The following is a 227138-nucleotide window of genomic DNA, read 5'->3' as shown; positions in this document are numbered from 1 at the left end:
TGCGTGTCCATCACGGCAAGGCCGTGAAGGCCTGGCTGGGCAGGCACCGCGACCGGATCGAGGTGTTCTATCTGCCCAGCTACAGCCCTGAGCTCAATCCCAACGAGATGGCCAACGCCGACCTCAAGCAAAGCGTCACACGGCGGGCGCCAACGCGTACCAGGCTGCAACTGGTCAAGGCCACCGCGCACCATTACAGGGTTGTGCAGAAGCAACCCGAACGCATCCGGCGATACTTCCAGCATGATCCTGTCCGTTATGCGGCTTGATTTCAACATTTTATTGCCGGATCAATAGCTGCAACAACGTGACGACCGCGTCGTAGCGCGCGGCAAGCAGATCGCGCTGCGTCGAATAGAGCGTATCGATTGCGCGCAATACGTCGGTGCTCGTGCGCGTGCCGACCTTGTAACCGACCCGTGTCGCCGCAAGCGTTTCGCGGCACGATGCGACCAGATGCACGAGCATGTCCACGCGTGCACGGCCTTGCTGATAGCGCGCGTAGTTGTCGCGAGCGGATGCGTCGGCCGTGCGCGTCGCGCCGACGAGCGCTTGCATCGCCTCGTCCTGCAGCGCCTCGGTTTGCCTGACTTTCGATTGCGTCGCCCCACCCGCGTACAGCGGAATCGAAACGGCGAGCATGCCCGTTGCCGTCGTCGTCGGTCGCGCGTAGCCGGATGCCGCGCCCGATGGCGCATAACTACCTGTCAGAAAGACGGACGGATAGTGCTCGCCCTTCGCCTTGCCGACATCGAACTTCGCGACCTGCCATTCGAGCTGCTTCTGTTGCACCGGATAGCCGTGATCCTTTGCCTGATTCGCCCACGCATCGGCGTCCTCGGGCGCGAGACGCGGCAGCGCAAGCGTATCGGGCAAACGCGACAGCATGGAGAACGGCACGCCCGTCACCTGCTCCAGCGCGCGGCGCTTCGCGGCAAGTGTGTTTTGCGCATCCGACTGCTGCAACGTGACCTGCTCGCGCGAGGTCAGCGCTTCGCGCATGTCGATGACGGTCGCCTCGCCGGCCGTGCGGTTGCGCTGCAGAATCTGGATCTGCGTGTCGACGGCGGCGCCGTAGTCAGACATGCGCTTCACCTCGTCCTCCGCCGCGAGTTCGTCGAAGTAGGCGCGCACGGCGCGCAGCAACGCCGTCTGCTGCGCGAAATCCACATTGATTGTGCCCAGCGCTTCGACGTAATCGGCCTGCCTGTAGGTCTCCCATTTGGTCCAGTCGAAGATCGGCTGTGTGAGCGACACGGTCCAGCCGTTCTGCCAGTACGACGTGCGCGGGAAGCCTTGCGTCGCGATGCTGTTGTACGTGCGTCCCCAGCCCCCGGAAATCTGCGGCAAAAGGGCTGCGCGCGCCTGGGGCACCGCCTCCTTCGCGGCGACCTGAGCGGCTCGCGCTTGCGCCAGATCGGCATCATGCCCGAGCGCCTGCTGCACGACGGTGACGAGATCGGCGGCCTGAGCGCTTGCATTGAGCAGCCAGAATGCTGCCGCCATCCCGATTGAGTGTTTGAAACTAAGCATGCAACGGATCCACTTCGATATGACCATGATTTGAAGGCTCGCGCATCAACGCGCCGTCGACGAGCCGGTAGCGCGTGCCGAAGTTCGCGGCAAGCGACATGTCGTGCGTAATCACGACGACCGTGCAATCGAGGCGCTGCAGCAGCGCGCCGATGTGCTTGACGGATGCAGGATCGAGATTCGACGTGGGCTCGTCGAGCAGCAACAGGCTGCGCTGCTGATAGAGCGCGCGGGCAAGCAGGAGCCGCTGGCGCTGACCTGCGGAGATGTTGGCGATGGTGTCGCTGATGACGGTGCGCGTGCGCATCGGCAGACGCATTACGTCGTTCCACAGGCCCACGTCTTCAAGCACCGATTGCACACGCGCCTCGTCGATATTGCCCGAGAATAGCGACACGTTATCCGCGATCGAGCCGTGCAGGATCAGATCGCCCTGCCGCATGTGCGCTGCGTGACGGCGGATCTCATCGACGGTGAGGTTCGGCCATGCGATGCCGTTGAGCGAAATATGCCCTTGCTGAAGGGGTTCCGCGGCGGAAAGCAGCTTGAAGAGCGTCGACTTGCCCGCACCCGATGGCCCCGTTATCGCGATCTTGTCGCCCACGCTAATCTCGATGCTCGCGTTCTTCAGCACGGGTTGATCGGATACGCCATAGCTGAACGTCACATCGCGCACGTCGATGCGCTCGAAAGCGCGCACTTCCGTTGCGCGGTTCGTATCGGCGGGCGGCGTATAGCGCTCTTCTTCGCATTCGACAATATCGTCCACGCGCGCGACGGGCACGCTGAGCATGAAATGCGAGAACACGCCGTTGACGGTGCGCGCAAAACGCTCGGACATCAGCGACTTGTAGATCAAGAACGAATAGAACACGCCGACCGACACCTTGCCTGCCAGCATCAGTTGTGCGGAAAACCATGTGATCGCGAGCGTATCGGCGTATTGCACGGCCTTGAGAATGGCGTCTCGCGCGCTGCTCAAGCGGTTATCGGTCAAAAGCGCTGCGACGTACTCGCGATACTTCGTCATGAAAATTGCCGTGCGCCGCGTCTCGCCTTGAGCGAGCTTGATCAGCGACGCTGCGCGTATCGTCTCGATCAGCGCATCGTCGCAGCGCGCGGACGTTTCGAGCACGAGCGCGTGGTTGTCCCGCATGCGCGCGAACATGCCCAGCGCGACCGACAGATAGACCACGAAGATCGCCAGCGCGACGGCCGTCAACCGTGGGCTCTGGATCAGCATCAACGCGAGCGCGAGCCCGCCGACGGCCGTGTCCACGCACATATGCGTGAAAGTGCGGACCGCCTGTACGCTGATTTCGTCCTGCGCCTTGAGACGCGCAAAGACGTCGCCGACATGGCGCTTTTCGAACCACGACATCGGATTGCGCAACAGCTTCCCCAGCAGCCCTTCCGTCGTGTTGATCTGCGTGCGCTGATGCAGCAGTTCGATCAGCCGCGTTTCCACGTACTGGCTCAACGCGCCTACCGTGAAAATGCCCGCGAACGTCAGCGCCAGTACGTTCAACAGATTGACGTTATCGGCCGCGACGACATAGTCGAGCACCAGACTGCCGAGGTACGGCGCCGCGAGAATCGCGAACTGGCTGCCGAGCATCACGAACATCACTTTCGCGAGATGCCTGCCCAGATCCGGATTGAGTGCACGCACGCGCGCCAGCGCTTTCGGAACCTGGGATTTCACCTTCACGCGCGGCATGCCAGGTGTCGGCGAACATTCGAGCAGAAAGCCCGAGACGGCGGCCGCGAACGTATCCATCGAAATGCGCCGCCGCCCCGTCGCGGGGTCGATGACCTGCACATAGCCGCGCCCGCACTTCTCGAAGACCACAAAATGCGCGCCGCCGAAATGAAGGATCGAGCCGCGCCTGATGGTTGGCACGTCTTCGAGTCCGAAGCGATAGGCCTGTACCGCCAGTCCGAACTCGGTGGCCATGTCATAGAGGTCCATCAGCGAAAGGCCGTTCGCGGAGATGGGCCGGTACGTGGACAGCTCGCGCACTTCGGTCGCGCGCCCGAGATGCGTGAGCACCATCGCAAGACACGCGTAGCCGCATTCCGCGACTTCGTTTTGATAGATCGTGCGCATTCCTTCAACCTCTGATCATGCGAAATAACGGTTCAAGTACCCACTCCGCAATCGTTCTGCGTTCGACGACGATGCTTGCCGTCGCGCGCATGCCGGGCAGGATGTCGAAGTGCTGCTTGCCGTAATCGAACGTCTTGCCGCGCAAAGTCGCCCACGCCATGAAATCGCCTTCGCCGTTGTCCTTCGACCCCGTTGCCATCGCGGGCGATGGCGACATCGGTGACTGGACCGTGGTCTGCGAGATTGCGTCGATGTGCGCCTCGTAGGTGCCGAATTTCACGTAGGGAAACGCGTCGAACTTGAGACGCACCGTCTGTCCTGTCTGCACGAAGCCGCGACGGCGCGACGGGATGCGCAGCGCGGCGCGTAGCGCGCCTTTGTCGTCGGACGAAATGACGAGCGCAACATCGGCCGGGTCCAGCGTGCGGCCGGCCACGAGTGCGGAGAACGTCACGACGCCCGACTTCGGCGCGGAAATCGTGGAATTCTGGCGCGTCTGTTCGAAGCGCATCTGGATGTCCTGAACATCGCGAGCATGTCTCGCATCGTTCTCCTTCAGCTGTGCTGCCAGATCGCTTTGCGTGCTGCGCAGCGTCGCGATTTCGCCGTTCAGTTGCTCATGCCGCGCGACGCCTTGCGCGACCGAGACCTTCGCCTGGTGCATGTCGGCGCTCGCCTGCTCGACGCGATCAGCGCTCACGTAGTCGGACACCGATTGCAGCCGGCTCAGCTTGCGCTGTGCCTCGGCGACGAGTTGCCGGTTTTGCGCGACCTGTTCGTCGAGCGCGGCCACCTCGGCGCGACGGCTTTCGGCCGTCGCATTCGACGCGTCGAGCTGCGCGCCCAACTGCACCTTGCGCTGCTCGTACTGCTGATCGGCGGTGCGAATCTGTTCATCGCGCATCTGTTCGTCGAACATGGGCCGCTGGCGCCCGTCGCTCGCAAGCGACAGGTCGCGTTGCACGCTGAAAAGCGGCATGCCCGCGATCACGCGCTCGCCGGGACGCACATAGACAGACGACACGAGCCCGTTCAAGCCCTGTACTTTCACGTCGGATGGCGAGACGATTTCGCACTGGACGTCCTGCTTGAGTTCGACCTGATGCAGAAAACCGAATGCGACGGCCGCTACGACGATGCCTGACGCGCAGTACGCGATCCATCGCCACGGCACGTCCTTGAATTGAGGAAGAGTGGTTGGTTCCATAATGTTCCGCGGTACAGCCCGCATCGATTCTCTAAGGGCTATTACGTGCTATTTCGCGGGCGCAAACGCGTACAGGGAAGGATGACCTGCGACGAGCGAGCGCTCGAAGTTGGTCATGAGCGCCTGCTCGATCTCGCGCGCGACGCGTTGCGGCGCGTCGGGATCGGCGAGCCGTATGGGCTCGATAACAGTACCGTCGAACCTGCCGTGCTCGAAGCGCAGATAGAACGGCAACAGGATCGCGTCGAGCGGTGCTCCCATGCGGAACACGCCGTTGTGAATGCGCGCCGCGCGGCCGAAGATCGACACGCCGACGGTCTCCATCGGGTAGCGATGCAACGTGTACGGCGGCACGTCGGCAAAAATCACGACGACACCATTGCGCCTGAGCGAGCGCGCGACCTGTAGTCCAAGGCCGCTGCGATTGTCCTGGCTATACGTGTACAGCACGTCGACATTGGGAATCATCGCGTCGTCGCTGCCATAGAGATCGCGCGGCACGCCGGACACGACGCCGATCCGCGAAAGGCCGAGCTTCGCGCGCAGATCGTCGATCACGTAGATGTTGGCGTACTGCGATACGTAGTGAAACGGTGACACGATGATGGGGCGGCCGGGCGCTTCGCGCTTCAGCCGCGCGATGTTCTGTGCAAGCGTGCTGGCGATACGTTGAAGGTCGGGCCATGCTTCCGCGAAATGGCGTTGACGGCCGAAGTGAAGGCGCTGGTCGACCAGCTTTTCCAGGGTGCGGGCTGCGAGCAGGCGACGGCTGCTCAGGTCGCCCTTCTTCATCACATCAAGCGCGAAATCGCGGCGCTCGATTCCGCTCCAGCGAACGCTCGGACTGCACAGGCATTGAGACAGCACGATAGCACCGGAAAGCGGCTCGATGGCACCGAGCGGAATGCGCGACATCAGCGCGCGAACGGCGAAACGATCGATGTTTTTGAAAGCGCGATCCAGGCGGCGCCGAACGGCGCCAGGCCACTCGAGTGGGGACTTCCACGACGTCATAAAGTGAGGATTCGAGGATCGGGATCGGAAATGGAAACGGGCAAACAAGCGCAAAAGCCCCACGCTCGAGGCGTGGGGCTATGTCAGCGCGATGCGGTCAATGATGACCGGGGTGCACTGGACCGGTGATTACAGGCCGCCGCCCTGCGAGCCGCCACCTGCCGGGGGCGTCACCGGCGTCGGCGTCGGATTCGGCTTGCAGCAGCACTTGCAGCAACCGCCTGCGACCTTCGATTGTTCCAATGCGTTGCGTTCGACTTTTTGCATTTCTGTTACCTACTAAAAAAATTATGAAAAGACCCAACTACTTCTACTGCTAACACCAACAGTGACATTGCTATCCCTGTCAATTCCTGAATACCGTTCCGTGGGCCATCCCTATTGATACGACATCGTGAACGTGGCCCTTCCATTTGCCGAACCGCCACGGATGGATGACGCTGTCTGCACGTAGCGCGCGGCCAGCGGGATCGTCGTTGCCGTGCCGTTCACCTGACCGATCATGATCTGATTGGTCGTGCCGGCGATGTTCGAGTCGGGACCATACGCAACGGCCGTCCCGTTTCGCAAGATCTGGATGCCGACACCGCTCGCCGTCGACGTCGAACTCAACGGCAACGTGTTTGTCTGGTTCGACGGGTTGACTGCATCCGTGAACGTAATGCCCAAATTTGTCGTCAGCCCGGTGCAATCGACTCCGATGCTGAAATTCACCGGATCGGACCCCGATCCCATCGTCGTGAATTTCCTGATCGATACGCTTCCGAGATCGACGTCGATCGACGACGTGGTGACCGAACAGGTCTGGCTGACGATCTGAATGGGATTCGCGAGCGACACCGTCGAAGCCAGATATCCGCCGATGGTGACATCCATATACTTGCCACTCGGCAAGGTAGGATTGTTGAGCGTCTGTTGCAGCTTGACTAGCGTCATCGTCATGACTGGCCCCATAACATGGTGACACGGTGCAACGGAACATGACGTCGGGCCGGCTGCAAACGCCGCCACCCCCAGATTCTTCGTACCTGTCACGTAGTCGCTGCCGGTAGTATCCGAGTGCAACTTGTAGCCGACACCCGTATTTCCGATCGGCGTAACGATGCCCGACGAACTGCCTACCTGATAGTTCGTGAAGACAGCGGGCACAGTCTCGGAACCAGTGAAGGTGCATGAGATTCCAACACTCCCGTCGACAGGGACCTGCTGTTGGACTACCGGGGCGGGTATGTCCGCACCGACGGGCAAATCTCGCGGAACGACGATCGTGACGGGGAACGCCATCGAAAAGGTTGCCGAAGGATTTGGCGTGCAGGTGGCCGCGTTTGCGCCAACGGGCAGCAACGCCCAGATGAGAACACACGGAACAAGCGCGAGCCGACTCGCCTTCCGCTCTCTCTGCGTAAAGCACGCGATCAGGTATGAGAGAAGCGCACGCATTACAACCCCCTCCCGCCGCCCCGCCTACCGTTTTGCTGTTGAGCAGACTGAGCAGCCGCATTGGCAGCCTGATTCGCACCTGCCGCCGAAGCGCCGACAGGTGCGGCCGTGATCGCCGGCTGAGTGACGACGGGGCCGCGCGCAGTTGCGCCGCGCATCATGAGCTGCGGCGTAAATGGTCCAACCATAGGCCCGCTCGCCAGCGCGCTGCTCGCGAAAGTTATCGTCGCTGCGAAAACAACAGCCGTCGACGCAACTCGCGCCACCCGATACAGATATCCCTGCATTTCATTCACCTCTGTGATTTCATCCGCCTGTGCGATGTCTGCATCGCAAACATCCCAACGGCCGCACGATACTGCGTCATTGCCCAGCCCCACTGTCCATCGACACGACCGACAAAGTCGAAACGCGTGCCTTCGTCGTCACGGGTGCAGCGCTCATCAACTGCATCAGCCGCCCGGCGCCATCCGTCTGGTCGGTCGTCGCGACATTCGACGCAATCGCTTCTTCGATGGCAGGCGCCGCGTAACTCGTGCTGACCACGGGCGCCGCGTCGACTGGCGGCTGGCTGTCGCCTGTGGAGATGGCAGGCTTCGGCTGCCAGTCATCCCACGCCGACGTGCGCTTGACGACCTCTGTCGGCACGCGCAGCGGCGCGTTAGCCGCTCGCGCGAGCGTCGGGAAGGTCGGCACCAGCGCAACAGGGCTGATCGCGGTTGCCGCGGCCACCGGCTCAACCGGTGTCGCCGGCAACGTGTGGCGTGCGGCTTCCTGCGCGCTGGGCGCGGCACTCGCGGCGGGGGCATGTCCGGCGGACTGCGCACCGCCCATCGCTGCGACGGGCTTGCTTTCGACGGCAACAGGCTTCGACGTGGCCGCCTGCTTCGATGCACCATTCGATGCAATACCGACGTCACCGCACACACCCGTTGCGTGTGCATACGCGCCTCTGTCCTCGGACTTCGGAGGCAAGCGGTACGCGATCTCGCATGTCTGGTCCGCCTCGCCGCCCCACTTTGCGACCAGGGTGCCTTCGTCCGCGATGCCGCTCACGAATAGCTGACTGTTCTGACCAATCGCACCGACGGCATTGCCCTTCTCGTCCGTGACCGTCGCGCCGAACGGCAACGACGCACCGTTAGGCAGCTTCGTGGAGATGACGGCGGACCGTCCGATCACCGTGGGGAAACGCACCATGACCACCGAGTTCGCGCGCGGCGCGACCTGCTGGCTCGTCGCCTTGAATTCGACGTCAAGGGGAATCCCCTTCGGATCGATATCGACGGTATTGAGCGAGTAAGGCGCCAGATACGGCACGACGGCATAGCCGCGGCTATCGATGCGCACGCCCGATCCGTTCGTGATGCGCGCGCCCTCGGCGCCCTTCGCCTCGACGACGGCAATCGTGTCGCCAAGATAGTTGGCAAGCGTTACACCGCCCGGATGGGCAACAATCGCACCCTGAATGCCTGCGGAAGCCTGCGCGAAGCCGGAGCCACCGCTCGCGCTGCCCGAGAACGTCGCGTATGGACTGCGATACTGCGCATTGCCGCCGCCCGTCGTCGAACCTGGCATATGCGAGCCAAAGACGCCGTAGCTGAACTGGCTGTCCACACCAGCGGAACCCGTCAGCATGGCTTGCTCCGACCAGCCCGAACTGCTGTCGTGCACGACGCTCGTCGTGAGTTGCGGCGCGCGAGGCGACTTGCCGAGCGGCACGGACACGCTCGCGTACACCTGATTGCTGGTTTGACCGTTTACGCCGTTCGATTGACGCCCCATCGACAGGTTGTAGCTCACGGGCGTTTCGAACAGCCGCACCGTGTTGTTATAGCCGAGCTGGAATTGCGTCATCGTGCCATGCCGATTCCAGTAGTCCGCGGTCGAGCCGACGACGTACAGATTGCCCCCTTTCTCGCCGAGACTCTGGTTGAGCGTCACCTGAATCTGATTGCGCTGGCGATCGACGCGCGCCGGATCCTGCCCGGAAAGCGACGAGTCGCGGCCAAGCATCGCATCGCGCAATGTCCAAAATCCGCTCGACGAGTAGCGGTACGCCGCCACCGCCAGGTTCGTATCCGTCTGCGGCATGAACATGCTGCAGCCGATACGGAAGCTCTGCCCCGTCGTGCCCTGATGACTGTGGGGAACGCTCGCCTGAGCTTCCGTGACGTCAGCGGACAGCGCGCCAAACGGCGTATTGAAAGCCGCGCCAACGAGTCCGGCGATATATCCGTCTGCGAGGATCGTGCCTGCATACCCAGTGACGGCGTTGCTGATGCCTCGCTGAATCGTGCCTTGCACGAGCGCGTTATGATGATCGATCTGCGCGTCGCGGATCACGCCGCCGATGAGGTTGTAGCGCGTCGCCCCCGGACGCAGCAACTGCGTCACCGAGGCATACGGAACCGTGTAGCTGTGCTGGCTACCGTCCGCCTCCGTCACGGTGACGAGCAGATTCCCGCCATAACCGGTCGCATAGAGATCGTTGATTTCGAACGGCCCCGGCGCAACGACTGTTTCATACAGACGGTTGCCGTTCTGCGTTACCGTGACGCGCGCATTCGACGTCGCGATGCCGCGAATCACGGGCGCGTAACCCCGGAGCGAATCGGGCAGCATGCGGTCATCGGTTATGAGCTGCACACCGCGCACGCCGATGCTGTCGAACACCGCGCCGTCGGTATACGAATCGCCGAGAATCAGCTGACTCTTCAGCGACGGAATATCGTGCTGCAGGTATGTCGCGATGTCCTGATACGTCGTGCCCCGGCCTGTCGCCTGCTGCAATGACGACTGCTGGCGAAAGTGCCAGCTGCCGATATTGACGCCCGCGTTCAGCGCAATGAACGACTGCGTGCCCGAATTGCCATGGCCTGAATAATGGAACGTGCTCGCGTTGTAGCCGAACGTCGCGGACGGCACGCCTTCGTCCCACAGTTCAGGGCTCACATAACCTCGTGGAGCACGCAGCACGATGGCCTGGGGCAAGCTGAGATCGAAGCGCAGATCCGACAGGTCGAACTGATATGAAGCGCTCTCGGAGATGGCCGCAAGATTGACGCACTCCCCCGCCCCCGCCCTTTGAATCTCGGCGCGCGCGGCGTCCGACAACACGTCGAAATTCAACCCAAGGCGCTGCAGCAATGCCTTGTCGAAGCAAGGGACGGCGCTGTCCCTCCCTTCCTGCGCAATGAAACGCACCAGCCCCTTGCCGTTCCAGTTACCGTTGACATAAATGTCGACGGGATAGTCGCCGGCAGGAATCGGATTGCCACGCTCGAAGCGGGAAATGTCGATGTTCCGCCCGCGTGGCTTCATCAGGAAGTCATCGTTGAACCGAACGTCAGGGACGGTCGACGTTTGCGCGTGACCCACGGCCGACACCGACGCGGCAAGCGCGCCAAGCATCAGCACGTGGCTGCGCCTGACGGCGGGCCTGCTACTTTCACATGCAAACGTGGACTGTTCTCTGGTACGCATGGTTGGTTCGTTGTTCGTTCTGCACAAATGCGCTGCGCACACTCATCCTGGCGCGGCACAAGTGCGATGCGCCAAGGTCTGTGTAATCGTGTTGCCGGCTTATCGGGTGCCAGGCGCGCGGTAAATGCCATCCACGCCCGCGCCGTAGTCATCGACGAAGCGATAGTCGACTTCTTCGGGTACGGCTACTGACGGTGCTGGACTTTCGATCGCGAACTCCGCCGTCGAGCCTGGATCGACCATGCCGCCCTTTTCGTTGAACCACTTCTTGCCACCAGCCTTCGCGCCAACGTGCGCAAAGGTCACGTAATAGGGCGTAGGGTTGGTTGCCTGCAGCGCGTATCCACCCTTGACGCTCTTTACGAATTTCCAGGTGATTTGCGCGGGCGCTTCGCGCGAGTTGCCCGGCAGACCGGCGGGTCGGAAAAACACCTTGATGCGCGTGCGAAATGCCACCTGCAGACTGTTCTTTTCCGCGGCCGGGCCGTTGACGAGCGGCGGCACTTCGAGCACGTTGAGCCAGTACAGGGTTTCTCTGTCTTGCGCCAACGGTTCTTGCGAATACACCAGACGCAAGCTCTGCCCCTTCTTGGAGTCGAGACGGAACAGCGGCGGCGACAGACTGAACGGGACCTTTGCATCTTCGGGCAGCGTCGCGGGGTCGCCCGTATCGAGCCATGCCTGAACCAGCGCCGGGCCCGCACCTTCGTTGACGAGCTTTACCGTCACCTCTCGCTCGTCGGATGGATAAACCACACGCGTCCCGTTAATGACCACGCTCGCCTGAGCACTCGATACACCGACCGCCAACGCGACCATCGTCAAAACCGCTGCCAGCTTTTTCCGCACCGCCATCTCACTTCACTCGCATAGGCCGGCGAAACTGAGTTCGCCATGGATTTCTCGCGGCCGTCGCTCATCCAGATGACGGCCGCAAGGAACGCAGATATGAACCTGCGACTGCAATTGCTTACTGGTAAACGATCGAGTACATCGTCGTGGTGTTCACGGTGCCCGAACCGACCGTACCCGTCATTGCATACGCGGCCTTGTAGATCAGCGTCGCGCTGCCGTTGACGATGGAAACCCATTTCTGGTTGCTCGGGCTGTAGCCCGCGCCGATGACCACCTTCTGGTCGCCGCTGTCTTGCAGTTGAACCTGGACGTTCGTCGCCGTTCCCGTCATGTTCTTCAGTTGACCGGTCGTCAAATCGACGCTCGCACCCGGCTCGAAGTACACGCTGGCAGAGCCCGTACTCGGAGTGCAGTTGGTCAGAGCGATGTTGAACGGCGTGATGCCCGAAACCGGGCTGCTGGAGGAAAACGACCCCACCGATACGGGCGGCAGCTGGACCGTGAACGACGGCCCGCCGCCGTTACCGCTGATCGTGCAGGTGTTAGGCGTGATATTGCCGGTAAACGTAATCGTCCCATCCGACGCAAACGAAGCCGTCGGCAACGCAGCGCCCGCAGCCACGATCATCGCGATCAGCAATCCTGACTTTTTGACTTTCATATCTTTTTCTCACAAATAGAATCGGGAAGCAGCAAACTGTTTGACGGCATCTGCACAACCAGAAAGTGCCTCGAACCGTCCGACGAAATTATGCTGATCGTCGGTGCATTCCGGTATCGGATTTATTCGAAATTTCTAACGATTGCGATAGAACCGGCTCGTCCGTGTATATTTTCGGCATCCTTACGACATACGTTTGATTCGTCGGCACACTGCGATATAGAATCCGCGTCACTTCAGAACTGCGGACAAGTCACCACCGATCAGCAGGTCTTCATCTCAAATCTTCCGCATGCAGCGGACACAGGGCCCGCACCGCGCCGCCTTACTAACATGAACGCCACACGCGAGTTCAGGATTGCCATTGCCGATGACCACCCGGTGATCCGACATGCTGTCATCAACGCGCTAAGCAGCCTTCCCGGCTTTACCGTCACCGCAGCCGTGAAGTCGGGAATGGAGCTGCTGGAGACGCTGTCCAGCGGCCAGTGGGACCTGATCGTCACGGACTATTCGATGGACAGCACGCAGCGCGATACCGACGGACTCGCGCTGATCGCTCGCCTGCGCAGGCAATGCCCGCGCATTCCCATCGTCGTGTTCACGATGCTGAATAACGACGACACGCTGATCCGGCTGTCCCGCTCCGGCGTGGCCGGCATCGTCGACAAGACCGAGGGGATCGCGGAATTTCAGGCCGCGGTACGCGAAGTGGCGAGCCATCGCGAGCCCTACTTTTCGCAGAAGATCCGCGCACGCCTGTTGCGTCGTCTGGGCGGCGACGCGCTGCAAAGCGGCAAGCCGATGCTGACGAAGAAGGAGCTCGAAGTGATACGTCACTTCGCGTCGGGTGCATCGCTGACCGACATCGCGCGGCAGGTGAACCGGTCGATCTCGACGGTCGCCACGCAAAAGAGCACGGCGATGAAAAAGCTCCGCCTGGAGACGAACGCCGATCTCGTCAAATACGCGCACGAACACGGGCTCGCCTGACGCTGCTGCGCGTCGCGTCGCGCTCACAACGTGCGCAGCAAAGAAAAAGGCCGCTTGCATCGCGCAAGCGGCCTTTCTTCTGTCAAGCAAACTGAAACGCGTCAGAAGTTGAAGTTGTCGATATTATTCGCGTCGAACGTGGTCGGCGGTCCGAGAATGATCTCGCCTTGCGGGCCGATCGTGCGCTTGCCGAGCTTGCCCGCGTCGAACGATTCACCCTCTTTGCCTGTGATCGCACCCGACGCGAGACTGGCCGCCGCATACGCCGCGAGATAGCCCAGCTGGCCCGGGTCCCACAGCTGGAACGCCTTCACGGTGCCGTTCTTGACGAACGCGCGCATCTGGTTCGGCGTGCCGAGGCCCGTGACGGCGACCTTGCCCTTGCTCGACGACGACGAGATATACCGTGCCGCGGCCGCAATCCCCACCGACGTCGGCGCGACGATCGCCTTCAGGTTCGGATACGCCTGCAACAACCCTTGCGTCTCGACGAACGACTTCTGATCGTCGTCGTTGCCGTACGCGATCTTCACGAGCTTCATCTTCGAATACTCGGGCTTTTTCAGTTCCTCCTGCATCCATTTGATCCACGTGTTCTGGTTGGTCGCGTTCGGCGTCGCGGACAGGATCGCAAACTCGCCCTCGCCGCCCATCAGCTTCGACACCAGCTGGATCTGGCCGCGCCCGATGCTCTCCGCGTTCGCCTGATTCACGAACAGCTGGCGGCCTTCGGGCGCCGTATCCGAGTCGAACGTCACGACCTTGATGCCTTGCGACATCGCCTTTTTCAGATACGGCACGAGCGCGTTCGCGTCGTTCGCCGCGATCACGATCGCGTCCTGACGCTGCGTCGTCAGCGTGTTGATGTACGACACCTGCGACGAAGCGCCCGCGTCCGACGGTCCCACCACCTTGCCCGCGCCGTTGAACTCCTTGATCGCGGCCATGCCGCCGTCGTCGGCGATCACTTCGTACGGGTTGTTGATCTGCTTCGGCACGAACGCGATCTTCAGGCCGGACTTGATGCCGGCCGCGCCCGCTGCGGCGCTGATGCCCAGCAAGGCCGCGCAGAGCATCAGCGCTCCCGCGTGACGCAGTGGTCTGTTCATGTGTTGTCTCCTGGTGGTGGATCGGACTTGTGCTGTCCGGGTTTGTCGATTGAACACGTTGCCCGTCTGACGCCTCTTCTACCTTCTTCTTACGGAATGGCCTTCGTTTGCGTCGCGATCAGCTTGCGGTCGCGCATTGCGCGCCAGCGCGCGACCACGTTCGGGATCAGCACCGATGCGAGCAGCAGCGCGCCCGTCACGATGGTCAGCGTTTCGCTGGAAACGTCGTCGAGCGTCAACGCATTCTTCAGCACGCCGATGATCAACAGCGACAGCAGCACGCCGACCATCGATCCGCGCCCGCCGAAAATGCTCACGCCGCCGAACAGCACGGCCGCGATCACCGACAGCTCGAAGCCTTCGCCGTTGTCGCCACGCGCGCTCGTGAAGCGCAGCGTGTAGACGATGCCCGCGAGCGCGCTCACCAGCCCCGACAATACGAAGAGACGCAGCCGCACTTTCGCGACCTCGATGCCCGAGAACGCGGCCGCCGTCGAGTTCGCGCCGATCGCATAGAGGCTGCGGCCGAATGCCGTCGCCTGCAGCAGCACGGTGAAGAGCACGGCACACACGATAACGATCACGAACGGCAGCGGAATGAACGTGCCGCCCAGCGTATCCATGCCGAACGCGGTATAGCCCGCCGGAAAATCCGCGACGGCCTGATCGCCGAGCAGTACATACGCGAGCCCGCGAAACAGCGCGAGCGTGCCGATCGTCACTGCGAGCGAAGGCAGATTCAACTTCACGATCACGAGCCCGTTGAGCAGCCCCGCAAGCATGCCGAAAAGCAGCACGAGCGCGATCACGACGGGCATCGGCAGGCTCATGTGCCACAGCACACCCATCAGCGCGCTCGACGCGCCGAGCACCGACGCCACGGACAGATCGATTTCCGCCGCGACGATGATCAGCGTCATCGGCAGCGCCATCAGCGCAATCTCGGTCAGATCGGCGAGCACGTTGCTGAGATTCGCGCCCGTCAGAAACACGGGCGATAGCACGCGCCCCAGCCCGAGCGACGCGAGCAGCACGATGACGAGCAACGTTTCCCAGCGCAGCGGCGTTTCGCGCTTGCGCGTGAGCAGCGCGGAATCGGGTTTAGCCATGATCGCGTTTCCTCATCATGCGTTTGGCGACGGAACGGGCAAGCAGCGTATCGGCGGCGATGGCCGCGACGATCAGCGCGCCTTCGATTGCCTGCTCCCAGAACGGCGACACGTGCAGCACGACGAGCGCAATGCTGATCACGCCGAGCACGAGCGCGCCCAGCGTCGCGCCGAGTATCGTGCCGACGCCGCCCGTGATCGCCACGCTGCCGACCACGGCGGCCGCCACCACCTGAAGTTCGATCCCTTTCGCGGTGCTCGCGTCGACGGTGCCGAAGCGCGCGAGCCACAACGCGCCCGCAAAACCGGCGATCGCGCCCGACAACAAGAAGCCCGACATCACGCGACGTTCGACGTTGACGCCCGCGAGCCGCGCCGCCTCAGGATTCGAGCCGATCGCGTAATGCTCGCGTCCTGCGCGAAAATGCTTCAGATAGAACGACAGCGCGAGCAGCACTACGGCTGCGATCAGCGCGAGCGTCGGAATGCCGAGCAGCGTGCCCGTCGCGAGACGCGAGTACGCATCGGGCAGGCTCGTCGCGTTGATCTGGCCACCGTGCACCCACGCGTAGTCGGCACCACGGAAGATGTAGAGCGTCGAGAGCGTCGCGACGAGGGACGGTACGCGCCCCACCGCGATCAGCAGCGCATTGATGCCGCCCGCGACGAGCCCGATCGCGACGCCCGCAACGAGCGCCACGAGCACGGGCATATGCGGAAACGCGACGTACAGGCTGCCGACGGCATACGCGCTGATCCCGACCGTCGAGCCGACGGACAGATCGATATGCCGCATCAGGATCACGACCGTCATGCCCGCCGTGAGCAAACTGATGATCGACACATTGAGCAGCACGTCGCGCAGATTCTGCAGATTCACGAACTGCGGCCGCGCGAGCGACGTGCCCAGTATCAGCAGGGTCAGCACGATGAAGAGCGTCGTCTCGCGACTCTTCGCGATTGTCGAGACGAAGCCGCCAGGGCCCGTGCGCGCGTGTTGCAGCGGTGCGTGCGCGATGGGCGCCGCGCGTGAGGGAGCGTGTGAAGTGGTCGAATGCCGGATCATGCTGCGCGCCCCAGTAATGCCGCCGATTGTCCGAGTGCCGCGCTCATGATGCGCTCTTCGCTCGCGTCGGCACGCGCGATCTCCGCGCTGATGCGGCCTTCGTGCATCACCAGCACGCGGTCCGCCATGCCGAGCACTTCGGGCAGCTCGCTCGAAATCATCAGCACGGCCATGCCTTCCTGCACGAGCTCGGACAGCGCGCCATACACTTCAGCCTTTGCGCCGACGTCGATGCCGCGCGTGGGCTCGTCGATGATCAGCACTTTCGGGCCCGTCGCGAGCCATTTGCCGAGCACCACTTTCTGCTGATTGCCGCCCGACAGCGTACCGACGGGCGCGGACGGATCGCTCGCCTTCAGCCGTAGCCGCGTGCCCCAACGCGTCGCGAGCTGCGTTTCGCTGCGCGCCGAAATCAGCCCGTGGCGCACGAGGCGTCCGAGCACCGTCATCGACGCATTGCGCGCGATGCTCAGTTCGAGCGCGAGCCCTTGTTGACGGCGGTCTTCGGGGACGAGTGCGAGCCCCGCGCGGACAGCCGCAGCGGGATTGCCCGTTTTCAGGCGCTTGCCCACGATATGCACGTCGCCCGAGTCGATGGGATCGATGCCGAAGATCGCGCGCGCCACTTCGCTGCGGCCCGCGCCGACGAGCCCCGCGAGCGCGACGATTTCGCCCGCGCGCACGTCGAATGACACATCCTTGAACACGCCGATGCGCGTCAGGTTGCGCACTGACAGCCGCACGTCGCCGGGCTTCACGTCGGCCTTCGGGTAGAACGTCTCCAGATCGCGCCCGACCATCTTCGCAACCACCGATTCCGTCGTCATCTCCGACGTCGGCGCATCGAATACTTTCGCTCCGTCGCGCATGATCGTCACATGCTGCGTCAGCGCAAACACTTCATCGAGCCGATGCGTGATGAACAGGATCGCGACATCGCGCTCGCGCAGCTTGCGCACGATCGCAAAGAGCCGCTCGACTTCGGGCAGCGACAGCGCGGCCGTCGGCTCGTCCATGATCAGCACGTTCGCGTTCAGCGACAGCGCCTTCGCAATCTCGATCACCTGCTGGTCGGCGATCGACAGCCCGCGCACGAGACGGTCCGCGCGCAGATCGACGCCGAGCGACGCGAGCAGGCTGTCGACTTCGCGGCGCATCGCGTCGTGCTGGATGCGCCCGAAGCGATCGACAGGCTGCCGTCCCATGAAGATGTTCTCGGCAATCGACAGATCGAAGAACAGCGTCGGTTCCTGATAGATGACGGCGAGTCCCGCATCGCGCGCCTCGGCGGGTGTCGCGAAGCGGCGCTCGATGCCGTCGATGCGAAGCTCGCCCGTATCGGGCTGATGCACGCCAGCGAGAATCTTCACGAGCGTCGACTTGCCCGCACCGTTTTCGCCGAGCAGCGCGTGCACTTCGCCGGGCCATAGCACGAGCTCGCCGTCCGACAACGCGCGCACTCGCCCGAACGATTTGCTCGCGTGCCGCAATTCCAGCCTCGGCACTTCCTGAGTGTGTTGCTGCACCCTCTCCTCCTTCATGCTGCGACCGCGTGTTTGTCGGATGCTTCGATGCTTCGATGCTTCAGATGCGATAGAGCCGTTCGGCGTTGTGCACGAAGAGCGCGTGCTTCTCCGCGTCGCTCGCCGCGCCGACGATCGACGCATACGCGCGCCACAAGTCGCCATACGCGCCGAACTGCCCGTCCACCGGAAAGTTCGATGCGAACATCGCGCGCTCGACGCCGAACGTGTCGATGGTTTCGAGCACATAAGGGCGCAGGCTTTCGACCGTCCACTGATGATCGAACATCGCAAGGCCGCTGATCTTCACCGTGACGTTCGGGCATTGCGCCAGCGTCTTCATCCCTTCACGCCATGCTCGATAGCCCGCGACGCTATTGCGATCGACGAACATGCCCGCGTGATTGACGATGAACTGCGTGTCGTGATGCTCGTTCGCGAGCGCGGCCGCCTCTTCCATCTGCGACGGATAGAGCTGCATGTCGAACGACATTCCGTATCGGCGCAGCAACGCGAAGTTTTCGCGCCACGCTGCTTCGCGCATGAAATGACGGCCGACGTAGTCATACAGCTTGTCGCGGTGTACGTTGAGGATCTGCCGCACGCCGCGCGTGTTGGCGAACGCCGCGTGTCGTTCGAGTATCTGGGCGGCGTTCTTCGCCGACAGATCGACGCCCGCGACGATGCCGTTCGGCATCGAGCGCGAGCCCGGCGCCTGCGCAACCGATTGCAGCCAGCGCGTCTCTTCGACGGGATCGGCGGGATCGTGATTCGCCTCGACGTGCACACACTTGAGCAGTTCGATCTCGCCCGCGTCGTTGAGCAGATCGGCGATCAGATAATCGTGCTTCAGATCGCGCGCATCGCCGGCGAACGACACGCCCGGATCGGCGAGCCACGGGTAGTGATGCGTCTTCAGATCCCACAGGTGAATGTGCGGGTCGACAACTTTCATGGCGCGTCCTTCGTCGCCGTCGCATGTGCGCGGCGAGCGTCGCGAATCAGTTGAAGGGATGCTGCAACTCGAATACGGGAACGAGCGGCTCTTGCAATGGTGTATGGTCGGGCGCCGTCTGCATGATGTCGGCCATGTAATCCCACCATTTGCGCATCACGGGGAGTTCGGGAAGACGCTCCATCGAATGATCGGCCGTGCGCGTCAGGATCGCGAACAGATGCTGTGTGCCTTCGTCGAGAAAGATGCGGTAGTCGCGCACGCCCGCCTGATGCAGCGCATCGATGAGCTCAGGCCAGATCTCCCGATGCCGGCGCTCGTACTCGTCGCGCATGCCGGGATTCAGCACCATCCGGAAAGCGATTGTCTCCATGCCGGGCGTGTCTCCACTCTTGTTCATTTATACGTTGCGCTCTCTGAGGAAGCGTCTCGATGCGACTATAATTCGGGCGTCGATAGCATCTCAATCCGTTGTTGGGATTGGGCGATACGCAAACCGAATCGCTAACTGTCCCATACTGCCGACCTTTCATGAGCCAGAACGCCGCCACCGTCGCCCTCGTCAACCGGCTCAAGTTCAAGCATCTTGCGCTGCTCGTCGCCCTCGACGACGCCCGCAACGTCCATCAGGCCGCAGACGCCATCAATGTCGCGCAGCCTAGCGCGAGCCGCATGCTCGGCGACATCGAAGAAGCGCTCGGCTTTCTGCTGTTCGAGCGCAACGCGCGCGGCATGCAGCCGACGCCGCTCGGCGTCGTCACGCTCGCCTACGCGCGGCGCGCGCTCGCGGACCTCACGCGCTTTGCCGAAGACCTCGACATGAAGCGCAAAGGCGGCCACGGGCAACTGACCGTCGGCGCGATCATGGGCGCCGCGCCCGATCTGCTAGCGATGGCCGTCGCCGCGCTGAAAACCGAAAGGCCGCTGCTGCACGTGTGCATCCTCGGCGAAACGAGCGATCAGGTCGTGCAGTTGCTGCATCGCCGCGAAATCGATCTGGCGCTCGGGCGTCTGACCGATCCGCTGCAGCACAACGACTTCGGCTTCGAGCCGCTCGCGCGCGAGACGCTCGTGCTGGTCGTGCGCGCCGTGCATCCGCTTGCGAAGCGCGCGTCGATCACGCTGCCCGAGCTGATGGCCTGGCCGTGGGTCGCGCAGCCGATCACGAGTCCGGCGCGCATGCTGTTCGAAGAAGAACTGGCGCGCGCGGGACTCGGCACGCCCGCGAACCTGACGGAATGCGCGTCGATCTTCGCGACGCTGCAACTGCTCGAAAACTACGACGCCGTCGCGATGCTGCCGGAGTCCGTCGTGCGCGATCACGTGCGCGGCAAGCTGCTGGTCGCGCTGCCCGTCGAGATCGGCAAGAGCCTCGCGGGCTTCGGTATCCTCACGCGCAAGAATGAAGCGCTGGCCGAACCGGCACAGCGCTTCGTCGAGCTGTTGCGCGTGCATTCGCACCGGCTTGCGGGTGAGGAGACCTTGGCGGTTTGAGTTTTTTTGTTGTCTGCGACGCTGTTTTCTTGCCCTTATCGCGGGCATCCGCGATTGCGTTCGTTTGCTTCGCCCGCGATTGCGTTCGTTTGCTTCGCCCTTAGCGGGCATCCGCGATACGCCTACCGGCGCGAAGGTTGCCCCTGTGCGGGGCGGCACCTACTTTTCTTTGCCGCCGCAAAGAAAAGTAGGCAAAAGAAAGCGGGCTAACACCGCCAGTGCTTGACGATTACCCACGGGCTCTCAACGTCCCCATTCTTCAACCGGCAGCACATATGGCTCATGTTCGTTGCCAGCGCACTATCTGAACGCCTCACCTGCTTCATGCACCCGCGTTGCAGCCCGCGACATCGAAGATTCCCGTGCCCCTTTGCGGCAAACTGTGTGTAGGCCTTCGCGCCGCACAGGACACCCTCGCTACGCGATACGCCGCATAGTGCGGGCGTTCCCCTGTGCGACACAGCAACCTGCATTCACTACCGGCATGCGGCGCTGGAACATTCGATACCCTTGGCCGTGCCACTAGTGCATGAAGCGCGTCAGGCGTTTAGCCAGAACGTCGGCAACGAACATAAGTTAGTACACTGCCGCGCGAAACACGGGGACGTTGAGAGCCCGTGGGTAATCGTCAAGCACTGGCGGTGTGAGCGGCTTTCTTTTGCCTACTTTTCTTTGCGGCGGCAAAGAAAAGTAGGTGCCGCCCCGCACAGGGGCAACGCCCGCGCCGCGAGGCGCATCGCGGATGCACGCGAAGAGGCAAAAAATACCAACAGACACAACCCACTATTGAAGATTGACAAAAAGCCCACCATCGACAAGCAGCGCCGCGCCCGTCACATACCGCGCGCGGTCCGACGCGAGAAACACCACGCAATCGGCGACGTCTTCCGGACGGCCTAAACGGCCCAGCGGAATGCGCTTCTCGAAGTACGCTTTCTTCGCTTCGTCGGCGAGGTCTTCGGCGTTCAGATCGGTCGCGATCGTGCCGGGCATCACCGAATTGCAGCGGATGCCATAAGGCCCGAGCGCAATCGCACACGACTGCATCAGCGAATGGACGCCCGCCTTGGTCGGCGTGTAATGCGTCTGCATGCCGCCGCCGACGAGCGCGCTGATCGAACTCGTCGCGACGATCGCGCCGCCCGTGCCCTGCGTCTTCATCTGCTGCGCGGCCGCCTGCGTAACGAAGAACGCGCCGTTCAGATTCACGGCGACAGTGGTTTCGAGCACGTCAGCGGGCATGTCGAGAAACGCATGGAACGGGCAGATGCCCGCGTTGCTCGCGAGCACGTCGACCTTGCCGAACGCGGCGACCGTGCGGTGCACGAGTTCGGGGCCCGTCTCTTTCGCCGCGACGTTGCCTTCGACGGCGATCACGCGCCGCCCCAATGCCTCGATTTCGCCGACCACTTCCTCGACGGCGGAACGCCGGTTATACGACGCGTCATTGTCGCCCCAATAGTTGATCGCCACATCGGCGCCCTCTTTCGCGCACGCCACCGCGATCGCACGACCGATGCCGCGCGAACCGCCCGTGACGATCACCGACTTGTCTTTCAGCAGCACGTGCCTCTCCTTCAATCGACGTGTGGATCAATGCTGATAAGGCCGCTCGAGCTTGCACTCGGGATTCAGGCGCACGCCGAAACCCGGCGTATCGGGCACCTTCATGCGGCCGTTGACGGGCACGGGCTCGTCGAGCAGCAACGGCGTGAACATCGGCACGACCTGATCGGCCTTCGGCGCCATCATCAGAAACTCGGCGAACGGCGAGTTGTGGCGCGTGACGACGAAGTGATAGCTGTACACCGACGAGCCGTGCGGCACGACCATCACGTTGTGCGCATCGGCGAGCGCGGAAATCTTGATCAGCTCGGTGATGCCGCCGCACCAGCCCACGTCCGGCTGAATCAGATCGCAGCAGTTCATTTCGAGCAGCATCCGGAAGCCCCAGCGCGTCGCTTCGTGCTCGCCCGTCGACACCATCATGCCGCGCGGCACATTGCGGCGCAGTTCGGCGTATCCCCAATAGTCGTCGGGCGGCAGCGCTTCTTCGATCCACTTGAGCCCGTGCTCGTGCGCGGCCTTCGCGAGCTTCGTCGCGTAGGTGACGTCGAGGCTCATCCAGCAGTCGTACATCAGCCAGAAGTCGCTGCCGACGCGGCTGCGCATATCCGCGAGCTTGTCGATGTTCTGTTTCAGGCCCGCTTCGCCTTCAGCGGGACCATGCTGCAACGGCAGCTTGCCGCCGATGAACCCCATCTGCTTCGCGAGATCGGGCCGCGCGCCCGTCGCATAGAACTGAAGCTCGTCGCGCACGGGTCCGCCCAATAGTTGATACACGGGCTCCTTGCGCACTTTCGCGAGCAGATCCCACAGTGCGAGATCGACACCCGAAATCGTGTTGAGCACGATGCCTTTGCGTCCGTAGTAGAGCGTCGAGAAGTACATCTGATCCCACATTTTTTCAATGTCGGTCACTGGCTGCCCTTCGAGAAAGCGCGCGAGATGCTTCTCGACGATGAACGCGCCGATCTCGCCGCCCGTCGTCACCGCGAAGCCGACAGTGCCGTCGCTCGCTTCGATCTCGACGACCAGCGTGCCCAGCACGTTGATGCCGAACGACTGGCGGCTTTGCCGGTACTCGGGATAACGCGCCATCGGCGTCGAGATGTGGTCGTCGATCCAGTGTCCGTCGGCCTGGTCGTGATAGTCCGCGCCGCCGCCGCGGACGACGAAGGCACGCACGTGCCGGATAGTGGGCATCGCCATGTTCTAGAGCTCCGTTCGTGGTTTGCGCGCGCCCTTGTGTCAGCGGACGCGGTGAATGGGTTGCGGGAAAGCGGGCGTTTCGCGCCCGGTGCGAACGCGGACCGCCGTGCCGATCAGCAGCGCGGCGAAGAGGCTCGCCGCGCCCAGCAACAGCAGCCCCGCCGACGTCGACTGGAACGCATGCTCGGCACTCGTGCGCAGCGTCGGCGCGATGAAACCGCCGAGGCTGCCGAGCGAATTGATCAGCGCGATCCCGCCCGCGGCCGCCGCGCCCGTCAGATAGCGCGTCGGGAACGTCCAGAAGAGCGGCTGCGCGGCGATGAAGCCGCTCGCCGCGCAGCACAGCGCGAGCAAGGCGACGAGCGGACTATGCGCGAGACCCGACACGCCGATGCCGCAGCCCGCGAGCACCAGCAGCGCGACGGCCCAGCTTCGGTGCGCGCCCGTACGATCGGCCCGGCGCGGCACGATCCAGGTTAGCGCGAGCGCGCAGATCCACGGCACCGCAGTGACAAGACCGACGCGCAGGCCCACCGACTCGCCCATCAGCGCGGCCACTTGCTGCGGCAGATAGAAGATCACGCCATAGACGCTCATCTGGATCAGCAGATAGATCGCGGACAGCAGCAGCACGCGCCTGTCCACGAGCGCCGCGACGATGTTGCGCGGGCCATGCGCAGCGGCGACGCGGGCGTCGTCGTCGAGTGCCGCGCTCAACGTTTTGCGCGCGCCGGGCGTGAGCCACTTGGCGTCGTCGGGCCGGTCGTCGAGATAGAAGAACGCCCACACGCCGACTATCGACGCGAGCCCGCCCTCGATCAGGAACAGCCACTGCCAGCCAGCGAGGCCCAGCACGCCGTGCAGATCGAGCAGAAGGCCCGACAGCGGACTGCCGAACATGAACGCGAGCGGCGCGCCGAAATAGAACACGCCGACGGCACGCCCGCGTGCAGCTTGCGGAAACCAGCGCGTGAGGTAATAGATGACGCCGGGAAAGAAGCCCGCTTCCGCGACGCCCAGCAGGAAGCGCAGCGTGTAGAAGGCGGTCGCCGTATGCGCAAGACTCATCGCCGCCGACACGATGCCCCACGTGACCATGATCCGGCACATCCAAAGCCGCGCGCCGACGCGATGCAGCAGCAGATTGCTCGGCACCTCGAAGAGCGCATAGCCGACGAAGATCACGCCCGCGCCGAACGCAAACGCCGCGTTCGAGATGCCCGTATCGTGCTGCAACGCTTTCTGCGCAAAGCCGATGTTCGCGCGGTCGAGAAACGCGAGTACGTACATCAGTAGCAGGAACGGCAACAGCCGCCGCATGACCTGGCCGACGATGCCGTCGATGGATTCGGGTGGTGTCCGGTTCATCGTGTCTCCTGGTGTCTCCTGTCTCGCGCGAGCGCGCGACGGCATGCATGTGCCGCTGTTGTTCTTCTCGAAGTGACTGCGCGTGGCGACGCGACACGCTCAATAGGTCGCGCGTCCGCCCGACAGATCGAACACCGCGCCCGTGCTGAACGCGCAGTCTTCCGACGACAGCCACAGAATCAGCGATGCCGCTTCTTCAGGCAGCAGGAAGCGGTTCATTGGTATCTTCGAGAGCATGTAGTCGATGTGCTGCTGCGACATCGAATCGAAGATTTCTGTTTTGGCGGCAGCGGGCGTGACAGCATTGACGAGAATGTTCTTCGTCGCGAGTTCCTTGCCGAGCGATTTGGTGAGGCCGATCAGCCCCGCCTTCGACGCGCTGTAATGCGACGCGTTCGGATTGCCCTCCTTGGCCGCCACCGACGCGATATTGACGATGCGCCCGTAGCCCTGCTTCAGCATCTGCGGAACGACCGCGCGGCACACGAGATACGGGCCGATCAGATTGACGTCGATCACCTGCCGCCATACATCCGGGTCGAGTTCCCACGTCGTGCCGTTGCCGCCCGTGATGCCCGCGCAGTTGATCAACACGTCGATCGCGCCGTGCGCGGCGAGCGTCTTGCTGACGGCGGCGTCGATCTCGGCTTCTTTCGTTTGATCGACGGTGACGGCGGAGACCTTGCCGTGTTCGCCGACGGGTTCGCCGAGTTCGCGCTCACTGCGCGCGAGCCGTTCGCTGTCCCTGTCCCACAGCGAGACGCTCGCGCCCGAGCGCAGTGCGCGCTGCGCGACCGCATAGCCGATACCCCGCGCGCCGCCTGTAATGACGACGACACGGCCCTCCAGATCGATACGATTCATGCTTGCTCCAATGTTCCCGATGCGCGGTCTTGATGTGCCGTACATTCTTCGTTGTGGGTCCGTGGTCAGTGACGGCCCTCGGTGTACGCAATATAAATCGGTGCCCGATACGGGAACAATCCGAGGTTTGGATGGGCCGATAACAAAAGCGGATCGCATGGTGAACCGCGTGTTGGACCGTGTGTTGGACCGGTATCGAAGCAGAAAAAAACACCGCCCAATCGGCATCGATGACCTAACCTGATGAAACGTGTCGCCGCTGGCCGCATGCGCGACATACGCCTCATACGCCGCACGAGCCACATACGCCGCACGCGCCGAACCGTCGACCCGTCCCATCCGCCGAGGAGCATCGTCATGACCACTGCCACCGCCGAGCAGGCGACCGCCTTCGTGACGGGTGCCGTTCTGCCCGACCAGCGCCGGCGCGGCGCCGATCCCGGCACGTCGAACCTTCAGCCGCCGACGTTCGACGCGAGCAAGGACCAGGCGATCGTCGCGGGCTCGGGCGTGGTGTCGTTCAAGTCGGGCGTTCCGGCGAACCGGCGCCAGGCCGTCGCGGACTCGCTGTTGCTCGCGCAACTGATCCTCAAGCACCAAGGGGTTTCGCCCGACGACACGCAGAACTGGTATCGCGGCTATGGCGGCGTGCTGTCGAATCTCGGATGGCGCGTCGAAAGCTGCGAGATGACGGACTACGTATCGGGCGAGGCGGGACTCGACGTGCACGAAGCGATCATGGCCGTCGCGGCGCTGCTGCTCGGGCCGGGCGCCGTCGCTGCCGCGCCGCTGATCGAGGCGACGCTGAAGGCGCTGCGTTCGATGGATACGTCGACGCCGTGGATCACGCTCTTCAATCGCGAAAGCCGCCGCGCGAACACGGCGAGCTTCCAGATCGCGCTCGCCGAGCCGACTGAAGCGGGCGACCTCAGCGTATCGCTGATGGCGTTTTCGCTGGCGGCGAGCATGACGATCACGCAAGTGCTGTTCATCAAGGTGCAGAGCAACGAGGCGAACCTCAAGCGCTTCTCGACGACGGCGCAGATCAACCTGTCGGTGCTCGACGCCGTTCAGGCGACGCTGCAACAGAAGGTGGCGAGCTTCACGAGCAGCTATCTGAGCGCGTTGCCCGATCTGTCGTAACGGACGCGACGAACACGACGAGCGCTCACGCCGACGGCTGCGGCTGCGACGGCTGGTCCTCGTGCACCCATTGCCTGAGCATGTCGAGCAACTGCGAGACAGCCGCTTTCTCGCCGTCTGCGATAGCCGGCTGGTTCGCATACGGGTAGAGCACGAAATCGTATTGATCGAGCACGGAGCTCCAGTTGCTTCTCGACGGCACGCGCGTGTGCAGATCGACGAAATCCGCGCGGATCGCGTCAAGGCTCGCTTCGAGCTGCTTCGCCGCGAGGCTCTCGTAGATCCGCAGCTCCGTCATCGCCGAGATGTTCCAGAAGTCCGGTTCCCCATGCGCGCACTGCTCGAGCATGTGCCTCAGCCTGTCGACGGACGCGGCGTCGAACCCGTCCGCTGACGACGCGCCCATGCGCAGCAACAGTTCGGCCGCGAGCCGGTTGATCAGCGGATAGAACGTCGCGGCGTCGCCTTGCGCATCGCCGAGCTGCTCGGCCTCCCGATACAGCGCGAGCATCTTGCCGATCGCCGCCGACTCCGCTGCTTCGTCGCCCGCGATCCGCTCGACGAGCGCGATCCGCTTGTACGCCGCCGCGCAAATGCTCAAACGGTCGACCGTGCGCCGCACGTCGAGCAGCGACTGAAGCAGCGCGATGCTGTTTTCGACCTGGCTGCGCGCGGCGTCGATATCGGATGCGGATACGACGCTCTCGACACCCTGCGCCGCCTTCGCCTTCAGCGTGGTCCACGCGAGCCGCGCCTGCAGGTTCGCGAGCTGATCGGTCGCCGCGAACGTCGTGCGGCCGTCGCCCGCGCGCACGGCCCGCTCGTACCACTCGACCGCCTTCTCTTCGATCCGCCACGCGGCCCATGCCCTGCCGAACGCCTCCGCGACGTCGCCCTGCATGCCCCAGCGCGAGCCGAAACGCTCGTCGAGATAGCGCAGCCGGTCCGGCGAGCCCGACGCGTCGAAGCGCGCGCTCGTCTCCAGTTCTTCGAGCGCGAGGATCAACGACACAGACGATGCGATGCCCGAATAACGGTCCTCGGCCGTGCGCTCGCGCGCGCCCATGCTGCCCGATGCCGGTTCGAGCGTCCAGTTCGCGTCGCCGTAGCACTGGTACGCGGCCCACGTGTTGCCGCCGCACAGCCACGCCGCGTCGCGCGCGACAGCGACGGCATCCAGAAAGCGCTCGCCTTCGAGAATCTGCCGGTAGAAAGTGGTCGCGAACTGTTGCGCGGGCTCGTCGTCGACGGCCCAGCCCGACGCGATCACGCACTTCACGCCGATCCGGATCAGCGCCTCGGCGACATTCGCGGCATAACGCGGCCTGTCGTAGACGGGCACGTCCGCAGCCTTCAGCAGCTGATCGCCGCTGCGCGCGGCGAGATAGCAGCAGTTCACGAACACGAGTTCGGGCGTGCGCTGCAACATGCCGATCTCGCGCGGCCCGAGAAAGATGCCGTCGGACAGCACCACGCCGCGCAGACGGTCGTCGCCGGCATCGACCGGGCTTGCGTCGTCGGCGGGCGGCTCGCCGTGTCCCGAGATGTGCAGCACGCGCCAGTCGCGTTCGAGCAGCGTGCTGATGATGTTGCGCGCGTCCGGTCCACGCTCGCCGTCCGATGCGGCGACAAGCCCCGTCACGCGCGCCGCGCCGATCTTCTCGCGCAACAGGTTGGCGATCGCCTGCGCTTCCTGCCGCGCGCCCGGCAGCGCCGGATAGCGCGGGTCGTTGCAGTACGGCTCGCCGATCACGAGAACCTGCGCGTCGCGCGGCGCATCGTCGACGCGATGTCGAAAATCGCCGATGCGCAGCTTGCGCAGCAGCTTCGCGCGTATCGCCCACGGCCTTGGCGAATCGGCATTGCGCTGCAACGCGTTCGCGGACGTGTCGAGCATTTCCCACGGAATGCCCGCCGTGCCGCTGTCGACTTCGATCTGCATCTCCGATCCGCCCGCAAGAAACGGCCGCATCTCGCGCGGAACGATCAGCTGATAGAGCACCTGGCCGATATTCGCGTCGTCGTTGTCGGCGCTCGACGCCGCCTTCACGAGTTGCGCAAGCAGACGCCCTTGCGTCGCCGTCGCGCGGACTTCCGTGCGCGCGCGGCGCGTGTCGAGCGTGTACACGATGTTGGTGTCGCCCGACGCGTCGATCTGCGTGACGGCGCTGATCAGATCGTAGTCGGCGCCGCGATAGCTGCTGTCCAGAGGCCGCAGCAGCGCGCCCGTCGAAGGCAGGATGGTGTCGTCGATCTCGTAGCACTCGGGGCTCGCCTGTTCGAGCAGCTTCAGCGAGCGCCACGCTTCCGCCGAGCGGTCGAGGTACAGCTCGATCAGCCGCAGGTGCCGAACGCACGGCCAGTCGGTGCTCGCGAGCCGCAGGTTTGCGTCGCGCACCCCTTCGGCAACGAGCCGCGCCGCCTGGCCGGGCGCAATGCCCGTGCCGCCGCTGCCGATCAGCGTCGCCGCGAGCGAGAACGGCTCCGCGCATTGCTCCTCGTTCTCGGCCAGTCGCTGCGCCCACGCAATCACGCCGAGGCGCACGGTCGTCGCGAGGTCGCTCGCGCGAAGCTGTCCCTCGCTGCCGAGCCCGACGACGATCAGCCCCGCGGGCCGTGGCAGGCGGAACGGATGTGGCGAACGGAAGCCCGCGTTGACGAACACCTGCTGGCTGCCGAGATGCTGCGGATAGCGCCCGAGACGGATCGACGTGCTCAACGCGCCGCCGATCAGATCGTCGACGACGCGCTCAACGCCCGTCAGCGACGCATCGCGGTAGTGCCCGATCAGGAGCGGCTCCTGGATGAACTGCAGATTGCCGTTGATGACGCTGATCTTCAGCAGCCTGTCGTCGGCGGCAGCGGGCGCGCGCTCTTGCGGCAGCCCCGCGAGCACGTCCGGCGGCACGGCCCCTTCGATGTTTTGCACGCTTCGCTCCATCGGGCCCGTCGTTGCGCGAACCCGCCGCGGTTCGTCGACAGCGGGCGTGTCAGCTGCTCAATCCCTGTTCGAACAGCAGCGCCTCCAGCTCGCGGCGGCGCACGAGGCCCTGCATGTTCGGCTGGTTCTGCCACAGCCGCTTCATCGCGCGGAACTGCGCCGGGATGTCGGCGAGATTGCCGTTGGCGACGTCGGCTGCGATCGCGCGCATTTCGGTGTAGCGGTCGCCCGCGGCCGCGAACGACGCGCCACGGTTGTAGACGAGCGAGACCAGCGCACCGAGGCAATCGGGTTTCAACTGATCGGCTTTGGGCAGCGCGGCAATCGTCTGCGCAATCGTGCGTTGCAGCGTCACCTGCCTGAACACCGTGTTCGCCGCCGCGAACGGCACGTTCACCGACCTCACGTTCGCGAGCGCCTGTTGCGCGGCCGTGCCCTTGAGCCCGCATACGCGCGCGAGCAGCGCGATGTCGGCGGCGGCCAGTTGCGCGGCGTTCCAGTCGGCCGTCATCCGTTGGGCGTCCACGTAGCCCAGGTCATAGCCGACGCCGATCGTGCATCCCGATTGCCCTTGCGGCCAGACGGGATGCACGTAGAGCCGGTTGTACACGGCCTCGCTCGTGACCTCGAACGTGACGATCAGCTCGACGGCCCGGTCGGAAATCGCAGGCAATGCGGCGCGGCGCACGGGCAGCGTGACGGGATGCTCCTCGTCGTACGCCTGGCGCTCTTCGTTGCCTGCGGTGTCCGAGAGCAGATCGGGCGAGCTGAGGGTTTGCGCAAGCAGCGTGTCGAACGCATTCATGGCGAGGCTCCCGATGAGCGCGAAAATCCGGCGCGTGCGCGCAGCGCGTCTGCGCCTGGGCGATCGGCAGGCTTGCCCAGGCTTCAATGAGCATAGCAAAGCGGGCTGACTTGCCAAGGTGAGTTTGCGGATTTTGCGCGATGCCGAACAGAGCGCGGCGTGCGGGGTCTGGTAGCGCGTCCGAAGTTGGCTTTTCACCCGCCGTTTAGGGCGATCATTGCGCGCGGAAACGAAGCTCGTGCGTCATGCTCCCGGCCCAGGTGCAAGCGCACGGATATCGATGATGCGCACTTCGCCGTGAGCCGCCCGCACGGCGCTAGCCAGATGCGCGGTGCCGCCCGGCCCGTCGCCGGGCTGACCGTCCCACACGCACACGAACGCGAACGCTCGCGCGCCGAACCGCCTCGCTTCCGACAGCATCAGCAGATTGTTGCGCGTGAACGGATCGGCGCCCGGCGGCAGCGGACCCAGCACGTCGTCGGCAACGATGCAGGTCGCCGCCTCCGTGACGCGTCGATAAAGCTCGACCCATCGCTCGCCGCCGATCGCAACGGAGCGCTCGATGAACGCTCGCTCGTCGAAAGGCAGATGAATGCGCAACGTCATATGCCGTTCGAGCGCCGCGACGGCGAACAGCAGATCGCTTCCGCAAGCGGCGCCGCACAGTCCGATATCCGCGCCGCCGGCGCGTATCGCGTCCAGCTCGTCGCCGATCGCCTGCGCGACGCGCGGCGCGAGTCTCTCCGGAAAGCGCTCGATGGGCCGCCCCGGCGCATCGATCATGTGGCCGGAGAAAAGCACGACCTGGTCTGCCACGTCGGCCGTCATCCGATTCGATCTCCAGGAACCGCGCGCATTCGATATGGCCTTGCGCGAACGCCTCGCAGAAGCATTCGTTCACGCGCAACGCGGCATCGGACGCATCGGACGCATCGGCCGCATCGGCCGCATCGAACGCATTGAACGCATTGAACACAACGGACATATCCAACGCCATGCGCGCATCGGCCGGAAAGCCTTATCCGCTTTGCGCGGCGCGGTCGGTTGGCTGCCGCACATAACGTCCGCATTGCGGGCGGGGATGCCCGCTTGCATTCCTGACACGACACGCATCGCTCTGCTTTAATGAAAAGGCTTTGAATTGCAGGTTCGGCTCGCCGTTCAACCCGTTGAGGGAGGAATCGTTCGATGCGGCCCATTTTCATCAGTTATAGGCGCGAAGACTCGGAAGGCCAGGCGGGGCGTCTGTTCGAATCGTTGCGCGAAGTGTTCGGCGAGCAGATGGTGTTCATGGACGTCGCGACGATCGAACCGGGCGCCGATTTCCGGCGCGCGATCGAGACGAATATCGACCAGTGCGGCGTCGTGCTCTCGCTGATCGGACGCACGTGGCTCACCGTTACCGGCAAGGACGGCAAGCGGCGGCTCGACAATCCGAACGACTTCGTGCGGCTCGAAACGTCGTCGGCGCTCAAGCGCGGCGTGACGCTGATCCCCGTGCTCGTGCAAGGCGCGACGATGCCGCAGGAAGCCGACCTGCCCGACGACATCAAGGATCTCGCCTATCGCAATTCGATCGAGCTGACGCACGCGAGATGGGACAGCGACGTGCAACTGCTGATCAACGCATTGCGCGGGCATGCGGGCGCAGAGAAGGACACGACGCCTGCCGCGCCGCCTGCTCCCGAAAAGCCGGTTGAGACGAAGCGGCGCACGCGGCTGCTGCCGATCGTCGGCGCGCTGGCCGCCGTGGGACTGACGGGCGCCGTGCTGCTCAAGATGTCGGGTTCCAGCCAGCACGCGCCCGCCGTCGAGGACGCGCTCGCATCGCCGGCTTCCGTTGCCGTCGATCGTCCCGCCGCGAGTGGCGTCATATCGAGGGTCGAGCTGCAACGGCGCGCGCATCTGCGCGGCGCGTGCATCAAGGGCTACGTGTGGCGACAGGCGCGGCCCGGCGACCGCATCTGCGTGACGCCCGATACGCAGGCGCGCGTCTACGCTGAAAACAGGGCCGCCGCCGACAACCGCTCGCCGACAGGCGGCGCATACGGGCCGAACACCTGCAAGAACGGCTTCGTATGGCGCGAGGCGTTTCAGGGAGACGACGTGTGCGTCACGCCCGACGCGCGCGAGCAAACGGCGCAGGACAACTCGCTCGCCGTGCAGCGGATCGTGCCGATGCCGCAATAGGCCTGTCCGTTGCCTGCCCTTTGCGCTGCCGCACGCATTGATCGCACATCGCGCGCATTCGAAAGCGCGCAAAAAAAATGCCCCGGTCCGTTTCGAGCCGGGGCCAATCCCATGTCAAGGAGTTTTCATGGAGGAGACGGGCCCATCATAACGCCCGTCCCCGTGTCCGCCAACGAAGCCTTTCGCACAAGCATTCCACCCGGCGGGGCGCGGCCAAAAACCCTTTCCCCGTTATATCGTTAGAACAAAAAGTCGTTTCGCGCTGCTACCATCGGTCACTAAGATGGCAGTTCAGGTTCACGCGCCGTTCGCATGGAAAACACGTCAGTTGTCGACCGTGCATCCGGCCAGCCGTCACAGCAGCAAGGAGCATCCAGTTGACCCGTTTCGATCAGAACCGCCGCCCGCTCGTGATCGGCATCGGCGGCACCACGCGCGCCGCGTCGTCCACCGAGCGCGCGCTCGGATTCGCACTGCGCGGCGCGGAGCAGGCCGGCGCGCGCACGCGCCTCTTCGGCGGCACGTTCCTGCATAGCCTGCCGCACTATGCGCCCGAAAGCACGCATCGCACCGACGAACAGCTCGAGCTCATCGAGGCCGTCCGTCACGCCGATGCCCTCGTCATCGCGACGCCCGGCTATCACGGCGGCGTGTCGGGTCTCGTGAAGAACGCGCTCGATACGCTCGAAGAATTGCGCGGCGAAGCGCGGCCCTATCTCGACGGCCGTGCAGTCGGCTGCATCGTCACCGCGTATGGATGGCAGGCGGCGGGCTCGGTGCTGACGTCGCTGCGCTCGATCGTGCACGCGCTGCGCGGCTGGCCGACGCCGTTCGGCGCGGGCATCAATACGCTCGAAACACGCTTCGATACGGCCGATACGTGCTCCGATCCGAAGGTCGTCGAACAGCTGTCGATGGTCGGCCAGCAGGCCGCGCAATTCGCGCTCGCGTTCCGCTCGCACTCGCAACACTTGCAGCACGCGAGCGCCGCATCGCATCTGGCCGCCGCGACGCCGGACCCCGCCGACGAAACGCACACCCGCAAGGCGCTCGCACTCGCGAACTGACACGAGTGCCGACCGACGCCGTCGCAAAGTAGCGCGATGCGGCGGCGCATCGCATTCACACATGCGCGCCATGCACTTCGGTCTGCCCCATCGCCAGGCTGACAGCGTGCGGCCCTGTTGACGCACGCGCGCTGCGTGCGCTCGCCAACACACCTGGGCCCGCCATCGTGGCCCAAACAACAGACACGGCCCCCTCGCCGCCCGATGATCGCGACAACGCACGCGATAACGCCACATCCAGATCTTCGAAGACCGTTCCCGGCCACCCGTGATTTGCTTGCGACGAAAGATTGGTTCACGCGCTACACGGCACAGCCTACGCTAGTCCCTGCCCGCTTCACTCGACTGATCGCCGCGCTGCGCGCAATCCGCCGCGGGGAGGCGATCGAACATGAAACCGATGAACCGACACATCCGCTACAAAGGCTATGAAGTAGCCCCCGCTGCGCAGCGCCTGCCCAACGGGCTCTTCGCAGCGAATCTCACGATCGAAAAGGCCACGGCCGCCAACGACGGACACGCGTATTCGTTCGACGCGCTCGACTACTTCTTCGACGAAGAACACGCGCTCGCGTATGCGTTTCGCTGGGGGCGCCTGTGGGTCGACAGTCAGCAGTGAGCGCAATACTGCATTGCAATTTTTCACGCCGCGCAGCGCGAAAATGCGTGCGGCACTACGGTAAGCGCCCGCTCCACGCCACAGATTGACGGGGTATGACAGAATAGGCGGAATAACTCGCCAAAGTATTCGCCTGTCATGTCCGACACCCTGATAACAGAAGCCGATCACGATCGCGCGCTGCGTCACTGGACGTTCCACGGACACGCGCGCATGCCCATCGGCTCCGAAGAACACAAGCAGATGTTCTGCCGGATGCTGCTGGAAACTCACAACCCGTACAAGCCAGCCGTCATCGACTGGCCGCCATTGCCCGCCGACGCGCTCAAGCGCATCACGTCGCTGCCCATCTGGGACATCGCCGTGCAGACGGAAGGCCGCGCGTCGATCCGGGTCGCCACATATGCGGCCCAGGTGCAAGACCCTTTGGTGCGCGAAGCAATCGAAATGGACGCGGCCGAAGAGGCGCGCCACAAGCACGTTTTGTCCCGGCTCGTCGCCGCGTACGGCATCAAGCTCGCGCCCGAGCCCCATTACCCCGCGCCGCGCGACGCCGAATGGGCGTGGATGTTCACCGGCTACAGCGAGTGCATCGACAGCTTCTTCGCGTTCGGGCTGTTTCGCTCCGCGCAGCTGTCGGGCTATTTCCCGGCAGAACTGGTCGAAACATTCGAGCCCGTGATCCAGGAAGAAGCGCGCCACATTCTTTTTTTCGTCAACTGGGTCGCGTGGTATCGGCGCACGATGCCGTGGTGGCGGCGTCCGTGGCATGCGTTGCGTGTCGGCGCAATCTGGATCAAGCTGATCTGGGACCGCGTCGCGATCGCGAAGGGCATCGATGCCGACGGCGTCGCGCACGACTCGAACTTTCTGGCTGCCAATAGTTCGACGATCGGCCAGGCGCTCTCGGCGCGTCAGCTGATCGAACTCTGCCTTCAGGAAAACGACCAACGAATGAGCGGCTACGACACACGGCTCGTTCGTCCGACGCTCGTTCCGAGGCTCGCGCGCCTCGCGCTGCTGTTCACGCGCAAGTAAGCGTGCCGCGCGCTCGGGCACGGGCGCATTCACGACACGTCGCGCGGCGCAACGCGCCGTCGAACCGAGGGGGACACACTACATGCGATGGACCGTCGATGAACAACTCGCGCTGACGGCAACGCAAGCCGTCGCCGCCATCCAGTCGGGCCGGCTCAATGCAACCGATTACGTCGCGACGCTGCTCGCGCGCGCCGCCGCGCTCGCGACGCTCAACGCGTTCACGGCGCTCGACATGGAAGGCGCGCTGGCCGCCGCGAAGCGCATCGACGCATTGACGCCCGACGAGAAAGCCCGCCTTCCGCTCGCCGGGCTGCCCGTCGTCATCAAGGACAACATCAACACGGCGGGGCTGCTGACTTCAGCCGGCACGCCCGCGCTCGACGGCTTCAAGCCGAAGACCGACGCGCCTTCCGTGCGCAAGCTCGTCGATGCGGGCGCGATCGTGCTCGGCAAGACCAACATGCACGAACTCGCGTTCGGCATCACCAGCACGAATCTGGCCTCGCACGCAGGCCCGGTGCGCAACCCGTACGACCCGTCGCTGATCGCGGGCGGCTCGTCGGGCGGCACGGCCGTTGCCGTTGCCGCGCGCATGTCGACGGCGGGGCTCGGCAGCGATACGGGCGGCTCGACGCGCATTCCCGCCGCGCTTACGGGCATCGCCGGCTTTCGCCCGTCCGTCGGCAATGGCGGCGGCGAGCGCCGCTATCACGATCCGCAAGCCGTGGTTCCCATCAGCCATACGCGCGATACCGTCGGGCCGATGGCGCGCACCGTCGCGGACGTCGCACTGCTCGACGGCGTGATCACGGGCGACACGGCCTTGCCCGACGTGCAGCTGTCGGCGCTGCGCATCGGCTTGCCTTCGCCGCTGTGGGCCGATCTGGAACACGCGACGGAAGACGCCGCGCGCGCCGCGCTCAAGAAGCTCGAAGCGGCGGGTGTCACGTTCGTGCCCGTCCACATGCCGGAGTTGCTGCACCTGAATGACCAGACAGGCGGCCCGGTTGCGATTCACGAAGCGTTCGACGACGTGCGCGAGTATCTCGTCGCGAACGATGCGCCCGTCAAGACCATCGCCCAAGTCGCGGCGCACATCGCGAGCCCCGATGTGCGTGACGTGTACGACGTGGTGATGGCGCATGCGCTCGCGCAGCAGTATCACGACGCCATGTCTCTCTGGCGTCCGCGATTGCAGCAGCATTACGCGGACACGTTCGCTTCCGGGCGCCTCGACGCACTGATCTTCCCGACCACGCGGCTCGTCGCGGCGCCGCTCGACGAAGTGAACGGCTCGTCCGTCGTGTCGATCGACGGCGCCCCTGCCATCGACGAAATGACCGCCTACTTGCGCAATACCGATCCCGCGAGCAACGCGGGCATTCCGGGCCTGTCGCTGCCTGCGGGCCTGACGCGCGACGGCTTGCCCGTGGGCATCGAAATCGATGGGCCGCTCGGCAGCGACCGGCGGCTGCTCGCGATCGGCATCGCATTCGAGGCGGTGCTCGGCGCGGTTCCGGCGCCCACCATCTGACATCCACACGCTGCAATGATCCGACCACGTCTTCGACACCTGGCCGCGCTGGCCGTCGCGCTTTGCACATCGGGCTGCGCGATCATCGCGGCCGCCGACCCCAATGCGCTCTGGTCGATCGTCAACCGTCAATGCGTACCTGCTGCGCGCGCGTCCGGCAGCCCCGGCTTCTGCACGACCGTCGATCTCTCGAAACGCTATGCGATCCTGAAGGACATCAACGGCAACACGCAATATCTGCTGATTCCGACGGACCGCGTGATGGGTATCGAAAGCCCGAGCGTGCTCGACACCCATGCGCCCGAGTATTGGGCCGATGCGTGGAATGCGCGGCAGTATGTCGGCTCGCGCATCGGCCTGACGTTCCCGCCCAATCAGCTCGGACTCGAAATCAACTCGAAGTACCGCCGCACGCAGCAGCAGTTGCATATCCATATGGACTGCATGCACGACGGCATCATCAAGGACCTCGCGCGCTACCGCACGGCGGAGCCGGGCAAATGGCAATGGACGACGCTCGACGGCAACCGGTATCGCGTGATGCGCGTCCTCTCGCTGACGGGCGACAGCGACCCGTTTCGCATCGTCGCGCGCGACCGTCAAGGCAGCGATGCGATGGCGCAGCAGACCATCCTCGTGACGGGCGCGGGCCCATCGGATAACGACGGCTGGCTCGTCGTGAATAGCGGGCTCGAACTCGACGATGGCAGCGGTACGGCGGAAGGATTGCTCGATCATTCCTGTGAGATCGGCATGCATCAGTGAAGGCGATCCCGTTTCGCGCAGACGCAGGCAGTTCGCTTAACCCGCTTTCCTCAAAAGCTTAGCCAAACAAATTGGTTCGGCCGCTGCGTGCCCGCCATTAGGATCGTACCGACTGCAAAACGACCGATCCTCCGATGGCCATTTATCTCGACGATACGCAACGTCTGGCGCTGTCCCATCACCGCACGCGCTTCACGTGGCGCACCGAATGGCCGACGTGGCTCCTGATCGGCGCAATCTACGGCGGTTGGTTTTTCATCGCGAGCCATGCGCAGACGCTCGGGCTGGCCGTTTCGCTCCCGCTGCTCGCGCTGTTCAGCGCGTGGTACATGTCGCTACAGCACGAACTGCTGCACGGTCATCCGACGCGCTCGGCGCTCATTAACGGCCTGATCGGCTTTGCACCGCTCGCCGTATGGTTTCCGTATGCCGTCTATCGCGATCTGCATTTGCAGCATCACGACGACGCGCATCTGACGCATCCCGAGATCGATCCCGAGACGTTTTTCGTGAGCCTCGAAACGTGGCGACAGGCGGGTACGCTGACGCGCGCGCTGCTCGTCGCGCGCAATACGTTCGCGGGACGTCTTGTGCTCGGCCCCGCGTTCTCGATTGCGGCGACGGCGACGCAGGGTCTGCGCAAACCTTTGCGCGGCGACTGGTCCGATGTGCCCGCCTGGCTCGCGCATTTTTTCGCGCTCGCCGTGCTGATCATCTGGCTCGATCGCGCGTGCGGGATTGCGCCGTGGCTCTTCATTGCGGGCGTCGGCTATCCGGCGCTTGCGCTGAGTTCGGTGCGCTCGTTCCATGAACATCGCGCCGCGGCTTCGCACGAGGAACGCTCGGTCATCAATGAAGCCGGATGGTTCTGGCGGCTGCTGTTTCTGAACAACAACTACCATCTGGTTCATCACGACTTGCCGCATGTCCCCTGGTTTGCGCTTCGGGACGTCTATGAAAAATCCCGCCGGCAATACATGGAACGCTCAGGAGGCTTTCTGGTAAAGGGCTATGGCGAATGGGCACGGCTCTACTCGTTCATTCCCGTTACTCATCCGGCGCACGCTGATCGTTGCGACTTCATCGGGGTTGAATCCGCCTGCATCCGCCGAATTTGCGGGTAAATTGCGGGTAGAACTGAGAGACGGTTGGTCTGCACTCCGTCATGAAGTTCAAGTGCCCGCTACCGTCGAACATCAGGCCACACGACAAACACTATAAGATTCGTGGCCGCGACTCGATGTATTCTCCGTGCCGGTCGCTCGTTCGCAGACGTTGAATCTGGCTTGTCGCCCTAAAGTTGTCGCCCTAAAGTTGTCGCCCTAAAGTTGTCGCCCTAAAGTTGCCGCCCTAAAGTTGCCGCCCGCATGCGCCGATAACCGGTCATGTGGTGCCAATCGCTTCACTCGCGGGATGGCGATCCCACTGTCGAGTTGAAGCTGACGGACATCCGATACGTGCCGCGGAGACCTCGATCCATGCCCTTTTCGCGTTCCCGGTCACCGCATGGGGCGACAAATAATCGTCGCGAGGCAATTCGCAGGTGCTCAAGTGACGAATCCACTCAAATCGTTCAGTTTGCCGCAAGGCAAGCTTGCTTGCTGGCTGCTGCACCCCGGCAGAGACACCCCGCAAGAGATCCGGACAGCGCTTGTCTATACGCTGTTCGGCACGCTGCCGATTTTCCTGGGTGGCGTACTCAATACGATAGCCGTTGCCTGGGTGCTCGAATACCGCCATCCGAGCGCACTATTCCGGCTCTGGCTGATCTCGGAGATCATCGTCTGCGTGGCCCCCGGCTGTTCGTGCTCGTGCTGGCGCACCGGCGAGCGCAACAGGGCAACTCCACGCCGACTGACCTTTATATTCTTCTGGCGCCCCTATGGGGAGCGACGGTCGGCTATGGCGCGTTCATCAGCTCGATAAGTGGCGACTGGGTGGCTGCGACGCTCTCCTTTCTTTCGGCGGCGGCGATGGTCGGCGGAATCTGCTTCCGGAACTTCGCAGCGCCGCGTCTCGTCGCCATCATGATCTTTCTGTCGCTCGGCCCATGCTGCATTGGCGCGGTGCTGTCGGGCGAACCCGTGCTGCTGCTGACGCTGGTTCAGATTCCGTTTTATCTGTTCGCGATGAGCGTCGCCGCCAGAAAGCTCAACGCGATGCTCATTACCACCATGGAGGCGGAGCGCGAGAACGATCGCCGCGCGCGCCACGACGGCCTGACGGGACTGCTCAACCGCGCCGGCCTCTTCCATGCGACGACCTGTGAACTCGACAGATCCGCTCGTATCGGGACCGGCGTGCCACTTTTCTACATCGACCTGGACGGATTCAAGGCCGTCAACGATGCGCATGGACACGAGTTCGGCGACAAGCTGCTGGTGCAGGTCGCGGCGAGACTGCGCCAGCTCGCCGGGCCGGACGCCCTCGTTGCGCGTATGGGCGGCGACGAGTTTGTGATCGTCGGCCAGGTACCGGGTGCAGCAGAGCCGAACACCTTTGCGGACAGTGTCATCGCCGAGATCGAGAGGCCGTTCCATCTGGCAGACGAGGTGGTAGTCGAAATCGGCGCCAGCATCGGTATTGCACCCGTGACTGGCGTGGGGAACGGGATCGACAAGGTGCTGGGGTCGGCGGACGTCGCGATGTATGAGGCCAAACGCCACAAGAAGAAGAGCGCGGTCGCCGCTTGAAGCGGTTTAACGCGCGAAGATCCGCGTTCCGGGCGAGACGGTTAAATCAATGTGCGTGTGACCGTGCAAGCGAGCCGGCTGCGGCAAAAAGTGTCCGCGCGCGTGTCAAACGACGCAGAACGGCGGCGGCGGCTTGATCGCGCAGAGCAACGCTAAAGGTATCGGGAGCACCGGCACTCGCCGGCCTGGTGCCCCCCGTCACTACGATATAACGGACACCGACGGCGAAACCGCCGGATTCCAATGCCTGTCTTTATTTCGACGACGACGGAGACTGGATCATCTTCCAGCCATTGCCCGCAGGATCGCGGAAGCCGGCGTCGACGCTGCCAAAACGCTCTACGGGCTCCTGAGTGAATTCCACGCCACGGGCTTTCAACTGCGCGTAGCTCGCGCGGCAGTCGGCTACGGAAAGAACGAGGGGCGGCATGGCCCCTTTGGCGACCATCGCACGCAGGGTTTGCGCGGTGGCTTCGTCGTGGATGGGCGGGCCGGGCGTGAACAGGCCAAGCTGGAACGACGGTTGCTGCGGATGCTGGACCGTGAGCCAGCGATAGTCGCCATTGCGCACATCCGTATGGACGCGAAATCCGAGTTTGTCGACATAGAACGCGAGCGCCGCGTCCTGATTGTCGACGTACAAGCCCACTACATTGATACCCTGGTTCATCACGACACCTCCTCCTCGATTGATGGCCGGAATGTACCTTTGGCCGCACGGCGGCGCTTCTCCAAAACTGCGATCGTGAGGTCCGGCCGCTGCGCCGCCTTCAGCACGCAGGCAGGCACGTGGCCGGGTTGGGCCGTAGCGGCCCGCGCTTCGACGCGCATCGCGCTGGGGCTTCGGCCCGTGACGTCGCGGAACGTGCGGCCGAAAGTACCCAGGCTCTCCCAGCCGGTAGCAAAGGCAATTTCCGTGATGCTGAGGGCCGTGTCGCGCAGCAGGGTCGTGGCCCGCTCGATGCGCCGTGTCAGCAGGTATCGGTGCGGTGGAACACCGAATGCTCGCTTGAACGAATGCGCGAAATGGGCTTCGGAGACACCACTGACCTCAGCCAGGCGCTTGACCGGCCACGCCTCGTGCGATGCAGCGTCCATGCGATCTTTGGCGCGCAGCAGGCGACGCAGCAGGACCGGGTCTTGCAACGCGCCGTCATCGACCGGTGCGGATGACGAGGCAAATTGCCGAGCGTTGTGGATTTCGCGTGGGGGCATGACCTTCCAGACCTGATGACATGTGAGCAGAGTTTAAGTCCCACCACGCGTGCTCGCATAGCGAAGGATGCCGCAATAGATGCGCCGCGCGAACGCCAGATCGTCCGCTGAAATACCGCCACACTTGTTACTCCCAACGTTCGATTCGACGGCTCAAACTCTCTCTCAGCACACATCCAGCGACGCGTGCTGAATGGAATCGCGCTTCAGCCTCGCGACGCAGGAATTTTCCCCAGATCAGGAGGTTGCAAAAGCCATGACTACATCAGCCGGAAATACAACGAAAGACGCAACGAAAGACGGACAGCCCGCCATGCATACACCGCCCGTGGTCTCGCAGCAGGCGTGGGAAGAGGCGCGCCAGCAGTTGCTCGTGAAGGAAAAGGCCCACACTCGCGCCCGTGACGCGCTGGCCGCCGAGCGCCGCCGCATGCCGTGGATGGCCGTCGAGAAAACATATGCATTCGAGGGGCCTGCGGGCAAGGCGAGCCTGCTGGACCTGTTCGACGGCCGGCGTCAACTGATCGTCTATCGCGCTTTCTACGAGCCGGGCGTGTTCGGCTGGCCCGACCATGCGTGCCGGGGCTGCTCGATGGTGGCCGACCAGGTCGCCCACCTCGCCCACCTGAACGCCCGCGACACGACCCTCGTCTTCGTCTCGCGCGCGCCTCAGGCGGACATCGAGCGGCTGAAGGCGCGAATGGGCTGGCAGATACCGTGGTTCACCGTCACAGACAGCTTCGACGCCGACTTCGGCGTCGACGAATGGCACGGTACGAACGTGTTCTATCGTGACGGCGACCGCGTGTTCCGCACGTACTTCATCAACAATCGCGGCGACGAGCAGATGGGCGGCACGTGGAACTATCTCGACATCACGCCGCTCGGTCGACAGGAAGTCTGGGAGGATTCGCCCGAGGGCTATCCGCAAACGCCGACCTACAAGTGGTGGAACTGGCACGACAGCTATGTCGCCGACGCGCCGCCCGACAAGAAATGGGTCGAAGTGTCGGATGCGGGAGAGGCCGCGTTCAGGAACCAGCAGACGAACGGGCAGCCGTGAACTGACCAGTCAGATGGCGGTCCTCGCTGAACGGCAATCACCATTCCGCGGGATCGCCATCGGTTGCAAAAGCTATTCGATACGACGCCGCGTCGAAATGGCCGAAGCCGTGGAAATGACCAGATCGGCGAAGCGCTTCTCGTCGCGGTCGGCCTGCCATCGCGATCTCGCCACCGCGATGTTCACCGCGCCGATGCCGCGCCCATGCGCGTTCGTGATCGCCGCCGCCGTCGAGATGTCGCTGACGAAATACTCATCCTCCGTATGCGCGTAGCCCTGCTTGCGGATCTGCACGATGCGCTCCTTGATCTTGCGCGGCTGGTACACGGTGGACGCCGTATAAGGCACGAGGTTCGTGCGCGAAAGAATATCGTCGATCTCGCCGTCGCCGAGCGTCGCGAGAATCGCGAGCCCCGGCGCCGTGCAGTACGCCGGCAGGCGCGAGCCCGTAATCACGTGCGCATTGAACACGTTGCGGCTCACGATGCGCAGAACGAACACGATGTCGGTATCGTCGAGCACGGTGAGATTGGTCGCCTCTTCCGTCTCCGAGCCCAGTTGCTGCAGATAAGGCGTCGCGCGGCTCACGAGTTCGTTCGACGTGAGGTAGTGATAGGTGAAGTCGAGAAGCCGCGGCGACAACTCATACTTGCGACTGTCCGGGTCCTTCAACAGATAGCCGAGCGCGGACAGCGTATAGGCGAAGCGCTGCGTTGCGCTCATGTCGAAGCCCGTGAGCGCCGAGATTTCCGACAGCGACAGCTGACGCTTGCTGCCGTCGAAAGCGGTGAGCACCTTCATCGCCTTTTCGACGGACTGCACATAAAGCGAAGACGCGCCTGGATCGGCCGCGTCGCCGCGCGGCTTCGCCACGGGGCTCTTGCGCTTGCGCTGAACTTTGGGCTCGTCGCTCATTACTTTTTTCGTCTTTATGATCGATCGTCAAATTATCGCATGGCCCTGGACAGCTATCAGCATCCGATAACTACATGATAACTACGCGCGAACACGTCTGAACCGGTCCCATGCGTCGTCGACGGTGCGCGGCAGCAGATGCTTCCTGATGCGCTCGCTCGCCGTCAGCTCGAAGCCATCGACCGCCCGGTAATAGCGCGGCAACTGGAAGCTCGCGAGCCGCTCGCGCGCCCACGCGTCGATTGTTTCCCAATCCACGGGCGCTTCCTTGAACTGCACGTTGAGCAGAATGTCCTGCTCGCCGATGGGGGAAGCGACGCCGATCGCGGCGCTCGCGCGAATCGCCGGATGCGCGGCGAAGACACGCTCGATTTCCCACGCCGATACGTTCTCTCCGCGCACGCGCATGCTGTCCGTCTGCCGGCCGACGAAGAACAAGTCGCCGTCGGCATCGCGCCGCGCGCGGTCGCCCGTGTGCAGCCGGCCGTTGCGCAAAGCAGCTTTTGTCGCTTCGGGATGCTTCAGATACGTCGGCAGGAACGTGCCCTCCACTCTGCTCGACAGCACGATCTCGCCTGCCTCGCCTTCTTTCACGGGCTGGCCGTTTTCATCGAGCAGTTCGATGTCGATCCACGGCAGCGCGCGGCCAATCGACCCCGGCTTGCCGGTGACGTTCGCGGTCGCGAAGCTCGAGCATTCCGTCATGCCATAGCACTCGCGCAGACGCACGTCGAGCCGCGCCTGGATCGGCTCCCACGCAGCGGCGCCGACGCCCGCGCCCCACGCGACGCGCAGCGTGTGCGCATCAGGCTGCGCGCTCTGCGGCAACTGCATCAGGATGTCGAGCACGCCGCCGAGGTAATGCAGTTGCGTCGCGCCCGCGCGCGCGACTTGCGACCAGAACTGCGATGCCGAAAAGCGCGGCACCGCATGCAGCGTCACGCGTTCGAGAAACGGCAGCAGCAACATCTGCGCGCCGCCGATATGGCACAGCGGCTCCCACAGAAAGAGCCGATCGCCGTCGCGCACGTCCGCGATGCGCAGCGCCGCTTCGCTCGCGATGCGCATCATCCGGTGCGTGAAGACGACGCCCTTCGGCGCGCCCGTCGTGCCCGACGTGTAGATGATGCACAGCGGATCGTGCACGCCGATCTGCGGCGTCGCGAAAGCGGCGTCGGTGTTGTTCGCGTCGAACGCGGGCAGGCGAACGCGCCGCGACGTGCCGCACTCGATCTGCGAAGTCACATCGTCGAATGCGTCTTCGATGACGAAGAGCTTCGGCTCCGCATGCTGCAACACGTATTCGAGACCCGTCGCGCGCAGCTTCGTGTTCACCGGCACCCAGACAAGCCCGCTCAGCACCAGCGCGTAAATCAGATGGATGTGTTCGGCACTGTTGCCGAGCATCACGGCGACGCGATCGCCCGGCACGAGCCCTTCGTCCGCGAACCAGCGCTGCAACTGCACGATATGCCGCGCGGCATCCTCGCAGGTGATCGCGCGATCGTCGAAATGAACGACGGTATGCGCGGGCTCGCGACGCAGTCCCGCTGCGAGCAGCGGCGCGCAGTCGAGTTCGTCGTCGGGGTGCCGGTGAGCGAAGTATTCTGGGTAACGATGCATATCCGGATTGGTATGAGAGCCTGAGATTTAACGCGCGCGGCGCTTGAGCCACGAAGAAACCGCGACGACGAGCGCAATCAGAATGACGAGCGTCGTCGATACGGCCGCGAGCGTCGGCGTGATTGCGAGCTGAATGTCGTCCCACATCTGCTTGGGCAACGTCGAATTGATGCCACCGCTCACGAAGATCGCGATAGTCAGATCGTCGAAGGAAACGAGGAACGCGAACAGAAACGCCGCCGTCACGCTCGCCATCAGCAGCGGCATCACGACCGACGTGATGCGCCGCAACGGCGACGCACCCATCACGCGGGCGGCGTCGTCGAGACGCCAGTCGAAGCGCTGAAAGCCCGCAGCGAGCGTCACGACCACATACGGAATCGCAAGCACCGTATGGCCGATCACGAGTCCGAGGTTCGTGCCCGTGAGCCCGAAGCGGCCAAAGAGATACAGCAGGCCCACCGCGACGACGATACGCGGCACGATCAGCGGCGCGACGAACAGCGCGAACATCGGCTTGCTCGCGCGGCGCGGCATGCGGGTCATCGCGAGCGTCGCGCCGAATCCGAGCAGCAGCGAAAGCAGCGCCGTGCCGAGGCCCACTTCGAACGAGCGGACGATCGCGCTCTGCCACACGGGCGAATCGATGAACGTGCCGAACCATCGGATGCTGAAGAGCTTCGGCGGAAAGGCGATGTAATCGCTCTTCGTGAACGCATACGGAATCACCGAGAGCACGGGCGCGACGAGCACCACCATGACGATGCACGTATAGAGACCGAGCGGGCTCGTTGCGCGCGCCGCCGGCTCCGCGTGCGCGTTACGGCGCATCATCAGAGGCGCGAAGACGCGCCCCAGCGCCATCAGCAGCGCAAGCCGGGAACCTTGTGCGCGCGAGCCGCGCGAACGCTCCGTCACTTCGCCCGTCAGCGACGTGAGGCCCACCATGCGGTCGTACACGAAGAAAATCGCGATCGAGCAGACGAGCAGCACCGTCGAGAGCGCGCCGGCGAAACGCATGTCGAACAGTTCGAGCACGGACGAGATCACGAGTTGCGCGATCATCGTTTCCTTCGGCGAGCCGAGCAGCGCGGGCACGATGAAGAAGCCGAGGCTCGAGATGAACACGAGCAGCCCCGCCGCCGCCACGCCCGGCGACGACAACGGCAGGAACACGGTGAAGAAGCTGGTGCTGCGTTCAGCGCCGAGCGTTTCGGCGGCTTGCGCGAGGCGATCGTCGATGCCGCGCATCACGGGAAGCATCGTCATCACGGCGAGCGGCAGCATCGAATGCACCATGCCGATCAGCACGCCCGTCAGCGATGGAATCGTGCCCGTCGTCTCGTGCACGAGGCCGAGCGAAAGCGCGATCGTCGAGAGCACGCCTGTTTTCGACAGCAGCAGCATCCACGCGTAGGTCTTGACGAGATAGCTGGTCCAGAACGGCAGCATGATCCACAGCAGCCACCGTTCGCGCACCCGCTCCGACAGCCGGCTCAGCATGTACGCGACGGGATAGCCGAGCAGGATCGACAGCGCCGCCGTCATGAACGAAATGGCGAACGTGATCCACAGCACCTTCGCATAGACGGGCGTGCGCGCGATGCGCGCGAACTGCGCGAAGCCGATCTGCCCATCCGCGCCGACCAGCCCGCCTTGCAGAATTTCGCCAACGGGCACGATGAAGAACACGAGCAGGAACAGCAGCGTCGGCACGATCGGCAGGAAGCGCAACGAGCGCGCGAGCCAGGCGGACCGGCCGCGCCGCGACGCTTCGTTCTCGCGTTGCGCGTGCAGAGCGATGGTCATGACGGTTCCTCAGGCGTGTAGCAGCGTCGTACGATAGGGGTCCCACACGAGGCCCACTTTGTCGCCGATGCGCGGCGACAGGCTGCGCTCGCAACGCACGGTGAGCTGGCTGCCGTCGTTCATCGAAAGCTGTATGCGCGTGTCGCTGCCGAAGAACACGACATCCGCAATGGTGCCGTCGACAAAGCCGCTCGCAGGCTCGACGAGGCGCGGCGCTTCCGGACGCACGAGCAATGTGTGGCGCGCGGCGGGCATGATGGGCGCGCTCATCGGCAACGGAATGCGGCCGCCTGCGGCAAGCAGGATCGGCTCGCCGCTTGCGCCGCGCGTATCGTCGAGCGAGCCTTCCAGCAGATTCGAATGACCGATGAAGCCTGCCGCGAAGCGCGTCGCGGGACGGTCGTAGAGATCGGCGGGCGTGCCCACCTGTTCGATGCGCGCCTGGTTCATCAGGCAGATACGGTCGGAGAGCGTAAGTGCTTCGTCCTGATCGTGCGTCACGTAGACGAAGGTCGCGCCAAGCTCCTTGTGCAGACGGCGAATTTCGGACTGCATGTGCTCGCGCAACTTCTTGTCGAGTGCACCGAGCGGCTCGTCGAGCAGGATGACGGAAGGCCGGTACGCGAAGCAGCGCGCGAGCGCGATGCGCTGCTGCTGCCCGCCCGACAGCTCCTTCGGAAAGCGCTTTGCGTATTCGGTCATGCGCACCATTGCGAGCGCGTCGTCGACGGCGGCGCGCACTTCGTCGCGCGATTTGCGTCGCATGCGCAGACCGTATGCGACGTTGTCCCACACGCTCATGTGCGGAAAGAGCGCGTAGCTCTGAAACACCATGCCGATGCCGCGCTTGCCCGGCTCGACATACGTGACGTCGCGGCCGTCGATCTCGATGCGCCCCTCGCTCGGCGCGACGAGGCCCGAGATCATCTGCAGCATCGTGGTCTTGCCCGAACCCGAGGGACCGAGCAGCGTCAGGAATTCGCCGGCCTGCACCGCGAGATCCGTCGGTTCCAGCGCAACCGAATCGCCGTAGCGTTTCGCGATGCCGATCGCCTCGAGTTTCGAGCTCATCTTGCCGTCCTCACGAAATGACCCACGAATTGAACCGCTCGGTGACCTTCTGACGGTTTTCTTCCCACCACTGCGGGCTCGGCAGACGCATGTCGCGGATATTGTCGGGCGCCGTGGGCAGCAGCGTCGCGCGGTCCTTGCTGATCGTATCGAAAGCCTTGCGGTTGGTCGGGCCATAGGCGAGCGTGCGCGTGAGCAGCGCCTGGCGCTTCGCGTCGGCGCAGAAGCGCACGAACTGCTTTGCGGCGTCCGCACGCGGCGTGCCCTTCGGAATGCCCCAGCCTTCGATCGAATACAAGCCCTGATTCCAGACGATCGAAACGGGCGCGCCGCCGTCCTTCGCCGCTTGCGCGCGGCCGTTCCACGTCGAGATCATGTCGACGTCGCCGCTTTGAATCGCCTGCATCGCCTGTGCGCCGGAAGTCCACCAGATGTTGATGTGCGGCTTGATTTTGTCGAGGCTCTTGAACGCGCGATCCACGTCGAGCGGATAGAGCTTGTCGAGCGACACGCCGTCGGCGAGCAACGCCTGCTCCAGCGTGTCGAGCGGACTGCGGCGCAGGCAGCGGCGGCCCGGAAAGCGCTTCACGTCCCAGAAGTCCGCCCACGATTTCGGGCCGTTCTGGCCGAACTTGTCGGTGCGATACGCGAGCACCGTCGAATACACATCGACGCCGAGCCAGTTCGGCGTGATCGCCTCCGACATCACGTCCGGATAGTCGCTCGTCTTCAGGCCGATCGGTTCGAGCAGGCCTTTCGCTTCGAGATACGGAATGTCGGCGGATAGCGTGAGCGTGGTGACGTCCCACACGTAGTTCTTCGTCTGGACCATCGCGGCGAATTGCGCGACTGGCTGCGATTCGCGCGCGACACTCACGACCTTGATGCCGGTGGCTTTCTCGAACGGATCGTAGAAGGCCTCGCGATAGGCGGTGGTATAAGGGCCGCCTGGATCGGACACCACGATCTGCTTCGTCTGCGCGCGTGCGGCGAGCGGCATCGCGCCGGCCACGGCGAGCGCGCCCGCGCCTTGCAGAACGCGGCGGCGCATCGGGTTGAAGTCTTGCGTCATTGTTCAGGTCTCCCGCAGTGTGATTGCGATGGGAACAGCTCGACTCGTGCTCGGTTCAGGCTCGACTTACTTCGCGCGCTTGCTGAAGAACTCATCCATCATGCGCGCGGGCTCCCCTGAGTCGTACGCTTCGCGCTGAATGCGCACGCCCGCTTCGATGCAGTCGACGAAACCCGGCTCGGTCATTTCGCGAAAGCGCTGCTTGTCCAGACGCATCGCGACGGGCGGCTTGGCGGCGAGTTCGGTGGCGATTTCCAGCGCCTTCCCGAACACTTCATCTTCGGGAACGAGGTGATGAATAAGGCCGATGCGATGGCACTCGTCGGCCTCCATCAAACGCCCGGTGAGCGTGAGTTCAATGGTGCGCGACATGCCGAGCATCGCGTTCATGATCCACGGGCCCGTCGTGCTGGCGATGCCCGCGTTGATTTCCGGCTGACCCATCCGCACGCCGGGATGACCCACGCGGATATCGCCGAGCAATGCGACCTGGAACGCCGAACCCGCAGCCGTGCCGTTCAGCGCGATGACAAGCGGCTTTTTCAGGCCACGCAGCGCCGTGTAGTACCGCTGCCATTCCTTGACCCATGCCACCGCACGTTCGCCGTCGAAATCATGCGCTTCCGACAGATCCTGTCCCGCCGAAAACGCGCGGTTGCCCGCGCCCGTCATGATGATCGCAGCCACTTGGTCGTCGGCGTTGAAGCGGTCCAGCGCCTCGATGATCGTTTCACGCATCGGCGTCGTCCAAGCGTTCAGGCGTTCGGGACGGTTCAGCGTGATGACCGCGACGCGGCCATGATTCGACAACAACACGTCTTCGCTCATGATTTATCGCATAGTAATAGTTGATGGTGCATCCCAATATAGAAGCATCAAAAATATAGTGCAAGCGGGTTTACGCGGAAAGACGCGACGAACGGGAAATTGGGGAGGACGGGCGAGCGGCGCGAGGATCGCGGTCGCGAGGGGCGGGAATTCAGGCGCCGGATCGGCGGGCGCTACGCCGGGATTTATGTACCGGCCAGCGATTGAGCAGCGGCTGTCTGGATCGGGGGTGCTGCGAGCGGATGATAAGCGGCGCCGAGCGGGAAAAGCCGCCGCATATGACATGCCTAGCCGGTCAACGAAGCTGCGATAGCTTTTCTGAAAGGCGTCGAGAATGAAGCGGCACGCAGCATGATGTTTCGCGCCAGCTTCGCTGGAACGCTACTGTTCGTATAGATGTCGGTGACAAGCCGCGTGGCGAGATAGAGCGGTCTGGTCGCACGGCGATGGCAATCTCCGTAGCGGCTCAAGACGGACTCGGCGCCCACATCGAAGCCGTTCCTATGCGCAACGACGATTCCTTTGCATAACGTCTCGACACTCGTCAGTCCAAAGTTGAACCCGTGCGCGGTCACGGGATGCATGCCGACGGCAGCGTCGCCCACTGCCGCGAAGCGCTTGCCGACGAATCGCTCCGGGTAAACGGAGACCAATGGATAGAGATGGCGTGTGCTCGCCAATTTCATCGCACCCAGCCGCCGCGCAAATCTTTGCTCGATGTTGGCGCTGAATTCGTCTGGACCAAGAGATGCAAGTTCGGTCGCCTCGCACCCGGGCAGCGTGAGCACCACTGAAGACTGATGCGCATTCGTCGATCGATCCGGATTCATCGGAAGCAGCGCGAGCGTCTGCCCATATCCGAACCATTCCCATGCGGTGTGCTGATGGGGCTGCTCATGTGTCATTCGGCACACAAGCATCGATTTGCCGAAATCGCGCATATCGGCTGAAATTCCCATCATCTTGCGCGTCGCCGAGAAGCGGCTATCGGCTGCAATGACCAGACTGGCCGAGAGGGTCTTTCCGCTCTCCAATGTCACGCTGGCAGAGACATTGTCGCTCTTGACGCTGCTCACCTTCTCCGCCGCGAGCAGCGTGACGTCATGGTTGTCAGCGATACCGCGATGTACTGCGTCATGAGCCGCCTTGCGGATCAGGTGGTTGGAAACGAGCCAGCCCAGTTCCGTGTGACCGGCCAGTTCGTGCCCGATCTCCAGTGCGGACAGCGACGAGCCATTGAATACCTTCGCGCTGCGAAGCGGAGAACGTGCATCTGCGTCGATGAGATCCCAGAGACCCAATTGCCGCATGAATCGAACCGACTTTTGAGTCAGCGCGATTTCGCGACCATCGAATTTCGGGTCGCTGATCTCGTTCAAAGGCTGCTGCTCGATCAATGTGATTCGCAGGCCGAGGCCACTGAGCGCGCGCGCGAGGCATAGCCCCACAGGGCCGGCACCCACGATAACGATGTCGTTTGCCATGTAAGCGAACTACTGGTCAGAATCGAAGATTGGCGCGTGTACCGTTCACGCAGCCTGAGGAACGCCGTGTTCCTGCATGTAGCCAACCATCATCGCGTCCATCGTTTTCACGTGATGTGCGAACCACACGCGCAACTCGCTCAACAGTCGCCGCCCCAGGTCAAAGCGGCCGTTGTCCACCATTTCCCTACGCACCATGTCGACTACATGCAGCACATGACGATGCTGGCCAGCATGACAATGACGCGGACCGAAGTCCATTGCTTCCATCCACGATTCTTCCTGTGTGAAGTGTTCCCTGGTGTGCGCGATCCAGGCGTCGAGCGATGCGATGAGCGATTCGTCAGTGGCGGAGTCCGCCTGGTCGAGCAGGCGAATAAACTCGCTATGCGTTGCATCGGTTAGAGGTTCTCCCAGCTGCAGATCGGGAGGAAGTATTGGCGCGCATTGCATTGGGGATGTCGACATAGCGGGAACTCGAAGCAGCGGGAACGGCTTTCTCAGAGGGAAATGAAGATAGCAAAGTACTGCAATTCTTCCGCTGATCTCGATCAAGCGTCACATGATTGGCGGTTCACGAGGCCGAACTTGCGCGTCTGCCGTTTAGCATCGCCGGCAAGACGCAGGAATCGGGCGGCACGCCGTGGCGTCGCATCCTGCGCCGCATGTCGCCTGCCATCTCCGTGTACTTCTGCCAGGTGTGGAGCAACACGCTGTTCTTCAGCTGGATGCCGCTCTTCTTCCTGCATGGCTACGGATTGAATCTCAAAGAGTCCGCCGTGTTCTCTTCGGGCGTGTTTCTCTCCGGTGTGGTGGGCGACGTGCTCGGCGGTTTCCTGAGCGACCGTGTACTCAAGCGTACAGGCAACCTCAAGTTCGCGCGCCAGGGCGTGATTGCGTTCAGTCTGCTCGGGGCCTTCGTCTTCATGATTCCAGTGATGATCAGCCGGGACCTGACCGTCGTCACGCTGTGCCTGTCCGGCGCGTTCTTCATGCTCGGACTGACGATCGAACCGATCTGGGCCGTACCCATGGATGCGGCGTCGAACCATGCAGGAACGGCGAGCGGCATGCTCAATACGGGCGCGGCCATCGCCACGATCATCTCGCCCGTGGTGTTCGGCGCAGTGATCGACGCGACGGGCAACTGGAGTTTGCCTTTCGTGGGATCGCTGCTCTTCCTGCTGCTCGGCGCGGTGATGACGCTGAAAATCCGGCCGGATATCGGCATCGCCGACGGCGCCGATCCATTAGCAAACGCTGTTCCTGCTCCGCCTCGATTTGCGAGGCCTGAACGTTGATTCGTTTAGCTGACGTCAAAGGAGTGGATCGCGCACAAATCGCACAAGTCGCATAGCGTCCACTCCTAACCGTGTGAGAAGTACTCGCAATTCGAGAACCTTCAAGAGCTCTTCTTCATCGACTTTTCGAGTCATTGCACGCTCACTCCCAAAGCCGCGAATTTCATTGAATGGCGTACCGATGCTGTAAAACGCCAGGCAAATACCGGTCATAGTCACAAAAGATTCTTGCTACATGTGTCGCCGCGACCTAAAGTCCATTGCATTCCTCTGTTGATTATCAACTGTTGAACGGCGGACTGGTGGCCTGTGTGTGCCGCCTGACGACAGGAGCAGACTTGAACGTTGTGATAGAGCCGTAACCGACGCGGTGTCGGTGTTCACCGCTGGTGGCATGCAGCAGCCGGATTGGTAGCGCATGTGCAGCCTCGGAAGCTACTGTCGCGCCTGTTGCAGACCGCAAATGAAAAGAGAGGGCTTTCATGCGTCGCAACACATCCAATGTACTTCTGCCAGGGACAACACTAGTTCTCGCGTTGGCCGCGAGTGCAACCAGCCTGGCTGCCCCCGTCCTCGTTTCCACTACACCCAGCCCGTTTGCAAACTGCACGATCGGCGGACCCGGCACGAACTTCGTGAACGCCGAGGTCGAACCGTGGCTGGCCGTCAATCCCGCCAATCAGTCGAACCTGATCGGCGTATGGCAGCAGGACCGCTGGTCCAATGGCGGAGCACACGGTCTCGTCGCCGGCTACTCTTTCGATGGCGGCCAGACCTGGAAACAGACCAATCTCCCCTTCAGTGCATGCGCAAACGGACTCGGGTATGAGCGTGCGTCGGACCCGTGGGTGTCCATCGGACCGGACGGCACCGCCTATTCGGTATCCATTTCCTTCAACCAGTCCAATAACAACAATGCGGTGGCCGCGGCGGTGTCAACGGATGGCGGCATCACCTGGGGAAACCTGAGCGTACTCATCGCCAACAATGAACCGACGGTGCAGTTCTTCAACGACAAGGAGTCGGTCACTGCCAACCCGATCAAAGCGGGCACCGCATACGCCGTGTGGGACCGGCTCGAGTTGCCGAATGGCAATCCGTACGCGAATCTGCACACGGCCGCTTTCCGCGGACCGGCTTACTTCTCGAAGACTGTGGACGGCGGCAAGACATGGACCTCGCCTTCCGTCATCGTGAAGGTTCCGTCGCGGCAGCAGACCATCGGCAATCAGATCGTGGTCAATTCGCAAAACGGGACCCTCTATGACTTTTTCAATCTGATCTCGCCGCCCTTCAGCGTAACGGCCAGCAAGGTCGCGTTCATCAAGTCGACGGACGATGGCGCAACGTGGACGAAGCCGCAGATCATCGCCGACTTGAGAACCGTCGGTGTCACGGACCCGAATACGAATGAGCCTTTGCGTACCGGCGATATCATTCCCGAGCCCGCAATCGATCCGACGACGGGCCAGCTTTATGTTGTCTGGCAGGACTCGCGCTTCAACGGCGGTCAGTTCGACGAGATCGCGCAGTCCACGTCCACCGACGGCGGAAAAACCTGGAGCAGTCCGATCCGCGTCAACACGCCGACGGGGCGTGCAGCTTTCAATCCGTCCATTCGCGTCAACTCCGCCGGCACGGTCGCCGTCACCTACTACGATCTGCGCGACCTGCAGGCCGGAAACGTGACGACATTGCCTACCAACATCTGGCGCACCACGTCGACCAATGGCGGACAGAGCTTCGGCGGTGAAGTGAAGGTGTCGGGCCCATTCGATATGAGAACGGCGCCGAACGCGGAAGGCTTTTTCGTGGGCGATTACCAGGGCCTCGACGTGCGGGGAACGAGCTTCGTGCCGTTCTTCGTGCAAACGAATTCGGGCAATACCACTAACCGCACTGATGTATTCGCTGCGCCGTAATTCGCAGCGTCGAGTGTGAACGCGGGCTCGTGGCATCCGCGAAATAGAATGCGCGCGGAGCGGCGATGGTCGACACCATCGCCGCTTCCGTCGACAGCATTGAGTTCTTATTGTGCCGGTTGCTTCGCGCTCCGAAGATGCTCACCGAGGCGCACCAGCATCGCGTCGCATTGGTTCAGTTGCTCGATCGTGACGAACTCATCCGGCTTGTGGCCCTGGTCCATGCTGCCGGGTCCACAGACCACGGTCGGAATGCCTGCTTGCGTGAACAATCCGCCTTCGCTGCCGAAGGCCACCGTTTCGAATGCGTTCGATCCGCTCAGCAGCGCGAGCAGCCGTGCGGCGTCGCTATCGGGTGAAGTCGCAAGGCCCGGATAGGCATTCAATGCCTGCAACCGGATGCCCGTATCGGCTTGCACCGCGCGCATCTTCGGCAGCAGTTCGGCTTCCGCATAGGCTTGCAGCTTGTCTGTGACGACGTTGGCGTCGAAGCCCGGCACGGTGCGCACTTCGAAATCGAACTCGCATTCCGCGGGCACGATGTTCAGCGCACGTCCGCCTTTGATGACGCCCGTCTGCACCGTCGAGAACGGCGGGTCGAAACGCGCGTCGTGATGTTCTCGCTGCGCGAGTTCGTCGCCGATTTCTTCCAGCCGGTTGATCAGCCGCGCCGCATATTGAATCGCGTTGACACCATGCGGCGCATACGCCGAATGACATGCTGCGCCCTTCACATGGCAGCGCATCGCGAGCTTACCCTTGTGACCGAGCACCGGCTTGAGTGCGGTCGGCTCGCCGATCACGCACAGACGTGGTTTGTGCACGCGCTTTTCGAGTTCGGCAAGCATCGGCCGCACGCCAAGGCAACCCACCTCCTCGTCGTACGAGAACGCGAGATGCACGGGCAACTCCAGCTTCTGCTTCAGGAAAGCGGGCACGGCTGCCAGCACTGACGCGATGTAGCCCTTCATGTCGGCCGTGCCGCGTCCGTACAGGCGCCCTTCTTTCTGCGTGAGACGGAAAGGGTCCACGGTCCACGCCTGCCCGTCGACGGGCACGACATCGGTATGACCTGACAGCACGATGCCGCCACGATCGCGCGGACCTATGGTGGCGAACAGATTGGCCTTGGTGCGCTCGGCGTTATGGAACAGCTCGCTCTCCACGCCGAGATCCGCGAGGTATTGCTGCACGAACGCGATCAGATCCAGATTCGAATCGCGGCTGACGGTCGCGAATCCGATCAGCGGCTCCAGCAGCTCACGGCTCGACAGCTCACTCATCGCCCGGCACTCCGTAGCTTGGCGCCGTGGTCGGATTGAGCGCGCGCACGATGTAGTCCTGCATCTGCGGCCGATAGGCCTGCCACAGCGCATCGAGCCGGCCGATGGGATCATCGTCCGCCCAGTCGATGCGCAGATCGACGACCGGCCAGACTTGCGCATCGACGATCTTGAGCGCGGCTGAATGCACGGGCCCCGCTTCGCCGCCCGCTTCGACCGCGGCATGCAGCGCCCGTATCAGGCGATCGGCGAGCACGCCTTGCGCGCTCTCGAACGCCTTCACCATCGCGTCGATCACGTGCTTGCCGGCGAGCAGATTGCCCGCGCCGACACACTGATTGCCGGCGACAGCGTGATGCACGCCGAGCGCTTCCTTGCCGGTGAACATCGCGGTTCGGCCCTGACTGTCGATCACCGTCACCTGCCGGTACTCGCTCCATTCGTTTGCGCTCAACGCGCGTTGTAACGCTGCATTGGGAGCGAGCTGTTCGCGTTCGAGCAGATCGAGAATCTGCGGCCCGAGCGCAGGCAGCGTGACATTCTGCGTGGCCACCGCGCCGACTCGCGCGCGCGCCCACGGACAACGCGCGCCCACCGAGATGCTCGATGAACTGATCGCGAGGCCGAGCTGGCCCGTCTTTTCGCAACGTCCGACGATCGAGAATGTCATGGTCGCTCCTTATGCCTGAACTGGCTTCCAGTTGTCCGGAATCACCGCGATCACGTCGATTTCCATCAGCCACTGCGGCTGGCCAAGCGCGCTGACGACGAGGCCCGTCGAAATCGGATACACGCCCTTCAGCCATTTGCCGACTTCCTGATACACCGGCTCACGATAACGCGGATCGATGATGTACGTCGTCGTCTTGACGATGTGCGACAGGTCGCTGCCCGCTTCTTCGAGCAACTGCTTGACGTTCTTCATCGCCTGCTCGGCCTGCGCTCGCGGATCGCCCAGGCCGATCAGGTTGCCTTCGAAATCCGTGCCGACCTGACCGCGCACATAGACCGTGTTGCCTGCGCGAACAGCCTGGCAAAGATCGTTGTCGAGCGACTGGTTCGGGTAGGTATCTTTCGTATTGAACATGCGGATGCGGGTATGCGTCGGCATCAGTTCACTCCCATTTCGTTGGCCTTCCGTGCGGGCTGTTCGTCACGCGCGGTATCGGTTGCGTTGTCATCATGCGCGCGCCGCGCGTCCTGCTGACGCTGAGCCGCATCGCGATACGCGAGATATTTGCGCTGCGTGACGATGTGATCGGCAATATGCTTCGCGTCGTGCCAGACGCCCCAGATGAACGACGACGCGCGACGCGAAAGCCACGGCAAGCCAAGGAAATACAGGCCCGGCTCCTTTGACACGCCACGCTGATGCTGCGGCTTGCCCTTTGCGTCGAATGCATCCACGTGCAGCCAGCTGAAATCGACCGCATAGCCGGTGGCCCAGATGATCGTGTTCACACCCGCGTTCGCCAGATCGAGTTCGGAGAGCGGATGAGTCACGCATTCCGGGTCGGGTGGAATGAAGCGCGCTTCGGGATCTTCCGGCAAGTCGATGCCGTTGCGCGCGACATAGGCGTCGGCGGCATCGAGCAGCGACATCAGGTTTTCGTCGCCACGCTTCAGATTCGCGGCGAGGTCCTGTTCGAAAGACACGACGCCGTTGTCGAAAGATTTCGTCAGACCCACGAGCGTCATCCCTTGATGTGCGAGCCTGCGGAAATCGATGGTCTGGCCGCCGTATGCGCCGCTCACCGCGATGGTCACGTGCTCTCGTCCCGGCGTGGCGACTTCCTTGTCCCACTCGCCGAGCACACCCAGCCACCAGCAAAAATCGCGATTGCGATACGCACGCGGCGGACGGTCGTGCGCGCCCACCGACAGATAGACTTTGCGGCCCGCGCGTTGAAGCTCGTCCGCGATCTGCACGCCCGACGAACCCGCGCCGACGACGAGCACAGCGCCCTCCGGCAGTTGCGCGGGGTTGCGATAGTCGGCGGAATGAAGCTGCGTGAGGTTTGCGTCCTGCGGGGCGATCGGCGGAATGACGGGACGCTGGAAAGGCCCAGTCGCTACGACCACGCGATTGGCTTCGATCGTGCCGTCTGATGTTTCGATCGTGAAGCCCGGACGCCCCTCCCGACGCGCGACGCCCATCACTTCGACGCCCGTCCGGATCGGCGCGTCGAACTTGCGCGCGTAGGCTTCGAAGTACCCGGCGACCTGATCCTTGCCCGCGAACGCATCGGGATCGAGTCCTTCGAACTCCATATTGGGGAAGCGGTCATGCCAGGCGGGCCCATTCGCAACCAGCGAATCCCAGCGGCATGTCCGCCAGCGTTCGGCGATGCGGTCGCGCTCCAGCACGAGATGCGGCACACCCAGTTTGCCCAGATGTTCGCTCATCGCGATGCCCGCCTGACCAGCACCGATTACCAGCGTGTCAATCGACAACCGTTCAGCCGTCATGGCTGTCTCCTTCTGAAAAGCACTCTGACTCAGGTCCGTCTTCCATGACGCAATGCAAAACCGAGGCGAACCGATGACGGCTGCGCGCGCATCGCATCGGCGTGTTGTGCGCCCCCGGTATCACGTCCGGATGTCGCGCCCGGTCACTGTTCGGACACAATGTACGCCCCGCCACTCATAAACAAAAATACATTCAAAAAATGCCATGCATTGTTTTTGGCTATGCAGTTCATCTCGATTGCGACGACAATGACCTTGAACGATGCTCTGGAAAGAACTCATGGACGGAAACACCGTGCGTTATTCGCTGCGCCAGTTGCGGTACTTCGTCGTGGCAGCGGAAGCGCTCTCTTTCACCGCAGCGGCAAAGCGATTGCATATTTCGCAGCCTTCTATTTCGACGGCACTGGCCGATCTCGAAGCGTCATTCGGCGTGCAACTTTTCATCCGGCATCACGCCAGCGGTCTGTCGCTCACGCAGCCCGGCCGCGATCTGCTGGGGCATGCACGCAATCTGTTGAAGAATGCCGAAGAGCTGCAATTGACGGCCAAAGAAATGGATGGCGGAATGTCAGGCTCGATTTCTCTCGGCTGCCTGGTGTCGCTTGCCCCGCCTCTCATGCCGGGCATCATCAGCCGCTTCGTGCAGGAACATTCCGCCATATCGTTCCGGACCACCGAGGCCCATCAGGACACGCTGTTAAGCGGCCTGCACGACGGCTCACTCGATATTGTGCTGACCTATAGCCTCGATATCGCCGATGGCATCGCGTTTACACCACTGCTTTCGCTGCCGCCCTATGTGATCCTGCCAAGAACGCACCGGCTTGCGCGGGCACGCAAGGTGTCGTTGGCCGATCTGCTTCACGAGCCCTATGTGATGCTGGACCTTCCGCATAGCCGGGAATACTTCTCTGCGTTATTCGATGCAGTCGGCAGCCGCCCTACTGCTGCCTTCCGTTCGTCGCAGCCGGAAGTAGTGCGCGGCATGGTCGCCAACGGACTCGGCTACAGCATTCTCAACTTCCCGCTCAAGTCGAACCGAACCGTCGACGGCGAAGACTTCGTGACCAAGCGCTTCAAGGAGAACGTCAACGCCACCACGCTCGGCATCGCGCGATCCAGCAGCATGAAGCCGCGCGAAATCGTCAAACGCTTTTCGGCATTCTGCGAAACATACATTCGCCGTCTGCACATCGAATAGGAACCGGCAGAAGCAGCAGAAGCACTGCATAGCACCAGGCTATTCAATGCATCCAAAAACAGTATTTTGACTTGAAATTTGGATTGTTAGATTGGAGTTCATCGCGACACAACGCTGATACGGAGGCCGCATGGCAGCCATTCCCACTCCGACGACCAATGGGCTCGACGTCGTTCGCAATCTGCGCGAGAACTGTGAGCGCCCCTTCGAGGACGCGCACTCGATGCCTCCCGCGGTCTATACATCGGAGGCGTTTCTCGCACTCGAACGACGTGACGTGTTTCGCAGCGAGTGGCTGTGCATGGGCCGCGCGAGCGCGCTAGCGAACAACGGCGACTATCTGACAGGGACGATAGACGACCAGCCGGTCTTCGTCTTGCGCGATGCGAACGGCGAGCTGCGCGCGTTCTCGAATGTCTGCCTGCACCGGATGTCGGTGCTGCTCGAAGGCCGAGGCAACGTGCGCCGCATCGTCTGTCCGTATCACGCGTGGAATTACACGCTCGACGGCGCACTCGCCGGCGCGCCGCTGATGGATCGCCAGGCGGGCTTCTGCAAGGAACAGTACAGACTGCCTGCGGTACGCTGCGAGACATGGCAAGGCTGGATCTATGTGACGCTCAACGCGGACGCGCCGCCCGTCGACGCGCACCTGGCGGACCTGACGAAGCTGATCGAGCCGTACGGCATGAGCGATTACGTCGAGACCTTCCACGAAGAGCACGTGTGGAACACCAACTGGAAGATCCTCGCGGAAAACTTCATGGAGAGCTATCACCTGCCGATGCTGCATCGCGCCACGGTCGGCCCGCACTCGAAGCTCGAAGAAATGGAATGCCCGCCGGGCCTTCCCGCATTCAACTATCACTGGATCACAAAGGAAGCTTCGCTGCCGATCGGCAATGCGCATCCCGCCAATACGCGCCTGCAAGGCCACTGGCGCCGTACCACCGCGTTGCTGGCGATCTATCCGACGCATCTGATCACGCTGACGCCCGGCTACTTCTGGTATCTGATCCTGCAGCCGCAGGGCGTCGGCCGCGTGCATATCCAGTTTGGCGGCGGCCTCGCGCCGGAATTCATCGACGATCCGAAAGCCGCCGACTACATGGCGACGCTCAAGACACTGCTCGACGAAGTGAACGCCGAAGACCGGCGCGGCGTCGAAGCCGTGTTTCGCGGCGTGCATGCGCCGCTCGCGAAGCCGGGCAATCTGAGCCCTCTCGAGCGGCCGAATTACGACTTCGCGCGCTACCTCGCGGCACGCGTGGGCGCGACGTGACATCGACGCCTCGCATGGATTGCCAACACTCACCCGAGCCCCCCATGTCAAGCCAACCATTCATTTCCTTTGCGGGCGTCAGCAAGTCATACGACGGCCTGCACAGCGTGGTCGAAGGGCTCGACCTCGACGTCGCGCGCGGTGAATTTGTCTCGCTGCTCGGGCCATCGGGTTCGGGCAAGACCACGACGCTGATGATGCTCGCCGGTTTCGAATCGCCGACGCGCGGCGAGATTCGCCTTGCGGGCAAGCGTCTGGACGACAAGCCGCCCCATCGGCGCGACATCGGCATGGTGTTCCAGAACTATGCGCTCTTCCCTCACATGACGATCGCCGAGAACGTGGCGTTCCCGTTGTCCGTGCGCAGGGTGAGCCGCAGCGAGCAGAAGACGCGTGTGATGCGTGTGCTCGACATGGTGGAACTGTCGCATCTGGCGGGACGGCGTCCTGCGCAGCTGTCGGGTGGCCAGCAGCAGCGCGTCGCGCTTGCCCGCGCGCTGGTGTTCGAGCCGAGCGTGGTGCTGATGGACGAGCCGCTCGGCGCGCTCGACAAGCGGCTACGGGAAAACATGCAGTATGAAATCATGAGGCTCCATCGCGAACTGTCGCTCACGATCGTCTATGTGACACACGACCAGAACGAAGCATTGACGATGTCGGACCGCGTCGCCGTGTTCTCCGATGGACGCATCCAGCAGGCCGCGACGCCCACCGAGCTCTACGAAAACGCGGCGAATGCATTCGTGGCCAATTTCGTCGGCGAGAACAATGGACTGACGGGTCGCGTGATTCCGGACAACGGGGAATGGGCCGCGATGCAGCTCGCCGACGGCAACACCGTCTACGGCCGCGCGGGCGCAGGTCTCGCGGTCGGCGACACCGCGATGCTGGCGCTGCGCCCGGAGCGCGCGCACATCGCGGCGACGCCCGACGCCGAGCAGGAAGCGGCGCGGCAGAACATGAACGTCGTGCACGCGCTCGTGGAAGAACTCGTCTATTGCGGCGACCATCATCGCGTTCATCTGAAGCTAGGCCATGGCGAAACCGTGGTCGTCAAGGTACCGAATACGCAGCACCACGATCTGCCCGCGCTAGGCCGTCAGACGGCCGTGACCTGGCACCGCGACGACTGCAAGGTACTGCCCGCAGCCGAAGTTCTGCGCGCCGCCGGACCCTCTGACAGCGCAGCCCGCTCCGCTACTTTCCCTTCCTCGTCCGCCTCGCCACTCATCGCAGGAGTCAACTGAAAATGAAAACCAACATTTCGTTATTCCGGACCACCGTCGCGGCGTGCGCGCTGGGCGTGTTCGCTGCCGCTGCGGCTCACGCGGCCGATACGATTTCTGTCGTCACGTTCGGCGGCGCCTATGAAGCCGCCGCGAAAAAGGCCTGGTTCGAACCGTTCACTGCGAAGACGGGCAACCAGTTCGCAACCGAATCGTACGATGGCGGTCTCGCGAAGCTGCAGGCAATGGAACAGGCGAAGAACCCGACGTGGGATCTGATCGACCTCGAAACCAACGATGCGATCACCGCATGCGACGAAGGCCTGATCGCGAAGTTCGACAGGGCATCGCTTGGCAGCACCAGCGATTTTCTGCCGGGCTCGCTCAGCGATTGCGCCGTCGCGGCGATGGTGTGGTCCACGGTCTATGCGTACGACACCAGCAAGCTGAAAACGGCGCCGTCCAGCATCAACGATTTCTTCGATCTGAAGAAATTCCCCGGCAAGCGCGGCATGCGCAAGTCGCCGAAGGTGGCGATGGAGTGGGCGCTGATCGCCGATGGCGTTGCACCGAAGGACGTCTACAAGACGCTGGGCACGCCCGCCGGCGTCGATCGCGCGTTCAAGAAGCTCGATACGATCAAGTCGAGCATCGTCTGGTGGGAAGCGGGCGCGCAGGCGCCGCAGCTGCTTGCCGACGGCGCGGTCGTGATGACGCAGGCCTACAACGGCCGCATCGACGATGCCGTTCACAAGGACAAGAAGCCGTTCAAGATCGTCTGGGACGCGCAGGTGTACGACTACGAATGGTGGGCCGTGGTCAGCGGCGCGAAACATGCTGACGCGGCTCAGAAATTCATCGTGTCGGCCTCGACGCCACAAGCCTACGCGGACCTGTCGAAGTACATCGCCTACGCGCCGCCGCGCAAGAACGCGATCCCGCTGATCGACAAGGCACGCCTGAACGATCTGCCGACCGCGCCGGAGAACTTCAAGCGTCCGCTGCAAATCGATGCAACGTTCTGGGCCGATAACGCCGATGCCATCAACAAGCGGTTCCAGAACTGGCTGACGCAGTAACGCCAGAGCGCAAAGACGTCATCAGAGAGATTCACGACGATGAACACGCCGCTGCCAACCACTGCTCCCTTTGGCCGCGGCCCGCGTGCCGCGGATCGCGAGTCGTTTCGCGCCGCGCGCCGCAAGGCCGCGATGCGCGCGCTGCTGCTCGCCTTGCCGCTGCTCGTGTTTCTGCTGGTGACGTTCGTCGCGCCGATCGCGAGCCTGCTCGGCCGCAGCGTGCAGAATCCCGAAGTGCGTGACGGCATGCCCGGGCTGAGCGCGGCGCTGGCCGAGTGGAACGGCGCGGGCGTGCCCGGCGAGCCCGCATTTGCCGCGCTTGCGCACGAGCTCAAGCGTGCTGGCGAGAACGGCCAGCTCGGCAACATCGCGCGACGCATGAACTTTTATCAGCCGGAGTTCCGCAGCCTGCTCTTCAAGACGGCGCGCGCCACGCGTTCGCAGACGCCCGCGCAATGGAAGCCTGCTCTGACCGATCTCGACGCGCGCTGGAACGAGCCCGAAACGTGGCGTCTGCTCAAGCGTGCGTCCGTTTCGCCGACACCCGACTATTTGCTGAACGCCGTCGATGCGCAAGTCGCGCCCGATGGTTCAGTGGCGCCCGTCGCAGCCGATAGCGCCATCTACCGCGCCGCCTTCGGACGCACGGTGACGATCAGCGCGACGGTCACGCTGTTGTGCCTGCTCTTCGGCTACCCGGTGGCGTATCTGCTCGCGACATTGCCGGACAAGCAAAGCAACCGCCTGATCCTCTTCGTGATCGTGCCGTTCTGGACTTCGCTGCTCGTGCGTACGACCGCGTGGTATGTGCTGCTGCAACCGGGTGGCGTGATCAACAGCGCGCTGACAAGCGTTGGGCTCGTCAGTCATCCGTTGCCACTCATCTTCAACCGCACCGGTGTGCTGATCGGCATGACGCATATCCTGTTGCCGTACATGATCCTCGCGATCTACTCGGTGATGAAGAATGTGTCGCCCGTGTACATGCGCGCGGCGAAATCGCTCGGGGCGCATCCGGCCGTGGCCTTCGTGCGCGTCTATATCCCGCAGACGCTGCCGGGTGTCGGCGCGGGATGTTTTCTCGTGTTCGTGCTCGCGCTCGGCTATTACATCACCCCCGCGCTGCTGGGCGGTGCCGGCGACGAAATGATCAGCCAGCTCATCGCGTCGCAGACCAACGAGCGACTGAACTGGGGCCTCGCGGGGGCGCTGTCGTGCTACCTGGTCGTCTTTACCGCCGTGTTCTATTTCATCTTCAACAGGCTGGTCGGGATCGACCGCTTGCGCTTCGGCTAGCACGCAGCGAGGCTCGACGCTCACTCGGTAATCGCTCATCGACAGGCAGAATCACATGAAAGACGGACGCACGCGGCTACTTTCGGAACGCATCGCCGGCGCGGGGTTGCGCTTGCATTGCGCGATCATGTTCTTTTTCCTCGTCGCGCCGATCCTTGCGATCGTGCCGCTGTCGTTCAACTCTGGCTCGTTCTTCTCGTACCCGATGCAGGGCTTCTCGCTGCGCTGGTACGCGCAGGCGCTCGGTTCGCCGGACTGGCAACGCGCGTTTGTGAACAGCATCGGCATCGGCACGGCGTCGACGCTGATCGCGACAGTGCTCGGCACGCTTGCCGCGCTCGGCTTGAGCCGCACGCAGTTTCCGTTCCGCTCGATCATCATGCCGATCATCGTGTCGCCGATGATCGTGCCCATCGTGGTCGTCGCGGCAGGCTTCTATCTGGTCTTTTCGCCGCTCGGCCTGGTGAATTCGTATCCCGGCGTCGTGCTTGCGCATGCCGCGCTCGGCACGCCGTTCGTCGTCGTCACGGTGACGGCATCGCTGCTGTCGTTCGACCAGAGCCTGCTTCGCGCCGCGTCGGGACTGGGAGCGCCGCCATGGGTCGCATTCCGCCGCGTCACGCTTCCGCTGATCGCGCCCGCCGTCGCAACGGGAAGCGTGTTCGCGTTCGCGACTTCGTTCGATGAAGTGGTCGTCATTCTGTTCATCGGCGGCCCGGATCAGCGCACCGTGCCACGACAAATGTGGAGCGGCATCCGCGAGCAGATCGATCCGTCGATCCTCGCCGTGGCCACGCTGCTGATGGTGTTCGCAATCGCACTGTTTGCGTGCATGAACTGGTTGCGCAAGCGCGCAGCGGCGGCTAGCCGATCGTTTGCGTGAACTGAACGGTTCATTTCACCCGGACATTAGAGGCGTCGACACATCATCTGCGAATCCCCGTTTAGAATCGCAGGCATGAACGCGATCGCCGCCCTGCCGATGTACAACGTGTCGCCCGCACTCGCGGCCGACTGGCACACGCTGCTCACCGACGTGCTAAAGCACGTCGATCCGACGGCACAGATCGTCGAGCCGAACGATCTGCATGCATTCTGGCGTCAACCCGGCCTGCTTATTTCGCAGACGTGCGGCTATCCCTATGTGCTCGGCTTGCACGAATACGTCCAATTGATCGCGACGCCGCATTTCGACGCGCCCGGCTGCGAAGGCGCGACGTATTCGAGCGTGCTCGTCACTCGCGCGGGCGCACGGTTAGATTCTCTCGACGCATGTCGCGGCGCGCGTGCCGCATATAACGCCACCGATTCGAACAGCGGCTACAACGCGTTGCGGCACGCGGTTGCGCCACTTGCCCGCGATGGTCGATTCTTCGCCGCGACAATGGAGACGGGTTCGCATCTCAGCTCGCTTCGCGCGCTCGCCGACGACCGAGCGGACATCGCCGCGATCGATTGCGTGACGATGGCCTTCGTGCGCGACGCTTATCCGAAGCTCGTGAGTGCGGTGAAGGAAATCGGCTATGCGGGCGCGTCACCGGGCTTGCCGTTGATCGCCTCGAAGAACATATCGATCGAACAGACCGGCGCTTTGCGCGTCGCGCTCGATCACGCCATCGCGACACAGCCCGCGCGTGCGCGATGTCTGCGGCTCAAAGGTTTTTCGGTGTTGCCGCGCGAAGCGTACGACTGCATCGCGCAAATGGAAAACGAGGCGCGCATAGCGAACTACGCGCGCCTCGCATGACGTCGGGCACTTACGCGATACGTGTGCGTTATTCGACGTCGAGCACCAGCAGTTGCGCACCGTCGGCGACCTGATCGCCGACGCCGTACAGCACCTCCGCCACCTTGCCCGCTGCGGGCGCGCCGATCGTGTGCTCCATCTTCATCGCTTCCATCACGAGCAGCGGCTGCCCCTTCTCGACGACAGCGCCCTGCTCGACCAGTACCGCGATCACCTTGCCAGGCATCGGCGCGGTAAGACGTCCTTCGCCGTGCTCGGTATCGGCTGCATGCGCCAGCAGGTTCTGCCATTCGAATGCCAGCGCTTCGCCGCGGCAAAACACATGGAACGTATCGCCGTCGATAAACACACGACCCGTCACGTGCGCATCGCCTATCGTCGCGCCATATTCGTGCTTGCCCGCGCCCGTCCACCACTTGAACGGCTCCGTCTTGCCATCGTGCGTGAGCGTCCGCGACTCGCCGTCGCGCGAGAAAACCGCTGTAAATGCAGACTCTTTTTCGACATCACGCCAGTTGAGCGTCTGCGTATAGCCGCCGTTCAGGCGCCAGTGCGATAGCGCGTCCCACGGCGACGCGCCGTGCGCGAGCCCGCCTTCGCGCATCATCAACGCGCCGCAAGCAAGCGCCAGCGCTTCGCGGAACGGCTGCTGGAAAGACGCAAAAAGCGCATCGTGATGACGCTCGATCAGACCCGTATCGAGGTCGCCCGTCGAGAACGGCACGCTCGTCACGATGCGCTGCAGGAACTCGACGTTCGTATGCGGCCCGACCACTTCGCAGTCGCGCAACGCATGGCTCATGCGCTTCAACGCTTCGTCGCGGCTTGCACCGTGCACGATCAGCTTCGCGATCATCGGGTCGTAGAACGGCGTGATCGTATCGCCTTCACGCACGCCGCTGTCGATACGCACGGGCGCGCGTTCGCCGCCCAGCCCCAATGAGAACTCGACGCCTTCCGGCATGCGCAGATGCTTCAACGTACCCGTCGACGGCAGGAAGCCGCGCGCGGGATGCTCGGCGTAGATACGCGCTTCGATCGCATGGCCTTCGATCTTCAACTGGTCCTGTTCGAGCGGCAGCGGCTCGCCCGCCGCGACACGCAACTGCCATTCGACGAGATCCTGGCCCGTGACCATCTCCGTGACAGGATGCTCGACCTGCAGGCGCGTGTTCATCTCCATGAAGTAGAAGTCGCCGCCCGCCGTCATGATGAACTCGACCGTGCCCGCGCCGACGTAGTTCACCGCGCGCGCCGCCGCGACAGCCGCCTCGCCCATCGCGCGCCGCACATGCGGCTGCAAGCCCGGCGCGGGCGCTTCTTCGAGCACCTTCTGATGGCGGCGCTGCACCGAGCAGTCGCGGTCGAACAGATACACGGCGCCGCCATGCTTGTCCGCGAACACCTGCACCTCGACGTGGCGCGGCCGCGTCAGATACTTTTCGATCAGCACGCGGTCGTTGCCGAAGCTGCTCGCCGCTTCGCGCTTGCACGACGCGAGCGCGGCCGCGAAATCTTCCGTGCGCTCGACGACGCGCATGCCCTTGCCGCCCCCGCCCGCGCTCGCCTTCAACAACACGGGATAGCCGATTTCGTCGGCCTGGCGATGCAGAAGATCGGCGTTCTGATCGTCGCCGTGATAGCCCGGCACGAGCGGCACAGCGGCCGAATGCATCAGCGCCTTCGCGGCAGCCTTCGACCCCATCGCGGCGATCGCTTCGACGGGCGGCCCGATAAATTCGATGCCCGCCTTCTCGCATGCGTGCGCGAAGTCCTCGTTCTCCGACAAGAAGCCGTAGCCGGGATGCACTGCCTGCGCGCCCGTCGCGAGCGCCGCTTCGATGATACGTTTGACGCGCAGATAACTTTCCGCCGCCGTCGATCCGCCGATGTGCACGGCTTCGTCGCACGCGGCAACGTGCTTCGCACTCGCGTCGGCGTCGGAATAGACCGCGACGCTCGTGATGCCGAGCCGCTTGCAGGTCGCGGCGACACGGCAGGCAATTTCGCCCCGGTTCGCTATCAGGATCTTGTTGAACATGAGGTGTCTCGATGGGGTGTTGTTCTGTGTGCGCGTGCCTTCGCGTTCGGCCTCGAATGGCGCGCCGTCACGCGCGCCACGAAGGCGAACGTTTTTCGAGGAACGACGCGACGCCTTCGCGTCCTTCGACGCTCGCGCGGATCTGCGCGATGCGTGCAGCCGTATCTTCGATCAACGCCGCGTTCAGCTCGCGGCCCGCGATGTCCTGAACGAGTTGCTTGCAGGCGTTCACCGCTTGCGGGCCGTTCGCGCACAGCGTCGCTGCGATCTGCTGCACGGTCTCGTCGAGCTTGTCCGCGTTCACGCATTCGCTGACGAGGCCAAGGCGATAGCCCGTCGCGCAGTCGAACTGCTCGGCCGTCGTGAAGTAGCGGCGCGACGCCTGTTCGCCGAGCGCGCGGATCACATACGGCGCGATCGTCGCGGGAATCAGGCCGAGACGCGCTTCGGAGAGACAGAACTTCGCGGTATCGACGGCTACGACGATATCGCACGCCGAAATCAGGCCCATGCCGCCCGCGTACGCGTCGCCGTTCACGCACGCGATCACCGGCTTGTTGCAGCGGTAGATCGACGCGAGCATGTCGGCAAGACGCATCGCATCGGCGCGGTTCTCGTCGTCCGAGTAACCGGCCATCTTCTTCATCCAGTTCAGGTCCGCGCCCGCGCAGAACGCCTTGCCGTTCGCGGCGAGCACGACGGCGCGCACGTCGTCGCGTTCGTTCAGCGCGCGAAATACCGAAGTGATCTCCGCGATCATCGCTTCGTTGAACGCGTTGCGCACGTCGGGGCGATTGAGCGTAACGGTGGCCACCCGGTTATCGAACGCGACGATCAGGTTTTCGTATTGCATGATCCCGGGCTCCTCGAACGATGGCATCACATGCGGAACACGCCGAAACGCGTGTCTTCGATCGGCGCGTTCATCGCCGCCGACAACCCAAGGCCCAGCACGTCGCGCGTTTGCGCGGGGTCGATCACGCCGTCGTCCCACAAGCGCGCGCTCGCGTAATACGGATGGCCCTGATGCTCGTACTGCTCGCGGATCGGCTGCTTGAACGCCTCTTCCTGCTCGGCTGTCCACGTGCCGCCCTTCGCTTCGATGCCGTCGCGCTTCACGGTCGCGAGCACCGATGCCGCCTGCTCGCCGCCCATCACGGAGATGCGCGCATTCGGCCACATCCACAGAAAACGCGGCGAATACGCGCGGCCACACATGCCGTAGTTGCCCGCACCGAACGAGCCGCCGATGATCACCGTGAACTTCGGCACCTTCGCCGTCGCGACGGCCGTCACCATCTTCGCGCCGTTGCGCGCGATGCCTTCGTTCTCGTACTTGCGGCCCACCATGAAGCCCGTGATGTTCTGCAGGAACACGAGCGGTATCTTGCGCTGGCAGCACAGCTCGATGAAGTGCGTGCCCTTCAACGCGGACTCGGAAAACAGAATGCCGTTGTTCGCGACGATGCCGACCGGGTGCCCCCAGATGTGCGCGAAGCCGCACACGAGCGTCGTGCCGTAACGCGCCTTGAATTCGTCGAATGCGGAATCGTCGACGATGCGCGCGATCACTTCGCGGATATCGAAGGGCTTGCGCGTATCGACGGGAATCACGCCGTAAATGCTCTTCACGTCATAGCGTGGCGGCTTCGGCTCCTGCATCGTGACGGGCACGTCCTTGCGCCGGTTCAGATTGCCGACGATGCTGCGCGCAATCGCCAGCGCGTGCGCATCGTTTTGCGCAAGATGATCGGCGACGCCCGACAGCCGCGTATGCACGTCGCCGCCGCCGAGATCTTCCGCGCTGACCTCCTCGCCCGTCGCCGCTTTGACCAAAGGCGGGCCGCCCAGAAAGATCGTGCCTTGATTCTTGACGATGATCGACTCGTCGCTCATCGCGGGCACATACGCGCCGCCCGCCGTGCACGAGCCCATCACGACGGCGATCTGCGGAATGCCTTGCGCGGAAAGGTTCGCCTGGTTGTAGAAGATGCGGCCGAAGTGATCGCGATCGGGGAACACGTCGTCCTGATTCGGCAGATTCGCGCCGCCCGAATCGACGAGATACACGCACGGCAAGCGGTTTTCCTGAGCGATCTCCTGTGCGCGCACGTGCTTCTTCACCGTGACGGGATAGTAGGTGCCGCCCTTCACGGTCGCGTCGTTGCAGACGATCACGCACTCCTGGCCCGCGATGCGGCCAATGCCCGTGATGACGCCCGCGCCCGGCGCATCGTCGTGATACATGCCGAACGCCGCAAGCTGCGACAGTTCGAGGAACGGCGTGCCCGGATCGAGCAGTTGCGCGATGCGATCGCGCGGCAGCAGCTTGCCGCGCGACACGTGCTTGTCGCGCGCGGCGGGACCGCCGCCCAACGCGAGCTTGCTGATCTTCGCCTTCAGGTCTTCGACGAGCGCTTCGAGCGCGGCCGCGTTCGTGCGGAAATCGTCGGAGCGCGGATTCAACTTCGATTCGATGATCGGCATCGCGTTGTTCTCCTTTTCGATGCGCGTGCTTTACATCGTTTCCGCGAACAGTTCGCGGCCGATCAACATGCGTCGGATTTCACTCGTGCCCGCGCCGATTTCATAGAGCTTCGCATCGCGCCACAGACGTCCGACGGGATACTCGTTGATGTAGCCATTGCCGCCGAGAATCTGGATCGCTTCGCCTGCCATCCACGTGGCCTTTTCAGCCGTGTAAAGAATGACGCCCGCGCAGTCCTTGCGCACCTGGCGCACGTGCCCCGAGCCGAGCGTGTCGAGCTGACGGCCGACCGCATACAGATACGCGCGGCACGCCTGCAATGTGGTGTACAGATCGGCGACCTTGCCTTGAATGAGCTGGAACTCGCCGATCGACTGGCCGAACTGCTTGCGGTCGTGAATGTACGGCACGACGGCATCCATCACCGCCAACATGATGCCCGTCGGGCCGCCCGCGAGCACTGCACGTTCGTAGTCGAGGCCGCTCATCAGCACCTTCACGCCACCGTTCAGTTCGCCGAGGATGTTCTCTTCCGGCACTTCGACGTTCTCGAACACCAGTTCGCCCGTGTGCGAGCCGCGCATGCCGAGCTTGTCGAGCTTCTGCGCAACGGAAAAACCCTTCATGCCCTTCTCGACGATGAACGCGGTAATGCCGCGCGGACCGGCTTCGATGTCGGTCTTCGCATAGACGACGAGCGTGTCGCAATCCGGCCCGTTCGTGATCCACATCTTCGTGCCGTTCAGCACATAACGGTCGCCCTTTTTCTCCGCGCGCAGCTTCATGCTGACCACATCCGAGCCCGCGTTCGGCTCGCTCATCGCAAGCGCGCCAACGTGTTCGCCCGACACCAGCTTCGGCAGGTACTTCTGCCTTTGCGCTTCGTTGCCATTGCGGTGGATCTGGTTCACGCACAGGTTCGAGTGCGCGCCATAAGAAAGACCCACCGATGCCGACGCCCGTGAAATCTCCTCCATCGCGACCATATGCGCCGTGTAGCCCATGTTCGCGCCGCCGTACTCTTCGGAGACGGTCATGCCCAGCACGCCCAGATCGCCGAACTTCTTCCACAGGTCCATCGGGAATTGATCGGTGCGGTCGATTTCGCCCGCGCGTGGCGCGATTTCCTTCGCCGAAAATGACGCGACGCTGTCGCGCAGCATCTCGATCTCTTCACCAAGCGGGAACTGCAAACCGGGCAGGTTACTCATTTGTGTGTCTCCAGGAGTTCATCGTGCGCGGACCATGCGCAGGGTACGGCGCCGCGTCGCATCAACCGTTTATTCTGAGCGGGACTCAGCCAGCTCTTCGGGCCGCGCAGCCGGTGTGATGGCCGATGAGTCCGGAATAACCGGCGCGCGACAGCATAGACCGCATTTCACTCCAGATTTACGTAAGCGTCAATCGGTATTTTTGAGTGTTACTCAAATTCGTTAAGCGCGCGCTGAACCCCTATTTGCCGTGGTAGTATCGGCCACAACGGGGCTTTCCTGCCCTGAAATCTGAACTGGACTCATACGATGGGCGTAGCAAGGGCCGAAGTGCCGGGATCGCGCCGCCAGCCGGCGGGACGCAAATCGCAGCAGCGCGTGAAGGAAATTCTTCAGGCGGGCCGCGACGTGTTCTCCGAAAAGGGTTACGAGCGCGCGACCACGGCGGAAATCGCGCAACGGCTCGGCATTTCCGAAGCCACCGTGTTCAGCTACTTTCGCGGCAAACGCGAACTGTGTGCGCGCGTGATCGGCGACTGGTACGACGAGATCATCGAGGCCATCGAGTCGGGCCTGCCTCGCGACGGCAGCATCCGTCAGCAGTTCGCGTTCATCGTCCGCACGCATTTGCGGCTGATGCTGGTCAACGGGACCGGCTTATGCGCGCTCGTGCTGTCCGAGGGGCGCACGCGCCAGCACGAGCTCAGCGAGGAACTGACGGGCTTGCAACGGCGCTACACCGCGCCACTGATGCGTGTGCTCTCGCAGGGTCAGCAAACCGGCCAGATCCGCTCGGACGTGCCGCTGCGCCTGTTGCGCTCACTGGTGTTCGGTCCAATGGAGCATGTGCTGTGGGATGCGACGCTCGGCAATCGCCGCACCGATATCGATGCGACGGCCGACCGCCTGATCGACGTGCTGTGGTCAGCGCTGCAACCGCCCGATGCATCGCTCAGCGCGCTCGTGCAATTCCGCCAGGAAGTGGGCGAAGCGGCGCGCCGGCTCGCGGAAGCCGAGGCCGCGCAAAAGCTCGCAAAACCACGCGAGCCGGCGACCGCCGCCGCGAAAAACAGCGAGAACGCGTAGATCGCACGCGAGCGCCCGGCCGGGAGCGCTACTTGCTGGCAACGCCTATGCCAGCAATGAACGCAAGGAGGGCCGGCCATGCGCACGAAGCCCAGCCGAGGCGACAACCCGATCCGCCACGATCAGTCCGATTTGCCCCCGCCCGGGACCGTCAAAACCGATTTGCCCAATGTCGGTCCGCCGCAGGACCCGGACGCTCCACCACTCGATCCCGACGTCAACCCCGATTACGAGGACGACAAGCCGTAGGGTCGGCACCGGTCATCAAAAACATCGAATGATGACGGCCATCATCGTGCAGGGGATCAGAGCGACGCGCGCCAAAAGCGCCAACTATGGTCGACAGGGAGGACCATCGTGCAACACGCATTCAATCGAACATGCCGGATCGGCCTCGCCAGTCTGCTGGCCGCGCTCGTCTCGACATCGGCGCTCGCGCAAGGGGCGCAGCAGTCGATCACCGAGCGCCACACCGAGGTCATGCAGACGGGTACCGGTTTTCGCGCATCGAAGCTCTCGGGCGCGACTGTCTATAACCGCGACAAGGACAAGATCGGCATCATCGACGATCTGGTCGTCTCGCCGTCCGATCACACTGCGTTCGCGATTCTTTCGGTGGGCGGTTTTCTCGGCATGGGCAAGCACTATGTCGCCGTGCCGCTCAGCGATCTGCAGATCAACAGCAAGCAGGTGACGATGCCGGACGCGACGAAGTCGTCGCTTGAGGCGCTGCCCGAGTTCAAATACGCGCCGGACTGACGGGCTTTCATCGCTTTCATCGCGCGGCAAGAGACCGCGCGGATATGTGCACGCTGCACATATCTGGACAAAAAACGCGAGCGCCGTGACGACGCTCGCGTCTTTCGCTCACGCCCGATCAGTAATAAGGATACGGTGAGTAGACCACGCCCGGCGGGCCGTAGTAGTAGGGACGCGGTGCGTAATAGACGGGCGGCGCCGAGTAGTACGCGGGCGCGGGCGGTTGCGCGATCGTGTTGCCCTTCGCCACCATGCACTGCGCGTAGGCGGCGTCATAGCGCGCCTGCAAGCCGTAAGCCGAATACGACGCGCTATTCGCGCCTGTCGCGCCGCCGAGCAGCAAGCCACTGCCCGCGCCGATCGCCGCGCCCGCGCCCGCATTGCCCGCCGCCGCGCCGAACAGCGCGCCGACTGCGGCGCCCCCGAGCGTGCCGACGGCCGCGCTGTTCACCGAATTGTGCGTCGCCGCCTGCGATGCGCCGTTCGCATCGGTGCTGCGGAACGCGTAGTCCCGGCACGCGTAATCTTCCTGCTGGAACTGCTCGAGTGGCTCGCCCCTGCGCGGCAGCGCGACCACGCTCGGACCGCTGGGCGGCGCAACCGCGCAACCGCCCAACGCCAGCATCGTTCCGACGACGAGCGCCGGCACGGCAAGCTTTCTCGTGATCTGTGTTCTGTTCATCTTCGTCGACACGCCATATGTAAATCCAGAGTCCAATATAAGAACAATAGTCGAAGCGACTCGCGGATGAGTTACGAATCCGTTACTGGATATTTCCGCGCAATTCACTGAAAACCGCAAAAAAGGGTCAGCCCGATTCGCGTTGAATCCGTGCGCCGTTATGTGCATCATGCACATATGCACATTGCACATATCGAGGTGGCGTCATGGTTCAGCGCACGGCAAACCTGCTCGGCGTGCTCGCCGTTCTGGTGAACGACGATCTGAGCTCGCCATCCTCGCTGCCCGCGCTCGCCGGACCGACGGCACGCGCGATGCTCAATGCCATCGGCCAGTATCCCGATTCGTCGATCGAAGTGCTGCGCGAAGCCGTCGCGCTTTCGCACCCTGCCGCCGTGCGCGCAGTCGCCGGGCTCGTCGACGCGGGCCTCGTCGAAAAGAAGGCAGGCAGCGACAAACGCTCGGTCGCGTTGGCTTTGACGCCTTCGGGGCGTCGCGAAGCCAGCCGCTTGCGTACGGCGCGCGGACGCCTGCTGGAGCGCATCGTCGGACGGCTCGACCAGGACGAGCGCGCCGTCTTCGAAGACTTGCTGATCAAGCTACTCTGGAACGAGACACGCGACGCATCACACGCGATGCAACTCTGCCGCTTCTGCGACAACAAGCCGTGCCTGAAGGCCGGCTGCCCCGTCGAATGCCGCGAGCAAGGCATGCCGATGCCGGGGCGCAGCGCGTCATGAGCGCGCCTGCGTCCGGCCCGGTACCCGTAACCGCGCGCAGGTCACTCAACGCAGGCGCACAAGCGTCGATTTCAACTCCGTGTACTTTTCCAGCGCATGCAGCGACTTGTCGCGGCCATTGCCCGATTGCCTGTAGCCGCCGAACGGAAAGTTCATGTCGCCGCCCTCGTCATAGCAGTTGACCCAGACGGTGCCTGCGCGCAAACGCCGCGCGACTTCGTGCGCAGTCGTCAGGTTTGCCGTCCACACGGCTGCGGCGAGGCCGTAGTCGCTGTCGTTGGCGATCTTCACGGCTTCATCGATCGAATCGAACGTGATCACCGACAGCACCGGCCCGAAAATCTCTTCACGCGCGATTTTCGCGTTGTGTTGCGATACGTCGAAAACAGTCGGCTCGATATAGAAACCGCCGCTTTCCTGCTGCACGCGCGAACCGCCATGCAGCAGTTTCGCTTCGGCGCGCCCTGCTTCGATATAGGCGAGCACGCGATCCAGTTGAAGCTGATCGACGATCGCGCCCATCGATGTATTCGGATCGAGCGGATTGCCCGGTATATAGCCGCGCGCTGCCTCGACGAGCTTGTCGAGAAACACGTCCTTGATGTCGCGATGCACGAGTAGCCGCGAACCCGCCGTGCACATCTCGCCCATGTTGTAGAAGATCGCGCCCGCCGCCGTCTTTGCCGCGCGATCGAGATCCGGGCAATCGGGCAGCACGATGTTCGGCGACTTGCCGCCCAGTTCCAGCCATACGCGCTTCAGATTCGATTGCCCGGCGTATTGCATGATCAGCTTGCCGACATTCGTCGAACCCGTGAACGCAAGGCAATCGACATCGCGATGCAGCGCAAGCAGCTTGCCCGCCTCTCCACCGCCTGGCACCACGTTGAATACGCCCGCAGGAATACCCGCTTCGAGCGCGAGTTGCGCGACGCGGATCGCCGACAGCGGCGACTTCTCCGATGGCTTCAGCACGACGCTGTTGCCCGCCGCGAGCGCGGGTCCGAATTTCCACGACGCCATCAGGATCGGGAAATTCCATGGCACGACGGCTGCGACGACACCCAGCGGCTCGCGCGTCACGAGTCCGACGAGATGATGATCCGCGGGCACCACTTCGCCGCCCACCTTGTCGATTGCTTCAGCAAACCATTCGACGCAATACACTGCACCCGGCACATCGACTGAGGTCGTGTCGCCGATCGGCTTGCCTGCATCCAGCGTTTCTAGCAACGCAAGCTCGTCGAGATGTTCGCGCATCAGCGCAGCCCATTTGAGCAGCTTCGCCTTACGCTGACGCGGATTGAGACCGGACCACACTCCTCCCTCGAACGCGCGGCGCGCGGCGCTCACGGCCGCATTCACCTCGGCTTCGCCGCAATCGGCGACCTGAGCGAGTACCTTGCCGTCGATGGGACTCACACAGTCGAACGTGCGCCCGCTCTCAGCCGGCCGATATTCGCCGCCGATAAACGCGCGGCCTTCGATTGCAAGCGCCGCGGCCTTTTCCTGCCAGTAAGCCAATGTTGTCTTGTCCATCAGGATGCCTCAATGTCATACAAGTGACGCAAAGCGTCAGCCTTGCGGGTTCGCCGTGGTTCGGCATTTCTGCGCAGCGTGAGACGGCTGCGCACTCCGCTTCGATTTCAAATGTGAGGAATTCCGCTGCGCTCAGCGAAATACATGCTCGCAGCTTCTTCAATGAGCTGACAGAAGGACTCACGTAATTCTGTTCGATGAGCGAGAACTGTGCGAGAACAGCGGTTCGAATAGCACACACGTGTATTGAATATACTCGTCACTTTAAATCGACTGCCGCCGGGGAAAACCCTGCAAAAAATCGACGCTTCTATATACCTGCCGCATTCAAATGCCGATTTGAATGCCGATAGATCGCTCAGGGTAAGCCCGCATAAATTGACGAAAAGGCTTTTCCGGCATTTGCGACTCGTATATGCTAATGACAGGTTGATGTTCTCTCGTTCGGTTATCCAATGCGCTGAGCAATTCGAGCAGCGGCATAACGATAAACAATGTATTTTGAATGACAACCTCGCGTCCCGTTTTCTTTTTATTGATGCGTTTTTCGAGCGGGGCGTTCAATACTTCAACGTGCCAGTCGAGTGTCATCGTGAGAGTCCGAGGCCCTTTGGTAAGGTGGGATCGTAGTCAGTTCGCGAGGTGTCTTCGCGATGACAACGCCATCGCCGACGGCAGCAACGGCAGGCTTGCGTTTCGCCGCTTTCTGTCCGTCTCGACGATCCTGTCGCGCCGTTCCGTCCGACGTCATAACTCCATTTCAGCGCGTGCCTTCATCGCGGTGCACACCGACGGTGTCGCATCGCTCTTGCCCTAGCGCCTCTCCATCTTCCACTGTCGGGCCCGCTCGCGGGTCAATGCTTCGCGCGCATCATTGCGCCGCGTCTTCGGTTGCGCTCGCCCCTGCGCCAGGAACGCGCCGCTGCACGCCCGCTGTCGCACGAAGCGGAGCAAACCGGACAGCGTATCTGATCGCAACGCGCGGCGCGATCCGCTGACGATCGTCACCATCAAGCGCCCTTGAAGCGGCTTTGCATTGCGCATGGCTGCGGAATCGTGCCGCGCACACGCAGCCACATACACAGTCGCATCTGGCAGCGCGTGTCGTGTTAGTGCAGCAATCAACGAATACGATTAGTCATGCGAAATAAACCATTGGTCGGCATCATCGCCGACAGAACGATGAGAGGTGCGCATCCGTCGCATGTGGTCGGCGAGAAGTACATCGCGGCTGTGATAGACAGCGCGCACGCGCTGGCTATATTGCTGCCCGCACTGGGCGAACGTCAGACGCCCGAAGACGTGCTCACGCACGTCGACGGCCTGCTGTTTACCGGCAGCTATTCGAACGTCGAGCCACATCGCTACGGCGGTCACGCGAGCGCGCCAGGCACGCTGCACGACCCCGCACGCGACGCAACGACGCTGCCGCTGATGCGCGCCGCCATCGACGCGGGTGTTCCCGTTCTCGCAATTTGCCGTGGCTTTCAGGAAATGAATGTCGTATTCGGCGGGACGTTGCATCAAAGCGTTCACACGGTGGACGGCTACGACGACCATCGTGAGAACAAGGAAGACGACCTCGACGTGCAGTACGGACCTTCGCATGCGCTGCGTCTCGTGCAAGGCGGGCTGTTGCAGAAGCTCGCTGGCGGCGCAAGCGAAGCGCACGTCAATTCGCTGCACGGACAAGGCGTCGAGCGGCTCGGCAATGGTCTCACGGTCGAAGCTCACGCGCCGGACGGTTTGATCGAGGCGATCAGCGTCGCGAATGCGCGTGCTTTCGCGCTGGGAGTGCAATGGCATCCGGAATGGAAGCATGCGAACGATGCGCTATCGACCGCGATCTTCCGCGCGTTTGGTGCAGCGTGCCGCGATCGAATGCGCATGAGGACGGGATCGGCTGCGAGCGCGCACGTCTGATCCCCATCTCGCGCAACAAAACAGAGAGAACGAACATGCAAGACATTGATGAATTTCTGAAGAAACATCACATCACCGAAATCGAAGCGATCATTCCCGATATGGCGGGCATTGCGCGCGGCAAGATCATTCCGCGCAGCAAGTTCGAATTGGGAGAATCGATGCGGCTGCCCCAGGCCGTGATGATCCAGACCGTGACGGGCGAGTATCCCGACGACGGCTCGCTCACGGGCGTCACCGATCCCGATATGGTATGTGTGCCCGATCCTTCGACGATCCGCATCATCCCGTGGGCCGTCGATCCCACTGCGCAGGTGATTCACGACTGCGTGCATTTCGACGGCACGCCCGTCGCGATCTCGCCGCGTCGCGTACTGCGCCGCGTGCTCGATCTCTACAAGGCCAGGGGCTGGAAGCCCGTCGTCGCGCCGGAGCTGGAGTTCTATCTGGTCGACATGAACAAGGATCCCGACCTGCCTTTGCAGCCTCCCGTCGGGCGCACGGGACGCGCCGAGACGGGACGCCAGGCTTATTCGATCGAAGCTGTCAACGAATTCGATCCGCTTTTTGAAGACATCTACGAGTACTGCGATATTCAGGAACTGGAAGTCGACACGCTGATTCACGAAGTGGGTGCCGCGCAAATGGAAATCAACTTCCTGCATGGCGACCCGCTCAATCTCGCGGACCGCGTGTTTCTCTTCAAGCGCACCGTGCGCGAAGCGGCGCTGCGTCATCACATGTACGCGACGTTCATGGCGAAGCCGATGGAGGGTGAACCCGGCTCGGCGATGCACGTGCATCAAAGCATCGTCGATGAAGAGACGGGCCAGAACCTCTTTACCGGCAGCGACGGCAAGCCGACCGCGCTGTTCAACCAGTACCTCGCGGGACTGCAGAAGTACACGCCCGCGCTGATGCCGATCTTCGCGCCGTACATCAACTCGTATCGCCGGCTGTCGCGCTTCATGGCCGCACCGATCAATGTGCAATGGGGTTACGACAACCGCACGGTCGGATTCCGGATTCCACATTCGAGTCCGCAAGCGCGCCGTATCGAGAATCGCATTCCGGGTGTCGACTGCAATCCGTATCTCGCGATTGCGGGCACGCTCGCTGCCGGCTACCTCGGCATCACGCAGCATCTGACGCCCACAGAGCCACTCTCGAGCAACGGCTACCAGTTGCCGTACCAGTTGCCTCGCAATCTTGAAGAAGGGCTCACGCTGATGGCCGCATGCGAGCCGCTTGCCGAAATCATGGGCGAGCAGTTCGTCAAGGCGTATCTCACGCTAAAGGAAACCGAATACGAAGCGTTTTTCCGCGTGATCAGTTCGTGGGAACGCAAGCATTTGCTGCTGCACGTCTGAGCCGCAATTCATCGAAGTACTCGGAATGCGACGTGCAAGCACAAGACAACTGGAGTCAACATGAGCTACAGAACAGAAGAAATCACTTACGTGCAACCCGCGCAGCCGGCCGCAAGGGCCAATGCATCGCGACAGCAGCGCAGTACGGCGGAATATCGCGCGCTCGATGCCGCGCATCACATTCATCCGTTCTCGGATATGGGCGCGTTGAATCGCGCAGGCAGCCGCGTGATCGTGAAGGCCGAAGGCGTCTATCTGTGGGACTCCGACGGCAACAAGATCATCGACGGCATGGCGGGACTGTGGTGCGTGAACGTCGGCTATGGCCGCAAGGAACTCGCGGACGCAGCCTATCGACAATTGCAGGAACTGCCCTTCTACAACACGTTCTTCAAGACGACGCATCCGCCTGTGATTGAATTGTCGGCGTTGCTTGCCGAACTGACGCCCGCGCCGTTCAATCACTTCTTCTATTGCAACAGCGGCTCGGAAGGCAACGACACGGTGCTGCGCATCGTCCATCGATATTGGGCCACGCAAGGCCAGAAGCAGAAGAAGTTCGTCATCTCGCGCAAGAACGGCTATCACGGCTCGACGATCGCGGGCGGCACGCTCGGTGGCATGGGCTACATGCATGAGCAAATGCCGTCGCAGGTCGAGCACATCGTCCATATCGACCAGCCATACTGGTTCGGCGAAGGCGGCGACATGACACCGGGAGAATTCGGCCTCGAACGCGCACGACAACTCGAAACGGAAATTCTCGAACTGGGCCCCGAGAACGTCGCGGCGTTTATCGGCGAGCCGTTCCAGGGAGCAGGCGGCGTGATTTTCCCGCCGTCTACGTATTGGCCTGAAATTCAGCGTATCTGCCGCAAGTACGACGTGCTGCTCGTCGCCGATGAAGTGATCGGCGGATTTGGCCGCACGGGCGAATGGTTCGCGCATCTGCATTTCGGCTTCGAGCCCGATCTGATCACGATGGCCAAGGGCTTGACTAGCGGTTATGTGCCGATGGGCGCTGTCGGCCTGCATGATCGCATCGCCAAGGCAATCATCGAGAACGGCGAATTCAATCACGGCCTCACGTATTCGGGGCATCCCGTCGCCGCTGCCGTTGCCGTCGCGAATCTGAAACTGCTGCGCGATGAAAAGATTGTCGAGCGCGTGAAGAACGAAACGGGTCCGTACTTTCAGCAGTTGCTGCGCGAAACGTTCGCCGATCATCCCATCGTCGGCGAAGTGGCGGGCGCAGGTCTCGTCGCAGGCATTCAGCTCGCGCAGAACCCGAAGACCAGAAAGCGCTTCGAAAACGGCGGCGACGTCGGCATGATCTGCCGCGACTTCTGCTTCAACGGCAATCTGATCATGCGCGCAACGGGCGACCGCATGCTGCTCTCGCCGCCGCTCGTCATCACGAAGGGCGAGATCGACGAGCTCGTATCGAAGGCGAAAAATGCCATCGATGCAACCGCGCGGCAATTGGGACTGTCGTAACAGTACTCACCTCACGCGCGAACAACGCGTCTCGCACATGACAGAAAGGGGGCGATAGGGGCAGAATGTGCTCCTCGCCTTCAACACGATGTTCGGCCCGTGCATGCCCGAGCAAACGGATTGAAGGCTTACCGTAACCTCTATGTCCGTTATGACGAGGCGTCGATGAATGCCGTGCTCACATCTGAAATCGCATCGAAATTCGCTGGTCTCGCGCTTGCTCATCTGACGCGCGAATATCCGAACAAGCTCACGCACTCGCTCGCCGGTCCGCAGGACGTGCAAGGTCCGCGCGCGCTGCATCCCATCTTCTATGGCAGCTATGACTGGCATTCATGCGTGCATGGCTACTGGTTGCTCTTGCATCTGCTCGAACGCTTCCCCGAGTTGCCCGAAGCGCCGCAAATCATTGCCGTCGTCGATGAGCACTTCACTGAAGAAAACGTTGCTGGCGAACGTGCCTATCTCGATCTGCTGCATAACCGCGGTTTCGAGCGGCCCTATGGCTGGGCATGGCTGCTTGCGCTGTCGGGCCAGGCCGCATCGCTGAAGCTGCCGCAAGCCGAACGCTGGTCGAAGACGATCGAACCGCTAACGGAGGCATTCGTCGAGCGCTTCGAAGAGTTCTTGCCGAAGGCGACTTATCCGCTGCGCGTCGGTACGCATTTCAACACGGCATTTGCACTGGCGCTCACGCTCGAATTCGCACATCGCACGCAACGCGATTCGCTGGCAACGCTGATCGTCGAAACTGCAAAGCGCTGGTATCTGAACGATGCAGGTTGCCAGGCGTGGGAGCCGTCGGGCGACGAGTTCCTGTCGCCTTCGCTGATGGAAGCGGAGTTGATGCGGCGCGTGTTGCCGCCCGCCGGGTTCGACGGATGGTTCACGCGCTTTCTGCCCGATCTCGCACAGCGCCAACCCGCGATCCTGTTCGTGCCCGCCACCGTCACCGACCGCAGCGACGGCAAGATCGCGCATCTGGACGGCTTGAATCTGAGCCGCGCGTGGTGCCAGCGATCGCTTGCGCGCGCGCTGCCGAACGACGATCCGCGCCGCGCGGTGCTGTTCGAAGCCGCTGACATACATCTGGAAAGCGCGCAGCAGCACGTCGCCGGCGATTATATGGGCGAGCATTGGCTTGCCACTTTCGCGACGCTTGCGCTCGAAGCTTGATCACTGCTTCAGCATCGCAGTGAGATGAAAATGGCCGGTGTATCGCACCGGCCATTTGCTTTTCAACTGTCGGACCTGTCTTTGAAGACGAGCGCGAAGTCCCTTCTGGCGTGACGCCCGCGCGCCGCATGTCGAATGCGGGGAATCGTTCTCCACCACCGCGCTCAAACCGCGAATGCGATTCTGATGGTGGGCCATGTTTCCATATATAAAAAATGCGCAGTTGAGTATGTCAAGCAAGGCTTTACGGCGATCAAGTTCGATCCCGCCAGTCCTTACACGGCGTATTGCGGACATCAGCTTAGTCTCGACTTGATGGAATCGTCAGAGACGTTTTGCCGGCGCCTTCGCGAAGCAGTCGGCAACCAGTGCGATCTGATCTTCGGCACGCACGGCCAGATGACGCCGTCGGCTGCCATTCGACTCGCCCGACATATCGAGCCCTATGACCCGTTGTGGTTTAAAGAGCCCGTCCCGCCCGGACAGTCGGAAGCGATGGCGCGCGTCGCGCAGAAAACCCGCATTCCCGTTGCAGCAGGCGAACGGTTGACGACCAAGTACGAGTTCTTCGATCTGCTTCGCAACAACTCGGCATCGATCCTGCAAATGAACCTTGGGCGTGTCGGCGGCATTCTCGAAGCAAAGAAGATTGCGAGCATGGCCGAGGTCTATTACGCGCAAATTGCGCCTCACCTCTACAACGGCCCGATTGGCGCGGCCCGCCAGTATCCAGCTGGGCGTGGCGTCGCCGAATTTCCTCATTCGGGAAAGCATCATGCGACGTTCCTCGGCCAACCGGCGATAAGCGTTGATCCCGCCTCCGGCACGATCACCGACCTCTATGCGAACACGCCGTTCCCCGTCGACGGGCAGGCAACGTTCGGCATCGGTTCGAGTTACAGGATCGGTACCGTCACGCTGATGGGCAATTTCTCTTATACGACGATCAAGGGCGTCGGCGAGACTTCGCACATGAAGGTAGCGGAAGGCGGTGCGAACTGGCAGGTGACGCCCGCCTTCAGCGCGATCGCCGGATACCAGTACACGAACTTCGAACGTCACCACTGGAACCAGGGCTCGCTCGGGTTGCACTACCTGCTCTCGAAGCGGACTGACGTGTACATCTCGGGCGATTACCTCAAGGCATCCGAAGGAGTGAACGCAGTGATCGGTTATAGCTTCACACCGTCGACGCGATCATGCCTGCGCGAAGGGCTGAAGAGCCGCGCTTATAGCAGTCCGCAGCCGGATATCTGTTCGGAAAAGAAGGGACAAAAAGAAAAGCCCACCAAGCGGTGGGCCGAATCCATATCAAGAGGAGACATGGAGGAGACAGTTGCTAGTATAAACCCTTAGCGCCGTGATGCAAGTGCATGTATTACGACAACAACACGCTCGCTGGGAATACCTGCTAACAGGAAATTTTTCCAGCTTGACGCTTTTGGGCGGTCGTTGCGACCTTCTGCAAAACCGACGAAATCAGAAATTCGGTAAAGATTGCCGATAAACGGCTTCACGAACGAAGCGCCAGAAATTCATATCGCCTGTCCCTCGCTGGAAAGCCACGCCGATGTTCGCTGCAACATACCAGCGATCAGGTAAATACCGAGCGACGTAGCCGCTGTACAAAAGGTCATAAAGCTTGAGGAAGAACCCAGACTAAGGAAGGATCACTAACTTCCATACAGTGTGAGTAGGCGGCAATCTATAGGGCCGAGCCGAAATGGTGCCCGCATCGCTTTGGAGCAGTCTTCGAGAAGCACGACACGCGACGACGCAAGTATGGGCAGAAAGGAAAATGACGCGTACCAGGCTTGTGGAGTACCCCGCGCGGCCTCGCCCCGCCGCGATACGTGCCGCGCAACGTCGGCGTGCAATGGACGCCACGCGGCGTCTAGCGGTGCTCGAAATCGTCCGCGGTAATCGACACGTGCATCGACCCCTTCGCAAGCGCCTTGCGTTCGGCCACTGCCGCTATGCGGCGCTGACCGTTGCCGAATGCCTTCGTGAGGTGCAATTCGTCCGCGCCGCGCTCCAGCCAGAAATGCTGTTCGAGCGCATCGCGCGTGATCGAACATCCTATCGCGCGCTTTTGCACAACGATATCGAAAGTCACGGATTGGCCGTTAGTCGAAAGCGCGAAGTTGCGTACGGACTGTTCCATTTTCAGCCTCTCATGAACTGCGATCTAACCGTATTTCGTGTTGCTTTCATGAACCATGCACCGATCATCCCGCATTGAAACTATCTCACTCCGTTCGGCATCGATCAGTTCGGAACAACCCTTGACACACACCCGTCGCAAACGTTTGATAGCGCCCAGTGCGAGAGACAGCCGTCGATTTAGGGGTTGGGGAACCTGGTGCCAACGCCTGCGAGTACTTTCCGGGGCATTTTCATAACAGAGAGAACGTCCGGAATGTACCCATTTTGAATGATTGCGGCGGACGCTGATTTCTACTGTCAGACGGAAGTTTGCATCTGCAATTGCACTGCGTAGATCGCGCAGTTTTCCATCTGACGAAAGGTTGCGCGCAAATGAATCGAGACCGCGCGTTACAGCCTGATCAAGGATACAACGCAATCGTTTGCGCCACATGTCACATTGCACGCAGCAGAAGAATCCGCGGAACCTCATATGATCGAGCCTCTATAAAGAAGTCATACGAATCGCTCGATAAAACATCCACACTGAACAGGGCTGTTCTATCTGCTCACCACCGCAACGGGATGCGTCGCAATGTGCGCGGGCGAAGCGCCGCGCGTGCCGCGCCGATACATACCGCAATTGCTTCTCGCCGGTTGCACGAATGTCTCGCATGGATAGGCTTCTCCACGCTATCGACGTTGCGCCGTGATGATCTACATGACGCTGGTCTGCTACCTCGCGTGGTTCGCGGCGCTGCGGCATCTGCCGCCGCAGATCACATCGATCGGCATGCTGCTGGTTCCCATCATGGGGATCGTCGCTGCGGCAATCGCGCTCGGCGAACCGCTCGGCTTGAAGGAAGCGGTAGCGATGACGCTGACGTCGAGCGGTGTCGCGCTTGCACTGCGGCGGAAGGCCCCGCAAGAAGAATGAGTTCGGTCGACCCGACCTGAACGCCTGCTACTCACGCTGCTCCGCTTGCTGTTCAAGCACATTTTTGAGCCGCTCGACGGCTTCGTCGGATTCCGCCTGGATCTTCGCGCGCAGCAGCACCGCATCCAGCAACGCGAACCAAAGGGTGGGCGAACGGTAGATAAAAGTGCGCTCGAACCGTGTGCCATTTGCGCCGTTTGTGCCATTTACATCGGGTGTCAGCGTATAGCGGACCGTGCCTGCCGGACGGCCTTCGATCGCGCCGTCGATCGTCCACCTGTCCGGCCGGTTGCGCTCGACGACTGTCCACACGACGCGCCCACGTCGTCCCGCGACGCGAAACTCTTCCGTCGTCTGCTCGCCGATGGCAAGCGAATGATCCGTTGCGCCCGTGACCGCCAGCGACGACGGATGCCACGCCGGCCAGTGCGCAGGAGTCGTTACATAGTCAAAAACGGCCGTACGGGGCCGCGCGATGAGTTCAACAGTGACAATGCGCGTCGAAAGATGAAAAGCGCGCGGCAACGGAACGAACAGGAGTCCGAGCACGGCGGCCACACATGCCACAGTCGCGATCGCTCGCACCAGCGTTTTCATCGCTATTCGCGCGAGGTCCGCGCGCCCCGAATGAAGGAAGTACTTTCTTTGCCGCTCGCACGATGGCAAGGACCGGCTTGTCGATCTTACCGCCGCTGTGTCGAAGCAGATCACATCGAGTGTTGCCAATCACACTGCCGGATCATGCGTTTTCTGACACATTTTTGCCTGGAACATTCCTCGCTTATGTGTTCAATTGACCCGATCCGCACGATATAGGAGTGCGCGCTGCAATGCCGTACACTTGTCGAGTCGGAAACGAATGGTCCACAAATCAGTTGTTCAAGGAGGGAACGTCCGTGGCAAATGACAAAATGTTGACGCAGGTTTCTGAAAAGGACGGCTTCATCGCCGCGCTCGACCAGAGCGGCGGCTCGACGCCGGGCGCACTGCGGCAGTACGGCATTCCCGACGACGCCTACAACGGCGACGCCGAAATGTTCAAGCTGATGCATGAAATGCGTGTGCGCATCATCACCTCCCCCGCCTTCACCGGCGAAAAAGTCATCGCGGCCATTCTCTTTGAGGCCACAATGGACGGGCAGGCGCAAGGCAAACCCGTGCCGTCGTTTCTCTGGGAAGACCGCGGCGTCGTGCCGTTTCTGAAAGTCGATAAGGGACTCGAAGCGGAAAAGGACGGCGTGCGCCTGATGAAGCCGATTCCCGGGCTCGATGCGTTGCTCGACCGCGCGCACAAGCTCGGCATTTTCGGCACCAAGATGCGCTCGGTGATCGAGCAGAATTCGCCGTCGGGTATTGCCGCCATCGTCAAGCAGCAATTCGAATATGGCGCGCAAATCGACGCGGGCGGACTCATGCCGATTCTCGAGCCCGAAGTGTCGATCAAGGCGCCGGACAAGGCGGGCGCGGAAAAGACGCTGCGCGATGAAATCAGCAAGGGCCTCGATGCACTGCCTGCCAATAAGCAGGTCATGCTCAAGCTGACCATTCCCGATGTCGCCGAGTTCTACAAGCCGCTGATCGATCACCCGCGCGTTGCGCGAGTCGTCGCGCTTTCGGGTGGCTATACCCGCACGGAAGCGTGCAAGAAGCTCGCACAAAATCACGGCATGATCGCGAGCTTCTCGCGTGCGCTGATCAACGACCTGAAGAAGCAGATGAGCGACGACGAGTTCAATGCGAAACTCGCGGAAGCCATCGATGAGATTTACGAGGCTTCCTCGGTCAAGGTCTAAAAGAAAAGCCTTCTGGAAGCCGCGCGGGATGCAGTGCCACTGTGTTTCGATCTCGCGCGGCCTCTTCACCAGGCGCTGATACGCCGCCGCGTCAATGCGCTGTCGGCGGAACGTCGGGGTCGACGTACTCGTTGCGCGAGAGCCAGTACGGATCGCGGTTGTAATACGTGTGCAGCGACTCGCCCCATTTTGCATCGGCCATCGACGGCCAATGATCCTTGTCGAAGCCCGGTTCGTCCTTTAGCCGCCGCGCGCTAATGTCGACGTGGAAGCACTTCTCCACGGTATCGAGCGTGAGCGCGCTCCACGGAATCGCATGCAGGTTTGCGCCCATGCCGAGAAAGCCGCCTTCGGAGAGCACCGCATAAGCGATTCGTCCGCTGCGCACATCGAGCATGATGTCCGAAATCTTGCCGACGTGTTCCCCGTCTGAAGAGATCACCTTGTTGCCGTCGAGCGTCGATGCGGTCATCACTTCCGGCCCCGGACCTTCGCCGACACCGCCACCGACAATCCCTGCTCCACTTGTTCTGCGCGTTTGCGGATTGATTGAACCCATAGTTCAGCTCCTATGAACGTGAGTGTCGTGAAGGCGCGCAATAGGTGTACCTGAAGCGCTTCGCGAAGACAGTTGCCAGCAAGCGTTACCCGGCGGGCGCGAGCCTGAGTCATCTTTTCCGAAAACGACTCTTTGTTGTCCGTTCTCAAGGGAAGAAGCCGGGTCTACTAGAAACGATGTCAAGCGGTTTCAGTAGCGCAGCGGTATTGGCAACTCAGCAGTGATCACGCCTTGAACTTCTGCGCCAACGAACGCGTGAGAGGTTCTGGACGAATCCATCGCGGAGTCTGTTAATGAAACGCACGCTGCTTATTTCACTGCCTGCGTAACGAGTTCGCCGAGCACGCGGACGGCGCGATCGATATCCGCGTTCCATGGATGCCCGAAGTTGAGGCGCACGCAATGCCGGAAGCTGCGTGCTGCCGAGAAAATTGGTCCCGGCGCGATGCTCACGCCCTGCTCGATCGCGTGCCTGTGCAGCGTCAACGCGTCGATCGTTTCGGGCAATTCGAGCCATACGAAATAGCCGCCCGACGGACACGTCCATTTCACACCCTTCGGCATGTAACGTCGCAACGCCACATTCATGGCATCGAGTTGCGCGCGCAATGCCGCACGCAATTTACGCAAATGCCGGTCGTATCCGCCATGCTGAAGATAATCGGCGATTCCCGCCTGCACGGGAATGCTCGCCGAAAGCGTCGTCATCAGCTTCGCACGCTGTATTTTTTCCGCAAATTTTCCGGCAGCGGCCCAACCGATTCGATATCCTGGCGCAAGCGTCTTCGAGAAAGAACTGCAATGCATGACAAGCCCTTTTCGATCAAACGCAATCGCCGGCAACGGATAGTCCGCCTGAAAATGCAGTTCGCCATACACGTCGTCTTCGATCAACGGCACTTCATGTCGCGCGAGCAGTTCGACTAGCGCCTTCTTTTTTTCGAGCGGCATCGTCGCGCCCGTCGGGTTCTGGTAGTTCGTCATGAACCAGCAAGCGCGAATGGGATGCTTGTCGAGCGCCTGTTCGAGCGCATTCAGATCGAGGCCGGTTTGCGAATCGACGGGAATTTCCACGGCGCGCAAATCGAGTCGCTCAATCGCCTGTAGCGCGGCGTAAAAGCCCGGGGACTCGACCGCCACCACGTCGCCAGGACGGGTCACGGCCATCAGACATAGATTCAGCGCTTCGAGCGCACCATTGGTGACGACGATTTCATCGAGCCGCTGTGACAGTCCCATGCCCAGATAACGCAGCGCAATCTGCTGACGCAATGCTTCGTTGCCAGGCGGCAAATCGACGACGGTACTCCACGGATTCACCGTGCGCGCCGTTTGCGCGAGCGACTTCGCAAGGCGCTGCAACGGAAACAGCATGGGCGAAGGAAACGCGGAACCGAGTGGCACGACACCCGGATGCCTTGCCGCTTCGAGTACGCTAAAAACGAGTTCGCTGATATCGACTTTCGCGGACTCGGCGAGCGCGCGCTTCGCTGTGGCCTCGCGACTTTCGGGAACGGCCGCGCCGCGCGCGACGTAATAGCCGGAACGCTCCTGCGCGCGAATCAGCCCCCACTCTTCCAATAGATAGTAAGCGCGAAAGGCCGTCGACTGACTGACGCCGTGCTGCGCGATGACCTGTCGCAACGACGGCATCCGCGTGCCTACGGCGAGACTGCCCGAGCGGATTTCCGCCGCCATCGTATTGGCGAGTGATTCGTACCGAGTCATCGAATGATGCGCGTTGCAAGGCGCTCTTTGTCTAGAGCCTTTTATACTAATCGGTACAGCACTGCGCAATCAACGTTTGCTGCTTCTCATCGACAGATAGACCACGAATGCCGAAACGGCCGCGACCAGCGCAGCCGCGCCGAATGCTTGCGAGAAGCCCTCGCCGTAGCTCGAACGCGCAATGTGGGTCAGCGTTTCCGTCAGTTCAGGCGGATACAGCGTGAATGCGCGCACGAAGTCGCCCGCCATCACACGCTCGGCGAAGCCCGGCACAGAAGGCACTTGCACGTGAGACATCTGCGCGGTCAATGCCGAACGCACACCCTCGGCCAGCACGGCGCCGAGTCCGGAAAAGCCCAGAAGAATGCCAGTGAAGCGCGATGTCGTGCTGATGCCGGACGCCATGCCCGCACGTTCTCGCGGGACCGTGCCCATGATCGCCTTCTGCGTTTCGCCGTTCAGCAGTCCCCCACCGCTGCCGAGCAGCGCCATCGCGGCGATCAGCCATGCATGGTCTGCGCGGCGCGCAGCAAGCATCATCGCGAGATTGCCGCATGCGACCACTGCGAGGCCGAGCGTCAGAATCTGCCGTGAATCCATATATGCCGCGAGTTTGCGCCCAAGTTGCGGCAGCAACAGCATCGCCAGCGCGAAAGGCAACATGCCGGCCCCCGCGCTGAGCGCGCTTTCGCCTCGCGCATTTTGCAGGAACAGCGGCAAAAGCGAGGCCATCACCTGCGCCGACGACGCATACGAGAACATCGCCACGATCGCACCCACGAAGGGCCACGAACGGAACAGGGCGAGGTCGAGCATGGGATGCACGCGACGGCTCTCGACCAGCGCGAAAGCAGCAAACAGCGCGACACCGGCACACGCGCGCGACATGGCGGCCGTACTGAACCATCCATATTCGGGGCCCAGAATCAGAGCCCACGTCAACGAGAACATCGCTGCCGCAAAGAGCGCAATGCCCGGCAGATCGAGCGAACGCGGCGTCGGGTCGCGCGACTCGTCAACGATCTTGACGACGCCTGTGGCCAGCAGCGCGCAGATCGGCACATTGATCGTGAACGCCCAGCGCCAGCCCAGATACGCGCTGACGACACCGCCGATCAGCGGCGAAAGGACCATCGTCAGCCCCATGATGCCGCCCCAGACGGCCCACGCACGCGCGCGTTCGCGCTCGTCATGAAACGCATGGCCGATGATCGCGAGCGCGGGCGCGAGCAGGAACGCCGCGCCCACGCCTTGCGCGGCTCGCGCGATATATAACAGCGGCGCGCTCGGCGCGACGCCGCATGCGAATGAAGCGAGCGCGAAAAGCGCGATGCCCGCGAGGAACACGCGCTTGCGCCCGAAGCGGTCCGCAAGCGAGCCGGCGGGCAGCAACAGCGCGGCGAAACACAGCACGTAAGCGCTGATCACCCATTCGATATCGGCAAACGATGCATTGAGATCGCGCGCAATGGTAGGCAGAACGATGCCGACAACATTCGTGTCGAGCACGGTCATCGCACACCCCATCGACGCAATGAGAAGCAGCGGCGTGCCGCGAGAGGCCGAACGGGTAGCGGTGATTGAACTCATGGGCCTGGTTTACGAAAAGATGACGGACAATTAAGCCCGTATTTCACCAGTTATTTCTATTCCGTTCATTCCCGCGTCTGTTCAATATAATTAGACACAAACTAATACTCGCCGGTACGCGTCATGGAACTCAGGCATCTGCGTTATTTCATCGCTGTCGCGGAGCAGCTGCATTTTGCACAGGCCGCCGAAACCCTCGGCATTGCGCCGCCCACGCTGACCGTGCAGATCCAGGAACTGGAGCGCACGCTGCAGGCGCAGCTGTTTCGCCGCACCAAACGCACGGTCGCGCTCACGCCTGCCGGAGAAGTGTTTCTCGCCGAAGCGCGCGAGACCCTCGCGCAGTTCGAACGCACGCTGAATGTCGGAAAGCGCGCCGGACGCGGCGAGGTGGGGCGAATCCATATCGGCTATGTCGGCTCGGCTGCGTTTTCGGGCATCCTGCAGAAACAGATACGCGCGTTCCGCAAATCGCGGCCGGGCGTCCTCGTGCAGGCAACCGAACATCCGATGGGCGAGCTTCCCGCGTTGCTGGAGGAAGGACGCGTCGACGTCGCGTTCGTGCGCATGCCCGTCGAGCTGCCGTCCTCGCTACGCGCGCACGTGCTGGCACGCGATGCGTTCTGCGCGGCGCTGCCCGCCGAGCATCCGCTGGCGGCAGCAGCGGGTCCGATCAAGGCGCGCGCGCTGGCGGGCGAAACCTTCGTCGTGCCCGAACAGGATCTCGGCACGCGGGAAATCGCGCGGCGCGGCCGCTTCAATCCTCGTATCGTGAGTGCGCCAGGCACGCTGCTCGCCGTGTTGACACAGGTCTCCGTGGGCGCTGGCGTGGCCATCGTGCCCAATGTGCTGACCCGGGTCGTCAGTTTGCCAAACGTCGTCTTCAAGACGCTTGCGGGCGAGCCGGTCATGTCAGAGGTCGCCGCCGTCTTCCGAAAATACGAGCATTCGCCCGCGACGAAAAAGCTGATCGAGCAGATGACGGGCAAGACGACCTAGTACTTTCCCGGGCTTTTATTCGCCCCGCGACCTATCATTGGAGAACGATACCGACGCTCGACACCGCCCGCCATTCCGCTGGGCATGTTCGAAGCGGACTGGATCGTTCCTTGCTGCACAGCACCGAAGCGAACGCCCCAGACCGGACCACCTGGCCCCGGGCAAAGGAAAAATCGCCCGAAAAACCGCGCTGGCCGACGTTCGTGTATCAGACCTGGCACTCACGGAGAAATCAAATGACCATCGAATTCACCAGCCGCCGGCACGTCGTAGCCGCATCGCGAGTCGCATTCGAAGCGAACGTCGAAGGAAAGGAGGTATGGTGCAGCGTATCAATCGACGCCCTCAACGACCACTTCGGCAATACGGGCACGTCGTCCCACGATCTGATCGCGGCGTTCGAGGGTAACAGGAAGGCGATTGAAGCGGCCGCCCGCCGTGTGCTACAGAGAAATGGGGGACAGTCGGTGGAACTGGAGACGCGCGACTTTCATTAGATCCCGCTCGAAAGCGGCGTCGCGCGCAGAAAAAGCAACACCGGCGCGCGCGACGCCGACGGCATCAACCGTCGATCCGCGCAAACTCGTCGCGATTCGATCTGTAGTACTTTCACCTGAAAGCAGCCTTTTCAGGGTGCCTAGGTGGAAATGACAGGGGAGTGTCGAGAGATGAACTTCCAGATTTCGCAGGGCCCGACAACCCATTGCGCATTCGCTCGCTCAGATCGCATTGACGAAAGTTCTCTGCGATAGCGAAAAGAACCGGCACGACGACGATCTTTTAGTCCGCCGCCGTGCGTGGCGTTCGGGCGAGGCAGCGCAGTGCCCCACCCTCCCATTGACTTTTAAGCGCGTGATTTTCTCGCAGCCTTCTTGGCTGCTAACTTTTTCCGTGCAACGCCATTCATTCCCGTGGCCTTTGCACCTCCAATCAGAAACTTGTTACGGTCTTTTTCCGCTGCCAGCCATGCGGGCGCAGGACCACGGCCGCTCCAGGTCGCGCCCGTCTCCGGGTGACGATATTTGGCGGGCTGCGGTCCTTTAGGCTGACCGTTGCTCTTCGCGCTCCCGGCGGGCACGCTCGTCGTAACCTGGCTCGCCGCGCCGGAAACGAGGTACTTGTTGCGATCCTTCGCACCTGCAATCCAGGCCGGCGCGCGGCCGTGACCCGTCCAGGTCGCGCCCGTTTTGGGATCGCGATACCTGGCTTCACCTTTTGTCTGCACACCTGCCGACTTCAGCGAAGGACGGCCACGCTTTCTATGGCCGAGATGCGCATCGATATCGGCCGTCGTCAGATTGTGCTTGACCATCAATGAGCGAATGCTTTCGAGGGCCGCCGCCGACTTTTGAGAAGCGATGGCATCGGCCTGCTCCTGAAGTTTTTGTATCTTTGCCTGAAGTGCTTCGAGTGTAGCCATATTGAAACTCCTGATTGAAGATACCGGCACTATGCCATGGACATGTCATATATGGCTAGAGTTCATCCATTACACGAAAAGACGGACGCCTTTCGTTTTGGTGCTAGGCGCGGCGTTCAACGAGAGCATTAAGAAAAAATCCGATTCGCGTAGGGTCTAGCGAGAATGTCAAATTGCTTGCATCGGCGTTGGGCAGCCGGCTAACCGTTCTATGCAGGACGGAGATAAACCAGTCAAAGGTCAATTCTCTGCGTGTCGCGCGACGGATGAGCGGCGCGACCTCAACGAATCTTTACAAGTGTCGACTTTGAATTCCTCATCGGCGGCTTCGTGCGATGGCGATGTATAGTTTTGAAAGCATAGTTGACGCGAGCCACCATCTTTCACCGCTGCCGAGTTTTTCTTTTTCCTTTTCGATCGACAGTCCCGATTCGATTTCGGCAATCCTCGTCCCGTCGACGTCTATGCAATCCGGCGTCATGAGTCACGCGTCCAAAAGCCACTCACGAGCACGCTCAATAATGAAAAAGGCCAGAACCTGCATTACGCAGGCTCCGGCCCTGACTCCGAATCGAAACGCCAGCTGCAGCGTCAGCGATTCATATTGATCTGTCTTGTCGCGGTTATCGCTGGCAACGCACGATCAGTGATGTGCAAACGTGATGCCGTTCGTGCGGACATCACGCACGCCCGCTTGCGACGAACCATTCGACGCCGCGCCGTATCCGCTCTCCTGCGCGGACGCCGTATTCCGCGCGGCCAGACGGGCTTCTGCCGCCTCAATGTGGACGGGATAGCTGTTGCGGTCGTCGAGCGGGCTATAGCCGACGTTATGCAACTGCACCAGTTCTTCGCGAACCTGCGCGCGCGTCACAGGCTGACTGGTCTGCGCAAATGCAGCGAGGGGAGCGCTAATGAGAGCCGCGATGACAAAAGCTTTAGCAAACATTTTCATGGCAACACCTCCGGGACTGTTCGTTTGGGCTGCTTCGAACCTGCGTTCTGCAACCGTTGAACAGCGGTCTAGAGGCGCGGCGCCCGCGGATAAACCCGCGGCGCGTGAAAAGATCATTCAGGGAATCGCGACAATCCGCGAGGCATCGCTGTGCCCGCATCCAGCGGGCATCCGAAACGCGATCTGCGGTGTGCGGCCGTCAGCCCGCCAGTTTCCTGAACGTTTCGAGAACGGCGTCGCCCTTGAACGGCTTGACGATCCAGCCCTTTACGCCTGCCGCCTTGCCGCGCTCCTTCATCGCGGGACTGCTTTCCGTCGTCAGCATGATGATGTTGACGCTCGCATTGGCCAGTTCGCTACGAATCTTTTCGGCCATCGTGAGGCCGTCCATGTTCGGCATGTTCACGTCGCTGACGATGAGACGAATGCCCGGCGACGACTTCAGCTTCGCGAGACCGTCCTTGCCGTCCACGGCCGTCTCGACATCGAGGCCGTTCTTTCTGAGGAAGCCGGCCACTTCATCGCGAACCGTGCTCGAATCGTCCACTACCAGAACCTTTCCCATTGCTCACCCCGTAGCGCCTTTAAAGCGGCGCATTGATTGATTGAAGATATGCGTCGTGCACGAAATCCGGAACCGTTCAGAACAGTTCGAGTTCTCCGCCGCTTTCCTCGACTTCGGCCACATGGGCGACGAAATCGACGGGCGCGCTCGCGCACACGCAAAGCGTCGCGCCGATTTGTACGTTTGCGCCGATGGTCACGCGAAATGCCGCGAGGTACGCCGGTTTCAATTCCGTCAGAAAAGGCACGCACGCGCCACTCAACTGATAGGGCGTCGACATGCCCAGATCAGGAAAGTACTCGACCAGTTGCTGATTGATCGCGCCACAGCACAGATTGCCGACTTCCATCAGTGCTTCCGCCAGCGAACGGTCTTCCGCGTCGCGCAAGTAGTAGTCGCGCGTCGTCTGGTCGTCGTCGAAATGCAGCACGAGCAGAAAGCGGAATGCAATCGATGAAATGGTCAAAACGACGATATGGCTTGCAAGCGCCTTATTGGCCAGATGTGCGTCGAGAGCCGTGATTTCGCACGCGTCGCCGGCATGGGCGGGCAAACGCGTGCGCGCGGACTGATAGAAGATCCGTTCGATACTTTCTTTCGCTTGCTGACTGATCACGACGTCGCCTGTTCTAACCGGGATTGAATCTGACCGGCGAGCGCTTCGACGCTCGCCAGCGACGCTGCGATCATCTTGCCACCCGCCTGAATGTCCTGAAACGTGGCCGTCGTGATGAGGTCGTTGCGATTCAGGCTGTCGTGATAGCTCTTCGACAGTTCCTGCGAGCGCGAAGCCAGCGCGCGCACTTCGCTCGCGACGATCGAAAACCCGCGGCCGGCCGCGCCCGCACGCGCCGCTTCGATCGAAGCGTTCAACGATACGATCAGCACGTGCCGCACGATCGACGACAGCTCATTGTTCTTCGCGTGCATGTCGTGGTTCTGCGCCATCAGCGAAATCATCTGCTCATGCCAGCGCTCGAACGTAGCCGACAGATGCCGCAAGCGCGCCGCTTCGCCGGAAAGACGCGTCGCGTGCTGAAGCCATTCGTCCTTCTGGCTCGACAGCGCATTCAGCGCGGCGCGCGCCTCTTCGGCTTGCGTCGAGTGATGCACGAGATCTTCGCGCAACGTATCGGCCAGCGCATGCAATTCGCGCGCCTGCTGTTCGTGCTGCCGGATCTCCGCTGCATGTCGCTCTTCGGCCTGCGTCAATTCATTCGCCTGCGACTCGAGCGCCGTCAGGTGCTGCCCGTCGGCCTTTCTGATGAGCCAACGATGCGCGAGCACGCCGACAAGCGCGCTCGCCACGACGCCGGCCAACGCCGCGATCACATACTGTTCAACCACAACGAATCCCCGTAGTGCTATTCGGAAAGTGCATTCGCCTGAATCGAATTCACTGTTTTGGCGGCATCGTGCATCGACGTGCCGACGCTATCGACAGCGCAATTTTCCGGCAGATAGACGATAGTCTGGAACTGGCGGAAGTCCGCGCCCGTGCGCTCGTCGGTGAAGCGCAATTCGATGCGGCCGCCTTCGCGCCGGATGAAATCGCGCACGGCATCCATGCCGACGCCGCGACCTGAGACTTCCGTCACATTTTGCGCCGTCGAGAAACCCGGCCGGAAAATGAACTCCGCCACGGCTTCGTCGCCCAGTTGCGTATCGGGCTGGAGCCAGCCGCGCTCGGCGGCGATGCCGCGAATGCGCGACATCGCGAGGCCGCGTCCGTCATCGCTCAACGTGATCTGCAACGCCCCTTCCGCGACGCCCACTTCCACATCGATCACGCCGGCCTCGGGCTTGCCGAGCGCCACGCGCTGCGCCGCCGTTTCGATGCCGTGATCGACGGAATTGCGCAGCAGGTGCATGAAGACATTCTTGAGCGCGCTGCCTGCCTGCGAGCGAACGCGATAGCCGTTGTCGTCGATGCGTACGGTCGGCGCCGCCTTGCCGAGTTCCGTTGCAAGCGAAGGCAGCGACTCCAGCACGCCCGCGAGTGCATCTTCGACTTTCTCCGTGCCCAGCAGGCGCAAGGTTCTGCGCACCGCGTCGCGCGCCGTCAGCAGATCGCGCATGTCAGCGGGATTCGCTGCATCGAGCAGACGCAGGCTTTCCCGAATGTGTTCGCTGTCGACCATCAGATAGCGCTCGACGCTGCTGCCGCGACCCGTGTTGCGGCGGCCAAGGCTCACTTCATTGATCGTCGCGTAGTGCTGCAGCGCTTCCTTCACGCGCGCGAGTTCGACGATCAGCTGCTCCTGGTCCCACTCGTGTGCGGTCTCCGGACGGCGCAGCGCGTCGTAACGCTGCTCCGTCTCGTGCACGATGCTCGTCAGATGCTGAAGGCTATAGGTCCGCGCATTGCCCTTGATCGTATGCATGTTGCGGAACAGCTCTGCGACGGCCGAGCCATCCGCCTGCGCGTGCTGGCGAATGATGCGTTCGTTCTCGTTGATGAAGCCCGTCGCGCTTTCGACGAAATGATGGAACTTCTCCTCGCTCACCGCGAGAATCTCGCCGATCATCTCGAGGCGGCGCTTCTGCTCGCCCGCTTCGGCGGCAAGCTGACGCAACTCCGTCACATCGCGCACGCACAGCATCAGGCGCATCACGGTGTCGCTTTCGTCGGTGATCGCGGACCAGCTCAAATCGAGCGTCTTCACGCGGCCATCGGGCATCTTGCGCGTCAGTTCGTTGACGAGCAGATGCTGGTTGAACTCGAAGTTGATGCTGTCCTCGCCGATGCACGCATCAACGGCCGCGTCGACTTGCGACACCGTATCGGCGCCGAGCTCGCTGTCGCCGAACACGAGGTCCATCAGCGGGCGGCCCGCAATATCCTTCGTTTCGAAGATCGCTTCCAGATAAGCCGAGTACTCGGAGTGAATCACGGCGCCTTCGACGACAGTCAGAATGCCCTGCTGCATGTTCTGCAACATCGCCTGAATATCGGCCGTCTTCTGCTTCAGTTGTGCAGAGCTTTGCTGGATCTTCTCGATCATGCCGTTGAATGCGACGATCGAATGGCCGATTTCGTCCATGCGGCCCACGGGTACGCGGCGCGTGAAATCCTGGCTCGATGCGATCTCGCTCATCATTGACTGCATGCGCGAAAGCGGCCGCGTGATCTGCCGGTACAGGAGCAGGCCGATCACGACCAGCACGAGAATGGCCGCACCCGCTGCGCCCGCGATGGCCGTCGTCGTCGTGGCGAGGCCCGCGTTCAGCGCGTCGATTGCGTCATCCTTCTGGCGGTTCTTCTCGATACGCAGCGTTTCGACGATGCCTTCCAGTTCGTCGCGATACTGCGCGACGTTGGCGAACAGATACGCTTGCGCGAGATCGTTCTTCCCGTCCGCCTTCATTTTCGCGGTGTCGTTGATCGCCGCGAAGTAGTTCGCGAGACTGTCGCGCGCCTGCGTGACAAGCCCTTCCTGCGCGTGGCTCGCGGCGGCTTTCGCTTGCACGTCGAGTGCTTCGCGCAGCGACTTCTCTTTGGCGGCCAGTTCCTTTTGCGCCTGCTCGACCATATTTGCATCGGGCGCATAGACGAGCGTCATCGTCGCGAGCTGAACGTCCTTGACCTGCGAAACGAGGTCGGCGGAAGCGAGCGCGCTCGGCACGACGCCCTGCGTCACTTGCCGGACGTCTGCGGCGCTGCCGCGTGTCTGATAGACGGCGTATCCGCCGATTGCCGACAAGGCAACCAGCATCGACACCACGAGTAGAGTGATGCGGTGACGGATGGTCATTTGCGGTATTCCCCGAGGTCTTGCACTGCGCTGCGCAGCGCTGCCCGTTCTGATTTGTCCATTTGACGGGCGACGCGATTATCGTCGGTGGCTCATGACGAAGCTGTGACCAGACGAATTGTTTTGCGGGCTAAAAAGCGCAATACAACATGTGCGCAAATCGGCCTAAAGTTCTCGCATTCACCGCCGTTAACCCGAACACCATTTCACCGACGCAAACGTTTTTCTTTCCGTCGGACTCACCCCGTCACGAATGGCTGTGAAGCGCGCTCGTTGCCGCTCGCATTGAGCCGCTCGTATTCGGCGATCAGTTGCGCGCCGAACAGCATCAACGTCGCGAGCGCTTCGAAACTGAACAGCACGACAATGGCCGTCGTCAGCGAACCGTAGACGACGCTCACCTGCGATAGCGTCGCGAAGTACCACACCAGCACGCGCCGCGTGATCTCCCACAGCACGGCAGCCGCCACCGCGCCGACGAACGCATGCCACGGCGTCGTGCGTCCCGCGGGTATCACCAGATAGATGGCCGCGAGCACGAAGATCTCGCCGGCAAGACCGAGCAGATAAAGCACGACACGCGTCGCGCCCGTCAACGATATCGTGTGATCGAGCAGTACGATGCTGTCGCTCGCGACGGCCCGAAGTCCGCTCGATACGAGCGTGACGAGCAGCACGCCGACACCCAGCGACAGGCTGAACAGATACGGCAGGATCGCCGACAGCAGAAAGTGCCTGCGCCGTATCGCGACGCGATGCACGAAGATGATCGACAGCGCATTCTCGAGCACCGTGAACGCGAGCGAGCTGAAGAAGATCATCGTCACGACGAGGAACCAGCCGATCACCGCGCGATGCGCGAGAAAATTGGCAAGCTCCTGCACGATCGCTTTCGATTGCCCCGGCACCAGCCATTCGAGCAGACGCGCGAGCGTATCGAGCAGCAGTTGCTGGCCGACGAAATGACTGAACGCGATCGCGACGAGTATCAGCAACGGCACGATGGACAGCAGCGCATAGTACGCAATCGCGCCCGCGAGCAGCAGCCCCTGGTTCTTGCGGAATGCCTTGAACACCTGCAGCGTGAACTGCGCAGGATGTTTCGCGACGTAATGCAGCGCGCGATTGCGCATCGTCTTCACGTTCGCCTCCGCTTGTCGCGCGTAGGGCAGCGACCTCGCCCGAGTGGTAGCAAGCCACGGTCCCGACGAGTACAACGGGAGTCGATTTGCCGAGCATTTGCCCAGTAAAAGAACAAATGAACTCAACTCACGGAGCGCCACGCTCCTGATTTACCCCTATTCGACAGGCGCTTCGCGGCCCTGCTCCACACCCCGCCAGGCCTTGTGCAACAAGGCTTTGTGCGTCACCGTCCCACCCGCCCGCGTCGCGCCGCATCAAAACCCGCTTCTTGATTTTTCCGGACGTCGCTGCTGTACTAACTAAAACAACTTGATTTAATAAGGCCGCGCGCTGCCGTTGATCCATCGCATGGCGGCGCGCGACAGAAGGCGCGATCAGCGCCCGCCGAAGCCGTCGAACTGATCGCTGTTCACAACGTCGTCGTCAAACATCCGGAGGAGCGTCCCATGAACCCGAATTTCCGCAGGCCGTTGCGCCGTGCGTCTCACATGCAGCCCGTCGTCAAGGGCATTGCCGCAGCGTGCGTCGCCGCGTCGGCGCTGTGGTGCGCGAGCGCGAGTCTCGCGGCCGATCAGCCCGTCGTCGGCCTGATCACGAAGACCGATACCAATCCGTTCTTCGTCAAGATGAAGCAAGGCGCTGAAGCCGCCGCGCAGAAAGACGGCGCGAAGCTGATCACGGCGGCCGGCAAGTTCGACGGCGACAACGCCGCGCAGGTCACGGCCATCGAGAACATGCTGACGGCGGGCGCGAAAGCGATCCTCATCACGCCGAGCGACACGAAGGCCATCGTGCCGAGTATCAAGAAGGCGCGCGCGGCGGGCGCGCTCGTGATCGCGCTCGATACGCCGACCGATCCGCAGGACGCCACCGACGCCCTCTTCGCCACCGACAACTTCAAGGCGGGCGTGCTGATCGGCGAATACGCGAAGGCCGCGCTCGCCGGCAAGCCCGCGAAGATCGCGACGCTCGATCTCGCGCCCGGCGTCTCCGTCGGCGTGCTGCGTCATAACGGCTTTCTGAAGGGCTTCGGCATCAAGGAAGGCGATCCGTCGATCGTCTGCAGCCAGGACACGCGCGGCGATCAGGCGAAAGGCCAGACGGCGATGGAAAACTGCCTGCAGAAGGCGCCCGACATCAACGTCGTCTACACGATCAACGAGCCGGCTGCGGCGGGCGCGTATCGCGCGCTGAAGAATGCGGGCAAGGACAAGAGCGTGATGATCGTGTCGATCGACGGCGGTTGCGAAGGCGTGCGCAACGTGAAGGCCGGCGAGCTTGCCGCGACATCGCAGCAGTATCCGCTGAAGATGGCCTCGCTCGGCGTGGACGCAGGCGTCGAGTACGCGAAGTCGGGCAAGAAAGCGTCCGGCTATCACGACACGGGCGTGACGCTCATCACCGACAAGGCGCAAAACGGCGTCGACAGCAAGGACACGAAGTTCGGTCTCGACAACTGTTGGGGCAACAAGTAACAGCGCAACTTGAACAGTAGTCATCGGGCAGCAACGGAGATGCGCAAGGCGCGTATCTCCACGAGTTCTCCAGCGTGAGTGCGGCGGGTTCCATTGCGTTGCATGAAACCCGCCGCACACAGATCACGCATCGCTTCGAGGAAACACATCATGTCGACTCCCACCGTCCCCGCTCAAAGCCATCGCCGGTTCGCGGATCATATGCCGACGCTCGCCGAGGCCGGTCCTTTGATCGCACTCGTGCTCGCGTGCATCTTCTTCATCTCGCAGAGCAACCGCTTCCTGTCGTTCCAGAACCTGTCGCTGATCCTTCAGCAGACGATGGTCGTCGCCGTCATCGCGATCGGGCAAACCCTGATCGTGCTGACGGGCGGCATCGATCTGTCGTGCGGAATGGTGATGGCGTTCGGCTCGATCGTGATGACCAAGTTCGCCGTCGTGATCGGCGTGCCGCCCGCGATCGCGATCCTGTGCGGCGTCGGCGCGAGCACGCTGTTCGGATTGCTCAACGGCGTGCTGATCACGCGCATCAAGCTGCCCGCGTTCATCGTCACGCTGGGCACGCTGAATATCGCGTTCGCGGCGACGCAGATCTATTCGAACGCAGAGAGCGTGTCGAATCTGCCCGACGCGATCATGTTCTTCGGCAGCACGTTCAGCGTCGGTCCCGCGACGGTCACGTACGGCACTGTGCTCACGCTGCTGATGTATCTCGCGACATGGTTCGTGCTGCGCGACACAGTGCCCGGCCGCCATCTCTACGCGCTCGGCAACAACCCGGAAGCCGCGCGCCTGATGGGCCTTTCCGCGCAACGCATTCTGATCGCGGTCTATACGCTGTCGGGCGCGATCTATGGCATCGCGGCGCTGCTCTCCGTCGCACGCACGGGTGTCGGCGATCCGCAAGCGGGACAGACGGAAAACCTCGACAGCATCACGGCCGTCGTGCTGGGCGGCACGAGCCTCTTCGGTGGACGCGGCTCGATTGCGGGCACGCTGCTGGGCGCGCTGATCGTCGGCGTATTCCGCAATGGCTTGACGCTGATGGGCGTGTCGTCGGTGTACCAGGTGCTGATCACCGGCATTCTCGTGATTCTCGCCGTCGCCGCCGACAAGCTGTCGCGCCGTGGCACACGTTGATCGTTATCAGAAGGAGACTGTCATGTCGACAACCCCCTCATCCGCGAATGCCGCCAACGGCAAGACCCCCGTGTTGCAGGCGCGCGGCCTGATCAAGCGCTACGGCCACGTCACTGCGCTCGACGGCTGCGACTTCGAAGTGATGCCCGGCGAAATCATGGCCGTGATCGGCGATAACGGCGCGGGCAAGTCGTCGCTGATCAAGGCGCTCTCGGGCGCGCTCGTGCCCGACGAAGGCGAACTGCTGCTCGACGGCAAGCCCGTCAATTTCCGCAGCCCGATCGACGCGCGCCAGCAAGGCATCGAAACGGTCTATCAGGATCTCGCCGTCGCGCCGGCGATGAGCATCGCAGAGAACCTGTTCCTCGCGCGCGAACTGGTGAAACCGGGCTGGCGCGGCAAGCTCTTCAAGATGATCGACAAGCGCCGCATGCTCGACGAAGCGACCAACGCAATGAAGGACTTGCAGATCGGCATCCGTTCGATGCGCCAGGCCGTCGAGACGCTCTCGGGCGGTCAGCGCCAGGGCGTTGCGGTGGCGCGCAGCGCGGCGTTCGCGCGGCATGTCGTGATTCTCGACGAGCCGACAGCAGCGCTCGGCGTGAAGGAAGGCAACATGGTGCTCGAGCTGATTCGTCGCGTGCGCGAGCGCGGCTTGCCCGTGATCCTGATCAGCCACAACATGCCGCACGTGTTCGAGATCGCGGATCGCATCCATATTCAGCGGCTCGGACGGCGCGCGGCGCTCGTCAACAAGAACGACATCCATATGTCGGATGCCGTTGCGATCATGACGGGCGCGAAGCAAGCCGACGTGCGCGCGATCGCATGACGAATGAGCACGAGTAACCAGATACCGTCGATGGATACGGGCACCCGTTCACCGCTGAAACGCACGGTCGGATCGAACCAGGTCGGCATGCGGCAGTTCAACGAGCGGATCGTGTTGCAGGCGATCCGCTTGCATGGGCCGCTGCCGAAGGCCGATGTGGGCCGGCTCACGCGTCTGTCGATGCAGACCGTGTCGATGATCGTCGAGCGTCTGATCGACGACGGACTGCTCGAAAAACAGGCGCGCGTGCGCGGGCGCATCGGGCAGCCGTCGGTGCCCATCGCGTTGCGTGCGGAAGGCGCCTATACGATCGGCGTGAAGGTCGGGCGGCGCAGTCTCGATGTGCTCGCGATGGACTTTCTCGGGCGCGTGTGCTGCCGCGAAGTGCAGGAGTACGCGTATCCCGATCCGCGCACGCTCTTCCCCGCGCTCGAAAGCAAGCTCGCGCGCGTGGACGACGCGCTCGGCGCGCGGCGCGGGAAAGTGGTCGGCGTGGGCGTCGCGGCGCCGCTGTGGCTCGGCGGCTGGCGCGACTTTCTCGGCGCGCCGCCCGAGGCGCTCGACGCATGGAACGACATCGACATCCGCGCGCGCATCGCATCGATGACGGGCCTACCCGTCGAGTTCGCGAAAGACACGACGGCCGCCTGTGCCGCCGAGCTCGTGATGGGCCAGGGCCGCGGCATCCACAACTTTCTGTATCTGTTCGTCGGCACGTTCATCGGCGGCGGGCTCGTGATCGACGGACGCCTGCACGGCGGTCCGCACGACAACGCGGGCGCCGTCGGCTCGATTCCGATCGTGGGCGGTAGTTCACGTCAACCCGCGCGGCAACTGCTGCATGCGGCATCGGGCTTCGTGCTCGAAAAGCTGTTCGTCGATGCGGGCGCGCCCGCGACGGCCGCGCACGATCACCGCGCGTTGTCGGCGGACCTGTGGCGTCTGACGGAGCAATGGCTCGACACCGCGTGTCCCGCGATCGCCGGTGCGCTGACGAATGCGGCGGCACTGCTCGATCTCGAAGCTGTGGTGATCGACGGCGAAGTGGACCGGCAACTGGTGCGCGAAATCATCCGGCGCACGGAGCGCGTGCTCGACAGGTTCGAATGGGAAGGCATCGTGCGCCCGCAACTGCTGGAAGGCACGATCGGCTCGGACGCGCGCGCGATGGGCGGCGCGATCCTGCCGCTCTACGCGCACTTCGCGCCGATGCACGAACTGTTTCTGAAGCCGGCCACCGACGTCGGCTATTGAGCGAGCGGCGCGGCGCCCTCATCCGGCGACGCGCTGCCCGCGACTTTCGACGCTGTCCTGTCTTTCGATGCAGGCTCGTCGAGCAACGGCTGCAACGCGGGCGCCATCGACTTCAGCAACTGCACGGCGAGCGCGCTCGTGAAGTCGTAGCGCTTCGCATACGGCTCGTGCACGACGGCCGTCAGCGTGCCGAAGAAGCGGTCGCCGATCGCGAACACGAAGGTCGCCGTGCGGTTGACCTTGCGCGACTCGATCAGCCGGCGGCCCTTCGCGTAGATATTGAGGCGCTGGTCGCCCGTGCCCGTCTTGCCGTAGACCTCCATCGTCTGGCCGTCGGGGAACGTCATGCCGCCTGCGAGACGCCTCGCCGTGCCGCCCGTGACGACATCGCGCAACATGCCCTGCACGACGCGCGCAATATCCGGCGACACTGCTTCGTTCGGCTGCGGCGCCGCGTGCACGAAGTGCGTTTCATACGGCGTGCCCTTCGCGAATTCGAGATCCGCGATGCTGTGCGTCGGCGCCTGCTCGCCCTTGTTCGCGATCACGCCGATCAGTTGCGCGAGCGCCGCCGGCCTGTCGCCCGATGCGCCGATGGCGGCCGCATACGACGGCGTCAGATGCGCGAACGGATAGCCGAGCGCCTGCCACGACTTGCCGATCGCGTCGTACGCATGCTGCTCGACCATGCGGCGGATGCGGCGGTCCTGCGTTGCGTGATAGCGTGTCTTGAAGAGCCACTTGTATGATTCGGCGCGCACGTCGCGGCTCGCTTCCATCACTTCGTTCGTGCTCGCATCGGGATGCACGCGCAGATAGTCGACGAGCCACAGCTCCAGCGGATGCACGCTCGAAATGTACGCGCGGTCGTTCAGGTTGAACTTGTCGATGCCGTACTTCGCGTAGAGCTGCGCGAGCGCGTCGTCGGGCGGATTGGCCTTCGGCGTGTTCTTCAACTGGGCGCGCATCTGTTCGTTGAACCACGCCTGCGGCGCATCGGGCCGCACGCTGCGCAATACGGTCGCCAGCTTGGGCGGCGACTTGCGCACGCCGCGCAACAGGATCGCGACCATCTCGTCCTGTGTCTTGCCGTGATACTTCGTGTAGAAACGATTCATGTACACACGGCTTTCCTGATCGGCGAAACGCGTCAGATACATCTTGCGCGTGTCGGGATCGTCGAGCCATTGCGACGACGGGCCCGACGTCCTGATCGTTTCGTAGTGGACGATATCGCGCATGAGCCGCACGAATACGAGGTTCACCGAATGCTGGAAGGCCTGGCGCACGGTGAGGATGCGCGAGTTTTCGTCGGCCTCGAAGTTCGTGAACGCCTGCGCGCCGCCGCCCGTGTAGAACAGTTCGCCCGCGTTCGCCGAATACTTGCGCTCGACGGCCGCGTCGAGCATCGCGGAAAGCGAGCGGTCCTTCGTGTGCATCAGGTAATCGACGGCCCAGCGCGTCAACGCGTCTTCGCGTTCGGGCTTCACGGCGCGCAATTCGTCGACGCTCATTTGCCCATAACGCTGGTTCAATTCCGTCACGATCTGCAGATACGTGATCAGCGTGCGCAGCTTCGCCGTCGAGCCCAGGTTCAGGCGCGCGCCCGAGCTGATGTCGAACGGACGGTTGACGCTGTCCGTCTGCACGCGCAACAGGTTCTCGCCGTCACGTTTTTCGAACAGCGTGAAGCTGAACGCGATCTTCGACGGATCGTCCTTCGGCTGCAGCATGTTGAAGCCATACAGGCGCGCTGCCTGCGCGCCGTCGCGTGTGGTCGCGTCGGCGAGCCGGTCGCTGATGTCCTGCTGAACCTTGTTGTTCATCGTCGACGTGACGCGCACATCGAGGCGGTCGAGGTCATACAGATTCGACACGCCGAGCGACGACATCAGATGCGTGCGCAAGGACGTGACCGCCTTGCGCGCGACGTATGAATCTGCGGGTGTTGCGAGCTTGCCGCGCGTGAGCACGAGTTGCTGCGAGAGCGCCGCGTCGCGCAGCTGCGCGCCGATCACGCCGTTCGCCGCCAAGAGGCGCAGGTAGCTTTCCGTCAGCGCATTGAGTTCGGCGTTGTTGCGCAGCAGGAAGTGCGACGGCCCGCGCTGCGCGATCATCAGCGACAGCACCTGCCGTAACGCGAGGCCCTGTTCGGCGAGATTGTCGGGCGTCGCTGGCGCTTTCAGCACGCGGTTCACTTCGTCGAAATCGCGGCCGTACCAGGCGGCGAGCCCATCGCCGATCCCGTTGATTTCGCCGATGCCCGGCTGCGCGGCGAGCGGCACCGAGTTCAGATAGCGCACGACGATCTGCTCGCGCGCGGGCATCGTGCGCGGACCGTCGAGATACGCGCGCACGGACGCCGATGCGATCTGCCGCAGCTTTTCCTGAGGCGTCGCCGTGCGGCCGCCCGGCGAGTGGCGGAATTTCTCGATCTGCGTGGCGAGCGTGCTGCCGCCGGGCTGCGCCTGATGATGGTTGAAGAACCGCATGCCCTGATCCATCAGCGCGCGGCTGAAACGCGTCCAGTCGATCGCGGGGTTGCGGTTCGGCTGGTCGGCGTCGAGCAGATGCCGGTCTTCGATGAAAAGCAGCGCTGACACGACGACGGGCGGCACCGACGCGAAATCGTCATAGACGCGCGTCGGATACGACGAGCCGAACAGGTGCGCGCCCGTCGAGTCGTACAGCATCAGCCCTGCCTGATCCTTTTCTTCGTAAGGAATGAAAAGGCCGTCGTCCGCGAGCGAAGCCATGCGTTCCGAATCGCGCGCCTGCGACGCAACCGAGAAACCGCGCTCTTTCAGGCGGCGTTCGAACGCCGGCAGCAGCGCGTAGCCGAGGCGGATATCGTAGGGGCCGTCGGTGGGAAAACGGATGGTGTCGCTCGGGCCTTCGGAAACGGTAAAACCGACGTCGCGGGTGAGCTCCGAGAGGTAGCGGGCCTGCAATCCTGACGTGTCCATTTCGATCTGGACAAAGCGCACGCCGATCGCGACGGCCACTAGAAACGCGGCGAAAAAGAGCCACTTGAACCACTTCCAGACGGACGTGGTGCCGATTGCGCGTAGCGGAAACCGTAGTGGCCGGTTCATGGCGGCGTCTCCTTGCAGATGCCTGACCACATTAACCTCGACTAATATCAGTCTACCGCGTAAAGCGCTCTTGCGAGGGGTCGGAAGTGGGACGACTTCGTGAAGTGAGTACGCCGAGCAACATAGCTGTCATGGACGCGCAACGAAGCCGCCGTTTTGGGCGCGCGTCAGCGGTGACACGGGATTCACGAGGCATCGCGTTTGATCCTGGCGGGCCGATGCCGGCGCAACATCCGCTGCTCGCGCCGACGCAAAACCGCCGGCGCCGACCGCTTCGGTATACCGAATATGACGCGCATACGAATTTGAGTAACATAGCCGCGCACCTGACTCTCAACGCCCTATGCAGAGCTACTACGAAGCAACCGTCGAGCGGCCCGCGCGCCCCGCATCGGCTGGCAAACTGAGCGCAAACGTGTGCATCGTCGGAGGCGGACTGGCGGGGCTGTCGACCGCGCTCGGGCTCGCCGAGCGCGGCGTGCGCGATGTCGTCGTGGTCGAGGCGAACCAGGTCGGCTATGGCGCATCGGGCCGCAACGGCGGCTTCGTGTTCGGCGGCTACAGCCTCGATTGCGCGGACCTGCTGAAAATCCTCGGGGCGGCGCGGGCGCGCGAACTCTACGCGCTGACAAGCGATGCCGTCGACCTGATGCGCGCGCGCATCCGGCGTTATGCGATCGCCTGCGATGCGACGGATGCGGGCGCGATCCTCGCGAACTGGTTCGACGATCCGGCGCGGCTCGAAAGCCAGCGTCGTCTGATGAAGGAATCGTTCGGCGTCGAATGGGAGACGCTGAGCGCCGCCGAGCTCGCCGGTCGGCTGAAGACTTCGCGCTATCACGGCGGCCTTTTCGAGCGCAACGCGTTCCACTTTCATCCGCTGAAGTATGTACTGGGCGTCGCGCGCGCGGCGGAACAGGCGGGCGTGCGCATCTACGAGAAGTCGCCCGTCACGGCCCTGCGCAGGCAGGGCGCGGGCTTCGTCGTCGAGACGGCGCAAGCGTCGATCGACGCGCGGCATGTCGTGATGGCGGGCGGCGGCTATGCGCGCAACGTCTACCCGCGCGTCGAGCGCGCCGTGCTCCCGATCGCGACCTACGTGATGGCCACCGAGCCGCTCGGCGCGCGTCTGTCCGAGGCGATCGACTGCCCCTCAGCCGTCTACGACACGCGCTTCGCGTTCGACTACTACCGCCCGCTGCCCGACACGCGCATCCTGTGGGGCGGGCGCATTTCGATTCTCGATCGCGAGCCCGACGCGATCGCGCGTCTTTTGCGCCGCGATTTGCTGAGGGTCTATCCGCAACTGCGCGACGTTCGCATCGAACACGCATGGGGTGGCCTGATGAGCTATGCGCGGCATAAGATGCCGCAGATCGGCCAGAGCGCTGACGGCGTCTGGTATGCCGTCGGCTTTGGCGGACATGGCATGGCGCCGACAACTGTTTCCGGCGAATTGCTCGCGGCCGCCATCGCGGGCGAGCGCCCCGTGCCCGAAGCATTCGCGACGTTCGGTCTCACGCATACGTTCGGTGCGCTGGGCCTCGCCGCCGCGCAGCTGACCTACACGGCGATGCAGACGCGCGATGCGCTCGCGGACCGTCCGCGGCGCGCGTCATGAGATGCGTGGCGCGGCTCGCGCGCATGCGCCGCGATGAACGTTGCGCATGCCGCCAGGCCGCGCCGGACGGCATTTTCGACATGCTAGAATGAATCGTCATCGCCGCCGGAATACACAATGAAAAAGGGAAGCCGAGCTATTGCGCCCGAGCCAGTCGACACCCCCAAAGAAAACTCCGAACCACGGCGCAAATACGATCCCGAAGAGACGAAGCGCAACATCCTCGAGGTAGCGACGCAGGAGTTTTCGTCGATGGGACTCGCGGGCGCGCGCGTCGACGCGATCGCCGAGCGCACCAACACCACGAAGCGCATGCTCTACTACTACTTCGGCAGCAAGGAAGGGTTGTACGAGGCCGTGCTCGAAAAAGTGTATGGCGACATCCGCTCGCTCGAACAGGATCTGCACGTGAGCGACATGAGCCCGGTCGAAGGCTTGCGCAGCCTCGTCGAGTTCACGTTCGACTATCACGACAAGCATCGCGACTTCGTGCGCCTCGTGACGATCGAGAACATTCACGGCGCGAAGTACATCGAGCAGGTGAAGACCTTCAAGAGCCGCAACGCGAGCGTGATTCGCACGATCGAAGATCTGCTCGCGCGCGGCGTCGCGTCGGGCGACTTCCGCGACGACATCGATGCGATCGATCTGCACTTGCTGATCAGCTCGCTATGCTTTCACCGGATCGCGAACCGGCATACGTTCGGCACGGCGTTCGGGCGCGATCCTTCGCATGCGAGACTGCGGGCGCGGCATCGGGCGATGATCGTCGATGCGACGTTGAGGTTTGTGAAGCGGAACGGTTAGGTTTTTTGTTTTTTCGTCTGCGACGCTGGTGGTTTTTTTGCTTTTAGCTTGCCGCTGGCATCCGCGTTAGCGCCTCGCGGCGCGGGCGTTGCCCGTGTGCTGGGCGGCACTCACTTTCTTTGCCGCCGCAAAGAAAGTAAGCAAAGAAAGCGGGCTCACACCGCCAATCCTTGACCTTTACCCACGGGCTCTCAACGTCCCCATCCTTTACACGGCAGCACACACGGCCCATGTTCGTTGCCAGCGCACTACTTAAGCGCCTCACCTGCATCGAGTACCCGAATTGCGGCCCGCAACATCGAACATTCCTGCGCCCCTTTGCGGCAAACTGTGTGTAGGCATTCGCACCACACAGGACACCCTCGCTACGCGATGCGGCTGCAAGTACGGGCGTTGCCCTGTACGACACTGCAACCTCCATTCACTACCGACATGCGGCGCTGAAGCGTTCGTTGCCCTTAGCCGTGCCACACGTGCATGAAGTGGGTGAGGCGTTTAGCCAGCACGTTGGCAACGAACGTACGCCAGTACATTGCCGCGCGAACGATGGGGCCGTTGAGAGCCCGTGGGTAATCGTCAGCACCGGCGGTGTGAGCCCGCTTTCTTTGCTTACTTTCTTTGCGGCGGCAAAGAAAGTGAGTGCCGCCCCGCACAGGGGCAACGTCTGCGCCGCGAGGCGCATGCGCGGATGCCAGCGCAAAGGCAAAAACACCGAAACAAAAGGCAAAACAAAAGGCAAAAACAAACCAAAAGCGTCGCAGACAAAAAAACCAAAAACATCAATCGTGCAACACAATCCGCTTGATATCCCCAACGATAAAGATATACGACAGCGCCCCGATCAACGCGATCACACCGATAAACACCAGCGCGCCCACGAAAGAACCCGTCGCCGACACGATGAAGCCGACCACGAGCGGCGTCACGATGCCCGCCAGGTTCGCAGCGAAGTTGAAAATCCCGCCCGTCACGCCGAGCAGGCCATCGGGCGCGATATCCGACACCAGCGTCCAGCCGAGCGCCGCCATGCCCTGCGCAAAGAACGCCACCGACAGGATCACGATCACCGTCACGTTGCTCTCGACGTAGTTCGCGAGAATGATCGTCGACGCGAGCAGAAGACCGGCGATGATAGGGAGCTTGCGCGCCACGTTCGCCGACACGCCACGGCGCAGCAGCCAGTCCGAGAACGTGCCGCCGAACATCACGCCGATCGAAGCCGCGATGAACGGCATGATCGCGAAGAAGCCGATCTTGAGCCAGCCCATGTGGCGCTCGGTGGCGAGGTAAGTCGGGAACCAGGTCAGGAAGAACACGAGCGTCGAGTTGCCCGCGAACTGGCCGAGGCAGATACCCGTCAGTTGACGATGCTTCAGCAGCTGCCCAATCGTGCGCCAGCTGAAGCCGCCGTTGTTACCGGTAGCAGCCGTTGCTTCCTTCGATGCCTTGCGGTGCGTCAGACCGCCGCCCGCTTCGATGTACTCAAGCTCGGCCGCATTCGCGCCCGGATGATCACGCGGCTCGCGATAGAAGCGCCACCACACGAGACCAAACACAACACCCACGCCACCGACGACCCAGAAGAGCGAGCGCCAGCCGAATGCGCCCATCAGCGCGAACAGGAACGGGCTGAAGAACGCGAGGCCGATGTATTCGCCGACGGTGTACGTGCCCGTCGCCATCGCGCGCTCGCTTTGCGGAAACCACGTCGCGACGATGCGGCTATTGGTCGGAAAGCACGGCGCTTCCGTGACGCCAAGGCCGAGGCGGCACGCGAGCAGCGCGCCGACGTTGTGCACGAAACCCTGGGCGAGCGTGAAGCACGACCAGAGCGTCATCGACAGGTAGTAGGTGATCTTGCTGCCGAAGCGGTCGAGAAACAGTCCGCCCGGAATCTGCGACGCGACATAGCTCCACGAGAACGCCGAAAACATCACGCCCATCAGCGCGGCGCTGATGCCGAGTTCCTTTGTCAGTTGCGGCGCGGCGATGCCGAGCACCGTACGGTCCAGGTAGTTGATCATCGTGCCGATCGCGAGCAGCGCGAGGATGCCGTAGCGCGCCTTCGAGCGGCGCGCGGTGGCCACGCTCTTCGGCGGAGCGGCCGATGCGTCGGGATGTTGAATCGATTGCGGCATGGTTGTCTCCGTGTCCTGGGGCAGGACCTGTCGTAGTGCGTGGTAGTGCGTAGTAGCGGGTGTTAGCGGTTCAGCAGCGACTGCAGGTGCGCGTACATCCGTTCCGGGTCCGGTTCGCGGCCCGTGAAAATGCGAAAGGCGTCGACGGCCTGATAGACGGCCATGCCGCCGCCGCTCAACGTGCGGCAGCCCACTTCTTCAGCGGCTTGCAGCAGCGCCGTGCGGATCGGGAAATAGACGATGTCGGCGACCCACAGCGCGCTGTGCAGCAGTTCGGCGGGCAACGGCATGCCGGGCAGCTTCGCCATGCCCGTCGGCGTCGCGTGAATCAGGCCCGTGGCCTGCTCCATCGCGCCTTGAAGGAACTCGCCCGCGCTCACCGTCGCGGCAGGGAAGCGCTCCTGCAATTCGGCGGCGAGCGACTTCGCACGCGCGCTGTCGACGTCGAACACCGTCAGCGCGCGCGTGCCCATCATCAGCGCCGCGTGCGCGACGGCCGCGCCCGCGCCGCCTGCACCCAGTTGCACGACGCGGTCGAGATTCGCGCCCGGCAGCCCGCGTTGAAACGCGCGCGCGAAGCCGGACCAGTCGGTGTTGTGACCGATGCGCTTGCCGTCGCGCAACAGCACCGTGTTGACGGCGCCGAGCGCGCGGGCGTCGTCGGAGAGTTCGTCGAGCAGCGGAATGATCTGCTGCTTGCACGGATACGTGACGTTGAAGCCGTTGAAGCCCATCCGCTCGGCGGCGACGATCAGTTCCGGCAGCGCGGATGCGTCGAGCTTCAGCGCTTCGAGATCGATGCGCCGGTAGACGTATTGCAGGCCGAGTTGACGGCCCTCTTCTTCATGCATGGCGGGGCTCAGCGATCCGCCAATGCCCGAGCCGATCAGGCCCACCAGATACGATTGCGTGCTCATTACTTCACCTTCTTCGACTTCAGGATTTCAGCCATGCGCTCCAGCGCGAGCACATAACCTTGCGTGCCGCAGCCGCAAATCAGGGCTTCCGCGACGGCCGATACATACGAGTGATGCCGGAACGCCTCGCGCTTGTGGATGTTGGAGATATGCACTTCGATCACGGGCTTCGCGATCGCAGACAGCGCATCCGCGATCGCCACCGACGTATGCGTATAAGCGGCGGGATTGATCACGATGCCCTGCTGCGTCTCGCGCGCTTCGTGAAGCCAGTCGATCAGCTGATGCTCAGCGTTCGACTGACGGAAATCGACGGCGAGATCGAGCCGTTCGCCCGCATCGCGGCAACGGCGCGCGACATCGTCGAGCGTTTGCGCGCCGTAGATCGTCGGCTCTCGCGTGCCGAGCAGGTTGAGATTGGGTCCGTTCAGGACCAGCACCGACGCAAAGCTCATGACTGACCGCTCCACAAAATTGACTCTCCGCGCGGAAAACACAACCGCATCAACGACGTTGTTCCGCGACGTGAACCGAAGTTTGCACCCGTATCCGGCGCGCGTCTTTTGGGGTTTCTACTAAATTTGTACGATCTAGTTAGTTTTAAATATCGCAACACATGCCGTTATTTTTCATGGACTTCTCGTGGAGCGGACAGCGAATAGTAGTAACCAAATGGTACGAAATCGCTGGCGTTTGGATAGCTGGAACGCGCTCGAAACGGCGCTTCCGACCGGCACGGCGAGCGCTTTGCGCAGGGTCCGCATCGTCGCTGCAGCCGCCCGAAAGCCGGGCATGCGGCTTGCCTCGATATAATTTCCCGAATGTTTTGCGGCATTTCGCCGACGGCAGCGGCAGTCACGCCGCTCACCGTGCGCGGCCGCCAACGCGAAGGAGAGTTATGAGGAAGCTAGCCGTCACCCTGTCCGTTCCGCTGTTTCTCGCCGCCTGCGCCGCCTATCAGGCGTCGCACAACCCGGATGCCGGCGATCCGATGAAAGACACGATGACGAACCGCTCGACCGACGACGTCATCCGATGCATGACCCAGGCCGCGGCAAAGCACGACACGCCTGTCAAGGCCACGCCGATTCCGCAAGGCCAGATGCTCGATTTCGGCGATTCGAACATCGTCAAGGTGCGCACCGATAACGGCGGCACGACGTTCCGCTATTACGCGGGCAAGCGCAACACGTCGAATCTGTGGATCGAAGGCGCGAGCAAGGAATGCGCGCCTTGAAGGCAGCTTTCGGCGCTGCGAGGCCACCGGAATGTAATCAGATGAAACAACTTTGCCCGCCCGGCAAAGGCCGGCGGGCGGGGACTTTAAGAATCGTTTAAGTCTTGGCCGTCACGATTCGTCTTCGACACTGACCCGCGTTCCGCACGAGGTGCCCTGGATGGATTACTACAACGACCGTAACGACCTGACGAAGCGCAGCGCAGCCGGATCATCGGCCGCGCCGGCGCGCGACGCCAACACGACGACTGCGCCGAAAAAGTCGACGCTTCTGCGCCGGCTTCTGAGCCCTCACGAAATCGCCACGCTGCTGCTTTTGCTGCACGCGCCCGTCGCCGCGTTCGCAAAACCGGAGCTTCCGATGCTGCAGGAAGCGGGTCTGGTCGAGACCGTCTCCACCGATGCAGGCGAATCGCATATCCGTCTGACGCCCGAAGGCAACGCGATCCTGCGCGGACTCGGTGTCCGCTGAACGTCTACGGCAGCGCGCCGCGCCTCTCGCGCCCCGTGATCATGCCTGCCACACGGCATAACCGGCTTCACGCAATCCGATCGCCAGCTCGACTTCCATGTCGCACGCGCCTTCGTATGGCATCGGGTTGAACACTTCATACAATTCCGGCATCAGCCTCAAGCCGTAATCGCGTACGTAGCGGTTCGACTGGATGCCCGCCTTGTGCCGGTCGAAGCGCAGATCCGGGTCCAGCCCTGTCATTCCCACATACACGCACGGACGCTCGAAACGATAGCCGGGATTCGCGCGCCGAAAGCGCGCCTCGTTCCAGACGGTATCATCGAGCGCCACCACGTACACGTAGTAGCGAAGCTTTTGACGGCGAACGGGCATCGTGTGCGGAATTTTCTTCTGAGCGCGCTTCGCTGGATGCGCGTGCGGCGTTCGCGATGGACGTCGGCGCGATTGACTGCTAGTTGCGCGAAGTGCCGTGCAACAGCATCCGGTATTCGGTCGGTGTTACGCCGACCGTCGCCTTGAACTGCCGCGTGAATGCGCTGTGATCGGTGTAGCCGCACAACGCGGCGACATCCGTTACCTTGTCGTGCGAGACGAGCAGCGACGTCGCAGCATCGAGGCGCGTCTTCAGCAGCACCTGACGCGGCGTCAGATGAAACACCTTGTGGAAGTACCGTTCGAGCTGCGCCACCGACATATCCGCCATCGCCGCGAGATGCTTCAGATTCAGCGGCTGCACGTAGTTCTCTTGCAGATACTGGACGACCGTCGCGAGCCGGCTGTACGCGGGATGGCTGCTTTCGTCGGCGCGCAGGTCGCGCGAAATGCCGGCCAGACCGACCACGCGCCCCGCCGCATCGCGCAACGGCTGCTTGCAGGTCAGGCACCAGCCCGGCTGCCGACCCGGATACAGATGCAATTCGAGCTGATCGACCATCTGGCTGCCGACATGAATCACGGCCTTGTCCTGTGCCGTATAGATGCGGCCGAAGCGGCTCGGGAACACCTCTTCCGCCGTCTTGCCGAGCAGCGCCTCTTTCTCCTTGAATCCGCAGCGCGACACGAGCGTGCGGTTGACGAGCGCATAGCGCGCCTGCGCGTCCTTCACGAAGAACACGATGTCGGGCATCGCGTCGAAGACGGGTCCGAGCAACGCGAAATGCGAAAGCATCCCGGCGAGCGACGCGTCGCCCGGATCGAGCGCGTCGAGCGTATGAGCGAGCGTGTTCATCGTGCGGGTTCCGTGCATGAACTGCGGTGGACGGTGGATGTCGGCCCCGGCAAACGCTCGCGGGGCTGGTCGATTATAGGGCGGCGCGATGCGCGCGAAGAAATTCGCTTTGCGGGGTTTGCAGGCGTTTTGTAGTCTGATGTGTGCCTTATATGTGCATGAGGTGCCTGCCGCCCAGCGCGGTCGACGCTGGTGGCTTCTCAGTCGGCGGCCGTCTGTGTGTCGGCGGCCAGCATCAACGTGCCGATCCGCGCGGGACTGATGGGCGGACGCGTCTGCGCGACCTGCCACCCGAACAGGGTTTGCGCCGCCGCGCCGCACACACGCCCCTGACATGCGCCCATGCCGCAGCGCGTGTGCAGCTTCGCATCGCGCCAGTTCGCATGCATGCGGACCTCGCCAATCGACACGTCTTCGCAGCGGCACAGCAGCGTCTCGTCGCTGGGCATCACGCGCGCAAAATCGCGCAACGCGAATGCCGTCTCGACGCACCGCGCGAAATGACGCCAGCGCTCGCGTTCCTTCACGAGCGCGTCGACGAGCGTCTGATTCCCGACACCCGCCGCATGCAGTCCGGCGAGCCGCCCTTCGACGTGCGCGAGTTCCATCCCGCCGACGCCCGTGCATTCGCCCGCCGCGAACACGTAATCGACGGACGTGCGCTGCGAGTCGTCGACGAGGATCGCTGCATCGCCGTCCATTGCACAGCCCAACGCCTGAGCGAGCGTCGCGTTCGGCACGAGCCCGTAGCCGCAAGCGATGCGGTCGCAATCGATCGACACGATGCGCCCATTGGCTCGCTCGATGAGCGCGCGCTCGACGCGTCCGTCACCCTGCGCAGCACGCACGACGCCTGACGTCAGATAGCGCAGCCCCGCGAAGCCGCGCGTCAATTGCGCCGCCTGCCGGAGCTTCGCGGGCGTGGCCGCAAGCGACGCGCCGAAGCGCATCACGGAAGCCCGCGACGCCTGCTCCACGACGGCGACGACCCGCGCACCCGCCGCGCGCGCAGTGGCCAGCGACGCGAGCAGCAACGGACCGCTGCCCGCAATCACGATGCGCTCGCCGCGCACCGGCACGCCGCCTTTGATCAACGCCTGCAGGCCGCCCGCGCCTGTCACGCCGGGCAGCGTCCAGCCGTCGAACGGCAGCAGCCGTTCGCGCGCGCCCGTCGCGAGAATCAACCGCTCGTAGCCGATGCGCGCGCCGCCGTTTTCCGCCGATTCGATCAGCAGACGGCGTCCGTCGAGCGGGGCGACGACGCGCGTCGATTGCAACAGCGTCACGCGCGCGTTCGAATCGTTCGTATCCGTCGCGCCGATCGCCCCTATCGCCTGCAAGTGAGCGGTCAGCGCCTTTGACGGCGAATGCGCGGGCCCGTAACGCCACACCTGCCCGCCCGCGCGCGGATTGTCGTCGAGCACGGCGACGCGCGCACCCGCGCTCGCGGCCTCGCGCGCAGCAGCGAGACCCGCAGGCCCCGCACCGACGACGACGACATCGAAGTGCGCGTCGTTCATCGCCGCCTCGCCGTCTGAATGATCTGGCCGTCGCGGCACAGCGTCTGACACGCGAGCACGTGCGCGCGCCCATCGACCGTCACGCGACACTCGTGGCACACGCCCATGCCGCACAACGCGGAGCGCAGCTCGCCCGTCACCGATGCGCGCGTCCCGCTCATGCTCGCGCCGCAGACCGCGAGCGCCGCAGCGACGGTCGCACCCTGTTCGACATCGACTGCCTCGCCGTCGATCACGACGCGTACGCGTGCATGCTGTGCATCAGACATGGCAGACCTCGAAGCGCGCGGGCAGAAACGGATCGGCGGCGATCGCGGCGGGCGTCCGCGTGATCTGCGCGGCGAGCAGTTGCGCCGTGCCGAGCGACGTCGTCACGCCCAGCCCTTCGTGTCCCACGGCGAGCCACACGCCGGGCGCCGCACTGCCGGCGGGCCCGATCAACGGCAAGCCATCCGGCGACGCCGCGCGAAATCCCGTCCATGCGCGCAGGCCGTTGAGCGCGGGCAATCCGGGCAGATAACGCGCGGCGCGCTCGAGCATCTGCGCGAGCACGGGCATTTCGACGGCTGGATCGGTCGTGTCGAACTGGCGCGACGAGCCGATCAGCAATTGCCCCGTCGGACGCGGCTGCGCATTGAACGCGACCGACGTGCCCGTCGCGTGATGCGCGCTCTTGATGTAGCCGAGTTCGAGCAGTTGATGTCGAATGAAACGGGGGTAACGGTCCGTGATCAGCAGATGGCCCTTCTTCGGCTGCAACGGTAGCCTAGGCACGAGTGCCGCCGCCTGCAATCCGTTCGCGACGACGACATGCGCACACGCGATACGCCCGCCATCCGAAAGCGTGACCTGATGGCCGTCGAGCGCTGTCACACGCGTATCGAGCCGCACGTCGATCAACGCTGCCGCCGGCGACTGCGTGAGCAGCCATTGCGCGGCGGATGGCGCATACACAATGCTGTCGTCCGCGATGAGAAGGCCGCCTGCCATGTCTGGCGCAAGCGACGGCTCGCAGTCATACAGCGCGCGCGCATCGAGCAGATCAGCCGCGACCTGTTGCGCGGCGAACGCCGCCTGCATGGCGCGCGCGGCATCGAGTTCTTCGGCATCGGCGGCGACCCAGAGCGTGCCGCAACGCGCGAACGCATCGCGCGCGCGCAACTGTGGCGCAAGATCGAGCCACAGCTCGCGCGAATAACGGCTCAACGCGAACTCGGCGGGCGAATCGTTCATCACGACGATGTGCCCCATGCCCGCCGCCGTCGCGCCGCCGCCGATGCCCTGCGCGTCGAGCACCGTCACGCGCAGACCGCGCGCCGCGAGTTCCGCAGCGCACGCCGCGCCGACGATGCCCGCGCCGACGATCACCACGTCGGCCGTCATACCGTGCGGATGCCCCACGCAAACGGATCGCGCTCTTCGAAGCACAAACGGCTTTCGGCCATGATGTGCGCGTGTCCCGTGATGGTCGGAATGATCGCGCGAACGTCGTTCTGCGTGCCGCCGTCGACGCCACCGTCCATGTAGCTCGCGTCGAACACACTGCCGATGATGCTCTCCTGCCGCCACACCGCGCCAGGCGCGAGCTTGCCGTCGGCGGCGAGGCACGCGACTTTCGCGCTCGTTCCCGTGCCGCACGGCGAGCGGTCGTACGCGTTGCCGGGGCACAGCACGAAACTGCGGCTATCGATCCCTTCACGCGAGCCCGGACCGAAGAGTTCGATATGGTCGATCGGCGCGCCGTTCGCCCCTGTGATGCCCGACGCGGTCAGCGCGTCGCGGATCGCCGAGCTGAAGCGCGTGAGTTCGGCAATGTTCGATGCGTCGAGCGTACGTCCATGGTCGGCGACGAGGAAGAACCAGTTGCCGCCCCACGCAACGTCGCCCGTCAGCGAACCGAAGCCCGGCACGTCGACGCGCACATCCTTGCGATGCCGGTACGCGGGCACGTTGCGCACCGACACGCTGAGATCCTCATTGAGCGTCGCCTCGACGATGCCCACGGGCGTGTCGATCAGATGGCGTCCCGGCCCGATGCGCCCCATATGCGCGAGCGACACGACGAGCCCGATCGTCCCATGTCCGCACATGCCCAGATAGCTGACGTTGTTGAAGAAGATCACGCCCGCCGCGCATTCCTTGTGATCCGGCTCGCACAGCAGCGCGCCGACAACCACATCGGAACCGCGCGGCTCGGTGACGATGCCCGCGCGCCAGTCGTCGAAGCGCGCGCGAAACACGTCGAGCCGTTGCGCAAGCGTGCCGCCGCCGAGATCGGGGCCACCGGACACGACGAGGCGGGTTGGCTCACCGCCCGTGTGCGAATCGATTACGTTCAGGGTTTTCATGACACTCATGGTAGGAATGCGGCACCGCGCAGTCTTGAAACGGCTGCGCGTGGATTGTGACGATTTCGGCATAGCCTGCGAAACGCTGGTTGCGTGTTTGACGCGCTGTCGGCTGGTCCGTTGAACGGTCATCGGCATGCCCTTGCAGCGCATCGGGAAGCGGCATGGTTTGCATGCGCCACGCGGGCAGCGCAATGTGGATCACGGTCATGAATCCACAAATGCGCCTTGAATTACGGATCGCCGTCGCACAGTCACTGTGCCGAAATCGTCACGCACGACGCGCGATTCGCGCAAGACACGCGAATATTCGCTGCTTACACTGCACTCGACTCATCACTTTCAGGAGAGCAGTCGTGGCGCACATCTGGGAAGGCGTATTGCCCGCAGTCACCACCAAGTTCAACGCGGATTTCAGCATAGACCGCGCAGCGACCCGCAAGAACATCGAGGCGCAAATCGATGCGGGCGTCGACGGCATCATCGTGTGCGGATCGCTTGGCGAGGCGTCCACGCTCTCTCTCGACGAAAAGCTGCAAGTGCTCGACGTGGCCGTCGAGGCATCGCGCGGCCGCGTGCCCGTGCTGCTGACGATCGCCGAAAACAGCACGCTCGACGGCTGCCGTCAGGCCGAAACGGGCGCGAAACACGGCGCAGCGGGCTATATGGTGCTGCCCGGCCTGCGCTATCTGTCCGACCGCCGCGAGACGCTGAACCACTTCCGCATGGTCGCCGACGCGAGCCCGCTGCCGCTGATGATCTACAACAATCCGCTCGCCTATGGCGTCGACATGACGCCGGAGATGTTCGCCGAAATCGCCGACGAGAAGAAGATCGTCGCCATCAAGGAATCGTGCGGCGACGTGCGGCGCGTGACGGACCTGATCAACGAAGTCGGCGACCGCTATGCGATTCTGTGCGGCGTCGACAATCTGGCGATGGAAGCGATACTGATGGGCGCGCACGGCTGGGTGGCGGGGCTCGTTTGCGCATTCCCGCACGAGACGGTCGCGATCTATCGGCTGCTGAAGGCGGGACGGCTGGAGGAAGCGCGCACGATCTATCGCTGGTTCGCACCGCTGCTGGCGCTCGATGTGTCGCCGAAGCTCGTGCAGAACATCAAGCTCGCGGAAGCGATCGTCGGCCTGGGCACGGAGCCTGTGCGTCCGCCGCGCCTGCCGCTCGCGGGAGATGAACGCAAGGCCGTCGAAACGCTGATCCGTCATGCGATCGAAACGCGGCCGGCGCTTCCGAAGCTATAAGCGAGAGTGTTTATAAAGACCGAACCGGTGCGCGAAGTCGACTCGCAGGTGCATTGCGCAAACGCCGCGCACGAAAAAAATGCGGCGGCGGAAGCCGTGAACCACGTGCGATACCCGCGTGCGATCAGGCCGCTTCGGCGTGCTGCACGACGGCTTCTTCGTTGCGCAGATGCAGCAGCCGATAGCCGCTCTTGTACACGGGCTGCAAACGGAAATCGTTGTGCGGGTCGATTTGCAGCAGCAGGCGCAGACGCGACACATGGCTGTCGATCGTGCGTGTCACTTCGCGGAACTCGCGTCCCCAGACCATCGCGAAGATGTGATCGCGCGACAGCACCCGGCCGATGTTCGAAAAGAACAGCGACGCCAGCCGGTATTGCGTTCCCGACAGTTGCACGGGCGTGCCGCGCAGCGTGACGAGCTGGCGACGGGTGTCGAAGTGATAGTGCCCGATATCGAAGCTGTCCTTGCCGTACCGTTCCGGATAAGCACGGCGCAACAGCGCGGAAATCCGCTCGCGGAATTCGGCATGACGCGTGGGCAACGTAACGTAGTCGTCGGCGCCGAGCATGAACGCGCGCACGACGCTTTCTTCCGAGTCGTCCTTCGACGCGAACACCACCGGCATCCGCTCGCCGCCGACCGAACGGACCGCCTTCAGCACGTCAGTACCCGACAGACGCAGCGCGTGCCAGTCGAGCACGAGCAGGTCGACGGTCGAACGGGCCAGCACTTTGGACAGCGCGAGGCCGTCGTCGTAGAGCATGCAGCTGTGCCCGGCCTGCACGATGATCTTTTCCAGCAATTTGCCCTGCACAGGGTCACGCTGAAGAATGGCGATACGCATGGTGGTTCCCCCGACAATTGATCACGGATCGCGATTCTCATCAGGCACCGCCATTAAGCCCATAAGACTTGTCCGAATTTGCAAAGATTCTGCGACAAATTACATGCTGTAAAATCGCGCGCTGGCCAAATTCGTCATCACGCCGCCTTATCCGGGCGGGCGTGCCGTGTCCCGTGCGCTACCCCGCACCGTCGCACCCCCGCCTGACGACCGCCGTACTCCGCGCGCAACGCGCGGCTTTTCTCTTTCCATTACGACAGGCAATGCAAGCAACACAACTGGGTAGACCACACGCCCGTGACATCGCGCACGCGCGTCCCTTGACCCGCCACGACTACAAGACGCTCAGCCTCGCCGCGCTCGGCGGCGCGCTCGAGTTCTACGACTTCATCATCTTCGTGTTCTTCGCCCCTGCGATCGGACAACTGTTCTTCCCGCAATCGGTTCCCGACTGGCTGCGCCAGTTGCAGACCTTCGGCATCTTCGCCGCCGGCTATCTCGCGCGGCCGCTCGGCGGCATCGTGATGGCGCACTTCGGCGACCTGCTCGGCCGCAAGCGCATGTTCACGCTGAGCGTGCTGCTGATGTCGCTGCCGACGCTGCTGATGGGCGTGCTGCCCACTTACGCCAGCATCGGCATCATGGCGCCCGTGCTGCTGCTCGTGTTCCGCGTGATGCAGGGCGCGGCCGTCGGCGGTGAAGTGCCGGGCGCATGGGTGTTCGTCTCCGAGCACGTGCCGCAGCGTCACGTCGGCTATGCGTGCGGCACGCTGACGGCGGGCCTCACGGCAGGCATCCTGCTCGGATCGCTGGTCGCGTCGGCCGTGAACCGCCACTTCGCGTCCGCCGATATCGCCGCTTTCGCGTGGCGCATTCCGTTCCTGCTGGGCGGCGTGTTTGGCCTGTTCTCGGTTTATCTGCGCCGCTGGCTGCACGAGACGCCCGTGTTCGCGGAGATGAAGCAGCACAAGTCGCTCGCCGCGGAAATCCCGCTGAAGGCGGTGCTGCGCGATCACGGCCGTGCCGTGATCGTGTCGATGCTGCTCACGTGGATGCTGTCGGCCGCGATCGTCGTCGTGATCCTGATGACGCCGACGCTGCTGCAAAAGCAGTTTCACATCGCGCCGTCGACTGCGCTCTTCGCCAACAGCGTCGCGACGCTGTGCCTGACTATCGGCTGCGTGCTCGCCGGTTCGCTCGCTGGGCGCTTCGGCGCGGGCCGCACGATTTTCACCGGCTGCGTCGCGCTCGGCATCGCGTACTACGCGCTCTTCCAGCAACTCGCCGTCGATAGCGCGATGCTCGTGCCGCTCTATGCCGTCGCGGGCCTGTTCGTCGGCGTGATCGGCGCGGTGCCGTTCGTGATGGTCAACGCGTTTCCGCCCGTCGTGCGCTTTTCGGGCATTTCGTTCTCGTACAACGTCGCATATGCCGTCTTCGGCGGCCTCACGCCAATCGTCGTTTCGCTGATGATGAAGTCGAATCCGATGGCGCCCACGCTCTACGTCGGCGCGCTGTGCGCAATCGGCGCGCTGACCGCGTGCTTCGTGAAGCGAGACGCGGCACGGTAAGCCGCATGCAGTGGCGTGCGTGGGCACGCCGCTTGCGCGATCGGCCGGGCGCATCGACAAAACAATCGCCGCCGCAATCGACACTTCGAGCCGGTCCGAAACGTCGCATCGCACGGCAGTTCTATCATCGACGCATGGAAATTTCTGTCGACGGGAGTCGGTGCTTTATCGCTTGCTCCCGTCCCATGCCAAATGACCCACACACCTCGTTTCACACCGACGCTCGCGCGCATCGTCGCGACCGTCAGCATCGGCTTCGTCGTCACGCAACTGGACGTGACGATCGTCAATATCGCGCTGGCGAAGATCGGCTCGGACCTGCACGCGAACGTCACCGGCCTGCAATGGATCGTCGATGCGTACACGCTTGCATTCGCGGTGCTGATGCTGTCGGCGGGCGTGCTCGGCGACCGCTTCGGCGCACGCCGTCTGTTCGCGTTCGGCCTGGGTCTCTTTGCGGCGGCATCGCTTGCATGCGGGCTCGCATCCGACGCATCGACGCTCGTCGCCGCGCGCGCCGTGCAAGGCATCGGCGCGGCCGCGATGCTGCCGAATTCGCTCGCGCTGCTCAACCAGGCCTGCGGCCATGATCCGAAGCTGCGCGCCCGCGCGGTCGGCTTGTGGACGGCGGCGGGCGCAGTTGCGATTGCGGCAGGCCCCGTGATCGGCGGGCTGCTGATTGCCGCGTTCGGCTGGCGCGCGATCTTTCTCGTGAATCTGCCGATCTGCGCGCTGGGGCTCTTCGCGACGTTTGCCTGGGTGACGGCGTCGCCGTCAGCTTCGCCGTCGTCGAACGATGCGACACGCGACGGCGCGGCCGTGCGCGGCATCGATCCATCGGGTCAGATACTCGCGATCGTCGCGTTGACGGCATTCACGGGCGCCGTCATCGAATGGCGGCCGCTCGGCTTCATGCATCCCCTCGTCGGCGGCAGCTTCGTGCTCGCGCTAATCGCGGCGGCCGCGTTCATCGTCAGCGAGCGGCGCGCCCACACGCCGATGCTGCCGCTCGCGCTCTTTGGCAACCGCACGTTCAGCGCGGCCGTTCTGTTTGGCATCTGCGTGAACCTGACGTACTACGGCGTCGTGTTCGTGCTGAGTCTCTATCTGCAACACGCGCGCGGCGAGACGGCGCTGCAGGCAGGCCTCGCGTTCCTGCCGCTGACGGGCGGCTTCCTGATCTCGAACGTCGCGAGCGGCTGGGTGGTCGGTCGGCTCGGCGTCCGCGTGCCGATGATCGCGGGCGCGATCACGGCCGCGCTCGGCTACGGGCTGCTGCATTTCGCCGATGCCGCATCGCCGCTCTGGACGCTGCTCGTGCCCTTCCTGCTGATCCCGTCCGGCATGGGCCTCGCGGTGCCCGCGATGACGACGGCCGTGCTCGCCAGCGTCGACACGCAACGCGCAGGCACGGCCTCGGCGGTCCTGAACACTGCGCGCCAGGCGGGCGGCGCGGTCGGCGTCGCGCTGTTCGGCGCGCTCGCGAGCGCGGCAGCGGCCACGAGTACCACGGGTGCTGCGCATATCGTCAGCGGCCTCAAGGCATCGACGCTGATTTCCGCATGTCTGCTGCTGATTGCGCTCGTGCTCGCGTGTCTCGTGCATCCGCAGCCGCATGCGCACGGCCGGCCACGCAACGCTGCTGGCGGCGCGCGCCCCGCCAGCGCGAACGAATGACAAAGACGCGGCCGATATTACGGCCCAGGCACGGCGCCCTAAAAGCACAACACCCACGATGCACGCGCGTCGTGGGTGTTGCAATGTCCGGCAAACCCGGAAAAGCGCTACAGCGTTGCCTGCTGGATCACGCCTGTTTCAAGCGCTTTCTCGATGAGCCCGTCGCTCTGCGCCTTGCTGATCGCATCGGCGATCTGCTTGTCGGGCTCTTCCATATCCGCCTTGATCGAGCCGATCAATCCGGCTGCATCGAAAACGACCAGTGTCTCCGCTGTGTCGGCCCGGCTGATGATCACGCGGTGGTGCATCGGCCCTTCGCCGAAACTCGCGCAAAACCGCATGACCGTGCCGCCGATCGTATGGTCGAAAGCTTGAATCATCGCGTGCTCCTTTAAGTCAAACTGGCTTGTCCGGATGCTGTATCCGGGAATGACGCAGGAATGATGCCCGCTCCCACCTGGGCGCCGCGGACCGGCTGCAACATGAACCGGCCCCGTCGCAACGCTTCGCGCCGCTGCGCGCGCAACGATCACAGGCTGCTGCTCAGGCCGCCTCTCGGCGCACGCGCGCCGTCGATGCTGATGCGTCCCGCACCCGTCACGCAAAGCAACAGGAAGCCGCCTGCGATGCCGACGTTCTTCCAGAAATGGATCACCATGTCGCGCTGCACCGCCGCGTCGGTGATGTTCCAGAAGTCGTGCCCGAGGATGGCCGTCGCCACCGTGTACACGGCCATGAACAACCCGAGCGCGCGGATCTTGAAGCCGACCACCAGAAAGATGCCGCCCAACACCTCGACGGCCGTCGCCACCGGCGCGGCGATCTGCACGAGCGGCACGCCCTTCGAGTGCAGATAGCCGACGAAGCCTGCATACCCGATCAGCTTCATCACGCCGCCCCACAGAAAAAGTGCGGCAAGCATGAGCCGGGCAAGAAGAATTACGCCGGAGTCGACGGGACGCGTCATAGGTGTGGCTCCTGGATTGAATTAAGCAGCAGACCGACCGGCACGTCATCAGTTCCCGGGCGCTGCAGTCAGAATAAGTGCAATGCTCGGGTTTTCCAAGGCGACAGATTAAGCCGAGTCTGCCTGAATCCCTGGTTTTGCGTGCGCGGAGCAACGACAGAAATGCAGACGGGTCGCCGACCATCAACGGACAAATTCCCCGACCCGTCGATGCGCGCGTTTGTTATAATCCTCTCAGGAAATCGAACAAAATCTAACGCGCGTTTTTCACCGCCATCCTACGCCATCCATTGCGTTAGCGAGACCTTTCCCATGCTGAAAACCGAACGTCTGCGCATGCTCGCCGATGCGCTGGCCAAACAGAACGTGATGCGGCTGCGCGACGCGGCGACGCTGCTCGGCGTGTCGGAAATGACGGTGCGGCGCGATATCGCGGCGAGCCCGGACCATTTCACGTACCTGGGCGGCTACATCGTCAGCGCGACGGACGTGCCCAACACGGCCGGCTATTCGCTGGAACAGGAAAAGGACCACTTTGCGCAGGCCAAGGCGGAAGCGTCGGCCATCGCTGCGAAGCTGATCGGCAACAACGAGACGCTTTTCATCGATTGCGGCACGACGCTCACGACGCTCGCCCGCCTGATTCCGAACGACATGCACGTGACCGTCGTCTGCTATTCACTGAACGTCGCGGAAATTCTGCGGCGCAAGCCGAACGTGCGGATGATCCTGCTGGGCGGCGTCTATGTGCCTTCGTCGGATTCGTTCGCCGGTGACGAGAGCATCGAAGTGCTGCGGCGCATGGGCATCAACAAGGCGTTCATCTCGGCGGGCGGCGTCGACGAGGCGCGCGGCGTCACGTGCTGGAATTTTCACGAAGTCGCGCTGAAGCAGGCGGCGATGGCGAGCGCGGTGGAAAGCCATCTCGTCGTCGACAGCAGCAAGTTCGGCGTCGTGAAGGCCGTGCGGTTTTCGAAGATCGAAGACTTCACGTCGATCATCAGCGAGAAGGGGCAGGAGTTGCGGAAGGGTTAGTTTTTTGTCTGCGACGCCAGCGGCACGCCAAAAAACCAACAGCGTCGCAGACAAAAACTACCCCTTGCGCTGCAAAGCAAACAACGTCCCCGCGATCAGAATGAACGCGCCGATGATCACCTTCTGCCACGTGCTCGGCACGCCGACAAGAATCAGCACGCTATTGATCAGCGTCACCAGCACGACGCCGAGCAGCGTGCCCGCCACCGTGCCCGTGCCGCCCGTGATGCGCGCGCCGCCGAGTATCACGGCCGCGATCACATCGAGCTCCGTGCCGACGAGATCGAACGGATTCGCGAGCCGGTTGTTCGACACATGCAGAATGCCCGCAATGCCCGCGAGCATCCCCGTATAGCCGAACACGAACAGATGGATCGCGCGCAGGTTGTAGCCGAGACGCTCTGCAATCGCGAGACTGCCGCCCATCGCATAGACACCGCGGCCCATCATCGTGCGGTTCAGCAGCCACCACGTGACGACGGCCGCGATCACGAGCGCGAGCACCGACGCAGGCAGCACCGCGCGCAAGCCGTCCACCGTGTGATAGAAAAAGAGTGGAATGCGGCCGAAGCGATCCATGCTGTGCGGAATGTTCATGAAGAACGTCGTGCCGATGAACGTCAGCAGGATGCCGCGATACAGGTACTGCGTGCCGATCGTCACGATCAGCGAAGGCGCTTTCAACCGATGCACGAGCACGCCGTTGATCACGCCGAGCACGATGCCGCCCACTGCGCCCGCGATCAGGATCAGCGCGAACGGCGCATCGGGCCACCACGCGAAGACGGCCTTCGTGATCGCATACATCGTCAGCGCGCCGATCGCCGTGAACGACACGTCGATGCCGCCCGACGCAAGCACGACGAGCGTGCCGAGCGCGAACAGCGACATCGTCGTCGCCGAATGGAGCAGATCGAACAGCGTCGCGAACTGGAAGAAGCGCGGGTTGATCGCGCCGACGATCACGCACATCGCGACGATCAGCGCCGCGGTGAACCACTCCGGGTTACGCGAGAGCTTCGCGCGCCATGTCGGCGGCTTGACCTCGGGCGCGATTTCGACGACGTTGGGGGTAGTCATGGTCCGGTTCATGATAGACGACATCTCATGCAGCCTCTGACAACAGAGCGTGATACAGCTCCGCTTCGTTCAACTGGTCCGCGCGATACTTGCTCGCCACGCGGCCTTTCTTCATCATCAAAATGCGGTCGCAATTCTGCAGCAGTTCGGGCAGGTCATCGCTGATCAGAATGATGCCGATGCCGCGCTGCGAAAGCTTCTGCATGATCCGGTAGATGATGTCCTTCGAGCCGACATCCACACCGACGGTCGGCCCATGCAGGATCAGCACGCGCGGATCGATGGCGAGCCAGCGGCCGATCAGCACGCGTTGCTGGTTGCCGCCCGACAGCGACTGCACCGGCTTGTCGACGCCGGGTGTTGCGATCTGCAAGTCCCTCACGGTCTGCTCGGCGAGCTGCTGCGCGCGCGTACGGTCGATCTGGCCGAAGCGGTCACGCAGGCTCGCGATCATCGCGGTGATTACGTTGTCGCGAATCGGCTTGTCGAGAAAGAGCCCTTCGTTCAGGCGGTCTTCGGGCACATAGCCGATCCGATGATTCTTCGCATCAGACGGCGTGCGCAATGCAACGGGCTTGCCGTCGAGCGAGACCTTGCCGCTCTCGGCGGGCGCGACGCCCGCGAGCGCGCGCGCAAGTTCGTTGCGGCCCGAATCGAGCAGACCCGTCACGCCGAGAATCTCGCCGCGATGCAGCTTGAACGACACATCGCGGAACTGCGCGCCGCGCGTGAAGCCCTGCACGTCGAGCACGACTTCATTGCCGACAGCGCCATCGCGATAGCGCTCGTTCGACAACTGCCGCCCTGTCATCAGCTCGCTGATCTGCGCTTTCGTGTAGTCGCCGATAGGGCCTTGCGCCATCTTCTGACCGTCGCGCAGCACGATCACTTCGCCGCCGATCGCATAGCATTCGTCGAGCTTGTGACTCACGAACAGCACGGTCACGCCTTGCGCGCGCAGATTGCCGAGCACGGCGATCAGGTTGTCCACTTCTTTCTGCGTGAGCGATGTGGTCGGCTCGTCCATGATGACGAACTTCGCTTCGCTCGCAATCGCGCGCGCAATCGCCACGAGTTGACGCGTGGCGAGCGGCAGCTGTTCAATCAGCGTCGACTGGAATTCAGCGCCGCCGGGCAGGCCGACGGCTTCGAGCGCTTTCGCCGCCGTGCGCGCGAGCGCCTTGCGGTCGAACGTGCGCGTGAGACGGCCGTTGTGCTCGGCAAGCTCGGACGTCAGCGCGACGTTCTCCGCGACGCTCATGTTCGGCAGCAGCGACAGATCCTGATAGACCGTCTCGATGCCCGCCGCGAGCGATTCGAGCGCCGACAGCCGCGCATGATGCACGCCTTCGATGATCAGTTCGCCCTCATCGGGCGGCTGCGCGCCGGAGATGATCTTGATGAGCGTGCTCTTGCCGCAGCCGTTTTCACCGAGCAGGTGATAGATCTGTCCGCGCTCGAACGACAGGCTCACGCCGCGCAGCGCATGCACGCCCGTGAAGCGCTTGTGTACGCCGACCACCTGCAAAAACGGCGTGGAGGAAACGTTTTGATTCATGCCGAAAGCCGTGCTCCAGATGAATATCGCCGCGTGCCGGCTAATGTTCGACAGCCGGCACGCGGTCATGCCGCGCTCAGAAGTTGTACTGCTTGTAGTTCGACTTGTCGACGTTCACCCAGCCCTGGCCGCGCACGATGATGCCCTTGCCCGGCCCCTTCTCGACCGTCACTTTCGTATAGCCCGGAATGCCGAGATCGGCGCCGTTCTGCACGGTCTTGCCGTCGACCAGCATCTGCGCGACCTTGTTCATCGCGATGCCCGCGAGCTTCGGGTCCCAGAACGCGATGCCGTTCACTGCGCCGCTTTCGAGGAACTTGCCCGCTTCCGTCGGCAGGCCCGTGCCGTACACGCAGATCTTGCCCTGCATGCCCGCTTCCTCGACGGCGCGGCCAATACCGATCACATCCAGCGACGACGAGCCCTGGAAGCCCTTCAGATCGGGATGCTTGCGCAGCACTTCCTTCGCGACTTCATAGGCCTTCTCGCCGTCGTTGTTCGTTTCGAGCTTCGGCTCGACGAGGTTCATCTTCGGGTATTTGGCCTTTGCGTTGTTGATGCCGCCGTCGGCCCACTGCACCTGCGAGCGGCTGCCGAGCGAGCCGACCAGCACGGCCCACTTGCCGTCGTCGTGCATGCACGACGCGAGGCGCTCGTTCAGGCCCGCGCCGTACGCGGAGTTGTCGAACGCCTCGATGTCGACCATCGTGTTCTTCGCGTTGTCCGCTTCATGCGTGACAACCTTGATGCCGCGATCCATCGCTTTCTTCAGCGCCGGTTCGAGCGTCGGCGGATCGTACGGCACGACCGCAATCGCCGTCACTTTCTTCGCGATCAGGTCTTCGATGATCTTCAGTTGCTGCGCGGCGTCAGCGCGGCCCGGGCCCGTCTGATACGCCTGCACGCCGGGGTTGTCCTTCGCGAATTGCTTGACGCCCTCGTCCATCCGGTTGAACCAGTTGATGCCCGTCACCTTGACGACGGTGACGATCGTTTCGTTGGTCGCGGCCTGCGCGGCAGCGATGACACCCACCGCGAGTGCGCCGGCAGCGAGGGCAGCGCTCAGTCGAGTCAGTTTCATGCGTTTGTCTCCTTTGTCTTTGGTCGTTCGATGTCGATATCGACGGGAGTTGGGGCTTCGGCTCCTTACTCCCGTCTCACTTCGATGTTGCCCCTTCGTCTGCGTGTGCACGCCGGCGGATATCCAGGGCTCCGATGTCCGCTTGAACCGGTGATGCCGCGCTAACGCCTCTGGTTCGGCTGCGCAAAGCCGAAGATCGCGCGCACCCGCTCGCCGCCCGCGAACGCGAGCGACAGCAGCAGCAGAAAACCCCACGCGCAATCGCCGAAAAACTGCGAAACGCCGAGCAGATTGAACAGACTCGACAGGAACTGCAACACCGTGGCCGCGAAGAACACGCAGATGATGCGGCCATGGCCGCCCGCAGGATTCACGCCGCCCATCACCGCGATCAGGATCGCGATCAGCAGATACGAATTGCCGTAGTCCCACTTCGCGCTCGACGTATGCGTGACGCTGATCAGGCCCGCGAGCGACGCGAGTACGCCGCACATCGTGTACGTGAGAATGAGCATCCGCGCGCGTGGAATGCCCGTGTAGAACGCAGCCTTCGGGTTGGTGCCCATCAGATACAGACGCAAGCCGAACGGACTACGCCGCAGCACCCAGCCGAGCACGACGACGGCCGCGATGAAGATCACGAACGAAATCGGCACCTGAAACCACGTGCCATTGCCGATATCCGACAGCGGCTCGACATAATCGACGTGCACCGACGCGCCGTTGCTCAGCACGACCGCGCAGCCCGTGAACAGCAGCTGCGTGCCGAGCGTGCAGAGAATGGGCGTCAGGCGCAGCCGCGCGATCACGACGCCGTTCAGAAAGCCGCCGATCAGCCCCATGCACACGACGATCGCGCAGAACGCGCCCGTGTAGAGCATCGGCGAGTCGTCGCCGCTGATGAACTTCGGCACGATCAGCGCCGCGACCATGCCCGACAGGTTCGCGAGCCCGACACCCGACAGGTCGATGCCGCCGTTGCCCGACACCATCGACAGCATGATGCCGAGCGCGAGCAGGCCGAGCTCGGGCAGCTGCCCGCCCATCGACTGAAGATTGTCGAGCGAGACGAACTGGCCTTGCGATACCCATGTCGCGACGAGCACGACGAGCACGTTGACGACGAGCAGAAAGTTCAGTTGCCGGTCGCGAAAGAGGCCAGCGAAAAGCGAGGACTTCATGTCGAAACGAACTCCTTCAGACTGCGCACCACGCGAGCGGCGCGCTCGCTCAATGCGTTGAAAGCGGATCGCGCGACTGCGCGAGCACGGCGTTGACTTCCGCGAGCATCGGCATCGACGGCGCGGTGCCGGGGCGCGTCACCGAAATGCCCGCAAGCGCGCAACCGAAGCGCGTCGCTTCGACAGCATCCGCGCCGCGCGCAAGCGCCGCTGCGAAGCCACCCGTAAAGCCGTCGCCGGCGCCCGCCGTTTCCACCACGCGCCCGCACTGGAACGCCGGCACGAACACCGACAGTTCAGCCGAATGCAGCAAGGCACCCGCTTCGCCGAGCGTCACGATCACGTTGCGCACGCCCTTTTCCAGCAGCACGTCGGCGGCACGGCGCGCGTCGTCGACGTTGCTGACCTCGATGCCCGTCAGCGCGGCCGTCTCCGTTTCGTTCGGCGTGATGTAATCGCACAGCGGAAAGATGCCGTCGTCGAGCGGCAGCGCGGGCGCGGGATTGAACACCGTCGTCACGCCGTGTCTGCGCGCGACTTCGAGTCCGCGCCGCGCGGCGGCAACGGGCTGCTCCAGTTGCGTGACGAACACGCGCGCCGACGCAATGTCCTTCTCGATCGCGTCGACGTCGCTCGCGTTCATGGTTCCCGCGGCGCCCGACGCGACGATGATCGCGTTCTTGCCGGTGATGTCGTCGACGAAGATGTGGGCCGCGCCCGTCGATGCCCCCTCGATCACCGATGCGCGCGCCGTGATGCCTTCCGCGTCCCACGTCGAACGCGCGATCGCGCCGAACGCATCGTTGCCGATGCGCGTGCAGAACACGACGTCGGCGCCCGCGCGCGCCGCCGCGACGGCCTGATTCGAGCCCTTGCCGCCCGGCCCCATCTTGAACGCGGAACCCGCAATCGTTTCGCCGATCAGCGGCATGCGGTCCGCGCGGAACGTGAGATCGGTCACGTAGATGCCGAGAATGACGACGCGGCCTTCTTTCTGTTGCGTGGCCATCGGCGTTATTCCTTTGGAGCGTCGGGCGCGAGCAGCACGCCCTTCTTGAACACGAAGCAGCCGTAGCCGCGCTGCTCGCCCGTCGCGATCACGCAGTACGCTTTCTTCGCGCGCGCATAGAACGCAAAGCGCTCGATGCCGACGAACGGCACATTGCGCCCTTCCGCGTTGTTCACTTCGGCTTGCGCTTCGCGCTGCACGGCGGGAATCGTGTTTGGCTCGCCGACCACTTCCATGCGCAGCGCCGGATCGTCGACGAACGTATCGAGCGGCAGCACCGAAAGCACGGCGCGAATCGCGCGCGGCGCATCGACGCCGTCGAGCCGCAGCAGCTTGCCCGTAATGGTTTCGCGTGCAACGGAGTCGCCGGGAAAGTTCGCGTCGCAGATCACGACTTCATCGCCGTGGCCCATCGCGCGCAGCGCGTGCAGCACATCGGCGTTCAACAGCGGGTCCAGATTCTTCAGCACGTTGTCTCCTCCGTTTTCGGTTGGCGCGCTGTCGCTTTGTCTAGCGATCAGAAAACGATTGGCAAGCGATCAGTCGCCGTACGGTATCCAGATGTTCTTCACTTGTGTTGCCTGCCGCAGGAACGCCGGGCCTTCGCTCGATGCGTCGAACCAGTCGAACGCGCGGCCATGATCGACGAACGTGCGCTTCAGGTTGCCGACCGACTCGCGTTCGGCCAGCGCCGAATCCTTCGCGGAGCCGAAGCACCACAGCGCATCGACGTCGTCATGTTTCGCAAGCGCCGACAGCAGCGGGCCGCGTTCGCCCGTCACGATGTTGAGCACGCCTGCGGGCACGTCCGACGTCTCGACGACCTGATAGAAGTCGGTCACTGTAAGCGGACTCGACGAACTCGGCAAGACGACGACGCGGTTGCCCATCGCGAGCGCGGGCGACACCAGCGAGATGAACGACAGCAGCGGCGCCTCGTCCGGGCATGCGACGCCGATCACGCCGAGCGGCTCGTTCATCGCGAGCGCGACGCCGCGCAACGGCGGCGCATGCACCGCGCCGTCGAACTTGTCGGCCCACGCAGCGTACGTGAAGAGGCGCGTCACCGAGGCGTCCACTTCACGGCGCGCAGACGTTTCGCCGGCGCCCGTGCGAACGACCAGTTGATGCGCGAATTCATCCGCGCGCACCGCAAGATTTTCGGCGAGATAGTAGAGCACTTGCGCGCGGTTGTGCGCGGTCGCCTGCGACCACTTCTGCGCGCCGCGCGCCGCCGCGACGGCATTGCGAATGTCCTTGCGATTGCCGTCGCCGACTTCGCCGACGACGGCGCCATCGGGTCCGTAGACGGCCAGCGAATAGCCGCTGTCGGGCCGCGCCTGCTTGCCGCCGATGAAGAGCTTCGCGGTGCGGTCGATTGCGAACGCGCCCGCCTGACTCGACTCGCGAAGCGGCACTTCATGCGCATCCGACGCGGCGCATGCGCGCTGCACGGGCAGCCGTTCTTCCAGCGCGAGCCACACCTTCGGCTTCACATATTCGTAGATGCCTTCGCGGCCGCCTTCGCGTCCATAGCCCGACTCGCGATAGCCGCCGAAGCCCACCGCCGCGTCGAACAGGTTCGTCGCGTTGACCCACACGACGCCGCACGCGAGACGCGGCGCGATGTCGAGTGCGCGGCCGATCGTCTCGCTCCAGATGCTCGCGGCGAGCCCGTAGCGCGTGTTGTTCGCGAGCGCGACGGCTTCATCGGGCGTGCGGAACGTCATCGTCACGAGCACGGGGCCGAAGATTTCTTCCTGCGCGAGCGTCGACGCGGGCGCGACGCCCGTGACGAGCGTCGGCGGATAGAAGCAGCCGTCGGCGGGCATGCCTGTTTCGGGCGACTGGTAGATCATGCAACCTTCGCGGCGGCCCGTTTCGACCAGCGACTCGATGCGTTCGAGCTGAACCTTGTCGACGATCGCGCCGACATCGATGCACTTGTCGAGCGACGGCCCGATCCGCAGCGTCGCCATGCGGCGCTTGAGCTTGTCGATGAAGCGCGCCTCGACGCCTTCCTGCACCAGCAGACGCGAGCCCGCGCAGCACACCTGCCCCTGGTTGAACCAGATCGCGTCGACGACGCCTTCGACGGCACCATCGAGGTCCGCATCGTCGAACACGATGAACGGCGACTTGCCGCCGAGTTCGAGCGTCAGCGACTTGCCCGAGCCCGCCGTGGCCGCGCGGATCAGCCGGCCCACTTCCGTCGAGCCCGTGAACGCGATCTTGTCGACGCCGGGATGATCGACGAGCGCCGCGCCCGTGCGCCCGTCGCCCGTGACGACGTTCAGCACGCCCTTCGGCAGCCCCGCGCGATGCGCGAGTTCGGCGAACAGCAGCGCCGTGAGCGGCGTGTATTCGGCCGGCTTCAGCACGACGCAATTGCCCGTCGCAATCGCGGGCGCGATCTTCCACGCGAGCATCAGCAGCGGGAAATTCCACGGCACGATCTGGCCGATCACGCCGAGCGGCGCGAAGCTCGCGAACTCGCTGTCCTGCAACTGCGCCCAGCCCGCGTGATGCAGAAAGTGCCGAGCGACGAGCGGGATGTCGATATCGCGCGTCTCGCGGATCGGTTTGCCGTTGTCGAGCGCTTCGAGCACGGCAAAGAGCCGGCTGTGACGCTGCATCATTCGCGACAGCGCGTACAGATGCCGCGCGCGTCCCGCGCCGCCGAGCGCGGACCAAGCGGGCTGCGCGGCGCGCGCGGCGGCGACGGCGGCGTCGATGTCGATGGCGTCGCCTTGCGCGACATGCGCAAGCAGTTCGCCCGTCGCCGGCTCATGCGTCGGGAAGCGCTCGCTTGCAGCGGGCGCGCGCCATCCGCCGTCGATGAAATGGTCGAACGTCGCGTCGTGCTGCGCGAGCCACGTGCGCGCGGGCTGATCGTCCTCGAGTGCGGGACCGTACTCCATCGAAGAAAAATACTCGGCTACGCTCATGGGATCGGTCTGCTCAGGCTACGGGGTGACGGTTGAAGGCGGAATAGCGGCCAGTCGCGTGATGCTCGAGCTGGCGTTCGATATCGGCGAGAAGGCTCGATGCGCCGATGCGGAACAGTTCGGGTTCGAGCCACGGACGGCCCAGTTCTTCTTTCATCAGGATCTGATACGACAGCGCCGTCTTCGCGTTCGAAACGCCGCCCGCGGGCTTGAAGCCGATCAGGATGCCCGTGCGCGCGTGGTATTCGCGGATCATGCGCGCCATCACGAGCGACACGTCGAGCGTGGCGTTCACGCCCTCCTTGCCCGTCGACGTCTTGATGAAGTCGGCGCCCGCCATCATGCAGACCATCGATGCACGTGCAACGTTCGACAGCGTCTGGATATCGCCCGTCGCGAGAATCGCCTTCAGATGCGCTTCGCCGCATGCGGCGCGAAAGTCGCGCACTTCGTCGTAGAGCGCCTGCCAGTTGCCCGTCAGCACATGTTCGCGCGTGACGACGATATCGATCTCCTGCGCGCCGTCGGCCACCGATGCCTCGATCTCCTTCAGCTTCAGCGGATGCGGAACGAGGCCGGCGGGAAAGCCCGTCGACACGGCGGCCACAGGAATGCCGCTGCCCGCGAGCGCATCGACGGCGGCGGCGACATAGCGGTGGTACACGCACACGGCGCCCGTCGTGATGCTGCGCGGCGGCACGCCGAGCGCCGCGAGAAGGTCGTCGCGCACCGGCTGCTTCGCTTTCGCGCACAGACGGCGCACGCGGCCTTCCGTGTCGTCGCCGCTGAGCGTCGTGAGGTCGATGCAGGTGACGGCCTTCAGCAGCCACGCGGCCTGCGCATCCTTCTTCACCGTGCGGCGCGCGCCGAGCGTCGCCGTGCGGCGCTCGACGGCCGACTGGTTCACGCGCAGCCCGTCGAGCCACGCGAGGTCGAAAGGCACGCCGGGATTGCGCACGGGATGAACGCGGGCTGCGCGCCGCAACGCGACCACCGACGAAGGCATGGAAAGTTCAGGCATGAGACGTCCGCAGGTTTGTGCAATGCACAGCAACGGCTGATGGTTTATTCGCAGCCATCGTACATCGCTTGATAGGATTCTAACAAGCGTCGTTATGATTGTTTCCGTGCGCGATGGAACGGGTGAAATGTCGCGCGAAGCGGCGAAAGCGCCGACTGGCGGCGCTTCGGCGGTCGTCGACGGAAGGCGTTGGTGTTTTCACCAGGGCGGGCGGCTCGCCTGGATAGTGAGAAATTCGCGCCGCGCGCAGGCGGCGTAACAGACGCGATAACAGCGCGGATAACAGCGAAGGCAACAGACCAGGCCGCGCTCACGCCGCGACGCTTTCGATCGCAGGCGATCCATGGCAGTGCCGCGCGTCGTTGCACTCGTCCTCATCAAATTCGAACTCGCGGCATGTGCTGACGCGCTGCTCGTCGATCGAGCACGCGACGACGCCGCACGCCACTTCGCCGTTCAGCGCGACACAGCGAACGGGGGCTTGCGTCTGTGCCGCGCATCGCGACGAAGCGTGACAACCAAATGCGGCGAGACGGGAATCGTCAGTTGATGGGACTCTCGCCCGTTGCCATCCAGATCGGTTTCGGCCCGGTAGCCGCCGCGGCGCCGCCAGATGAGGCCGCCCGATGCGCTTTTCAAGGGACTGATTTTTGCAGAAATCGCGCTTGAAAATTTGCAGAGGCTTCCTATTTATCGATCACCAGGCAGACGCCGCGTCGACGTGACGGGCACTGCACGTATCCACTTCGTTCGTCGCGGCACGACAGGCATTCAGCCCGGAATGTCTTGCCGCTCAGAGGAGAGAGCGACCATGAGTGACTATTACTTCGGAACCGACCTGTTCGCCGAACTCGACCGCTTGCAGCGGCACATGTCGAGCCGCTTCGGCGCGTTTCCGTCCAGCATCCGTTCGAGCCGTCTCGGTGCGTTTCCGAGCCTTAATATCGGCGTGACCGACGATGCGATCGAAATCGTTGCGTTCGCGCCCGGCATCGATCCGTCGAAGCTCGAACTGTCGATCGACAAGGGCCTGCTGACGATCGCAGGCGAGCGTCCGTCAGCGCGCGCCGCGTCGGACGAAGGCGCCCGCGCTTATGCGCAGGAGCGCTTCAACGGCACGTTTCGCCGCGTCGTCGAATTGCCGCAGCAGGCGGACCCCGACAACGTGCAGGCGCGCTACGTCGATGGCTGTCTGCTGATCACGGTCGGCAAGCGCGAAGCGTCGAAGCCGCGCGCGATCACGGTTCAATAAGCGAGGTGAAATCATGAGCGACAACACTCAAGTGACCCAGCGCGACGACAGCGCAGTGACCCGCAACGGCGCACGCGAGCAGGAACGCCGCGTGACGCTCACGCCGCCCGTCGATATCGTCGAGGACAGCAAGGCGGTGACACTATGGGCGGATCTGCCCGGCGTGTCGAAGGACAAGCTCGACGTGCGCGTGCATGACGGCAGTCTGACGATCGAAGGCGAATCGGCGGTGCCCGCGCCTGCGAACGTACGGCTCTCGCATGCGGAAGTGCGCGCACCGTTTTTCGCGCGGCGCTTCACGATCAGCGACGACTTCGACACGTCGAAGATCGAAGCGAATCTGAAGGACGGCGTGCTGAAGCTCGTCATTCCGCGACGCGAGCAGGCGCAGCCCCGGCGCATCGACGTGAAGCTGGGCTAACGCGTTTGCCTGAATGAATGGATGAACGAAAACGGAGCACTCGCGAGTGAACTGCACGCTAAAGTTTGGATTCGCGTCCAACTTTTGAGTGCAGTTCAAAGCGCTTTTTTTTTATGCCCGCGATGCGCGATCGCACTGCATTTAGGCCCGCGCTTCTAACGCCGCTTGCAGACTCTGCACGACGTCGCTCCAGTCGTTGCGCTTCGACTGACGGAAGAGGCGCATGTGCGGATACCACGGACTGTCGTCGCGATTCAGTTGCCAGCGCCAGTCGGGCGTAAACGGCAACGCGAGCCATACGGGCTTGCTGAGCGCGCCGGCGAGATGCGCGACGGCCGTATCGACGGAGATCACGAGATCGAGTTGCGTGACGAGCGCGGCCGTGTCCGCGAACGTCGTCAGGCGATCGGACACGTCGCGTAACACCCCGCGCTGCACGAGCTCGTCGATGCCCGCGCGATCGATGTCGCGCACGTCCTTCACCAGCGAGACGAACTGCGCATTCGCATCGAACAGCGGCGACAGTTGCTCAAGCGGAATCGAACGGTTGCGGTCGTTCAGATGCGTGCGGCTGCCCGACCACACGATACCGACGCGCAGTCTGGTACCGCCTTGCCTGAACACGTCGTCCCATTGCTCGACCCACTGCTGATCTGCGTGAACGTACGGACTCTCGCCGACGAAATGGGCCTCGCGAATCTTGAGCGCAAACCCGAGGCTCAGCATCGGAATGTGATAGTCGAACGCGGGCAGCGGCGCCGTTTCGCCGATCACGTCCGCTGCGCCCGGATAGCCGTGCAACAGCGGCAGCAATGCGTCCTGAACGCGCACGATGACCCGCGCCCCTTTCGCGCTCAAGCGGTCGACGAAGCGGATGAACTGCAGCGTATCGCCGTAGCCCTGCTCGCCATGCACGAGCACGGTCTTGTGTTCGAGCGGCTGCTTGCCCGTCCACAGCGTTGCGTCGGGCAGGCCGTGGCTCATCGTGCCGTCGAGCCAGCGCCACTCGTACTCGCGCCAGCCATGCTCGAATTCGCCGAGCAGCAGATTGGTCTGTGCGCGGTTGGTGCGCGCGCCCGCATCGTTGGGGTCGATCGACAAGGCCTTCTTGAACTGCTGCAACGCTTCGTCGAAGCGATGCAGATCGCGCAGCGCGACGCCGAGGTTCACATGGGCGCGCACGAAATTCGGCTTCAGCGCGATCGCCTGACGATATGCCGCGAGTTCTTCTTCATGGCGCTCCATCTGGCCGAGAAGCGTGCCTCGGTTGTAGTGCGCCTCCGCGGATCGCGGATAGCGCTGCGTGAGCCGCGCGAGGTATTGCAGCGCGCCCTCGTGATCGCCCGTTTGCACGAGCGACATCGCCGCGCCATGCAGCGCTTCGGCGTGATCGGGATAAGCGGCGAGAACGCGATCGAACAGCATGACGGCATCCGCGTGACGCCCGGCCATCTGGCAAAGGTGCGCGGCGAAATGCAGTTGCTGCGCATTCGTCGATGCAGGTTGCGCGGCACGCATCGCATAGTCCGCGGCGCGCGCGTAATCGCCCTGTTTCGCGGCGACGTAACCGAGCGCTTCGAGCGCCTCGTTGTGATCCGGCTCGATCGACAGAATGTCGTGCAGCAGCGCAGCGGCTCCGTCGAAATGGCCGGCCGTGAACTTCTGCTGCGCGTCTGCGAGCCGTTGGGCGATATCGTGATTCATGATGCAGCGCTTCGGCGCAGCGCGTCGCTGCGCGAGGGGACGGAGGGATCGATTGTACGCGACGCCCTACGCCGGCCGCACGTCGCCGCGCCAGCACCATCTGATCCAGCCGACGAGCGCGAGCAGCATGAGCCCCGCGCCGCCGAGCACGGGCTCGCGCCACGCGACAAGCGCGATGAACGTGAACGCGCGGGTGCCCGCGAGCAGCGCGAATCCGGCGACGACGCCCGATGCCGTATCGATTGCGTCCTGCACGCGTTCGTACGCGGCGGGGTTCGACGTGACGGCAGGCTCATGCATGATTTTTCTCCTCTTGTGTGCGCGGGACGGACGGTAACGCGTCAGGTAACGCCTCAGATAACACGTCACGCGGCGCCAGGCGCCTCGTCGAGAAAGCCCGTGACGGCCTGCAGCCGCCCGGCCGCATCGACGACGCCGAAGTCCGAGCCCTTCACGATCGAAGCACCCGACGGCGTCAGCAGTTCCCACGAGAAGCGCAGACGGTTCGCGAAGCCGTCGACCTGCGTCGTGCGGCGAAACGTGTGATGAGGAAAGCGCTCATGGACGGCGCGAATCATCGCGTCGATGCCGTCGTGTCCGTCGCCCGTCAGCAGGGGATCGGCGTAAGCGGCGTCCTTCGCCCACGCCGCCGCGATCAGCTCGCGGCGGCGGCCGGCGTCGGTTTCGTTCCAGGCGTCGAAGTAACGGTCGATCAGTGCGGTATGCGCGTTCATCAGAGACTCCTTCAGTCGGTGGAGGGTCGAGACGTGCGCCGCGTGCATCATGTTGGCGGCGGCCTCGGACTGAAGATTCGTCGATGAACGTACGCGAGTCGATTACGCGGGAGGTAATGATCGCTCGGCACCAGCATCGTTGACGGACACTGGTGCGGTGGGAAAGATGTGAAGCTTTGCGGACGGCGCGCTAGCCCTTCGCACCGGAAAGTCCGTCAGCGAGCCGCCGGCCCTCGTCATACCCGGCTTCGCGGGCCTCTTCTTCGCTGCGGAACGTCGCGACGAGTTCCTGAAAGCGCTGGCTTTGCCCTTCCAGATGCGCATCCGCGCCATGCCGGCAAACGTAGCCGATGTAGTGCCACACGGTTTCCGGCACGGGCGGCCCATAGGCCGTGACAGGGAGGACCCAGACTTCACGTCCGTTGTGCTCGATCTTGTCCCACATGTTCGCCTCCGCGACGGTAGCAAGGGTCTCCAGTATGACCGCGTTTGCGCGCGTCAGCGATCGGGGCGCGCCATCTTGAGCCGCGGGCCGGACTCGCAGGCCACTCATGCGCGGCGCGCACATTACCTCACGGGTAATGGAATCGTGGCGCGCTTTGGCTATCATCGTCGGCATGGACACGATCACCGCCCCCCTCCGCGCGCCGTCCGGCGCTCCCCCGATGAGCCGCACCGTCGGCGACATGCTGCGCGAGTGGCGTCAGCGTCGCCGGATGAGCCAGTTGCTGCTCGCCTCGGAAGCCGACATTTCGACGCGCCATCTGAGCTTCGTCGAATCGGGCCGCGCGCTGCCGAGCCGCGAGATGGTCATGCATCTCGCCGAGCGGCTCGACGTGCCGCTGCGCTCGCGAAATGCGCTGCTCGTCGCGGCCGGTTACGCGCCGCTCTACCGCGAGCGTCAGCTGAGCGATCCGCAACTGGGTGCGGCGCGCGAAGCCGTCGATCTCGTGCTCAAGGGTCACGAGCCCTTCCCGGCCGCGGCCGTCGACCGGCACTGGACGATCGTCGCCGCGAACAGCGCGCTCGCGCCGTTGCTGACGAGCGCGAAGCCCGCGCTGCTCGAAGCGCCCGTCAACGCGCTGCGTCTTTCGATGCATCCGGACGGCATCGCGTCGCAGATCGCCAACTGGCATGCATGGCGCGCGCACCTGCTGTCGCGCCTGCAGCGGCAGATCGACGTGAGCGCCGACTCGGCGCTCGCCGCGCTCTACGACGAGCTCGCCGCTTACCCGACGCCGCCGAACGCCGAGCCCGCCGACGAGAGCCACGCCTGCACGCTCGAGCAGATCGCCGTGCCGCTGCGCCTGCGCACGGAACTCGGCGTGCTGTCGTTCTTCAGCACGACGACCGTGTTCGGCACGCCCGTCGACGTGACGCTGTCGGAACTGGCGATCGAGGCGTTCTTCCCCGCCGATCCGCAAACGGGCGAAGCGCTGCGCAAGTTCGCGGATGCGCGCGCGGCGTCCGTCGCCGCGACTTCCTGAGGGCCGCGCATGGTTTCGGAGGTCACGATTCGCCTGCTGGGCCCCGCCGATCGCGACGCGTTTTTTGCGCTGCGTCTGCGCGGGCTGAAGGCGCATCCCGCCGCGTTCGGGCAAAGCTACGACGAAGCGGTCGAGCGCGGCCCGTCGCAGCACGACGCGATGCTCGCCGGCACGCATGCGGCGCCCGGCAACTTTCTGCTGGGTGCGTTTTCGTCGACGGATGGCGCGCTCGTCGGCACCGTCGGACTGATGTGCGAGACGCGGCAGAAGGAACGGCACAAGGGCTTCGTGATCGGCATGTACGTCGCGGACGAAGCGGCGGGACAGGGCGTCGGACGCGCGCTGTTGACGGAGCTGCTCACGCGCGCCGCGCAGATCGACGGACTGCGGCAGATCGCGCTGCTCGTCACGAGCGCGAACGCGTCCGCCCGCGCACTGTACGCATCGCTCGGCTTTCGCGTGTATGGATGCGAACCTGATGCGCTCTATGTCGACGGCACGTATCACGACGCCGATCTGATGGTGCGGTTCATCGACGTATCGGCGCCACTCGCAGGCGAATAACGCTGGCGAATAACAGAGCAAGACCCGGAGTGTTTGCGGACGCCCGTCTGCGTAGACTAAGCGGCATGGACACGGCAAAAGCCGTCACGGAGCCGCTCATGCAGGAAGCCTCATTCGACACACAAGCCGCGCTGTTCGACCTCGACACGCCGCCGGACAACAACGCGCGCAAGCCCGCACACAAGGCCACGCGCAACGACGCGCCCAGCCCCGCGCCCGCGATCGCCACGGCTCAGTCGATCGGGCCGCGCATCGACGCAATCGACTGGACGCGCGCCGCAGGCGAGCTCGACACGCACGGCTGCGCGATGCTGCAAGACTTGCTGCGCGCCGACGAGTGCGACACGCTCAGCGCGCTCTACACGCGCGACGACCTGTACCGCAGCCGCGTCGTGATGGCGCGGCACGGCTTCGGACGCGGCGAATACAAGTACTACGGCTATCCGTTGCCCGATGTCGTCGGGGCGTTGCGCACGGCGATCTATCCGCGTCTCGCGCCCATCGCGAACGGATGGAACCAGACGCTACGCATCGACGTGCGCTATCCGCCGACACATGCCGCCTTCCTGCGACGCTGCCACGAAGCGGGCCAGTCGCGTCCGACGCCGCTGATCCTCCAGTACGCGGCGGGTGACTTCAACTGCCTGCATCAGGACCTGTACGGCGAGCACGTCTTCCCGATCCAGCTCGCGATCCTGCTGTCCGAGCCCGGCAAGGACTTCACGGGCGGCGAGTTCGTGTTGACGGAGCAGCGTCCGCGGATGCAGTCGCGCGTCGAAGTCGTGCCGCTGCGCAAGGGCGATGCCGTGCTGTTCGCCGTGCATCACCGGCCCGTGCAGGGCACGCGCGGCGCGTATCGCGTGAACATGCGCCATGGTGTGAGCCGGCTGCACGCTGGCCATCGGCACACGCTAGGCATCATCTTTCATGACGCAACTTGAGTGCGCGGGCATGCATCTGCGCCGCTGCGAGCGCTCGCGTGCCTCTATTCAGAGCCGCTATAGGGGGACGAGGCGCGCTCGGCATCATCAGGCTTAACGTGATATGTTTTTCCACTGGCCTTCGGTCGCGCTTCGGTTGAGCTTCGGTTGAGCTTCGGTTGAGCTTCGGTTGAGCTTCGGTTGAGCTTCGGTTGAGCTTCGGTTGAGCTTCGGTTGAGCTTCGGTTGAGCTTCGGTTGAGCTTCGGTTGAGCTTCGGTTGAGCTTCCGTCGCGCTTCAGTTGCAAGCACGCAGACGAGGCCGCATTTCCATCAACACGGGTCGCGGCGCCATGCCGCCCAGCACGGCGCGCGCGCACTGCACCGCACTGTACGACTCACACGCTCGTCCAACGTTTCTCATGTCCGATCTCGCTACACCGCTTCCGCGCCGCTTTGACATCAATCCGAAGCCGCTCGCCTTCTCCCTCCTCCTGATCGCGCTCGGCGCGGTCTATCTCGCGCATACCGTCAGCGGCCGCCAGGCGGCCCTCTATGCAGTCGGCGCGTTGCTCGGCATGTCGCTGTATCACGCGGCGTTCGGCTTCACGTCGGCGTGGCGCGTGTTCGTCGCCGACGGCCGCGGCGCGGGCCTGCGCGCGCAGATGCTGATGCTCGCCATCGGCGTGCTGCTGTTCTTCCCGGCGCTGTCGGCGGGGTCGCTGTTCGGCCATCCCGTTGCGGGCCTGGTATCGCCGGCGGGCACGTCCGTCGTAGTCGGCGCGTTCATGTTCGGCATCGGCATGCAGCTCGGCGGCGGATGCGCGTCGGGCACGCTGTATACCGTCGGCGGCGGCAGCACCCGCATGCTCGTGACGCTCGCCGCGTTCGTCGTCGGTTCCGTCGTTGCGACCGCGCATATGCCGTTCTGGACCGCGCTGCCGTCGCTCAAGCCGACTTCGCTCGTGACGACGCTCGGCGCGGGCTGGGCCATCGCGATCAACCTGGCGATCTTCGCGGCGATCGCCGCGCTGACCGTCGCGATCGAGCGGCGCCGTCACGGGCGACTCGTCGACGAGCCGTTGCGCGCCGCCAGCGCATCGCCGTGACTGCACGGGCCGTGGCCGTTGTTCGCGGGTGCGATCGCGCTCGCGCTGCTCAACTTCGCGACGCTCGCGCTGTCGGGCCGTCCGTGGGGGGTGACGTCGGCATTCGCGCTGTGGGGCGCGAAGCTCTTTTTGGTGGCGGGCATCGACGTCGCCAACTGGCCGTACTGGAACGCCCATGCGAATGCGGCGGCGCTCGCGGCGCCCGTCACCCGCGATGTGACGAGTGTGATGGATGCGGGGATCATCCTCGGCGCGATGGCTGCGGCGGCTCTGGCCGGCCGCTACGCGCCTGTCTGGCGGCTGCCCGCACGCTCGCTCGTCGCGGCCGTCGCCGGCGGCCTGCTGCTCGGCTACGGGGCCCGCCTGGCCTATGGTTGTAATATCGGCGCTTATTTCAGCGGCATCGTGTCAGGCAGCTTGCATGGCTGGCTGTGGCTCGCCGCCGCGTTCGCGGGCAACGTGATCGGCACGCGCCTGCGCCCCGTTTTCGGACTCGAAGTCGAACGCGTCCGCCCGACCGGCTGCTGACCTGCTGCAAACTTTCACCGAATTCTGTAACAGGGTTCGTCCAAACCGGTTACAAAATCCCCGGATTTGTAACTGCCTTCCGCCTGTTTTTGTTACATCTCGGGTTATCCCTGAACCGCCATCCGGCAGCGTATTTTTTACCTGCCGGTTTTGCGGTTTCTTTCTCTCTGCTTTCCAAAATTCATATCGATTTCGCATAAGCACGGATAACGGACGACGCGCGAGCAAATCGGAAGAAATTGCTCAACACCTTGTCTCATAAGGGTTTGCGGGCGGTCCACGGCAAACGTTTTCGCGCTATCAGCCGATTATGACGACGACATGAAAGAGTTACCGAAATTACCGTTGTTTTGTCGTATCTTTTTTTTGAGACAGGGATTGATTTTTGTAAAACCTGTTCATACAATTCCGCCCAAGCTGTTACGAAATGTAACGTCCTGTATCAAAGATTGGCTGTTGTATCTGCACTCAACTTGACGCCGGAGATCTTCAGTGTCCGGCGGGGGCATAAGACCAAAACGGCGTAAGCCGGCATAAGTAATTCGGGGCTTCGGAAACAGAGAAAATGGACCGTAGCAGCGAGACGCTGGATTCTATCCGCGAGATCAATTTGTCTTACATCATGCTCGCACAACGCATGTTGCGCGAGGACAAGGCAGTCGGGATGTTCCGTCTGGGCTTGTCGTCGGAGCTGGCCGATATTCTTGCCGGGCTGTCGCTCGCGCAGATCGTCAAGCTGGCCAGTTCCGATCAGCTTTTGTGCTTCTTCCGCTTCAACGACCACACGATGCTGTCGGCGTTGACGCACACGTCCCGCAACGCAGAAGTGGCATCGACGCATGCCGCGATCCTGCTGGCGGGGCAGCCCGCAGAGCAGTTCGCTTAACCCGCAGAGGACTGCCATGCAGAAAAAGAGCCTCACCGAAGACGCGCAGGAAGTATTCCGCGCGATCGCGCTGATCGAACTGGGCGCGCGCATGCAGGTGCTCGAAAGCGAGCTGACGCTGTCGCGCGACCGGATGATCCGCCTGTACCGCGAGGTCAAGGGCGTATCGCCGCCGAAGGGCATGCTGCCGTTCTCGGCCGACTGGTACATGACGTGGCTCGCGAACATTCACGCCTCGCTCTTCTACAACACGTACCTGTTCCTGAAGAACGAAGCGCGCTGCTCGCATCTGGATGCGCTGACCAAGGGTTATCGTCTGTATCTGGAACATTGCCGTCATAGCGAGACGGAGCCCGTCCTCGATCTGACGCGCGCATGGACGCTCGTGCGTTTCTTCGACGCCGACATCCTGCAACTCACGCGCTGCTGCCGTTGCACCGGCAAGTTCGTCGCGCACATGCACGACCTGCAGCACAACGTCGTGTGCGGCGCGTGCCAGCCGCCGTCGCGCGCGGGCAAGACGAAGAAGGCCGCAGCCGCGAAGCGCGAGGCGCTGCGCGAAGCCGCGCCCGTGCCGCAGATCGTCGAGATCGCTCCGCCCGAGGAACAGGTCGTCGAGGAAGCCGCATTGGCGGCCTAGCGTCCGCAACGCACAGTCCATCCGAAGCTACGCATCACGTTGAAGCCGGTCTCTCGAGACCGGCTTTTTTTCATGCCTTCGGCTTTTGCGCCCTCACGTTTTGCGTCGTCATCCGGCGAGGCCGAACGTCTGCACCACGAGCCACAGGTTCGCCGCGCTGATCACCACGAAGAGCGCCCACGCGACGATGCGCGTCGGCAGCCGGTTCGCGAATTCGCCCATCAGCGCGCGGTCGTCGGTCATGCGGATCAGCGGATACAGCGCGAACGGCAACTGCAGGCTCAATACGACCTGGCTCGCAACGAGCAGCTGGCCGACCGCGCCGTTACCGAGCATCTGCACGCCGACGAGCGCGGGGATCAGCGCCAGCGCGCGCGTAATGAAGCGCCGCTGGTAGCACGGAATCTTCAGTTGCAGAAAGCCTTCCATGATCACCTGCCCCGCGACCGTGCCCGTGAACGTCGAGCTCTGCCCTGACGCGAGCAGCGTGATCGCGAACAGCACGGCCGCGAAACCCGTGCCGACGATGGGCGCGAGCAGCCGGTACGCGTCCTCGATTTCGGTGACGGCCGTGTGCCCCGTCGAATGAAACGCAGCGCCCGCGAGGATCAGGATCGCCGCGTTGATCAGCAGCGCGAGAAAGAGCGCGACGATCGTGTCGAGCCGCGACAGCGAGATCGCGCCGGCGAGACCTTCGCGATCGCGTTTGACGGCGCGCGTCTGCACAACCGATGAATGCAGATACAGGTTATGCGGCATCACCGTCGCGCCGAGAATGCCGATCGCGAGATAAAGCGGCTCGCGCTCGCTGAGCGCCTGCCACGACGGCGCAAGCCCCGCTACCACGGATGGCCAGTGCGGCTTCACGAGCGCCAGCTGGATCACGTAGCCGATGCCGATGGTCGCGATCAGCGCGAGCATGATCGCTTCGAGATCGCGGAAGTTCTTGCCCTTGAGACCTAGCACGATCAGCGTATCGAACGCAGTGAGGATCACGCCGACCGTCAGCGAGCATTTGAACAGCAGATGAAACGCGAGCGCGCCGCCGAGCACTTCGGCGAGATCGCACGCGACGATCGACAGCTCGGCAAGCAGCCATTGAATGCGCGCGACGCCGGGCGAGTAACGCGTGCGCGAAAGCTCCGCGAGATTGCGGCCCGTCGCGATGCCGAGCCGCATGCTCAGGCATTGCAGCACCATCGCGGACAGGCTCGACAGCACGACCACGAACAGCAGGCTGTAGCCGTAGCGCGACCCGGCTTCGATATCGGTGGCCCAGTTGCCCGGGTCCATGTAGCCGATCGACACCAGCAGGCCGGGGCCCGCGAACTGGAAGAGCTTTTTCCACAACGGCGCGGACCGCGAGACGGCGACGGTGCCCTGCACCTCGGACGGGCAGAACGGTGCGGTTGCTGTAGCAGGAAGTTTGAACTGCAAAGCCGATAACCTCGCGGTGAATGACCAGCGGCATGGCGAGCGTGGCTGGCAACTGGTCGTGCCCGACGGTGCCGCGAAACGGCTCCAAGTGTACAAAGAAACAGGCGGCGGCGTCCCATCAGGGGCGGCACTCCGCTCATCCGCGAGCAAACGAAAAAAAAGCGGACCGCGAAGGGTCCGCTGCATCAAACAACAGGCGCCGCTTACTGCTTCGCGACTTGCTCCTTTGCATCCGCGCTGCCGACATCCGTCTTCACGTCGCCCCACCCGCCGCCGAGCGCGCGTATGAGGTTCACCGTCGACACCGCTTGCGTGCCCGACAGATGGCTCAACTGCAACTGCGATTGCAGCACCTGCCGCTGCGCGTCGATCACGTCGAGATAGCTGACCTGCCCTTCCTGATACTGCGTCTGCGAAAGATGCGCGGCGCGCTGCGATGCATTGACGGCGTCCGTCTGCTCGCGCGTCTGATCGCCGAGCAGACGCAGATCCGACAGATTGTCCTCGACCTCGCGGAACGCAACGAGCACCTGCTGACGATACGACGCGACGTCCTCGTCATACTTCGCGCGCGCGTTCGCCAGATTCGCCTTGCGCCGGCCGCCGTCGAAGATCGGCACGGTCAGCGCCGTGCCCGCGAACGGTCCGAGCAGGAACGCTCGGCTCGACCACTGGAACAGATCGCCGAGCGTCGCCGACTCGAACCCGAACGCACCCGTGATGTCGAGCTTCGGGAAGAACGCCGATTTCGCGAGACCGACACGCGCATTCGCGGCAGCCATCGCGCGCTCGGCCGCCGCGATGTCGGGACGGCGCTCCAGCAGCGCCGACGGCAAGCCTGCCGGCACGCGCGCCATCACGGGCGCGAGCGGCGTCTCGGGGAATGAGAAGTTGGCGGGCGGCTTGCCGAGCAGGATCGCGAGGCTGTGCTCGGACGCCGCGCGCTGACGCGCGACGCCGACGGCATCGGCGCGCGCCGTCGCCAGTTCGTTGCGCGCGCGCGAGACGTCCAGCTCGTTGATGTCGCCTTCCTTGAAGCGGCGCTCGACGAGCTTCAGCGCATCCTCGCGCAGCGACACGGTCTGACGATACAGGCTCAGCTGCGTATCGAACTCGCGCAACTGGAAGTAGTTCTGCGCGACATCCGCCTGCAACGCGAGCTGCACCGAGCGGAACAGCGCTTCGCTTTGCGCCTGGTCGGCGCGCGCCGCGTTCACGTTCGAACTGACGCGGCCGAACAGATCGACCTCGTACGATGCCGTCGCCTGCGCGCGCCAGAGCGTTTGCGTCGGCACGTGCGCGTCGTTCGGCAGATTCTGCGAAGCGGGCGACAGACGTTCGCGCGTCGGCCCGAAGCCCGCATCGATCGACGGGAACCAGTCGGCACGCGCCGCCTGCGTCAGCGCTCTCGATTGCTGCACGCGCGCGGCGGCCGCCTTCAGATCCTGGTTCGCATCGGCCGCCTGCTTCTCCAGCTCGTTCAGCGTCGTATCGCCGAAGACCGCCCACCATTCGCCGCGCTGCGCTTCTTCATTCGGCTGCGCAGGCTTCCACGTGCCGGCTTCGCTGGCGGGCAATGCCGCAGCGGGAGCCGATGCCGCATCCGTCGTCGCTGCCGATACGGGCGCTTCCTTGAACGCGACGGGAGTCGGCGCGTCGGGCCGGTGATACGTCGGCTCGACCGAGCACGCCGCCAACAGCAGCATCAGCAACGCGCTCGCCGCCGCGCGGCCCGCGCCGCGCATCTGTTCAAACCTTGTCATTATCATTTTCTCCATCATGCATCCGTCGTATGCGCGACGAGATGCGGCGAGTCCTTTTGCGCGACGTGAATCTTGCCGCCCGCCAGCGTCCGCAACACTACGTAGAACACGGGCGTCAGCATCAGGCCGAAGAGCGTGACGCCGAGCATCCCGAAGAACACGGCCACGCCCATCGCGTGACGCATTTCGGAACCCGCCCCGCTCGACACGACCAGCGGCACCACGCCCATGATGAACGCGATCGACGTCATCAGAATCGGACGCAGACGCATGCGGCTCGCTTCGATGGCGGCCGCCATCGGCGTGCGTCCGTCGTGCTCCAGCTCACGCGCGAATTCGACGATCAGGATCGCGTTCTTCGACGCGAGCCCCACCAGCACCATCAAGCCGATCTGCGTAAAGATGTTGTTGTCACCCTGCGTGAGCCACACGCCGGCTAGCGCGGACAGCACGCTCATCGGCACGATCAGGATCACCGCGAGCGGCAGCGTCAGGCTCTCGTACAGCGCGGCGAGCACGAGGAACACCAGCAGCACGCTGATCGGGAACACCCACAGCCCCGCATTGCCAGCAAGAATCTGCTGATACGTGAGGTCGGTCCATTCGAACTTCACGCCCTTCGGCAGCACTTGCGCCGCGATGCGTTCGGCGGCCGCCTGCGCTTCACCCGACGAGAAGCCCGGCGCCGGGCCGCCGTTGATATCGGCGGCCGTATAGCCGTTGTAGCGCACGACCATTTCCGGGCCATACGTCGGCGTCACTGTCACGAGCGACGACAGCGGCACCATGTCACCATTCACGTTGCGCGTCTTCAGTTGCAGGATGTCGTCGGCGCGTTGACGGAACGGCGCATCCGCCTGCACACGCACCTGGTACACGCGGCCGAAGCGGTTGAAGTCGTTCACATACAGCGAGCCGAGATACACCTGCATCGTGTTGAACACATCCGTCACGGGCACGCCCAGCTGCTTCGCCTTCACGCGGTCGAGATCGACGTTCAGCTGCGGCACGTTGATCTGATAGCTCGAGAACGTCGGGCCGAGTTCGGGCGTCGCGGACGCCTTCTTGATGAACGCTTCCGTCGCCTTGTTCAGCTCTGCATAACCGACCGCGCCATGGTCCTCCAGCTGCATCTTGAAGCCGCCCAGCGTACCGAGGCCGAGCACGGGCGGCGGCGGGAACACGGCGACGAACGAATCCTTGATCGCGCCGTACTGCTGGTTCAATGCGCCCGCAATGGCGCCCGCCGACAGCGCCTTGCCCTTGCGCTGATCGAACGGCTTGAGCGCGACGAACACGATGCCCGCGCTCGAACTGTTCGTGAAGCCGTTCACCGACAGGCCAGGGAACGCCACCGCGTTTTCCACGCCCGGCTGCTTCAGCGCAATCGCGCTCATGTCGCGGATCACCTTCTCGGTGCGGTCGAGCGAAGCGCCATTCGGCAGTTGCGCGAACGCGATCAGATACTCCTTGTCCTGCGCGGGCACGAAGCCGCCGGGCACGACGCGCGACACGAGCACCGTCAGGCCGAGCAGCACGGCATAGACGACGAGCATTGCACCCTTGCGCTTGAGCACGCCGTTCACGCCGCGACCGTAGCTGTCCGAGCCGCGATGGAACACCTTGTTGAACGCGTTGAAGAAGCGTCCCAGCACGCGGTTCATCACGCGCGTGAGAATGTCTTCCTTCTCGCCGTGCCCGCGCAGCAGCATCGCCGACAGCGCAGGCGACAGCGTCAGCGAGTTGAACGCGGAGATCACCGTCGAAATGGCGATCGTCATTGCGAACTGCTTGTAGAACTGGCCCGTCAGGCCGCTCATGAACGCGAGCGGCACGAACACGGCAACCAGCGTGAGCGCGATCGCGATGATCGGCCCGCTTACTTCCTGCATCGCCTTGTAGGTTGCATCGCGCGCGCTGAGCCCGCGCTCGATGTTGCGCTCGACGTTCTCCACGACCACGATCGCATCGTCGACCACGATACCGATCGCGAGCACCATCCCGAACAGCGACAGCGCGTTGATCGAGAAACCGAACGCGAGCAGCAGCGAGAACGTGCCGACGATCGACACGGGCACCGCGATCAACGGAATGATCGACGCGCGCCACGTTTGCAGGAACACGATCACCACGATCACGACGAGCGCGATCGCTTCGAGCAGCGTGTGCACGACGGCCTCGATACTCGAGCGCACGAACTGCGTCGGGTCATAGACGATCCGGTACTCGACATCAGCCGGAAAATCCGCGCTCAGTTCCTTCATCGTCGCGCGGACTTCGTCGGAAATTTGCAGCGAGTTCGCGCCCGGCGACTGGTTGATCGCCATTGCCACGGCCGGCTTGTTGTCGAGCAGCGAGCGCAACCCGTATTCCGAAGCCGCAAGCTCGATACGCGCGATATCGCGCAGATACGTGACGGCACCATCGGGGGCCGTCTTCACGACGATGTCCCCGAACTCGCCCTCCGTCTTCAGACGGCCGCGCGCGTTCACCGACAATTGCAGCGGCGTGCCCGGCACCGACGGCGATGCGCCGATCACCCCGGCAGCAACCTGAATGTTCTGCTCGCGAATTGCGTTGACGACTTCCATTGCCGTCAGATTGCGTTGCGCGACCTTCTGCGGATCGAGCCACACCCGCATCGAATAGTCGCCCGCACCCCACAGCTGCACCTCGCCCACGCCCTTGATCCGCTCAAGACGGTCTTTCACGTTGAGCAGCGCGTAGTTGCGCAGATACGTCATGTCGTAGCGGTCGTTCGGCGAGATCAGGTGCACGACCATCGTCAGCGTCGGCGAGCTCTTGATCGTCGTTACGCCGAGCCGTTGCACGTCTTCCGGCAGACGCGGCAACGCCTGGTTCACGCGGTTCTGCACGAGCTGCGTCGCGAGATCGGGGTTCGTGCCGAGCTTGAACGTGACCGTCAACGTGAGATTGCCGTCGCTATTGGCCTGCGACTGCATGTACAGCATGTTCTCGACGCCGTTGATCTGCTCTTCGAGCGGCGACGCGACGGCTTCGGCGATCACCTTCGGGTTCGCGCCCGGATACTGCGCATGCACCACCACGGAAGGCGGCACCACTTCCGGGTACTCGGAGATCGGCAGCTGGAACAGCGCGATCATACCCGCGAGCAGGATCACGACCGATAGAACACCAGCGAAGATGGGCCGGTCGATGAAGAATTTGGATATGTTCATGTGAAGCTCTTGATGTTGGAGCGCCTACGGCTTTCTACGCATGCATCGAAGGATTGCGTCGGCCGATGAGCCGACCGGCCGCTCACGACGCCTTGCGCGCCTTCGCGCGCGGCTGCGTTTGCGCCTGCGTTTGCGTATTCGATTGCGTCGTCGATTGCGCTTGCGGTTCGGAGTGCTTCTGCTTCGTTGCGTCGAGCTGCGCGTCTTTTTCCGCCTTCGCGTCGTCGGCAATGGATGCGCTGTCGGCGTCGCCGCCGCCCATCGCCACCATGTGCGCGCGAATCTGTGCACCGGGACGCACACGCTGCGTGCCGTTCACGACGATACGATCGCCCGGCTGCAAGCCGCTCTTCACGACGCGCAGGTTGCCTTGCAGATCGCCGAGCTGCACTTCGCGATACACAACGTGCTCGTCCTTGTCGACGACGAACACGAACTTCTTGTCCTGGTCCGTGCCGACGGCGGCATCGTCGATCAGCAGCGCCGAATGCGGCGCGCTGCCGCCCACTTTCACGCGCGCATAGAGGCCCGGCACCAGCGAGCCGTCGCCGTTGTCGAAACGCGCGCGCACGCGGATCGTGCCCGACGACGTATCCAGCCGGTTGTCGACGGATTCGATCGTGCCCTTGCGCGAGTAGCCCGTTTCGTTCGCGAGGCCCAGTTCGACGGGCACCTTGCTGTCGTTCTTCACCTGGCTGATGTAGCGCAGATACGTCTGCTCGTCGGCGTCGAACTCCGCGTAGATCGGCGACACGGACACGAGCGTCGTCAGCGGCGCGGCGTTTGCGCCCGCGTTCACGACGTTGCCGAGCGTGATCTCCGCGCGCGACACGCGGCCCGCGACGGGCGCGACGATCTTCGTGTAGCCGAGATTGATCTGCGCGGCTTCGAGCGCGGCTTGCGCCGCCTTGACGTTCGCGTTCGCTTCGCGCGCGCCGTTCTGCTTCTCGTCGTAGTCGCGCTTTGCAATCGCGCTATCGCCGATCAGTCGCTGCGCGCGCTCCCAGTCGCTTTGCGCGTAGCCCGCGCGGGACTGCGCGGCCGCAAGCTGCGCCGCCGCGCGATCGACTTCCGCCTGGTACGGGCGCGGATCGATCACGAACAGCACGTCGCCCTTCTTCACGAGCGCGCCGTCCTGGAAGTTCACGGACACGATCGTGCCCGACACGAGCGGCCGCACGTCGACTCGCTCGACCGCCTGAAGACGGCCCGAATAGGTTTGCCAGTCGGTGATGGTCTTCTGCACGACAGTGGCGACATCGACTTCGGGGACGATCGTCGGCGCGGATTGCGCGGGGGAGCGCGCGTCGACGCGAATCGCGCCGAACGTGCCGAGCCCCGCGATCACGATGACGGCCAGCGCGGCGAGCGCCAGCTTCGAACGCGAGAGAGGAAAAACAGACATGTCAGACTCCGGAATTTAGTTGAGAAGTTTGTTTATCGGAGTGAGCGCTCGTCGAAGCGCCACTGGAAGAATCGAACGGCCTCGAGCAGCGCCGCGGAATGATTGGCGAGCGCCGCGTGCGACACGCTCGGATAGCGCACCACCTGCGTCTGCACGCCGGCCTCGATCAGGTTGCTCGCGTACTTCTCCGCTTCGACGTGCAGCACGTCGTTTTGCGCGGTCGCGATCAGCGTCGCGGGCAAGCCCTTGAGCCGCACCGATTCGAGAGGCGCCGCATATGGGTGCATGCGCTGCGCCGCTTGCGGGAGATACGCGCGATAACACGCCGCGCATTCGCTCGCGGTGATGTCCGAGCTCAAGCGCTTTTCGTCGCCAAGACGCGTGAGGCTCGGATCGAGCATCGGGCCGAACAGCGCTTGCGCATCGATGCGCACATCGCCGCGATCGCGGCCAATGAACGCGAGGCAATTCGCAAGCGAGCCGCCCGCGTCGTGGCCCGCGACGCCGATCTTTTTCGTGTTGCCGCCGAACGCGCGTGCGCGTGTCTGCACCCACAGCGCCGCGCGATGCGCATCTTCTGGCGCGGCGGGAAACGGAAACTGCGGCGCGAGCGAATAGCCGACCGACACGACGAGTGCGGGCGTGTGTTGCGCGAAATAACGCGCGGCGAAATCGGCTTCTGCGAGCGAGCCGCGCACGAAACCTCCGCCGTGGAAATAGAGCAGGATCGGCAAGCCGCTTTTCGCGGCGGCCCGCCGGTACAGGCGCAAAGTGATGTCCTGCGCGTAGCCTTCTATCTGCACGTCGGTGACATCGAGCGACGCAGCGTTTTCCGCCAGGCTCGTGGCCGGCGGGACAAAGGTGTGGCGCGGGTTGAATGCATCCATGTCGAACAGCGCAATGCGCGAAGCTATCGAATGGTGCGAATTGTGGGTCCAGCAGACTTCCAAATAAATGCCTATAATCCGGCAACACAATTCGGTGCACCTGAACAATCGAAAGGCTTTATTCGGCGCCACCAGCCAACTAAAGCGGATGCTTCACCAGTGCTCCGGCTCTTTCGGAGGTTTGCAATGGACCGGCTTCAGGCCATGCAAGTGTTCACCCGGGTCGTCGACACGAATAGCTTCACCCGGGCTGCGGAAACGCTCGATCTGCCACGCGCTTCCGTCACGACGATCATCCAGAATCTCGAAGCTTTTCTCGGCACGCGCCTGTTGCACCGTACGACGCGCCGTCTGTCGCTGACGCCCGATGGCGCCGCGTATTACGAGCGCTGCGTGCGCATTCTTGCCGATGTCGAAGAGACGGAAGCGAGTTTTCAGAGCGGCAATAAAAAGCCGAGTGGCAAGCTGCGTATCGACATGCCGGGATCGATCGGACGTTTGCTCGTCATTCCCGCATTGTGCGAATTCCACACGAAGTACCCGGATATCGATCTGCAACTCGGCCTGTCCGATCGCCCTGTCGATCTCTTGCAGGAAGGCGTCGATTGCGTGGTGCGCGTCGGCGCGCTGCAGGATTCGTCTTTGGTCGCACGTCGAATAGGGTTATTCGAAGGCGTGTCGTGCGCGGCGCCGTCGTATGTCGAGCGCGCGGGCATTCCTCAGACGCTCGAAGATCTCGAACATCACAAGGCCGTCAATTATTTTTCGAGCCGCACGGGCCGCACTATGGACTGGTCGTTTCTCGTCGACGGCAAGGAACTCGAAGTGAAAATGAAGGGCCTGGTGTCTGTGAATGACGCGGACGCTTACGTGACGTGCGGCCTCGAAGGCTTCGGCCTGATCCAGCCGCCGCTCTTCATGGTGCTGCCGCATCTGCGCTCGGGGCAACTGGTCGAAGTGCTGCCCGATCTGAAACCGCTGCCGATGCCGATCTCCGTCGTGTATCCGCATAGCCGGCATCTGTCGTCGAAGGTGCGTGTATTCGTCGACTGGATTGCGGAACTGTTCGACCGCTGTCCGCTCTTGAGCGGCCGTGCGAGCCTCGACAAGACGTGCTCGCAGCGCACGTTCGAGCAGAAAGAATCCGCGCCGGACATCAATACGCCCGTCATGTCGGAGTGGGTCGCCTGATCCGCGCGGCCTTTGTTTAAATGGACGATCGCGGCTTCGCGCCGCGATTGTTCCGAAATCACGACAATTCATTTCACGAAAGTCGGGTTTATCGCCCGCACGTCAAAGCCTACATTTCACCCTGTCGCAGCGCCGATCGAGGCGCGGCAAACGAAACACAGGGGTGAATCATGAAGCGCAATCTACTGGCAGGTCTTGTTCTTTCGCTGCTCGTCAGCGCACCGGCATTCGCTCAAGGCGGTGGCGGAATCGGCCGCGCGGGTTCGTACAACGATCAGTGGTGGCAGCATTCGGAGAGCGCATCGGCGCAGAAGTCGCGCGCTGAAGTTCGTGCGGAACTGACGGACGCGTATCGCGATGGCACGCTGCCCTCGCTGAACAAGACCTCGTATCCGGAGCAAGGCCTCGTTGGCCGCACGCAAGCGGAGCGTCTCGCCGTGCAGAACGACGAACAAGAACAGCGCAGCGTGCGCGTCGCTCGCGGCCAATAAGCTAAATCTTCGTTTTAATTGCAGGAGCCGATCATGAGCCCGTCAGAACTCGATGACTGGAGCACGGACATTCCCGTGTGGACGCCTTATCGCACGCATTGAGTTGTACCGTGTGTGCGCAATGAGTGCGCGGTAAGCGTGCACAAAAGCACTGTGCAATAGCAAAGCGCTCAATCGCTTTTATACGATTGAGCGCTTTGCACTTCCAGATACGGATTTGATGTCTTGCGTTTTAACGCTAGCGTTGCGGCACGCCATCGCGCCATTCGCCCCAATGCGACACAATATCCTGCACGAGCGGATTACCCGCGCGATAGAGGTTCTCGAGTGCAATGTTGAAGCCGCCTTGCGCAGCGTAGTTGAGCAGATTGTCCGCGCTCGTCTGGCCATCGTATGGACGATCGAAATCCGAGCCCGCGCGCAACACGGCCACGCGATTCAGATCGACGCGATGCGCGCTCGCCGCGCGTTTCAGCGCTTCGTACGTTGCGTTGTCTTCCTGCTGCGTCGTGCAGTAGACGCCCTTGCCGTCCGTGAGAATCTTCGTCCATTCGCGCGCGCGTTCGCCTAGCTTCGTGCCGGACCACCACGTATCGCCCGCAAGCGTGTCGCACTGAATGACAGTGGGCGGACGATTGGCGGGCGCGTAATTGTATTTGGCACGCGCCGCCTGGGCTTGCGGATTGTCCGAAAGCACCACGCTACGCGACAGCGCAAAAGCCGTATCGGCGAGTCGCGGATTCAACTGGAACAGTTCCGTTTTGTAGTCGAGCGGCGGCTTGTCTGTCGGGCTTTTCGTATTGATGCCGAGATAACCGGTATTCCAGCCTGAAGGAATTTCGCGTCCGTCTATTTCCCATTGAATGCCGAAATCGACAAGGTATTTGGCCCACGCCGCGGAGCCGACCGTGCCCTGAATCGGATCGATACCCGCAATGCCCGCGACCATGAAATACGTATGCCGCAAATCGAAACGCGAAGAGAACGCGAGTGCCATCGTCGATGCAGCCGCATTCGCGTGCCCCATGCCCGTCGTCATCACGCAGATGTCCTGCTTGTTGCAATGAATGGCGGGATAGTCGGGCGAAAGACCCGCAACGGAGATGTCTTGCCACGGGCCCAGCTTGTCGAGCCACACCTGCCCTTCCGGCCCGAACATCGAAATGATCATCACCTTGACGGGACGGCCTTTCGACTCGCCATTGCCTTGAGAGAAACCGGCGTCATCCTGCGCGTTCGCGAGCGGCGAAATGGCCGAGCATGCGGCCAATGCCAATGCGGTTAAAACTCCAGCCGTGCGAGTCACCATGACAAGTCCTTCCTTTGTGCGTATTCGTCGATTGGGAATGGAATGCATGCCCTCGCGGAAAAGGGCGGAGCTAAGTATAGAAGGCATTCAATTGTTTTCCATTAGCCAATTTCCGAATTAGCGAATTGAATAGCTATTACGCATAAAAGAAAGGCAAATATAAAGAACCATGGTGCTTTAATCGAGTGAAGCCTCAGTGCGCACTCTCGGTACATCCGGTTCGAAAAAGACCCACCGCACCTGCGGAAATTCCTCTTGAAGATCTGCTTCGACGACGTTGATCGCATCGACCATTGCGCGGCCGCTTTCGTAGTCGATCATCTCCGCCTGCACCGCGACCACCACGTGTTTGCCCCATTGCAGCGTGATCAGATTGATGATGCTGCGAATCTCGTTGCGTGTACGCAGATGCGCTTCGATCGCGCGCCGCACTTCCGGGCTCGCGGATTCGCCGATGATCATCGACTTCACCTCGCGCGCAACCAGGAACGCAATCACCATCAGCAGCACGCCGACGCCGATCGAGCCCCACGCGTCATACGCGGGATTGCCCGTCACCATCGTTGCAAGCACGGCGGCGAACGCGATCGCGAGACCGAGCAGCGCGGCCACGTCTTCGCCCGTGACGACGAGCAGCTCCGATTCGCGCGTCTCGCGAAACCATCGCCACATCGACTTGTTGGGATTCGTCTTGCGGATTTCCTTGAGCGCGCCCATCAGCGAAAACGCTTCGAGCACGACCGACACGCCCAGCACGCCGAGCGCGATATACGCATGCGACAGCGGCTCGCGCGCAACGAGCCGATGCGCGCCTTCATAGACGGAAAACACACCGCCGACGAAGAACAGCAGCAACGCGACGATCAGCGAATAGAAGTAGATCGCGCGTCCCGCGCCGAGCGGATGCAACATGCTTGCCGGCCGGCGCGCCTGCTTCAGGCCGAACAGCAGCAGCACCTGATTGCCGCAATCGGCCGTCGAGTGAATCGCTTCCGCGAACATCGAGCCCGAACCAGTGAATGCCGCTGCGGCGAACTTGCACAGCGCAATGCCGAGGTTCGCCGCGAGCGCGTAAAAAATGGCCTTCGGTGATTCTTCTGTCATAGGCTCTTCGTGTTGTCGTAATGCGAGGGGCGCAACGCAGGATCAGACGACTTCGACGCGCGATGCGCCATCGTGCAGTTCGCCGATCACGGCCGCGCGATCGAAACCGTCGGCGCGGAAGATCGCGAGCACGTCATCGACGACGGACGGCGAGCACGACACAAGCAGACCGCCCGACGTCTGTGGATCGGTGAGCAACGTGCGCGCCGTTGCGGGCAGGCTGTCGGCGAGGCGCACGTCTTCGCCATACGAAGCCCAGTTGCGGCCCGATGCGCCCGTGAACGTGCCCGCCGCCGCGAGCGCATCGACGCCCGCGATCCACGGCAGATCGGCGTAGCGCACGCGCGCCGTCAGCTTCGCGCCGCGCGCGAGTTCGAGCGCATGGCCGAGCAGGCCGAAGCCCGTCACGTCCGTCATCGCGTGCACGCCGTCGAGTGCGGCGAGCTCCGTGCCGGGGCGATTGAGTTTCGTCGTCGCGGCGATCATCGCCGCATAACCGGCCTCGTCGAGCTGATTTTTCTTGAGCGCCGCCGACAGCACGCCCACGCCGAGCGGCTTGCCGAGCACGAGCACGTCGCCGGCCTGCGCCGACGCATTGCGCTTCACACGCTTCGGATGCACGACACCGAGCGCGGCAAGACCGTAGATCGGCTCGACGGAATCGATCGAATGGCCGCCCGCGACGGGAATGCCCGCCTGCGCGCAAACGTCCTCTCCGCCGCGCAGCACGGCCGCGATCACGTCGTGCGGCAACACGTTGATCGGCATGCCCACGAGCGCAAGCGCGAGGATCGGCTTGCCACCCATCGCGTAGACATCCGAGAGCGCGTTGGTGGCGGCAATGCGGCCGAAATCGTACGGATCGTCGACGATCGGCATGAAGAAATCGGTGGTCGCGATGATCGCCTGCTCGTCGTTCAGGCGATAGACGGCTGCGTCATCGGCCGTTTCCGTGCCCACCAGCAGGTCGGGAAACGACGGCATCGGCATGTTGCGCTTCAGCAGATCGGACAGCACGCCGGGCGCGATCTTGCACCCGCAGCCGCCGCCATGCGACAGGCTCGTCAGACGCGGCACATTGGACGCAACGTTGGAAGTAGCAGCGGATTCGGTCATGATCGTTTAGTGAAGGATTGTCGATAACGACTATTATCGGGCAATCCGCTGCATTGCTGTCGAACAGGGCGCGCGGGCGCAGGCCGCCGCGGCATGCGCGGCGGCGCGCGCCGTCGTCGGGCGCGCCGCCCTTCCCTGCTTCAGTGGCGTTCGAGCGTCGCCATCGCGCCGACCACGACGAGCAGCATCGACAGACTCGCGCCGCCTGCCGCGCGCAGCTCCGTCAGCAGCTGCGCGTAGCGTCCGAGCACTGCTTCGCGCTTGCTGCGCCATGCATCGACGACGGCTTGCGCGTCGTTCGCGTCGGGCGTTTCGGCGAGCGCGCCCGTGGTCAGCGCGCGCTTCAGCCGCCCGAGTTCGGCCAGCGCGCCCGCGCGCGCGATCACATCCCAGTTCGCCGGCGTCGGCAGTTCCGCCGCGCGCTCGCCGATCCAGCCGTAGTTCAGCTGCGTGCCCAACGCGAAATACACGCCTGCCACGAGCTCGATACCGCGTTGCGTCGCCGATGCGACTTCGGCAATGTCTAGCAACGCGGCCGGAATGTCGCCGCTCGCGACGCGCACGGCAAGCTCGCTGTCGACGCCCGCATCGACGAGCACGCGCTGGCGTTCGGACAACGCTTCGATATCCGCTGCGGGCAGCAGCATCGGCAGTTGTGGCGCGAGCCGTTGCGCGGCATCGCGGCAACGCGCGATCAGGTCGGTCACGCTCACATCCTTCACGTCGCCCGACTTCAGATGACGCAGAATCCACAGCGCCGCGCGCTCCAGCAGCTTCGTGATCTCGACGAACATGCGCGCCTGCACGTCATCGGCAACGCGGTTGTCGAGCGCATCGATGTTGCGCCACACGTCGTTCAGATCGAAGATGTCGCGCGCGACGATGCACGCGCGCACGATATCGCCGGGACTCACATCGGCTTCTTCCATCATCCGCAGCACGAACGCGCAGCCGACGCGGTTGATCAGCGCATTCGTCAGATGCGTCGCGAGAATTTCGCGGCGCAACGGATGGCGCCGCATCGGCTCGCCGAAGCGCTGACGCAGCGGTTTCGGAAAGTAATCGACCAGCATGTCCGCGACGAGCGGATCTTCGGGCACATCGGATTCGAGCAGCGCATCGTAGAGCCACATCTTGCTGTACGCGAGCAGCACCGCGCGCTCGGGCGACGTCAGACCCTGTTTGGCCGCATGACGTTCGTTGATTTCATCGTCAGTGGGCAGAAACTCGATCACGCGATTCAGGCGGCCTGTGCGTTCGAGGTAGCGCATCATCCGCGTTTCGGCGTCGAGCATTTCAGCGGCGTAGCGCCCGGCAATCGACAGCGCCTGCGTCTGATAGTAGTTGTCCTGCAACACGAGCAGGCCGACTTCCTCCGTCATTTCCGCGAGCAGCGCATTGCGCTGCTTCTCCGTCATCTCGCCGTCCGCGACCACGAGGCCGAGCAGGATCTTGATGTTCACTTCATGATCGGAGCAATCGACGCCCGCCGAATTGTCGATCGCATCCGTATTCACGCGGCCGCCGTGCTGCGCGAATTCGATGCGCCCCAGTTGCGTGAGGCCGAGGTTGCCGCCTTCCGCGATCACCTTGCAGCGCAGATCGCAACCGTTCACGCGCACGGCGTCGTTGGTCTTGTCGCCGACCTGCGCATGCGTTTCGCGGCTCGCCTTCACGTAGGTGCCGATGCCGCCGTTGTACAGCAGATCGACGGGCGCGTGAAGGATCGCGCGTATCAGTTCCGTCGGCGCGAGCGCGGCGGCCGTGATGCCGAGCATCGATTGCACGGCGGCCGAAAGCGGAATCGTCTTTGCGCTGCGTGCGAACACGCCGCCGCCCGCCGAGATCAGCGACGGATCATAGTCGGCCCAGCTCGATCGTTCCAGCGCGAACAGACGCTCGCGTTCGGCAAAGCTCGCGGCAGGATCGGGATTCGGATCGAGAAAGATGTGCCGATGATCGAACGCGGCAATGAGGCGGATATGCGGCGACAGCAGCATGCCGTTGCCGAACACGTCGCCCGACATGTCGCCGACGCCGACCACGGTGAAATCGGTCGATTGTGTATCGACGCCCATTTCGCGGAAGTGGCGCTTCACCGATTCCCACGCGCCGCGCGCGGTGATGCCCATTTTCTTGTGGTCGTAGCCGACCGAGCCGCCCGACGCGAACGCATCGTCGAGCCAGAAGCCGTACTCCTGCGAAATCGCGTTCGCGTAATCGGAGAAGGTGGCCGTGCCCTTGTCGGCGGCGACGACGAGATACGGATCGTCGGGATCGTGCCGCACGATATCGGGCGGCGGCACGATCGCGCCGGCCGACAGATTGTCGGTGAGATCGAGCAGGCCGCGCAGGAACGTCTGGTAGCACGCGACGCCTTCGCGCATCCACGCTTCGCGATCGGTCGGCGACGGCGGGTTCTTCACGACGAAGCCGCCCTTCGATCCGACCGGCACGATCACGACGTTCTTCACCATCTGCGCCTTCATCAGGCCAAGCACCTCGGTGCGGAAATCCTCGCGCCGATCGGACCAGCGCAAGCCGCCGCGCGCGACACGTCCGCCGCGCAGATGCACGCCTTCGACGCGCGGCGAGTACACCCAGATTTCGAACATCGGCTTGGGCTCGGGAAGGCCCGGCACCTTCGCCGGATCGAATTTGAACGACAGGTACGGGCGCGGCTTCCCGCCCGCATCGCGCCGGTAGTAGTTCGTGCGTTGCGTCGCGTTGATCACGCCGAGGAACTGGCGCAGGATGCGGTCCTCGTCGAGATTGGGCACCTGGTCCAGCGCGGCTTCGATCGTTTGCAGCATCTTGTCGATGCGCGCGTCGCGCGTCGCGCCCGTCGCCGGTTCCGCGCGCGCGACGAACAGTTCGACCAGCATCCGCGCGATCGCCGGATTGCCCGTCAGCGCGCGCTCGATATACGCATCGCTGAACGTCGAGCCGACCTGCCGCAAGTACTTCGCATACGCGCGCAAGATCGTCACTTCACGCGCGCTCAGTTGCGCGCGCAGCACGAGGCGATTGAAGTTGTCGTTCTCGATGTCGCCTGTCCATACGCGCTCGAATGCATCTTCGAACAGATCCTTCGCGCGCTCGATGTCGAACTCGGTGTCGTCGGCGAGCTCCAGGCCGAAGTCGTGAATCCATGCGGGCGCGGCGCCCTGCACCTGGATCAGATAAGGCCGCTCTTCATCGACGCGCACACCGAGATGTTCGAGCATCGGCAGGCTGCGCGACAGCGCGATCGGCTCGCCGACGCGATACACCTTGAAGCGGAATGCGCGCGGCCCCGATTCGATGGGACGATACAGGTTCATCGCGAGATACTCGGTGCCCTGCACGCGCTCGATCAACTCGATATCGCGCACGGCCGTGCGCGCCGGATAGTCGTCGCGGTAGCCGGCGGGAAACGAATCGCCATACTGCTGCAACAGGCGATTGCCCTGCTCTTCGCCGAACGCGTCGAGCAATGCGTCCGCGAGATCGTCCTGCCAACGGCGCGCCACCTGGATGAGCCGCGCCTCGAGTTCGCGCGTATCGACGTCGGGCATCGCGCCCGGCTCCGCATGCACGACGAAGTGAATGCGCGCGAGCGTCGACTCGGATAGCAGCGGCGTGAACTCGGCGTTGGTGCCGTTGAATGCCGCCATCAGCAGCCTCGCGATGCGCCGGCGCAGATCGGTGTTGTACTTGTCGCGCGGCACGAAGACAAGGCACGACACGAAACGGTCGAAGCGGTCGCGCCGCACGAACATCCGCGTGCGCTGATGCTCCTGCAAACGCAGCACGCCCATCGCCGTGTCGTAGAGCTGGTTCTCGTCGGCCTGGAAAAGCTCGTCGCGTGGGTACGTCTCCAGCACGGTCACGAGCGATTTGCCGAGGTGCCCTTTCGGCAGAAAGCCCGCGCTCCGCACGATGTTCGCGCATTTGCGGCGCACGATCGGAATCTCCGACGCCGACGCGGTATAAGCCGTCGACGTGTACAGCCCGATGAACCGCCGTTCGCCCGAAATCTTGCCGTCCGGCCCGACGAGCTTCACGCCGACATAGTCGAGATAGCCGGGACGATGCACCGTCGCGCGCGAATTGGCCTTGGTCAGAAAGATCGGGAAGGCGCCCGAGATGATGTCGGCGGCGGCGGGCGGCAACGGCGTCACGTCCGAGCCGCCCTGCGGCCGCATCGACTCGCGCAGAATGCCCAGGCCCGAGCCCGCCACGCCGCGCAAGCCGTACTGACCGTCGTGCGTCACGAGTTCGTAGTCGCGCTGGCCGAGAAACGTGAAGTGGTCCGCGAGCATCCATTCGAGAAACGCGCGCGCCTCCACGCCTTCCGGGCTCGTTTCGCGCACGGCCATGTCCTTGATCGTCGTACGCGCGATCTCGACGATCTTCGGCCAGTCTTCGACGGCGGCGCGCACATCGCCGAGCACCTTGGCAATGTCGTTGCGCAATGCGTCGAGCTTCGCGGCATTGCCGCAGCGGTCGACTTCGAAATGAATGAACGATGCGAGTTGCGAGTGGCCGTCATCGGAAGAAGAGGCGCCCCCAGGCGCCACGCGTTCGATGCCGCCATCGCTGCCGCGCCAGATGCGAAACACCGGATGCAGCACCGAATGCAGCGAAAGGCCAAGGCGGTTGACGGCCATCGCCACGGAATCGACGAGAAACGGCATGTCGTCGTTGACGATTTCGATCACCGTGTGATCGGAGTGCCAGCCGTGCTGTTCGAGTATCGGGTTGTAGACGCGCAGGCGTTCGCTGCCCGGCACGAAGCGCTGCGCGGTTTGCCAGTGCGCCATCGCGGCGCCGTACAGATCAGCGATGCCGCGGCTTTGCAGATCGTCTGCATCCGCGAAGTCGTAGTAGCGGCGCAGAAGTGGCTCGACGGCTGTGAACGCCGGTTCGGGCAATCGCCCTCTTGCGAATTCGACGACATCGTTGAGCAGATGTACAACGGCTTCTTCGTTCTTCGCTTGCATGACGTCCTCCGCGATGGGCGACATTCGACTGCATCGATAGAAGCGCATTATGCACCCGTCGGATCGAAACCGATTGTGCACGCGCACATCGAACGACATCGGACATGCTTGCTTGCGGCTGTGACAGAAGCGTGTCGAGTCCAGGGCATAAAGGCGCTTTTGAAATAGATAAAAACGCTTCGTTCTGTTACCTGACGAACATGGGTCAGGGTTCTTCTTATTGGCGTCGTCAGCACCGATGCATTAGGCTTTTAGATTCGCTTTAAAGCGCGCATCGAATATGTGCTTTAGCTGCGGCAAGATTGCCGATGGTCTTGGTGTTCGTTTGCACGGAAGGGTTGTCGGAATCCGACATGGTTTTCGCTCGTCAGTTTGTTAGCGACACGTACGGTTAAACGCTCGACCTCTTGGACCTTGAGCAACTACGGGTGCAACTCATTGGACCACAGCGTCATCTGATAGAGCACCCCAGCATCCTCGTGTCCCCGTTCTTTCCGCAATGGCGGTGGCAAGCCAATCTCTGAGAGCTGCGATCCGTTGCTGATCGATCATGTGAAGGAGGATCTCGCCGTTGCCACATGGCTGGCCCGCCGTTTGACACTTGCGGGATATCAGACGTGGTGCCACGGAACCGCATCTCCTGCTGGCGAGCACGCCGCGATACTGTCCAACAGTTGCTTCAGACCCGTGCAGCCCAAGACCTGCCGTTGGTTTCAACTGCCAGTCTGTCGTATCCGCTATAGCCCGCGCGCGGATCACTCTCGCAGGTCGACTGATTCACCCCGGTTCCCCTTGTGTGTGGCCGCTGTACGCGTGGCCGTTTTCCGACGGGCCTCAAACTCTGAGGGTGACTCATATCGCGTCATTACCTCCAGTCCTTAGAACGGGATTTCATGAGCATGTGCGCGCCTTCGTGCGCACGTTCAAAACCGTGAAGCGAGGTACGCATATGTTCACTCCCGTCAGCAGTACGGGCTCCAATGCATGGTCTCCCCAGTCATCACAGGATGAGCCGCAGCCACAGCCATCACAACCAATGCGGCCAACACAGCCGACACGGCAACCCAGGTCGGCCCCGACACTCTCGCAGGTACAGGGAACGCCGGCTGGCGCTGCAGGGGCGATTACACCGACGGAAGCGCAGCAGCTGATCGACCGTTACGAGAACGGCGACGGCTACCCGGACGACAGCACGAATGCCAGTTCGCTGGCGGATCTGCTGGCCGACGGCCTGCGCGGCATACCGCAGGATGTGGTCAGATTCGAGTCTCAGCTGATGCTCTACCGCCAGAAAATCGAAGCGCTACCGCAGCAGGAGCGTGAACGGTATGCCCGCATGCTGGAAAAAGGCGTCGAGGCTTATGAATCCGCGACCTCGGACGCGGACCGCCAGAAGATTGCGCGGAACATCACCGAAAACGTGTTCAAGCCAGTGGATGCGGCGTACCCGAAGGCCATGGCCGATCCGGCGCAGCGTGTGCAGCAGGAATTCACTCCGCCGTTTGGTGCGCAATACCTGGGAGCAGCGGGACAGCAGCAGGTCGCGTTACTGGCGCAACTGGGCAAGCAGTTCAGCCAGGCGAAAACACCGCAGGAGCGCGAGTCGCTGTTCAGGCAGGCGGCCGAAATACGCCACACCTTGCAGCACCAGATCCAGGCCCGCATTGCGCAGGCGAAAATACAGCTCGACCAGCAGTGGGCCGAGGCCGACAGGGAACTGGATGCGGCGCTTGAAGAGGCCAAAGACGCGGATATTGCGACGCCGGAGGGCGATTTCGACAACACGAGTTCGTACGAGCGGCTGAAGATATTTGGCCAAAAGGCCTTCACGTCACCGCGCAACGTGCAGGAATTCCAGTATCAGCTGCAGCAGCATCCGGAGAAATTCAAGGAGCTCAAGGACTGGTACAACGATGCGAACGCCAGAACGGAGTGGGCGCGTTCGTCGATGCTGGGCGATCCGTTGCGACGCACGCCCAACCTGCCGCCGCCGCTTCCGGACTTCACGAACACGCCAACCGACGATCTGCGCATGGGCCATTATGGACAGGAACTGCTGGATCGCGATCGGCTGGGGCTCAAGCTCGTGGGTGAGGACGAAGGCATGTATCACGCAGCCAGCCAGAGAGGGCCGATCGAAAACGGGTACCTCGCTGCGCATACGCCGCCGAAGCCACTGTGGCAACGGCGGACCGAGGATGGGATTGGACGGTTCCTCATCGGCATGATTCCCGGTGTGAACCTGTTCACTGACTGGATTGTCCCGGCGGACTCGCTTTCGCCCGACGAGAGAGCTGGCATTGACATCGCGTCGGGCGTTCTGGGCGGCATGCTTGGGGAAACGAAGTTTCCGGGGGGCAGATCCGGTAAAGCCAGGGAGGGTCACGAAGGCGGAGAAGGCGGTGCGCACTCACCGGGCGAGGGTGGGCCGAACGGGAAAGGCACCGGGGAAGGCAGGTCTGGCGGTACCAGGGGTGGAGGTCAGGGCGGTCCAGACGGCGCAGGTGCCGGCGGCACGGGTGGAACGGCCGGCAGGAGTGGTGGGACGGGCGGCGCGCCGGCAAGCGGGGCGGAGGCGCCGACGGGCATTCGAGGTGTGCCCGATAGGTACGTGAGCATCCCGGGCGAAGCGCTTACGCCGGATCCACAGTTCCGTGGCATTTACCGCGACAGCAAGGGGCAGGTCTATATCCAGCAGGACGGCCATACCTATGCGGTGCGCTACGACAAGGATAACGGCACGTGGCGTGTGACTTCACCGGAAGGCGGGACCAGGCCGTCGTATGCGGTGCGGCTGGATGGCAACGGGAACTGGGAGGTAAATCCGGATACGGGACTGGCGGGAGGGACGAAGTACACCGATGAAGTAGGTCGCAGGGCGTACGAGTCCTGGTACTCGGGTTCAAGTTACGACGAGGTTGGAAAGGAACTTGGCGTGGCCGACACTACTGCCAGAACATGGGCATCAAGATACGCAGAGACGCACCGCCTTCCGTCAATGCCTGGTGATGTCCGTCCTGGCAAGATTAAGGGATGGATGAACGACGGAAATAGCATGTATGCCGAACTGTCGAATGGGCGTCCCTTGCAGGAAGTCGCCAACAGACATACCGGGGGCAACACGTTCATGGCATATCGCAGTGCAATGCGATATGCCAAGACCAGTGGCGCCGACCCGAAACCGGTCCTGCGCGCCAGACTGCAGGAGATTGACGCCGAAGCCGCAGAAGGGCATGAACCTCAAAGGCAGGAACCAACGCCCTCGCAGCCGACGCAGGGTCAATCCCATCCGCAACCCCAGGTCGAGCCAATGACCCGGCAGCAGTACGATCGGACCCGGGAGCTCTACGACCAGGGCCAATCGCCCGAACAGATTGCACAGGAAACAGGTGTACCGCAGCAATGGGCCGAAGATGTCGTACACGGCCGCGGATACTGGTCGCCATCGAAGCAGGCGTACGTCGAGCCCATCTACGACCCCGAGCATACGGAGGCGGGGCCGTCGGCGAAGCGTCAGCGTGTGGAGCCTGAGGCACCAGGAACGTCCGGTGTCCAGTCCGCCGCGCAGGAAACTCCGGGATGGGGACGCAATGAACTCCGGCAGTACATCGACGATGGGAGCAAGCTTGACAACGCGACCTTTGAGGACATCTATCATTGGCTCAACGAAGGCGGCCCCGAGCCGGCCGGATTGCAGCAGGAGATGATCGATCAGGGCTTTCCGGATCTGACTCCGCAAATGGTGCGCGACTATCTCGATCCCAATAGTCGCGCGCAGTTCACCACGCAGCAGCGCATCAGGATTGCGCAGTGGCTCGGTCTTTGACACTCGCATTGCAGCTCGTTCCGAACGATGGCACGAGCTCGTCGAACTCTTCAACGCCCACTTAGCGTTAAGTGGGCCGTATAAAAACCGTATTGCGGATTTCATGGCCGCATTGACCGGCTAATCGGACTCTCCGCGTTTTCACTCCCCGGCTGTCTGCACGAGCCAGGCGCGAATGCGCTCGACGGTCCAGGCGGGGTCGTCGTGAGGCAGGTCGTGACCGGCCCACGGATGCATCCAGTGATCCGCGCCCCACGCCGCAGCCAGCGATGCCGAGCACGCGGGATCGACGAGCCCGTCCTCGCGTGACGACAGCACGAGCGTCGCGCACGCGGGCTGCCGCTTTCCCGCGCTGAAGCGCGCCGCCGCAAGCAGCTGACGCAGCGCGTTCGCGCGGCTCACGGGCGCGCTCGTGCGAATGTCCGTCCACGTTTTCACGTCCGCGGCGCGCGTCTTGCCGTTGTTGCACGTCAGGCGGTGAATCACGGCCTCGGCGACGGACGGCGCATTCCAATGCCGCGCGGCGCGCAAGAGCCCCGGCCATGCCTGGCGACGCAACCTTTCGTCGAAACGGCTGAACGGCCGCATGCTGGTGTTGATCAGCACGAGCCGCGCGATTTCGTCGGGACGCCGCTGCGCCCAGCAGGCCGCGACCATGCCGCCCAATGACATCGCCAGCACGCAGAACGGCCCCGGCGCGCCGCGTTCGCGCGCGGCGGCTCGCACGAAATCGACCATCTCCGCCACGCGCAGCGGCGCACGCAGATCCGCGTATTCGCCGTTGCCAGGCAGGTCGATCGTGAGCACGCGCACACGCGAACTTCCCGCCGCCGGCGCATCGCCCGTGATGCCGTCGAGCGCCTCGCGCAACGCATCCGGGAGCGCGCCCCAGTGCCTCGCTTCGCGTGTCAGCCCACGCAGCAGAATCCACGTATTCATTTGCGCTCGGACTTGTACCAGTGATCGATCGCGTGATCGAGCAGTTCGTCGCGGCGGTGCCCTTGCGGCAGCCAGCGCTGCGGCGCATACGCGGCACGCGTCAGGAAATCGAGCAGATTCGCGTGACGCCGCAACACGCGCGCGGTGCGATGCGCTTTCACGGGATTGAACATCCCCTGCCGCGAAAAGATCTGCCGCGGATTCTTCTTGATCCACAACCACGAGCCGAGTTCGAGCGTCATCGGCAGAAAGATGTTGGGCGGCGGCGTGCGGTCGTAGGCCCAGTCCCACAGGTCGCCGTGCAGCAGGTATTGATGGCTCTGCGGCTCGAATATGTAGCCGTGATGCGGATGCGCGCGCTCGAACATCGTCTTGAGCGCGTACATCTCCGGCAGATGCGCCATCGCGCGGCGCGTCTTCGCGTACGGAAACCAGATGCTGTCGGTCCAGCCGTAGCCCGAATGGCAATCGAGCGCGAACGACAACGGCCGCACCGCCAGGTCTTCTTCGACGACGCGCAGCAGCGCCGCCGCCTCCACCTCCATCGGCGAGCCGCGCCGCCCGCGATACCACGGCAGCCACGAACCGACCCGTTGCCCGCCCGCGAGCCACGGCACGCGCTCCTCGGCATCCTGCGGCGCGTTGCGCATCAGGTCGACGCCGTTCGGATTCGCGCGCGTCGCGGCCCACATGCCGCCGGGGTTGACGATCGGCATGAAGATGAGGCGGATCGATTGAAGCTGGCGCACGAGCAGCTCGTCCCATTCGAGCCGCCCGAGCAGCGCGCGCATGTAGTCGAGGACGAGTTGGGTGCCGATCCGTTCGAGCCCGTGAATGCCGCCGAAAAAGCCGATTGCGGGCGCCCGCGGATCGCGCGAGCCGATGCTCGCGGTGTGCACGGAAAAGGTCCTGCCGTGAGCGTGCGTTTCGCAAACGGTATGAATCTCGAAGCTGCCGCTGCCGACGTCGAGTATCGCCTTCAGATCTTCGTACTCCGCGAACGTATCGGGCAGAAAGCTGAGAGCGTGTGGCATGGGCGGCGCCCGTTGTGGAGGTTATTGGAGACGGCTCACGCGCTGATGCCCCAACTATAGCGGTTAGAGCTTGCCAATGGATGACAGACGACCGATCGCGCCGCGCCTGTCATATGAGTGACACATTGCAGCGCGTTTCGCGCCGCTTTTGGGTTTTCCCGGAAAGATATAGTCGTCTAGATGTTGCGACGCCTTCACTCAACCGTCATACGCGCTTTCTAGAATGTCCCACAACTTCCGGCAAAGCACCGGAGCCATCGACAGGACACACATGGACGCAATCCGCATCGAACGTCTGAGCAAGACTTTCAGCAATGGTCGCAAGGCGCTCGACGAAATCGACCTGCGGGTCGAACAAGGCGAAATGGTGGCGCTGATCGGCGCGTCCGGCTCGGGCAAATCGACATTGCTGCGTCACATCGCCGGCTTCACAGCATCGGATGCGCAGCCTTCGCAGATCTCGATACTCGGCCGCCCGATCCAGCAGAACGGCCGCATCGTGCGCGAAGTGCGCAGCATTCGCCGCGACATCGGCTTCGTGTTCCAGCAGTTCAACCTCGTGAACCGGCTGAGCGTCGAAGCCAACGTGCTGATCGGCGCGCTCGCGCGGCTGCCGCTGTGGCGCCGGCTCACGGGCGCGTTTCCGCGCGGCGAACGCGAGCTGTCGATGTCGGCGCTCAATGAAGTCGGCATCGGCGAGCATGCGCGCGAACGCGCGTCGAATCTGTCGGGCGGCCAGCAGCAGCGCGCGGCGCTGGCGCGCACGCTCGTGCAGCAGGCGCGCATCATCCTCGCCGACGAGCCGATCGCATCGCTCGACCCCGAGTCGTCGCGCCGCGTGATGGACATGCTGCGCACGCTGAACGTCGAACATCAGTTGACGGTGCTGGTGTCGCTGCATCAGGTCGAAATCGCGATGCAGTACTGCAAGCGCACGATCGCGATGCGGCGCGGCAAGGTCGTCTATGACGGAGCTTCTTCGGCGCTCACGCCAGCGCTTTTGCAAAAGCTCTATGGCGACGACGCGCGCGAGCTGCTTGAGGACAACCCCGCCGCCGACAGCACGCAAGGCACGACGTCCCGCGCGCGCGTCATACCGTTCGATGCGGCGCGTTCCGCCTGATCGCTTCCTTTTCAACAGCAACGCAGTATCCGACTCACTCACCTGGATCAGAACTCATGAAATTTTTGCGCTCTCTGCTCGTCGGCGTCGCGGCCGTGTCGACTTTTGCCAGCTTCGCCGCTCAGGCCGAAGATCTGAACCTCGGCATCATCTCGACCGATTCGTCGTCGGTGCTCAAGCAACGCTGGCAGCCGCTCATCGACGACATGAACAAGCAGACGGGGCTGAACGTCAAGGCGTTCTTCGCAACCGACTACGCGGGCATCATCGAAGGCATGCGTTTCAACAAGGTGCAGGTCGCGTATCTCGGCAACGCATCGGCGATGGAAGCCGTCGACCGCTCGAATGGCGAAGTGTTCGCGAAGACGACCTACGCGAACGGCGAAGCCGGCTACTACTCGCTACTGATCACGAACGTGAACAGCCGCTTCAAGACGCTCGACGACGTGTTCAAGAACACGAAGGACGTGACGCTCGGCTTTGGCGATCCGAACTCGACGTCGGGCACGCTGATCCCCGGCTACTACCTGTTCGCCGCGCACAACACGAACGTGCGTACGGGGTTCAAGACGGTGATGCCCGCGAGCCACGAAGCGAACCTGCTCGCCGTCGTGAACAACAAGGTCGACATCGCGACGAACAACACCGAGCAGCTCGACTCGCTGAAGAAGCACCACCCCGAGCAGTTCGCCCAAGTGCGCGTGCTGTGGAAATCGCCGCTGATTCCGTCGGACCCACTCGTGTATCGCAAGGATCTGCCGGACGCGACGAAGGAAAAGGTGCGCAAGTTCTTCTACGGCTACGGCAAGACCGACGCGCATGAGAAGGAAGTGCTTGCGAATATCTTCGGCTATAGCGGCTTTGCGCCGTCGACGGACGCGCAGCTCGCGCCCGTTCGCCAGGTCGCGCTGTTCCAGCAGAAACAGAAGATCGAAGCCGACACGTCGCTGTCCGACGCGGACCGCAAGACGCAGACGGCCGCGATCGACGCGAAGCTGTCCGCACTCAGCGCAGCATCGAAGCAATGAACACAGCCGACCTGAGCGCCGACCGCTCGACCACTTCGTCCGCGCAGCCGTCGAAGGCGATGGCTGCGGCGGCGGGCAAGCGCAGCTGGACATCGCTCGTCGGCTGGATCGCCGTGATCGCCGTGCTGGGCCTGTCGTGGCATCCCGCCGACATGCGCCCGCTCGATCTGCTGTCCGACTCGGGCAACATGGGCCAGTTCGCGCGGGACTTCTTTCCGCCTGACTTCAGCGACTGGCGCACGTACCTGCACGAAATGATGGTGACGCTCGCCGTCGCGGTGTGGGGCACCGCGCTGTCGCTCGTGTGCGCGGTGCCGTTCGGCCTGCTGTCCGCACACAACATGGCGCCCGCGTGGGTCGTGCAGCCCGTGCGCCGCATCATGGACGCGTGCCGCGCGATCAACGAAATGGTGTTCGCGATGCTGTTCATCGTCGCGGTCGGACTCGGGCCGTTTGCGGGCGTGCTGGCGTTGTGGGTGCACACGACGGGCGTGCTCGCGAAGCTCTTCGCCGAAGCCGTCGAAGCGATCGATCCGCGTCCCGCCGAGGGCGTGCGCGCGACGGGCGCAACGAGCCTCGACGAGATCATCTATGGCGTGCTGCCGCAGGTGCTGCCGCTGTGGATTTCGTATGCGCTGTACCGCTTCGAATCGAACGTGCGCTCGGCGATGGTCGTCGGCATGGTCGGCGCGGGCGGCATCGGCGTCGTGCTGTACGAGTCGATCCGCTCGTTCAACTACGCGCAGACGGCGGCCGTGATGCTGATGGTGATCGTCGTCGTGACGGTGATCGATCTGCTGTCGGCAAAGCTGCGCGAACGCGTGATCTGAGCGTACGCGGCGCGTCTTCTGAACGCGGCGCTTGCAAGGGCCTCGATCAGGGCCTGAGCAAGCGCCGCGTTTTCTTTGGTTCTCTCCTTAAGCGCGGGCCTGGACGCGCTAGCACGCCACCCGCGCGATTTCCACAAATCCCCTCCTGTTCGCACAAAAAGCCACAGCAAACCGCCCGGCTGCGGAATAATCACTCTTTTGCCGCCCCCTCTTTTCCTTCGATGGATACCCTCATCGTTCTGCTCGTCCTGTTGTCCGCGATGCTCCACGCGAGCTGGAACGCGTTCCTGCGCCTCGCTGAAGACCGCATCTGGCTGCTCGGCATGATGTCGATTCCGTATGTCGCCGTCAGCGCGATCGGCGTGGCCGTGCTGCCGCTGCCCGCGCCGGGCGCGTGGCCGTACATCGCGGCGTCCGTCGTGCTCGAATTCGGCTATTGCCTCGCGCTGATCCGCGCGTATCACAGCGGCGACTTCGGACAGATCTATCCGATTGCGCGCGGGCTCTCGCCGCTGCTCGTGTTCGCCGGCGCGCTCGTGTTCGCGCACGAGTCGCTGAAGCCGCTCGCCGCGACGGGCGTCGCGCTGGTGTCGCTCGGCATCGTGTCGCTCGCCTTTCGCCGCGACATGCGCTTTTCCAGCGAGAGCGTGCCCTACGCGCTGCTGACGGGCCTCTTCATTGCGTCGTATTCGGTCGTCGACGGCATCGGCGCGCGCGTCGCGGGCAACGGCATGAGCTACATCATGTGGGTCTATCTGCTGTGGAACGTGCCGCAGTTCCTGCTCGTCTGGTATTGGCGCGGCGGCGCGAAGGGACTCTTCACGTCGCGCGAGACGATGGTCAAAGGGATGCTCTCGGGCGTGATCGCGCTGAGCGCGTATTGCCTGATCATCGAGGCGTATCGCTATCTGCCTATCGCGATGGTGTCCGCGTTGCGCGAACTCAGCTCGATCTTCGCGGTGCTGATCGGCTTTTCGTTCATGCACGAGAGGCTGACGGCGCGCCGTATCGTCGCGTGCACACTCGTTACGCTCGGCGCGGTGCTGATCCGGCTATAGCGGCTCTGCTGGCGCGACTTTCACGCGCATTCGCGCGCATTCACGCAAAGAGCGGCAACGTCGCGTCGATCGCTTGCGCGAGCGTGTCGAATGCGGGCGCGATCTCGTCATCGGGTACGCACGCGTAGCCGATCAACAGCCCCGACTGCGCGCGCGATGCCTGCGCGTAATACCCCGACAGCGGACGCACGACGATATTGCGTTCGAGCGCAGCCGCGGCGACGGCGCGGTCGTCGGTGCCTTCGGGCAATTGCATCACCAGATGCAGGCCCGCATCGCCGCCGACCGCGGGCAACGCGTCGCCATAACGCCGCGCGGCGGCGTCGAGCAACGCGGAACGCCGCTGGCCATAGAGCGTGCGCATCTTGCGGATGTGGGACGTGAAATGCCCTTCGCTGATGAACTCCGCGAGCATCGCCTGCTGCAGCAACTGCCCTTCGCGATACAGCTCGGCGCTCGCCGTCGCGAAGCTCTCGGCCAGCGCCTCCGGCGCGACGAGATAGCCGATCCGCAGCCCCGGAAACAGCGTCTTGCCGAAGCTGCCGACATAGATCACCTGCCCCGACGTGTCGAGCCCCTGCAACGACGCGAGCGGCCGGTTGCCGTAGCGGAATTCGCTGTCGTAGTCGTCCTCGATGATCCAGCAGTGATGCTGCCGCGCGTATTCGAGCAGCATCCGCCGCCGCGCGAGACTCATCACCATGCCGAGCGGGTACTGGTGCGACGGCGTCACGAGCATCAGCTTCGGCGGATACGCGAGATCGTCGGGCGACGGGTTGATGCCTTCGTCGTCGACGGCAATCGGCCGCGACTTCAGTCCCGACACGTGCATCACGCTGCGCACGCCCCAGTAGCATGGGTCTTCCGTCCAGATCACATCACCGGGATCGGTCAGCAGACGCACGGCCAGATCGACGGACTGATGAATGCCCGTCGTGATGACGATCTGCTCGGGCGTGCAGCGCACGGAGCGCGACGTGCGCAGATAGTCCGCGAGCGCGTGGCGCAGCAGGGACAGACCGCCGCCCGGCGCATACGTCAGCAGATCGGGCCGCAGACGCCGCCAGTACTTGTTGTGCAGACGGCTCCACACGCGCGCGGGAAAGCGCGTCACATCGGGCACGCCGGGCATGAAAGCACCCCATTGACGCTTCGACACACCCGCGGCCGCGATCAGCCGCGAACCGCGCTGCGACAGCGCCCGAGCAGCGGGCTGCGCGGGCAGCAGCGCTTTGGACCGGGCGGGCGGCAGCGCCTGCTGCAACTGCTCCAACGCGCTCGGGCGCGTCGGCGTGGCCTGCGCATCGGGCGATCCGACGATTTCATCCGGCGACGTATCGGCGACGAACGTGCCGCGCCCCGTGGCGGACGTCACGTAGCCTTCCAGCGCCAGTTGCTCGTAGACCTGCGTGACGGTATTGCGCGCGATGCCCAGCTCGTTCGCGAGCAGCCGCGACGACGGCACCTTGCTGCCCGCCGGCAACTCGCGCGTGAGGATCGCCTGTTGCAGCAGCCGATGCAGCTGCCGATACACGGGCTGACCGTTGCCGCGGTCCATACGCTGGGCCAGCCAGTCGGATAACACGCTCGCACGCATGAATTGGCTCCTGGTTTTTTATTGAAATGGCTCTGAAACCTAGAGCCAAATATAAGTATAGTCGCTGCATGTGCCGCAATGAACGCGAGCGCGCGAACGAACCCAACCAGGAGATCTCCGTGAAGAATGCCGAACTGAAGAGCCGCAAGGACGCCGCCACGCCGCGCGGCGTGGGCGTGATGTGCGATTTCTACGCTGCGCGCGCCGAGAACGCGGAGCTATGGGACATCGAGGGCCGCCGCGTGATCGACTTCGCGGCGGGCATTGCCGTGTGCAACACGGGCCATCGCCATCCGAAGATCGTCGAGGCCGTGCGCGCGCAACTGGACCAGTTCACGCACACGGCGTATCAGATCGTGCCGTATGCGTCGTATGTCGAGCTGGCCGAGAAGATCAACCAGCGCGCGCCGGGCGACTATCCGAAGAAGACGGCTTTCTTCACGACGGGCGCCGAGGCCGTCGAAAACGCGATCAAGATCGCGCGCGCGGCGACGGGCCGTCCGGGCGTGATCGCGTTCACGGGCGCCTTTCATGGCCGCACGATGATGGGCATGGCGCTGACGGGCAAGGTCGCGCCGTACAAGCTGAGCTTCGGCCCGTTCCCGGCCGACGTTTTCCACGCGCCGTTCCCGAATCCGCTGCATGGCGTGACGACGGCCGATTCGCTGAAGGCGATCGAGCATCTGTTCAAGGCCGACATCGATCCGAAGCGCGTCGCCGCGATCATCTTCGAACCGGTGCAAGGCGAAGGCGGCTTCTATCCCGCGCCCGCCGAGTTCGTGCGCGCGCTGCGCAAGCTGTGCAACGAGCACGGCATTCTGCTGATCGCCGATGAAGTGCAAACGGGCTTTGCGCGCACGGGCAAGCTGTTCGCGATGCATCACTATGACGTCGTGCCCGATCTGATGACGATGGCGAAGAGCCTCGCGGGCGGCCTGCCGTTGTCGGGTGTGGTCGGCCGCGCCGATCTGATGGATGCCGCCGCGCCCGGCGGACTGGGCGGAACATATGCGGGCAATCCCTTGGCGGTGGCTGCGGCGCATGCCGTGCTGTCGATCATCGATGAAGAGAAGCTCTGCGAGCGCGCTGTCGAACTGGGCGACCGGCTCAAGGGCCGTCTGAGCGCGCTGCAGGCGGAAGTGCCGCAGATGGCCGACGTGCGCGGGCCGGGCGGCATGGTAGCGGTCGAGTTCTGCAAGCCGGGCACGTCGGAGCCGGATGCCGATTTCACGAAGCGCGTGCAGACGCGTGCGCTCGAACGTGGGCTTCTGCTGCTGGTTTGCGGCGTCTATTCGAACGTCATCCGGTTCCTGTTCCCGCTGACGATTCAGGATGCCGTCTTCGACGAGGCGCTTGCCATTCTCGAAGATGCGTTGAAAGAGACCGTAGGCGTCGCTGCCTGAAGTCGCAGACAAGCAAAGGACAAACCGATATGACCGACCTCCGTAGCAAACTGAAAGACCCGGCGCTGCTGCAAAGCAACGCGTATATCGACGGCGAATGGCAAGGCGCCGATAACGCCGAAACATTCGAAGTGCTGAACCCGGCAACGAGCGAACTCATCGCGCACGTTCCGCGCATGGGCGCACAGGAAACGCGCCGCGCGATCGAAGCGGCGAACAAGGCATGGCCTGCATGGAAGGCAAAGACGGGCAAGCAGCGCGCGGCAATCCTGCGCAAGTGGAACGACCTGATACTGGCGAACGCCGACGACCTCGCGTTGATCCTGACGACGGAGCAAGGCAAGCCGCTCGCCGAAGCCAAGGGCGAAATCGGCTATGCGGCCTCGTTTCTCGAATGGTTCGGCGAGGAAGCGAAGCGCGTCTACGGCGACACGATCCCGACAGTAGCCAGCGACAAGCGCATCGTCGTGACGAAAGAGCCCGTCGGCGTGTGTGCTGCGATTACGCCGTGGAATTTCCCGGCCGCGATGATCACCCGCAAGGTCGGTCCGGCGCTCGCGGCCGGCTGCCCGATCATCGTCAAGCCTGCTGAAGCGACGCCGCTGTCGGCGCTTGCGCTTGCCGTGCTCGCCGAGCGCGCGGGCGTGCCCGCCGGCATCTTCAACGTCGTCACCGGCGATCCGAAACCGATCGGCGGCGAGATGACCAGCAACCCCATCGTGCGCAAGCTGTCGTTCACGGGCTCGACGGGCGTCGGGTGTCTGCTGATGGCGCAGTGCGCGCCGACCGTCAAGAAGGTCTCGCTCGAACTTGGCGGCAATGCGCCGTTCATCGTGTTCGATGACGCCGATCTCGATGCCGCCGTCGAAGGCGCCCTTGCATCGAAGTACCGCAACAGCGGCCAGACCTGCGTGTGCACGAACCGCTTCTATGTGCACGGCAGCGTCTACGATGCGTTCGCTGAAAAGCTGAGCGCAGCCGTCGCGAAACTCAAGGTCGGATACGGCACCGAGCAAGGCGTGCAGCAAGGGCCGCTCATCAACGAGGCCGCGGTGCTCAAGGTCGAATCGCATATCGAAGATGCGCTCGGTAAAGGCGCGCGCGTCGTGACGGGCGGCAAGCGTCATGCGCTCGGTCACGGCTTCTTCGAGCCGACCGTGCTCGCCGATGTCACGCCCGACATGAAAGTGGCCCGCGACGAAACGTTCGGTCCGCTCGCGCCGCTGTTCCGCTTCACATCGGATGCCGAGGTGATCGAGATGGCGAACAGCACCGAATTCGGCCTCGCGTCGTACTTCTATAGCCGCGATATCGGCCGCATCTGGCGTGTCGCGGAAGCGCTGGAGTTCGGGATGGTCGGCATCAATACAGGTGCGATCTCGAATGAAGTCGCGCCGTTTGGCGGCGTCAAGCAGTCGGGCCTGGGCCGCGAAGGTTCGCACTATGGGATCGACGAGTATGTCGTGATCAAGTATATGTGTATGGGGGGCGTGTAATTCCCTGAGCAGCACGCGTAAACGAAACAGGCCGGTTGCCTCTCATGCAACCGGCCTGTTCGCTTCATCGCGCCCCGCTCACCCCAGCCCCGCCGTCTCACCCGCATGATACGAAGAGCGCACGAGCGGTCCCGACACCACTTCCCTGAATCCCAGCTTCAGCCCCTCCGCTCTGAAAGCATCGAACGTCTGCGGCGAAACATACCGCCTGACAGGCATATGAAACTTCGACGGCGCGAGATACTGCCCGATCGTCAGCACATCGACTTCATGCTCCCGGATGTCGCGCATCGTGTCCACCAACTCATCGTCGCGTTCGCCGAGACCCGCCATCAACCCCGACTTCGTGACGACGGAAGCATTCGCCTCCTTCACGCGCCGCAGCAACGCCAGCGAGCCGCGATAATCCGCGCCCGCCCGCGCCGCCCGATACAGCGAAGGCACCGTCTCGACGTTGTGATTGAACACATCCGGCCACGCAGCCGATAACGCATCGAGTGCATGATCGACACGTCCCCGGAAATCCGGCGTCAACACTTCGACGCGTATGCCCGGCACGCGCTCGCGCAACAGCGCGACACAGCGCGCGAAATGCGCCGCGCCGCCGTCGCGCAGATCGTCGCGATCCACCGACGTGATCACCACATACCGCAGCCCCAATTCGGCCACGGCATCGGCGAGCCGCGCCGGTTCTTCGTCGTCGAGCGGCAACGGACGGCCGTGCGCGACATCGCAGAACGCACAACGGCGCGTACAGATGCCGCCCATGATCATGAACGTCGCCGTGCGCTGCGCGAAGCATTCGCCGATATTCGGGCACATCGCCTCCTCGCACACCGAATGCAGACGATGCTCGCGCAGTATCGATGCCATGCCCGCCACCGTCTCGCTCATCATCGGCCGTGCGCGCAGCCATGACGGCTTCGGCAACGCGTCGCGGCGCTCGGGCGGCACGATCTTCACGGGGATGCGCGCGAGCTTGTCGCGCGCACGCTTGCCGTGCTGCCCGAGCGCGGTGACGCTGTCGTGCGTAGACGCTTGCTGCACGCCATCCATCGTCACGCCCCGAAGAAGTCGTTGAGCAAGCGGTTCACTTCGGATGCCGACTCCATCTGCACCATGTGCCCCTTGCCTTGCAGCACATGCACGCGGATATCGCCGGGCAATCCCTGCGCGTGGCTCGCCGGAATAATCTGGTCCAGTTCGCCCCAGATCACGAGCGTGCGCGGCGCGAGACTGTCGATACGATCGCGATAGTTGCGCTGTTGCACGCCCTCTTTGAACGACGACGACGCGATCTTCTGCAACGTCTCGCTCACGCCTTCGAGCCGCTTGTACTTCACGATGTCCTCGACGAGTTGCCGCGTGACGAGCGAGCCATCGGCGAAGAGCTTCGTCAGATGCGGCTTCAGCGTATTGCGGCTGTTGCCCGCGACGAATCCGTCGATGTACTCACGATTGATCTCGTCGCCCAGACCCGCGCCCGAGATCAACGCAAGCGACGCCACGCGCTGCGGCGCCCTGTCGGCCACCGTCATCGCGACGAGACTGCCCATCGAATGCCCGACGAGATGGGCCCGCTCGATGCCGCGATCGTCGAGAAACGCGATCACGCTGTCGGCGAGTTCGTCCACGCTGCCCGACTCGACGGCTTTGGTCGATTCGCCATGCCCCGGCAAATCCAGCGCATACACCGTGCGATGCGCGGCAAGATCGGCGTGATTGAAGAGCCAGTTGTTCAGATCGCCGCCGAAGCCGTGGATCAGCACGGCGGGCGTGCCGCCATCGCCGATCTTCAGGTAACGCACCGTGCGTCCGCCGATCTGCGCTTTCTCCGGCTGCGGGCCAGCGTCCGCCAAATCGGCGGCGAGCGGCACGAAGTCGCGCTGAAATGCTTCGACGGCTGCATCGATGTCGGCGTCCGCGTCGTCGGCGTCGGCCACCACGCCCAGCAGCGCGCCGACAGGCAGCGTGTCGCCTTCCTGCGCGATCTGCCGGCGCAACGTGCCGTCGAATGCGCATTCGACACCCGACGCGATCTTGTCGCTCTCCACGTCGAGTACTTCGTCGCCCTTCGCCACCTTGTCGCCTTGCGATTTCAGCCAGCCGTTGACCTGCCCCTGCTCCATCGACAGGCCCCACTTGGGCATCGTGATCATGTGAATCGACATTGCTCAGTTCCTCGCTTGGTGCATGTTGATGCCGCGTCAATGCTGCGTCTGCTTGACGGCGGCGGCGATCTTGTCCGCCGACGGGATGTAGAGATCCTCGAGCACGCCCGAGAAAGGCGTGGGCGTATGCGGTGCCGTCACGATCTCGATGGGCGCCTTCAGCGAACGGAACGCCTTCCGCGCGACGAGCGCGGCGATGTCGGTCGCGACCGAGCAACGCGGATTCGCTTCGTCCACCACGACGACGCGGCCCGTGCGTTCCGCGCTCTCCAGGATCGTGTCCTCGTCGAGCGGCGACGTGGTGCGCAGATCGATCACCTCGGCCTTGATGCCGTCTTTCGCGAGCCTGTCGGCGGCATCCGTCGCGTAATGCACCATGCGGCCATACGTGACGATGGTCGCGTCGTCGCCTTCGCGCACGACGTTCGCTTCGCCGAATGGAATCGAATACAGCTCTTCGGGCACGTCGCCCTCGCGGCTATACAGCAGCTTGTGCTCGCAGAAGATGACGGGGTCATCGTCGCGGATCGCCTGGATCATCAGGCCTTTCGCGTCATAAGGCGTCGACGGGCATACGACCTTGAGCCCCGGCACATGCGTGAACAGCGAGGTCAGCATCTGCGAGTGCTGGGCGGCTGCGCGCAAACCCGCGCCCTGCATCGTGCGGATCACGACGGGCGTCACGGCATTGCCGCCGAACATGTAGCGGAATTTCGCGGCCTGATTGAAGATCTGATCGAAGCACACGCCCATGAAGTCGATGAACATCAACTCGGCGACGGGACGCATGCCCGCTGCCGCCGCGCCCACGGCCGCGCCGATGAAGCCGCCTTCCGAGATCGGCGTGTCGAGCACGCGGCCCGGATACTTGTGGAAAAGCCCTTTCGTGACGCCGAGCACGCCGCCCCATGCGTCCTGCTCGCCGGGCGCGCCTGCGCCGCCCGCATTGTCTTCGCCCATCACGATGACGCTTTCGTCGCGCGCCATCTCCTGACTCAGTGCTTCGTTGATCGCCTGAGAAAACGTGATCTTGCGTGCCATGTCTGTCTCCTTGTTTGCCTGAAAGTAATCGCGCTCAATTACGGATACGACACGTACACATCGGTCAGTAGATCGGCTTCCGTCGGCAGCGGTGCAGCTTTCGCCTTCACCACCGAATCGTCGATCAGCGCTTTCACGTCCGCGTCGATCTTGCGCAGATCGTCGGACGTCAACATCTCCGCGCGCACGACGCGCTCTTCGAAACGCTTCAGGCAATCCTTTTCGTCGCGCAGCTTCTGCACTTCGCCCGGCGCGCGATAGGTCTGCGCATCGCCTTCGAAGTGGCCGAAGTAGCGCGACAGCTTCACTTCGATGAGCGTCGGTCCGCCGCCGCCGCGCGCGCGTTCGATCGCTTCGCCTAGTGCTTCATGCACCGCGAAGAAATCGAAGCCGTCGACGATCACGCCCGGCATGCCGAAACCGCTCGCGCGGTCCGCGATGTTGTCCGACGACACCGACCATGTCGACGATGTCGCCTCCGCATAGCCGTTGTTCTCCGCGACGAAGATCGCGGGCAGGCGCCACACGCTCGCGAGGTTCATCGATTCGAAGATCACGCCCTGATTCGATGCGCCGTCGCCGAAGAAGCACACGCCCACGCCGCCCGTCTTCTTCAGCTTCGCTGCGAGCGCCGCGCCGCACACGAGCGGCCCGCCCGCGCCGACGATGCCGTTCGCGCCCAGCATCCCCTTCGACAGATCGGCGATATGCATCGAGCCGCCCTTGCCTTTGCACACGCCCGTCTGCCGGCCGTAGATCTCCGCCATCATGCCGTGCACGTCGACGCCCTTCGCGATGCAGTGACCGTGGCCGCGGTGCGTCGTCGCCACATAGTCGCGGTCGTTGAGATGCAGCATCGTGCCCACGGCCGACGCCTCTTCGCCGGCGTACAGGTGCACGAAGCCGGGTATGTCGCCCGTCGCGAACTCGACGTGCAGGCGCTCTTCGAACTCGCGAATGGTGCGCATCGACCGATACGCTTCCAGCAGTTTCTCCCTGCTCAACTGACTCGAAACAGACATGGTGTGTCTCCTTGATGATGTCGATCGTGACTGCAACGGTCGCGGAGTGGGCTCCGCTTGCTTGAATGAACTCCCTTTATTTCGCGTGCGCTTGTGACTCCGCTTGTGACTCCGTTTACGACTGCATTCGTGCGTGCGCTTGCACAATCGCATGCATCGACGCGCCCGCCATCTCGCGCATCAACTGGCGCGATGCTGCAAAGCGAAGCGTGCGGCTCACGTCGACCGTCAACGGGCCGCTCCAGTCGAGCGAGATTTCATAGCGGTCGTCGCGTTCTATTTCGATTTCGCGCTCGCCGTCGAACGCAAGCGTGCCGCGGCACGCATCGACGGGCAACCAGTCGCCGACCTCGAAGCGCTCGCAGCTGCGCATCGTCACCTGATCGATGCGGCCCGGCGCGATCGGCGCGAAGATGGGCACGCCGTCGCCGTTCATCGCGCCGTGCTCGTCGGGCTGCGCGAACGTCAGGTGCAAGCCGTGCGGCGCGGTGCGCTCGACGGGCGCCCACGCGCCGCCGATCGACGACAGGCCGATGCCGTCGGGCGAAGCGAACGTGAGAAAGAGCGACTCGATATCCGACGGCTCGGACACTGCGCGGGCGCCGACGAAACGCTGACGGCTCACGCACACGTCGACGAGCGCGATCTCTTCGCGGCCACGATTCGGACCCGCGACGCAGCGCACGACGAGCCGCTTGTTGCGCGTCAGCGCGACATCGGGCGGCACGACGCCAGATGCGACGAGCGCGCCCGCAAGACCCGCGACCGTCGCTTCGCGCATGTCGGGAAACGCGTTGTTGGTGCCCGTCGAAAGCGTCAGCAGCGGCACGCCGCCACTATGCGCGGCCACTGCGCGATGCGTACCGTCTCCGCCGAGCACGGCGATCAGTTCGACGCCTTCGCGCACCATGTGAACCGTGCCCGCATGCGTATCGGCGACGGACTCGGTGATGGGCAGATCGACGAACTCGACTTCGGGCCAGCGCTCCGCTGAACCTGTCGCCGCATGCGTGTCGAGCGCGCGCAGCAGCAGCGAGGCGACACCCGTGCGATCGCGCAACGTGAGCACGCGATCGACGCCCAGCGCGCCGAGCCCCGCGAGCAGACGCACGACCATGTTGGCCTTCTCGGCTGTCGGGAATACGGACGCATGGGTCGTGAGGCGGCGAATGTCGCGACCCGACGCGGGGTTCGCAATCACGCCGACAGTGATGGGCGATGCCACTGGCTTGTCTCCGGTTGTGCTTGTCGATAGCGGCTCGCGTATCGTGCGCAAAGGCCGCGTCGTGTGACGGGCACTACTGCAACACGTATGCCAACGTCTCGACGCGCATGCGCGAAGCCCTGAAAGCCTTGTGTGACGAGGGTTTCAGGCTGTCGACAACATGCACATGCAAGCGAGAGAACCGTCGCATGACGCAGCGCACATGACGCACATCGCACCTCACGCGATGTGCGCGTCATTGCGATGGACCGCGCATGCGTTGCGCCATCGAACGATGCGCGTCTCACGACTGTCTCACGCACAGTTGAGACGTTCGTCTCAGGCGTCTCGTGTGTTGCGATGCAATGTGATCGCGCGGACGGGATGTGCTACAAGAAGGTCCGATCAGCATGATCGACCGTCATCAACGGGACCATCCAGAGCGCGTGCCGCTCGCCGGGAGCCGACCATGCCTTACGTCTCTCAAACGCAGCACATCGACCGCGTGCGCGGCGCGATCGAAGGGCGCCTGCCCGCGCCCGCCAATTCGTCGCGCCTCGTCTCGTCGTGGCAGCGTTCGTATGAGCAATACCGGCTCGATCCGGGCTCCGTGATCGGCCCGCGCGTGCTGACGCCCGTCGAGTTGCGCGAAGTGCAAGGCAAGGAAGAAGCGTTCTTGCGCGCGTCGGGGCAGTGCCTCACGCGCCTGCACGACATGATCCGCGTGGCCGACTACTGCGTGATGCTGACCGACGCGCACGGCGTCACGATCGACTACCGGATCGACCGCGACCGGCGCGGCGATTTCAAGCATGCGGGCCTCTATATCGGCTCGTGCTGGTCGGAGAGAGAAGAAGGCACATGCGGTATCGCCAGCGTGCTGACGGATCTCGCGCCCATCACCGTGCACAAGACCGATCACTTTCGCGCGGCCTTCACGACGCTCACGTGCAGCGCTTCACCCATCTTCTCGCTGACGGGCGAACTGATCGGCGTGCTCGATGCATCGGCCGTGCAGTCGCCCGACAACCGCGACAGCCAGCGGCTCGTGTTTCAGCTCGTACGTCAAAGCGCGGCGCTGATCGAAGACGGCTACTTCCTCAATCAGACGGCACAACATTGGGTGGTCTTCGGACACCCAAGCCGAAACTTCGTCGAAGCGCAACCGGAAGTGCTGATTGCCTTCGACGAATGCGGCAACATCGCCGCGTCGAACCGCAAGGCGCAGGAGTGCATCGCGGGGCTGAGCGGGCCGCGCCATGTCGACGAGATCTTCGATACGTCGGCCGTGCATCTGCACGACGTGGCGCGCACGGATACCATCGTGCCGCTGCGTCTGCGCGCGACGGGCGCGCTGCTCTATGCGCGCATTCGCGCGCCGTTGAAGCGGTCTTCGCGTATCGCGCCTGTCGCTTCTGCCGCGAGCGCGTTCAACGCATCATCCGATGCACATGCGGACACGAGCCTCGACGCGATCAGCCGCTTCCTGCACAGTCGCGATTCGCGCATCGCGCGCAATGCGGAAGTCGCGCTGCGGATCGCCGGCAAGCATTTGCCGATCCTGATTCTCGGCGAGACGGGAGTCGGCAAGGAAGTGTTCGCGCAGGCGCTGCATGCGTCGGGCGCGCGGCGCGCGAAACCGTTCGTCGCCGTGAATTGCGGCGCGATTCCCGATTCGCTGATCGAGAGCGAACTGTTTGGCTACGCGCCCGGCGCGTTCACGGGCGCGCGCAGCAGAGGCGCGCGAGGCAAGATCGCGCAGGCGAACGGCGGCACGCTGTTCCTCGATGAGATCGGCGACATGCCGCTCAATCTGCAGACGCGCCTGTTGCGCGTGCTCGCCGAAGGCGAAGTGCTGCCGCTGGGCGGCGATGCGCCCGTGCGCGTCGATATCGACGTGATCTGCGCAACGCATCGCGATCTGGCGCGCATGGTCGACGAACGCACATTCCGCGAAGACCTGTACTACCGGCTGAGCGGCGCGACGCTGCATATGCCGCCGCTGCGCGAGCGCGCCGATATTCTCGATGTCGTGCACGCGGTGTTCGACGAGGAAGCGCAAAGCGCGGGACATGTACTCACTTTGGATGCGCGCCTCGCCGGGCGCCTCGCGCGTTTCTCATGGCCGGGCAACATCCGCCAGTTGCGCAACGTGCTGCGCTATGCGTGCGCGGTGTGCGATGCGACGCGTGTCGAACTGCGGCATGTGTCGCCGGATGTGGCGGCGCTGCTCGCGCCCGACGAAGCAGCGCCGCGCCCCGCGCTCACGTCTATTGACGACGAGCGCGCAAGGATTATCGATGCGCTCACGCGGCATCATTGGCGGCCGAATGCGGCGGCCCAAGCGCTGGGCATGTCGCGCGCGACGCTGTATCGGCGGATTGCGAAGCTGGGGATCGTCGGGCCGCATCGGGCTTGATGCTTGCGTTTGCTCGCCTGCGCGCGTTTGTACCTTGTATGCATGCGCGCCCGCGTGCGAGTGCATCTGTGCATTGTGCCGTTGAGGTGCCTTCGCGTTCGCACAATCAGCCCGCGTTGAGCGCCGCGATCTGCTCGCCGAGCTTGCGCAAACGCTCGCGCAATTCCGGCGGATCGAGCACTTCGACATGGCCCGCGAAGCCGAGCAATTGCTCGGCCGCGTAGCCGAACTGTTCGACGGGCAGCGTCACTTCCTGCCAGCCGTCCTGCTCCGAAGGCGGCATGATCTGCGCCTGTTCGACGGCCGCCGCGCCGAGCCGATGCAGACGCGTCATGCCTTCCGGCGACAAACGCAAGCGCGCTGTGTGCTTGAGCAGGCCCTTCTCGAACGCCGCGACAGCCGACGTCCATTCGTCGCGCAAGTCGAAACCGTCCGGCCGTTCGAACGTTTCGTCATGCACCGTCAACTGCGTGATGCTCGACACGCGATAGGTGCGCAACTGCGTGCGCACGCGCGCGACCAGATACCATTCGCCGCCCTTCAGCACGAGCCCGAGCGGATCGCGCACGCGCACGCCTTCGTTTTCGTCGCGGCCATTCCACGTGCGGTACTGCATCGAGATGCGCTTCTGTTCCCACACGGCGCCCGCGAGCATCGTGAGCCACGGCGTCGGCGATGGCCGCTGATACCAGCCGACGGGATCGATATGCAGGCGCGAGCCGATGCGCGAAGTGTCGGGCGCTGCATCGGGCAGCGCGGTGACGAGCTTGAGCTGCGCGGCACGTAACTGCCCGGACAGGCCGAGATCGGATGCCGCGCCCGTCAGACCGGCGATCGACAGCGTTTCGGCTTCGGCTTTCGTGATGCCCGTCAGCTTCGCGCGATAGCCGTCGAGCAGCGCGAAGCCGCCGCCAGGCCCGCGATCCGCATACACGGGCACGCCCGCCGCGCTCAACTGGTCGATGTCGCGATAGACGGTGCGGATCGACACGTCGAACTCGTCGGCAAGTGCCTGCGCGGTCACGCGGCCCTTGACCTGCAGCATCAACAGCATCGATACGAGTCGGCTCGTCGCCAATTTTGAAGCCCTTCCTAATTCATGACATCGGTTGTCAGCTATTGAAGAGTATAAAGGTATTCATCGCCGATGATTCAATGAGGATACGCAGTATGCACGTTACGTATGTGGTCCGTTTCCAGGTGCAGCCCGACAAGCTCGAACGCTTTTTGACGCTGCTGAACGGCGTGCTCGACGCGATGCGCAACGAGCCGGAATTTCATGAAGCCGTGCTGCATCGCGACCCCGATTCGCCCTGCCGTCTGATGCTCTACGAGACGTGGGAAAGCCACGAAGACGCGAGCGACGAACAGATTCACCGGCCGTATCGGCGTGCGTATCACGAGGCGCTTGCCGATTTGCTCGTGCGTCCTCGGGAGGTCACGGAATGGCGCACGATGCGCGCGGACCTCGCCAAGCGTCACGACACACCGCCGCTGCAGTCGCGCTGCGCAAAAGAGCCGGCCGGGGTTCACGCATGAGTGCATCGCCGCGCGCCGGAAGTCTCAGCGTGATGCAGGGCGCCGCGCTCTACGTGGGCGCGGTGCTCGGCACGGGCGTGATCGCGCTGCCCGCGCTCGCCGCCGAAGCGGCGGGCCCCGCGTCGCTCGTTGCGTGGCTCGCGCTCGTCGTGCTGTCGGTGCCGCTCGCGGCCACGTTTGCCGCGCTCGGCGCACGCTATCCGGACGCGGGCGGCGTATCGACGTATGTGCGCAACGCGTTCGGACCACGCATCGCGGCCATCGTCGGCTGGTGCTTTTACTTTGCGGTGCCCGCGGGCGCACCGGCCGCGGCGATGTTCGGCGGCGCATATGTCGCGGCTGCATTCGGTGGCGGCGAATGGGCCGTGATCGGCACGGCCGCCGCGTTGATGCTGACCGTGACGCTCGCCAATGCGCTCGGGCTCACGGTATCGGGAAGGCTGCAACTGGTGCTCGCCGCGTTGCTCGTCGCGCTGCTGCTCGCGGCCGTTATTGCGTCGGCGCCGCATGCGCAAACAGCCAATCTGCATCCGTTTGCGCCGCATGGCTGGCTCGCCGTTTTTCCTGCGGCGGCGCTGCTGGTCTGGAGCTTCGCGGGCTGGGAGGCCATCACGCATCTCGCTGCCGAGTTTCGCCGTCCCGCGCATGATCTGCCGATGGCGGCGGGTATCGCCGTCGTCGTGGTCGGCGTGCTGTACATGGGCGTCGCGACCGCGAGCGTGATGGTGCTCGGGCCGAATGCGGGCACATCGAGCGCGCCGCTCGCCGAACTGCTCGCGCGGGGACTCGGCGGCAAGGTGCAGATACTGGCCGCAATCGCCGCGCTGCTGCTCACGCTCGGCACGATGAACGCCTATTTCGCGGGCGCCGCAAAGCTCGGCGCGGCATTGGGGCGCGACGGCGCGCTGCCGGAATGGCTGGCGCAAGGCAGCCGCGCTGGCGACGTGCCGCGCCGCAGTCTGTTGGTAATCGCAGCGCTTGCCACGTTCGCGCTCGCGGTCGTGGTCATCGCGGGTGTCGGCCCGAAACCGCTCGTGCTGCTCACGACGGGTTCATTCGTCACCGTCTACGCGCTCGGCACGGCAGCGGCGTTGCGGCTGTTGCCGCGCGGCAGCTGCGCGCATCGTTGCGCGCTCGTCGCGCTGGTTGCGGTGGCGGGATTGTGTTGCGCGACGGGTTGGTATCTGTTGTGGCCGCTGGTCATTACAGGCTGCGCATTGCTTTATCTACGCGTGCGCCGTGTATTCGTTTCGAGTTCGAGAGCCATTCCATGATGATGCAACGCGCGCGAGAAAACTGGTTGACAATGCATCGACGTCACGACAAACTCGAATGCATGCTGACGCTCACCACCATCGCCAACGCGATTATTAAAAACCCAATGGAACGCCATCGCGGCGGGCCTATGGGAGCGTGCGTGCGTTAGATATCCGCAGCAGCAGTCAGCTGAACGTTCCCAAGGCCCCGCCGGTAAACGGAAGGGGCCTTTTGTTTTAATGGTGCCCTCCGTCCTCCGGCTCATTTGACGGAGTGCATGATGGACAAGGTTTGCCAGCAGTTCACCGATGACGATTCGCTCTGCTCATCGCGCTTGCAGGAAGAGCGATTACCCAGAGTCGTCGTCCACTTCGAAGTACAACCCGGCGCGACGATGTCGTGGCGCGTCGAGGCGAACACGGAGCTTTTCGTGCAAGGCGCGCGCGTATGGTTGACGCGCGCGGCGTCACCGTATGACCACTGGTTGCAGATCGGCGATACGTTCCGCTTGCAGCGGGGCGAGCGTGTCTGGGTCAGCACGGATGGCGATGCGGCTGCACGGCTTTCGCTGACCACCCATCTCGTGACATCGCGCGGCATGCTGGCGCGATTGATGGAGCGCTGCGCTTCGCTGGGCGCTGATATCTTTGCACCGCGGTCGCGATGAGCGTCTTGCGTTGCGGGGCGGGTGTCGTCGGTTGCTTGTGCGCTCTGCGCGGCTAACAGCATGCGCGGATCGCTGCGGCATGCTAAAAAGGCCAAATCCAAAGCCAAAGTCAAAGCCGCCGCAGACCCACAAGCAAGGAGTTCCATGCAGCCTGCCGATAGCCCCGTCCTGCCCGCGCTCGAATGCCGTGCACTGAGCAAGGCATACGACGTGAAGCGCGTCGTGCTCGAGCGCCTCGACTTCGCGCTCGGCGCGGGCGAGTTCGTCGCGATCATGGGCGATTCGGGCGTCGGCAAGTCGACATTGCTGAATCTGATCGCGGGCCTTGATCGCGCGGATAGCGGCGACGTGCTGATCGACGGCACGCCCATCTCCACGCTCGACGACGACGCGGCCACACGCCTGCGCCGTCAGAAGCTCGGCTTTGTGTTTCAGGCGTTTCATGTGCTGCCGCATCTGACGCTCGCGCAAAACGTCGCGTTGCCGCTGCTGCTGAACGGCATCGCGCCGGCGCGCGCGAACGAAATGCTCGCGGCCGTCGGACTCGAAGGACGCGGCGACGACCTGCCGCGCCAGCTTTCTGGCGGCGAACTGCAGCGCGTCGCCATCGCGCGAGCGCTAGTGCACCGGCCCACGCTGATACTCGCCGACGAACCGACGGGCAATCTCGACCCCGACACCGCACACGAAGTGTTGGCGCTACTGCGCGAGGAAACAAAAGCGAACGGCGCGGCGGCGATGATGGTCACGCATTCGGAGGCGGCCGCGGCCTTCGCGGACCGCGTCCTCGTTTTGAGCGACGGCAAGCTGCACGCAACACACGTCCGCTCGTCGCACGCGCTGCGCCCGTCCGATGATTGACCCGGCATTCGAAGGCAACACGCGACGCAAGACCCACGGTCTGCGCACGCTCACGCGCTGGCTGCTCGCCGCCGAATGGCACAGCCACAAAGGCCGCGCGCTGATCGCGATTGCGACGATCGCGCTGGGCGTCGCGCTCGGCTACGCGGTGCAACTGATCAACAGCGCCGCGTTCAACGAGTTTTCGGCGGCGGCACGCAGCCTGTCGGGCGAAGCGGACCTGCAGGTGCGCGGCTCGCAGCCGACGTTCGACGAACGCGCATATCCGCAACTTGCGACACGGGCGGGCGTCGCGCTCGCGAGTCCCGTGCTCGAACTCGACGTAACGGTGCCGAGCCGCACCGCACCGCTGAAGGTGCTCGGCATCGACGTATTCCGCGCAAGCCGCATCGCGCCCGATCTGACGGGCGTGACGGATAGCGATCATCCGTTCGACGCGCTCGCCGACGACGCGATCTTCCTCTCGCCCGCCGCGCAGCAGTGGCTCGGCGTGCGCATCGGCGATACGGTGACGCTGCGCAGCGGCACATCGGACGTGCGCTTGCGCGTCGCGGGCGGCATCGTCCGTGCGCGGCCAGGGCAGCGCATCGGCGTGATGGATATCGCGGCCGCGCAGTGGCGCTTCGGGCGGCTCGGCAAGCTGTCGCGCGTCGATCTGCAACTGGAGCGCGGCGTCGATCGCGAACGTTTCCGGCAAGCGTTGCAGCAGCGGCTCGGCGGCCGTTTCATGGTGACGGCGACACGCGATGTCGAAAGCCGCACCGATCGGCTCTCGCGCGCCTACCGGATCAACATGAACGTGCTCGCGCTCGTCGCGCTTTTCACGGGCGCGTTTCTCGTGTTCTCGACACAGGCGCTCGGCGTCGTGCGCCGGCGCGCGCAATTCGCGATGCTGCGCGTGCTCGGCATTGCGCGCGCGCAGTTGCTGCGGCAGATTCTGCTCGAAGGTGCATTGCTCGGGACGTTCGGCGCGATCGGCGGCATCGCGCTCGGCTTCGCGCTCGCTTATGCCGTGCTGCGCTTTTTCGGCAGCGACCTGGGCGGCGGCTATTTCCCGGGCGTACAGCCGAGCGTCAGCTTCGAGCCGATCGCCAGCGCGATATTTCTTGTGCTTGGCATCGGCGTCGCGCTGCTCGGCAGTCTCGTGCCCGCGCTCGAAGCGGCGCGCGCGCATCCCGCGCCGGCGCTGAAGGCGGGCGGCGAAGAAGCCGCGCTCGGCAAGCTCTCGACGCCGTGGCCGGCGCTCTGCTGCCTTGCGCTCGGCGTAGCGCTGACGCAAGCGCCGCCCGTCTTCGATATGCCCATCGCGGGCTATCTCGCCGTCGCGCTGCTTTTGATCGGCGGCATTGCGCTGATGCCGCGCGTGACGTCGCTGCTGTTCCGCGCGCTGAGCCGCGCGCGCAACGGGCGGCAGCGCGCGCCCGTCACGGCACTCGCGCTTGCGCGGCTCGCGAATGCGCCAGGGCAGGCGTCGATTGCGATGGGCGGCGTGCTGTCGAGCTTCACGCTGATCGTCGCAATGGCGATCATGGTGTCGAGCTTTCGCGTGTCGGTCGAGGAATGGCTCGCGCATTTGCTTTCCGCCGATGTCTACGTGCGCGTCGCGCCGAACGGCGATACGGGCGGACTGAATCCGCAGCAGCAGGCGATGATCGCCGCGACGCGCGGCATCGGACACGCGGCGTTCGCCCGCACGTCGCAACTGACGCTCGATCCGTCGCGGCCCGCCGTGGCGCTGCTCGCGCGCGAAATCGACGCCGCCGACCCGGGCGCGAACCTGCAGATCACAGGCGAAACACTTTCACCGTCCGCGTTGAGAGAGGGCGAAACGCCTGTCTGGGCGTCGGAAGCGATGGTCGATCTGTATGGCTATCACGTCGGTCAACGGTTGACGCTGCCGATCGGCGCATTTGGTGCATTCGGCACATCAAGCGCACCTGGCGCGCACGGCGGGCGTGGCTCGGTGTTCGTCGTCGCGGGCATCTGGCGCGATTACGTGCGGCAGACGGGTGCGCTCGAAATCCGTCTCGCCGACTATCGGCGCCTGACGGGCGACACCGGCGCCACCGATGCGGCCCTCACGCTCGATCGCGGTGTAAGCGCCGCGCAGGCGATCGCCGCTTTGCGCTCGCTGCCGTTCGCAAGCGCGCTCGACTTCGCACAACCCGGCGAGATCCGCGCGCGCACATTGACGATCTTCGATCGCAGCTTCGCCGTCACCTATCTGCTGGAAGCCGTCGCCATCGTGATCGGGCTGTTCGGCGTCGCGGCGACCTTTTCCGCGCAGACGCTATCGCGCTCGCGCGAATTCGGCATGCTGCGCCACGTCGGTGTGACGCGCGGACAGATTCTCGCGCTGCTCGCGACGGAAGGCGGATTGCTCACGGCGCTCGGCATCGCGATGGGCTGCGCGCTCGGTTTCGCAATCAGTCTGATACTCGTGTTCGTGGTCAATCCGCAGTCGTTTCACTGGAGCATGTCGCTGCATGTGCCGTGGATGTTGCTGTCGGCGCTGGCCATCGTGATGCTCGCGTCGTCGTGCACGACAGCCGTCGCGGCAGGCCGGCGGGCCGTGTCCGTCGATGCCGTGCGCGCCGTCAGGGAGGACTGGTGATGCGTGGCGTGTTTCTTCTGTCGTCCGCGTTCGCTTGCGTGTTGTGCGCGTCGTCGGCTGCGTTTGCGGCCGAACCGCCCGCCGATTCCCCGTTCGCAAACGTGACGCCCGACAAGCCCGTCGTGTTGCCGCAGGACACGGGCGCGCATCCCGCGTTTCGCACCGAATGGTGGTACGCGACGGGCTGGCTAGAAACACCCGATCGTCAGCCGCTCGGCTTTCAGATCACGTTTTTCCGCTCGGCGACGGGCCATCCCGCGAGCGACCCGAGCGCTTTCGCGCCGACGCAGTTGATCATCGCGCATGCCGCGCTGAGCGACCCGTCGTTCGGCCGCCTCGTGCACGATCAGAAGATCGCGCGACAAGGTTTCGGCCTTGCCTATGCGAAGCCGGACAACACCGACGTGCGGCTCGATACGTGGCGCATGGTTCGCGCACCCGACGGTCACTACGACGTCACGGCCGACGCCGCCGGCTTTGCACTGCATCTCACGTTCACGCCGACGCAGGCGCCGCTCGTTCAGGGCGCGAACGGCTATTCGCGCAAAGGTCCGCTGCCGGAGCAGGCGAGCTACTACTACAGCGAGCCGCAACTGCGCGTGACGGGCAGCGTCACGCGCCCCGCCGCCAGTGGCGCCAGCGGCGCGGCGGCATCGACGCCCACGCCCGTGACGGGCAGCGCGTGGCTCGATCACGAATGGTCGAGCGCGCTGCTCGCCGCCGACGCGGCCGGCTGGGACTGGCTCGGCGCGAATCTGTCGGACGGCGCGGCGCTGATGGCGTTCAAGGTGCGCGGCGTCGACGGACACGCGGTCTGGGCGCATGCCGCGCTGCGTGCCGCCGATGGGCGCGTCACGCAATACGGACCCGGCGCCGTCGACTTCACGCCCGTCCGCCAATGGCGCTCGCCGCGCACGAATACGTTGTATCCCGTCGCGACCGTCGTCCGGACAGGCGACACGCGCTGGCAACTGACGCCGTTGCTCGACGATCAGGAACTCGATTCACGCGAATCGACGGGCGCGCTGTATTGGGAAGGCGCCGTCACCGTCAGCCGTGACGGTCAGCCAGCCGGACGTGGCTACCTCGAACTGACCGGCTACGGGAAAAAGTTGAAGCTGGAGCAGCGCTGAGCCTTTGTTGCAGCGCGCTTCCAGGTGTTAACCGTTGCTTTTTGGAAAGATCACTTCCAGCGGGCGGCCTTAATCTTAAGCGTCTACTTACCTACACTCGCTTCCACACTGATTGCGAACAGGGCTGTTCGCAAAGTCGTAGCAAAGTTGGAGGTTGTCATGAAGTCGCTGATCAAGGCTGTTGCCGTCGTCGTTGTTCTCGCTGTCCCCGCCGTGTCGTTCGCTCAGGCGAACCAGCCTGTCACCCGCGCCCAGGTCCGCGCGGAACTGGTTCAACTGGAGAAGGCCGGCTATCATCCGGGCGCAGGCTCGGAAGCGCACTATCCGGATGAAGTGCTCGCCGCACAGGCACGCGTGAACGCGCAAAACGGCGCGGCAAACGGTTACGGCGGCGTCGCGAACGGCGTGTCGCAATCGGGTCGTCCGGGAGTGTCGGCTGCGGACTGGAACGCGATGTACGGCCGTCCGTAAGTCGTCGCACGGCTTGAATGGATGGAACGGTACGAGGCTGCGCCGCGCCGCGTCGGTCGTTCCGATTGAGTCGTCATTACGCATCGTGTCGCGGGAACGTCTGTGTTCGCGAACGGACCCGCGCCTGATGCGTGAAAAAAGCCTGTCAAGATCGCGTCAGGACAGGCTTTCTTGCGCGAGGAAAGCGTGTTGTGCAGGTGGATCAGGTTGAGCAAAGTCGCTCGGATGTATTTCGGATTCGATTGCATCTGACTCGATGCAATCGAATTTCTCGTCTGGACCACAGGCTCATTCGGACCGGATCAGCAAGCCTTTTGCTCGCCCCTGACTTACCCACAGATTTTCTTGATAACCCTGTGGACAACACCTGGACTCCAAACGCATCTGCTTGACGTACCACGACTTTTCACGTCGGAGCAAGCACTCGGCACCCGCCGCTACTGATGCGCACGCACCCGTTCCGGAACGCCCTCCAACCGCTGCCGCACGAACCGCACATGCTCGCGCAGCACATAGAAGCCGTCGGCGTAGGCGAGCGGCATCCGCAACGTGTTTAACGAAGCGTCGATCTGATCAAGCTCCATCAGCAGCTTGCTGCGCTCCTCGGCGGACGAGTCGCGCATCGCCTCGCGCTCGATCGCGATCAGCGAGCCGTAGTAGCGATAGATGCGCGAGCGCACCCGCCAGGTGAACAGCGCCGGAATCAGCCGCAACGCGGGAAACAGTAGCACCGCGATCGGCAGCAGCAGCACCAGCAGGCGGTCGACCACGGTCGCGAGCCAGAACGGCAGCGTCCGGTACAGGAAGCTCTTGCCTGACTTGTAGTAACGCGTCGCGTCCTCGCTGACGCGGAACTCGCGCACCGTCGGATTCGGAAACTGCCCCGCCTTCTGCAACAGACCCGCCATTCCGTGCACTTCCTGCGCCGCTTCGATCAACAGATCGGAGATCGCCGGATGAAGGTTGTCGCGCGCGACGAGTTCGACGGTCGGGCTGATCAGATGCACCGTCTCCGGCGGAATCCGCCGGCGCAGATCGAGCACGCCAGGCGGCAGGTCGAGCTCGTCGAGGTAAGGGAATATCCGCGTGTAGGCGCTCGCCTCGCCGAAGTCCATCACCGAAATGCCGGGAATGCCGAGCAGCCGCAACATCAGCACGCGCGTGGCCGAGTCGCCGCTCAGCAGCGCGGCGTCGACCTGGTTCGAGACCAGCGCCTTCGCGGCATCGAGCCCGTCGAGCGGCAGCAGCGTCGTATCGCCGCCCGGGTAGACGCCGTTCGCTTCGAGCAGATTCAGCGACAGCATCCGCGTCCCGCTACCCTCGCGGCCGATCGCGATGCGCTTGCCTTCCAGATCCGACAGTTGCGTCAAACCCCGGCCGCGGTAGAACACGATGATCGGCACATACGTGACGCTTCCGAGCGACATCAGCGACGTCGTATCCCGTCCGCCGGACACGCCGCCCTGCACGAGCGCGATGTCCACCTTCCGTTTCGGATCGAGCAGCCGGTCGAGGTTCTGCACCGAGCCGTCCGATGCCAGTACATTAAGCGTCACGCCATTGCGCGCGAGGATCTTTCGATACTCCTGCGCGATCTGCATGAACGAGCTGTCGCGCGGGCCGGCGCTGATCGTGATCGAACGCGGCGGCGCCGGATCGACCAGCCACACGACGAGCCACACGACCACGGCGAACAGCAGCACGAATGGCAATGACGTCCATGCCAGATCGAGCCACACGGTATGCGTGTGGTCGCGAATGAAGTGCGGAAAATGCGGACGAAATCCTTTCATGAACCGGCTCGCCTCTGATGTGCGTCATCGTCAATCGTAGCCGTCTCGCGCTGTTCTGGGGAGCATCCGAAACAGGAATGGCGCCGCGCCAGCGGCTCATTCAACGCCCAGTACCCGCGCGAATCCGGTCACCGGCATAAAATTACGCCGAGGACTTGCGCGATCGAAAGTGTGTCTCTATAATTCGCGCCTTCGCTAGGCTCGTAGCTCAGCTGGTTAGAGCACCACCTTGACATGGTGGGGGTCGTTGGTTCGAGTCCAATCGAGCCTACCAACGAATATATGAAGTACACAGAAGCGGCAAGCATCGGATGCTTGCCGCTTTTTTTGCGTTCTGGCTCTGCGCGTACTTCCCGCTTTGCGGTGCCCCGCCCGCTTTTATTTCCCACGGCTTGCACGGCGACTTGCGCCGCCTGATACGACATTGCGGCGTCGTGGCTTCCGCCTCGCTTCTCCGTTCGCGTGACTAGCGGCACCCGTCGGCGCGTGCCAACAAAAAAGCCGAAGAACATCGCTGTCCTTCGGCATTATTTCCGCCTGCATCGCGCCCTACGACGCGATGCGCGGATACATCGTCAACGCTGTTAGCGCGACATCATGTTCATGCTGACGTTGTGCATCACCCACACCGTCCCGAACACGAGGAACATCGCGGCAAGCACCGTGTAAGCGAGCGCGAGGGTATTCCAGCGCTGGCCCGACGTCGACACGCTCATGTGCAGGAAAAACACCAGATGCACGACGATCTGCACGACGGCAAGCGCGGCAAGCGCGAGCGGTGCCGAACCGGCGGGCAGCCAGCCTTGCATCACGACGCCGAACGCCGCGGCCGTCAACGCCACGGCCAGAACGAAACCGACCAGATAACTGCCGATACCGCCGTGGCCCGCTTCCGAATGAAGCGCATGTGAATTCGAGTGAGCCATTTAGAGCACGCTCCCGAGATAGACAAAGGTAAACACGCCGATCCACACGACGTCGAGGAAGTGCCAGAAGAGGCTCAGGCACGTCAGACGCGTGATCTCGCGCTGCGTCAGCTGCGGCGCGCGCGCTACCTGAACGGCCAGCACGGCCATCCAGATCAGGCCCGTCGCGACGTGCAAACCGTGCGTCCCGACCAGCGCGAAGAACGACGACAGGAACGCGCTGCGCGACGGACCTGCGCCTTCCGCGATCAGATGCGAGAACTCCGTCAGTTCCAGCTTAAGGAACACGAGGCCGAGCACGAACGTGACGGCGAGCCACGTCAGCACCGCACGCGGGTTGTCGCGGCGCGCAGCGACCATCGCGAAGCCGTAGGTGATGCTGCTTAACAGCAGCGCAGCCGTTTCGAGGGCGACGCCGGGAATGTCGAACAGATCCTTGCCCGTCGGCCCGGCGTTGAACTGGTGCGCCATGACGGCGAACACCGCGAACAACGACGCGAACAGCACGCAGTCGGTCATCAGGTACAGCCAGAAGCCGAACACCGAATGCGATTCGCCATGATGGCCGTGGCCGTCGACCTCGTTCAAGGTTGCGGCAGAGACTTTTTGCAGCATCACTCGACCTCCGCGAGAGCCAGCGGCGCTTCGGCATGCTTCGGAAGCGGCGCGCGGCCTTTGTTTTCGATTGACCGCACCACGTCGGCCGGAATGTAGTAGCCCTCGTCGCGGCCGAAGCTGCGGCCGATCACGGTCGCCGCGATCGCCACCAGCGACACGATCGCGAGCCACCAGATATGCCACACGGCAGCGAAACCGAGCGCGAGGCTGAACATGCCGATGAAGAAGCCAGCGCCGGTGTTCGACGGCATATGGATGTCCTGATAGTCCGCCTGCACGCCGAGACCTCGGCCCGTTTCCTTCATGTGCGCGAACGCATCCAGTTCCTCGACGACGGGAATCGTCGCGAAGTTATAGGCGGGCGGAGGCGACGAGATCGACCATTCGAGCGTGCGCGCACCCCACGGATCGCCCGTGACGTCGCGATATTCCGGCTTGTTGCGGTTGATGATGCTCACTACCACCTGCGTGACCTGGAACACGACGCCGATCGCGATCAGCGCGACACCGAACGCGGCAGCGATCATGTACGGCTGCCATGCCGGGTTGTCGTAGTGATTCAGACGGCGCGTCGCACCCATGAAGCCGAGCACGTAGAGCGGCATGAACGCCACGTAGAAGCCGACGAACCAGCACCAGAACGCGCTCTTGCCGAGCTTGTCGTTCAGCTTGAAGCCGAACACCTTCGGGAACCAGTAGCTGAAACCGGCGAGATAGCCGAACACCACGCCGCCGATGATCGCGTTATGGAAGTGCGCGATCAGGAACAGGCTGTTGTGCAGCACGAAGTCCGCGCCCGGAATCGCCAGCATCACGCCAGTCATGCCGCCGATCGTGAACGTGATCATGAAGCCGATGGTCCAAAGCACGGGCGCCGTGATTTCGAGGCGGCCGCGGTAGATCGTGAACAGCCAGTTGAAGATCTTCACGCCCGTCGGAATCGCAATGATCATCGTCGCGATGCCGAAGAACGAATTGACGTCAGCGCCCGAACCCATCGTGAAGAAGTGGTGCGCCCACACGAGGAACGCCAGCACCATGATCACGCACGATGCGTACACCATCGTCTTGTAGCCGAACAGAGGCTTCTTCGCGAACGTCGAGATCACTTCCGAATAGATGCCGAACGCAGGCAGAACCAGGATGTAGACCTCCGGGTGTCCCCAGGCCCAGATCAGGTTCAGATACAGCATCGCGTTGCCGCCGGCCTCGTTCGTGAAAAAGTGCATGTCCATGTAGCGGTCGAGGCCGAGCAGCGCCAGCGCAACCGTCAGGATCGGGAATGTCGCCATGATCAGCACGTTCGAGCAGAGCGCCGTCCACGTGAACACAGGCATCTTCATCAGCGTCATGCCAGGTGCGCGCATCCTGACGATCGTCACGAAGAAGTTGATTGCTGTGATCAGTGTGCCGACACCGGACAGCTCCAGCGCCCAGATGTAATAGTCGACGCCCACGCCGGGGCTGAACTGCAACTCGGAGAGCGGCGGATACGCCAGCCAGCCGACCTGCGCGAACTCACCGATCACGAGCGAAATGTTCATCAGGATCGCGCTGATCGCCGTCATCCAGAAACTCAGCGAATTCAGGAACGGGAACGCGACGTCACGCGCGCCGATCTGCAGCGGCACGACGATGTTGAACAGGCCCACCATCAGCGCCATCGCCATGAAGAAAATCATGATGACGCCGTGTGCGGTGAAGATCTGGTCGTAGTGATGCGGCGGCAGATAGCCCGCCGCGCCGCCGCTCGCGAACGCGAGTTGCAGACGCATCATCACGGCGTCAGCGAAGCCGCGCAGCAGCATCAGCACGGCCACGACGATATACATCACGCCGATTCTCTTGTGATCGACGCTCGTGAGCCATTCGGACCACAGCCAGCGCCACTTGTGCGCGCGCGTAAGAAACACTGCGATGGCCAGAACGATCAGCCCCATGAGAGCGCCCGCGCCCATGATGATCGGCTGATCGAACGGAATCGCATCTAAAGTCAGATTGCCGAACATGCGTTACTCCTTCGAAGCGTTCGTGCCGCAGTTGGCGTCACGGAAATCGACGACATGGCCACTGTTGTATTTCGCAATAACGTTGTGGAACAGCTTCGGATCCACCGACGAGAAATAGCGCACCGGCTCCTTCTCGCCGGGCTTCGCGACCACGCCGTAGTGGTCCATATCGAGCCGGTCCGGCGACGCCTTGACCTTCTGCACCCAGCCGTTGAAATCGGCCTGACTCACGGCGAGCGTGCGGAACTTCATGTCCGAGAAGCCCTTGCCGCTGAAATTCGCCGACACGCCCGCGTAGTCGCCCGGCGCGTCCGCGATCAGATGCACACGCGTCTGCATGCCCGCCATCGCGTAGACCTGCGTGCCGAGTTGCGGGATGAAGAACGAGTTCATCACCGAGTCGGACGTGATATGGAAGTTGACGGGCGTGCCGACGGGCATCGCCAGCTGGTTCACCGAAGCAATTCCGAGGTCGGGATAGATGAAGAGCCACTTCCAGTCGAGCGCGACGACTTCGACGTCGATCGGCTTGACGTTCGATTCGAGCGGCTTGTACGGATCGAGCTCGTGCGTGGTTCTCCACGTCAGGATGCCGAGGAACAGAATGATCAGCGCGGGTATCGTCCACACGACCACTTCGATTGCCGTGGAATGCGACCACTTCGGCGCGTAGGCCGCGTTCCGGTTCGACGCCCGATAGCGCCACGCGAACAATAAAGTCAACAGAATGACGGGAATGACGACGATCAGCATCGTCCAGGTCGCCGTCGCTATCAGCGACTTTTCGGCGACCCCGACGCTGCCTTTCGGATCAAGCACTTCGAGTTGACATCCCGTGAGAAACGCGGTCAGACCGATGCTGACCGGTATGAGGCAACCTCTAAAGGTTCTTTTGGCTAACATATTTGCCCAATGATCGTTGAACCACGCTATGCACGTGTGGGGTTTGCAAGGCAAAGTGCACAAGGTCTTATGTGCTCCGCGATTCTAGGGACGCGTCGTTTTTGAAATCGTGATCTCCATCAAGGACACAGCCGGGAATGTGGTGTTAGGCGTGCGACCTGATGTCACACGGTCGATGCTCAGCGGGGGACTTGTCCCGTAGCAGCGGCCCGTTTGGTCAGCGACGCACAGACATTTCTTGGCTTGTCTCAGTCTCGTGATCGCTTCTCGGTCCGCTCAGAGATCCGAAACCCGCATTTCACTTGTCGCGAATGCCGGCAGCGCTGCTTTCGAGTGACGCCAGCGAACGCGGATCGTTGATGCGTCACGCGCCGTCGTCGGCCGATAGCTTCACGCTTGTTTGCAATCCGGCGCTTACATGCGACACCTTCCTGTCAAATTTCGAAAAAACTATGGATAAGTAATCACAATCTTGACTTTTCGGATCAAGAATCGAGGTTCGAAGCGCTTGCCTTCGCATCGCAGTTGTCGCGCGATGATCCGACTGTCGCTCGCAAAAAGCGCCCGTCCGTTCCCAACTTCCGCAAAGACACCACGATCATGAGAAAACTGTTGCCTCTCTTCACCTGCGCCTTGTCCCTTTCGCTGCTGGCCGCCTGCTCGGGACTCGATCGTCAAAATGAAGAAGCGCTCAACCGGAAAGCCGGCATCGAAGTGACGCAAGTCAAGGACGGCGTGCAGGTGCGTCTGCCCGAGAAAGTCCTGTTCAACTTCAACGAGTCGAGCTTGCGCGCCGACTCCGAACCTGCCATCGCACGCGTCGTCGTCGTGCTGAACCGCACGAAAAAGCCGATGATCGTCGGAGGCCATACGGATAACGTCGGCACGCGCGAATACAACCAGCAATTGTCGGAAGCGCGCGCAAAGACGGTCGCGGATGAACTGGAGCACCGCGGCATCGACGCCTCGCGCATTTCGCTGAAGGGCTATGCGTTCGACCGTCCGGTCTCGGACAACGACACGCCCGAAGGCCGCGCACGTAATCGCCGCACGGAGATCGTCGTGACGGGCGAATCGCTCGAAGCTGTGATGGGCAAGTGACCACAGCGGTTCTGGCGGGCGTTTTCGGACGCCTGCCCTCCGTCGCGCTCATCTCACGCGCACCCGTTCCCGTCGCGATAACGGTAAACATCTGTCAAGAATTCGGCGCGACGCCGGCACTTCGTCAACGCAAACTTTTCGAGACCGTTAGATCCCGTTTCTCGTGACGATTCAGGATCGATCGTGTTGTCTATCCGCTATTTTGGAATACTATTCATTTCGGGTTTATGTGTCGCTTGTGCGCAAAACCCAACTGAGCAACAGGTATCCAGTCAGATCGCAACCATCCCAGATTCGGCGCCGCTTACGTCGACCGCCACTTCTGTCGATATTTCAGCAAGCGAGCCACTCACGCCGCCGTTGAACATCGCGTTCAAATCTATGGGTGGTGCGCTGCAATCAGGCGATGCCTCTTGGTATGCATCAAAGTTTCACGGACGCCGGACCGCAAACGGAGAACGCTACGACCATCTGTCGATGACGGCCGCTCATCGCACGCTACCGTTCGGTTCGTACGTGCGCGTCACTTTGTTGGCAACGGAGAAGTCGATCGTCGTGCGCATCAACGATCGCGGCCCGTTCGTGAGGGGCCGCATCATCGATCTCTCTTACGCAGCGGCGAAGGCACTAGGACTGACGCACGCGCGGTCGAGGCGCGTACAGATCGAGCGGATCGGGAAGACAGCCGACAAATTGACGTCGGTCGACGGACCGGAATCTTGATCGGTCAGAAGTCATATGCCCGCGCTCGCGCGAGGCGACACATCGAAAGGTGTCACAAGTGGCGCGCACGCGTTCACCTCGCCACGTTAGTCCGGCGGCTCGCGCTCACGGTATGCGGACTCGCACTGTGTGCCGCCGATGTGTTAGCGGTTCAGCCCGGTCTTGAGCCGACGATCGTCGTGCTGTCGTTGGAAAACTTCAGTGGCGTATCTGCGAAGCCCACCGCCAAAGTTTATGCGCCGAAACCGATGCCTGAGCGCGCGATACGACGTAAGCACAAAGCCGTCCGCAAAACTGGCGCGCGTCGCCCAAACGTTTACTATCGCTGGTCCACCGAACAACTGATGCTGGGTGGCGTCAATCCATCCGGAATCGGCAAGGAAGTGGCCGGCTCGGGCGGAAAGCTGGTAACGGACAGCGCGGCTCGCGCCAGGCAGAAGCCGCGCCGGTTGCATCACTCCTCTTGAGCAGACTCAGGCCGACGCGCCGCCGAAGCTCACGACATCGAGAAGTGTCTTCTTCCTGTCCTGATAGCGATACAGCGTGATCGCGCCTTCCTTCATGTCACCGTGTGCATCGAATGCGATGCGGCCGATTACGCCGTTGTAATCGGTGGCAGCGATCGCGTCCAGCACCTTCGCGGCATCCGTCGTGTTGGCCCGCTTCATTGCGTCGGCGACAACGTACACGGCGTCGTAGGCGAAGGGCGCGTTGAAGAGAATCGGCCCATTGAAGCGCGCCTCGAAGCGCTTTTCGAACTCGGCGCCCTTCGGCATGCGCGACACGGCGAGACTCGCTTCAGAACAGACAAGATTGTTGACCGCGTCGCCCGCTAGTTCGGCCACTTTCTCCGTGCATGCGCCGTCGCCGCTCAGTACCTTGGCGGTCAAGCCGAGCGCCGCCGCCTGGCGGATGAACGGACCGACGGTCGAGTCCATGCCGCCGAACATGATGACGTCGGGATGCGCACTCTTGATCGTGGTGAGAATGGCGCGGAAATCGGTTGCCTTGTCGGTCGTGGCCTCGCGCGCGACGATGCGGCCGCCGCCCGCCTGCGCCGCTTTCGCGAACTCGTCGGCGAGACCCTTGCCGTACGCCGTCGCATCGTCGACGACGGCAATCGACTTCGCATTCAGCGACTTGAGCGCATAATTGCCGAGCGCGGGCCCCTGCTGCGCATCCGTCGCGACCACGCGATACGCACTTTTGTAGCCCTGCTTCGTATAGTCCGGATTGGTCGACGACGGCGAAATCTCGACGATGTTCGCATCGTTGTAGATGCGCGACGCGGGAATCGAGACGCCGGAGTTCAAGTGGCCGATCACCGCGACGACGTGCTCGTCGACGAACTTTTGCGCGATCTGCGTCCCCGTCTTCGGATCGGCTGCGTCGTCTTCGCCGTCCAGTTCGAGACGCACCTTGCGCCCTCCGATCACGAGCCCCGTCTTGTTGATCTCTTCCACGGCGAGACGCGCGCCGTTCTCGTTGTCCTTGCCGAGGTGGCTGCTGCCGCCCGTCAGCGGCCCCACATGGCCGATCTTCACCACTGTCTCAACAGCACGGCCAGCGGCTTGTGCGTCAGCCTGCGGCTGAGGCTCTTTCTTGCCGCAGCCCGTCAGCGTCAAAGTGGTCAGCGAAAGGCTGATCAACGTCAGTTTTGTCAGATTCTTCAACAGCTTTCTCCTCCATGAATTTCCGGTGAAATTGCGATCTTGATGCCAGTACGGTTCGATTCGCATTCCGAACAGATATTCAAAAACGGTAGCACAGAGGATTGCCCGCTACTGTCAAGATTGGTCAATCGAGCGAATGGCGATGCGCCTTTATGTCAGCGGCGCTCGATGGGAAAGGACACCAGGTTGATGACGTGGACTCACAAAGCGGAGGTTGCTTCGCGGAGATATCGAGCGCGCTGGCTCGTGCAGGAGGAGATGAGTTTGCAACCGCTTCGACGACGCAAAATCTACTGCGGCACGCTATGCGATTCGTTCGCTTCTTCAGGAACCTCGATTCCCCAGTCGCCCACTGCGTACCAGTCGTCGCCGAGCAGTTCGATGGGGTGCTGTGTTCTGCTCGACCCATTGCCGCACTGCATCGAATCTTTAGGGCAGTAATGATCGCATCCCCAACAGATCCGTTCAGGATGCATCGGATGCAGTGGAAATTTCTTGGCCATTGTCGAATCGATGTGCGCAGGTCGGGAACACCATTCATGATAGTGCCCGCATGCACAACAGCCGTGCGACATGATTTCGCAGAAGCCGACGGCAGCCTTTCCAACGAGCGCCCCCGCGCGTCGGGCCCGCGCAAACAAAAACAGGCTAGCCGTAGCTAGCCCGTCCATCCGCATCGATTCGCGAACCCGTCGATCAAGCCTCGACGAGTTCCGCCGCCTGCGCGTCTTCCACATCGTCGACGCTCGTACGGATCAGATGATCGAACGCGGCCAGCGATGCCTTTGCGCCCTCGCCCACGGCGATCACGATCTGCTTGAACGGCACCGTCGTCACGTCGCCGGCGGCGAACACGCCCGGCACCGACGTCGCACCTTTCGCATCGACGACGATCTCGCCGTGCTTCGACAGTTCGACCGTGCCCTTCAGCCATTCGGTGTTCGGCACGAGACCGATCTGCACGAACACGCCTTCGAGCTCGACATGCTTCGATTCGCCCGACGCGCGGTCCGTGTAGGTCAAGCCGCTGACCTTCTTGCCGTCGCCCGTGATTTCCGTGGTTTGCGCCTGCGTGATGACCGTCACGTTCGCGAGACTGCGCAGCTTGCGTTGCAGCACTTCGTCGGCGCGCAGCGTTGCGCCGAATTCGATCAGCGTCACCTGGCTCACGATGCCCGCCAGATCGATCGCCGCTTCGACGCCCGAGTTGCCGCCGCCAATCACCGCGACGCGCTTGCCCTTGAAGAGCGGGCCGTCGCAGTGCGGGCAGTACGCGACACCGTGATTGCGGTACTCGCGCTCGCCCGGCACGTTGATCTCGCGCCAGCGCGCGCCCGTCGCCAGCACGATCGTCTTCGCCTTCAGCGCCGCGCCGCTCGCGAGGCGCACTTCGTTGATGCGGCCCGGAATCAGCGCTTCGGCGCGTTGCACGTCCATTACGTCGACTTCATAGCTCTTCACGTGCTGTTCGAGCGCAGTCGCGAACTTCGGTCCTTCCGTCTCCTGCACCGAGACGAAGTTTTCGATCGCGAGCGTATCGAGCACCTGGCCGCCGAAGCGTTCCGCGACCACGCCCGTCTTGATGCCCTTGCGCGCCGAATAGATCGCAGCCGCCGCACCCGCAGGACCGCCGCCGACGATCAGCACGTCGAACACCGGCTTCTTCTCCAGTTCCTTCGCGGCGCGCGCGCCGGCGTTAGTGTCGAGCTTCGCGAGGATTTCCTTCACGCCGCTGCGGCCCTGGCCGAACACTTCGCCGTTCAGGAACATCGTCGGCACGGCCATGATCTGACGCGACTCGACTTCGTTCTGAAACACTGCGCCGTCGATCGCCGTGTGGCGGATGCGGGGGTTGATCAGCGCCATGATGTTGAGCGCCTGCACGACTTCCGGGCAGTTCTGGCACGACAGCGAGAAGTACGTCTCGAACGCGTAGTCTCCGTCGAGTTCGCGGATCTGCTGGATCACGGCATCGTCGAGCTTGATCGGGTGGCCGCCCGTTTGCAGCAGCGCGAGCACCAGCGACGTGAACTCATGACCCATCGGAATGCCGGCGAAGCGGATGCCGGCAGCCTTGCCCGGCTCGCCGATCGAAAACGACGGCTTGCGCTCGGCGTCATCGCGGCGCTCGATCACGCTCACGCGCTCCGACAACGATGCGATGTCGTTCAGCAGCGCGATCAGTTCCTGCGATTTCGCGCTGTCGTCGATCGAAGCGACGATCTCGATGGGACGGCTGACTTTCTCGAGGTAGGCTTTGAGTTGGGTCTTCAGATTCGCGTCGAGCATGGTTTTTCGGGTCCGTGGCGAGATGGGAATGGGTGTTTGATTCGTGCCCTGCGCGCTTTTTCGACAAAGCGCACGCACGGCAGTAAAGCAGTTCGCAAGGCGCGACCTTGCGGACTGCTTCACGCGGCACCACTTGATGCGTGGCGCCGCTGAAAGCAGAGATACAGCGAAGAGCGTGTGGCTTCTAGCGGATCGGCGGCTTAGATCTTGCCGACGAGGTCCAGCGACGGCGTCAGCGTCTCAGCGCCCGGCGTCCACTTGGCGGGGCAGACTTCGCCTGGATGCGCCGCGATGTATTGCGCAGCCTGCACCTTGCGCAGCAGCTCGCCTGCGTCACGGCCGATGCCGTTGTCATGGATTTCGCACAGCTTGATCTCGCCTTCCGGGTTGATCACGAACGTGCCGCGCAGCGCGAGGCCTTCTTCTTCGATCAGAACGTCGAAGTTGCGCGAGATCGCGAGCGTCGGGTCGGCGATCATCGGGTACTTGATCTTCTCGATCGTGTCCGACGTGTCGTGCCATGCCTTGTGCGTGAAGTGCGTATCCGTCGACACGCTGTAGATTTCAACGCCGATTTTCTTGAACTCTTCGTAGCGATCGGCCAGATCGCCCAGTTCGGTCGGGCAAACGAAGGTGAAGTCGGCCGGATAGAACACGACGACGGACCACTTGCCCTTGAAGCTCTCGTCGGTGACGGTCACGAAATCGCCGTTGTGGTATGCGGTGGCCTTGAACGGTTTGACCTGGGTGTTGATGATCGGCATCTGATGCGTCCTCTTCGGTTGAGTTGGGTTGGGTGCTGCGTTGGATTGAAGTATGAAGAAGATACCGAATTTAATAAATTTGATTGTTACGATTCGATCAATTTAGATTTTCTATCAACCAGCCAAACCTGGCCCGAACGCCCGTCAGACAAGGGAAAGCGCCCGCGGCGCGCGCGTTCCTGCACGGGTAGAATGGCGGCAAAAAGTGTCCGCGCAGGGGTTTTCAGCTTGTCCGAGCTTCAACAAGGGTTCCTTCTCACCCGCCATTGGCGAGATACGACCGCCGGGACGGAAATCGACTTCTGGCTCGCCACCGACGATGGTCCGCGCCACGTCCGTCTGCGCCCGCAGCCGTGCGTCGCGTTCATTCCCGCCGCACAGCGCGAGCGCGCACAAGCCATCTTGCATCGTGAGAAGAACGTCGAACTGCGCGAACTCGACCTGTGCGATTTCAACCATCGGCCGGTGCTGGGGCTGTATTGCCCGCAATACCGGCAGCTCGTCGCGCTCGAAAAGCGGCTGAAGCAGGGCGGCGTCGACGTGTACGAAGCCGACGTGTTTCCGCACGAGCGCTACATGATGGAGCGGTTCATCACCGCGCCCGTGCTGTTCGGCGGCGAAACGAACCCCGCCGGCGGTCCGCTGCTGAACGCCGACATGAAGTCCACGAGCGGCTATCGTCCGAAGCTCAGGCTCGTGTCGCTCGACATCGAAACCAGCGCGCGCGCCGAGCTGTATTCGATTGCGCTCGAAGGCTGCGGGCAGCGTCAGGTGTACATGCTCGGTCCGCCCAACGGCGACAGTTCGGCTGATGCCTCCGACCTCGACTTCACGCTCGAGTATTGCGACACGCGCGCGCAACTGATCGAGCGGCTGATCGAATGGTTCGAGCGGCACGATCCCGATGCGATCATCGGCTGGAATCTCGTGCAGTTCGACCTGAAGGTGCTGCGCGATACAGCGGAGAAACATGGCGTGCCGCTGCGCATCGGACGCGGCGGCGCCGTGATGGAATGGCGCGAGCACGGCCTCAAGCAGAACCACTTCTTCGCGGGCGCGGCGGGGCGGCTGATCATCGACGGCATCGAGGCGCTGCGTTCCGCGACGTGGAGCTTTCCGTCGTTCAGCCTCGAATACGTCGCGCAGGCAGTGCTCGGCGAGGGCAAGTCGATCGACAACCCGTATCAGCGGATGGACGAAATCCAGCGACGCTTCGACGAAGACAAGCCGGCGCTCGCCCGCTACAACCTGAAGGACTGCGAGCTCGTCACGCGCATCTTCGAGAAGACGGAACTGCTGCCGTTTCTGCTCGAACGCGCAACGGTCACGGGACTGCCCGCCGATCGCAGCGGCGGATCGGTCGCCGCGTTCACGCATCTGTACATGCCGCGCATGCATCGGCTGGGCTATGTCGCGCCCAATCTCGGCGACGTCGCGGGCGCGGCGAGCCCCGGCGGCTTCGTGATGGATTCGAAGCCCGGCCTCTACGATTCCGTGCTCGTGCTCGACTACAAGAGCCTGTATCCGTCGATCATCCGCACGTTTCTGATCGATCCCGTCGGCCTCGTCGATGGCGTGCGCCATCCCGACGACGCGCATTCGGTGCCCGGCTTTCTCGGCGCGCGCTTTTCGCGCACGCGCCACTGCCTGCCGTCGATCGTCGCGCAAGTGTGGGAAGGACGAGAAACCGCGAAGCGCGAGAAGAACAAGCCGCTGTCGCAAGCGCTGAAAATCATCATGAATGCGTTCTACGGCGTGCTCGGCTCGACGGGCTGCCGCTTCTTCGATCCGCGGCTCGCGTCGTCGATCACGATGCGCGGCCATGAGATCATGCATCGCACGCGTGAACTGATCGAAGCGAGCGGCTACGAAGTGATCTACGGCGATACCGATTCGACCTTCGTCTGGCTTAGGCACGCGCATGACGAAGAAGACGCGGCGCGCATCGGGCGCGAGCTGGTCGGCGAGATCAACGCGTGGTGGCGCAATCACGTACGCGAGCGATTCGGTCTGGAAAGCGCGCTCGAACTGCAATTCGAGCGGCACTACAAGCGCTTTTTCATGCCGACCGTGCGCGGCGCGGAAGAAGGCAGTAAGAAGCGCTACGCGGGCCTGACGGTGGCCGCCGACGGCAGCGAGGAAGTCGTCTACAAGGGGCTCGAAACCGTGCGCACCGACTGGACGCCGCTTGCGCAGCGCTTCCAGCAGGAACTGTATCTGCGCATCTTCAAGCAGCAGCCGTATCGCGACTACGTGCGCGATTACGTGCGGCGCACGCTCGCGGGCGAGTTCGACGATCTGCTCGTCTATCGCAAGCGGCTGCGCCGGCCGCTCTCCGACTACGAGCGCAACGTGCCGCCGCACGTGCGCGCCGCGCGCACCGCCGACGAATTCAACCGGCAGCGCGGCCGCCCGCTGCAGTATCAGAACGGCGGCTGGATCAGCTATGTGATGACGAGCAGCGGTCCCGAACCGCTCGAAACGCTGCGCTCCGACATCGACTACGAGCACTACCTGACGCGCCAGCTCCAGCCCGTCGCCGATGCGATCCTGCCGTTGCTGCGCGACGATTTCGCGACGCTCGCGTCAGGCCAGCGGCAGCTCTTTTAGGCCGTCTGCTCAACGGGCGTCACCGTCAGTTCGACTCGCTGCGTGCCGCGCAGCACGCTCACGTTCACCGCGCGGCCGATCTTCGTGCCGTCGAGCGCACGCTGCAACGTATCGACGCCGTCAACGATCTGCCCGTCGATCGCGACGATCGTATCGTCGGTGCGCAGGCCGCCCGATGCGGCGGAACTGCCCTTGACGATCTCCATCACGCGCACGCCGCTGTCCGAGGCCAGATCGAAATAGCGCTGCACGCGGCGCGGCAGCGTCATCGTCGTCCCGGCCACGCCGATGTACGCGCGCCGCACGCGCCCATGCGCGAAGATCTGCATGATGACCCACTTGGCGGTGTCGATGGCCGTCGCGAAGCTGATCGACTGCGCGCCCGGAATGATCGCCGTGTTTACGCCGATCACCTGCCCGGCCGAATTGATCAGCGGGCCGCCCGAATTGCCGGGATTGAGCGCGGCGTCCGTCTGGATCACGTCGTAGATCATGCGCCCTGAATTCGAGCGCAGCGAGCGGCCGAGCGCCGACACGACGCCCGCCGTGACCGTCTGTTCGAGCCCGAGCGGATTGCCGACGGCAATCGCGATCTGCCCGACGCGCAGCTTGCCCGATTCGCCGAGCGCGACATGCGGCAGCGGCTCCGGCGAGCCGATGCGCAGCACGGCCAGATCGCTGTGCGGATCGTCGCCGACGAGATCGGCGTCGAACTTCGTACCGTCGGCGAGCTGCACGCGGATATGCGTCGCGCCGTGCACGACGTGGCTGTTGGTGAGCAGATAGCCGTCGGGCGTGAAGATGAAACCGGAGCCGGTGCCCGCGCGCGCGTGGCGCTCCGGCGCGCCCGGCACGCGGCGCTCGACGGTGATGAAGACGACGGCCGCGCGCACCCGTTCGAGCGCATCGATGACGGTGCGCGAATAGGCGTCGAGGAGTGCGTCGTCGTCGGACGATCCAGGGGCTGCGGCGTTCAACGAGGCGCCCGACAGATCGTCGATAAAACGGGGACGGCTTCCCATGAGAAGGCTCCGGATTGGCGAGAGCCAGACATGCGGGGCAGGCATGCCGTTTTCAAGCAGACGCGGCCGGCATTGGAAGCCGGCCGCGAGAGTGGGAATGGCGAATTGACGTCAGATGCGGGCGTCAGATGAGCTTCAGATTGCGAATGCGGCCGATGCGCGGCGAGCGTTCGAGAATCAGCTTCTCGATGACTTCAGGCAGCAGCGCCCTCGGAATATTCGACGGCACATCCGACACCAGTTGCGACGGGACATTCACGATGAAGTCGTCGGGGGCGGTAGCGAGGCTGTGCTCGTAGGTAACGCGGTAGTCCATGCTCGATGTGAAAACGTAGGTGGCGTTGCGAAGTCGTTGCCTGGAGAGAGCCGGGTATGTCGGGCGTTCCCGGCCCCGTGATCGTACCTCAGACGCAGCCGCGCCGCCGTCATGTGTGCGCGCGCGCAACAGTGGCGCCGAACGACCGATGCGCACCGTTCACTCGTGCGCTATCCGTTTCGCATTCCTCCAGTACAATCGCGCGCGGCGCATCAGCTCATGCAGGCCGCCGCTTACCGATGCCATCCGCCATGACCCCATCCGCCGTGGCCCCAGCAGCAGCTATAGCCAACGCCGACGCTCACCGACGGTCCCGCGTAATATCCCGGCGCATAGCCATAGTCCGGCGCATACGCATAACCATAAGGCGGTGCGACGACGCAGCCCCCCAGCGCGATCGTCGCGGTGACGACGGCTGCCAGCGTCAGTAATTTTTTCATGATCGTTCTCCTTCTCCTTATGCCATTGGAGCAGACACTGCAGAAACTGTTCGCAAACAGTTGTGACCGCACATTACGGCACGCCCACGGAGCGGGCGCGCGAGCCATGCACTATGACCCGCGCGATAACGGGCGCCGACGCAACCCAGGGCCAGCCCTTGCAGACCGCGCGATAACAGTTGCTTACTATTCGTCCGAAGCGGAAAAGAGAGCGTGTGTGTGCATAGCTGGATAATCGCAGCGCGCGATCGCCGGCCTGCTCGCGGCCCGATTGCTCAGCGGAATGCGAGGTTGGCGCGGCGGTGCCGGAATGGGTCGAAAACCGGCCTCTGTTCGACGAATTGAAAAGGAGTCCCGCGGCGCACACTTCAATCGTGCTAGTGCACCGAGGAGCCTGAGATGTCTTACCGATACAACAGAAATCTGGAGTTCGAGACCGGCTCGCCGGAAGCCTCGGTGCCTGAATGCAACAGCGGGGCAGAGTTCGCGCAGGAGGATCTGATGCGCGGCCTGCAACTCGCCTCGGACACCGTGCTGCGCCTTGCCACCCAGACGCACGCCGCCGTGGCGCGCGGCGACGCGGCGAGCGCGGAACTGGCGCGCATGTCGCTGGAAAAGCAGCTCGATCTGACCACGCGCCTGATCGACGAGCTTCTGTTCGACGGCCAGGACCATCACACCATGCATTGACCGGCAGCTATCGCGGCCGGACGGGCAGTACGTAACCGCAGTCGTGTTTTACTGGAATGATCTGAAATGAGCGCTTTGACCGTTATTTTTTGCGTCTGGACCCTGGTGGCGTTGTGCGCGGTCTTCTTCATCCGCGGCGCGAGCGCGCGTATCGAACAGCCCGTCGAGCTAAAGCCGGCGCAGCCATCGCGCTACTCGATCGCCGAGTAACGCTTGCATCAATCCGGCGCGGGCGCCCGTTGACGCCCTCGCCGCTCCTTTCGCTTTCTTGCCTTCGCCAGCCCGTCGCGCGCAGCGACGGCAGCAACGCCCGCCCTTTCCGCGCAGCCGGCTCCCGCCAGCGCAAACGCTCGACGGTGATTTGCCGTCGCTGCGCATCGTTCCAAAACGCATCGAGTGTGTCGCGGATATCGCGGTCGATAAAGTCGGCGCACTCTGTCGATCAGCACGGTCGCGCGGTCCCGAATCCGCGCGAGACAGTGCGTGAGCATCGGCTTCGACAGGAACGTCGCGTCCTTGCACAACAACAGCAGAAAGTGGTCGTCATTTGATGCGGCTGCATCCGATGCCCCGAAAGCGGGCGCGCAGGCAGCTTTCAGGCGTTTCATGTCGATCAATTGAAGCGGCGCGCGATCATGACGCGCCCCGTTCATGTGCGCTTTATTCTTGTCATTCGTGTCACGTTTGATCCGACTGTCGAAAACAGTTCAAACGCTGACGATACACGTCGGCATCGCGCGCTGAGAACCAGAGCCTTTCGATCTGCAAGCGAATGAACCGCGGCGATAGCGGTCCATTCGCGAGTTCTTTTATTGCGCGCCGACCTCGAACGAATCCACGCGATCGCGATAGAACGCGACATGTTCCCTGATCGCTGCAACGGCATCGTAGGGGCTTTCGTAAGTCCACACGGCATTGACCGAACGCTCGCCGCCGATGGGAATGCTGTAGTAACTGCACTCGCCCTTGTACGGGCAATACGTCGAATGATCGGTGCGTTCGAGCAGCGACATGTCGACGTCCTTGCGCGGAATGTAGAGCACCTCGGGATAGGACGCTTCGTGAAAGGAAAGCGCATCGTTGCTGTCGGCGATCTTGCGCCCCGCCACGGACACGACGACGCGCGATCCGCTCTTTGCAATCGTGATGGGATGATCGGGGCCGGGAACCTTCACTGTCTTGTCCATAACGGTCGTGTCCTTGCGATGAAATGAGCTCGTGGCGAAGCGCCAAGGCGTCAGTCGAGTATGGACGCCCGCATTTCGAAGTCAAGGCAAGACCCTGCTCGACGTAGCTCCTATGGCGTGCATCTGCGCGATTCGCGCACGATTCATGTGCATATGCATCGACGCAATCGCACGACGGGCAAGCGATTGCGCCCCTACCGCAGATCAAAGCGGCCTCATTGTTTGAATTAGATAAATTGAGTGTTCAATTCCGCGGCATTTATCCCGCGATAGCAAGCCGTTAGCATGCTCGCCATATGACCGGCCATTTTTGCCGGCCGTGACAAGCTTACCGCTACGCTGTCTTGCAGCGTGCAGCCGCTCCGTTCGTTCGCCGCCAGGGCGCAACGACGCGCGGCGCATGCGTTTTCGCCCGCACAAGAGTGGCCGCTTTTGCGGCTGCGGGCGGCCGTCAGAAGCAGAACGTAAGGTTCTGTCTTTCCAACATGGCCGCTTCGAAGGGCCGTGCTTTGAAGAGGAGTCGACGTGAGCAGGATTGGAACTGCAACTGGTACTACGGCCGAACCCAGGCGTCCCGCCCACGCGAACCGGCGCGCCAGTGCCGAAGTCGAACTGCGCCGCACACAGGCGCTCTATGCGGACGTCGGACGCGAGGCGGCAAGCGGCGGCTCAGCGCCCGCGAAGCCCGCTCTGCGCGATCCGTGGACGACGACCATCTCGCGGCTAGGCAAGTCGCCTTCGCAGGACACCAAGGGCGCATCGTCCGACAAATGCGACAACGGCGCCTGCGCGGCGCGCGCGGCCCGCCGCACCGCGAATGCCGAGCGCGCGAGGTCGCAGGCGGCATCGGACGAACACAGCGCCGCCGTCATCACATTCGTCGAACGGTTCGGCGCGAAGTCGGTTTCGATCACGTGGCGCGACTCGACGGCCGGTCGTTACACCGAACAGTTGTGGGTGCGCCGCATCGCGCGCTCGCGTGGCGTGTGCGCGTTGACGGGCGAGGAGATCGTGCGCGGCGATGCCGTCTATGGACCGTTCAGCCGTCCTTCGAGCCGCCCGCGCAACATGTCGGAGATGATTCTCGCCAAACTGCTCGACGATCTCGAGTGATGTGACGGCTTCTCTCTTGAAGAAAGAAGTCTGCCCTTCCGAAGGTTGCGGATGCAGCGGTCCGCAATCGCCATGAATGCGCGCATGAACATCGATGCAGCACAGTGATGTGCGGATCAGCGACACGCGGCCGGGAATCGTACAATGTGTGCGCCCTGTCTTCGTCCTCGATCGCTTACACCCATCATGCTTTCGCACGAACCACTTCAGAAGCTCGACATCATCGCGCCCGAACAGATCGATGCGCATCTTCCCGCGCACATCGCCGCATCGATCGCAGGCCGTGACATCGTCGTGTTCTCCGTCACCGACGATGCATCGGATACCGCCGACTTCAGCGCCCGTTACGGCTTTCCGATGGAAGACTGCGCGAACACGATCGTCGTTCGCTACAAGAAGGATGGCGGCGAGCATCTCGCCGCGCTGGTGACACTCGGTTCGCTGCGCCTCGACGTGAACGGCGCGGTGAAAACGGCGCTCGGCGCGAAGCGCATTTCGTTCGCGCAGCGCGAGGTCGCGACGGAACAGAGCGCGATGGAGTTCGGCGGCATTACCGCATTCGGTTTGCCTGCGGGCTGGCGTATTCTCGTCGATGCGGCCGTGATTGAACGTCAGCAGGTCGTGATGGGCGCAGGCATTCGCAAGGCGAAACTGCTGCTCGCGCCAGCCGTGCTCGAGCAACTCGATACGGTTGAAATCGCTCAATTGACATTGCCGCCTGACGAGACTGCATGACGCGCGGTCAACCGCTTGAACTTGCAACGTTATTCCGGCAAGCAGACGCCATCGATTGCGCGCACTGAACGGCGGACTGCATTCAGTGCGCTGCGCATTCAGTCCGTCATTCCCTTTGCAATCGAACGGCTGCGATCGACTGCAACAAGAACGCCGTTCAGCCAAACAGCTTCGCCGCCGTCTTCGCGACAATCGCGCCCTGATGCCGCGCGCCTTCGAGATCGATCGCACTGGGTTGCCGCGAGCCGTCTCCCGATGCAATCGTCGTTGCGCCATACGGTGCGCCGCCGACGATCTCCGTCATGTTCATCATCCCCTGATGGCTGTACGGCAAGCCCACGATGATCAGCCCGAGGTGCATCAGGTTCGTGATCACCGAGAAGAGCGTCGTCTCCTGCCCGCCGTGCTGCGTCGCCGTCGATGAGAACGCCGCGCCCACTTTGCCGTTCAGCGCGCCGCGCATCCATAGTCCGCCCGTCTGGTCGAGAAACGCGGCCATTTGCGACGAGATGCGTCCATAACGCGTCGGCGTGCCGACGACGATCGCATCGTATTGCTCGAGATCGGCCACCGTCGCGATGGGTGCCTGCTGATCGAGCTTGAAGTGCGCATTCTTTGCGACCTCTTCGGGAACGGTCTCCGGCACGCGCTTGATGTCGACCTGCGCGCCCGCACTGCGCGCGCCTTCGGCCATTGCTTCGGCCATCTTTTCGATGTGACCGTACGACGAGTAGTAAAGAACGAGAACCTTGGCCATTGCGATCTCCTGAAAAGAGGCGAAGCCATCGCGCTTCGCGTTGAGAAGCAGGCGTGTCACCTTGCCGTGCCGCTCACGATACCCCGGACGCGCATCGCATGTCTCGCGAGGGTGTTCGGCGGCTGTGTCGCGAGCCTGTCACACGGCATCGCGCGCGCAAAGCGGCGAAACCCGCTGCGCGCCGAAGGCACGCGCCCGCCAACCGCCGAAGAGGCGCGAGACAACCTCACCGTTTTTCCGCGCGTTCGACGGTCAGAGTTTCCAGACGACGGCCGTTCCTGAGTCAAGTTTCCCGATTTGCCAAACGTTTGCGGATCGCATATCAAGTTCGCCGCGGCCGTGCCGACAAACCGATGTAGCGTCAACGACTTCTGGGAGCGGTCCGTGAAGCAGCTTGCGTTTTGTATGGTTCTCGTCGCGATGGCCGGTTGCGCGCAATTGCCCACGAACACGGCATCGCAAGGAGAGAAGCCGCCCGTGTCGACTGACCTCATCAGCTTCACGATTCCGCCCGATGCGCTCGGCGCCCGCGATCCGCAACTGTCGGCCGTGCTCGCCAAAGCGGGCGCGCTGGCCGCCTCGCAAAAGCAGCCGACGACGATTCTCGTCACCGCCTTAGGCCAGGACCTGCCGTATCTGAATCAGGCTATCTGGCGAGGCGTGCCGCCGCAGCATCCGGCGAAGCTCAGCCTGGAGAACCTGACGGCGGGCGCGAACCAGCCGTATAGCGTGTCGATCAGGCCAACCTCCACGACACCCTCCGCGACACCATGAAGGGAAGCCTCGCCATGTTCAGGACCGCTCTCCTCGCGGCGAGCCTCGTGCTCGCCGGCCTGGCCCAGGCCGCTCACGCGGGCCAGCCGGCCGTCGCCGGCACGCTGTCGGCAGGCAGCGCGAACGTTGCGCCGGGCATGTCCGGCCTGCCCGCTGCCGACAAGGTCTATCCGCCGCTGCCGACCCTCTCGATGCTGCCGCCCGTATCCGACGACGATGACGAGCCCGTCGTGCCGAAGCGCACGTCGAAAAAGCGCAAGCCGCGCGTCGTCGCCGACGTGAGGCCCACGGCGCCCGCCGCGCGCCTCGTCGTCTCCGACACTTCGCGCATGTATCTGCGCTCGGTCGAAAAGCAGCTCGAACTCGCGATGGCGAAATAACCGCAACGGAGCGTCCTATCGTGTCCACTCATGTGTCCACACATCGGCTTCTCGCGACGCGCCGCTCGCGCCCTCTGCTCAAATGCGCACTCGCCGCGCTCGCGCTGTTCGTGTCGTCGCTGACATGCGAGATCGCGCGCGCCGACGACTGCTTCGAACAGGCAGCCGCCTATCAGGGCGTCAATCCGCTGATTCTGCGCGCGGTCGCGTGGCATGAATCGAAGGGCGACGCGAGCGCGATCAATCGCAATGCGAACGGCTCGATCGACGTCGGGCAATTGCAGATCAACTCCGTTCATTTCAGCGACCTGAAGCGCCTCGGCATTCCGCATCGCGCGCTCACCGATGCATGCGTGAACATCTATGTCGCCGCATGGCTGATCAAGCAGAAGATGGTGAAGTACGGCAACACGTGGCGCGCGATCGGCGCATATCACTCGGAGTCGCCGAAAGAGCGCGACTCCTACGCGCGCAGCATCCAGAAGATCCTCGTCGCCTGGGGCGAACTGCTGCCCTCCGCGCGCTGAAGGCCCGCGTAAAGCCGCCTGTCGCACGACTATTTGCGTGACTTCGTCAGCCGGTGCCCGAGACCGAGATTGGTCGCGATCTGCCACGTATAGACACGCGAGTAGCTGACGCCGAACCGCGCGCGTATCAGTTCGCGCAGACGGTTGCTGGTCCATGCGTCGGACGGAAAACCGTGAACGCTCGCGGGGCCGCTCAACGCGGACGCGATCCATTGCATCGCCGCTTCGTCGAGCACCGACGAACGGCCGCCCACGCTCATCTGCCTCAACGAATCCAGCCCGCCCTCGTTCAGCAGCGCGCGATATTTGCGCACGGTGTTTTCGGAGATGTGCAGTTGCGCGGCGACGTCGCTGATCGACGCGCCTTCCATCAGCATCCTGCCCGCAGCGAGTCTGCGCATGACGGTCGGCAATTCTTCGTTTCGTGAAGGCATGAGCGACCTCGTCGATAGTCAGAACACGAACGCCCGGGTCGCCGGATGACGGACATGGCGCAGCAAATGCAACGTATTTAAAAGACCGATATATGTTTACAGCGCACCTGTGTCTCTCGCTCGTGAAATTTCATGATCGTTGAAAAATCATTTATGGATTTTATTGCGAAATATCCAACAAAAGAAAAATCATATCCGTTTCGGTAAACAATAAATCATCATCATCATACTTTTCGAAGCGTTCGGATGTTTTCTTGAACTTGCCGAAATCGTTTGCTAGCATGCTGTAACCATTACTGCATCGCATCGACTCAAGCCTCACGGCCCGCACCCTGTACGTGCGCCTGCTGCGTTTTCATAGGGAACGTTGTATGGCAATACGTCCATTTCAGCACGCAATACCTTAGCCGGCGGACTATCGCACTCCAGCCGGCACAATCCGCCATGCCTGTTCTATTTGCTGCTTTAAAAGCGGCGAAGAATTTTATTTAAAAAAACAAAATTCATAACGGCAATTGAATTACATCAGGCCTTATTGGCAAAAAACAGTTTCGCTGATAAAAGGCAAAGCGGACCGTTTGCAACATGCCGTCGCGCGGCATTCGATTCCGTACGCGACGGCGCATTTTCACGCGTGGAGGGCAACATGGAAGTGGAACGGGTTGAACGTATCGTCGTGGCGTTGCGACGCGCCGCCGAGCACGAGCGGCTCCTAACCTATCAGCGATTTCACGCGATGTTCGGCGCGAGCGATCCGCTCACTGCGCGCTATGACGCGCTGGAGCGAGCCGTTGCGTCGCTCGGGGAAGTCTCGACGATCGACTACGGCGTGCTGCTCGCGCTCAGCAACGGCCTGCCCGGACCCGACTTCTTCCGCCGTTTCCAGAAGCATCGCTACAACGACTATGTGGCCGTGATGGGCCCGCCCATTCACCGGCAGTCGATCAAGCGCAAGCGGATGCTGGTGGAAGCGGAACGGCGCCGCGTGTACGACGACGCGAGACAGAAGGCAGCAAGCCACACCGCCGAAACAGCGTGACCGCTAAAACCGCCACGGCCCCGTACAGGACGATTGGCCCACTCAACGCACCAACGAGGAGTCTCATATGCAACGTGCAGTTCGCGGTTCGATTCGCATGATGGCCATCGCAGCGGCTTGCGCGACGCTGGCCGCGCCCGTCATCGACGCACGCGCGCAGGACAATCCGGCATCTTCGCCCGCTGCGAACGCGGTCGGCACGGCTGCCGTCGCCGAAGTGACCGCGCGCATCACGCATATCGACACCGGCAGGAACGAGGTGACGATCCGCGGCCCGCGCGGCAACTCGACGATCGTCGAAGTCGATCCCGATGTCGGCGACGTGAAGAAGCTCAAGGTCGGCGATCAAGTGCACATCTCGTACAAGGGCGCGCTGCTACTGTCGGCGGACAAGGTCGACTCGAAGGGCGTGCGCTCGCGCATCGAATCGCAATCGACCACACCCGTGGAAGGCGGCGCGTCGACGCAGAAGCAGAACATCGAAGTGGTCGCGACCGTGCAGAAGATCGACCACAAGAAGCGTCAGGTGACGCTGCGCGGACCTAACCGCAGCGTAGTCCTGCAAGTCGCGCCCGACGTGCCGCTCGACAGGCTCAAGGTCGGCGACAGCGTTCGCGCGAACTACGTGTCGGCGACGGCCATTCAGATCACGCGCGACGGCACGCCTATTCAATAACGAGCGCTCGACCTCGACAGCTGGCCCGTCTTGCTCTCGCAGCGAGACGGGCCAGCTTCGGCAGCCAATGCGCTTACATCACGGTCACTGCGATGCCCATCGAACCCTGGAACTCTCCGAAGCGCCAAGCACGCCGCAAGATGATCTGGAGCAAGGCGCACGTCGTGCTGGCGGCGATCGGCACGCTGTCGGCCGTCGTCGGCATCGCCGTTGCGATCAATGGCGGACTCGAATTCAACCGCACGAAAGTGTTCGTCGGCGTCGGCATCATCGTGGTGTCGACGATTCTCTATGTGTCGATGCTGTTCGTCGACGACTAGCGCGCCATCGTGGCTCCATGCCTGCGCGTGGCGCGGCTTACGTGCGCCGGCCGAGCGCTTCTTCTATCTTCCTGTCGGTCTTGTATTGGCTCAGCGCATACACCGACCAGATCGCGGCGGGCAGCCAGCCGATGATCGTCAGTTGCAGCACGAGGCAGATGATGCCCGCGATCGGACGGCCAATCGTGAAGAACTGGAACCACGGCAAGATCAGGGCAAGCAACAGGCGCATAACATTTCCTTCGGCATCGACTTTGGGTTGAACTTCGGGTTGAAAACTTCGATCACCCGTTGCGGCGCACGCGCACTGCCGTGCCGTAACAGAGCACTTCCGTGACGCCCGAGCCGATCTCGGTCGCATCGTAACGCATGCCGATGACAGCGTTCGCGCCGAGCGTCTCGGCTTCCGCAAGCATGCGCTCGTACGCGTCCAGCCGCGCCCGCTCGCACAACGACGTGTACAGCGAGATATTGCCGCCGAAGATCGTCTGCAGCCCCGCGCCGATCGCGCCCACCACCGAACGCGAGCGCACGATGATGCCGCGCACGATGCCAAGCGAGCCGTCGACGGTGTAGCCGGGCAAGTCGAAAGTCGTGGAGACCATGTTTCGTTCGATCATGTCGTTCCTTTGGTATCGAGTGATTGCATCGCGTTCAACGGGAACATGCACGGCAGGCCGACAACGCGGCATGCATCGCGCGAAGCCAGCAAGACGCGCGGATCAGCGCCCCGCCGCCCACAACAGCGACAGTCCCGACGACAGCATCAGTCCATCGACGACCAGCCTGAACGTGCCGGGACTCATGCGCACGACGATGCGGCGCGCGCAGAACGCACCCGCCATCAGCGCGCAGCCGACGATCAGACCATCCAGCACGACGTGAACGGGCAGCGCGCCGAAGCGGCCGAACGTCATCACCTTGGCCACATACACGCCGACCGAGCCGGCCGCTTCCGTCGCGAGGAACGCGCCTTTCACGAGACCATAACCCATGAACACGGGCACCGTGATCGGGCCCGTCGATACGACGATGCCCGTCAGAAAGCCGATGGGCCCGCCGATCACCGCCAGATGCCATAGCTTGAGACCGATCGAGCGGCGCGTGAGCCAATGGCGCACCAGCACCATCGCAACGAAGAACACGCCCAGTGCGATCTCGACGGCATGCGGCGGCAGCGCAAGCAGCGTGCGCACACCGAGCGCCGCGCCCGGCACGGCCGTCGCGCAATACGCGCCGCAAGCGCGCCAGTCGATTTCGCGCCACCACGCAAGCACCTTGCCGATGTTGCCCATGATCGCGGCAATCGCCATGATGGGCACGGCCTGCTGGGGGCCGAACATCATCACCAGCACAGGCATCAGCAACATCGACGAGCCCGTGCCGATCACGCCGCTCAACGTCCCCGCCGCCAGGCCGACGGCCAGTACCAACAGATAACCCACGCGTGTCCCCGGAAAATGCGCTGGCGCCATGCTACGCGAAAACGGCGGCATCGCAACCGCGTTAAAGACAACAGCAGCTAACGGAAAGCAGAACTCGCGCATCGGCAACAATGCCTGTCCACATGACGAACCCTCAAGGGTGCAGGCACAATTGCAACATGACATTGCACACAGGTAATACGAACGATGATCCGCGATCACGAAACACTGTCCATTCTTCTCGATTCGCTGTCGCGCTTCGTGCGCGAGCGTCTCATGCCCGCCGAAAACGAAGTCGCCGAAACGGATGAGATCCCCGCTGCGATTGTCAGCGAGATGCGTGAACTCGGTCTCTTCGGTCTGTCGATTCCCGAAGAATACGGTGGCCTCGGCCTGACGATGGAAGAAGAAGTGCTCGCCGCATTCGAGATCGCCAGGACGTCGCCCGCGTTCCGCTCGCTGATCGGCACGAATAACGGCATCGGCTCGCAAGGGCTCGTCATCGACGGCACCGACGAACAGAAGCGCCACTATCTGCCGAAGCTCGCATCGGGCGAACTGATCGCATCATTCGCGTTGACGGAGCCGAATTCAGGTTCCGACGCCGCATCGCTGCGCACGACGGCCGTGCGCGACGGCGATCATTACGTGATCAATGGCACCAAGCGCTTCATTACCAACGCGCCGGAAGCGGGCGTCTACACGGTGATGGCGCGCACGAACCCCGACATCAAGGGCGCGAGCGGCATCTCGGCGTTCATCGTCGAGAAGGGCACGCCGGGTCTGTCGCTCGGCAAGATCGACAGGAAGATGGGCCAGAAAGGCGCGCATACCTGCGACGTGATCTTCGAGAACTGCCGCGTGAGCGCCGCGAACATCATCGGCGGCAAGGAAGGCGTCGGCTTCAGGACGGCAATGAAAGTGCTCGACAAAGGACGCCTGCACATCTCGGCGATCTGTGTCGGCGCGGCCGAACGCATGCTCGCCGATGCGCTGCGCTACGCGATGGAGCGCAAGCAGTTCGGCCAGCCGATCGCCGAATTTCAGCTCGTGCAGGCGATGCTCGCCGACAGCCGCGCGGAAATCTACGCGGCGCGCTCGATGGTGCTCGATGCCGCGCGCCGCCGCGACGACAAGGAAGATGTATCGACGGAAGCATCGTGCTGCAAGCTCTTTGCATCGGAGATGTGCGGACGTGTCGCGGATCGCGCCGTGCAGATTCATGGCGGTGCGGGCTATGTGTCCGACTATGCCGTCGAGCGCTTCTATCGCGATGTGCGGCTCTTCCGCATTTACGAAGGCACGTCGCAGATCCAGCAGCTCGTGATCGCGCGCAACATGATTCGCGACGCAAGCCGTTGATGCATCGATCGCGCTGATCTCAGCGCAACGCGTGGACGGCGCATGTCGTCCACTCTTTTCACTCTTTCATTCCGCCCCCGCAGACAGGCATCGCTTTTTGATTGCCAGAAAAAACATCCCGACCTAAACTGCTTTGATGACGCAACGCAACAAGCCTCTTCGCGCGCCTATCGCGCGTCCGATGGCCGCATTCATACTCGCGTCATGCTACTGCCATCTTTATCGCTGATCTTGATCGAAGCCGCGCCTCGCTGAGGCGTGTTGAAGTCTCGCCCTGGTTCCAGGCGCGTGACCCAGTGCAACGATGCAGGCCTGGTGTACGAGTTCGATGTACATGTGATGCGTGCAAGGCGCGCGTCGCATGGGACCGTGGCACCGACTCTTTGAGGGAGTTCGAAGCGACCATGAATCAGTCTCTCCCGACATCCGTTTCGCCCAGCTTTTCCATTCCGCCGATGCCCTTCGCGTCGATGCCGGGCAATCTGCTGACGCAAGCATCCGCCTACGCAGTCGATGCATGGCAGCGCAGCGTGCTGTTTGCCGACGTGATGCGCGAGCGCGGCAATCAATATCAGTCGCACTTGCAGGAACGCGTGCCCAACGTGCTCGACTTCGACAGAAAGCTGATCGTCGACGGGCGGCAGTTGCCGCGCCCCGTCAACTACGGCCTCGTTCGCATCGTGCCGCCCGATGACCTGAAGCCCGACCGCGATCTCGCGGACGGACACGATCCCGGCCGTCTGCGTCCGTTCGTCGTCGTCGACCCGCGCGCGGGACACGGCCCGGGCATTGGCGGCTTCAAGCGCGAAAGCGAAATCGGCGCCGCGCTGCGCGCAGGGCACCCGTGCTATTTCGTCGGCTTTTTGCCCGACCCCGTGCCGGGGCAAACGGTCGAAGACGTGATGCATGCGGAAGCGGCGTTCCTCGAAAAAGTGATCGAACTGCATCCCGACAGTCCCGGCAAGCCCGCCGTGATCGGCAATTGCCAGGCAGGCTGG

General features: G+C 63.3%; 206 protein-coding genes, 1 tRNA gene and 5 pseudogenes (1 of these 212 cut by a window edge). 91 read left to right on the top strand and 121 right to left on the bottom strand.

Annotated features, from left to right (window positions below):
- Positions 1-269: transposase (locus GCT13_RS06570; protein WP_193727589.1), on the top strand; the 269-nt coding region annotated here is incomplete at its 5' end.
- 10 nt (positions 270-279) lie between these two features.
- On the opposite strand, the gene GCT13_RS06565 is transcribed toward GCT13_RS06570, so the two are convergent.
- From GCT13_RS06565 to GCT13_RS06530, 9 genes are all read right to left on the bottom strand, one after another.
- Positions 280-1533, bottom strand: coding sequence for a TolC family outer membrane protein (locus GCT13_RS06565; protein WP_152756082.1), 1254 nt, complete (start codon positions 1531-1533; stop codon positions 280-282).
- Positions 1526-3643: a peptidase domain-containing ABC transporter gene (locus GCT13_RS06560; RefSeq protein ID WP_152756080.1), complete on the bottom strand. Its 2118-nt coding sequence runs from the start codon at positions 3641-3643 to the stop codon at positions 1526-1528. The genes GCT13_RS06565 and GCT13_RS06560 overlap by 8 nt, the downstream gene beginning before the upstream one ends.
- 4 nt (positions 3644-3647) lie before the next feature.
- A complete protein-coding gene (locus GCT13_RS06555; protein ID WP_152756078.1) occupies positions 3648-4850 on the bottom strand; it encodes an HlyD family efflux transporter periplasmic adaptor subunit in 1203 nt (400 codons plus the stop codon).
- 48 nt (positions 4851-4898) lie between these two features.
- A complete protein-coding gene (locus GCT13_RS06550; RefSeq protein ID WP_227746728.1) occupies positions 4899-5765 on the bottom strand; it encodes a lysophospholipid acyltransferase family protein in 867 nt (288 codons plus the stop codon).
- A 228-nt stretch (positions 5766-5993) separates the two neighbouring features.
- Entirely contained in the window at positions 5994-6131 is a 138-nt protein-coding gene (locus GCT13_RS48180) for a hypothetical protein (protein WP_193727588.1), read from the bottom strand.
- A 111-nt stretch (positions 6132-6242) separates the two neighbouring features.
- Complete coding sequence (locus tag GCT13_RS48175) at positions 6243-6806, bottom strand: fimbrial protein (RefSeq protein ID WP_193727587.1); 564 nt, start codon at positions 6804-6806, stop codon at positions 6243-6245.
- A gap of 861 nt (positions 6807-7667) precedes the next feature.
- Complete coding sequence (locus GCT13_RS06540; protein WP_227746736.1) at positions 7668-10718, bottom strand: fimbria/pilus outer membrane usher protein; 3051 nt, start codon at positions 10716-10718, stop codon at positions 7668-7670.
- A gap of 171 nt (positions 10719-10889) precedes the next feature.
- Entirely contained in the window at positions 10890-11645 is a 756-nt protein-coding gene (locus GCT13_RS06535; protein WP_152756074.1) for a fimbrial biogenesis chaperone, read from the bottom strand.
- A gap of 115 nt (positions 11646-11760) precedes the next feature.
- Positions 11761-12306: a fimbrial protein gene (locus GCT13_RS06530; protein WP_152756072.1), complete on the bottom strand. Its 546-nt coding sequence runs from the start codon at positions 12304-12306 to the stop codon at positions 11761-11763.
- Positions 12307-12639: 333 nt separating this feature from the next.
- On the opposite strand from GCT13_RS06530, the gene GCT13_RS06525 reads away from it, so the two are divergent.
- Positions 12640-13299, top strand: coding sequence for a response regulator transcription factor (locus GCT13_RS06525; protein WP_152756070.1), 660 nt, complete (start codon positions 12640-12642; stop codon positions 13297-13299).
- A 101-nt stretch (positions 13300-13400) separates the two neighbouring features.
- On the opposite strand, the gene rhaS is transcribed toward GCT13_RS06525, so the two are convergent.
- The 6 genes from rhaS to GCT13_RS06495 all read right to left on the bottom strand — a co-directional run bounded on the left by rhaS (position 13401) and on the right by GCT13_RS06495 (position 19434).
- A complete protein-coding gene (gene rhaS / locus GCT13_RS06520; protein ID WP_087739263.1) occupies positions 13401-14408 on the bottom strand; it encodes a rhamnose ABC transporter substrate-binding protein in 1008 nt (335 codons plus the stop codon).
- An 89-nt stretch (positions 14409-14497) separates the two neighbouring features.
- Entirely contained in the window at positions 14498-15517 is a 1020-nt protein-coding gene (locus tag GCT13_RS06515; protein WP_152756068.1) for an ABC transporter permease, read from the bottom strand.
- Entirely contained in the window at positions 15510-16583 is a 1074-nt protein-coding gene (locus GCT13_RS06510) for an ABC transporter permease (protein WP_152756066.1), read from the bottom strand. Before GCT13_RS06510 ends, GCT13_RS06515 begins: the two co-directional genes overlap by 8 nt.
- A complete protein-coding gene (locus GCT13_RS06505) occupies positions 16580-18124 on the bottom strand; it encodes a sugar ABC transporter ATP-binding protein (protein WP_152756064.1) in 1545 nt (514 codons plus the stop codon). Before GCT13_RS06505 ends, GCT13_RS06510 begins: the two co-directional genes overlap by 4 nt.
- A 43-nt stretch (positions 18125-18167) precedes the next feature.
- Positions 18168-19061 (bottom strand): amidohydrolase family protein, encoded by an 894-nt coding sequence (locus GCT13_RS06500; protein ID WP_152756062.1) that lies wholly within the window; start codon positions 19059-19061, stop codon positions 18168-18170.
- Positions 19062-19107: 46 nt separating this feature from the next.
- Positions 19108-19434, bottom strand: coding sequence for an L-rhamnose mutarotase (locus GCT13_RS06495; protein WP_152756060.1), 327 nt, complete (start codon positions 19432-19434; stop codon positions 19108-19110).
- 158 nt (positions 19435-19592) lie between these two features.
- Here GCT13_RS06495 and GCT13_RS06490 point away from each other — a divergent pair, with 158 nt between their 5' ends.
- On the top strand, positions 19593-20555 hold the full coding sequence (locus tag GCT13_RS06490) for a LysR family transcriptional regulator (protein ID WP_152756058.1): 963 nt from the start codon (positions 19593-19595) through the stop codon (positions 20553-20555).
- A 783-nt stretch (positions 20556-21338) separates the two neighbouring features.
- Here GCT13_RS06490 and GCT13_RS06485 read toward each other — a convergent pair.
- The 4 genes from GCT13_RS06485 to GCT13_RS06470 form a co-directional block, all read right to left on the bottom strand.
- A complete protein-coding gene (locus tag GCT13_RS06485; RefSeq protein ID WP_321574214.1) occupies positions 21339-22121 on the bottom strand; it encodes an SDR family NAD(P)-dependent oxidoreductase in 783 nt (260 codons plus the stop codon).
- 27 nt (positions 22122-22148) lie between these two features.
- Positions 22149-23327 carry an L-rhamnonate dehydratase gene (gene rhmD / locus GCT13_RS06480; protein ID WP_152756054.1) on the bottom strand — a complete coding sequence of 393 codons (1179 nt, stop codon included), beginning with the start codon at positions 23325-23327 and terminating at the stop codon, positions 22149-22151.
- A 39-nt stretch (positions 23328-23366) separates the two neighbouring features.
- Complete coding sequence (locus GCT13_RS06475; RefSeq protein WP_152756052.1) at positions 23367-24695, bottom strand: MFS transporter; 1329 nt, start codon at positions 24693-24695, stop codon at positions 23367-23369.
- A gap of 99 nt (positions 24696-24794) precedes the next feature.
- Positions 24795-25559 (bottom strand): SDR family NAD(P)-dependent oxidoreductase, encoded by a 765-nt coding sequence (locus tag GCT13_RS06470; RefSeq protein WP_152756050.1) that lies wholly within the window; start codon positions 25557-25559, stop codon positions 24795-24797.
- Positions 25560-25916: 357 nt separating this feature from the next.
- On the opposite strand from GCT13_RS06470, the gene GCT13_RS06465 reads away from it, so the two are divergent.
- Positions 25917-26702, top strand: a complete 786-nt coding sequence (locus tag GCT13_RS06465) for a hypothetical protein (protein WP_152756048.1) — start codon at positions 25917-25919, stop codon at positions 26700-26702.
- 25 nt (positions 26703-26727) lie between these two features.
- Here GCT13_RS06465 and GCT13_RS06460 read toward each other — a convergent pair whose 3' ends face one another.
- The 3 genes from GCT13_RS06460 to GCT13_RS06450 form a co-directional block, all read right to left on the bottom strand.
- The gene (locus GCT13_RS06460) at positions 26728-29631 is read right to left on the bottom strand and encodes a CHAT domain-containing protein (RefSeq protein ID WP_193727586.1); all 2904 of its coding nucleotides are present in this window, start codon (positions 29629-29631) and stop codon (positions 26728-26730) included.
- Positions 29632-29692: 61 nt separating this feature from the next.
- Complete coding sequence (locus GCT13_RS06455) at positions 29693-30448, bottom strand: glycoside hydrolase family protein (RefSeq protein WP_152756044.1); 756 nt, start codon at positions 30446-30448, stop codon at positions 29693-29695.
- Positions 30449-30691: 243 nt separating this feature from the next.
- Positions 30692-31276, bottom strand: coding sequence for a hypothetical protein (locus GCT13_RS06450; RefSeq protein WP_152756042.1), 585 nt, complete (start codon positions 31274-31276; stop codon positions 30692-30694).
- Between the two features lie 360 nt (positions 31277-31636).
- Between GCT13_RS06450 and GCT13_RS06445 the strand changes: the two genes are divergently transcribed.
- The 8 genes and pseudogenes from GCT13_RS06445 to GCT13_RS06410 all read left to right on the top strand — a co-directional run bounded on the left by GCT13_RS06445 (position 31637) and on the right by GCT13_RS06410 (position 40357).
- The gene (locus tag GCT13_RS06445; RefSeq protein ID WP_152756039.1) at positions 31637-32638 is read left to right on the top strand and encodes a toll/interleukin-1 receptor domain-containing protein; all 1002 of its coding nucleotides are present in this window, start codon (positions 31637-31639) and stop codon (positions 32636-32638) included.
- 377 nt (positions 32639-33015) lie between these two features.
- A complete protein-coding gene (locus GCT13_RS06440) occupies positions 33016-33705 on the top strand; it encodes an NADPH-dependent FMN reductase (protein ID WP_152756037.1) in 690 nt (229 codons plus the stop codon).
- A 400-nt stretch (positions 33706-34105) separates the two neighbouring features.
- Positions 34106-34324 carry a transcriptional regulator gene (locus GCT13_RS06435; protein ID WP_152756140.1) on the top strand — a complete coding sequence of 73 codons (219 nt, stop codon included), beginning with the start codon at positions 34106-34108 and terminating at the stop codon, positions 34322-34324.
- Positions 34325-34462: 138 nt separating this feature from the next.
- On the top strand, positions 34463-35362 hold the full coding sequence (locus tag GCT13_RS06430) for a ferritin family protein (protein WP_152756035.1): 900 nt from the start codon (positions 34463-34465) through the stop codon (positions 35360-35362).
- A gap of 82 nt (positions 35363-35444) precedes the next feature.
- On the top strand, positions 35445-36899 hold the full coding sequence (gene iaaH / locus GCT13_RS06425; protein ID WP_152756033.1) for an indoleacetamide hydrolase: 1455 nt from the start codon (positions 35445-35447) through the stop codon (positions 36897-36899).
- A 15-nt stretch (positions 36900-36914) separates the two neighbouring features.
- Positions 36915-37664 carry a CDP-diacylglycerol diphosphatase gene (locus tag GCT13_RS06420; protein WP_152756031.1) on the top strand — a complete coding sequence of 250 codons (750 nt, stop codon included), beginning with the start codon at positions 36915-36917 and terminating at the stop codon, positions 37662-37664.
- A gap of 134 nt (positions 37665-37798) precedes the next feature.
- Positions 37799-38788, top strand: coding sequence for a fatty acid desaturase (locus GCT13_RS06415; protein ID WP_152756029.1), 990 nt, complete (start codon positions 37799-37801; stop codon positions 38786-38788).
- Positions 38789-39215: 427 nt separating this feature from the next.
- Positions 39216-40357, top strand: a pseudogene (locus GCT13_RS06410) (diguanylate cyclase domain-containing protein).
- A 253-nt stretch (positions 40358-40610) separates the two neighbouring features.
- On the opposite strand, the gene GCT13_RS06405 reads toward GCT13_RS06410, so the two are convergent.
- Both GCT13_RS06405 and GCT13_RS06400 read right to left on the bottom strand, forming a co-directional pair.
- Complete coding sequence (locus tag GCT13_RS06405; RefSeq protein WP_152756027.1) at positions 40611-41027, bottom strand: VOC family protein; 417 nt, start codon at positions 41025-41027, stop codon at positions 40611-40613.
- Positions 41027-41572, bottom strand: a complete 546-nt coding sequence (locus tag GCT13_RS06400; RefSeq protein WP_152756025.1) for a helix-turn-helix domain-containing protein — start codon at positions 41570-41572, stop codon at positions 41027-41029. Before GCT13_RS06400 ends, GCT13_RS06405 begins: the two co-directional genes overlap by 1 nt.
- Positions 41573-41885: 313 nt before the next feature.
- On the opposite strand from GCT13_RS06400, the gene GCT13_RS06395 reads away from it, so the two are divergent.
- A complete protein-coding gene (locus GCT13_RS06395) occupies positions 41886-42635 on the top strand; it encodes a DUF899 domain-containing protein (RefSeq protein WP_152756023.1) in 750 nt (249 codons plus the stop codon).
- 72 nt (positions 42636-42707) lie between these two features.
- Here the strand turns inward: GCT13_RS06395 and GCT13_RS06390 are convergent, their stop codons facing one another.
- The 8 genes from GCT13_RS06390 to GCT13_RS06355 all read right to left on the bottom strand — a co-directional run bounded on the left by GCT13_RS06390 (position 42708) and on the right by GCT13_RS06355 (position 51905).
- Positions 42708-43550, bottom strand: coding sequence for an IclR family transcriptional regulator (locus GCT13_RS06390; RefSeq protein WP_152756021.1), 843 nt, complete (start codon positions 43548-43550; stop codon positions 42708-42710).
- Positions 43551-43631: 81 nt separating this feature from the next.
- Positions 43632-45173, bottom strand: coding sequence for an AMP-binding protein (locus GCT13_RS06385; RefSeq protein WP_152756019.1), 1542 nt, complete (start codon positions 45171-45173; stop codon positions 43632-43634).
- Positions 45174-45200: 27 nt separating this feature from the next.
- Positions 45201-46982 (bottom strand): ABC transporter permease subunit, encoded by a 1782-nt coding sequence (locus tag GCT13_RS06380; protein WP_152756017.1) that lies wholly within the window; start codon positions 46980-46982, stop codon positions 45201-45203.
- 9 nt (positions 46983-46991) lie between these two features.
- Positions 46992-48053 carry an ABC transporter ATP-binding protein gene (locus GCT13_RS06375; RefSeq protein ID WP_152756015.1) on the bottom strand — a complete coding sequence of 354 codons (1062 nt, stop codon included), beginning with the start codon at positions 48051-48053 and terminating at the stop codon, positions 46992-46994.
- 10 nt (positions 48054-48063) lie between these two features.
- A complete protein-coding gene (locus GCT13_RS06370) occupies positions 48064-49125 on the bottom strand; it encodes an ABC transporter substrate-binding protein (RefSeq protein ID WP_152756013.1) in 1062 nt (353 codons plus the stop codon).
- 66 nt (positions 49126-49191) lie between these two features.
- Positions 49192-49953: an enoyl-CoA hydratase/isomerase family protein gene (locus GCT13_RS06365; protein ID WP_152756011.1), complete on the bottom strand. Its 762-nt coding sequence runs from the start codon at positions 49951-49953 to the stop codon at positions 49192-49194.
- Positions 49954-50240: 287 nt separating this feature from the next.
- Positions 50241-51437 (bottom strand): 5-demethoxyubiquinol-8 5-hydroxylase UbiM, encoded by a 1197-nt coding sequence (gene ubiM / locus GCT13_RS06360; RefSeq protein WP_152756009.1) that lies wholly within the window; start codon positions 51435-51437, stop codon positions 50241-50243.
- 45 nt (positions 51438-51482) lie between these two features.
- Positions 51483-51905 carry a hemerythrin domain-containing protein gene (locus tag GCT13_RS06355; protein WP_152756007.1) on the bottom strand — a complete coding sequence of 141 codons (423 nt, stop codon included), beginning with the start codon at positions 51903-51905 and terminating at the stop codon, positions 51483-51485.
- 98 nt (positions 51906-52003) lie between these two features.
- Here GCT13_RS06355 and GCT13_RS06350 point away from each other — a divergent pair, with 98 nt between their 5' ends.
- The gene (locus GCT13_RS06350; RefSeq protein ID WP_152756005.1) at positions 52004-52738 is read left to right on the top strand and encodes an MFS transporter; all 735 of its coding nucleotides are present in this window, start codon (positions 52004-52006) and stop codon (positions 52736-52738) included.
- Positions 52739-53220: 482 nt separating this feature from the next.
- Complete coding sequence (locus tag GCT13_RS06345) at positions 53221-54660, top strand: sialidase family protein (RefSeq protein ID WP_152756003.1); 1440 nt, start codon at positions 53221-53223, stop codon at positions 54658-54660.
- Between the two features lie 107 nt (positions 54661-54767).
- On the opposite strand, the gene argE is transcribed toward GCT13_RS06345, so the two are convergent.
- From argE to GCT13_RS06325, 4 genes are read right to left on the bottom strand one after another with little or no spacing between them, the layout of a single operon-like run.
- Entirely contained in the window at positions 54768-55943 is a 1176-nt protein-coding gene (gene argE / locus GCT13_RS06340) for an acetylornithine deacetylase (protein WP_152756001.1), read from the bottom strand.
- Positions 55936-56613, bottom strand: a complete 678-nt coding sequence (locus tag GCT13_RS06335; protein ID WP_152755999.1) for a DUF1028 domain-containing protein — start codon at positions 56611-56613, stop codon at positions 55936-55938. Before GCT13_RS06335 ends, argE begins: the two co-directional genes overlap by 8 nt.
- A 9-nt stretch (positions 56614-56622) precedes the next feature.
- Positions 56623-57054 (bottom strand): RidA family protein, encoded by a 432-nt coding sequence (locus GCT13_RS06330; protein ID WP_152755997.1) that lies wholly within the window; start codon positions 57052-57054, stop codon positions 56623-56625.
- The gene (locus GCT13_RS06325; protein ID WP_152755995.1) at positions 57054-58412 is read right to left on the bottom strand and encodes a flavin-containing monooxygenase; all 1359 of its coding nucleotides are present in this window, start codon (positions 58410-58412) and stop codon (positions 57054-57056) included. The genes GCT13_RS06330 and GCT13_RS06325 overlap by 1 nt, the downstream gene beginning before the upstream one ends.
- 280 nt (positions 58413-58692) lie before the next feature.
- Here GCT13_RS06325 and GCT13_RS06320 point away from each other — a divergent pair, with 280 nt between their 5' ends.
- From GCT13_RS06320 to GCT13_RS06290, 7 genes are all read left to right on the top strand, one after another.
- On the top strand, positions 58693-59616 hold the full coding sequence (locus GCT13_RS06320; RefSeq protein WP_152755993.1) for a LysR family transcriptional regulator: 924 nt from the start codon (positions 58693-58695) through the stop codon (positions 59614-59616).
- 130 nt (positions 59617-59746) lie between these two features.
- The gene (locus GCT13_RS06315; protein WP_193727584.1) at positions 59747-60898 is read left to right on the top strand and encodes an SRPBCC family protein; all 1152 of its coding nucleotides are present in this window, start codon (positions 59747-59749) and stop codon (positions 60896-60898) included.
- 44 nt (positions 60899-60942) lie between these two features.
- Positions 60943-62145 (top strand): ABC transporter ATP-binding protein, encoded by a 1203-nt coding sequence (locus tag GCT13_RS06310; RefSeq protein WP_152755991.1) that lies wholly within the window; start codon positions 60943-60945, stop codon positions 62143-62145.
- Between the two features lie 2 nt (positions 62146-62147).
- Complete coding sequence (locus GCT13_RS06305) at positions 62148-63203, top strand: ABC transporter substrate-binding protein (RefSeq protein ID WP_152755989.1); 1056 nt, start codon at positions 62148-62150, stop codon at positions 63201-63203.
- A 39-nt stretch (positions 63204-63242) separates the two neighbouring features.
- A complete protein-coding gene (locus GCT13_RS06300; RefSeq protein WP_152755987.1) occupies positions 63243-64499 on the top strand; it encodes an ABC transporter permease in 1257 nt (418 codons plus the stop codon).
- A gap of 55 nt (positions 64500-64554) precedes the next feature.
- On the top strand, positions 64555-65382 hold the full coding sequence (locus tag GCT13_RS06295) for an ABC transporter permease (RefSeq protein WP_152755985.1): 828 nt from the start codon (positions 64555-64557) through the stop codon (positions 65380-65382).
- 75 nt (positions 65383-65457) lie between these two features.
- The gene (locus GCT13_RS06290) at positions 65458-66246 is read left to right on the top strand and encodes a phosphate/phosphite/phosphonate ABC transporter substrate-binding protein (protein ID WP_152755983.1); all 789 of its coding nucleotides are present in this window, start codon (positions 65458-65460) and stop codon (positions 66244-66246) included.
- 28 nt (positions 66247-66274) lie between these two features.
- On the opposite strand, the gene GCT13_RS06285 is transcribed toward GCT13_RS06290, so the two are convergent.
- From GCT13_RS06285 to GCT13_RS06270, 4 genes are all read right to left on the bottom strand, one after another.
- A complete protein-coding gene (locus tag GCT13_RS06285; protein WP_152755981.1) occupies positions 66275-68287 on the bottom strand; it encodes an acetyl/propionyl/methylcrotonyl-CoA carboxylase subunit alpha in 2013 nt (670 codons plus the stop codon).
- A 67-nt stretch (positions 68288-68354) separates the two neighbouring features.
- Complete coding sequence (locus GCT13_RS06280; RefSeq protein ID WP_152755978.1) at positions 68355-69140, bottom strand: enoyl-CoA hydratase/isomerase family protein; 786 nt, start codon at positions 69138-69140, stop codon at positions 68355-68357.
- Positions 69141-69166: 26 nt separating this feature from the next.
- A complete protein-coding gene (locus tag GCT13_RS06275; RefSeq protein ID WP_087737046.1) occupies positions 69167-70774 on the bottom strand; it encodes a carboxyl transferase domain-containing protein in 1608 nt (535 codons plus the stop codon).
- Positions 70775-70804: 30 nt separating this feature from the next.
- On the bottom strand, positions 70805-71986 hold the full coding sequence (locus GCT13_RS06270; protein WP_152755976.1) for an isovaleryl-CoA dehydrogenase: 1182 nt from the start codon (positions 71984-71986) through the stop codon (positions 70805-70807).
- Positions 71987-72295: 309 nt separating this feature from the next.
- Between GCT13_RS06270 and GCT13_RS06265 the strand changes: the two genes are divergently transcribed.
- The 3 genes from GCT13_RS06265 to GCT13_RS06260 all read left to right on the top strand — a co-directional run bounded on the left by GCT13_RS06265 (position 72296) and on the right by GCT13_RS06260 (position 73831).
- A complete protein-coding gene (locus GCT13_RS06265; RefSeq protein WP_152755974.1) occupies positions 72296-73072 on the top strand; it encodes a TetR/AcrR family transcriptional regulator in 777 nt (258 codons plus the stop codon).
- Positions 73073-73150: 78 nt separating this feature from the next.
- Complete coding sequence (locus GCT13_RS48170; protein WP_193727583.1) at positions 73151-73321, top strand: hypothetical protein; 171 nt, start codon at positions 73151-73153, stop codon at positions 73319-73321.
- 108 nt (positions 73322-73429) lie between these two features.
- Positions 73430-73831: a PRC-barrel domain-containing protein gene (locus GCT13_RS06260; RefSeq protein WP_321574213.1), complete on the top strand. Its 402-nt coding sequence runs from the start codon at positions 73430-73432 to the stop codon at positions 73829-73831.
- 118 nt (positions 73832-73949) lie between these two features.
- Here GCT13_RS06260 and GCT13_RS06255 read toward each other — a convergent pair whose 3' ends face one another.
- Positions 73950-74513: a glycine zipper family protein gene (locus GCT13_RS06255; protein ID WP_152755972.1), complete on the bottom strand. Its 564-nt coding sequence runs from the start codon at positions 74511-74513 to the stop codon at positions 73950-73952.
- A gap of 206 nt (positions 74514-74719) precedes the next feature.
- Here GCT13_RS06255 and GCT13_RS06250 point away from each other — a divergent pair, with 206 nt between their 5' ends.
- Positions 74720-75253: a MarR family winged helix-turn-helix transcriptional regulator gene (locus GCT13_RS06250; protein ID WP_152755970.1), complete on the top strand. Its 534-nt coding sequence runs from the start codon at positions 74720-74722 to the stop codon at positions 75251-75253.
- 45 nt (positions 75254-75298) lie between these two features.
- Here the strand turns inward: GCT13_RS06250 and GCT13_RS06245 are convergent, their stop codons facing one another.
- From GCT13_RS06245 to GCT13_RS06240, 3 genes and pseudogenes are all read right to left on the bottom strand, one after another.
- The gene (locus tag GCT13_RS06245) at positions 75299-76792 is read right to left on the bottom strand and encodes an aldehyde dehydrogenase (RefSeq protein ID WP_152755968.1); all 1494 of its coding nucleotides are present in this window, start codon (positions 76790-76792) and stop codon (positions 75299-75301) included.
- 52 nt (positions 76793-76844) lie between these two features.
- Positions 76845-76997, bottom strand: a pseudogene (locus GCT13_RS49090) (XRE family transcriptional regulator); the annotation flags it as partial.
- Between the two features lie 122 nt (positions 76998-77119).
- Positions 77120-77383 carry a hypothetical protein gene (locus GCT13_RS06240; RefSeq protein WP_152755966.1) on the bottom strand — a complete coding sequence of 88 codons (264 nt, stop codon included), beginning with the start codon at positions 77381-77383 and terminating at the stop codon, positions 77120-77122.
- Positions 77384-77402: 19 nt separating this feature from the next.
- Here GCT13_RS06240 and GCT13_RS49085 point away from each other — a divergent pair, with 19 nt between their 5' ends.
- Positions 77403-77609 carry a hypothetical protein gene (locus tag GCT13_RS49085; protein WP_152756134.1) on the top strand — a complete coding sequence of 69 codons (207 nt, stop codon included), beginning with the start codon at positions 77403-77405 and terminating at the stop codon, positions 77607-77609.
- On the opposite strand, the gene GCT13_RS06230 is transcribed toward GCT13_RS49085, so the two are convergent.
- Positions 77606-77836 (bottom strand): hypothetical protein, encoded by a 231-nt coding sequence (locus GCT13_RS06230; protein WP_152755964.1) that lies wholly within the window; start codon positions 77834-77836, stop codon positions 77606-77608. The genes GCT13_RS49085 and GCT13_RS06230 overlap by 4 nt on opposite strands.
- Positions 77837-77932: 96 nt before the next feature.
- On the opposite strand from GCT13_RS06230, the gene GCT13_RS06225 reads away from it, so the two are divergent.
- The 5 genes and pseudogenes from GCT13_RS06225 to GCT13_RS50805 all read left to right on the top strand — a co-directional run.
- Positions 77933-78715: a gamma-glutamyl-gamma-aminobutyrate hydrolase family protein gene (locus GCT13_RS06225; RefSeq protein WP_152755962.1), complete on the top strand. Its 783-nt coding sequence runs from the start codon at positions 77933-77935 to the stop codon at positions 78713-78715.
- Positions 78716-78750: 35 nt separating this feature from the next.
- Complete coding sequence (locus GCT13_RS06220) at positions 78751-80085, top strand: glutamine synthetase family protein (protein ID WP_152755960.1); 1335 nt, start codon at positions 78751-78753, stop codon at positions 80083-80085.
- 60 nt (positions 80086-80145) lie between these two features.
- Positions 80146-81582, top strand: coding sequence for an aspartate aminotransferase family protein (locus GCT13_RS06215; protein ID WP_152755958.1), 1437 nt, complete (start codon positions 80146-80148; stop codon positions 81580-81582).
- A gap of 165 nt (positions 81583-81747) precedes the next feature.
- Positions 81748-82758: a DUF2891 domain-containing protein gene (locus GCT13_RS06210; RefSeq protein ID WP_152756131.1), complete on the top strand. Its 1011-nt coding sequence runs from the start codon at positions 81748-81750 to the stop codon at positions 82756-82758.
- A gap of 135 nt (positions 82759-82893) precedes the next feature.
- Positions 82894-83952: pseudogene (locus tag GCT13_RS50805) on the top strand (porin); the annotation flags it as partial.
- 158 nt (positions 83953-84110) lie between these two features.
- On the opposite strand, the gene GCT13_RS48165 reads toward GCT13_RS50805, so the two are convergent.
- The 3 genes and pseudogenes from GCT13_RS48165 to GCT13_RS06195 all read right to left on the bottom strand — a co-directional run bounded on the left by GCT13_RS48165 (position 84111) and on the right by GCT13_RS06195 (position 84922).
- A complete protein-coding gene (locus GCT13_RS48165) occupies positions 84111-84275 on the bottom strand; it encodes a hypothetical protein (protein WP_193727582.1) in 165 nt (54 codons plus the stop codon).
- Between the two features lies 1 nt (position 84276).
- Positions 84277-84507 (bottom strand): annotated as a pseudogene (locus GCT13_RS49075) (MFS transporter); the annotation flags it as partial.
- 145 nt (positions 84508-84652) lie between these two features.
- Positions 84653-84922 carry a DUF1488 family protein gene (locus tag GCT13_RS06195; RefSeq protein WP_152755957.1) on the bottom strand — a complete coding sequence of 90 codons (270 nt, stop codon included), beginning with the start codon at positions 84920-84922 and terminating at the stop codon, positions 84653-84655.
- Positions 84923-85615: 693 nt separating this feature from the next.
- Here GCT13_RS06195 and GCT13_RS06190 point away from each other — a divergent pair.
- Positions 85616-85840, top strand: coding sequence for an EamA family transporter (locus tag GCT13_RS06190; RefSeq protein ID WP_152756129.1), 225 nt, complete (start codon positions 85616-85618; stop codon positions 85838-85840).
- 27 nt (positions 85841-85867) lie between these two features.
- Here GCT13_RS06190 and GCT13_RS06185 read toward each other — a convergent pair whose 3' ends face one another.
- Positions 85868-86437, bottom strand: a complete 570-nt coding sequence (locus tag GCT13_RS06185) for an SRPBCC family protein (protein WP_152755955.1) — start codon at positions 86435-86437, stop codon at positions 85868-85870.
- 299 nt (positions 86438-86736) lie between these two features.
- On the opposite strand from GCT13_RS06185, the gene GCT13_RS06180 reads away from it, so the two are divergent.
- Positions 86737-87633, top strand: a complete 897-nt coding sequence (locus GCT13_RS06180; RefSeq protein ID WP_321574212.1) for a fructose bisphosphate aldolase — start codon at positions 86737-86739, stop codon at positions 87631-87633.
- 91 nt (positions 87634-87724) lie between these two features.
- Here the strand turns inward: GCT13_RS06180 and GCT13_RS06175 are convergent, their stop codons facing one another.
- The 3 genes from GCT13_RS06175 to GCT13_RS06165 form a co-directional block, all read right to left on the bottom strand.
- A complete protein-coding gene (locus GCT13_RS06175) occupies positions 87725-88192 on the bottom strand; it encodes a PRC-barrel domain-containing protein (RefSeq protein ID WP_152755953.1) in 468 nt (155 codons plus the stop codon).
- A 309-nt stretch (positions 88193-88501) separates the two neighbouring features.
- Entirely contained in the window at positions 88502-89920 is a 1419-nt protein-coding gene (locus tag GCT13_RS06170; RefSeq protein WP_152755951.1) for an aminotransferase-like domain-containing protein, read from the bottom strand.
- Positions 89921-89989: 69 nt separating this feature from the next.
- Positions 89990-91510, bottom strand: coding sequence for an MFS transporter (locus tag GCT13_RS06165; protein ID WP_152755949.1), 1521 nt, complete (start codon positions 91508-91510; stop codon positions 89990-89992).
- A 123-nt stretch (positions 91511-91633) separates the two neighbouring features.
- On the opposite strand from GCT13_RS06165, the gene GCT13_RS06160 reads away from it, so the two are divergent.
- Both GCT13_RS06160 and GCT13_RS06155 read left to right on the top strand, forming a co-directional pair.
- Positions 91634-92509: a LysR substrate-binding domain-containing protein gene (locus GCT13_RS06160; RefSeq protein ID WP_152755947.1), complete on the top strand. Its 876-nt coding sequence runs from the start codon at positions 91634-91636 to the stop codon at positions 92507-92509.
- A gap of 236 nt (positions 92510-92745) precedes the next feature.
- The gene (locus GCT13_RS06155) at positions 92746-93006 is read left to right on the top strand and encodes a DUF1488 family protein (protein WP_087737022.1); all 261 of its coding nucleotides are present in this window, start codon (positions 92746-92748) and stop codon (positions 93004-93006) included.
- A gap of 347 nt (positions 93007-93353) precedes the next feature.
- Here the strand turns inward: GCT13_RS06155 and GCT13_RS06150 are convergent, their stop codons facing one another.
- From GCT13_RS06150 to GCT13_RS06120, 7 genes are all read right to left on the bottom strand, one after another.
- A complete protein-coding gene (locus GCT13_RS06150) occupies positions 93354-93929 on the bottom strand; it encodes an H-NS family nucleoid-associated regulatory protein (RefSeq protein WP_152755945.1) in 576 nt (191 codons plus the stop codon).
- Positions 93930-94572: 643 nt separating this feature from the next.
- Entirely contained in the window at positions 94573-94884 is a 312-nt protein-coding gene (locus tag GCT13_RS06145) for a DUF4148 domain-containing protein (RefSeq protein ID WP_152755943.1), read from the bottom strand.
- A gap of 199 nt (positions 94885-95083) precedes the next feature.
- Positions 95084-95449 (bottom strand): response regulator, encoded by a 366-nt coding sequence (locus GCT13_RS06140; RefSeq protein ID WP_152755941.1) that lies wholly within the window; start codon positions 95447-95449, stop codon positions 95084-95086.
- Between the two features lie 76 nt (positions 95450-95525).
- On the bottom strand, positions 95526-96065 hold the full coding sequence (locus tag GCT13_RS06135; RefSeq protein ID WP_321574211.1) for a hypothetical protein: 540 nt from the start codon (positions 96063-96065) through the stop codon (positions 95526-95528).
- Positions 96062-96796, bottom strand: a complete 735-nt coding sequence (locus GCT13_RS06130) for a methyl-accepting chemotaxis protein (RefSeq protein WP_321574210.1) — start codon at positions 96794-96796, stop codon at positions 96062-96064. The genes GCT13_RS06135 and GCT13_RS06130 overlap by 4 nt, the downstream gene beginning before the upstream one ends.
- Before the next feature lie 17 nt (positions 96797-96813).
- Entirely contained in the window at positions 96814-99204 is a 2391-nt protein-coding gene (locus GCT13_RS06125; RefSeq protein WP_152755939.1) for an ATP-binding protein, read from the bottom strand.
- 239 nt (positions 99205-99443) lie between these two features.
- Positions 99444-100337 carry a YihY/virulence factor BrkB family protein gene (locus tag GCT13_RS06120; RefSeq protein WP_152756123.1) on the bottom strand — a complete coding sequence of 298 codons (894 nt, stop codon included), beginning with the start codon at positions 100335-100337 and terminating at the stop codon, positions 99444-99446.
- 498 nt (positions 100338-100835) lie between these two features.
- On the opposite strand from GCT13_RS06120, the gene GCT13_RS06115 reads away from it, so the two are divergent.
- The 4 genes from GCT13_RS06115 (at position 100836) to GCT13_RS06100 (ending at position 105048) form a co-directional block, all read left to right on the top strand.
- A complete protein-coding gene (locus GCT13_RS06115; RefSeq protein WP_193727591.1) occupies positions 100836-101822 on the top strand; it encodes a sugar ABC transporter substrate-binding protein in 987 nt (328 codons plus the stop codon).
- 150 nt (positions 101823-101972) lie between these two features.
- The gene (locus GCT13_RS06110; protein WP_152755935.1) at positions 101973-102962 is read left to right on the top strand and encodes an ABC transporter permease; all 990 of its coding nucleotides are present in this window, start codon (positions 101973-101975) and stop codon (positions 102960-102962) included.
- 22 nt (positions 102963-102984) lie between these two features.
- Positions 102985-103794 carry an ATP-binding cassette domain-containing protein gene (locus GCT13_RS06105; RefSeq protein WP_152755933.1) on the top strand — a complete coding sequence of 270 codons (810 nt, stop codon included), beginning with the start codon at positions 102985-102987 and terminating at the stop codon, positions 103792-103794.
- A 30-nt stretch (positions 103795-103824) separates the two neighbouring features.
- Positions 103825-105048: an ROK family transcriptional regulator gene (locus tag GCT13_RS06100; protein ID WP_152756121.1), complete on the top strand. Its 1224-nt coding sequence runs from the start codon at positions 103825-103827 to the stop codon at positions 105046-105048.
- Here GCT13_RS06100 and GCT13_RS06095 read toward each other — a convergent pair.
- Positions 105042-108143 carry a transglycosylase domain-containing protein gene (locus tag GCT13_RS06095; protein WP_152755932.1) on the bottom strand — a complete coding sequence of 1034 codons (3102 nt, stop codon included), beginning with the start codon at positions 108141-108143 and terminating at the stop codon, positions 105042-105044. The two genes, GCT13_RS06100 and GCT13_RS06095, sit on opposite strands and share 7 nt — an antisense overlap.
- A gap of 343 nt (positions 108144-108486) precedes the next feature.
- Between GCT13_RS06095 and GCT13_RS06090 the strand changes: the two genes are divergently transcribed.
- On the top strand, positions 108487-109764 hold the full coding sequence (locus tag GCT13_RS06090; RefSeq protein WP_152755930.1) for an NAD(P)/FAD-dependent oxidoreductase: 1278 nt from the start codon (positions 108487-108489) through the stop codon (positions 109762-109764).
- Positions 109765-109881: 117 nt separating this feature from the next.
- Positions 109882-110571: a TetR family transcriptional regulator gene (locus tag GCT13_RS06085; RefSeq protein WP_152755928.1), complete on the top strand. Its 690-nt coding sequence runs from the start codon at positions 109882-109884 to the stop codon at positions 110569-110571.
- A gap of 779 nt (positions 110572-111350) precedes the next feature.
- On the opposite strand, the gene GCT13_RS06080 is transcribed toward GCT13_RS06085, so the two are convergent.
- The 3 genes from GCT13_RS06080 to aroQ form a co-directional block, all read right to left on the bottom strand.
- The gene (locus GCT13_RS06080) at positions 111351-112709 is read right to left on the bottom strand and encodes an MFS transporter (protein ID WP_152755926.1); all 1359 of its coding nucleotides are present in this window, start codon (positions 112707-112709) and stop codon (positions 111351-111353) included.
- 62 nt (positions 112710-112771) lie between these two features.
- Positions 112772-113626 carry a shikimate dehydrogenase gene (locus tag GCT13_RS06075; protein ID WP_152755924.1) on the bottom strand — a complete coding sequence of 285 codons (855 nt, stop codon included), beginning with the start codon at positions 113624-113626 and terminating at the stop codon, positions 112772-112774.
- On the bottom strand, positions 113626-114081 hold the full coding sequence (gene aroQ, locus GCT13_RS06070; RefSeq protein WP_152755922.1) for a type II 3-dehydroquinate dehydratase: 456 nt from the start codon (positions 114079-114081) through the stop codon (positions 113626-113628). The genes GCT13_RS06075 and aroQ overlap by 1 nt, the downstream gene beginning before the upstream one ends.
- 443 nt (positions 114082-114524) lie before the next feature.
- Between aroQ and GCT13_RS06065 the strand changes: the two genes are divergently transcribed.
- Both GCT13_RS06065 and GCT13_RS49070 read left to right on the top strand, forming a co-directional pair.
- Positions 114525-114863, top strand: a complete 339-nt coding sequence (locus GCT13_RS06065) for a hypothetical protein (protein ID WP_152755920.1) — start codon at positions 114525-114527, stop codon at positions 114861-114863.
- A 160-nt stretch (positions 114864-115023) separates the two neighbouring features.
- Entirely contained in the window at positions 115024-115335 is a 312-nt protein-coding gene (locus tag GCT13_RS49070) for a hypothetical protein (RefSeq protein ID WP_152755918.1), read from the top strand.
- A 39-nt stretch (positions 115336-115374) separates the two neighbouring features.
- On the opposite strand, the gene GCT13_RS06055 is transcribed toward GCT13_RS49070, so the two are convergent.
- From GCT13_RS06055 to GCT13_RS06025, 7 genes are all read right to left on the bottom strand, one after another.
- Positions 115375-115710 (bottom strand): hypothetical protein, encoded by a 336-nt coding sequence (locus GCT13_RS06055; protein WP_152755916.1) that lies wholly within the window; start codon positions 115708-115710, stop codon positions 115375-115377.
- A 79-nt stretch (positions 115711-115789) separates the two neighbouring features.
- Positions 115790-116566 carry an AraC family transcriptional regulator gene (locus GCT13_RS06050; protein WP_152755914.1) on the bottom strand — a complete coding sequence of 259 codons (777 nt, stop codon included), beginning with the start codon at positions 116564-116566 and terminating at the stop codon, positions 115790-115792.
- A gap of 200 nt (positions 116567-116766) precedes the next feature.
- On the bottom strand, positions 116767-118086 hold the full coding sequence (locus GCT13_RS06045; protein WP_152755912.1) for an FAD-dependent oxidoreductase: 1320 nt from the start codon (positions 118084-118086) through the stop codon (positions 116767-116769).
- Positions 118083-118355 (bottom strand): 2Fe-2S iron-sulfur cluster-binding protein, encoded by a 273-nt coding sequence (locus GCT13_RS06040; RefSeq protein WP_152755911.1) that lies wholly within the window; start codon positions 118353-118355, stop codon positions 118083-118085. The genes GCT13_RS06045 and GCT13_RS06040 overlap by 4 nt, the downstream gene beginning before the upstream one ends.
- Positions 118348-119469, bottom strand: coding sequence for an NAD(P)/FAD-dependent oxidoreductase (locus GCT13_RS06035; RefSeq protein WP_152755909.1), 1122 nt, complete (start codon positions 119467-119469; stop codon positions 118348-118350). The genes GCT13_RS06040 and GCT13_RS06035 overlap by 8 nt, the downstream gene beginning before the upstream one ends.
- Complete coding sequence (locus GCT13_RS06030; RefSeq protein ID WP_152755907.1) at positions 119466-120443, bottom strand: 4-hydroxyproline epimerase; 978 nt, start codon at positions 120441-120443, stop codon at positions 119466-119468. The genes GCT13_RS06035 and GCT13_RS06030 overlap by 4 nt, the downstream gene beginning before the upstream one ends.
- Positions 120394-120645 (bottom strand): hypothetical protein, encoded by a 252-nt coding sequence (locus GCT13_RS06025; RefSeq protein WP_152755905.1) that lies wholly within the window; start codon positions 120643-120645, stop codon positions 120394-120396. Before GCT13_RS06025 ends, GCT13_RS06030 begins: the two co-directional genes overlap by 50 nt.
- A gap of 145 nt (positions 120646-120790) precedes the next feature.
- Between GCT13_RS06025 and GCT13_RS06020 the strand changes: the two genes are divergently transcribed.
- Complete coding sequence (locus GCT13_RS06020; RefSeq protein WP_321574209.1) at positions 120791-121696, top strand: dihydrodipicolinate synthase family protein; 906 nt, start codon at positions 120791-120793, stop codon at positions 121694-121696.
- Positions 121697-121820: 124 nt separating this feature from the next.
- On the opposite strand, the gene GCT13_RS06015 is transcribed toward GCT13_RS06020, so the two are convergent.
- A complete protein-coding gene (locus GCT13_RS06015) occupies positions 121821-122543 on the bottom strand; it encodes a response regulator transcription factor (protein WP_152755903.1) in 723 nt (240 codons plus the stop codon).
- Positions 122544-122806: 263 nt separating this feature from the next.
- Here GCT13_RS06015 and GCT13_RS06010 point away from each other — a divergent pair, with 263 nt between their 5' ends.
- Positions 122807-124114, top strand: coding sequence for an MFS transporter (locus tag GCT13_RS06010; RefSeq protein WP_152755901.1), 1308 nt, complete (start codon positions 122807-122809; stop codon positions 124112-124114).
- Positions 124115-124306: 192 nt separating this feature from the next.
- Entirely contained in the window at positions 124307-125791 is a 1485-nt protein-coding gene (locus GCT13_RS06005; protein ID WP_152755898.1) for an MFS transporter, read from the top strand.
- A 107-nt stretch (positions 125792-125898) separates the two neighbouring features.
- Here GCT13_RS06005 and GCT13_RS06000 read toward each other — a convergent pair whose 3' ends face one another.
- Both GCT13_RS06000 and GCT13_RS05995 read right to left on the bottom strand, forming a co-directional pair.
- The gene (locus GCT13_RS06000) at positions 125899-126171 is read right to left on the bottom strand and encodes a hypothetical protein (RefSeq protein WP_152755896.1); all 273 of its coding nucleotides are present in this window, start codon (positions 126169-126171) and stop codon (positions 125899-125901) included.
- A 149-nt stretch (positions 126172-126320) separates the two neighbouring features.
- Positions 126321-126758 carry a DoxX family protein gene (locus GCT13_RS05995; protein WP_152755894.1) on the bottom strand — a complete coding sequence of 146 codons (438 nt, stop codon included), beginning with the start codon at positions 126756-126758 and terminating at the stop codon, positions 126321-126323.
- Between the two features lie 312 nt (positions 126759-127070).
- Between GCT13_RS05995 and GCT13_RS05990 the strand changes: the two genes are divergently transcribed.
- A complete protein-coding gene (locus GCT13_RS05990) occupies positions 127071-127793 on the top strand; it encodes a DeoR/GlpR family DNA-binding transcription regulator (RefSeq protein ID WP_152755892.1) in 723 nt (240 codons plus the stop codon).
- 57 nt (positions 127794-127850) lie between these two features.
- Here GCT13_RS05990 and GCT13_RS05985 read toward each other — a convergent pair whose 3' ends face one another.
- The 8 genes from GCT13_RS05985 to deoC form a co-directional block, all read right to left on the bottom strand.
- Complete coding sequence (locus GCT13_RS05985) at positions 127851-128897, bottom strand: ABC transporter permease (protein ID WP_152755890.1); 1047 nt, start codon at positions 128895-128897, stop codon at positions 127851-127853.
- A 1-nt stretch (position 128898) separates the two neighbouring features.
- Positions 128899-130431 (bottom strand): sugar ABC transporter ATP-binding protein, encoded by a 1533-nt coding sequence (locus GCT13_RS05980; protein ID WP_152755888.1) that lies wholly within the window; start codon positions 130429-130431, stop codon positions 128899-128901.
- Positions 130432-130507: 76 nt separating this feature from the next.
- Positions 130508-131512, bottom strand: a complete 1005-nt coding sequence (locus GCT13_RS05975; protein WP_087736968.1) for an autoinducer 2 ABC transporter substrate-binding protein — start codon at positions 131510-131512, stop codon at positions 130508-130510.
- 161 nt (positions 131513-131673) lie between these two features.
- Complete coding sequence (locus tag GCT13_RS05970; protein ID WP_152755886.1) at positions 131674-132693, bottom strand: ABC transporter permease; 1020 nt, start codon at positions 132691-132693, stop codon at positions 131674-131676.
- Between the two features lie 49 nt (positions 132694-132742).
- Positions 132743-133702: a ribokinase gene (rbsK, locus tag GCT13_RS05965; RefSeq protein WP_152755884.1), complete on the bottom strand. Its 960-nt coding sequence runs from the start codon at positions 133700-133702 to the stop codon at positions 132743-132745.
- A 5-nt stretch (positions 133703-133707) separates the two neighbouring features.
- The gene (locus tag GCT13_RS05960; RefSeq protein WP_321574208.1) at positions 133708-134172 is read right to left on the bottom strand and encodes an RbsD/FucU family protein; all 465 of its coding nucleotides are present in this window, start codon (positions 134170-134172) and stop codon (positions 133708-133710) included.
- A gap of 69 nt (positions 134173-134241) precedes the next feature.
- Positions 134242-136650: an aldehyde dehydrogenase family protein gene (locus GCT13_RS05955; RefSeq protein WP_152755880.1), complete on the bottom strand. Its 2409-nt coding sequence runs from the start codon at positions 136648-136650 to the stop codon at positions 134242-134244.
- A 13-nt stretch (positions 136651-136663) separates the two neighbouring features.
- Positions 136664-137671, bottom strand: a complete 1008-nt coding sequence (gene deoC, locus GCT13_RS05950) for a deoxyribose-phosphate aldolase (protein WP_152755878.1) — start codon at positions 137669-137671, stop codon at positions 136664-136666.
- Positions 137672-138482: 811 nt separating this feature from the next.
- Here deoC and GCT13_RS05940 point away from each other — a divergent pair.
- The gene (locus GCT13_RS05940; RefSeq protein WP_152755875.1) at positions 138483-138923 is read left to right on the top strand and encodes an Hsp20/alpha crystallin family protein; all 441 of its coding nucleotides are present in this window, start codon (positions 138483-138485) and stop codon (positions 138921-138923) included.
- A gap of 13 nt (positions 138924-138936) precedes the next feature.
- The gene (locus GCT13_RS05935) at positions 138937-139344 is read left to right on the top strand and encodes an Hsp20/alpha crystallin family protein (RefSeq protein WP_152755873.1); all 408 of its coding nucleotides are present in this window, start codon (positions 138937-138939) and stop codon (positions 139342-139344) included.
- A 141-nt stretch (positions 139345-139485) separates the two neighbouring features.
- On the opposite strand, the gene GCT13_RS05930 is transcribed toward GCT13_RS05935, so the two are convergent.
- From GCT13_RS05930 to GCT13_RS05915, 4 genes are all read right to left on the bottom strand, one after another.
- Complete coding sequence (locus GCT13_RS05930; RefSeq protein ID WP_152755871.1) at positions 139486-141048, bottom strand: tetratricopeptide repeat protein; 1563 nt, start codon at positions 141046-141048, stop codon at positions 139486-139488.
- Positions 141049-141114: 66 nt separating this feature from the next.
- Entirely contained in the window at positions 141115-141348 is a 234-nt protein-coding gene (locus GCT13_RS05925) for a hypothetical protein (protein ID WP_152755869.1), read from the bottom strand.
- A gap of 65 nt (positions 141349-141413) precedes the next feature.
- Entirely contained in the window at positions 141414-141782 is a 369-nt protein-coding gene (locus tag GCT13_RS05920) for a nuclear transport factor 2 family protein (RefSeq protein WP_152755867.1), read from the bottom strand.
- A gap of 190 nt (positions 141783-141972) precedes the next feature.
- The gene (locus tag GCT13_RS05915) at positions 141973-142227 is read right to left on the bottom strand and encodes a hypothetical protein (RefSeq protein ID WP_152755865.1); all 255 of its coding nucleotides are present in this window, start codon (positions 142225-142227) and stop codon (positions 141973-141975) included.
- A 220-nt stretch (positions 142228-142447) separates the two neighbouring features.
- Between GCT13_RS05915 and GCT13_RS05910 the strand changes: the two genes are divergently transcribed.
- The 6 genes and pseudogenes from GCT13_RS05910 to flhC all read left to right on the top strand — a co-directional run bounded on the left by GCT13_RS05910 (position 142448) and on the right by flhC (position 147914).
- On the top strand, positions 142448-143269 hold the full coding sequence (locus tag GCT13_RS05910) for an MmyB family transcriptional regulator (RefSeq protein WP_456093709.1): 822 nt from the start codon (positions 142448-142450) through the stop codon (positions 143267-143269).
- 9 nt (positions 143270-143278) lie between these two features.
- Positions 143279-143833 (top strand): GNAT family N-acetyltransferase, encoded by a 555-nt coding sequence (locus GCT13_RS05905; RefSeq protein ID WP_152755863.1) that lies wholly within the window; start codon positions 143279-143281, stop codon positions 143831-143833.
- Between the two features lie 98 nt (positions 143834-143931).
- Positions 143932-144774: a 2OG-Fe(II) oxygenase gene (locus tag GCT13_RS05900; protein ID WP_152755861.1), complete on the top strand. Its 843-nt coding sequence runs from the start codon at positions 143932-143934 to the stop codon at positions 144772-144774.
- Between the two features lie 399 nt (positions 144775-145173).
- Positions 145174-146388: pseudogene (locus tag GCT13_RS05895) on the top strand (YeeE/YedE family protein).
- A gap of 565 nt (positions 146389-146953) precedes the next feature.
- Entirely contained in the window at positions 146954-147274 is a 321-nt protein-coding gene (gene flhD / locus GCT13_RS05890; RefSeq protein ID WP_152755859.1) for a flagellar transcriptional regulator FlhD, read from the top strand.
- 16 nt (positions 147275-147290) lie between these two features.
- Entirely contained in the window at positions 147291-147914 is a 624-nt protein-coding gene (gene flhC, locus GCT13_RS05885) for a flagellar transcriptional regulator FlhC (RefSeq protein ID WP_152755857.1), read from the top strand.
- Between the two features lie 108 nt (positions 147915-148022).
- On the opposite strand, the gene GCT13_RS05880 is transcribed toward flhC, so the two are convergent.
- The 5 genes from GCT13_RS05880 to GCT13_RS05860 all read right to left on the bottom strand — a co-directional run bounded on the left by GCT13_RS05880 (position 148023) and on the right by GCT13_RS05860 (position 156606).
- Complete coding sequence (locus GCT13_RS05880; protein ID WP_152755855.1) at positions 148023-149351, bottom strand: Nramp family divalent metal transporter; 1329 nt, start codon at positions 149349-149351, stop codon at positions 148023-148025.
- A 203-nt stretch (positions 149352-149554) separates the two neighbouring features.
- Positions 149555-151114, bottom strand: a complete 1560-nt coding sequence (locus GCT13_RS05875; protein WP_152755853.1) for an efflux transporter outer membrane subunit — start codon at positions 151112-151114, stop codon at positions 149555-149557.
- 14 nt (positions 151115-151128) lie between these two features.
- Positions 151129-154314, bottom strand: coding sequence for an efflux RND transporter permease subunit (locus GCT13_RS05870; protein ID WP_152755851.1), 3186 nt, complete (start codon positions 154312-154314; stop codon positions 151129-151131).
- Between the two features lie 82 nt (positions 154315-154396).
- Positions 154397-155719, bottom strand: coding sequence for an efflux RND transporter periplasmic adaptor subunit (locus GCT13_RS05865; protein ID WP_152755849.1), 1323 nt, complete (start codon positions 155717-155719; stop codon positions 154397-154399).
- A 32-nt stretch (positions 155720-155751) separates the two neighbouring features.
- On the bottom strand, positions 155752-156606 hold the full coding sequence (locus GCT13_RS05860) for an alpha/beta hydrolase (protein ID WP_090867644.1): 855 nt from the start codon (positions 156604-156606) through the stop codon (positions 155752-155754).
- 186 nt (positions 156607-156792) lie between these two features.
- On the opposite strand from GCT13_RS05860, the gene GCT13_RS05855 reads away from it, so the two are divergent.
- A complete protein-coding gene (locus tag GCT13_RS05855; protein ID WP_152755847.1) occupies positions 156793-157797 on the top strand; it encodes a LysR family transcriptional regulator in 1005 nt (334 codons plus the stop codon).
- A gap of 170 nt (positions 157798-157967) precedes the next feature.
- Complete coding sequence (locus GCT13_RS05850) at positions 157968-158288, top strand: DUF4148 domain-containing protein (RefSeq protein WP_152755845.1); 321 nt, start codon at positions 157968-157970, stop codon at positions 158286-158288.
- 238 nt (positions 158289-158526) lie between these two features.
- Here the strand turns inward: GCT13_RS05850 and GCT13_RS05845 are convergent, their stop codons facing one another.
- From GCT13_RS05845 to GCT13_RS05830, 4 genes are all read right to left on the bottom strand, one after another.
- Positions 158527-159597: a purine-nucleoside phosphorylase gene (locus GCT13_RS05845; protein ID WP_152755843.1), complete on the bottom strand. Its 1071-nt coding sequence runs from the start codon at positions 159595-159597 to the stop codon at positions 158527-158529.
- A 177-nt stretch (positions 159598-159774) separates the two neighbouring features.
- Entirely contained in the window at positions 159775-160701 is a 927-nt protein-coding gene (locus GCT13_RS05840; RefSeq protein WP_152755841.1) for a cation diffusion facilitator family transporter, read from the bottom strand.
- Between the two features lie 42 nt (positions 160702-160743).
- The gene (gene selD, locus GCT13_RS05835; protein WP_152755839.1) at positions 160744-161817 is read right to left on the bottom strand and encodes a selenide, water dikinase SelD; all 1074 of its coding nucleotides are present in this window, start codon (positions 161815-161817) and stop codon (positions 160744-160746) included.
- A gap of 140 nt (positions 161818-161957) precedes the next feature.
- On the bottom strand, positions 161958-166802 hold the full coding sequence (locus tag GCT13_RS05830; protein ID WP_152755837.1) for an NAD-glutamate dehydrogenase: 4845 nt from the start codon (positions 166800-166802) through the stop codon (positions 161958-161960).
- 949 nt (positions 166803-167751) lie between these two features.
- On the opposite strand from GCT13_RS05830, the gene GCT13_RS05825 reads away from it, so the two are divergent.
- Positions 167752-170628, top strand: coding sequence for a hypothetical protein (locus GCT13_RS05825; protein ID WP_152755835.1), 2877 nt, complete (start codon positions 167752-167754; stop codon positions 170626-170628).
- Positions 170629-170769: 141 nt separating this feature from the next.
- Here GCT13_RS05825 and GCT13_RS05820 read toward each other — a convergent pair whose 3' ends face one another.
- Both GCT13_RS05820 and GCT13_RS05815 read right to left on the bottom strand, forming a co-directional pair.
- Entirely contained in the window at positions 170770-171567 is a 798-nt protein-coding gene (locus GCT13_RS05820) for an alpha/beta fold hydrolase (protein ID WP_152755833.1), read from the bottom strand.
- Positions 171564-172601, bottom strand: coding sequence for a M14 family zinc carboxypeptidase (locus GCT13_RS05815; protein ID WP_152755831.1), 1038 nt, complete (start codon positions 172599-172601; stop codon positions 171564-171566). Before GCT13_RS05815 ends, GCT13_RS05820 begins: the two co-directional genes overlap by 4 nt.
- A gap of 271 nt (positions 172602-172872) precedes the next feature.
- Here GCT13_RS05815 and phnC point away from each other — a divergent pair, with 271 nt between their 5' ends.
- The 4 genes from phnC to GCT13_RS05795 all read left to right on the top strand — a co-directional run bounded on the left by phnC (position 172873) and on the right by GCT13_RS05795 (position 176640).
- Positions 172873-173724: a phosphonate ABC transporter ATP-binding protein gene (gene phnC / locus GCT13_RS05810; RefSeq protein WP_152755829.1), complete on the top strand. Its 852-nt coding sequence runs from the start codon at positions 172873-172875 to the stop codon at positions 173722-173724.
- A 56-nt stretch (positions 173725-173780) separates the two neighbouring features.
- Complete coding sequence (gene phnD, locus GCT13_RS05805; RefSeq protein WP_152755827.1) at positions 173781-174752, top strand: phosphonate ABC transporter substrate-binding protein; 972 nt, start codon at positions 173781-173783, stop codon at positions 174750-174752.
- Positions 174749-175582 carry a phosphonate ABC transporter, permease protein PhnE gene (phnE, locus tag GCT13_RS05800; protein ID WP_152755825.1) on the top strand — a complete coding sequence of 278 codons (834 nt, stop codon included), beginning with the start codon at positions 174749-174751 and terminating at the stop codon, positions 175580-175582. Before phnD ends, phnE begins: the two co-directional genes overlap by 4 nt.
- A 221-nt stretch (positions 175583-175803) precedes the next feature.
- Positions 175804-176640, top strand: a complete 837-nt coding sequence (locus GCT13_RS05795) for an EamA family transporter (protein WP_152755823.1) — start codon at positions 175804-175806, stop codon at positions 176638-176640.
- Positions 176641-176680: 40 nt separating this feature from the next.
- Here GCT13_RS05795 and pdxR read toward each other — a convergent pair whose 3' ends face one another.
- Entirely contained in the window at positions 176681-178237 is a 1557-nt protein-coding gene (gene pdxR / locus GCT13_RS05790; RefSeq protein ID WP_152755821.1) for a MocR-like pyridoxine biosynthesis transcription factor PdxR, read from the bottom strand.
- Positions 178238-178356: 119 nt separating this feature from the next.
- Between pdxR and GCT13_RS05785 the strand changes: the two genes are divergently transcribed.
- Both GCT13_RS05785 and GCT13_RS05780 read left to right on the top strand, forming a co-directional pair.
- Positions 178357-179640 carry a 4-aminobutyrate--2-oxoglutarate transaminase gene (locus tag GCT13_RS05785; RefSeq protein ID WP_321574207.1) on the top strand — a complete coding sequence of 428 codons (1284 nt, stop codon included), beginning with the start codon at positions 178357-178359 and terminating at the stop codon, positions 179638-179640.
- 29 nt (positions 179641-179669) lie between these two features.
- Positions 179670-181136, top strand: coding sequence for an NAD-dependent succinate-semialdehyde dehydrogenase (locus tag GCT13_RS05780; RefSeq protein ID WP_152755817.1), 1467 nt, complete (start codon positions 179670-179672; stop codon positions 181134-181136).
- A 78-nt stretch (positions 181137-181214) separates the two neighbouring features.
- On the opposite strand, the gene lipA is transcribed toward GCT13_RS05780, so the two are convergent.
- The 5 genes from lipA to GCT13_RS05755 all read right to left on the bottom strand — a co-directional run bounded on the left by lipA (position 181215) and on the right by GCT13_RS05755 (position 186595).
- Complete coding sequence (gene lipA, locus GCT13_RS05775; RefSeq protein ID WP_321574206.1) at positions 181215-182183, bottom strand: lipoyl synthase; 969 nt, start codon at positions 182181-182183, stop codon at positions 181215-181217.
- A gap of 11 nt (positions 182184-182194) precedes the next feature.
- Positions 182195-183307 (bottom strand): acetoin dehydrogenase dihydrolipoyllysine-residue acetyltransferase subunit, encoded by a 1113-nt coding sequence (locus tag GCT13_RS05770; RefSeq protein WP_152755813.1) that lies wholly within the window; start codon positions 183305-183307, stop codon positions 182195-182197.
- A gap of 36 nt (positions 183308-183343) precedes the next feature.
- Positions 183344-184348 (bottom strand): alpha-ketoacid dehydrogenase subunit beta, encoded by a 1005-nt coding sequence (locus GCT13_RS05765; protein ID WP_152755811.1) that lies wholly within the window; start codon positions 184346-184348, stop codon positions 183344-183346.
- Between the two features lie 38 nt (positions 184349-184386).
- Positions 184387-185370, bottom strand: a complete 984-nt coding sequence (locus tag GCT13_RS05760) for a thiamine pyrophosphate-dependent dehydrogenase E1 component subunit alpha (protein ID WP_152755809.1) — start codon at positions 185368-185370, stop codon at positions 184387-184389.
- A gap of 115 nt (positions 185371-185485) precedes the next feature.
- Complete coding sequence (locus GCT13_RS05755; RefSeq protein WP_321574205.1) at positions 185486-186595, bottom strand: ATP-NAD kinase family protein; 1110 nt, start codon at positions 186593-186595, stop codon at positions 185486-185488.
- Positions 186596-187043: 448 nt separating this feature from the next.
- Between GCT13_RS05755 and GCT13_RS05750 the strand changes: the two genes are divergently transcribed.
- The gene (locus GCT13_RS05750) at positions 187044-188993 is read left to right on the top strand and encodes a sigma-54-dependent Fis family transcriptional regulator (protein WP_152755805.1); all 1950 of its coding nucleotides are present in this window, start codon (positions 187044-187046) and stop codon (positions 188991-188993) included.
- Between the two features lie 106 nt (positions 188994-189099).
- Here the strand turns inward: GCT13_RS05750 and GCT13_RS05745 are convergent, their stop codons facing one another.
- Positions 189100-190071: a helix-turn-helix transcriptional regulator gene (locus GCT13_RS05745; RefSeq protein ID WP_152755803.1), complete on the bottom strand. Its 972-nt coding sequence runs from the start codon at positions 190069-190071 to the stop codon at positions 189100-189102.
- 92 nt (positions 190072-190163) lie between these two features.
- Here GCT13_RS05745 and GCT13_RS05740 point away from each other — a divergent pair, with 92 nt between their 5' ends.
- From GCT13_RS05740 to GCT13_RS05710, 8 genes are all read left to right on the top strand, one after another.
- On the top strand, positions 190164-190532 hold the full coding sequence (locus tag GCT13_RS05740; RefSeq protein ID WP_152755801.1) for a putative quinol monooxygenase: 369 nt from the start codon (positions 190164-190166) through the stop codon (positions 190530-190532).
- Positions 190529-191806, top strand: coding sequence for an APC family permease (locus tag GCT13_RS05735; protein WP_152755799.1), 1278 nt, complete (start codon positions 190529-190531; stop codon positions 191804-191806). Before GCT13_RS05740 ends, GCT13_RS05735 begins: the two co-directional genes overlap by 4 nt.
- Positions 191803-191958: a hypothetical protein gene (locus tag GCT13_RS48155; protein ID WP_193727581.1), complete on the top strand. Its 156-nt coding sequence runs from the start codon at positions 191803-191805 to the stop codon at positions 191956-191958. The genes GCT13_RS05735 and GCT13_RS48155 overlap by 4 nt, the downstream gene beginning before the upstream one ends.
- Before the next feature lie 111 nt (positions 191959-192069).
- Positions 192070-192456, top strand: a complete 387-nt coding sequence (locus GCT13_RS05730) for a DUF2917 domain-containing protein (protein ID WP_152756114.1) — start codon at positions 192070-192072, stop codon at positions 192454-192456.
- A 144-nt stretch (positions 192457-192600) separates the two neighbouring features.
- Complete coding sequence (locus GCT13_RS05725; protein WP_152755797.1) at positions 192601-193317, top strand: ABC transporter ATP-binding protein; 717 nt, start codon at positions 192601-192603, stop codon at positions 193315-193317.
- Entirely contained in the window at positions 193310-195931 is a 2622-nt protein-coding gene (locus tag GCT13_RS05720) for an FtsX-like permease family protein (RefSeq protein WP_152755795.1), read from the top strand. Before GCT13_RS05725 ends, GCT13_RS05720 begins: the two co-directional genes overlap by 8 nt.
- Positions 195931-197064, top strand: a complete 1134-nt coding sequence (locus GCT13_RS05715) for a lipocalin-like domain-containing protein (protein WP_152755793.1) — start codon at positions 195931-195933, stop codon at positions 197062-197064. Before GCT13_RS05720 ends, GCT13_RS05715 begins: the two co-directional genes overlap by 1 nt.
- Before the next feature lie 159 nt (positions 197065-197223).
- A complete protein-coding gene (locus GCT13_RS05710) occupies positions 197224-197535 on the top strand; it encodes a DUF4148 domain-containing protein (RefSeq protein ID WP_152755791.1) in 312 nt (103 codons plus the stop codon).
- A gap of 437 nt (positions 197536-197972) precedes the next feature.
- On the opposite strand, the gene GCT13_RS05705 is transcribed toward GCT13_RS05710, so the two are convergent.
- Positions 197973-199328 carry a TAXI family TRAP transporter solute-binding subunit gene (locus tag GCT13_RS05705; RefSeq protein ID WP_152755789.1) on the bottom strand — a complete coding sequence of 452 codons (1356 nt, stop codon included), beginning with the start codon at positions 199326-199328 and terminating at the stop codon, positions 197973-197975.
- Positions 199329-199525: 197 nt separating this feature from the next.
- Here GCT13_RS05705 and GCT13_RS05700 point away from each other — a divergent pair.
- Positions 199526-199602 (top strand) — tRNA-Val (locus GCT13_RS05700).
- A 310-nt stretch (positions 199603-199912) separates the two neighbouring features.
- Here the strand turns inward: GCT13_RS05700 and cyoD are convergent.
- Genes cyoD through cyoA form a run of 4 tightly spaced genes read right to left on the bottom strand, consistent with a single transcriptional unit; the run spans position 199913 to position 203784 of the window.
- Positions 199913-200254, bottom strand: coding sequence for a cytochrome o ubiquinol oxidase subunit IV (gene cyoD, locus GCT13_RS05695; RefSeq protein ID WP_152755787.1), 342 nt, complete (start codon positions 200252-200254; stop codon positions 199913-199915).
- Positions 200255-200869, bottom strand: a complete 615-nt coding sequence (cyoC, locus tag GCT13_RS05690) for a cytochrome o ubiquinol oxidase subunit III (protein WP_152755785.1) — start codon at positions 200867-200869, stop codon at positions 200255-200257.
- Positions 200869-202881 (bottom strand): cytochrome o ubiquinol oxidase subunit I, encoded by a 2013-nt coding sequence (cyoB, locus tag GCT13_RS05685; RefSeq protein ID WP_152755783.1) that lies wholly within the window; start codon positions 202879-202881, stop codon positions 200869-200871. The genes cyoC and cyoB overlap by 1 nt, the downstream gene beginning before the upstream one ends.
- A gap of 3 nt (positions 202882-202884) precedes the next feature.
- On the bottom strand, positions 202885-203784 hold the full coding sequence (gene cyoA / locus GCT13_RS05680; protein ID WP_152755781.1) for a ubiquinol oxidase subunit II: 900 nt from the start codon (positions 203782-203784) through the stop codon (positions 202885-202887).
- 600 nt (positions 203785-204384) lie between these two features.
- On the opposite strand from cyoA, the gene GCT13_RS05675 reads away from it, so the two are divergent.
- From GCT13_RS05675 to GCT13_RS05665, 3 genes are all read left to right on the top strand, one after another.
- Entirely contained in the window at positions 204385-204885 is a 501-nt protein-coding gene (locus GCT13_RS05675; protein ID WP_152755779.1) for an OmpA family protein, read from the top strand.
- A gap of 183 nt (positions 204886-205068) precedes the next feature.
- The gene (locus GCT13_RS49065) at positions 205069-205608 is read left to right on the top strand and encodes a septal ring lytic transglycosylase RlpA family protein (RefSeq protein WP_321574204.1); all 540 of its coding nucleotides are present in this window, start codon (positions 205069-205071) and stop codon (positions 205606-205608) included.
- Positions 205605-206075: a hypothetical protein gene (locus GCT13_RS05665; RefSeq protein ID WP_152755777.1), complete on the top strand. Its 471-nt coding sequence runs from the start codon at positions 205605-205607 to the stop codon at positions 206073-206075. Before GCT13_RS49065 ends, GCT13_RS05665 begins: the two co-directional genes overlap by 4 nt.
- 6 nt (positions 206076-206081) lie before the next feature.
- Here GCT13_RS05665 and GCT13_RS05660 read toward each other — a convergent pair whose 3' ends face one another.
- From GCT13_RS05660 to ahpC, 4 genes are all read right to left on the bottom strand, one after another.
- Positions 206082-207281 carry a branched-chain amino acid ABC transporter substrate-binding protein gene (locus tag GCT13_RS05660; RefSeq protein ID WP_152755775.1) on the bottom strand — a complete coding sequence of 400 codons (1200 nt, stop codon included), beginning with the start codon at positions 207279-207281 and terminating at the stop codon, positions 206082-206084.
- A 290-nt stretch (positions 207282-207571) separates the two neighbouring features.
- Positions 207572-207784, bottom strand: a complete 213-nt coding sequence (locus tag GCT13_RS05655) for a DUF3079 domain-containing protein (RefSeq protein WP_152755773.1) — start codon at positions 207782-207784, stop codon at positions 207572-207574.
- A gap of 193 nt (positions 207785-207977) precedes the next feature.
- On the bottom strand, positions 207978-209570 hold the full coding sequence (gene ahpF / locus GCT13_RS05650; protein ID WP_152755771.1) for an alkyl hydroperoxide reductase subunit F: 1593 nt from the start codon (positions 209568-209570) through the stop codon (positions 207978-207980).
- Positions 209571-209770: 200 nt separating this feature from the next.
- A complete protein-coding gene (ahpC, locus tag GCT13_RS05645) occupies positions 209771-210334 on the bottom strand; it encodes an alkyl hydroperoxide reductase subunit C (protein WP_152755769.1) in 564 nt (187 codons plus the stop codon).
- Between the two features lie 228 nt (positions 210335-210562).
- Here ahpC and GCT13_RS05640 point away from each other — a divergent pair, with 228 nt between their 5' ends.
- Positions 210563-212944: a DNA polymerase II gene (locus tag GCT13_RS05640; protein WP_152755767.1), complete on the top strand. Its 2382-nt coding sequence runs from the start codon at positions 210563-210565 to the stop codon at positions 212942-212944.
- Here the strand turns inward: GCT13_RS05640 and GCT13_RS05635 are convergent.
- From GCT13_RS05635 to GCT13_RS05625, 3 genes are all read right to left on the bottom strand, one after another.
- Complete coding sequence (locus GCT13_RS05635) at positions 212941-213966, bottom strand: S1C family serine protease (RefSeq protein ID WP_152755765.1); 1026 nt, start codon at positions 213964-213966, stop codon at positions 212941-212943. The two genes, GCT13_RS05640 and GCT13_RS05635, sit on opposite strands and share 4 nt — an antisense overlap.
- A 124-nt stretch (positions 213967-214090) precedes the next feature.
- Positions 214091-214282, bottom strand: a complete 192-nt coding sequence (locus tag GCT13_RS05630; RefSeq protein WP_090867436.1) for a hypothetical protein — start codon at positions 214280-214282, stop codon at positions 214091-214093.
- A 233-nt stretch (positions 214283-214515) separates the two neighbouring features.
- Complete coding sequence (locus GCT13_RS05625) at positions 214516-214722, bottom strand: hypothetical protein (protein ID WP_090867438.1); 207 nt, start codon at positions 214720-214722, stop codon at positions 214516-214518.
- 399 nt (positions 214723-215121) lie between these two features.
- Here GCT13_RS05625 and GCT13_RS05620 point away from each other — a divergent pair, with 399 nt between their 5' ends.
- Positions 215122-215412, top strand: a complete 291-nt coding sequence (locus GCT13_RS05620; protein ID WP_152755763.1) for a hypothetical protein — start codon at positions 215122-215124, stop codon at positions 215410-215412.
- 66 nt (positions 215413-215478) lie between these two features.
- Complete coding sequence (locus tag GCT13_RS48150) at positions 215479-215622, top strand: hypothetical protein (RefSeq protein ID WP_193727580.1); 144 nt, start codon at positions 215479-215481, stop codon at positions 215620-215622.
- 599 nt (positions 215623-216221) lie between these two features.
- Here the strand turns inward: GCT13_RS48150 and GCT13_RS05610 are convergent.
- Positions 216222-216599, bottom strand: coding sequence for a DUF427 domain-containing protein (locus tag GCT13_RS05610; RefSeq protein WP_152755761.1), 378 nt, complete (start codon positions 216597-216599; stop codon positions 216222-216224).
- A 525-nt stretch (positions 216600-217124) separates the two neighbouring features.
- Between GCT13_RS05610 and GCT13_RS05605 the strand changes: the two genes are divergently transcribed.
- On the top strand, positions 217125-217712 hold the full coding sequence (locus tag GCT13_RS05605) for a DUF3331 domain-containing protein (protein ID WP_321574203.1): 588 nt from the start codon (positions 217125-217127) through the stop codon (positions 217710-217712).
- Between the two features lie 186 nt (positions 217713-217898).
- The gene (locus GCT13_RS05600; RefSeq protein ID WP_152755759.1) at positions 217899-218447 is read left to right on the top strand and encodes a YbaK/EbsC family protein; all 549 of its coding nucleotides are present in this window, start codon (positions 217899-217901) and stop codon (positions 218445-218447) included.
- A gap of 157 nt (positions 218448-218604) precedes the next feature.
- Here GCT13_RS05600 and wrbA read toward each other — a convergent pair whose 3' ends face one another.
- Positions 218605-219204, bottom strand: coding sequence for an NAD(P)H:quinone oxidoreductase (gene wrbA, locus GCT13_RS05595; RefSeq protein ID WP_152755757.1), 600 nt, complete (start codon positions 219202-219204; stop codon positions 218605-218607).
- Positions 219205-219609: 405 nt separating this feature from the next.
- On the opposite strand from wrbA, the gene GCT13_RS05590 reads away from it, so the two are divergent.
- From GCT13_RS05590 to GCT13_RS05580, 3 genes are read left to right on the top strand one after another with little or no spacing between them, the layout of a single operon-like run.
- Entirely contained in the window at positions 219610-219978 is a 369-nt protein-coding gene (locus GCT13_RS05590; protein WP_152756108.1) for a hypothetical protein, read from the top strand.
- Between the two features lie 14 nt (positions 219979-219992).
- The gene (locus GCT13_RS05585) at positions 219993-220358 is read left to right on the top strand and encodes a hypothetical protein (protein ID WP_152755755.1); all 366 of its coding nucleotides are present in this window, start codon (positions 219993-219995) and stop codon (positions 220356-220358) included.
- Positions 220359-220390: 32 nt separating this feature from the next.
- Entirely contained in the window at positions 220391-220885 is a 495-nt protein-coding gene (locus tag GCT13_RS05580) for a lytic transglycosylase domain-containing protein (protein ID WP_321574217.1), read from the top strand.
- Between the two features lie 29 nt (positions 220886-220914).
- Here the strand turns inward: GCT13_RS05580 and GCT13_RS05575 are convergent, their stop codons facing one another.
- The gene (locus GCT13_RS05575) at positions 220915-221319 is read right to left on the bottom strand and encodes a helix-turn-helix domain-containing protein (RefSeq protein ID WP_152755753.1); all 405 of its coding nucleotides are present in this window, start codon (positions 221317-221319) and stop codon (positions 220915-220917) included.
- 646 nt (positions 221320-221965) lie between these two features.
- On the opposite strand from GCT13_RS05575, the gene GCT13_RS05570 reads away from it, so the two are divergent.
- From GCT13_RS05570 to GCT13_RS05560, 3 genes are all read left to right on the top strand, one after another.
- A complete protein-coding gene (locus GCT13_RS05570) occupies positions 221966-222358 on the top strand; it encodes a hypothetical protein (protein ID WP_152755752.1) in 393 nt (130 codons plus the stop codon).
- A gap of 67 nt (positions 222359-222425) precedes the next feature.
- A complete protein-coding gene (locus tag GCT13_RS05565) occupies positions 222426-223034 on the top strand; it encodes a hypothetical protein (protein ID WP_152755750.1) in 609 nt (202 codons plus the stop codon).
- Between the two features lie 92 nt (positions 223035-223126).
- Positions 223127-223354 (top strand): DUF2964 family protein, encoded by a 228-nt coding sequence (locus GCT13_RS05560; RefSeq protein ID WP_087738636.1) that lies wholly within the window; start codon positions 223127-223129, stop codon positions 223352-223354.
- A gap of 37 nt (positions 223355-223391) precedes the next feature.
- Here GCT13_RS05560 and GCT13_RS05555 read toward each other — a convergent pair whose 3' ends face one another.
- From GCT13_RS05555 to GCT13_RS05545, 3 genes are all read right to left on the bottom strand, one after another.
- On the bottom strand, positions 223392-223586 hold the full coding sequence (locus GCT13_RS05555; protein WP_087738637.1) for a YqaE/Pmp3 family membrane protein: 195 nt from the start codon (positions 223584-223586) through the stop codon (positions 223392-223394).
- Between the two features lie 52 nt (positions 223587-223638).
- On the bottom strand, positions 223639-223974 hold the full coding sequence (locus tag GCT13_RS05550) for a YbjQ family protein (RefSeq protein WP_152755748.1): 336 nt from the start codon (positions 223972-223974) through the stop codon (positions 223639-223641).
- Between the two features lie 102 nt (positions 223975-224076).
- On the bottom strand, positions 224077-224799 hold the full coding sequence (locus GCT13_RS05545) for a sulfite exporter TauE/SafE family protein (protein WP_321574202.1): 723 nt from the start codon (positions 224797-224799) through the stop codon (positions 224077-224079).
- A 186-nt stretch (positions 224800-224985) separates the two neighbouring features.
- Here GCT13_RS05545 and GCT13_RS05540 point away from each other — a divergent pair, with 186 nt between their 5' ends.
- Positions 224986-226140 carry an acyl-CoA dehydrogenase family protein gene (locus GCT13_RS05540; RefSeq protein ID WP_152755744.1) on the top strand — a complete coding sequence of 385 codons (1155 nt, stop codon included), beginning with the start codon at positions 224986-224988 and terminating at the stop codon, positions 226138-226140.
- Between the two features lie 455 nt (positions 226141-226595).
- Positions 226596-227138, top strand: the 5' end (the start) of a protein-coding gene (locus GCT13_RS05535) for a DUF3141 domain-containing protein (protein WP_407670754.1). Its footprint extends 1689 nt past the window's final position; only the first 543 of its 2232 coding nucleotides appear in the window; it begins with the start codon at positions 226596-226598; the stop codon falls past the right edge of the window.

The organism is Paraburkholderia franconis, from assembly GCF_009362735.1.
GTDB classification, from domain to species: Bacteria; Pseudomonadota; Gammaproteobacteria; order Burkholderiales; family Burkholderiaceae; genus Paraburkholderia; species Paraburkholderia franconis.
This window is presented reverse-complemented; position numbering and strand designations above follow the sequence as displayed.

Excerpts from the sequence above, each read along its gene's own strand:
- GCT13_RS06170 (WP_152755951.1), bottom strand. The coding sequence starts at position 89,920 with ATGACTCGGTACGAATCACTCGCCAATACGATGGCGGCGGAAATCCGC.
- GCT13_RS06195 (WP_152755957.1), bottom strand. The coding sequence starts at position 84,922 with ATGGAACAGTCCGTACGCAACTTCGCGCTTTCGACTAACGGCCAATCC.
- GCT13_RS06000 (WP_152755896.1), bottom strand. The coding sequence starts at position 126,171 with ATGATTCAAGCTTTCGACCATACGATCGGCGGCACGGTCATGCGGTTT.
- GCT13_RS06475 (WP_152756052.1), bottom strand. The coding sequence starts at position 24,695 with ATGAACCGGACACCACCCGAATCCATCGACGGCATCGTCGGCCAGGTC.
- GCT13_RS06565 (WP_152756082.1), bottom strand. The coding sequence starts at position 1,533 with ATGCTTAGTTTCAAACACTCAATCGGGATGGCGGCAGCATTCTGGCTG.
- GCT13_RS06470 (WP_152756050.1), bottom strand. The coding sequence starts at position 25,559 with ATGAATCGTATCGATCTGGAGGGCCGTGTCGTCGTCATTACAGGCGGC.
- GCT13_RS05635 (WP_152755765.1), bottom strand. The coding sequence starts at position 213,966 with ATGGGAAGCCGTCCCCGTTTTATCGACGATCTGTCGGGCGCCTCGTTG.
- GCT13_RS05870 (WP_152755851.1), bottom strand. The coding sequence starts at position 154,314 with ATGAACATATCCAAATTCTTCATCGACCGGCCCATCTTCGCTGGTGTT.
- GCT13_RS05555 (WP_087738637.1), bottom strand. The coding sequence starts at position 223,586 with ATGCGCCTGTTGCTTGCCCTGATCTTGCCGTGGTTCCAGTTCTTCACG.
- ahpC (WP_152755769.1), bottom strand. The coding sequence starts at position 210,334 with ATGCCGATCATCAACACCCAGGTCAAACCGTTCAAGGCCACCGCATAC.
- GCT13_RS05590 (WP_152756108.1), top strand. The coding sequence starts at position 219,610 with ATGGTTCTCGTCGCGATGGCCGGTTGCGCGCAATTGCCCACGAACACG.
- GCT13_RS06415 (WP_152756029.1), top strand. The coding sequence starts at position 37,799 with ATGGCCATTTATCTCGACGATACGCAACGTCTGGCGCTGTCCCATCAC.
- GCT13_RS06540 (WP_227746736.1), bottom strand. The coding sequence starts at position 10,718 with ATGCTTGGCGCGCTTGCCGCGTCGGTGTCGGCCGTGGGTCACGCGCAA.
- GCT13_RS05905 (WP_152755863.1), top strand. The coding sequence starts at position 143,279 with ATGGTTTCGGAGGTCACGATTCGCCTGCTGGGCCCCGCCGATCGCGAC.
- GCT13_RS06550 (WP_227746728.1), bottom strand. The coding sequence starts at position 5,765 with ATGTCGCGCATTCCGCTCGGTGCCATCGAGCCGCTTTCCGGTGCTATC.
- GCT13_RS05780 (WP_152755817.1), top strand. The coding sequence starts at position 179,670 with ATGACCGACCTCCGTAGCAAACTGAAAGACCCGGCGCTGCTGCAAAGC.
- GCT13_RS06175 (WP_152755953.1), bottom strand. The coding sequence starts at position 88,192 with ATGGGTTCAATCAATCCGCAAACGCGCAGAACAAGTGGAGCAGGGATT.
- GCT13_RS05980 (WP_152755888.1), bottom strand. The coding sequence starts at position 130,431 with ATGAATCAAAACGTTTCCTCCACGCCGTTTTTGCAGGTGGTCGGCGTA.
- GCT13_RS06165 (WP_152755949.1), bottom strand. The coding sequence starts at position 91,510 with ATGAGTTCAATCACCGCTACCCGTTCGGCCTCTCGCGGCACGCCGCTG.
- GCT13_RS06110 (WP_152755935.1), top strand. The coding sequence starts at position 101,973 with ATGTCGACTCCCACCGTCCCCGCTCAAAGCCATCGCCGGTTCGCGGAT.
- GCT13_RS06395 (WP_152756023.1), top strand. The coding sequence starts at position 41,886 with ATGCATACACCGCCCGTGGTCTCGCAGCAGGCGTGGGAAGAGGCGCGC.
- GCT13_RS06145 (WP_152755943.1), bottom strand. The coding sequence starts at position 94,884 with ATGAAAATGTTTGCTAAAGCTTTTGTCATCGCGGCTCTCATTAGCGCT.
- GCT13_RS05710 (WP_152755791.1), top strand. The coding sequence starts at position 197,224 with ATGAAGTCGCTGATCAAGGCTGTTGCCGTCGTCGTTGTTCTCGCTGTC.
- GCT13_RS06380 (WP_152756017.1), bottom strand. The coding sequence starts at position 46,982 with ATGACCATCGCTCTGCACGCGCAACGCGAGAACGAAGCGTCGCGGCGC.
- GCT13_RS06500 (WP_152756062.1), bottom strand. The coding sequence starts at position 19,061 with ATGAAAGTTGTCGACCCGCACATTCACCTGTGGGATCTGAAGACGCAT.
- GCT13_RS05910 (WP_456093709.1), top strand. The coding sequence starts at position 142,448 with ATGAGCCGCACCGTCGGCGACATGCTGCGCGAGTGGCGTCAGCGTCGC.
- GCT13_RS06230 (WP_152755964.1), bottom strand. The coding sequence starts at position 77,836 with ATGCGCAATGCAAAGCCGCTTCAAGGGCGCTTGATGGTGACGATCGTC.
- GCT13_RS05990 (WP_152755892.1), top strand. The coding sequence starts at position 127,071 with ATGCTGAAAACCGAACGTCTGCGCATGCTCGCCGATGCGCTGGCCAAA.
- GCT13_RS06465 (WP_152756048.1), top strand. The coding sequence starts at position 25,917 with ATGACCACTGCCACCGCCGAGCAGGCGACCGCCTTCGTGACGGGTGCC.
- rhmD (WP_152756054.1), bottom strand. The coding sequence starts at position 23,327 with ATGGCGATGCCCACTATCCGGCACGTGCGTGCCTTCGTCGTCCGCGGC.
- GCT13_RS06515 (WP_152756068.1), bottom strand. The coding sequence starts at position 15,517 with ATGGCTAAACCCGATTCCGCGCTGCTCACGCGCAAGCGCGAAACGCCG.
- GCT13_RS06430 (WP_152756035.1), top strand. The coding sequence starts at position 34,463 with ATGTCCGACACCCTGATAACAGAAGCCGATCACGATCGCGCGCTGCGT.
- GCT13_RS06365 (WP_152756011.1), bottom strand. The coding sequence starts at position 49,953 with ATGAGCGAAGACGTGTTGTTGTCGAATCATGGCCGCGTCGCGGTCATC.
- GCT13_RS06065 (WP_152755920.1), top strand. The coding sequence starts at position 114,525 with ATGAGGAAGCTAGCCGTCACCCTGTCCGTTCCGCTGTTTCTCGCCGCC.
- GCT13_RS06270 (WP_152755976.1), bottom strand. The coding sequence starts at position 71,986 with ATGAGTAACCTGCCCGGTTTGCAGTTCCCGCTTGGTGAAGAGATCGAG.
- GCT13_RS05570 (WP_152755752.1), top strand. The coding sequence starts at position 221,966 with ATGGAAGTGGAACGGGTTGAACGTATCGTCGTGGCGTTGCGACGCGCC.
- cyoD (WP_152755787.1), bottom strand. The coding sequence starts at position 200,254 with ATGGCTCACTCGAATTCACATGCGCTTCATTCGGAAGCGGGCCACGGC.
- GCT13_RS06370 (WP_152756013.1), bottom strand. The coding sequence starts at position 49,125 with ATGACGCAAGACTTCAACCCGATGCGCCGCCGCGTTCTGCAAGGCGCG.
- GCT13_RS06245 (WP_152755968.1), bottom strand. The coding sequence starts at position 76,792 with ATGGACAAGACAACATTGGCTTACTGGCAGGAAAAGGCCGCGGCGCTT.
- GCT13_RS06320 (WP_152755993.1), top strand. The coding sequence starts at position 58,693 with ATGGACGGAAACACCGTGCGTTATTCGCTGCGCCAGTTGCGGTACTTC.
- GCT13_RS06100 (WP_152756121.1), top strand. The coding sequence starts at position 103,825 with ATGGATACGGGCACCCGTTCACCGCTGAAACGCACGGTCGGATCGAAC.
- GCT13_RS06005 (WP_152755898.1), top strand. The coding sequence starts at position 124,307 with ATGACCCACACACCTCGTTTCACACCGACGCTCGCGCGCATCGTCGCG.
- GCT13_RS06025 (WP_152755905.1), bottom strand. The coding sequence starts at position 120,645 with ATGACCGTGATCCACATTGCGCTGCCCGCGTGGCGCATGCAAACCATG.
- GCT13_RS05720 (WP_152755795.1), top strand. The coding sequence starts at position 193,310 with ATGATTGACCCGGCATTCGAAGGCAACACGCGACGCAAGACCCACGGT.
- GCT13_RS06015 (WP_152755903.1), bottom strand. The coding sequence starts at position 122,543 with ATGCGTATCGCCATTCTTCAGCGTGACCCTGTGCAGGGCAAATTGCTG.
- GCT13_RS48150 (WP_193727580.1), top strand. The coding sequence starts at position 215,479 with ATGAGCGCTTTGACCGTTATTTTTTGCGTCTGGACCCTGGTGGCGTTG.
- rhaS (WP_087739263.1), bottom strand. The coding sequence starts at position 14,408 with ATGAACAGACCACTGCGTCACGCGGGAGCGCTGATGCTCTGCGCGGCC.
- GCT13_RS06105 (WP_152755933.1), top strand. The coding sequence starts at position 102,985 with ATGTCGACAACCCCCTCATCCGCGAATGCCGCCAACGGCAAGACCCCC.
- GCT13_RS06055 (WP_152755916.1), bottom strand. The coding sequence starts at position 115,710 with ATGCCCGTTCGCCGTCAAAAGCTTCGCTACTACGTGTACGTGGTGGCG.
- GCT13_RS06275 (WP_087737046.1), bottom strand. The coding sequence starts at position 70,774 with ATGCCGATCATCGAATCGAAGTTGAATCCGCGCTCCGACGATTTCCGC.
- GCT13_RS06330 (WP_152755997.1), bottom strand. The coding sequence starts at position 57,054 with ATGCCGACGCATACCCGCATCCGCATGTTCAATACGAAAGATACCTAC.
- GCT13_RS05585 (WP_152755755.1), top strand. The coding sequence starts at position 219,993 with ATGTTCAGGACCGCTCTCCTCGCGGCGAGCCTCGTGCTCGCCGGCCTG.
- GCT13_RS05620 (WP_152755763.1), top strand. The coding sequence starts at position 215,122 with ATGTCTTACCGATACAACAGAAATCTGGAGTTCGAGACCGGCTCGCCG.
- aroQ (WP_152755922.1), bottom strand. The coding sequence starts at position 114,081 with ATGAGCTTTGCGTCGGTGCTGGTCCTGAACGGACCCAATCTCAACCTG.
- GCT13_RS06285 (WP_152755981.1), bottom strand. The coding sequence starts at position 68,287 with ATGTTCAACAAGATCCTGATAGCGAACCGGGGCGAAATTGCCTGCCGT.
- GCT13_RS49070 (WP_152755918.1), top strand. The coding sequence starts at position 115,024 with ATGGATTACTACAACGACCGTAACGACCTGACGAAGCGCAGCGCAGCC.
- GCT13_RS05820 (WP_152755833.1), bottom strand. The coding sequence starts at position 171,567 with ATGAATACGTGGATTCTGCTGCGTGGGCTGACACGCGAAGCGAGGCAC.
- GCT13_RS05560 (WP_087738636.1), top strand. The coding sequence starts at position 223,127 with ATGCCCATCGAACCCTGGAACTCTCCGAAGCGCCAAGCACGCCGCAAG.
- GCT13_RS06050 (WP_152755914.1), bottom strand. The coding sequence starts at position 116,566 with ATGAACACGCTCGCTCATACGCTCGACGCGCTCGATCCGGGCGACGCG.
- GCT13_RS06035 (WP_152755909.1), bottom strand. The coding sequence starts at position 119,469 with ATGACGGCCGACGTGGTGATCGTCGGCGCGGGCATCGTCGGCGCGGCG.
- GCT13_RS06390 (WP_152756021.1), bottom strand. The coding sequence starts at position 43,550 with ATGAGCGACGAGCCCAAAGTTCAGCGCAAGCGCAAGAGCCCCGTGGCG.
- GCT13_RS48155 (WP_193727581.1), top strand. The coding sequence starts at position 191,803 with ATGATGATGCAACGCGCGCGAGAAAACTGGTTGACAATGCATCGACGT.
- GCT13_RS05735 (WP_152755799.1), top strand. The coding sequence starts at position 190,529 with ATGAGTGCATCGCCGCGCGCCGGAAGTCTCAGCGTGATGCAGGGCGCC.
- GCT13_RS06040 (WP_152755911.1), bottom strand. The coding sequence starts at position 118,355 with ATGTCTGATGCACAGCATGCACGCGTACGCGTCGTGATCGACGGCGAG.
- GCT13_RS06125 (WP_152755939.1), bottom strand. The coding sequence starts at position 99,204 with ATGACCATCCGTCACCGCATCACTCTACTCGTGGTGTCGATGCTGGTT.
- GCT13_RS05840 (WP_152755841.1), bottom strand. The coding sequence starts at position 160,701 with ATGACAGAAGAATCACCGAAGGCCATTTTTTACGCGCTCGCGGCGAAC.
- GCT13_RS05750 (WP_152755805.1), top strand. The coding sequence starts at position 187,044 with ATGCCTTACGTCTCTCAAACGCAGCACATCGACCGCGTGCGCGGCGCG.
- GCT13_RS06490 (WP_152756058.1), top strand. The coding sequence starts at position 19,593 with ATGAGCCAGAACGCCGCCACCGTCGCCCTCGTCAACCGGCTCAAGTTC.
- GCT13_RS05830 (WP_152755837.1), bottom strand. The coding sequence starts at position 166,802 with ATGCAAGCGAAGAACGAAGAAGCCGTTGTACATCTGCTCAACGATGTC.
- GCT13_RS05900 (WP_152755861.1), top strand. The coding sequence starts at position 143,932 with ATGCAGGAAGCCTCATTCGACACACAAGCCGCGCTGTTCGACCTCGAC.
- GCT13_RS06115 (WP_193727591.1), top strand. The coding sequence starts at position 100,836 with ATGCAGCCCGTCGTCAAGGGCATTGCCGCAGCGTGCGTCGCCGCGTCG.
- GCT13_RS05935 (WP_152755873.1), top strand. The coding sequence starts at position 138,937 with ATGAGCGACAACACTCAAGTGACCCAGCGCGACGACAGCGCAGTGACC.
- GCT13_RS05970 (WP_152755886.1), bottom strand. The coding sequence starts at position 132,693 with ATGAAGTCCTCGCTTTTCGCTGGCCTCTTTCGCGACCGGCAACTGAAC.
- GCT13_RS05575 (WP_152755753.1), bottom strand. The coding sequence starts at position 221,319 with ATGCCTTCACGAAACGAAGAATTGCCGACCGTCATGCGCAGACTCGCT.
- GCT13_RS06160 (WP_152755947.1), top strand. The coding sequence starts at position 91,634 with ATGGAACTCAGGCATCTGCGTTATTTCATCGCTGTCGCGGAGCAGCTG.
- GCT13_RS06240 (WP_152755966.1), bottom strand. The coding sequence starts at position 77,383 with ATGACACTCGACTGGCACGTTGAAGTATTGAACGCCCCGCTCGAAAAA.
- GCT13_RS05610 (WP_152755761.1), bottom strand. The coding sequence starts at position 216,599 with ATGGACAAGACAGTGAAGGTTCCCGGCCCCGATCATCCCATCACGATT.
- GCT13_RS06190 (WP_152756129.1), top strand. The coding sequence starts at position 85,616 with ATGATCTACATGACGCTGGTCTGCTACCTCGCGTGGTTCGCGGCGCTG.
- GCT13_RS06045 (WP_152755912.1), bottom strand. The coding sequence starts at position 118,086 with ATGAACGACGCGCACTTCGATGTCGTCGTCGTCGGTGCGGGGCCTGCG.
- phnD (WP_152755827.1), top strand. The coding sequence starts at position 173,781 with ATGAAATTTTTGCGCTCTCTGCTCGTCGGCGTCGCGGCCGTGTCGACT.
- GCT13_RS06535 (WP_152756074.1), bottom strand. The coding sequence starts at position 11,645 with ATGGCGGTGCGGAAAAAGCTGGCAGCGGTTTTGACGATGGTCGCGTTG.
- GCT13_RS05865 (WP_152755849.1), bottom strand. The coding sequence starts at position 155,719 with ATGTCTGTTTTTCCTCTCTCGCGTTCGAAGCTGGCGCTCGCCGCGCTG.
- GCT13_RS06185 (WP_152755955.1), bottom strand. The coding sequence starts at position 86,437 with ATGAAAACGCTGGTGCGAGCGATCGCGACTGTGGCATGTGTGGCCGCC.
- GCT13_RS06385 (WP_152756019.1), bottom strand. The coding sequence starts at position 45,173 with ATGCATCGTTACCCAGAATACTTCGCTCACCGGCACCCCGACGACGAA.
- GCT13_RS48180 (WP_193727588.1), bottom strand. The coding sequence starts at position 6,131 with ATGCAAAAAGTCGAACGCAACGCATTGGAACAATCGAAGGTCGCAGGC.
- GCT13_RS06120 (WP_152756123.1), bottom strand. The coding sequence starts at position 100,337 with ATGCGCAATCGCGCGCTGCATTACGTCGCGAAACATCCTGCGCAGTTC.
- GCT13_RS05975 (WP_087736968.1), bottom strand. The coding sequence starts at position 131,512 with ATGAAACTGACTCGACTGAGCGCTGCCCTCGCTGCCGGCGCACTCGCG.
- GCT13_RS06510 (WP_152756066.1), bottom strand. The coding sequence starts at position 16,583 with ATGATCCGGCATTCGACCACTTCACACGCTCCCTCACGCGCGGCGCCC.
- phnE (WP_152755825.1), top strand. The coding sequence starts at position 174,749 with ATGAACACAGCCGACCTGAGCGCCGACCGCTCGACCACTTCGTCCGCG.
- GCT13_RS05875 (WP_152755853.1), bottom strand. The coding sequence starts at position 151,114 with ATGACAAGGTTTGAACAGATGCGCGGCGCGGGCCGCGCGGCGGCGAGC.
- GCT13_RS05815 (WP_152755831.1), bottom strand. The coding sequence starts at position 172,601 with ATGCCACACGCTCTCAGCTTTCTGCCCGATACGTTCGCGGAGTACGAA.
- GCT13_RS06530 (WP_152756072.1), bottom strand. The coding sequence starts at position 12,306 with ATGAAAGTCAAAAAGTCAGGATTGCTGATCGCGATGATCGTGGCTGCG.
- GCT13_RS06435 (WP_152756140.1), top strand. The coding sequence starts at position 34,106 with ATGAACCGACACATCCGCTACAAAGGCTATGAAGTAGCCCCCGCTGCG.
- GCT13_RS05795 (WP_152755823.1), top strand. The coding sequence starts at position 175,804 with ATGGATACCCTCATCGTTCTGCTCGTCCTGTTGTCCGCGATGCTCCAC.
- cyoB (WP_152755783.1), bottom strand. The coding sequence starts at position 202,881 with ATGTTCGGCAATCTGACTTTAGATGCGATTCCGTTCGATCAGCCGATC.
- GCT13_RS05855 (WP_152755847.1), top strand. The coding sequence starts at position 156,793 with ATGGACCGGCTTCAGGCCATGCAAGTGTTCACCCGGGTCGTCGACACG.
- GCT13_RS05925 (WP_152755869.1), bottom strand. The coding sequence starts at position 141,348 with ATGCATGAGCCTGCCGTCACGTCGAACCCCGCCGCGTACGAACGCGTG.
- pdxR (WP_152755821.1), bottom strand. The coding sequence starts at position 178,237 with ATGCGTGCGAGCGTGTTATCCGACTGGCTGGCCCAGCGTATGGACCGC.
- GCT13_RS05825 (WP_152755835.1), top strand. The coding sequence starts at position 167,752 with ATGTTCACTCCCGTCAGCAGTACGGGCTCCAATGCATGGTCTCCCCAG.
- GCT13_RS06280 (WP_152755978.1), bottom strand. The coding sequence starts at position 69,140 with ATGCAATACGAAAACCTGATCGTCGCGTTCGATAACCGGGTGGCCACC.
- GCT13_RS06010 (WP_152755901.1), top strand. The coding sequence starts at position 122,807 with ATGCAAGCAACACAACTGGGTAGACCACACGCCCGTGACATCGCGCAC.
- GCT13_RS05655 (WP_152755773.1), bottom strand. The coding sequence starts at position 207,784 with ATGGCCAAGAAATTTCCACTGCATCCGATGCATCCTGAACGGATCTGT.
- cyoA (WP_152755781.1), bottom strand. The coding sequence starts at position 203,784 with ATGTTAGCCAAAAGAACCTTTAGAGGTTGCCTCATACCGGTCAGCATC.
- GCT13_RS05765 (WP_152755811.1), bottom strand. The coding sequence starts at position 184,348 with ATGGCACGCAAGATCACGTTTTCTCAGGCGATCAACGAAGCACTGAGT.
- GCT13_RS06450 (WP_152756042.1), bottom strand. The coding sequence starts at position 31,276 with ATGACGGCCGACGTGGCAGACCAGGTCGTGCTTTTCTCCGGCCACATG.
- GCT13_RS06140 (WP_152755941.1), bottom strand. The coding sequence starts at position 95,449 with ATGGGAAAGGTTCTGGTAGTGGACGATTCGAGCACGGTTCGCGATGAA.
- GCT13_RS05550 (WP_152755748.1), bottom strand. The coding sequence starts at position 223,974 with ATGATCGAACGAAACATGGTCTCCACGACTTTCGACTTGCCCGGCTAC.
- GCT13_RS05540 (WP_152755744.1), top strand. The coding sequence starts at position 224,986 with ATGATCCGCGATCACGAAACACTGTCCATTCTTCTCGATTCGCTGTCG.
- GCT13_RS06375 (WP_152756015.1), bottom strand. The coding sequence starts at position 48,053 with ATGAGCTCGAAACTCGAGGCGATCGGCATCGCGAAACGCTACGGCGAT.
- iaaH (WP_152756033.1), top strand. The coding sequence starts at position 35,445 with ATGCGATGGACCGTCGATGAACAACTCGCGCTGACGGCAACGCAAGCC.
- GCT13_RS05565 (WP_152755750.1), top strand. The coding sequence starts at position 222,426 with ATGCAACGTGCAGTTCGCGGTTCGATTCGCATGATGGCCATCGCAGCG.
- GCT13_RS06215 (WP_152755958.1), top strand. The coding sequence starts at position 80,146 with ATGAGCTACAGAACAGAAGAAATCACTTACGTGCAACCCGCGCAGCCG.
- GCT13_RS05675 (WP_152755779.1), top strand. The coding sequence starts at position 204,385 with ATGAGAAAACTGTTGCCTCTCTTCACCTGCGCCTTGTCCCTTTCGCTG.
- GCT13_RS06085 (WP_152755928.1), top strand. The coding sequence starts at position 109,882 with ATGAAAAAGGGAAGCCGAGCTATTGCGCCCGAGCCAGTCGACACCCCC.
- GCT13_RS05600 (WP_152755759.1), top strand. The coding sequence starts at position 217,899 with ATGCTTTCGCACGAACCACTTCAGAAGCTCGACATCATCGCGCCCGAA.
- GCT13_RS06555 (WP_152756078.1), bottom strand. The coding sequence starts at position 4,850 with ATGGAACCAACCACTCTTCCTCAATTCAAGGACGTGCCGTGGCGATGG.
- GCT13_RS06525 (WP_152756070.1), top strand. The coding sequence starts at position 12,640 with ATGAACGCCACACGCGAGTTCAGGATTGCCATTGCCGATGACCACCCG.
- GCT13_RS06295 (WP_152755985.1), top strand. The coding sequence starts at position 64,555 with ATGAAAGACGGACGCACGCGGCTACTTTCGGAACGCATCGCCGGCGCG.
- GCT13_RS06355 (WP_152756007.1), bottom strand. The coding sequence starts at position 51,905 with ATGTCGACATCCCCAATGCAATGCGCGCCAATACTTCCTCCCGATCTG.
- deoC (WP_152755878.1), bottom strand. The coding sequence starts at position 137,671 with ATGCCTGAACTTTCCATGCCTTCGTCGGTGGTCGCGTTGCGGCGCGCA.
- GCT13_RS05995 (WP_152755894.1), bottom strand. The coding sequence starts at position 126,758 with ATGACGCGTCCCGTCGACTCCGGCGTAATTCTTCTTGCCCGGCTCATG.
- GCT13_RS05730 (WP_152756114.1), top strand. The coding sequence starts at position 192,070 with ATGGACAAGGTTTGCCAGCAGTTCACCGATGACGATTCGCTCTGCTCA.
- cyoC (WP_152755785.1), bottom strand. The coding sequence starts at position 200,869 with ATGCTGCAAAAAGTCTCTGCCGCAACCTTGAACGAGGTCGACGGCCAC.
- ahpF (WP_152755771.1), bottom strand. The coding sequence starts at position 209,570 with ATGCTCGACGCGAATCTGAAGACCCAACTCAAAGCCTACCTCGAGAAA.
- GCT13_RS06315 (WP_193727584.1), top strand. The coding sequence starts at position 59,747 with ATGGCAGCCATTCCCACTCCGACGACCAATGGGCTCGACGTCGTTCGC.
- GCT13_RS06155 (WP_087737022.1), top strand. The coding sequence starts at position 92,746 with ATGACCATCGAATTCACCAGCCGCCGGCACGTCGTAGCCGCATCGCGA.
- GCT13_RS05985 (WP_152755890.1), bottom strand. The coding sequence starts at position 128,897 with ATGTCGTCTATCATGAACCGGACCATGACTACCCCCAACGTCGTCGAA.
- GCT13_RS06300 (WP_152755987.1), top strand. The coding sequence starts at position 63,243 with ATGAACACGCCGCTGCCAACCACTGCTCCCTTTGGCCGCGGCCCGCGT.
- wrbA (WP_152755757.1), bottom strand. The coding sequence starts at position 219,204 with ATGGCCAAGGTTCTCGTTCTTTACTACTCGTCGTACGGTCACATCGAA.
- GCT13_RS06420 (WP_152756031.1), top strand. The coding sequence starts at position 36,915 with ATGATCCGACCACGTCTTCGACACCTGGCCGCGCTGGCCGTCGCGCTT.
- GCT13_RS05630 (WP_090867436.1), bottom strand. The coding sequence starts at position 214,282 with ATGGACTACCGCGTTACCTACGAGCACAGCCTCGCTACCGCCCCCGAC.
- GCT13_RS06335 (WP_152755999.1), bottom strand. The coding sequence starts at position 56,613 with ATGACATTCTCGATCGTCGGACGTTGCGAAAAGACGGGCCAGCTCGGC.
- flhD (WP_152755859.1), top strand. The coding sequence starts at position 146,954 with ATGGACCGTAGCAGCGAGACGCTGGATTCTATCCGCGAGATCAATTTG.
- GCT13_RS05715 (WP_152755793.1), top strand. The coding sequence starts at position 195,931 with ATGCGTGGCGTGTTTCTTCTGTCGTCCGCGTTCGCTTGCGTGTTGTGC.
- GCT13_RS48170 (WP_193727583.1), top strand. The coding sequence starts at position 73,151 with ATGCGCACGAAGCCCAGCCGAGGCGACAACCCGATCCGCCACGATCAG.
- GCT13_RS05955 (WP_152755880.1), bottom strand. The coding sequence starts at position 136,650 with ATGAGCGTAGCCGAGTATTTTTCTTCGATGGAGTACGGTCCCGCACTC.
- GCT13_RS05915 (WP_152755865.1), bottom strand. The coding sequence starts at position 142,227 with ATGTGGGACAAGATCGAGCACAACGGACGTGAAGTCTGGGTCCTCCCT.
- selD (WP_152755839.1), bottom strand. The coding sequence starts at position 161,817 with ATGACCGAATCCGCTGCTACTTCCAACGTTGCGTCCAATGTGCCGCGT.
- GCT13_RS06255 (WP_152755972.1), bottom strand. The coding sequence starts at position 74,513 with ATGAACAGAACACAGATCACGAGAAAGCTTGCCGTGCCGGCGCTCGTC.
- GCT13_RS06250 (WP_152755970.1), top strand. The coding sequence starts at position 74,720 with ATGGTTCAGCGCACGGCAAACCTGCTCGGCGTGCTCGCCGTTCTGGTG.
- GCT13_RS05845 (WP_152755843.1), bottom strand. The coding sequence starts at position 159,597 with ATGGTGACTCGCACGGCTGGAGTTTTAACCGCATTGGCATTGGCCGCA.
- GCT13_RS05760 (WP_152755809.1), bottom strand. The coding sequence starts at position 185,370 with ATGTCTGTTTCGAGTCAGTTGAGCAGGGAGAAACTGCTGGAAGCGTAT.
- GCT13_RS06150 (WP_152755945.1), bottom strand. The coding sequence starts at position 93,929 with ATGGCTACACTCGAAGCACTTCAGGCAAAGATACAAAAACTTCAGGAG.
- GCT13_RS06290 (WP_152755983.1), top strand. The coding sequence starts at position 65,458 with ATGAACGCGATCGCCGCCCTGCCGATGTACAACGTGTCGCCCGCACTC.
- GCT13_RS05725 (WP_152755797.1), top strand. The coding sequence starts at position 192,601 with ATGCAGCCTGCCGATAGCCCCGTCCTGCCCGCGCTCGAATGCCGTGCA.
- GCT13_RS48175 (WP_193727587.1), bottom strand. The coding sequence starts at position 6,806 with ATGACGATGACGCTAGTCAAGCTGCAACAGACGCTCAACAATCCTACC.
- GCT13_RS06310 (WP_152755991.1), top strand. The coding sequence starts at position 60,943 with ATGTCAAGCCAACCATTCATTTCCTTTGCGGGCGTCAGCAAGTCATAC.
- GCT13_RS06400 (WP_152756025.1), bottom strand. The coding sequence starts at position 41,572 with ATGCCCCCACGCGAAATCCACAACGCTCGGCAATTTGCCTCGTCATCC.
- GCT13_RS05740 (WP_152755801.1), top strand. The coding sequence starts at position 190,164 with ATGCACGTTACGTATGTGGTCCGTTTCCAGGTGCAGCCCGACAAGCTC.
- GCT13_RS05770 (WP_152755813.1), bottom strand. The coding sequence starts at position 183,307 with ATGTCGATTCACATGATCACGATGCCCAAGTGGGGCCTGTCGATGGAG.
- GCT13_RS05625 (WP_090867438.1), bottom strand. The coding sequence starts at position 214,722 with ATGAAAAAATTACTGACGCTGGCAGCCGTCGTCACCGCGACGATCGCG.
- GCT13_RS06345 (WP_152756003.1), top strand. The coding sequence starts at position 53,221 with ATGCGTCGCAACACATCCAATGTACTTCTGCCAGGGACAACACTAGTT.
- GCT13_RS06405 (WP_152756027.1), bottom strand. The coding sequence starts at position 41,027 with ATGAACCAGGGTATCAATGTAGTGGGCTTGTACGTCGACAATCAGGAC.
- GCT13_RS05930 (WP_152755871.1), bottom strand. The coding sequence starts at position 141,048 with ATGAATCACGATATCGCCCAACGGCTCGCAGACGCGCAGCAGAAGTTC.
- GCT13_RS06225 (WP_152755962.1), top strand. The coding sequence starts at position 77,933 with ATGCGAAATAAACCATTGGTCGGCATCATCGCCGACAGAACGATGAGA.
- GCT13_RS05920 (WP_152755867.1), bottom strand. The coding sequence starts at position 141,782 with ATGAACGCGCATACCGCACTGATCGACCGTTACTTCGACGCCTGGAAC.
- ubiM (WP_152756009.1), bottom strand. The coding sequence starts at position 51,437 with ATGGCAAACGACATCGTTATCGTGGGTGCCGGCCCTGTGGGGCTATGC.
- GCT13_RS06080 (WP_152755926.1), bottom strand. The coding sequence starts at position 112,709 with ATGCCGCAATCGATTCAACATCCCGACGCATCGGCCGCTCCGCCGAAG.
- GCT13_RS06325 (WP_152755995.1), bottom strand. The coding sequence starts at position 58,412 with ATGACGGCTGAACGGTTGTCGATTGACACGCTGGTAATCGGTGCTGGT.
- GCT13_RS06265 (WP_152755974.1), top strand. The coding sequence starts at position 72,296 with ATGGGCGTAGCAAGGGCCGAAGTGCCGGGATCGCGCCGCCAGCCGGCG.
- GCT13_RS06305 (WP_152755989.1), top strand. The coding sequence starts at position 62,148 with ATGAAAACCAACATTTCGTTATTCCGGACCACCGTCGCGGCGTGCGCG.
- GCT13_RS06505 (WP_152756064.1), bottom strand. The coding sequence starts at position 18,124 with ATGAAGGAGGAGAGGGTGCAGCAACACACTCAGGAAGTGCCGAGGCTG.
- argE (WP_152756001.1), bottom strand. The coding sequence starts at position 55,943 with ATGAGTGAGCTGTCGAGCCGTGAGCTGCTGGAGCCGCTGATCGGATTC.
- GCT13_RS06455 (WP_152756044.1), bottom strand. The coding sequence starts at position 30,448 with ATGAATGCGTTCGACACGCTGCTTGCGCAAACCCTCAGCTCGCCCGAT.
- GCT13_RS06445 (WP_152756039.1), top strand. The coding sequence starts at position 31,637 with ATGCGGCCCATTTTCATCAGTTATAGGCGCGAAGACTCGGAAGGCCAG.
- GCT13_RS06220 (WP_152755960.1), top strand. The coding sequence starts at position 78,751 with ATGCAAGACATTGATGAATTTCTGAAGAAACATCACATCACCGAAATC.
- GCT13_RS06090 (WP_152755930.1), top strand. The coding sequence starts at position 108,487 with ATGCAGAGCTACTACGAAGCAACCGTCGAGCGGCCCGCGCGCCCCGCA.
- GCT13_RS05940 (WP_152755875.1), top strand. The coding sequence starts at position 138,483 with ATGAGTGACTATTACTTCGGAACCGACCTGTTCGCCGAACTCGACCGC.
- GCT13_RS06030 (WP_152755907.1), bottom strand. The coding sequence starts at position 120,443 with ATGAGTGTCATGAAAACCCTGAACGTAATCGATTCGCACACGGGCGGT.
- GCT13_RS05860 (WP_090867644.1), bottom strand. The coding sequence starts at position 156,606 with ATGGATGCATTCAACCCGCGCCACACCTTTGTCCCGCCGGCCACGAGC.
- phnC (WP_152755829.1), top strand. The coding sequence starts at position 172,873 with ATGGACGCAATCCGCATCGAACGTCTGAGCAAGACTTTCAGCAATGGT.
- GCT13_RS06495 (WP_152756060.1), bottom strand. The coding sequence starts at position 19,434 with ATGGAGACAATCGCTTTCCGGATGGTGCTGAATCCCGGCATGCGCGAC.
- GCT13_RS06210 (WP_152756131.1), top strand. The coding sequence starts at position 81,748 with ATGAATGCCGTGCTCACATCTGAAATCGCATCGAAATTCGCTGGTCTC.
- GCT13_RS06560 (WP_152756080.1), bottom strand. The coding sequence starts at position 3,643 with ATGCGCACGATCTATCAAAACGAAGTCGCGGAATGCGGCTACGCGTGT.
- rbsK (WP_152755884.1), bottom strand. The coding sequence starts at position 133,702 with ATGGCCACGCAACAGAAAGAAGGCCGCGTCGTCATTCTCGGCATCTAC.
- GCT13_RS06075 (WP_152755924.1), bottom strand. The coding sequence starts at position 113,626 with ATGAGCACGCAATCGTATCTGGTGGGCCTGATCGGCTCGGGCATTGGC.
- GCT13_RS05850 (WP_152755845.1), top strand. The coding sequence starts at position 157,968 with ATGAAGCGCAATCTACTGGCAGGTCTTGTTCTTTCGCTGCTCGTCAGC.
- GCT13_RS05705 (WP_152755789.1), bottom strand. The coding sequence starts at position 199,328 with ATGAAAGGATTTCGTCCGCATTTTCCGCACTTCATTCGCGACCACACG.
- GCT13_RS06095 (WP_152755932.1), bottom strand. The coding sequence starts at position 108,143 with ATGAACCGGCCACTACGGTTTCCGCTACGCGCAATCGGCACCACGTCC.
- flhC (WP_152755857.1), top strand. The coding sequence starts at position 147,291 with ATGCAGAAAAAGAGCCTCACCGAAGACGCGCAGGAAGTATTCCGCGCG.